Here is a 213,973-nt window from a genome sequence, read left to right on the forward strand (position 1 = left end):
ACACCGCCACGCGGCGCGCGGTGCGCGAGATGATCGAGGCCTTCGGCGCCTTCATCGAGGTCCATGTCGCGACCTCGCTTGAGGAATGCGAGCGCCGCGACCGCAAGGGGCTCTACAAGCTCGCCCGCGAGGGCAAGATCAAGGAGTTCACCGGCGTCTCGGATCCCTACGAGGAGCCGCAGAACCCCGAGCTCAAGGTCGAGACCGAGAACGTCGACGTCGACAACTGCGCGCATCAGGTGATCCTGAAGCTCGAGCAGATGGGCCTGATCGGGCTCGGGAACGGTGGCGCCGGCAGACAATGAAGGTAAAGGCACTGACACCGGAGGCACGCCTGCAGCGGATCGTCGATTGCGGTCTCTGCATCGGATGCGGGCTCTGCCAGTCGGTGGCGGGGCGCGACAAGGTCCGGGTGAGGAAGGCCGCGGACGGCGAGTTGCGGCCCGAGGCGATGCCGGATCTGGACGACGCTGCCGTGGACCGCATCCATGCGACCTGTCCGGGAACCCGGGCCGAGGGGCTGCCGCCCGATCTGGCGGCGGAGGCGCCCTCCACGGATCCGGTCTGGGGACCGCTCCATCGGATCGTGCTTGGCTGGGCGGCCGAATCCGCCGTCCGGCACGAAGGCTCTACGGCGGGCGTCCTGACGGCGCTTGGACAATACCTGCTGCGATCCGGTCGCGTGGATTTCGTGCTTCATGTCCGGGCTTCGGTGGCGGAGCCGACCTTTGGCGAGGCGGTTCTGAGCCGCACCGAGGACGAGGTGCTCGCCGGCGCGGGATCCCGCTATGGGCCGACCGCGCCACTCATCAACCTCGATGCGGCACTCGCTCTCGGCAAGCCCTTCGCGCTGATTGCCAAGCCCTGCGATCTCAATGCGGTGCGCAACCTCGCCCATCTCGACGAGAGGGTAAGCCGGCTGATCCGCTACTGGCTGACACCGGTTTGCGGTGGCTACATGCCCGACAGCTCGCTCACCAAGGTGCTCGCGGATCGCGGGATCGATCGGACGAAGATGACGCGGCTGCGCTACCGGGGGCTTGGCTGTCCGGGGCCGACGACGGTCGGGTTCGCAGACGGAAGCGAGACCTCCATGCATTACCTCGACTTCTGGGGCGAGGATGAAAGCGCGTGGTCGCTGCCGTTCCGCTGCAAGATCTGCCCCGACGGCATCGGCGAGGGCGCCGACATCGCCGCCGCCGACACCTGGCCCGGCGCGAGCCCGGATCGTGACGCGTCAAGAACCGATCCCGGCGTGAACTCGCTCCTGATCCGCACCCGCGCCGGGATGGAACTCATCGCGGCGGCGGTCCGCGACGGGGCGCTTGCGCTAGGGCGCGACGTGGATGTCGCCTACATGAACGACACCCAGCCGCACCAGGTCACGAAGAAGCGGTTCGTTCATGCGCGGCACGCGGGCCTGCGCGACGCGGGTTCGCTGGCGCCCGACTGCGTCGGCCTGCGGATCGAGCACCTGTCCGCGATGAATGACCCGGCGGAGAACCGGGTGCAGCGCGACGGCTCCATGCGGCGGGCGCTGGCCACCGGCCGGGGCGGTGTGGAGTAACGCCCGCCCCTAGGAGGCCGCCTGCCGCGCGCGGCGCGGAACCAGTGCCTTGAAGAGGTCCCGCATCGCCAGCTTGCCGACAACGCGCCCGTCCTCGGTCACGTCGAAGGCGTGATCCGCGTCCCCGCCGGCGCGTTCGAGCGCCTGCTCGAGCGTCGCCTCGGCTTCGATCCGGTCTTGCCCCGCAGTGCCGTCCGCGGCCGCCATCACCGAGCGGACCCTGAGGACCCGCGCCCGGTTGATGTCGCGGACGAAGTTCTCGATGTAGTCGTCCGCGGGCTTCAGGATGATCTCCTGCGGTTCGCCCTGTTGGACGATCCGGCCGTCCTTGAGGACGACGAGGTGATCGGCGAGCCGCAGCGCCTCGTCGAGGTCGTGGGTGATGAAGATGATCGTCTTGTGCAGTTCCCGCTGCAGTTCCAGCAAGAGCGCCTGCATGTCGGTGCGGATGATCGGGTCGAGCGCCGAGAAGGCCTCGTCCATCAGCATGATCTCGGCTTCCGAGCAGAGCGCGCGGGCGATGCCGACGCGCTGCTGCATGCCGCCCGAAAGCTGGTGGGGATAGTGTGTCTCGTAGCCCTTCAGACCGACCCGCTCCAGCCAGCGGCGCGCGTTCTCGCGGGTGCCGGCGCCCGGCTCGCCGCGGATCGTCGGCGCGAGCGCGGTGTTGTCGAGCACGGTTCGATGCGGCAGAAGCGCGAACTTCTGGAATACCATCGACATCCGTGTCTGGCGCAGTCTGCGCAACTCCTCGTGCGAGAGCCGCGTGACGTCGGCGCCGTCGAGCAGGATCTCGCCCGCGGTCGGCTCGATCAGGCGGTTGAGATGCCGGATCAGCGTCGACTTGCCAGAGCCCGAAAGGCCCATGATGACGGTGATCTTCCCGGCATGCATGTCGACGTTGATATCCTCGAGGCCGAGGACGTGGCGGTGCCGGGCCAGAAGCTCCTCTTTGCCGACGCCCGCGCGCACATGAAGAAGCATCGCCTTCGGGTCGGAGCCGAAGATCTTGTAGAGGTTGCGGATCGAGAGTTTCGGCTGCGGGCTTTGCATGTTTATTCCAGGCCCCTCAGTGCTTGGTGGCGCGGTTGACCTGGGCGAGGGCCGCCTTGGTCACGCGGTCGAGGACGATGGCCAGCATCACGATCGCGAGGCCGGCGACGATGCCGACGCCAAGCTCGAGCTTGTTGATGCCCCGGAGCACGAGCGCCCCGAGCCCCGGTGCGGAGACCAGCGAGGCGATCACCACCATCGCGAGCGACATCATGATCGTCTGGTTGACGCCGGCCATGATGTTCGGCAGCGCGAGCGGGATCTGCACGCCGAAGAGCTTCTGGCGCGCCGACATGCCGAAAGCCTCGGCGGCTTCGAGCACGTCCTTGTCGACGAGCCGGATGCCAAGATCGGTGAGGCGGATCGCCGGAACGATGGCGTAGAGGATGATGGCGATGCCGTAGAGCTTCGATTCCGTCACGCTGAAGAGGAAGATCAGCGGGATGAGGTAGACGAAGGTCGGCAGGGTCTGGAGCATGTCGAGGACCGGGATCACCGACCGCTGGAGCCGGTCGCTGCGCGACATCGCGATGCCGATCGGCACGCCGATGAGGACGCAGATCACGGTGCAGACAAGGATGATGGCGAGCGTCTGCATCGCGTAGGTGTAATGGTCGACGAAGGCGAGCATCACGAGAACGATCGCCACGAACAGGGTGACGCGCGCCGAGCGCGCCGCGAACTGGACGACGATCAGGAAGATCGGGATCACGATCCACCATGGCATGGCAAGGATCGCCCAGAGCGCGCCGTCGATCGCCCAGCTCAGGGGCTGGGTCAGCGGGTCGAGCACGAACTTCAGCGGGTCCTTGATGTCGAGAAACACGCGTTCGAGCCCCGCCGTCAGCTCGCGCGTCCGCGGGATCGCGCCGCAGGCCTCGTGCAGCGCATCGAGCGAGGGAAAGGGCATGTCCCAGGGGCTGGTCTCGGCGACCTTGCCGGTCTTTGCCAGCAGGTCCGCCAGCGACTGGGGGCCGCCGGTGCTGCCCGCTTCGCACCAATCCTTGAGGCCGAGCGTCTCGAAGAAACCTGAATAAGCCGCCATCGCCGCCCCCCTTCACTTGTGTTCAGCCGGTTGGTCCGGCTTCGGCTATGGACGGGGGCGGCGACCGCCCCCGCCCGGTTTCAGGTCATTCGAGCAGAGCCGCCAGCTTGCCGCGGGCGTCGTCGTTGAGCCAGGCGCCCCAGACGTCCTTGTAAGTCGTCAGGAAATGCGCCGTGGCCTCATCGGCCGAGGCCTTGTTGTCTTCCTGCCAGGCGAGCACCTCGTTCATCTGCTCGTTGGTGAAGGTGACCTTCGACATCATCTCGGCGACCTCGGGATTGCTGTCGGCGAAGGTCGTCGTGACGGCGGTGACGACGCGGGCGCTGGGATAGGGCGACTTGCCCGGCGTCGCGCAGTCCGCGCTGGCGTTGCAGGCATGGGTGTCAGCGTCGAACTCGCCGATGTTCACCATCGCCATCGGGTACTTGCCAAGGACCGAGGTCGGCGCCCAGTAGTAGCCGAACCACGGCTCCTTGTTCTCGTAGGCCGAGGCGATCGCGGCCGCGAGCGTCTCGCCCGAGCCGTGGTTGAAGACCTCGAGCCCGCTGCCCTCGAAATCCCAGGCCTTGACGATGTTGTCGTTGGTGACCCGGCAGCCCCAGCCTTCGGGGCAGTTGTGGAACTTGCCGCCGACGAGCGCGGGATTGGCGAGGATGCCTTCCATCGTGGTGAGCTCGGGATGTTCGTCCGCGAGGTATTGCGGGATCCAGAACGCCTCGACGCCGCCGTCCGAGAGGACGTCGCCGAGGGTCTTCACCTTGCCGGCCGACTCGAGCTCGGGATAGGCGGGTGCGGTATTGATCCAGAGTTCGGTCGCGATGTCCGGTTCTCCGGTCTCGGCGATCGAGGTGACGGCGGGCAGCGTCGAGGACGGCACCACGGTGACGGTGCAGCCGTAGCCGTTCTCCATCAGGAACTTCGAGACCGAGGTGACCACGGCCGCCGAGGCCCAGTTCATCTCGGTGATCGAGACCTCGCCGCATTCGGCCAGCGCGGCCTGCGCGGACAGCGCGAGGGCCCCGCCCGCGATCGCGGCTTTCAGAACAGTCGTTTTCAAGTGAGTTCTCCCTTTTGGCATGGACAGGTCCGCCGGCTCGCCCGGTTCTCGTTCGTGTGCTCGCGGCGGCCGATACCGGCCACCCCATCGGTGCGTCGCGCGATCATCCGCCCGACCGCGCCTCGTCGACATAGATCCCGAGCGCGTGGCGCCGGCTGTGGAACGCCTCGATCGAACTGACCACCTCCTCGCCCGCTTCGGCGATGACGAAGGCGATGAGCACCTCGAAGAACGCCGTTAGCGCGACGGTCGAGGTGAAGAACTGCGGCGTCTCCGTCGGGACGAGGAAGCGGTGCCTCGCGTCGGCCATGATCGGCGAGGCGAGGCTGTCGGACACCGCGATGACCCGGACGCCCTGCGCGCGCGCCGCGGTCACGGCATCGACGACCTCGCGCCTGTAGGGATGGAACGTCATCGCGATGAGCACGTCGCGCTCGTCCGCCCGCGCGAGACCGTCCACCGGCAGCGTTCCGCCGTTCGGCAGGGCGCGCACGCCGTCGATGGCCATGCCCGCGAGATAGGCGAAGTTCTGGGCGACCGGGTTGGTCACGCCGACCCCGAGAACGAATGTGCGCCGCGCCGCGACGATCGCCGCGGCCGCCGCCGCGATCGCGTCATGGTCGGTCGAGGCGTAGAAGCCTTCGAGGTTGTCGATCGAGGCTTCCGCCGACGCGGCGTAGAGCTGACCGAGTTCCCCCCGCCGCGAGATCCCCTGCAGCCACCGCGCCCGGTCGGGATAGGTCTCCCGGCCCTGCCGGATGTCGTTGCGGAAGATCTCGCGGAACGACTCGTAGCTCTCCAACCCGACCGCGCGGGACAGCCGGACCAGGGTATTCGGCTTGACGTCGGCCTTCGCGGCGAGCTGGCGGATCGAGCTGATCCCGATCTCGGCGGGATGATCGAGCAGGTAGCCGGACAGCTTCGCGAGTTCCGGCGTCGTGTCGAGTCGCAGCGTCTGCAGGCGTTCGAGGATATCCGTGCTTGTTGCCACTGAGAGAACGTTTGTTTGTTTATAGATAGTAAACCGTACAAATGTTTGCTCTGTCTGTCCAGCCGGTCTTTTCGGCCGGAGGGATCCTGTGCATGCGCGACGACCGGCGCCGTGACGTGGGCGTGCCGCATATGGCGGTCGGCCGCCGCCGCACTGGCGGCGATCGCTCCGGCTCTCATGCCGCTGGCATCCAGAGATGACCATGACCCGTCACTTTCCTGTCGGTTCGAGTTTCCGGACGCCTCGTGCGCCGTCGCGACCGATCAAGCGCGATGGGCGGCGCGTCCCGCAACCTGCGGGCCGCGAATTCGGAAAATGCGTTTTCGCGCATTCGCGTTTCCGAACGGTGTCCAAGGTTCTTGCCAGTTTCTGCACCGGCGCGCGAAATGCGCGTGTCAGGGTTGGAGGGTGCAATGACGCGCGGTGCAATGGGCGGTCGGGCCGGAGGGCGCGCTGAACGCGTCGCAAAGCGGCTGGCGGCGCCCGAGGTCAATCCCTGCGCGCCGGGGCAGGTCGGGGGCTTCTACAAGCCGCTGTCCGAGCCGGAAATCGTCACTATCTACGAGACAGCGCTGCGCCTCCTGGCGGAACTTGGCATGGGCGAGGTGCCCGAGGTGCTCGAACGGCGCTTCCTCTCGGCCGGGGCGCGGAAGGCCGGCGTGCGCATCCTGTTCCCGCGCGAGATGGTCGAGCGGTGCATCGACCTTGCCGCCAAGACCTTCACCTTTCACGGTCGCGACCCCGCCCGCTCGATCGAGGTCGGCGGCGATCGGGTCCATTTCGGCACCGGTGGTGCTGCGGTCCAGACCCTCGACCTCGACACTGGCCGCTATCGGCCCTCGACGCTGCGTGACCTTTACGACTTCACCCGGCTCCAGGACACGCTCACCAACGTGAGCTGGTTCACCCGCTGCTGTGTCGCGACCGACGTCGCCGACAGCTTCGATCTCGACGTGAACACCGTCTTCGCGCTTCTGAAGGGCACGACGAAGCCGGTCGCGACCTCCTTCACGCTGGCCGAACACGTGGCGCCGATCCTGCGCATGGTCGATATCGCGCTCGGCCATGAAGGGGCGTTCCTCGGGACGCCCTTCCTCAAGGCCCATATCAGCCCGGTGATCTCGCCCATGCGCTTCGGCGAGGACGCGGTGCTGGTGACGCTTGCCTGCATGGAACACGGACTGCCCCTGTCCTGCATCACCGCCGCGCAGTCGGGTGCTACGGCGCCCGCGACACTCGCGGGGTTCCTCGCGCAGTCGCTGGCCGAGACGCTCGGCAGCCTGATGATGGTGAACGTCTTCAAACCCGGCTATCCGATGGTCTTTTCCAACTGGCCGCTGGTCATCGACCTCAGGACCGGCGCCTTCGCGGGCGGCGGCGGCGAGATCTCGGTGCTGAACGCGGCCTCGGCGCAGATCTCGAACTGGCTCGGCCTGCCCTCGGGCGTCGCCTCCTCGATGACCGACGCCAAGGCGATCGACGCGCAATACGGCGTCGAGAAGGCGCTCTCCTCGCTCGCCGCCGGTCTCGCGGGCGGCAATCTGATCTATGAGAGCTCGGGCATGACGGCCTCGCTCCTCGGCGCCTCGTTCGAAGCCTTCGTCCTCGACAACGAGATGCATGCGATGATCTACCGCGCGCTCCGCGGGATCGAGGTGACGCCGGACACGCTCGGCTTCGACGCGATCTGCGAGGCGGTTCTGGGCGAGGGGCATTTCCTCGGCGGCGCGCATACCCTGGCGGCGATGCAGCGCGACTACTTCTATCCGAGTCTCGCCGACCGCGACGCCCCGATCACCTGGACCGAGAAAGGCCAGCCCGATGCCTGGATGCGGGCGAAGGCGGCAGCGCGCGAGGTGCTCGCGACGCACCACCCCGCCTATCTCGATCCCGCGGCCGAGGCGAGGATCCGCGCCGAGTACAACATCCTCCTTGACGCCTGACCGTGCCCCGAAACGGGCTGCCGCAAGCGCGCGGCGGAGGGCTTAGGCAGAAACACGTCCAATTCGTCCGCTAGGCGCTGCGATATCAGGTGCGGGCCATCAGCTCGGCGATATGCGCCATCGATCTGCCGAAATTGGACGCTTTCGCGGATCGGATGATCCGCGGCGATGGCCGCGGCGCGGGGTGGCGTGCGAAAATCGACCTCCAGCAGAGCCGATATCAGGTGCTCAGACCTCAGGGGCTGCTGTCTCTGAATCTAATGGTGGCGGATATCGAGTCCACCCTGTCGCGTCGAGGTTGTCGAAACAATTACCCAAAAATGGGCAAAAATGTGACTATAAGTGGACATTCTGTGTCGCAATGTTGTCTAGATTTTGACATCATTCGTGGGTGGAGGCACGCTTGGCTCAATCGGGAGCGGCGATTGGGCGAACTGGTCGCCAAGTCCCATCAAGACCTTGAATGCGAGGTAAGAAATGAAGAATTATGTGTTTTTGACGAATGTTTTAGCGGCATTTACCGCACAAATGATTGTGACCGCACCCGCCTCGGCTCAGGGCGTTCGTACCGTACCCGAGCAGGTGGCTTTCTCGCAGTATTGCGAACGGACCCAGTTTACCCGCAGCGAACTGAATCGGCTTCAGAGACATCCGCAGTTCCCCGCCCTTCTGGAATACGCGCTCCAGAACTGCCCGGCGGTCGCGGCGGTGCTCGCTTCGGGCCCGACCGCGTCGATCAGTGAGCCGGATTCGGGCGATCGCAGGGACGACCCTCCGTTCGGTAACGGCGGCGATGGCGATGGCGGCGGCGATGGTGGCGGCGATGGCGGCGGCGATGGCGGCGGCGATGGCGGCGGCGATGGCGGCGGCGATGGCGGCGGCGATGGCGGCGGCGATGGCGGCGGCGATGGCGGCGGCGATGGCGGCGGCGATGGCGGCGGCGATGGTGGCAACGGCGGCAACGGCGGCAACGGCGGCAACGGTGGCAACGGCGGCAACGGCGGCAACGGCGGCAACGGCGGCAACGGTGGCAACGGCGGCAACGGTGGCAACGGTGGCAACGGTGGCAACAACCATTCCGGTGGCGGCGACGGCACGAATCCGGGCGGGCAAGGCAACGACGCCGGTACCGACAATCCCGGTGGCCGGAAGTAAGATGTAAGTGGTAGCTTAGGGTGGACGGTTCACAGGGCGCGGCGGAAAGCCGCGCCCTGTATCGTCTGGAACCGGTGGCGGTTAGAGACGGCGCCCGGAGAAGACCCCGCCAGCCAAGACGGCTTCCCAGCTATGGGGAGCGCGCGGGTTTTGCATCATCAGGAAGCTGTATCCGGTCTTGTGCCAGGGCTTGATCTGGTCCTTGAGGTTGTCGAGCACATAGTCCCCGGCATCCAGCCGCAGGACGAGCACGGCATGCGGCGAGCGTTTGGTGTCGAGCACGGTCGCCATCAAGAGCCGCTCTGCGGGGATTCCCTTCTCGATCAGGTGCAGCTTCTTGGCCAGGACGAAGTCCTCGCAATCGCCGCCGCGCGCCGTGGGCAGCGCCCAGACTTCCGCGCTCCCGTACTGTTTCTGATCCGAGACCTGCCGGTACTTGCGGTTGACCGCGCTGTTGACCGCCTTGGCGAGCGTCAACTGCTGTCCCGCGCCGGCGGCGCTGCCCTGAGTGCGGGCGCAGGCCCAACCGTAGCGGTCGCAGACGCCGGCAAAGCCCTGCGGCGCGGCGATGGCCTTGCGGGTTGGCAACTGCGCCGGCTCTCCCGGGCCGGCAGCCATGGCGACATCAGCAGAAGTCGCCACGGCGGTGGCAAGTGTAAGCCCACAAAGTACGCGGGCAAAGAGATAGCGGGCGCTGCCGGCGGCAATAGCGATCCGGCCGCGCAAAGCGGTCTGTCGAGCCATTTGGCCTCCTTTGGAACCCCCGCGCCCAGTACACGCGACGGCGCGGGGCTAAAATGTGGCGAAGATCGGGAATTTCGGCGAACGGCTGCCGCTGCGCGGATTGCCGCCGCGCCTCCAGGCCCGACGGCGCGGAGAATCGCTCATCACGCTACGGAAAGCGGCCCTTTCCTTGGCTGCGGCGCGCCCCTATAACTCGCCGCGGAAGATGGAGGCGTTAATGCGCAAGGCCACGATCAGCCGGAAGACGGCCGAGACCGAGATCACGGTGGGAATCGATCTCGACGGTAGCGGCAGCTATTCGAACGAAACGGGGGTCGGGTTCTTCGACCACATGCTGGACCAGCTGTCGCGGCATTCGCTGATCGACCTGAAGGTCCGCGCCAAGGGCGATCTTCACATCGACGACCACCACACGGTCGAGGACTGCGGCATCGCGCTCGGCCAGGCGCTGGCCAAGGCGCTCGGCGACAAGAAAGGTATCCGCCGCTACGGACATTTCGCGCTCGCCATGGACGACGCGCAGGTGGCCTGCGCGCTCGACCTGTCGGGGCGGCCCTACCTTGTCTGGAACCTCGATTTCCCGACCGCCAAGATCGGCGCGTTCGACACCGAGCTCGTGCGCGAGTTCTTCCAGGCGCTGTCGACCCATGGCGGCATCACGCTGCATGTCGACCGGGTGCACGGGATCAACAGCCACCACATCGCCGAGGCCGCCTTCAAGGCCGTGGCGAAGGCGCTGCGGATGGCGGTGGAGCCTGATCCGCGCGCGGAAGGTGTGCTGCCCTCGACCAAGGGCGCGCTCTAGTCCCATGCTCACGGTTCTCGTCGACTACGATTCGGGCAATCTCCATTCCGCCGAAAAGGCGATGAGCCGCATGGCGACCGAGACCGGGGCGGGCAGGGTGCTCGTCTCCTCGAAGCCCGAGGATGTGGCCCGCGCCGACCGGATCGTGCTGCCGGGCGACGGCGCCTTCCCGTCCTGCCGCGCCGCGCTCGACCGCTTCACCGGGCTCTTCGAGGCGATCGAGGAGGCGGTGACGGAACGCGGCCGCCCGTTCCTCGGCATTTGCATCGGCATGCAGATGATGGCGACCCGCGGGATGGAGTACACCGAGACCGAGGGCTTCGGCTGGATCGCCGGCGAGGTGGTGAAGATCGCGCCCGAGGATGCCGCGCTCAAGGTGCCGCATATGGGCTGGAACGACCTCATCATCGACCATCCGCACCCGGTTCTCGACGGGATCGAGTCCGGCAAGCACGCCTATTTCGTCCATTCCTACCATTTCCGCGTCGCCGACCCGGCGCACCGGCTGGCCCATTGCGACTATGGCGGCGACATCACCGCGATCGTCGGCCGCGACAACATGGTCGGCGTCCAGTTCCACCCCGAAAAAAGTCAGGCGACCGGCCTGAGGCTGATCGCCAACTTCCTCAAGTGGCGGCCATGACCGACATCGCCGCGATCCTGCGCGAGATCCACGAGACGGTGGGCCGAAGCGCGGATCGCGGCAGGGTCGCCGACTACATCCCCGAACTGGCCGAGGTGGATCCCGGCCGGTTCGGTATGAGCGTCGTTCTAGCCGATGGCTCCGAGCATTCGGTCGGCGACGCGGCGGTGCCGTTCTCGATCCAGTCGGTTTCCAAGGTCTTCGCGCTCGCCCTCGCGCTCGGCCGGCTCGGCGACCGGCTCTGGTCTAGGGTCGGCCGAGAGCCCTCGGGCCTCGCCTTCAACTCGATCCTCCAGCTCGAACACGAGCGCGGCATTCCCCGCAACCCGTTCATCAATGCCGGGGCCATCGTGGTGACCGACGCGGTCCTCGCCGGCCACGCGCCGCGGGAATATCTCGGCGAGCTCCTGCGCTTCATCCGCGCGGCGGCGGAGGACGACGGCATCCATATCGACGATTCCGTGGCGCGGTCCGAGACCGAGACCGGCCACCGCAACTTCGCGCTCGCGCATTTCCTGCGCGCGCATGGCAATCTCGAAAACCCGCCGGAGCTGACGCTCGGCGCCTATTTCCACCAATGCGCGGTCGAGATGACTTGCACCCAGCTTGCCCGCGCCGGTCGCTTCCTGATGGCCGCACCCGGCATGCCGCGCATGGTGTCCGCGGACCGGGTACGCCGGATCAACGCGCTGATGATGACCTGCGGCCATTACGACGGCTCGGGCGATTTCGCCTACCGGGTCGGCCTGCCGGGAAAGTCCGGCGTTGGCGGCGGCATCCTCGTCATCGCGCCGGGCCGCGCCGCGATCGCCGTCTGGTCGCCGGGGCTGAACGCGCAGGGTAATTCCAAGCTCGGGACCGAGGCGGTCGAACTGCTGGCCCGCCGCACCGGCTGGTCGGTCTTCGGCTGAACCCGGGTCTCAGTAGATCCGGTTCCAGGTCTGGCCGTCACAGACCGGGCCGACGCAGCCGCGCACGATCAGCTGGTCTCCCTTGAGCCGCGCCTTCGCGTCATAGACCTTGTCGTGTAGCGGCACCCAGACCCGGCCGCCGAAATAGGTGCCGTTTCCGTTCGGTTTCAGGTCCCAGAACAGGTCGCGGCCCATTGAGCGGGTCACCACGCTCTTTCCGGCGCGGTCGAATACCTGCATCACGCGGCCGCAGAAAGCCTCGCCGCAGCGGCGGATGACGACGAGCCCGATCTGGCCCTTGTGGTCGGGCTCGACCTGCCAGGTACCGAGGATCGGATCGGCCAAAGCGGCGGTGCCGAGGCACGCGCCGACACCCACCGCGAAGAGAATCCCGCGAATACGCATGGCAGCCCCCTCCATGCAAGGGGCCGAGGCGCCGGCCCCACGCGGGGAAGATGGGGACGCCACCGGGTATTTGCCAGTGGCGCCGTGCCGCTATCGCGCCGGCAATCTCATTTCACCCGCGTCCAGTCCGAGGCGCGGCAGATCACGCCGCCAAGCACGCAGCCCGACACCGCGAGGCTGTCGCCCGACAATTGCATCTTCGAGCGATAGGTCTTGTCCCGGTCCGGCGCCCAGACCTTGCCGCCGCCATAGGCGCCGTCGCCGCCCGCGGTCATGTCCCAGACAATGCGCTTGCCGACATTGGGCGAGTCGAGCTCCTTGCCCGCCCCGTCGAAAGCCTTGACCAGCACGCCGCAGAACGCCGCACCGCAGGGTGCGATCTCGACATGGCCGTAATTTCCGTTGTCGTCGGGCTTGGTCTTCCACATGCCCTCGACCGGATCGGCCGCCGCGGCCCCGGCGACGAGCGCGAGTGCTGCGGCGAATGCGAGTATCTTCATCTTTTCAGTCCTCCCTGAAACCGCCCGGATCATTCGCCGAGGATCGCGTCCCGGTCCAGCGTGACGCTGCGTTGATGCACCTTTGCAATCGCCCGTCCGCTGTGGCAAGAGGCCCCCGCATCACGTCCGGAGACCCGCCATGATCCTGTATCCCGCCATCGACCTCAAGGACGGCCAGTGCGTGCGGCTCCTGCATGGCGAGATGGACAAGGCCACCGTCTTCGGCGACGACCCCGCCGCGCAAGCCGCGAAGTTCGAGGCGGCGGGCTGCGAATGGCTGCATCTCGTCGACCTCAATGGCGCCTTCGTCGGCCAGCCGGTGAACGCCGCCGCGGTCGAGGCGATCCTCGCCCGCGTCAAGGTGCCCGCCCAGCTTGGCGGCGGCATCCGCGACATGAGAACGATCGAGACCTGGCTCGACAAGGGCCTCGCCCGGGTGATCCTCGGCACCGTGGCGGTCGAGAACCCGGACCTCGTCCGCGAGGCGGCCCGCGCCTTCCCGGGCAAGGTCGCGGTCGGCATCGACGCGCGAAACGGCCGCGTCGCGACCAAGGGCTGGGCAGAGGAGACCGACGTGATGGTCACCGATCTGGCGAGAAGCTTCGAGGATGCCGGCGTCGCCGCGATCATCTACACCGATATCCTGCGCGACGGCGCGATGAAGGGGCCGAACATCGCCGCCACCGAGGCCTTGGCCCGTGCGGTCTCGATCCCGGTCATCGCCTCCGGCGGCGTCTCCACGCTCGCCGATCTGATCACGCTCCGCGATACCGGCTCCATCGCCGGGGCGATCTCGGGCCGGGCGCTCTACGACGGCGCCATCGATCTTGCAGAGGCTCTCGCCGCGCTCCGGGCCTAACCGCCCGCCGCGACCGCCGTCAGCTTGCCGAGCGCGCCCGACATCTTCACCAGCACCTCGGCATCGGCGGGCACGCCGAGCCCCTCGAACATGTCGGCCGGCTCCTCGTAGGCGAGCCAGACCCCGCCCTCGCCATCCTCGTAAGCCAACACCTTGAGCGGCAGATAGAGCCCGGCCAGCGGATCGGCCTGCATCGCCGGCGTGCCGAGCGCGGGGTTGCCGAAGATCAGCAGTTCCGAGGCACCAAGTTCCATCTCCACGCTCGCCGCCCCGGCGCCATGATCGACGCGCGCGAAGACCGTGGCCCCGGCGCCGCCGACCGCGGCCTCGAGCCGGTCCATGACCTCCGGCACGCTGCCTTGCGCCGCGACACGGGTCACCTCGGCACCCGCCGGCAGCGCGACGATCGCGGACAGGATCGCAAAAACGAGCGGTTTCATCTCGTACCCCCTTTTTCTCGTGGCCCCGCAAGGGTCGGGCCTTGCCCCGGCCTTGCCAAGAAAAGTTGCCGTGATCGGCAGAACCCCGCCCCTTCATCTTGCCGGAAATATCCCGGAGGGGTCCGGGGAGGCAGCGCCGCCCCGGCGGGTCGGCCCGGCGCAGCCGGGACGAAACCCCTTCCCCCCCGCGCCCGCCCGCGCTAGGAGGGGCCGAGAGGACCCGCCATGCTCAAGACCCGCATCATCCCCTGCCTCGATGTCGCCGATGGCCGCGTCGTCAAGGGCGTGAACTTCGTCAACCTGATCGACGCCGGCGACCCGGTCGAGGCCGCCAAGGCCTATGACGCGGCGGGTGCTGACGAGCTCTGTTTCCTCGACATCCATGCCACCCATGAGAACCGCGGCACGATGTACGACCTCGTCACCCGCACCGCCGAACAGTGCTACATCCCGCTCACCGTCGGCGGCGGGGTCCGCACGCATGAGGACGTGCGCGCGCTCCTCCTCGCCGGCGCCGACAAGGTCTCGTTCAACTCCGCCGCCGTGGCCAACCCCGACGTCGTTGCCGAGGCCGCCGACCGCTTCGGCGGCCAGTGCATCGTCGTGGCGATCGACGCCAAGACTGTCGAGCCCGGCCGCTGGGAGATCTTCACCCACGGCGGTCGCAAGCCCACCGGCATCGACGCGGTCGAGTTCGCCCGCACCGTCGCGGCAAAAGGGGCGGGCGAGATCCTGCTGACCTCTATGGACCGCGACGGCACGCGCGCCGGGTTCAACCTGCCGCTCACCCGCGCCATCGCCGATGCCGTGGATATCCCGGTGATCGCCTCCGGCGGCGTCGGCACGCTCGACCATCTCGTCGAGGGCGTGACCGAGGGCCATGCCTCCGCGGTCCTCGCCGCCTCGATCTTCCATTTCGGCGACTACACGATCCGCGAGGCCAAGGAGCACATGGCCGCCGCCGGCATCCCGATGAGGCTCGAATGACCACGCTCGACCGGCTCGCCGCCACCATTGCCGCCCGCAAGGGCGCCGACCCCGACACCTCCTGGACCGCGAAGCTCCTCGCCAAGGGGCCTGAGAAATGCGCCGAGAAGTTCGGCGAGGAGGCGGTCGAGGCGATCATCGAGGCGGTGAAGGGCGACCGTGCCCGGCTCACCGCCGAGGCGGCGGACGTGCTCTACCACCTCCTCGTCATGCTCGCCGCCCGCGACGTGACACTCGACGAGGTGCTTGCGGAGCTTGACCGCCGCGAGGGCCTCTCCGGCCTCGCCGAAAAGGCGTCGCGCGGCTGACCGCTGCTCAGAGCCGCGACGAGATCACCCCGGTAGCGAAGCCACCCATCCGGAGCTCGCCGAAAAGCCGCTGGTACTCGATCTTCGGGCAGCGGTTCTGCACCACCCTGAGCCCCGCCGCCCTGGCCCGCGCCGCGGCCTCGGGGTGGCTGACGCCGACCTGCATCCAGATCGTCCTGAGGTCCGGCAGTTCCGCCAGCGCCGCCTCCACGATCCCCGGTACCGATTCGGCGCGGCGGAAGATGTCCACCATGTCGACCCGAGCCGCCTTCGGGATCGCGCCGAGGTCGGCATAGACCCGCTGGCCGAGGATCTCCTCGCCGGCATGGCCGGGATTGACCGGGATCACCGTGAACCCCTTCTGCCCCAGATATCGCGCCACATAATGCGAGGGCCGCACCGGGTTGGGTGAAACGCCGACCGCCGCGATCACGCGGGTCGACGTGAGGATGTCGCGCAGGAAGCCGTCGGAATACTCGGTCATGTGGGTGATCTGCCAGAAAAAGGCGCCCGATCCAAGAGGACGGGCGCCAGTCGCGGAACGAGGGACAGTGATAAGAAGCGCAGCTGTTCCGGTGCCACGCTTCAAAACAACTATGTAGTGTAGAGACGCAATAATGAAAGACCGTGTCGCGCAGTTGTGATCACTAACGGCCGGCCGCAAGCGCGGCTGCGCCGGGACGCAGGCCCGACCGGCGAATCGGCGGGGCGCGCGTGCCGGCGCGAGGCGGCCGGGCAGCGGCAGGCGGACGTCGCCCCTTCCCCGGCGCCAACCGTCGAGCCGATCCGGCAAGTGCCGATGCCCCCGGCCGCCGGGGGCAACCGCAGCGCCCGACTGCCCGCCTCAGCTGCCGCGATAGGTCCCGTAGCCGAAAGGCGAGAGCAGGAGCGGCACATGGTAATGCGCCTCCGGATCCGAGATCCCGAACCGGATCGGGATCTCGTCGAGAAAGCGCGGCGCTTCCGGCGCGGCCCCCGCCGCGTCGAGATAGGCCCCGGCGCGGAAGACAAGCTCATAGACCCCGACTGCGAAGGCGCCCTTGGGCAGGATCGGGCTGTCGGTGCGCCCGTCCGCATTCGTCACCATCCGCGCGAGCGACCGCCGCTCTTCGCCCGCGACCGTGAAAAGCTCGATCTCCAGCCCCGCCGCCGGCACCCCCCGCGCGGTATCGAGCACATGCGTCGTCAGGTAGCCCTCGGCCATCGTCGTCCTCCTTCTGCCGTCTCCCGCATCATGGCCCCGGGCGGGGGGAAAGGCGACCACCCCTGCGCCCATCAAGTCTTTCAGTTTTTTATTGATAATATTGCGGCGCGGCAGCGGCTAAGACTGGAACCGGAGCAGAGGCAAAGGGCCAAGTATGAACCGTTACCCCCGCGACATGTCCGGCTACGGACCCACCCCGCCCGATGCGACCTGGCCCGGCGGCGCCAGGATCGCGGTGAGCCTCGTCCTGAACTACGAGGAGGGCGGCGAGAACTCGATCCTGCATGGCGACGCCGCCTCCGAGGCCTTCCTCTCCGACATTCCCGGCGCCCAGCCCTGGCCCGGCCAGCGCCACTGGAACATGGAATCGATCTACGACTACGGCGCCCGCGCCGGCTTCTGGCGGCTCCACCGGCTTTTCACCTCGCTCGACATTCCGGTCACCATCTACGGCGTCGCCACCGCGCTGGCGCGTAACCCCGAACAGGTCGCCGCGATGGCATCTGCCGGCTGGGAGATCGCCAGTCACGGGCTGAAATGGGTCGAGCACCGCGACATGCCCGAGGCAGAGGAACGCGCCCAGATCACCGAGGCGATCCGGCTCCATACCGAGGTCACGGGGAGCCGCCCGACCGGCTGGTACACCGGGCGCTGCTCGGTCAACACGGTACGGCTGACGGCCGAGCAGGGCTTTGACTGGATCTCCGACACCTATGACGACGACCTTCCCTACTGGATCGAGGTGGGCGAGCGCGACCAGCTCGTCATCCCCTACACGCTCGAGGCCAACGACATGCGCTTCGCCACCGCGCCGGGATATATCGAGGGCGAGCAGTTCTTCACCTATCTCAAGGACGCCTTCGACACGCTCTACGCCGAAGGCGCGGCGGGTGCGGCGAAGATGATGTCCGTCGGACTCCATTGCCGCCTGATCGGCCGGCCCGGCAAGATCGCCGGGCTGAAACGCTTCCTCGACTACGCGAAGGGCCACGACGGCGTCTGGTTCCCGCGCCGCCGCGACATCGCGCGCCACTGGGCCGAAACCCACCCGCCCAAGCGCTTCGACCGGCCGAGCCGGATGGACAAAGCCGCCTTCACCGCCCGTTTCGGCGGGGTCTTCGAGCATTCTCCGTGGATCGCCGAACGTGCCTGGGCCCTCGAACTCGGCCCCGCCCACGACACCGCGGCGGGTCTCCACAACGCCCTTGCGAGGATCTTCCGCTCCGCCTCCCGCGCCGAGCGGCTCGGCGTGCTGACCGCCCATCCCGACCTCGCCGGCAAGCTCGCCGCCGCCAAACGGCTGACAGCCGAGTCGACCGCCGAACAGGCCGGCGCCGGGCTCGACGCGCTCACCGATACCGAACGCACGACCTTCACCGAACTCAACGCGGCCTACATGAACCGCCACGGCTTCCCCTTCATCATCGCCGTGCGCGACCACGACAAGGCGTCGATCCTCGCCGCCTTCCAGCGCCGCCTCGACAACGACAGCGATGCCGAATTCGCCGAGGCCTGCCAGCAGGTCGAACGCATCGCCGAGTTCCGCCTCAAGGACATGCTGCCCCGATGACCCCCTACCATGCCCCCCCGGGCGGCCTGCCGCCGCAGACGAGCCTGATGACCGGCCGCGCCGTCTTCACCGAGGCCTATTGCGTGATCCCGAAGGGCTGCTTCTCCGACATCGTGACGAGCGCGCTGCCCGGCTGGACCGACACTCGACTCTGGATGATCGCCCGGCCGATGTCCGGCTTCGCCGAGACCTTCAGCCAGTACGTGATGGAAGTGGGCCCCGGCGGCGGCTCCGACCTGCCCGAACCCGACCCGGTCGCCGAGGGCGTGATCTTCGTCACCAAGGGCGAGATCTGGCTCTCGCTCGATGGCGAGGAGCACGACCTCGGCCCCGGCGGCTATGCCTATATCCCGCCCGGCACCGACTGGAAGATCCGCAACGGCACCGGTCACACCGCGCATTTCCACTGGATCCGCAAGCTCTACGAATATGCCGCCGGCCTCGCCGCGCCGAAGGCCTTCGTCACCTCCGACCGCGAGATCACGCCCGTCGCGATGCCCGACACCGGCGGCCGCTGGGCGACGACCCGCTTCGCCGACCCCGAAGACCTCGCCCACGACATGCATGTCAACATCGTCACCTTCCAGCCCGGCGGGGTCATTCCCTTCGAGGAAACCCATGTGATGGAACACGGGCTTTACGTCCTCGAGGGCAAGGCGGTCTACAAGCTCAACCAGGACTGGGTCGAGGTCGAGGCGGGCGACTTCATGTGGCTCCGCGCCTACTGCCCGCAAGCCTGCTACGCCGCCGGCCCCGGCCCGTTCCGCTACCTTCTCTACAAGGACGTCAACCGCCACGCGAAACTCAGGGGCCCCGGCGCCTTCGGGCGATGAACCCGGCTCGCCGCTTCTTCATTGCCAAAATACCCCACGGGGGTCCGGGGGTGTGAAACCCCCGGCCGCGACGCAAGGGACGACGATGACGGCACCGATCCGAACCGAACCCCTCAGCGGGGAAAGCTTCGCCCCCTTCGGCGACGTGCTCGACGCCGCCGGCGCGCCCGACCGGCTCATCAACCAGGGCCTCTGCGGCCGCTACCACGACCGCGCCCGGCTCGACTTCGGCCCCGGCGGCCGCGCCGGGATCTCGATCTTCAAGGCCGAGTCCCGCGCGCTGCCCTATGCGCTCGACATGGTCGAACGCCACCCCGAGGGCAGCCAGGCCTTCCTCCCGATGTCCCTCGACCCGTTCCTCGTGATCGTCGCCCCCGACGAGGGGGGCACCCCCGGACGCCCGCGCGCCTTCCTCACCGCGCCGGGGCAGGGGATCAACCTTCTCAGGAACATCTGGCACGGCGTCCTAACACCCCTTCACGCCCCCGGCCTCTTCGCCGTGATCGACCGCATCGGCGACACGCCCAATCTTGAGGAACACTGGTTCCCGACGCCCTGGCTCGTGGCGTCCAACGGCTGATGAAGGCCGGACAACGGCCCCAAGACGCGCGACGGAGAGGGAGAGACCCATGACCGATGTTTCCATCGGGACGCCGGACCAACTCCGCGACCCCGACTACACGCCGCCCCTGGCCAAGGCCGTGCCGCTCGGCATCCAGCATGTGCTGGCGATGTTCGTCTCGAACGTGACGCCCGCGATCATCGTCGCGGGCGCTGCCGGCGTCGGCTTCGGCTCCGACGATCTCGCGCCGATGCTCTACATGATCCAGATGTCGATGCTCTTCGCCGGGATCGCCACGCTCTTCCAGACGATCGGCATGGGCCCGGTCGGCGCGCGGCTGCCGATCGTGCAGGGGACGAGCTTCGCCTTCGTGCCGATCATGATCCCGGCGGTCGCCGGGCTCGGCACCGCGGGGCTTGCCGGATTGATGACGGGCGTCGTCATCGGCGGCTGCTTCCATTTCTGCCTCGGCTTCGTCATCGGCCGTATCCGCTACGCGCTGCCGCCGCTGGTGACCGGGCTCATCGTCCTGATGATCGGGCTCGCGCTCGTCAAGGTCGGCATCCAGTACGCGGCGGGCGGCGTGCCGCTCGTCGGCAAGCCGGAATACGGCTCGCTCGCGATGTGGTTTCCGGCCCTCGTGGTCATCACGGTGACGCTGGCGTTGAAATTCTTCACCCGTGGCTTCCTCGCGGTGGCGGCGGTCCTGATCGGCATCATCGTGGGCTACATCGTGGCGCTGGCGTTGGGGCAGGTGGATTTCGGCCGGGTCGCGGGGGCCGCCCTTTTCGCTCCGCCGCTGCCCTTCGCATGGGGCTTCGAGCTCAATGGAGCGATCGTCATCGGCATGTGCCTGATGGCGGTCGTCTCGGCGATCGAGACGGTGGGCGACACCTCAGGCATCACCAAGGGCGGCGCGGGGCGCGAGGCGACCGACACGGAGATCGCCGGCGCGACCTTTGCCGACGGGCTCGGCACCGCCGTGGCCGGCATCTTCGGCGGCCTTCCCAACACCTCCTTCAGCCAGAACGTCGGGCTCATTGCCATGACCGGCGTAATGAGCCGCCACGTCGTCACCATCGGTGCCCTGTTCCTGATCGTCTGTGGGCTCATTCCGAAGATCGGCGCGGTGATACAGACCGTGCCGATCAATGTCCTCGGCGGCGGCGTGATCGTGATGTTCGGCATGGTCGCCGCGGCCGGCGTCAACATGCTTTCGGACGTGACCTGGAACCGCCGCAACATGGTGATCTTCGCCATCGCGCTGTCGGTCGGGTTCGGGCTGCAACTGGAGCCCGGGGCGCTGCAGCACCTGCCGAAGACCGCGCAGATCCTCATGACCTCGGGCCTGCTGCCGACCGCGATCATCGCGGTGGTGCTGAACCTCGTCTTGCCGGACACGATCGACGACTGATCCGGCGGAGCGTCCCTTCCGGACGCAAGTCATACGCTGTGGCCTGTGCTTGCGCACCGGCCACAGCCTGAGATGGCGTCACGCGGGGCGTGACGCCATCAGCCGCGCCGCGTCGAGCATGCGGTTGGAAAAGCCCCATTCGTTGTCGTACCAGCCGAAGACCCGGATCAGCCCGCCCGCGGTCACATGGGTCTCGGGCAGCGCCATCACGATGCTCTCGGGCCGTGCGCGCAGGTCCGAGGAGACGAGCGGTCTCTCGGTCCAGCCGATCACCCCGCCCGCGGCCTTGAGCGCCGCGTTGACCGCCTCGCGCCCCGGCTTCGCCCGTGCCATCACGGAAAGATCGACGGCGGACACCGAGGCCACCGGCACCCGCACCGCCGCGCCCTCGATCCGCCCGGCGATCTCGGGCAGGACGATGTCAAGGAGCCTCTGCGCCGAGGTCGTCGTCGGCACCATCGACAGCGCCGCCGCCCGGCTCCGCGCATATTCCTTGCCCGGCGCGTCGACCGTGGGCTGGCTGCCGGTATAGCAGTGGATCGTCGTCATCCAGCCGGTCTCCACTCCCCATTCCCGCTCGATCAGCCGCACCAGCGGCGCCAGCGCGTTCGTGGTGCAGGAGGCGTTCGAGACGATCCGGTGCTCGGGTTCCAGCCGCTCCTCGTTGGCGCCGAGCACCAGCGTGAAATCGGCGGTCTTCGAGGGGCCCGAGACCAGCACCCGACCCGCGCCGGCGCGGAGTCCGGCCTCCGCGAAGGAACGCTCGCCGCCGAGCCCGGTGCATTCCATCACCACGTCGATGCCGGACAGGTCGAGCGTCGAGAGATCCCGCGTCCCGGTCAGGCGGATCCGCCTTCCGTCGATGACGAGCGCGCCGTCCTCCAGCTGCACCTCGCCCTTCCAGGGGCCGAAGGTGGAATCGTATTCGAAGAGATAGGCCGCCATCTCGGGCGTCGCGATGTCGTTGACCGCGACGATCTCGATGCCCTTGCCGCCCGCGCCCGAAAGCGCCGCGCGCAGCACCGACCGCCCGATCCGGCCGAACCCGTTGATGGCGACGCGCACCGTCATATCTGCCTCCCCTTCCGCTCCGCCCGAGTAAAGCAGACCGGGCGGGACGGGGAAGCCCTATATTGTAACCGACACAGCCACGCCCTTCTCGGCCGCGAGCCGCACCGCCGCGCCCGCCACCGCAAGGTCCTGGAGCCCGACGCCGGTGCCGTCGAAGAGCGTGATCTCATCTTCGGACTGCCGCCCCGCCGCCATCCCGGCGATGACCGTGCCGATCGGCGTGATGTCGGCCTCTGCGATCAGCCCCTCGGCAATCGCGTGCTGCGCCTCGCCGATGGTGACCGATTGCGCCACCTCGTCGGTGAAGACCCTTGCACGGGCGAGAAGCGCGGGCTCGACCTCCTGCTTGCCCTTGGTGTCGGTGCCCATGCACGCGACATGCGTGCCCGGGCTCACATGCGCCTCCATCAGCGAGGCGGCGGGCGAGGAGGTGACGGTGACGATCGCGTCGGCCTCGGTCATCCGATCCAGAGGCACCGCCTCGAAGGGCAAGCCAAGTTCGGCCGCGACCTCGCCGAGCTTCGGCAGCATCTCCGGATGGTAGTTCCAAGCGATGACCCGCTCGAAGTCCCGAACCCGCGCCGCGGCGCGCAGCTGGAACTGCGCCTGATGCCCGGCCCCGACCATGCCCAGGACCTTCGCATCCTTCCGCGCCAGCCGGTCGACCGAGATCGCCGCCGCGGCCGCCGTGCGGAGCGCGGTCAGGAGATTGCCCCCCACCACCGCCGTCGGCCGCCCGCTCTCGGGGTCGAAGAGGAACACCGTCGACTGGTGGTTCGGGATGCCGCGCCCGGCATTGCCGGGGAAATAGCCGCCCGACTTCACCCCCATCACCGCGCCCTTGCGGTCGAGACCGGACTTGAACCCGTATTGCCGCCCCTCGCCGAGCGCCTCGCGGATGACCGGGAAGTTGTAGGCCTCGCCGCGCGCCATCGCGGCGAAGACCTCCTCGACGGCGGTGAAGGCGGCCTCGGGCGAGACCAGCGCGGCGATTTCGGATTCGGGGACAATGAGCATGGACGGAACCTCGGGTATGCGGATGTCGGTACGATATGTGTACGCGTGCAGCACGTTCGCTGCACGCGTTCCGGACGCCGGTGTCAGTAGGCCTTGCCGCGGGCCGACACCGGCCAGACGCTCTCGACCTTGCCGCCCCTGACGCCGACGTACCAGTCATGGACATTCGCGGTCGGGTCGCAGTGGCCCGGCACCAGCCGGAGCTTGTCGCCCACCTTCAGAACGCCCGCCGGGTCCTCGATGACGCCGTGCTCGTCCGAGCATTTGATGTACTTGACGTCGTCGCGGCCAAAGATGACCGGCAGGCCGCTGTCGACCGACTGCGCCTTCAGGCCGGCGTCGCAGATCGCCTTGTCGGGCTTGGTGTGGCTCATCACCTGGGTCAGGATGAAGAAGGCGTTCTCCCACTCACCCTGGTCGATCCGCTTGCCGTCTTCGTCGAGGATGCGGCCGTAATCGGCATCCATGAAGGCGTAGGAGCCGCACTGGAGTTCGTTGTAAACCCCTGAATTGCTTTCGAAATAGTAGGACCCCGTGCCGCCGCCCGAGACCAGTTCGGGCGCCAGCCCCGCGGCCTTCAGCCCCTCGACCGCGTCCTTGACCATCGCGATGGCCACGTCGAGCTTGGCCTTTCGGTCCTCGTACTTGTCCATGTGTTGCATCGCGCCCTGATAGGCCTGGATGCCGGTGAACTTGAGGTTCGGCGCCGCGTCCACGGCCTTGGCGATGGCGACGACATCCTCGGTCGTCGTCACCCCGCAGCGCCCGGCGCCGCAGTCGATCTCGACGAAGACCTCAAGCTCGGTGCCATGCTTCACCGCGGCCTGCGACAGCTCCGCCACGTTGGCGAGATCGTCGACGCAGACGATGATGCGGGAGCCGAGTTTCGGCAGCTGCGCCAGCCGGTCGATCTTCGCCGGATCGCGCACCTGGTTGGAGACGAGCACATCCTTGATGCCGCCGCGGACGAACACTTCCGCCTCGCTGACCTTCTGGCAGCACACGCCGACCGCGCCGCCGAGCTTCTCCTGCAGCTTCGCCACGTCGACCGACTTGTGCATCTTGCCGTGGACCCGGTGGCGCATCCCGTGCGCCTTGGCATAGTCGCCCATTTTCTTGATGTTGCGCTCCAGCGCGTCGAGGTCGAGCACCAGGCAGGGGGTCTGGATGTCCTTCTCGTCCATGCCGGGCTTGGCCGGGATGTCGTAGCCGACCTCGAGCCGGTCGATATTCACGGGTGCGTTCATCTTAACCTCCTCAGCCCTTCATCCAGGGCAGTCTGTCCAGATCGACATTGCCGCCGGTGATGATCACGCCGACGCGCTTGCCTTTGAATACATTCGGGTTTTTCAGGATCGTGGCGAGCGGGACCGCCGAGGACGGCTCCATCACCACGCGCAGGTGCTTCCAGGTGAGCTTCATCGCGTCGACGATCTCGGGGTCGGACGCGGTGAGGATGTCGCTGACGTGGTTCTTCACGAAGTGCCACGTCAGGTCCTTCAGCGGCACGAGGAGCCCGTCGGCGACGGTCTTCGGCGCATCGTCGGCGATGATGTGGCCGGCCTTGAAACTCCGGTAGGCGTCGTCTGCCTGTTCCGGTTCGGCGGCGATGACCTTCGTCTCCGGAGCCAGCGTTGCAAGCGTCAGGCAGGTGCCGGAGATCATGCCGCCGCCGCCGATCGGCGCGACCACCATGTCAAGCCCGTCGGTCTGCTCGATCAACTCCTTGGAACAGGTCCCCTGACCGGCGATGACCCTGGGATCGTTGTAGGGATGGACGAAATCGCCGCCGGTTTCTTCCTGCACCTTGGCGAAGGTAGCCTCGCGCGACGAGGTCGAGGGCTCGCATTCGGTGATCTTTCCGCCGTAGCGGCGCACGGTGTCCTTTTTGGCCTGCGGCGCGGTGTGCGGCATGACCACGTTGCAGGGAATGCCCCTGAGCATCGCCGCATAGGAAAGGCACGAGGCATGGTTGCCCGAGGAATGCGTCGCCACGCCCTTCGCCGCCTGATCTTCGCTCAGTCCGAACACCGCGTTGGTGGCGCCGCGCACCTTGAAGGCGCCCGGCTCCTGAAAGTTCTCGCACTTGAAGAAAAGCTCGGCGCCGGTCAGTTCGTTGAGGTAATCCGAGGTCCGCACCGGCGTGCGGCGGATATGCGGCCTGATGCGCTCATGGGCATCAAGCATGTCCTGATAGGTCGGGATATACATGTCCGTGTCCTTCATGCGGCCGCCTTCTTCGCGGGCGCCCCGTGGCGGTAAAAGTCCTGCGCCGCCGCGACGCCCGAGCCGAGCGTGATTGGCAGTCCGAGATCGACCATGACCATCTCGGCTGCGGCGATGCCGGAGAGCGCCATGACATCGGTCAGGCTGCCCAGATGGCCGATGCGGAACACCTTGCCCGCGACCTCGCCGAGGCCGGTGCCGAAGGCCACACCATACTCCTTTGCGGCGCGGCTGACGATATCGGTCGCGTTGAACCCTTCGGGCGTGCGGATCGCGCTGACCGTGTCGGAGTAAAGCTCCGGCGCGGCGGCGCAAAGCGTGAGCCCCCAGGCGCCGACCGCGCGGCGCACACCTTCCGCGATGCGGTGATGGCGGGCGAAGACATTGTCGAGCCCCTCGGCCAGAAGCATGTCGGTCGCGAGCTTCAGCCCGTTCAGGAGGCCGACGGCCGGCGTGTAGGGATAGCCGTTCGCGGCATAGCTCTTCTCCATGTCGCGGATGTCAAAGAAGGTCCGGGGCAGGGTCGCCGCCTCGCCTGCCTTCTTCGCCTTCCCCGAGAAGCCGAGGATCGCGAGGCCGGCGGGCAGCATGAAGCCCTTCTGGCTGCCGGTCACGGCGATATCGACGCCCCAGTCGTCCATGCGGAAGTCCATCGAGCCGATCGAGGACACGCCATCGACGAAGAGAAGCGCGGGATGCTTCGCCGCATCCATCGCGCGGCGCACCGCCGCGATATCGGAGCGGACGCCGGTCGCGGTCTCGTTATGGGTCGCGAGGACGGCCTTGATCGCGTGACCCTTGTCGGCCGTCAGGATCGCCTCGAAGCGGTCGGCGGGGACGCCCTCGCCCCAGGCGGTCTCGACCACCTCGACCTCGAGCCCGTGGCGGCGGCACATGTCGATCCAGCGATGGGAGAACATGCCGTTCCGCGCCGCCAGAACCTTGTCGCCGGGCGACAGCGTGTTGGTGAGCGCGGTTTCCCAGCCGCCGGTGCCGGTCGAAGGGAAGAAGAAGATCTCCGCCGCCTGCGAGCGCAGGACCTCCCGCACGTTGGCGCGCGCGGGGTGCAGGATCTCGCCGAAGAGGGGCGATCTGTGGTCGATCGTCGGCATGTCGACGGCCTTGCGGATCGCTTCCGGGATGTTGGTCGGGCCGGGGATGAAGACCGGGTTCTGGAAAGACATCGGTGCCTCGCTTTGTTCGGGTTGTGTGAGAGATTACGGCCGCGCCGTCACTTGCGCAATTTTTTCGAAATTAATTTTCATAATACGAAAAATACACTTTTATCATTGAAATCGCTAAATATTTCGTTTTTCATATACTGAAATGAGATTTCACGTACTTGCCGGAAGGATGTCACAGATGGCCGAGTCCCGCCCCCGCGGACGCCCGAAAAGCTTCCACGACAAGACCGCCGAGAACACGATCCAGTCGCTCGACCGGGCGCTGATGATCCTCAAGGTGGTGAGCGAGTCGGGCGGGCTCACGCTCTCCGAGCTGGCCGCAAGGACCGAGCAGTCCGCGCCCACCGTCTACCGGGTGCTGACCACGCTGCAGACCCACGGCTTCGTCGAGATGGAGGAGCCCGGCCAGCTCTGGCATGTCGGCGGCGGCGCCTACCGCGTCGGCTCGCAGTTCCTGCGCCGGACCAAGGTCGTCGAGCGGGCACGCCAGCCGATGGACCGGCTGATGCGCGAGACCGGCGAGACCGCCAATCTCGGCGTCGAGATGCGCGACCAGGTGCTGTTCCTCGCTCAGGTCGAGACCCACGAGACGATCCGCGCCTTCTTCGCGCCGGGCACGCTCAGCCCGATGCATACCTCGGGCATCGGCAAGGCGCTCCTGGCCTGGTACCCCGAAGCGCGCGTCCGCGCGATCGCCGCGAGGGGGCTCGCGCGCTTCACCGCGCAATCGCTCGCCGAGGAACCGGCGCTCATCGCCGACCTCGCCCGCATTCGGTCGCGTGGCTTCGCCATCGACGACGAGGAACGGACCGACGGCATGCGCTGCGTCGCCGCGCCGATCTTCAACGCCCACGGCGAGCCGGTGGCGGGGCTTTCCGTCTCCGGACCGACCTTCCGCCTGACCGCCGATCGCGCGGCGGGAATTGGCGCCGAGGTGCGCCGGGCTGCCGACGAGGTGACGCTCGCGACCGGCGGGCGATTGCCGTGACACGGCGCCGCGATCCGCGCGGCGCGGTCGCGGCACGGGGCGTTCGCCTCGTGCCCTGGCCACCGGGCAGAGTTTTCGCCGCATCGTCAGGATGACAAGGGACGGCCGGCGGTTGATGCCGCATTGGTCGGTATGTGTCTTGCCCTGGACGGTCTCGGCTCCCCATGAGACCTCGTCGATCCGCTTGCGGTGTTTATGGGGAGGGGATTTTCCGTGCTGTTCCGGCGGGCGGCCATCCACGATTGACGATCGCGCCTTTCAGCCGGCATGCATGCGCGGAGTCGCCGAAGATCAGTCCAACCGGCGCTCTCACGTCCTGTTCGGGCATGGGGCGCCAGCCGCCGGGGTCGATCCGGAGGATCGGCGATGCATCAAGTCCGACACCATGGCTGTTGTGCCGAGGCAGGCCGCCCGGGACTGTCAGCCCGGCGCTGTTCCGCATCGGTACATGCGCCACGAGCGCGGCGCCGCACCCGGGCAGCCAGATGATCTGTGCCCGCGCCTCCCGTAGCGCCTCCACACAGCGCATCATCCGGCTTTCTGGAGCCGTGCAGGCGAAATCTCCCTGAACCGTACCGGGATCCGAGGTCGTCGGCAGAATGTTAGGGGTTGATCGCGGCGGACCACGTGGCGTCGGCGCTTGCGACATTTGCCGCGATGTCGGCGCTCCAAGTCGTCCGCACCTCGGTCGAAGCGTACAGATAGAGCCGTCCGTCATACACCGCGAAGGCTTCGGGCACGGACGCAGCTACGATGCCCTTCGCCATCGCGCCAGCACAATGGCCTCCGTATTGGGGAGTGTACGCGATGGGGTTCATTTCGAAGGCTTCCCTCGTCGTGGCCGTGGCGAAATACCAGGTCGCGCCGCGCCACATGAGTGCATGGCCGGCATGCCCGGGCACCGGGCGGCCTTCGGTGAAATAGGCCACCGGATCATAGCCCGAGATCGCCACCCCGCCGGGCGCGAAGATCGTGGATTCGCGAGCGAAAACCGGGCTCAAGGCGGTCCCGGCAAAGGGCAGGGCCAGGGTGGCGGCCACCAGGGCGCGGCGTGTCACAAGCATGTCGAATCCCCTTCGGACGGATGCCCGATCGTGGTCCACACCATGACCGTTTCGACGCTGCCGGAAAAGCCGCCTCCCGCAAGCGTGATCGGAGGCGGCTGGAGCGTGATCGGCCGTCATCCCGTGTCAGCCGACCGCCGCCGCGTACAACGCCACCGCTGCCGCGTTCGAGACGTTGAGCGAACCGAACGCGCCCGGATAGGGGATCTTCGCCAGCCGGTCGCAGGTCTCGCGGGTCTTATCGCGAAGCCCCGGCCCCTCGGCCCCGAGCACGAGGCCGACCGGCCGGCCGGCCGCGGCGGCGACCGCCGCGCCGAGCGTCTCCTCGGCCTCGCCGTCAAGGCCGATCAGCACGTATCCCATGTCCTTCAGCCGCTCCATCGCCTCGGCGAGGTTGCCGACGCGGAGATACGGCTGGCGTTCCAGCGCGCCGCTCGCGGTCTTGGCCAGCGCGCCGGTCTCGGGAGCTGCATGGCGCGCCGGCGCGATCACCGCGCGCGCGGCGAAAACCTCGGCCGAGCGCAGGATCGCGCCGACGTTGTGCGGATCGGTGACCCGGTCGAGCAGCACGACGAGCGCGCGCCCCTCGCCACCGGCGGCGATCTCCTCGAGCCGGCCCCAGTTGAGCGGCTTCACCTCGAGCGCCGCGCCCTGATGGACGCTCTCGGGCGCGAGCGGCACATGGCTGTCGAACTTGCGTGGATCGACGATCTCGGGCGCGAGGCCACCCGCCGCGACCGCCTCGCCGAGCCGGTCGGCGGCGTTCTTGGTGAGCACCAGCCGGAGCTTTTCCCGTGCCGGATTGGCCAGCGCGTCGCGCACCGCGTGGAGCCCGAAGAGCCACACGGTCTCGGACGCGGCCGCGCGACGGGCGCGTTCCTTTTCAATCACCCAGGCCGGTTTCTTCATGCGTCAGACCCCCATCGCGGCAGGGGCGGAGAATGCGCCGGCCGGCCTTGGGAAACAACCCCGCCGACTGCCTCATCGCCGAGATTTTCCCGCTTGACGCCCCCGGACCGCTTGAGTATCCAGCCCCCAGCGTCGGGCGACGTGCTGCAAGGTGCGGCAGCGGACTGTAACTCCGCCGGGGAGACCCATGCCTGGTTCGATTCCAGGGTCGCCCACCATCTCCCCAAGAAGATCAGTGGTTTGGCGCTCAAGGCACGAAAACGCGGCCCGGTGTCGAGGCATGTTTCCTGCCATCCTCGGAGAATCCGCCCGTTTGTGATAAGGTCTGCCCGGCTGCGTTAATAGGGTCGGCAACGGACGCGCGGCTTTGCACGTGGACTGTCGGCGCTACGTATCCTCAGCGCGAACTCTTTCAGGGAGGACAGTCGATGAAACTGATGCTGCTTGCAGGCGCGACGATCATGATCGGAACCGTGGCCCTCGCCCAGGAAACCGGCGAGGCCTATACCCCGGGCGAGCGGGTGGAACTCACCAACACCCCGCTGCCGGGTGCCGAGGGGCAGGCGATCGCGATCCAGCGCGTGACCTTTGCCGGGGGCTGGACAGGCGAGCGCCATACGCATGGCGGGCCGGTCTTCGTCTATGTGCTGGATGGCCAGATCACCGTCGAGGTGGATGGCCAGGATCCGGCGACGCTCTCGGCCGGTGACTTTACGGCCGAACCTATGGACACCGCGATGGTTGCCCGCAACGAAAGCGCGTCCGATCCGGTGACGATCCTGCTCATCCAGGTGAGCCAGGAGGGCGTGCCGTTGATGACCAAGGTCGAATGAGCTGACCGCGGCGCCGGCGCGGGACCCTGGCTGCCACGCGTCTGCATTCCGTATGGCAGGCGTCGGGCATCCGTACCGACACCGCGGACCCGCGTCGGCCTTGCCCCGAGGCCCGCCGAGGGGCATCCTGTGGCATCGGCTCAGGACAGGAGGACGCGATGGCACTCTACCAGACGCTCGACAAGGCGATGGAGGCCCGCGACGCGGAGACCTACATCAACCATCTGCACGACGACTTCACCTTCGTCCGCCACCAGAGCGGCGAGACGATGGACAAGGCCGCGATGGCCGAACTCATCCGGCGCTTGATGGCCAGCGACAAGATGGCGATCCGCGACCCGCGGCTGATCTACGAGAACGACGACATCCTCGTGGAGCATTCGGTGATGGATTTCCCCGACGGCACCAGCGAGGCGGTGATGGGCGTCCACACGCTCAAGGACGGCAAGATCCTCAGGACCGAGACCGGGGCGACGCTCTTGAAGAAATAACCCGGACTGGCGAAAGCCGGGCATCGCGCGGCGGTCGGCGGACCGGATCACGACGTACCCTCACGGCTCGGAGCGGCCCGCGCTCTCGCGGTCGCGGTCGTAGTGGCGCGCGAGCGGGAAGGGCGGCAGCCAGGCCTCGCGGCGGATGGTCCAGAGCTCGTAGCTCGGCCGGAACCGGTCGGGTGCGTCAAGGGCGCCGAGGTTGACCTCGACCTCGTCGCCGCTCCGCCCGAAGACGGAGGAGCCGCACAGGGGGCAGAAGTGCCGGCCCTTGTAGTCGCGCGTCTCGCCCTCGATGGTCACCGCGTCCGCAGGGAAGATCGCGGAGGCGTGAAAGAGCGCGCCGTGATGCTTGCGGCAGTCGAGACAGTGGCAGAGGCCGACCCGGTACGGGACGCCGGTCGCGGTGAGGCGCACCGCGCCGCAGAGGCATCCGCCGGTGATCGGGTCCATGCGGGGCCTCCCTCAGATCGCCGCGACGACGGATTTCAGCATGTCGCGGACCTCGCTGGCGACGGCGGTCAGCTTGGCGTTGTCGATGGCCTGCATCGAGGCGACGGGGTCGATGGCGCTGACCTCGACGCCGCCCTCGACGGCGCGCAGGATGACGTTGCAGGGCAGCATCGCGCCGACCCGCGGCTCCATCCCGACCGCCTCCCAGGCCATGCCGGGATTGCAGGCGCCGAGGATGCGGTAGGGGGCCATGTCGCGGTCGAGTTTCTTCTTCATCGTGGCGGCGACGTCGATCTCGGTCAGGACACCGAAGCCCTTGCCGGCGAGGGCGGAGCGTGTGCGTTCGTCAGCCTCGTCGATGCTGACGCCGGGGATCAGACGGTCGATGGTGTAGGACATGGAGGCCTCCTTTCCGGTTCCTCCCGAGGTAGGGACGGCAAGGGCGGGCGTCGAGGGGGTGAGGCGAAAGGGCACGGGGCAGCGGGGGTGCACCCATGGGCCGGATCCCTGCGTCGGCGCACGTCTTGCGCGTGCGGCTATTTTGATCCGTGCATGTAGAAGTTCACGACATGCTCGTTGAGGCTCACGACAGCCGCGAAAACGGAGCACCGTCCGGACAGCAAGCGCGCGGGAAATTTTCTCGGATAGCAAAACGAGATTCCGTGATCGTAGGTTCCGACGTCTGTCGTCACGAGACCGTTGCCCTCACCTTTGAAGATCCAACCGTTGTCCACGAAATAGTTGTAAATCTGGTCGCGGGAGCATTGAACGCCGATCAGTGCGTTGGCCGCGCCATTCTTCGACAGGATCGAGAAGTCTCGGGATTCTGACTGCGCGCCGAACTGGTTGAGCGGTTCGGTCTCGAGAAGGCGAGCGCATTGCGAATACGGGTCGTCAGCCTGCGCGGCGACCTGTTCGGCGGAACCGATCAGAAGTGACAGGCCGACGAAGAGAACCGCCCGCAGGCGGAGGCTCCGGCTGAATCCGGGGCGCGGTTCGGGCGAGACGCTCTTCGATGCACCCGCGACACAAGCCGACATCCGCGCCTCCCCAAAAACTCGATTGAAAACAGTGGCCTCAGCTATAGCGCCGGAGGACCGGAAGGGAAATGTCCGGTGGACCTTTCCCCGGTCCGATTGGCCGGAGCCGCGAGGCGGAGGCCAAGGGGGTCTCGGCCGGGACTGCCGGTCGGAAATCGGGGCGCGGCTGCCTGGGCGGGCGCGGTCACGCGCCTGCCGGGGGCAGGCAGGCGCGGCCCGATTTGTCGCGGGACAAATCGGGCAAGTTCCTGCTGTTTACGATAATCGATGCCACTCTAGTGACTGTCAAAACCATCAAGCGGGAGTTCGTAGTGCAGCGTCAAAGCCAATTCCAAAAGATATTGATCGATCGGGTCGGTGATCTCTGAAAACTGGAACTCCATCATCCGAATTTTCTCGATCTCTCGAAGGAAGGTTTCTCGGGTGGGCGAACTGGAAACAAGGTGCTGTCGGCTCCCCTCCGCTTTATACGTTGCACTCAATCCATGAATCTCACGGGTTCGCTTCAACGCGAACGAAGCGGAATTGTGACTGTCGGTCACGTGTGCACGAAAGCGGCCTGCGAGATTGCGCGTTCTCCCGACATAGACGGGTAAGCCGCCTTCGAAGAGTGCATATATCCCTGCCTGGCCTTTCATCCTCAGCGCGTCTTCGAATGGGTGCTTGGGCAACTCGGCAAACAATTCGGCTTTGTGCTCGGCGCGCCGCGCCATCTCAATCCAACTAGACATCCAACTCCTCCACGAACCGCGCGTTCTCGCTGATGTACTGGAACCGAAGCTCCGGCTTCTTGCCCATCAGCCGCTCGACGAGGTCGCCGGTCTCGCCCGGCACCTCGTCGTGGATCGAGACCCGGATCAGTTTCCGGGTCGCGGGGTTCATGGTGGTGTCCTTGAGGTCCTTGGCGTCCATCTCGCCGAGGCCCTTGAAGCGCTGGACGTCGATCTTGCCCTTGCCGCCGAGGCCCTTGGCGAGCATCCGTTCCTTCTCGGCATCGTCGGCGACGTAGATGCGCCGCGCCCCCTGCGTCAGCCGGTAGAGCGGCGGGCAGGCGAGGTAGAGGTGGCCCTTGTCGATCATCGGCCGCATCTGGGTGAAGAAGAAGGTCATCAAGAGCGAGGCGATATGGGCGCCGTCGACGTCGGCGTCGGTCATGATGATGACCTTGTCGTAGCGCAGGTCGTCGACGTTGAACTTGGTGCCGAGGCCGCAGCCGAGGGCCTGCGTCAGGTCGGAGATCTCCTGGTTGGTGCCGAGCTTCGACGACGCCGCCCCGAGGACGTTGAGGATCTTGCCGCGCAAGGGCAGCAGGGCTTGCGTCTTGCGGTCGCGCGCCATCTTGGCGGAGCCGCCGGCCGAGTCGCCCTCGACGATGAAGAGCTCGGTGCCCTCGCGGTTGGTGGCGGAGCAGTCGACGAGCTTGCCGGGCAGGCGCAGCTTCTTGGTCGCGGACTTGCGCGCGGTCTCCTTCTCCTGCCGGCGGCGGAGGCGCTCCTCGGCGCGCAGCACGAGGAAGTCGAGGATCGCGCCGGCCGACTTGGTGTCGGCGGCGAGCCAGTTGTCGAAATGGTCGCGGACGGCGCCCTCGGTCATCTTGGCGGCGGCCTCGGTCGAGAGCCGGTCCTTGGTCTGGCCGACGAAGGCGGGGTCGCGGATGAAGCAGCTCACCAGAGCGCAGCCCCCCGTGAGGAGGTCGTCGCGGGTGATCTGCGCGGCCTTCTTGTTGTTGACGAGCTCGCCATAGGCGCGGATGCCCTTCAGGATCGCGGCCCAGAAACCGGCCTCATGCGTGCCGCCCTCGGGTGTCGGCACGGTGTTGCAGTAGGACTGGATGAAGCCGTCGCGGGATGGCGTCCAGTTGATCGCCCATTCGACCGAGCCGGGCTCGCCGTATTTCTCCTGGAAGCCGACCTTGCCGGCGAAGGGGCGGTCGGCATAGGTCGTGGAGCCGTTCATCTGCTCGTGGAGATAGTCGGCGAGGCCGCCGGGGAAGTGGAAGGTCGCCTCGGCCGGCGTCTCGCCGTCGTCGATGGCGGTCTTCCAGCGGATCTCGACGCCGGAGAAGAGATAGGCCTTGGAGCGCACCATCTTGAAGAGACGCGCGGGCTTGAAGCGGTGGTGGCCGAAGATTTCCTCATCGGCGTGGAAGGTGACGGTGGTGCCGCGGCGGTTGGGGGCGGCGCCGATCTTTTGCACCGGGCCGAGGGGCACGCCGCGCGAGAAGCGCTGTTCGAAGAGCTCCTTGTTGCGGGCGACCTCGACCACCATCGAGTCGGAGAGCGCGTTCACGACCGAGGCGCCGACGCCGTGGAGGCCGCCGGAGGTCTGGTAGGCCTTGCCGGAGAACTTGCCGCCGGCGTGGAGCGTGCAGAGGATGACCTCCAGGGCCGACTTGCCGGGGAATTTCGGATGCGGGTCGATCGGGATGCCGCGGCCGTTGTCGCGGATGGTGATGGCGTGGTCGGCGTGAAGCTCGACCTCGATCCGGTTGGCGTGGCCGGCCACCGCCTCGTCCATCGAGTTGTCGAGCACCTCGGCGACGAGGTGATGGAGCGCACGTTCGTCGGTGCCGCCGATATACATGCCGGGACGCTTGCGCACCGGTTCGAGCCCTTCGAGGACTTCGATGGAATCGGCGTTGTAGTCGTCCGCCCGTGCGGCGAGGAGGTCGTCGGCCATGAGGACTGCTCTGTCGGTCTTGATTGGGGGGCGATTAGACCATGTGGGGGCGGGCGGGGCAAGCGGGGTCGGGCTTGCGAAACGGGCGTGGTGGCGCGAAATATGGGGGGTGGCGGCGGGAGAGCCACCAAGGAGGGGCCATGTGGAACGAACGATATCAGGGGGATGACTACCTTTTCGGCACCGCGCCGGCGGATTTCCTGCGCCGTGCCGCGCACTGGCTGAAAGCGGGGGAGCGGGTGCTCTCGATCGCCGATGGAGAGGGGCGGAACTCGGTCTGGCTGGCGCAACAGGGGATGCGCGTCACGGCGTTCGAGCCGGCGCCGAACGCGCTCGCCAAGGCGGAGCGACTCGCGGCGGCGCGGGGCGTCACGGTGGACTTCCATCGCGCAGGGATCGAGGACTGGGACTGGTCGGAGGCCTATGACGTCGTCGCCGGCATCTTCATCCAGTTCGTCGGGCCGGATGAACGGGCGGCGCTTTTCGAGCGGATCCGTGGCGCGGTGCGGCCGGGTGGGCTCCTGCTCCTGCACGGCTACGCGCCGCGCCAGGTTGGCTACGGCACCGGCGGGCCGCCGGATCCCGCGAACATGTATACGCTCGACCTTCTGCGGGACGCTTTTGCGGGCTGGGAGGTGCTCAGGGCGGAGGATTTCGACGCCGAGGTCGACGAGGGCAAGGGCCATTCGGGACGCTCGGCGCTGATCGACTTCATCGCGCGAAGGCCGGGTTGAGGGGGGGGCGAAGCGCCCGATATGCGGGACATTGCCGTCGTTCTCATCCTGCGGCTTTTGAGTTTTTTGTCCCGTGCCATCGCTCAACTTGATCACCAGCTAATTGAACACGACAATTGAGCGAGTTTTGTTGGTGGAGGGTACATGAGAGTCGTCCAAGCGAAAGGAGCCCGAGGGAGCCTAAAGTGGATTCAAGATGCCGTCGAACGGCGCCCCGACCTACTACAACCTCGGGAGTTGCCAACGATCGACTGGGTGTCGCCTTTGGCAGAAGACGACTACGCCGAGTACCGCGACGGTGCTTTCCTGGAGCGCCTTGGGATCGATTCACTGTGTGGTCCATTGAAGGACTTCTGGCCGCAACGTGGACCACAATGGGATGCGCTCGGGCTAACGTCGAGCGGTCCCGTACTGGTCGAAGCAAAAGCTCACATCCGTGAGTTCTTCTCCCCACCGTCCCAGGCCAGCGAGACGTCGAAGAAACAGATCAATAGTGCCTTCGCGGCCGTCTGCGCGGATCTTGGGATAAACCGGTCTACAAACTGGTGCGAACTCTACTACCAGTACGCCAATCGTCTGGCCTTCCTGTGGTGGCTGCGGGAAAATGGTGTCGACGCAAACCTGCTGTTCGTCAGCTTCCTGAATGATTGCGACATGGGCGGCCCAAGCCATATCGAAACGTGGAAGGTGGCGTTCGATTCCGCCAATTATGTTTTGGGTCTACCCGAGAGAAACAAGTTGGGACGATACATCCACCACGTCAGTCCAGACATTCGAGAATTGAACTGAGGCCTCCAAGGATCGCCCAAGCCAACGATGTGTCTGTTGTGGATCCATAGCCGCCGCCGGACCTCACGCCCCGGCAGATTTGAGTGGATGTCATGCCGGTTCGGCCAACCGCCGTTCCCAAATCGCCCTGAAGTCGGGCGGCGTATGGGCCTCGGTCACGGTCATGGTGTCGAGCGTTCCTAACTCCATCAGGCGGTTTTCTGCACGTTGGCGGGGTGAACGGGCCGCCTGATGCCGCGAACATGTATACGCTCGACCTTCTGCGCGACGCTTTTGCGGGCTGGGAGGTGCTCAGCGCGGAGGATTTCGACGCCGAGGTCGACGAGGGCAAGGGCCATTCGGGGCGCTCGGCGCTGATCGACTTCATCGCGCGAAGGCCGGGTTGAGGGGGGGCGGAGCATCTGCCGTGCAGGACGAAGCGACCGTTAGCCCCCGGTGTCACGACGGGCTGGAGGGTAGTGCTTCGCCTTGCCTGCCGTAGCCTGGTCATTGAGGTTTTTTAGTGGACGTTTTAAAATAACAAGATGGGCAGACCCAGGAAATACTCGCGCGCTGCGGTCGTCGAAACCGCCATGGTTATGTTCTGGCGAGACGGCTACAAGGCGACCTCGGTTGGGGACATCGTCCGCGAAACCGGTCTGAACACCGCCAGCATGTACAAGGAGTTCGTAGACAAGGACGGGCTGTTTCTCGAAACGCTCAAGCACTATCGCGGCTACGTCATCAAGCCGCGGTACGAAATGCTCCGCGACAATCCCAATATCGCCGGTGTCGAGGCGTTCATCGGAAGTGTCATGACCGGCGCGGCGAGGTCCGAGTACAAGGGCTGCCTGATGATGAACCATCTGTCGCAGAAACATGTGATCGGCCCGGAAGCCGTGCAGGAGATCGGTGCGTTCTGCTCCGAGCTCGAATCGCTGATCGAAACGGCCTTGATCAACGCCCAGAGGGACGGAGACATCGGCCCGGACAAGGACCCGGCGGTGCTTGCGAGCTTTGTCGTTTTCTGTGTCCACGGCGCCGTGCTCTACGGCCGACATGACGAGAAAAAGCGCATGATACCAAATCTTTACGACGTGGTCATGGGGGCCTTGCGCGGGTAGGGTAAGGTCTGCGAGGCGGCAAGGTGGATGTTTTAAAATTTTTGTTTTATAATTTGGTTGCTGGGCAGGCCTTCATGCGAGGTAACGAACCGAAACGAGCACTCAACAGCACTGGGGGGCACCAAGATGACGATATCGGAAACCGCGACGGCATTCTTTGACGCCTGTGAGACCGGCAAGGGCTGGGAGGTGTGCAAGAAATACTGTCACGAGGGGGCCGCTTTTTCGTGCCAGGCAGATGCGCTGGCCGACGTTGCGACGCTTGAAGGCTATACCGGCTGGACGGCGGGCCTATTGACCCCGATCCCGGACGGCCACTACGAGCTCAAGTCCTTCTCGACCGATCATGATCGCAACATCGTGACGGCGACCTCGGTCTTCAAGGGAACGCAAACCGGAGAGGGCGGGCCGATGCCCCCGACCGGCAGGGCGGTGGCGGCCGAATACGCCTATGTCATGGAATTCGAAGGCGACAAGATCGCGCGAATGACCAAGATCTGGAACGACGTCCATTCCCTGAAGCAGCTTGGATGGGCATGACGCCAGCGCGGCACCGGGGAACGCCGTCCTTGCGGGCGGCGTTCTCGCTCGTGTCGACCATGGCTAAGACCAACGAAGATTAGTCTCCGGCAACCGCACGTCCGATGCGGCATCAGGCAGTGAACGGGCCGACAGCCGCCGCCGGACCGCGCGCCCCTGCCGGCGCGATTGAAAGCCGTGCCGGGTCGGCGAGCCGCTGTTCCCACGTCACCCAGCCGGCGGGCCGCGCATGTCAGGTGGCGAGCAGGCCGCCGCGTGCCAAGCATTTGCACTCAAGACCTCCTCCGCGGAGCGTTTGCGGGCAGGAAGGTGCTGCCGCGGAATATCTCGACGCCGAGGTCGCGAAGGGCAGGGGCCATTCGGGGGGCTTGGCGTTGGTCGATGTCGTTGTTCAGGCCCGTCTGAGCGGCGGAAGGGGATGGCCTTGCTGCGCCGGCCTGATAGGGTCGGGCGGCAACGGCGGACACGAGCGGGAACGGGCACATGAAGACGGACGCGGTCATCGACCACATCACCGGCTGGCTTGCGGACTACTGCGCGAAGGCGGGGACCAGGGGCTTCGTCGTCGGGGTCTCGGGCGGCATCGATTCCGCCGTCTCCTCGGCGCTCGCGGCGCGGACCGGGTTGCCGACGCTGGTGGTCGAGATGCCGATTCACCAGGGTCGCGAGCAGGTCAGCCGGGCGCGCGAGCATATCGCGGCGCTGAAGACGCGCCATGCGGGCGTCGCCGGACAGGAGGTCGAACTGACGCCGGTCTTCGACGGTCTCGTCGCCGCGCTGCCGGGCGAGCCCGAGGGGGCGGCGCGCGACATGGCGCTGGTGAACACGCGGGCGCGGCTGAGGATGACCACGCTCTACTACCTCGCGGGGCTCCACGGCGCGCTCGTCGTCGGCACCGGCAACAAGGTCGAGGATTTCGGCATCGGCTTCTTCACCAAGTACGGCGATGGCGGCGTCGACCTGAGCCCGATCGCCGATCTCACCAAGTCGGAGGTCTACGAGATCGGCCGCGCGCTCGGCGTGGGCGAGGCGATCCTCAAGGCGCCGCCGACGGACGGGCTCTGGGGCGACAGCCGCACCGACGAGGACCAGATCGGCGCGAGTTATCCCGAACTCGAATGGGCGATGGCGTTCGAGGGCGACGCGGGCGCGCTGACAGGACGGCAGGCCGAGGTGCTGGCGATCTACCGGCGACTGAATGCCGCCAACCGGCACAAGATGGTGCCGATCCCGGTCTGCGAGGTTCCGGAGGCGCTGCGGTAGGCGGAAACCGGGCGCCGGCAGGCGTTGCCGGGAGCCGAACTGTTTCGGCGTGTAACTTTGCGCCGTGGCCGTCCGTCGCGATTCACCCGTCGCTAGGGCGCGAGATGAACGAGGTGCGCGATTATGGCGACCCGCGCGGCGCGATCCGGCTGGCGCCCGCCGGTCATCGTAGTCCCGGGTACGACATTGTGCGGATCGGCCAGAAAGACGTTGAGCTCTTCGGGGGTCCAGCTTCCCGTCTGCGCTTGCATCTCCTTGGAATACGGGAAGCCATCGGCCGACGCCTTGGCACGGTCGACGACGCCGACGAGGTTGGGGCCAGGATGTTGCCCCGAGCCAGCTTCACCCGGCGTCATGCCGTGGCAGCCGCCACACTCGATCGCCAGCACGCGCCCTTCCTCGGGGTCGGCCGCTTCGAGTTCCCCCGGCTTCAGGGCCTCGACAGGTGCCGGACCGGCGCCCATGTCTCGCAGGAACGCGACCATCTTGGCTTGGTCCTTCGACCCGGCAAACTGAATTGCGGGCCAGTCCAAGCGAGCCGTCCCCGCATTCACGTCGGCGCCATTTTCGAGCAACAGGCGGGCGGCCTCGATAGCTCCGCGCTCGGCGGCCTGATGGAGCGGCATCATTCCGTATTCGCCGCCGGGCAGGTTCGGATCGGCCCCGGCTGCCAGCAGGGCGGCGACGATCCCGGTGTGGTTGTTGCGGGCGGCAATCCCGAGCGCGGTGCCGAAATCCGTCGCGGAGTCTGGTTCGGCTCCCACGGACAAGAGGTAGCTCACAGCCTCGTCCTGTCCGCGCTGGGCCGCAAAGTAGAGCGGTTTGACCAGCATGTCGGGATCGGGCTTGGAGCCTTCGGGCAAGGCCGCCTTCAGGGCCGGCATGTCGCCGGAACTGGCGAGCGGTACCAGATCCTGCGCGACCGCCAAGCCTGGCAAGAGAACGGCCAGGCAGAGCAGGCGAAGCTGCGTGAAGAGGTGCAATCGCATGGTTGCATCCTCCCTTCAGGGATATTGACCTGAAAAGTGTACCACGGCGGGCACGTTGCACCAAAACCGGGGCGTGCCGGCGCCTGCGCGTGCCTGCCTGAGCCCGATGCCGGCTCGAGGCTCCTGCCGGGGGTCTGGCCTCAGGCCGGTTCCGCCAGCCGCCGCTCCCACATCTCCTTGAAGGCGGGGCGGGCATGGCAGGTGGTCAGCCAGGCGGCGATGGCAGGGTAGGCGGGGATGAGGCCCGGCTCGGACTGGGCGTAGCGCAGGATCTCGGCCATGTTGATGTCGGCCACCGTGAAGCGGCCGCCGACCATGTGGCCGTGTTCCCGCAGGTGTGAATTGAGCACGCCGAGCGGGCGGCGGAGCCGCGCCGTCTCGGCCGCGATCTCGGCCTCGCCCTCGGGCGTCTTCGCGCGGCCCTCGGCATGGGCGTACATGATGGCGAGCGCATGGGACTCGACCGAGGTCGCGCCGTAGAGCGCCCATTGCTCCATGAGCGCGTTTTCTCGCGCGTCCGAAGGCGCGAGCGGCCCGCCGGCCTTGCGGGCGAGGTAGAGGTTCATCGCGAGCGATTCCGACAGCACGAAGTCCCCGTCCTTGAGGACCGGCACCGCGCCCGCCGGGCTGACCGAGAGAAAGCCGGGCGAGAGCGTGTTGAAGGGCGCGTCTTCCGCCTCGGGATCGGGCAGGCGGTAGCCCTGGATCACCGGGACATGCTCGAACTCCATGCCGAGCTCCGCCAGGAGCCAGAAGTTGCGCGAGGCGCGGCTGCGATAGACGCCGTAGATGGTCAGCATGGTTCCCTCCGCGATCGATGTCCCTCTATCGCTAACGCGAAGCGGGCACGGGCGGTAGCCCCTTTGGCTTCGGGATCTTTGCGGCAAAGAGGGCTTGATTTGATGCGAATCAAGGCCGGAGGGCGGGTTTTCGGGCAAGATTCATCTGCCGAACGTGGAGGAGAGTGGAGCTATGGCAGATCGGTCTTCGGACGCAACCGAAGTGGTGGTGGAGGTCGTGGATGAGGTGATATCCGCGGCCGAGGACATCGCGTCGCCGGTCGCGGAGGCCACGACGACCGAAGCCGAGCCCGAGGCGGTGGAGAAAGCCGACGGTGCCGGAAGCGCCATCCGCGCCCGTGGGCCGAAGACTTTCCCGGTCGTTGATGCCGACGCGATCCGCCATGCCTTCGAGAGCGGCCGCTATCCCTATTCGCGCAAGATGGCGCGCAAGACCTACGAGGCCGAGAAGGCGCGGTTGCAGGCCGAACTGCTGAAGGTCCAGAAATGGGCGCAGGAGACCGGGCAGAAGTTCGTGATCCTGTTCGAGGGCCGCGACGCGGCCGGCAAGGGCGGCACGATCAAGCGGTTCATGGAGCATCTCAATCCCCGCTTCGCTCGGGTCGTGGCGCTGAACAAGCCGTCGGAGAACGAGAAGGGCCAGTGGTTCTTCCAGCGTTATGTCGAGCATCTGCCGACCGCAGGCGAAATGGTCTTCTACGACCGCTCCTGGTACAACCGCGCCGGCGTCGAGCGGGTGATGGGGTTCTGCTCGCCGACCGAATATCTCGAATTCATGCGCCAGGCGCCGGAGCTGGAGCGGATGCTCGTGCGCTCGGGGATCCGGCTCTACAAATACTGGTTCTCGGTCACAAGGACCGAACAGCGCCACCGCTTCACGAGCCGCGAGACCGATCCCCTGAAGCGCTGGAAGCTGTCGCCGATCGACATGGCCTCCTTGGGCAAGTGGGACGACTATACCGAGGCGAAGGAGGCGATGTTCTTCTACACCGATACCGCCGACGCGCCCTGGACGATTGTCAAGTCGAACGACAAGAAGCGGGCGCGGCTCAATTGCATGCGCCATTTCCTCGCCTCGCTGGACTATCCCGGCAAGGATCCCGAAGTCGTGACCGCGCCGGACCCGCTTATCGTCGGCCGGGCGAGCCATGTCGTGCGCGGTTCCGAGCATATCCTCGGCGCCGCGCTGCATCCCGATCTGCGGCGGTCCGCGAACGGGGCGGGCCGGAAGGACGATACGCCGACGGACGCCTGAGGCGGCGATCCGGCCGCGCCATGCCGGAGCCGCATGGCCGGTCTGACCGCTTTTGCGGGGACTGGGTATTCCATTTCCGCGCCACATGCCCCACCTTGTTTCTGCGATGCAGCATTGCGCGCGCAGAAACGGATGTGACCGATGCCCGGACCAGTGTCATCCGGCCTTGTCCTGACCGCGCACCCGCCGGGGGATCCGAGCTGGCGCGAGCGGCTTGCCGTCCATCTGCTGCGGCTCGACCAGGAATCGCGGCTCCAGAGGTTCCTCACCTGGTCGTCGGACGCGGCCGTGGCGCGCTATGCCGCGACCACCGGACCCACGGTCGTCGTCGACGCCGCCCGCGGCCACCAGCTTTGCGGCATCGCCGAGGTCCATATCCGCGCGGGCCATCGCCCTGTGGCCGAGATCGCGCTCTCGGTCGAGGAGGAGAACCGCCGCGCCGGGATCGGGGCGGCGCTGTTCGACAAAGCGCTCCGGGAAAGCCGGCTGCGCGGGGTCTGGGAGATCTGGATCATCTATCTCAAGACCAACGAGGCGATCCGCAGGATCTCCGAACGCGCCGGATTCCGGCGGATTCCGGACCGCGATCCGAGCGCCGTGCAGGCGCTGGTCGGCCGCCCGCCGGTCCCGGACGAACTGCGCCTGCCGGGCGCGCCCGCGCGGGACTGACCGGGCAAGACTGGACCTCGACGGGCCGCGGGCGTAAGGCTCGCGGATGACAGGGCGGAGGACATACGGCGCGCATGGGCGGGCGCTTCTTGCGCTGGGGCTGCCGCTTGTCGGTTCGAACCTCGCGCAGATGGCGCTTCACGTCACCGACACGGTGATGCTGGGCTGGTACGGCGTGACCGAGCTTGCCGCCGTCGTGCTCGGTGCCTCGACCTTCTTCATCCTGTTCATCCTCGGCGCGGGGTTCGCGCAGGCGGTGATGCCGATGGTGGCGGCGGCGCTCGGTCGCGGCGACGAGACCCAGGTTCGGCGCGACACGCGCATGGGTCTATGGCTGTCGGCGCTCTTCGGCATCGCGGTCCTGCCGGTGATGTGGTGGTCGGGGCCGATCCTTCTGGCGCTGGGCCAGGACGACACGGTGGCGGCGCTGGCGCAGGATTACCTCCGGATCGCCGGCCTCGGCATGATCCCGGCGCTGCTCGTCGCCGCGTTGCGGAGCTTCCTGTCGGCGCTTGAGCGCGCCGGGATCGTGCTCTGGGCGACGGTCGCGGGCGTCGTGCTCAACGCGGTGCTCAACTGGATGCTGATCTTCGGCAACTGGGGCGCGCCGGAGCTTGGCATCCGCGGCGCGGCCATCGCCTCGGTCGGAACCCAGGCGCTCACGCTGGTGGTGATGGGCGTCTATGCGGCGGCCCATCCGGCCGCGCGCCGGTTCCACCTGTTCCAGCGGTTCTGGCGGCCCGACTGGCCGGCCTTCGTTCAGGTCTACCGGCTTGGCTGGCCGATCGGTCTGACCGGGCTCTTCGAGGGCGGGCTCTTCGTCGCGGCCTCGCTGATGATGGGTTGGATCGGCACGATGGAGCTCGCCGCGCACGGCATCGCGCAGGAGATCGCGGCGGTCACCTTCATGGTCCATCTCGGCCTCTCGAACGCGGCGACGGTGCGGGCCGGGCGGGCGCTCGGCCGGGACGACGGGCCGGGGCTGAGGGACGGCGCCCTGGCCGCGATCGCGATGTCGCTGGTCTTCGCGGCGCTGGTGGTCGTGCTGTTCCTGGCGCTGCCGGGGCCGCTGATCCGGGCTTTCCTTGACCCGTCCGAGCCCCAGGCCGGGGCGATCGTCGCCTACGCCACGGCGCTTCTGGCGGTTGCCGCGCTCTTCCAGCTGGCGGATGCCGCGCAGGTCATGGCGCTCGGCCTCCTGCGCGGGGTGCAGGACACGCGGGTGCCGATGCTGATCGCCTCGGTCAGCTACTGGCTGATCGGCATTCCGGCGAGCTATGCGCTGGCCTTCCCGCTCGGGCTCGGCGGGGTCGGGCTCTGGCTCGGGCTTGTCGTCGGGCTCGCGGTCGCGGCGGCGCTCCTGATGGCGCGGTTTTGGCGCCGCTGGGGCGGCCGCTCGGAGGGGGCCGCCTGAAGGCGGAGCCGGCGCCTTTAGCCGTTGTTTCGCGCAGGCCGCGCTTCGGCCTGCGCCAGCCGTTCCGACTTCTTGCGCACGAGGACCGAGCGCAGGTCGTGCATTGCGAGCAAAAGCGCGTCCGTAACCGCGTCGAGCTGCTCGGCGCTCGCCTTCGATTGCGCCCATTGCGCGGTGAGGTTGAGATGGTCGATCGAGCGGTGGATGTCGTCGATGTCGCGCCGGGCGAGCAACTCCTGGCGCGACCTCAGCCAGTCGCGGATCGCCGTCATGTCGGCGTCCGAGAGCTTGCGCTCGCTCTGCGGCTTGATCTCGCCGTTCTTGACGTTGACGACGGCGATCTGCTCCATCTCGATCCGCCGCTGGCGGTTCTCCGTGTCGACCCGGAACACCGCCGCGCCGTTCTCTCTGATGCGGAAGTAGAGGTCCGGCAGAACGCCCGGCATATCGGTTCCTCAGCGCAAGCCGGCGCAGAACGCCTGAATCCGGCGGCAGGCCTCTTCGAGCGCCGCGTCGGAGGTAGCGTAGCTGACCCGGAAGTTGGGCGAAAGACCGAAGACCGCGCCGAATACGACGGCGACGCCGGTTTCCTCAAGCAGTGCCGTCGCGAAGGCCTCGTCGTCGGTGATCACGGCGCCTCCGGCCGAGGTCTTGCCGATGCAGCCCGAGATGTCGGGATAGACGTAGAAGGCGCCCTCGGGGCGCGGGCAGGTGACGCCCTTGGCCTGGTTCAGCATCGAGACGACGAGGTCGCGGCGACGCTGGAAGGTCATTACGTTCTCGGCCAGAAAGTCCTGCGGACCGTTCAGCGCCTCGACGGCGGCAAATTGCGCGACCGAGCAGGGGTTCGAGGTCGACTGCGACTGGATCGTGCACATCGCCTTGATCAGTTCCACCGGTCCGGCCGCGTAGCCGATCCGCCAGCCGGTCATCGCATAGGCCTTCGAGACGCCGTTGCAGGTGAGCGTGCGGGCGTAGAGGCCGGGCTCGACCTCGGCCGGGGTGACGAAGCGGAAGTCGTCGAAGACGAGGTGTTCGTACATGTCGTCCGACATCACCCAGACATGGGGATGGCGCATGAGGACGTCGGTCAGGGCCTTGAGTTCGCTCTGCGAATAGCCCGCGCCGGTCGGGTTCGACGGCGAGTTGAAGATGAACCACTTGGTTTTGGGCGTGATCGCCGCTTCGAGTTTCTCGGGCGTGAGCTTGAAATTGCTCTCGATCCCGGCCGTCACCGTCACCGGCGTACCGCCGGCCAGTAGCACCATGTCGGGATAGGACACCCAGTAGGGCGCGGGGATGATCACCTCGTCGCCGGGATTGAGCGTCGCCACGAGCGCGTTGTAGAGAACCTGCTTGCCGCCGGTCCCGACCGTGACCTGGGCGGGCGTGTAGTCCAAGCCGTTCTCGCGCTTGAATTTTGCGCAGATCGCCGACTTCAGTTCAGGGATGCCGTCGACGGCGGTGTACTTGGTCTTGCCCGCGTCGATCGCACGCTTGGCCGCGTCCTTGATGTTGTCGGGCGTATCGAAATCCGGCTCGCCCGCGCCAAGGCCGATCACGTCGCGCCCGGCGGCCTTCAGTTCCTGCGCCTTGGTGGTCACTGCGATGGTCGGCGACGGTTTGACGCGGGCCAAGGTGTCGGAAATGAACGGCATGGGGGGACTCCGGTTTGAAATTACCGGCTGCATGTCTTAGATTGCGACCTCGTTCACCACAAGCGACTTTAAAAGGAGAGCTGATGAACACCGACACGCTAGAGAAATCTGCAGACGCCAACGAGAAATGGTTCAGCGACGACGCCGCCACCTTTGGCGACCGTCTGGCCGCTGCGCGCGAGGCCTCCGGTCTCAGCCAGGCCGATCTCGCCCAGCGGCTCGGCGTGAAGACCCGGGTCATCGAGCACTGGGAGGCCGATGCCAAGGAGCCGCGCGCCAATCGGTTGCAGATGCTCGCCGGGATGCTCGGCGTGTCGCTGATGTGGCTCCTGACCGGCGAAGGCGACGGCATCGAAGGGCCGGGCGAAACGGACACGGAGGCGGCTCAGGTCAAGGGCGTCCTGGCCGAGATCCGTGAACTCCGCGCCGCGATGAGCGCGATGACCGGGCGGCTCGGCCGGCTCGAGAAGAAGCTGCGCCAGGGCGCGGCCGGCAAGGCCGCGTGAGCGAGACCCCGGAAGCCCGCCTGAAGCGCATGGCGATGCGCTCCTGGCGGCGTGGCACCAAGGAGATGGATCTGGTCCTCGGCCCCTATGCCGATGCCCATCTCGCCACGATGCCCGCAGAACGGCTCGCGCTCTACGACGCGCTCCTGGCCGAGAACGACCAGGATATCTACCCGTGGGTAACCGGCGCCGCCCCGGCGCCGGAGCGTTTTGCGGGGCTGATCGCCGAAATCACCGCCTTCGCGCGCGGCCCGCGGGTGCGGAGCTGAGGCCACGCATCGGTCTTAACCGAAATTTTGTCCTTTCCGCCCAATCTGCCGCCGAGCGCAGACAACGGCGGAGATCAAGATGACGCTTCATGCGACGGTTGACGATCGGCCCCGTCAGGGGCCGATCGCGGATTATCTGGAGACCCTCGGTCTCATCGAACGGCTGCACCGGCTCCTGCTCGACGTGATCAAGGACGAGTTCGAGCGCCTCGGCATCCTCGAGGTCAATGCCGTGCAGGCGCTCTTGCTGTTCAACGTCGGCGAGAACGAGGTGACGGCGGGTGAGTTGAAGAGCCGCGGCTATTACCAGGGATCGAATGTCAGCTACAACCTGAAGAAGCTGGTCGAGGCCGGCTACATGCATCACGAACGCTGCGAGATCGACCGCCGCTCGGTGCGGGTGCGCCTCACGGATAAGGGGCAGGTCGTGCGCGACGCGGTGGCTGGCCTCTTCGAGCGCCATGCGGAGCTTCTGGAGGCGCGCAGCGTGATGGGCTTCAAGAGCTCTGAGGAGGTGAATGCGCTGTTGCGGCGGGTGGAGCGGTTCTGGATCGACCAGATCCGCTACATCTACTGACAGGGGCTTGGCCGGCGCTAGTGTCTGGTTCATGGAAGCGGTTGCGGCACGCCGCCGGTCGCGGCGACCGGCCGGCGGGGTGTGGCGAGCGCTGGGTTCGGGCTTGCAGCGCGTCGCGCGCCTGACGACGCGCCGATTCCGGGTCGCCGCCCAGTTGCCGACTTCGACCAGAAAACCGCACCATGCGCCGTCAGCCGAAGCGCCGCCGGCCTCGACCAGAGCGTCGCGCCGCCTGCCGTCCACCGAGGCACCGCCGGCTTCGACCGGAGCGCCACGCCGTCCGCCGAAGCGCCGCCAACGCCGCACGGTGCCGCGCGGCGTCAGCCGAAGCGTCAGCGGCGTCGGGCGGAGCGTCGCGCGGCGTCGGCGGCGCCGATCCTGAGACCGGATAGTTCCTTCACCAGCTTGCGCTCCATCGCCGCCTGGAAGTCGTCGAAGCCGAGCGCGGTCTCGACGAAGGCATCCGGACCGCGGATCACTTCCGTGGCGAACCAGGCGGTCAGTTCGGCGATGCCGGGCTCGCCGCCCTCATCGGAATGGACCCCGATCACCAGAGCATTCACGGTCGCCGGCGGCATCCGCTCGGGCAGGCGCAGGTCGCGCGGCTGCGTCCCGGAATTGTTGAGCCCGTCGCCGGTCAGGTCGAGGACCGCCCGCCAGCAGTCCGGGCGCTGGGCGAGCAGGCGGTCGCCATAGGCCAGCGCCGCACCGACGCCGGTGGCGGGGGAACGCGGGACGCGGTTCGTCGCCGCGATCGTCGCCGCGACGCTCTCCAGCGTGGCGGCATCGCGGATCTCGGTCCAGGGCAGGATCAGACGCTGGTCGGCGCTGCCCGACCAGTCGTAGACCGCAAGCGCGACCGGCGTCTCGGGGGCCTCGAGCAGAAGTGCCCGCACCGGCGCGGCGCGGATCGCGGCGGCGAGGCCGCGGACCTGGAGCAGGAATTCCCGCGCGTCGACCGAGCCCGAGACGTCGAGGCCGATTGCCAGCGCCTGGCGGCATCCCGCCTCGGCTGCGGGCGCTAAGCTGCAGAGGACGGCGAGGGCGAGCGCGCGGATCACCGGTCAGCCTCCGACGTCCGGTCGCGGGTGGTCGAGCGTCATGGTGATTTCAGGCGCGCCAAGCTCGCGTTCGAGCTTGCGCCGCATCGCCCGCTCGAAGTCGCGAAAATCGTCCGCGATCTCGACGAAGGCACCGGGACCATGCAGCACCTCGTCGTGGTAGTAGGCCGCGATGTCGGGTTCGGCGCCAAGGATCGCGAGGCCGTTGACCGTGACGCCGTCGAACGGGAACTCGCGATAGGCGGTTCGGGGCGGGTAGCTGTGGTTGTTCCTGCCGTCGCCCGAGATGTCGAGCGTGTGGCGCGCGCAGTCCGGCGCGCGGCGCAGGAGGATCGAGCCGAAGCCGAGCGCCTGGCCGAGCGCCGTGGGATAAATCGTGTCGCCGTAGGGGGCGGTGACGATCCTGTCGGCGGCCCGCACGAGATCCGTGCGGGTCCGGGCCGGCGTCCAGTCGACGAGAACCTGCTCGGGGCGCCTCGCGCTCCATTCGTAGACGGCGATCGCCACCCAGTAGTCGCCGGAGGCGAAGAACAGGCGCTCGACCGAAGGCGAGAGCAGCGCCCGCGCCAGGCCTTCGCGCTGCAGCCGGTATTCGCCCGCGTCGATCGAGGCGGAAATGTCGAGACCGAGCGCGAGGCCGAGCCTGCAACCTGAGACCGCCGGGCCCGCCGATCCGGCCAGTGCGAGCGCCGCGACGATCATTGCGGGTGCCTTCATCGCGGTCCTCCTTTCACGACCATCCGCGCCGCGGTCTCATGGCGCGGCGGGCCCGGCCATGCCGATCACCGGGCCCTCGAGTTCGCGCAGCAGCTTGAGCCGCATCGCGCGTTCGAAATCCGCGAAGTTCTTCGCCTCGATGACGAAAGCGCCCGGCCCGCGGATCAGGTCGCGCCGGTAATAATTCGCCATCTCTCGGTCGCTGCTGCCGATCGCAAGCCCGTTCACCGTGATCCGCTCGAACGGGAAGGCGTCGTAGGCGCTGTCGGGTGGGAAGCCCTCGTTGTTGCGGCCGTCGCCGGAGACGTCGATCTTCCGGCTGTCGCACTCCGGACCCTCGCGGAACAGTCCGGAGGCGAAGCCGAGCGCGTAGCCGAGCGCGGTCGGCATGTCGTTGCGGCCGCGCTTGCTGGTGCCAATGGCGGTGGCGGCGGCGGCGAGGTCTTCGGGCGTTTCGATCAGCCGCCAGTCGAGCAGCATGTCCTGCTGGTAGCGCCCGCTCCATTCGAAGGCGGTGAGCGCCACGGGCCGGTCGGGAATGGCGAGAAAGGCCGCCTCGATCTCGGGCAGCCGCAACACCCGCGCGAGGCCCTGGCGCTGCAACCCGTCCTCGATCGTGTCGACCGACGCCGAGACGTCGAGCGCGAGCACGAGCGCAAGCCGGCAGCCGGCCTCGGCCGGCGCCGCCAGCGCGATCAGCGCGGAGGCAAGCCGGAGACTCACCAGTGTCCGATATTGGCCATGCTCGCCCAGGGCTCCTGGGGCGGCAGGGCCTTGCCGGCCTGCAGAAGCTCGACCGAGACGTTGTCGGGCGAGCGCACGAAGGCCATGTGCCCGTCGCGCGGCGGCCGGTTGATCGTCACCCCGTTGGCCTGCAGATGGGCGCAGAGCGCGTAGATGTCGTCGGTCTCGTAGGCGAGATGGCCGAAATGGCGGCTGTCGGAGGGGAGAGCGTCGTCGCCGTCCCAGTTCCAGGTCAGCTCCAGCGGGCAGTCGGGCTGGCCTGGCGGTGCCATGAATACAAGCGTGAAACGCCCGCCCTCGTTGTCCCAGCGCCGGGTCTCTTCGAGCCCGAGCAGCCGGTAGAACGCCATCGAGGCGTCGAGGTCCTTCACCCGCACCATTGTATGGAGATATTTCAATGCCATGGACCCCTCCCGGACTGTTCTTCCAACAGCCTAGCAGCGCCCCCGTTTCGGGCCAAGCGCCGCGCGCGGGCCCGGGCAGGGCCTGTTTTTCATCGAACGCTTCTATCGTAGTGACGACCCGCCCGGACCATAGATATAGTGGTCGCGATTCGAATGCGGAGGAGAGCGCCATGACCCTGACCCCCGAACAGCAGGCCGAGATCGACGAGGCCCGCGCCGCCCAGCGTCCGACCCTGCGCGCGGTCGCGCCGGGCATGGAGCAGCATCTCTACATGGCCCATCACGTCCTCGACCACGGCCATGTCCGGGTCATCGACTACATGGGCGACGACAGCGCCATCACCCAGGCGGCGCGCGTGAGCTACGGCAGGGGCACCAAGCATGTCACGAACGACGAGGGGCTGATCCGCTACCTGATGCGGCACTGGCACTCGACGCCGTTCGAGATGTGCGAGGTCAAGTTCCACGTCAAGCTGCCGGTCTTCGTCGCCCGCCAGTGGATCCGCCACCGCACCGCCAACGTGAACGAGTATTCGGCGCGCTACTCGATCCTCGACCGCGAGTTCTACATCCCGGCCCCGGAGCATCTGGCGGCGCAGTCCACGGTGAACAATCAGGGCCGCGGCGAGCTGCTTGAGGGCGAGGAGGCGCAGCGCGTCCTTGACCTTTTGCGCGAGGACGCGATGCGCAGCTACGACCACTACGAGGCGATGCTGAGCCAGGACGGCCAGAAGGGCCTCGCGCGCGAGTTGGCGCGGATGAACCTGCCGGCGAATGTCTATACCCAGTGGTACTGGAAGACCGACCTGCACAACCTCTTCCACTTCCTGCGGCTCAGGGCGGACGCGCATGCGCAATACGAGATCCGCGCCTATGCCGAGGTCATGTGCGGCATCGTCAAGGACTGGGTGCCGATCGCCTACGGCGCGTTCCGCGACTACCGGATGGGGGGCGCGAACATTTCGGCCAAGGGGGTCGATGTGCTGAAGCGCCGGCTTCGCGGCGAGATCGTGACGCAGGTCGACTCGGGCATGTCCGCGGGGGAATGGCGCGAGTTCGAGGCGCTGTGGGGATAAGGCTCGGCTGAGCCCGGCCCGCCTTCGGCGCGGGCCGGGGGCTGGTCCGCAGACCGTCACGCATCGGTCCAGACGGGCCGATTGCGGCCGGGCAGCGCCCGCCGTTCACTCCGCCAGCGCGGGCACTCCGGCCGTTTCGGCCTCAAGCGGACCGTCGGGCCAGTGGACCGAGACGATGAAGGCCGCCGGTCCGGCGGTGGCGGCGAGCTTGGCCAGCGTCGGCGGCGTGTCGAAGATCAGATCCTCCACCGCGCGGCCGTCATGGGTGACGCGGACCCGGATGAGACGCACGCTCATTCTGCCGCCAGCATCAGGCGGATGCGCTCCCTCAGGGGTTTGCGGCGCATCGCGATCGACACGACATAGGCGCCGCCGCCGACCCGGGCGCTGATTTCGCCGATGGTCGGGGTCACGTCGAAGAACTCCTCGCGCATCGTGGTGCCGTCGGTGGTCACGGTCACGCAGCAACGCGAGATCGAGCCTAGCGCCCGGCGCCTCCCGGCGCGTGCGGTTTCGTTGAGCCTCCGGCCTGCCTCGCTCGACAGCCGGTCGATCAGTTGATTGCTAACAGTCATCTGCCCCCCTTTGCGCGGCGCCGTTGAGGCTGCTCCGCTGCGCTGCTCGGTCACTGCTCGTGGTTCTCAACTCCAGAACTCGGACTACCGTACCTAGTGTCTTTACTGCTAAATATTCTCGAAATGTTGCGCAATAGAGACAAATGTTTCCAGTTCGGAGACGTCGGACTTCCGCCGACGATGCTCGGATTTCCGCCGATCGGGCGCGGTTACGGAGGGGAAGGAGGCGGAATCTTGCTGATGGCTTGCCAGGCTACGCGGGCATCGACTATCCGGGCCCGGGCAAGCGCGCGAATCCGGGAGGCCCGAGCCGATGATCCTGTATGGAATTGCCAGCTGCGACAGTTGCCGCAAGGCGCGGCGGGCGCTCGATTCGGCGGGCCATGCGGTCACCTTCCGGGATATCCGCGCCGAGTCGCTGACCGTGGCGGAGCTGGAGCGGTTCCTCGCGGCCTTCGGCGACCGCCTGGTCAACCGCGCCTCGGCGACCTGGCGGGCGCTTGACGAGGTAAGCCGCGCGGCGCCCTTGGCGGAGCTCATCGCGGCGCATCCAACCGTGATGAAACGGCCGGTGATCGACAGCGGCGCGGCGCTGCACCTTGGCTGGGGCAAGGACGTGCAGGCAGCGCTTCTGTCATGAAAACGGCCCGCCGGAGGCGGGCCGCAGGTGTCACGGATGCCGTCGGATCAGAGCAGCTTCAGGTCCGCCGCAGAGGCGCGGCCGTCGCGGCCGGACTGCATTTCGTAGGCAACTTTCTGATTGTCGGCGAGCGTCTTCAGGCCCGCGCGCTCGACGGCGGAGATATGGACGAAAACGTCCTTGCCGCCATCGTCCGGGGCGATGAATCCGTACCCCTTGGTAGTATTGAACCATTTAACGGTGCCAGTGGCCATCCGTTCCTCCTCAGTCATTGTTCCCGGGCGCCATTGCCCAAGGCCGTGCAGCCAGGTCTTTCGAATCTTCCGGCTGCCCCGTGACGAGGGAGCGGTAGGAAAGTCTGCGGTCACGCCGAGGAAATGATGAGGTATTTCCGCCAAAAATCAAGGCATTTGAAGAAGGTGCGGATTCAGCGGCGGTTGCGGGCCAGCAGGCGGTCGAGCGACAGGGGACCGGCGCCCATCAGGACCAGCGGCAGGAGCAGCATGATCCAGAGCGCCCGCTGGTCGAGTATGAGCGCGCCCGGGGTCGCGTCGAACCAGCGGCCGAGATCGTCGCCGCCGACGCCGTGGCCGACGATGTCGGTGAGGCTCTGGACGAGAACGAAGCCAATCATGCCGAGGCTGGCGAGCCGGGTGAGGAGGCCGAGAACGATTAGGAGCGGCAGGAGCAGCTCGGCCCAGGTCCCTGCGAGCGTCACCGCCCAGTGAAAGGGACCGAGCTGCGAGAAGTCGTAGCCGGCGGCCTCGACCGCCTTGGGGAAGATCTGGATATAGGCGCCGTCCGAGGGTCGGAAGAGGCCGGTGATCCCCTCGCCGACCTTGGTGCGGGCGGAGTTCCAGTAATAAATGAGCAGGACCCCGGCGAAGACGAACCGCGCGAGCGTCGGCAGCGTGGCGGGGGCAAGGCGGCTGAGGTGGTCCGCGAGGCGGTCATAGGCGGCAAACACGGGGGGTCACTCTCCTGTACTGATGCCGACGATCGCACTCCCGCCGAGCAGGAGGCCGAGGGTCGCGGTGAGATCGAACGCGCCGGCGGCGTCGAGGGCCTCGCCGACAGTCCGGCCTTCTGCCAGCGCGGCGACGAAGGGGGCGGCGCCGGCGGGAAGGAGAAGCGGTTCGGGGTCGAAATCGGGGCGGACGATGAGCACGTCCTCGGCCGTGGCCTGTTTGGGGGCGGTGCCGTTGCGGGCATTGGCCGTCCAGATCGCGTGGATCGGCCAGCGGGAGCGGAGGAGCCGGACGGAAGGGGCGAGCCGGAGCCGGGCTGCGACGAAGGCGTCGGGAGTGAGGGTCTGCAACGCCTCGGCCGCGACCGGCGCGGCGTCGGCGGCGTGGTAGGACTGGCGCAGCGCAAGCTCGAGCCGGGCGATGTCGGGCAGGTAGCCGAGATGCGCGACCGGGGGGAAGGTCTCGAGGAAGGCGGGCATCGCCGCGCCGTAGAACATCATCAGCGGGGAAGCGGGCGGATGGGCGCGCAGATGCTCGCGCGCCATCGCGGTGAAGAACTCCTCGCCGACGAGCTTGCGGATGACCGGGAAGGCCTGGCGCAGCGCCTCGGTCAGCGAGACGGTGACATTGTTGCGGTAGACGTCGAAGCGGCGCCCGGCGGGCTGGCCGGCGGGGCCGGTGAGGCCCTCCGGTGCGGGCCGGCTGGGGTCGAGGAGGGCGGCGCGGAACTCCGACTGGCTCATGCCGGCACCCCGTCGAGGATGCGGGCGGCGCGGGCGGCCTCTTCGGCCAGCACCGGCCAGTCGGGGACGTCGTTGTCCCATTCGATCAGCGTCGGCTTCGCGCCCCCCCTGGCGAGGGTCCGGGCATAGAGCTGCCAGACCGGGTCCACGACCTCGGAGCCGTGCGCGTCGATGAGGAGCGGCGCGCCGGCGTCGTCGGCATCCTCGTCATGGCCGCCGAGATGGATCTCGCCCACGAGATCATGGGGAAAGCGGTCGATGTAGTCGCCGGGGTCGGTCTGCCGGTTGGTGCAGGAGACATAGACATTGTTCACGTCGAGCAGCAGGCCGCAGCCGGTGCGCTTCGCGATCTCGGTCAAAAAGTCGATCTCGTCGAGATTTGTCTCGGTGAAATTCACATAGACCGAGGGGTTTTCGAGGAGCATGCGGCGGCCGACGTGATCCTGCACCTCGTCGATATGGGCGCAGACGCGGGCCAGCGTGGCCTCCGTATAGGGCAGCGGCAGGAGGTCGTTGAGGAACTCGGCGCCGTGGGTGGACCAGGCGAGGTGTTCGGAGAAGCTCGCCGGGTCGAGCCAGCCGCAGAGCTGCTTCAGCCGGGCGAGGTGGTCGCGGTCAAGAGCGGCCTCGCCGCCGATCGAGAGGCCGACGCCGTGGACGGAAATCGGGAAGCGTTCGGCGAGGTGGCGGAGCTGCGCGAGGGGGCGGCCGCCGTCGCCCATGTAGTTTTCTGCATGGATTTCGAGCCATTCGACTGGAGTCGGATCGGCGAGAATGCTGGAAAAGTGCTGGGGCTTGTAACCGACGCCGGGCCGGGCCGGAAGCCTGCGCTTGGCGGTTTGGTCTAGCATGCCGTCCCCCGTTGGTCAGGACAGCATCCCCGGCGAGGCCGGGGATGCCGGAGGCGATCCTCAGCCCTGCGGCAGGTCGCGGTCGAGCGCCTCGAGCGAGCCCATGCGGCCGTCGGGCAGTTCCATCGTGGCGCAGGTGCCGGCCGGGACGAGCTTCCAGGAGTTGCCCTGGTAGTCGACCTTCGAGGTGCCGGCGCAGGTCGTGCCCGGACCCGCGGCGCAGTCGTTCTGGCCGGCCAGCGCCACGCCGAAACACTTTTCCTTGGCCTCCTGGGCCGCGGCCGGCGTGGCCATGTGCCCGGCAAGGGCTGCGGCGAGGCTGCCGGCGACGGCGAGGGTCTTCACGGAATGAGACATGGTTGTATCCCTTGTTGCGGTTGCTTGGGTCGTCGTGTCGACAGGAGGGACCGTAGCCGCAGCTTCGGTCACTGACCACTCACGAAGGCGTGGCCCACAGGTGCGTGAAAAGCTGAAACATCAAGCTGCCCGGCCGGTTCGGCCGGTGCGGAGGCCCCGCCCTTGTGGGCGGAGCCTGTCAGAACGCCTTTATTTCCGGGCGAGGCCGTCGGGCGGCGTCGCGTCGCCGGCGAGCGCCGCGACCGCTTCGGCGAGGCCGGCGGTTTCGGTCCGGGTCTCGCCGAGGCGGCGGATTGAAACAGTCCGCTCGGCGACTTCCTTCATGCCGACCGCGAGTATCACGGGAACCTTGCCGACCGAATGCTCGCGGACCTTGTAGTTGATCTTCTCGTTGCGGGTGTCGGCCTCGGCGCGGAGCCCGGCATCGCGAAGCGCAGCCACGACCTCGTGGACGTAGTCGTCGGCATCCGAGACGATCGAGGCGACGACGACCTGCCGGGGCGCGAGCCAGAACGGCAGCTTGCCGGCGTAGTTCTCGATCAGGATGCCGAGGAACCGCTCGAAGCTGCCGAGGATCGCGCGGTGCAGCATCACCGGGCGGTGCTTGGCGCCGTCCTCGCCGACATATTCCGCGCCGAGACGGACCGGCAGGTTGAAATCGGCCTGGAAGGTGCCGCACTGCCATTCCCGCCCGATCGCGTCGGTGAGCTTGAAGTCGAGCTTCGGCCCGTAGAAGGCGCCTTCGCCGGGGTCGATGACATAGTCGTTGCGGACCTTCCTGACCGCGCTTTCGAGCGCCGCCTCGGCCTTGTCCCAGATCTCGTCGGAGCCCACGCGGACCTCGGGCCGGGTCGAGAGCTTGATGTCGAACTTGGTGAAGCCGAGATCGGCGTATACCGAGGACAGAAGGTCGATGAAGCCCGCGCATTCGGCCTCGATCTGGTCCTCGGTGCAGAAGATGTGGGCGTCATCCTGGACGAAACCGCGCACCCGCATGAGGCCGTGCATCGAGCCCGAGGATTCGTAGCGGTGGCAGGAGCCGAACTCGGCGAGGCGGAGCGGCAGGTCGCGGTAGGACTTGAGGCCCTGGTTGTAGACCTGGACGTGGCAGGGGCAGTTCATCGGCTTCAGCGCGTTGATGCGCTTTTCCTTGGCGCCTTCCTCGTCGACCTCGACGATGAACATGTTCTCGCGGTAGGCCTCCCAGTGGCCCGAGCGTTCCCAGAGCACGCGGTCCACGACCTGCGGCGTCTTGATCTCCTTGTAGCCGGCGCGGTCGAGGCGGCGGCGCATGTAGTCCTGCAGCGCCGAGTAGACGGTCCAGCCGTTCGGGTGCCAGAACACCATGCCCGGCGCCTCTTCCTGCATGTGGAAGAGCTCCATCTCGCGGCCGAGTTTGCGGTGGTCGCGCTTGGCGGCCTCCTCGAGCATCGTCAGATGGGCCTTGAGGTCGTCGCGGTTCTTGAAGCCGACGCCGTAGATGCGCTGGAGCTGCTTCTTGGTGTGATCGCCGCGCCAGTAGGCGCCGGCGACCGACATCAGCTTGAACGCGTCGGCCGGGAGCTGGCCGGTATGCTGGAGATGGGGCCCCCGGCAGAGGTCCTGCCAGTGGCCGTGCCAGTACATGCGCAAGGGCTCGTCGCCGGGGATCGCCTCGATCAGCTCGACCTTGAAGGGCTCGTTCTTGGCGACGTAGTGGGCGATGGCGCGGCTGCGGTCCCAGACCTCGGTTTTCACCGGGTCGCGTTCGGCGATTATGGCGCGCATCTCCTTCTCGATGGCGCCGAGATCCTCGGGCGTGAACGGCTCCTCGCGGTCGAAGTCGTAGTACCAGCCGTTCTCGACCACCGGGCCGATCGTGACCTTCACCTCGGGCCAGAGCTTCTGCACGGCGCGGGCCATGACATGGGCGAAGTCGTGGCGGATGAGTTCGAGCGCCTGGGCGTCGTCCTTCATCGTGTATATGGCGATCTGGCTGTCGGCCTCGATCGGCCACTGGAGATCCCAGTGCCGGCCGTCGACGCAAGCCGAGATTGCCGCCTTGGCGAGCGAGGGGGCGATCGACTGCGCCACTTCGGTGGCGGTCACGCCTTTCGCGTAGTCGCGTTTGTTGCCATCGGGGAATGTCAGGGAAATCTGGGTCATCGGCCCATGCTCCTCGTCGGTTTGGCGCCCACGGAACGCCCGGTTGCGGGTTATGTGGCGTCTCTATTCCCAATCGGGGCGCGGAAGTCAACGGCCGGGGGTTCCACCCCCGGACCCCCGGGGGTATTTGGGACAATGAAGAATGTGGGGGTGTTCATGAGCGAGTTTCTGACGACACCGGAGGGGCGGCGGATCGCCTATGACCGGATCGGGGGCAGGACGCCGGGGGTGGTGTTCCTCGGCGGGTTCAAGTCCGACAAGGAGGGCACCAAGGCGCTGGCGCTCGAGGCTTGGGCGAAGGCGGCGGGACGGGCGTTTCTCCGGCTCGACTATTCCGGGCACGGGCAGTCGTCGGGCGAGTTTCTCGACGGCGCGATCGGCGACTGGTTCGAGGACGCGCGTGCGGCGATCACCGCACTGACCGAGGGGCCGCAGGTGCTGGTCGGCTCGTCGATGGGGGGCTGGATCGCGCTTCTGATGGCGCGGGAGATGCCGGAGAAGGTCGCCGGCCTCGTGACGATCGCGGCGGCGCCGGACTTCACCGAGGACGGGATGTGGGGCGCCTTCAGCGAGGATCAGCGGCGGGAGCTGATGGAGGCGGGCCGGGTCGCGCTGCCGTCGGACTATTCCGACGAGCCCTACATCATCACGCGGCGGCTGATCGAGGAGGGGCGCGGCCGGCTGGTGCTGCGGCGCCCGCTCGACCTGCCGTTCCCGGTGCGGATGCTGCAGGGCACGGAGGATGCCGACGTGCCTTTGGCGGTGGCGGTGCGGCTCATCGAGCATGTGATGGGCCCGGATATCCGGCTCATCGTGGTGAAGGGCGCTGACCACCGGTTCTCGACTCCCGACTGCCTGAAGCTGATCGAGCTGTCGGTCGTGAAGGTGCTCGCGCGGCTGGAGGGCGGCGCCGGCTAGGCGCCGCCGGAAGGCTCAGACCGCGCGGATCTCCGGCTTGCCGGTGCGGCGACGGTTCGGCAGGCCGGAATTCTCGTCGAAGAAGTCGAGCACCAGCGGCCGGATGTTGTTGCGCCAGGACTTGCCGGCGAAGATGCCGTAATGGCCGGCGCCGGGCTCGACATGGAAGGCTTTCTTCGAATCGGGCAGGCCGGTGCAGAGGTCGAGCGCCGCGCGGCACTGGCCGGGGGCGGAGATGTCGTCCTCCTCGCCCTCGATCGTGTGGACCGCGACATCGGTGATTCGGCCGATGTCGACGCGCTGACCGGCGACCGTGAAGATGTTCTGGGCGATCTCCCGTTTCTTGAAGACGCGCTCGACCGTGGAGAGGTAGAACTCCGCCGTCATGTCCATGACCGAGAGGTACTCGTCGTAGAAGCGGTTGTGGGCGTCGCGCTCCTTCGCCTCGCCCTTGGCGGCGCGCAGGATCTGGTCGGAGAAGGCCTTGGTGTGGCGGTCGAGATTCATCGAGATGAAGGAGGCGAGTTGCAGCAGGCCCGGGTAGACCAGCCGCCCGGCGCCGGCATATTTGAAGCCGACGCGCTGGATCGCCAAGTGTTCGAGCTGACCCATCGTCAGGCGGCGGCCGAAGTCGGTGACCTCGGTCGGGGCGGCGTCGGGGTCGATCGGGCCGCCGATCAGCGTGAGCGTGCGGGGCTGCGCCTTAGGCTCGGCCTCGGCGAGGTAGGCGGTCGCGGCGAGCGTGATCGGAGCCGGCTGGCAGACCGCGACGACATGGATGTCGGGGCCGAGATGGCGCATGAATTCAACGAGATAGAGGGTGTAGTCCTCGATGTCGAACTTGCCGGCGGAGACCGGAATGTCACGCGCGTTGATCCAGTCGGTAACGTAGACGTCGCAATCGGGCAGGAGGCTGAGCACGGTGGAGCGCAGGAGGGTCGCATAATGGCCGGACATCGGCGCTACCAGGAGCACCCGGCGCGGCATCGGATCGCGGCCCATGACCTTGAAGTGGATGAGGTCACCGAAGGGGCGCGAGACCACGGTCTCGACATCCACCAGATGGTCGCGGCCGTCGCTGCCGACCACGGTGCGGATGCCCCAGTCGGGCTTGATTACCATGCGCGCGAAGCTGCGTTCGGTGACGCGGCCCCAGGCGGAGAGCACCTTGAACATCGGATGCGGCACGAGCCCCCAGATCGGGTAGGAGGACATTGCCCGGGCCGAGGCACCCAACCACTCGTTGGTGTTCCTGGTGCTTTCCATCAGGTCGTAAGAAAACATTCCCTTCATCGCATCTCCTGTCCCGGTCGCTCTGGCGATAACGCCGCTTTTCCTGCGCGCGCAGCAACGCTATGCTGCAGTGCAACAGAGTAGGGAGGAAAGGTTGACATGACAACTGAACTTGAGGCCGCCCCTGAAAATCTTGAAAAACTCAGTGCAAATCTGGCACGGGTCGAGGAACTGACGCAGCGCCTCATCCAGGCGATGGCACAGAAGCGGATGCCCAATCCGGCGGTCGAGGCGCCCGGTCACACGCTTTTCGCCCATGCCGTCACCGCCTACTGGAAAGAGGCGCTGGAAAACCCCGGCAAGCTGATCGAGCAGCAGGCCGCACTCTGGGGCAAGACGCTGAAGCATTATATCGACGCGCAGCAGGCGCTCGCCACAGGCAAGTTCACCGCGCCCGAGGATGCCGGCCCGACCGACCGGCGCTTTTCCAACCCGCTCTGGAAGACCCATCCCTATTTCAACTTCGTCAAGCAGCAGTATTTCCGCAACGTCGCGGCGATGGAGCAGGCGCTGGCGAATATCGACGACCTTGAGCCGCACGAGCGCAAGCGTGTCGAGCATTTCGCGCATCAGATGATGGACATGATGGCGCCGACGAACTTCCTCGGCACCAATCCCGATGCGCTCGAACGCGCGGTGGAGACCGAGGGCGAGAGCCTCGTGAAGGGGCTCGAGAACCTTGTCCGCGACATCGAGGCGAACAAGGGCGACCTCCTGGTCCGGCTCGCCGATCCGGACGCCTTCACGCTTGGCGAGAACGTCGCCGCGACCGAGGGCGCGGTGGTGTATCGCAACCGCATGATGGAGCTCATCCAGTACAAGGCGACGACCGAAGATGTCCACGCGACGCCGGTGGTGATCTTCCCGCCCTGGATCAACAAGTTCTACATCATGGACCTCAAGCCCTCGAACTCGCTGATCAAGTATATCGTCGATCAGGGCTACACGCTCTTCGTCGTGAGCTGGAAGAACCCCGACAAGAGCTATGCCGATGTCGGGCTAGACCAGTATGTGGAGGAGGGCTTCATCGCCGCGATCGAGGAGGCCAAGAAGATCACCGGCGAGAAACAGGTCAACGCGGTCGGCTACTGCATCGCCGGCACCACGCTGACCATGACCCAGGCGGTGCTCACCAAGCGCGGCGACACGTCGGTGAAGTCGGCGACCTTCTTCACGACGCTCACCGATTTCTCCGATCCCGGCGAGGTCTCGGTCTTCCTAGACGACGATTTCATCGACGGCATCGAGGGGCAGGTCGCAAAGGACGGTTATCTCGACAAGTATTTCATGGCGCGGACCTTCTCGTTCCTGCGCTCGAACGACCTCGTTTATGCACCGGCGATCCGCAACTACATGATGGGCGAAGCGCCGCCCGCCTTCGATCTTCTGTTCTGGAACGGCGACGGCACCAACCTGCCGGCAAAGATGGCGGTCGAGTACCTGCGCTGGATCTGCCAGGCCAACCATCTCGCCGACGGGAAGATCAGGATCTGCGGCGAGACGATCGGGCTCACGGACGTCACGATCCCGCTCTTCGCGGTGGCCTGCGAGGCCGACCATATCGCGCCGTGGAAGGGGTCGTTCAACGGCGTCCGGCAGTACGGGTCGAAGGACAAGACCTTCGTGGTGTCGCAATCGGGCCATATCGCGGGGATCATCAATCCGCCCGGTAAGGACAAGTACGGCCATTACACCAACGAGGCCGAGATGACGACCGCCGACGAGTGGCTGAAGTCGGCAACCTTCCACAAGGGCAGCTGGTGGCCGCGTTGGGAAGAGTGGCTGCGGGCGCGGGCCGGCACGAAGGTTCCGGCGCGCGCTCTGGGCGATTCGGCGCATCCGGTGTTGGCTCCGGCGCCGGGAAATTATGTGGCTGAAGTTCCAAGTATCTGAAATAGAAGCGGAAAAACTTTTTTCTGCACTGCAGCGAAAAACCTTGAAATGCTGCGGTGCAGAACGTATCTTCCTTGCATACGCAGAACGGGCTGACGCCCTTGCCAGGAGATACACAGATGCAGAAGACCCAGGACTTCACCAAAGTCATGCAGGACATGGCTTCCTCCGTTCCCTTCGACGCGAAAGCGTTCCAGGACACGTTCAAGACCTCGGCCGTTCTCGGTGAGAAAGTGGCGAAAGTCGCTCTCGAAGCCGCCGAGAAGTCGAACGAGATTTCCTCGAAGTGGACCAAGGACACGATCGCCAAGTTCGGCGCCCTCGCCAAGGTCAAGGACGAGCCGACCGATTACTCCAAAGCGATGACCGACTTCGCGTCGGCCGCTGCCGAGATGGCCGCCGAAAACCTCGCCGCCTTCGCCGAAGTCGCGAAGAAGGCCCAGATGGAAACCGTCGAGCTGATGCTCGCCGCCGGCAAGGACTTCTCCGAGGACGCGACCGCCGCGGTGAAGAAAGCCCAGGCGGAAGTCACGACCGCCGCGAAGAAGGCCGCGGCAGCCGCGACCTCGAAGTAAGTAGCGAGTGCGAGATTAACGGTCTCCTTACTCCTCCCTGTCGGTGAGACCGAAACTGGGCGGGCCTCGTGCCCGCCCTTTTCTTTTTTCGTTCTTTTTGTTGTCTTTTCTGCCGCGCGGCTTAATCTCGCTGCAACGCCAAAAAAAGACGATCCCGGGAGGATGGCCGATGGCCGAAGACGCCAAGCCGCTGCTGATCAAACGCTATGCCAGCCGGCGGCTCTACAACACGGAAACGAGCGACTACGTCACGCTTGAGGATATCGCCGCCTTCATCCGCGACGGGCGCGAAGTGCAGATCGTCGACCTGAAGTCGGGCGACGACCTGACCCGGCAGTATCTCCTGCAGATCATCGCTGAGCACGAGAGCCGCGGCGAGAGCGTGCTGCCGATCGACGTGCTGACCGATCTCGTCCGCAGCTACACGACGAGTGCGCAGAGCGTGGTGCCGCAGTTTCTCGCCGCCTCCTTCGAGATGCTGCGCGAGGGCCAGTCGAAGATGCTGGAAAACCTCTCGACCTTCCCCAACCCGATGTCGTCGATGCCGGGCTTCGAGGCATTGCAGCGCCAGCAGCAGGCCTTCCTGCGCTCGATGATGGGCGGCTTGGCGCCTGCGAGGGAATCCGAGGCCGAGGAGAAGCCGAAGGGCAAGGCGAAGGGCAAGGACGAGGAAGACCTCGAGGCGATCAAGAAGCAGCTTGCCGAGCTGCAGTCGAAGCTCTCCAGGCTCTGACGCCGCGCCGGAGGAGGCCTCCGGCGGGGGTATTTTGGCAATGAAGAAGGATCAGGCGCGTCTGATCTCGTCGACCGCAGCGAGCAGGCCGTCGGCGATCACGTCGAGCTCGGCGCGGGTGAGCCGCGTCGGCAGGCGCACGTCGCAGGCCCGCATCAGCATCGCGCGGGTCTTCGGCAGGTCGGGCGGCGTGCCGAGGAACTGCCAGTTCCAGAAGGCGCGGGCATTGTCCTTCGAGAGCCCGAAGACCTGGACCGAGACGCCGCGGCGCAGGGCGGCGTCCTGGAAGGCGCGCGCCTCGTCGTCGGTGGCGAAGCCGTTCAGGTTGAACTGCAGCGAATCCGGGGCGCGTTCCTCCTGGGGCAGGGCGGGCGGCACCGCGATCCAGGGCGAGGCGTTGAGGCGCTCCGCGACGTGGTCGTGATTGGCGCGGCCGGCGGCGACGCGGGCGGCGATCTCGGGGATCTGCGGCCGGATCACGGCGGCCGAGAGGTTCTGCATCCGCATGTTGTACAAGGGCAGCCGGTTCTGCCAGCGCATGAAACCGGTCTGCAGGCCGGGGTGTTTCTTCCAGTTGTGCTCGTAGGCGCCCGACATGATCACCGCTCGGGCGGCAAGCTCGGGGTCGTCGGTGATCAACATGCCGCCCTCGCCGGCATTGACGAGCTTGTAGGACTGGAACGAGAAGCAGCCGATCCGGCCAATCGTGCCGATCTTGCGGCCCGCCCAGAGCGTGCCGAGCGAATGGGCGGCATCCTCCACCACCGGCAGGCCGCGAGCCTCGGCCTCGATCATGATCGCGTCCATGTCGGAAGTATGGCCGCGCATGTGGCTGATGAGCACCGCGTCGGCGCCGTCGAGCTTGGCGCGGAAATCGTCGAGGTCGATGCGGAGGTCGCGGCCGACCTCGACGAGGACCGGCTCGCAGTCGGCATGGACGACGGCGGAGGGCACCGCGGCGAAGGTGAAGGCGGGGATCACGACGCGCGCGCCGCGCGGCAGGTCGAGCGCCTTCAGCGCGAGGAAGAGTGCCGCCGAGCAGGAGGAGACCGCGAGCGCGTAGCGCACCCCCATATGGGCGGCGAACTCGGCTTCGAGGAGCGCCACCGGCGCGCCTTCGGGCGCGGTGTAGCGGAAGAGGTCGCCACTCGCGAGCAGCCGCTCGATCTCGGCCCGCGCGGCCTCGGGGATCGGTTCGGCCTGGTGGACGTCGGGGGTCCGGGTCGGCTGGGGTGCCAGGGTGGCGGTGGACATGGTTCACCTTTTTGAAATCGCCGGTTTCAAAAATCCATATCTGTCCGATGTGGAAAAGACCACAGGCCGCCCGGGGGCGGCCTGCAAAAAATCGCCGATCGCGGCGGTCAGACGTTGAGCAGCAGGTACTCGCGCTCCCAGGGGCTGATGACCTGCAGGAACTCCTTGTACTCGTTGCGCTTGACCGCCTCGTAGATGTCGCAGAACTCCGGCGTCAGCACCTCGCGCAGGGGCGCGCAGTCGGAGAAGAGGTCGAGCGCGTCGCCGAGATTGGTCGGCAGCTCGTCGGAGTCGATATAGGCGTTGCCGGTGACCTCGGGCCGCGGCAGCTTCTTCTCCGTCAGCCCGAGATAGCCGCAGACCAGCGTCGCGGCGATGCCGAGATAGGGGTTGCAGTCCATCCCCGGCAGGCGGTTCTCGATCCGCCGCGCGGCGGGTTCCGAGATCGGCACCCGGAGCCCGGTGGTGCGGTTGTCGCGGCCCCATTCGAGGTTGATCGGCGCCGCGAAGTCCGGGACGTAGCGGCGGTAGGAGTTTACATAGGGCGCCATCAGCGCCACCACCGCGGGCAGGTAGTTCTGCATGCCAGCGATGAAGTGCAGGAAGGCCTCGGTCTCGCCGCCCTTGGCGTCGGAGAAGATGCTCTTGCCGGTCTTGTGATCGACGACGGACGAATGGATGTGCATGGCGCTGCCCGGCTCGCCCTCGATCGGCTTGGCCATGAAGGTCGCGAAGCAGTCGTGGCGCAGCGCCGCCTCGCGCAGCAGCCGCTTGAAGAAGAATACCTCGTCGGCGAGGTCGATCGGATCGCCGTGGGAGAGGTTGAGCTCGACCTGACCAGCGCCACCTTCCTGGACGATGCCGTCGATCTCGAAGCCCTGGGCCTCGGCGAAGTCGTAGATATCGTCGATGACCTTGCCGTATTCATCGACGGCCGACATCGAATAGGCCTGCTTGGCGGCGGCGCGCCGGCCGGAGCGGCCCATCGGCGGGATCACCGGCATGTTCGGGTCGACGTTGCGCGCGACGAGGAAAAACTCCATCTCGGGCGCGACGATCGGCTTCCAGTCCTGATCGTTGAAGAGCTTCACCACGCGCTTAAGCACGTTCCTGGGTGCCATCGGCACCGGGTTGCCCTGCTGGTCGTTGACGTCGTGGATCACCTGGATGGTGATGTCGGCGGTCCAGGGCACAGCGGTCGCGGTCGAGAAGTCCGGCGTCAGGATCATGTCGGGTTCGGTGAACTCGCTCTCGTCCGGCATGTCGGCATAGTCGCCGGTGATGGTCTGCGCGAAGATCGAGTTCGGCAGGTGGAAATACTTCTGTTTGCCGAATTTAGAGGCCGGCATCGCCTTGCCCTTGGCCACGCCCGCGAGGTCGGAGACGAGGCACTCAACCTCGTCCAGCCGGCGGCCGGCGATGTATTCCTGGGCGGCTTCGGGAAGCTTCTGGGTCCAGTCGGACATGAATCACACTGTCGCTTTATTTCGGTTCTGCTTGAAGAAGTCCGCGATCCGGTCGGCGATCGCGGCGGAGGAATTGGCGCCGTCGAATCGGGCGCGCGCCGCCTCCATCAGCGCGTCGGGCACGAGGCCCTTCCCGCGATACGTCATCAGCCCGTCGATGAACGCATCGCCGTATTCGGGATGGGCCTGAACGGTATAGGCGCGGTCGTCATAGAGGAGCGCGGCATGTTCGCAAAAGGGGCTGGAGCCCACGGTCTCGGCCGCGGCCGGCTTCTCGACGACCTGGTCCTGGTGCCAGGCGTTGAGCGTCACCGTCTCGCCCCCGAAGTCGTAGTCGGTCGGGCCGACCGACCAGCCGCCCTTGAACTTCTCCACGCGGCCGCCCATCGCCTGGGCGATGATCTGGTGGCCGAAGCAGATGCCGACGACGGGCACCCGTTCGGCATAGGCCTTGCGGATGAACTCTTCCAGCGGCTTGATGAACGGATGGTCCTCGTAGGCGCCGTGGCGCGAGCCGGTGATGAGCCAGCCGTCGCAGTCATGGACGCTCTCGGGAAACTCCATCCCCTCGACATGGTACGAGGTGAAGTCGAGCCCGCGTCCCGCCAGAAGCCGGACGAACATGTCGGGATAGTCGCCCATCCTGTCCTTCAGGACATCTGGGGCCTGGCCGGTCTGGAGGATGCCGATACGCATGGGTGTCTCTCGGTCGGAACGTCAGGGAAGGGTGCGCCGCGCCGCCCGCCTTTGCAAGCGGCGCGGAAGCCGGGTCAGACGGTGTCGAGGTAGATCTCGGTCTTCTCCTCGGGCGTCAGTTCTGCCATGTAGCGCAGCTCCTGCCGCTTGGTCATCACGAGGTTGCGGATGAGCTCCTTGGGGAAGATCTTCGCCACGATCTCGCTCTGCTCGAACGTGTCGATCGCCTCCTCCCAGCTCTCGCAGAGAAGCGGCAGTTCGAGCGCGTAGGCATTGCCGGTGATCGGCGCCGGCGGGGTCATCTTTTCCTCGATGCCGACGAGCGCCGCCCCAAGGATGCCGGCGAGCATCAGGTAGGGGTTCACGTCGCCGCCCGCGACCCGGTGCTCGATCCGCCGCGCCTTGGGATTGCCCGAGGGGATGCGGATCGCCGAGGTGCGGTTCTCGTAGGCCCAGCAGACGCCGTTCGGGGCATGGGCCTCGGGGATCAGGCGGTCGTAGCTGTTGGAATGCGGCGCGAAGAGAAGCGTGCAGTCGCGCATCGCGGCGAGGCAGCCGGCGACGGCATGCTTCATCATGTCGGTGCCTTCCGGCCCGCCGTTGTCGAAGACGTTCTCGCCGTCCTTGTCGATCACCGAGAAATGGGTGTGGAGCCCGTTGCCGGAATACTCCGGATAGGGCTTCGCCATGAAACTCGCGGCGAAGCCGTGGTGGCGGGCCATGCCCTTGAGGAGCATCTTGAACAGCCAGGCATCGTCGGCGGCGCGCAGGGCGTCGTCGCAATGCATCAGGTTGATCTCGAACTGGCCGAGCCCGGATTCCGAGATCGCGGTATCGGCCGGAATGTCCATCGCCTCGCAGGCGTCGTAGAGATCGGTGAAGAAGGTGTCGAACATGTCGAGCGCGCGGATCGACATGATCTCGGCCGCCTTGCGGCGCTTTCCGGAGCGGGGGCTCGGCGGCACCTGGAGCGTCTTGCCGGAATCGTCGATCAGGAAGAACTCAAGCTCCATCGCGCAGACCGGCGTGAGCCCCAGCGCCTTGTAGCGCTTGACGATGCGGGACAGCGCGTGGCGCGGGTCGCCCTCGTAGGGGCGTCCGCTCTCGCGGAACATCCAGATCGGCAGGATCGCCGAGGGGCTGTCGAGCCAGGGCATCGGCATGAAGCCGCGCTCGGTTGGTTTCAGCACGCCGTCGACATCGCCGGAGTCGAACACCAGCGGGCTGTCCTCGATGTCCTCGCCCCAGATGTCGAGATTCAGGACCGACATCGGGTAGCGCGTGCCGTTCTCGACGACCGTGTCGGCGAAGCGGACCGGGACGCGCTTGCCGCGCGGCTGTCCGTTGAGATCCGCGGCCGCCACACGAATCGTGCGCACCTCGGGGTGTTTTCTGAGCCAGTTCTTCATCTTCCGCACCTGATTGGCCTGGCGCGCGTTCCGAAACCGCCTCGGGCCGGATCTTGAACGATCCGGCAGGCAGCATCGGCCCATGCCCTTGGGCCTTCGCTGTTTGTGATCAAATTTTGCGGGTGGCGCGGCATGCGCCGACAAGTTCCCGGAATCAGGCGTTCAGTACGCCCGAATAATTTGATCAAATATGTGATACTACCGGATCAGCTGTGGACGCAAGCGAATTCTGCTGCGGGTCTCCTGCGGCAGGTGCCGGTTGAGCCGGGCATTCACCCGCCCGAAGAGCCAGATCACCGTGAGCGTGAGCAGAATGAAGTAGAAGGCGAGGATCGGGTAGGGGATGAACGGGTTGAAGGTCTTGTCGGCGAAATAGCTCGCGTAATAGAGCGCGTCGCCCTTCTGCTTCAGGGTCGGGAAGCCCGAGAAGAACACCAGCGTCGTGGCGTGGAAGAGAAAGATCGCCTCGTTCGTATAGGCCGGCCAGCCGAGTCGCAGCATCGTCGGCCAGATCACCCGTCGGAAGCGCGGCCAGCCCGACATGCCATAGGCGTCGGCGGCCTCGATGTCGCCCTTCGGGATCGACTGCAGCGCGCCGTAGAAGATCTCGGCCGAATAGGCGGCGGTGTTGAGGAAAAGGACGACCAGCGCCCCGAGTGCCGCGGCCGTCAGGGGCGCCAGCACCGGGTAGGAGGATTTGAGGCTCAGGAACAGGAAGTAGGCGAAGAAGAACTGGATGAAGAGGGGCGAGCCGCGGAACACGAAGACGAACCACTCCGCGGGCTTTCGGATCAGGGGATTGCGCGCGCTCTTGCCGAGCGCGACCGCGGTCGCCAGCACGAAGCCCGACAGAAGCGCCAGCGTGCCGAAGTAGATGTTCCAGATCATGCCCGAGCCGATCAGCGTGAACTGCTGGCAGAGCGTGAAGTCGGACCGCGGCAGGAGCCGCTCGCCATGGCCGAGGCTTCTGAGGCCGTAATCGGCGATCGTTTCCCAGCAACTCATGCCGCCGCCTTTCGTTGTGCTTCGCCGCCCATCGTCGCCTGACCCTTGGTGAGGCGCTTCATGATCTTGTCGAGCGCCACCTCGGACACCCGCGTGAAGCCGAGATAAAAGATGAGGAGCGCGAGGAAGTACCACATCCGCCAGTCGGGATGGGGATAGTCGGTGAACTGCGTCGTCTTCGACCCGCCGAGCTCGCGCGCCCAGTAGACGATGTCCTCGACGCCAAGGAGGAACAGCAGCGGCGTCGCCTTGATCAGCACCATCCAGAGATTCGAGAGGCCGGGCAGCGCGTAGACCCACATCTGCGGCACCATGATGCGCCAGAAGCTCTGGCGGTGCGTCATCCCGTAGGCCTCGGCGGTCTCGATCTGCGCCCGCGGCACCGCCTGCATCGCGCCGTAGAGCACGTTCGCGGCGAAGGCCCCGAAGACGATCGAGAAGGTCAGGACGGCGAGGAAGAAGCCGTAGGTCTCGTGCACCCATTGCGGCGCTGTGCCCAGGGGCAGCTTCGCCGCGGTGCAGACCACGAAATCGTTGCCCTGCCAGATATCCTGATCCCAGCCGGGGCACTTGATCTTGTGGCGCACCAGCTCGAACGCCTGGTCGAGCGCGATGACGAAGAACATGAAGAAGGCGATGTCCGGAACTCCGCGCACCACCGAGATATAGGCCTTGCCGAACCAGCGGAGCGGCAGGAAGCGGCTGCGCGCTGCCGAGGCGCCGCCGAAGCCGAAGATCAATGCCACGGGGGCGGTGATGGCCAGAAGCAGCAGGACCGTGCCGACGGCCCAGTACATCGACAGGTGTTTGCCCGTGGTCAGGTAGCAGAGAAGCCAGCTGAGGCCTTCGAGCGCGCTCGGATCGGTGCAGGAATTGAACATGGGATCAGGACGGGCGGGGCTCGGACGCCCCGCCCTCTCGCATCAGAAGACCAGCGATTCTTCGCCGAACCACTTCTTGATCATCTCGTTCAGCGTGCCGTCGTCCTTCATCGACTGGATCGCCGCGTCGAGTTTGCCCTTGAGCTCGGCGTCGGATTCGCGCACGCCGATGCCGATGCCGTCGCCGAGCTGGATGTCATCGCCGACGAAGGCCAGCTCGCCGCCCGATTCCGCGACGATCGGCGCGAGGAAATCCTTGTCGGCCAGAACCGCGTCGGCCTCGCCGTTGCGGACCGCGGCGATGGTCTCGTCCGGGCTCGGGAATTCGAGGAGCGTGGCGCCGGTTTCGGCGACATGGCTCGCCTGCAGTGTCGCCGCCTGCGCCGCGATCACGCCGGACAGGTCGGCATCCGCAGAGAGCCCGACATAGGCCGAGGCCGCCGGCGGGAAGTAGTTTTGGGTGAAGTCGATGACCGCGTCACGTTCGGCGGTGATCGACATGCCGGCGATGATCGTGTCGTAGTTGCCCGAGACGAGGTTGGGGATGATCGAATCCCAGTCGTTGGTGACCCATTCGCAGGTCAGCTCGGCCCGCGCGCAGAGTTCGTCGCCGACCTCGCGCTCGAACCCGTCCACCTCGCCGGCATCATTGATGAAGTTGTACGGAGGATAGGCGCCCTCGGTGCCCATGCGCACAGTCTGGGCCGTGGCGAGCCCTGCGGTCAGCGCCAGAACGGCGGCGGAAAGGACAAGCTTCTTCATAAGGTAACTCCCGGTCTTGCTTTGGTTCGAGCTGCTTTGAATGTCAGGCCGCAACGGTCGCGCTCAGGAACTGTTGCAGGCGTTCGGTTTTCGGATTGCCGAAGAGCTCGGCCGGCGGACCTTCCTCCTCGATCCGACCCTGGTGCAGGAAGACGACGTGGTCCGACACATCGGCGGCGAGCCGCATGTCGTGGGTGACGATGATCATGGTGCGGTGTTCCTCGGCGAGCGCCTTGATCACCTTCACCACTTCCTGCTGCAACTCGGGGTCGAGCGCCGAGGTCGGCTCGTCGAAGAGAAGCGCGGTCGGCTCCATGCAGAGCCCGCGCGCGATGGCGGCGCGCTGCTGCTGGCCGCCCGAGAGCTGCGCGGGATAGGCGTCGCACTTGTCGCCGATGCCGACCTTGTCGAGATACTTGCGCGCCGAGGCCTCGACCTCGGCCCTGTCCCGCTTCAGCACCGTCAGCGGCGCCTCCATGACATTCTGCAGGATCGTCATGTGGGACCAGAGGTTGAACTGCTGGAACACCATCGACAGGTTGGTGCGGATGCGGATCACCTGCGCCCGGTCGGCCGGATGGCGGCCGAGCCCCTCGCCGCGCCACTTGACCTCTTCGCCCTTGAAGATCACCTCGCCCTGCTGGCTGTCCTCCAGCAGGTTGCAGCAGCGCAGGAGCGTCGATTTGCCCGAGCCGGACGAGCCGATGAGCGAGACGACCCCGCCGCGCATCGCCTTGAGCGAGACGCCTTTCAGGACTTCAAGCTGGCCATAAGCCTTGTGCAGGTCACGGATTTCGATGACCGGAATGTCTTTTTCTGTCACGTTGCATTCTCCCCGGCGCAGAGTAGGGCGGATAATTCGCCGCTTTACAATGCGCTTTTTGTCCGGGCGGACGGGAAAATTCCGGCGAAACGCTCAGTTGACCGGCACATCTTGCGATGGCGGGGCGGGGGTGGGGACCGCGAGATAGGCCTCCGGCGGGATCGCCGCGAGGCCGGCCAGCCCGAGGGCGGCGCGGTCTTCGGGGGCAAGTGCGGCGAGCGCGGCGGCGACCGCGCGGGCGACGGTGGCGGCGTCGCGGCCCTTCGCGGTGATCAGCGGCAGGCCGGGGGTCGGCGCGGTATGGGTGATGACGCGCAGTTTCGCGGCGAGTTTCGGCATGTGCGCCTGGATCAGCCGCCAGGTGACGGCGTCGATCGCGGCGATGTCGGCACGGCCCTCGGCGACCGCGCGGGCACTGTCGCGATGGGCGCCGGTGTGGCGGGTGTGGCTGAACTTCAGCCCGAGGGGCGCGACGTGGTTTTGCGGCGCGGCCCAGCCCGATTGGCTGTCCTGACCGTTGAAGGCGAGCGTTCTGTCAATGAAATCAATGACGTCGCCCGGCTCGTCGGCGCGGGTGATGAATTCCGAATAGTAGTAGCCGGGCGGCGCGTCGGGCAGCGCGTAGTCGAGCGTCGCGACCAGCGCGACATGGCCGTGGAGCCGGGTCCGGTAGGGCATGCCGCAGGTCTGGCCGAGCACCAGCGCGGGGCTTTCCCAGATCGTCCAGAGGCTGCCGTTGCGGGTCAGGCCCGCGGGGGCCTCGATGCCCTCCTCGGCCAGGGCTGCGCGGACCAGTTGCCACAGGCGGTCGTGTTCGGCCGCGACATGCGGCCAGTCGTACATCGCGAGGCTGGCGATCATTTCCGTTTTTTCTCAACAGTTTGGCGGGCGATGGCGCGGTCGCGGTCATTGATGCCGAGCAGATCGGCGGTGACCCGGATCATCGCATCCTCGCGCGGGTCGCGGTCGTCGTCGGCGAGCGCCACCGACCAGAGCGCCTCCATCAGGCTCATCCGGTCCTCGTGCGGCACGGCGTCCTTCAGCGCGCGGGTGAAGCGGACGGTGTCGGGCGCCTCGGATTCCAGCACCTCGGCCTCGGCGCGGAGCCTGGCGGCCTCGAAGGGCGAGACGTCATAGCGGGTCGCGAGGACACGGTCGATGCGGGCGCGCTCGGGGTCGGTGTAGGACTCGTCGGCGCGGGCGAGCCGCACCAGGAGCGCGGCAAGCGCCAGCCGCGCCTCGGGGGCGGGCAGGGGCTCGGGCTCAGGGCCGAGCAGCGAGGAAAGAAGGCGTCCGAACATGGAGGCCATATAGGCGGAAAATCCGGCGTCTGCAAAGTGTATGGCACGCGTCGGGCAGGCGTCGGTCGCCTGTTCGGGCCGGACATGCACCGCGGTCGGTCCCGATTGGGTCGAATCGGCATGGGTGGCGGGATGCTGGCGCCGCGAAATGATCCCCGAATCCGGCCGATCCGCGCGTCTGGTTGCCGTTACGTCAACGTTTCGGTCCGGCGTTGGGGCGACGAACACGTCAAAGTTGAAGATTTTTGTCGAAAACAAGCCATGGCGGCATCTTGTCGCTTGCGACGGGGCGCTGCCAGTGACACCATCAGGGCACAGTCGGCCCTGTACGCCCCCAGGGCATGTCGACCGTAGACGGTGGCCGCGTTTCCCCTTCCGCATCTATTGGAATGAGCCCCGCAGATGGTTGAGGCAGAAGGTCTCTTTGACCCGATGGGTCATGCAGCGCGCCCCGTCGCGCCGGAACGGTCTCCCGGTCAGCGCAGGAGGTCTGCCAATGGCACCGGCGCGTGACATCGTCGCACCCAACATCTTTCCGTCTCGGATGGCGCTCTGCGCCCCTGTCGAGATCCGCCGCCGGAGCGTCCTGGCGCGCGTCGTGATCTGCCCGCTCTGCCTTTTGATCCTCGGCCTCGACCACGCCGTCGAAGGGATCTGGCGCATTCGCGCAGCCCTGGGGCGGCTGACCGGCACGGCGATTCCTCGCGGCAGGGGCCAGGCCTGAGCAGGCCGAGGTGGAAGGCCCAAAGAAGAAGTCGATGGCTCCGGAAGTCCCCGGAAGGACGAGCGGACGGCCGGTGAGACACAGGGGCATTCTGAAGGCCACTTGCCAACTGCCCCCATTTGGCCATCCTGCCGTGCAAAGCTGTATCCGATTCAGGACCATTTCCACGTTCACATAAGGGGCTTGATATGAACGTCGCAGAGTCTGACCACGCGAGCTATGTTTCCGCGCGCGACAGCACTTACAAGGATCTTCTTATTTACTCGGCAAGGAAATCGGGTCGGTCCCCCCTGCAGATTCAACGCGAGTTCGGACGCATGGCGAGGTCGCACAGCCGCCTCAACATGGTCGAGTATGTGCGCAACGGACTATATGATATAAATCGATTTACGTTGGAGGAACGCGATCAGTTCATTTCGAATGACCTGCATTGGCCGATTGTCCACAGATGCAACAAAAACAGTTGGGTTGGTGCAGCAGAAGACAAGGTTGTGGCAGCGACACTGCTAAACGCTGGCGGTGTGCCGACTCCGGAAACGATTGCCGTCCTTGACAGATCGCCGAGGATTTATCCCGCGTTGCGCAAGATCGACTCTGTCGAAACTCTAAGCAACGTGTTGCGAGACAATCTGGATGAGCCGCTATTCTGCAAGATTGTGGATGGCATGGTGAGCTTCGGCGCCTTCCGTATCGAAAGATGTGATGCGAACCAGATTGTGTGCGCTGGCCACCCGCCGATGAGCCACGAACAGTTTCTCTCGGAATTCGTGGGAGGCAACGCCTACATCATCCAGCGTGAGCTCCGGAACCATTCGCGACTGTCTGCTTACGCCTCGGCCCTTGGAACCGTCCGGATGGTCAATATGGTTACGGACTCAGGCGTTCTGTGTCCGATCGCGGTTATAAAACTGCCACAAGGGAATAATATTGCCGACGCGTTCTGGCGTCCGGGTAATCTTGCCTGCGAAATTGACGTCGAGACGGGCCGTATTCGCACCGTGGCACGGCGTGGAGTTGAAATGGAATTTCTCGACGATCATCCGGACAATCCGGGGTTGATGGGCTTGGAGTTGCCTTTCTGGTCCAAGCTGCGCGAAGTCAACGAACGCGCTGCCCGTATCTTTTCTCCGATCCGCTATCAGTCCACCGATATTGCGATCACCGAAGATGGGCCCGTCATCGTTGAACTGAACTACGGCGGTGGATTCGACCTTCCGCAATATGCCAGCGGTCGAGGGATGCTGACCCGAGAAGTTCGCGATTTCTTTGAAAGCTGCGGCGTGACGTTCGACGCGAAAAAGAAGCGCGGCTTTTTTTGGGGCAAGAGCTGATCACCCGACCGGAAGGGATTGATCCTGTCCAGCAAAAAGGTTTCACGGCCCGCTCTGAGGATCCAAGGGCCCTCGCGACGGCGGGAGTTGTCGCGACCATCGGTGATCATGCAACGATCCGCCTCCGGGCGGATCGTTCTGGCCCGCCGCCCCGTCACACCAGCCGCTCGACCTCTTTCGCCGCCCGCACGAAATCGGCGAAGAGGGGGTGCGGGGCGAAGGGTTTCGACTTCAGCTCGGGGTGGAACTGGACGCCGATGAACCAGGGATGGTCCTGCCACTCGACGATCTCGGGGAGCTTGCCGTCCGGGCTCATGCCCGAGAAGATCAGCCCGCAGGCCTCGAGCTTCTCGCGGTACTTCACGTCCACCTCGTAGCGGTGGCGGTGGCGCTCCTCGATCGTCGCGGCGCCGTAGACATGGGCGACCTTCGAGCCTTCCTTGAGATTGGCGGTATAGGCGCCGAGCCGCATCGTGCCGCCCTTGTCGTCATCGACCTTGCGGGCGACCATGTGGTTGCCCTGCACCCATTCCTTGAGGTGGTAGACGACCGGCTCGAACCGCTTCTCGCCCTTCTCGTGGTCGAATTCCTCGGAGCCCGCGCGGGTGAGGCCCGCCTTGTTCCGCGCCGCCTCGATCACCGCCATCTGCATGCCGAGGCAGATGCCGAGATAGGGGATTTTCTTTTCCCGCGCGAACTGGGCGGCCTTGATCTTGCCCTCGGTTCCGCGCTCGCCGAAGCCGCCGGGGACGAGGATCGCGTGGAAGCGCTCAAGCCAGGGCGCGGGGTCCTCGCGCTCGAAGATCTCGGCGTCGATCCATTCGGACTTCACGCGCACCCGGTTGGCCATGCCGCCGTGGGTCAGCGCCTCGGCGATGGATTTGTAGGCGTCCTCGAGTTGGGTGTACTTGCCGACGATGGCGACGCGGACCTCGCCCTCGGCATTGGTCAGCCGGTCCATCACGTCTTCCCAGCGCCCGAGGTTGGGCCGCGGCGCAGGCGCGATGCCGAAGGCGTCGAGCACCGCCTGGTCGAGCCCCTCGCGGTGATAGGCCAGAGGCGCCTCGTAGATCGTCTTGAGATCGTAGGCGGGGATCACCGCCTCGGGACGGACGTTGCAGAAGAGCGCGATCTTGGCGCGCTCCTTCTCCGGGATCGGGTGTTCGGAGCGGCAGACGAGCACGTCGGGCGCGAGGCCGATCGACTGGAGCTCCTTGACCGAGTGCTGGGTCGGCTTGGTCTTCAACTCGCCGGAGGCCGCGAGATAGGGCAGGAGCGTCAGGTGCATCAGGATCGACTGGCCGCGGGGCCGCTCGTGGATGAACTGGCGGATCGCCTCGAAGAAGGGCAGGCCCTCGATGTCGCCCACGGTGCCGCCGATCTCGCAGAGCATGAAATCGACCTCGTCCTCGCCGATATGGAGGAACTCCTTGATTTCGTTGGTGACGTGGGGGATCACCTGGATGGTCTTGCCGAGGTAGTCGCCGCGGCGCTCCTTCTCCAGCACGTTGGAATAGATCCGACCCGAGGAGATGGAATCGGTCTTGCGGGCATGGACCCCGGTGAACCGCTCGTAATGGCCGAGGTCGAGGTCGGTCTCGGCGCCGTCGTCGGTGACGAAGACCTCGCCATGCTCGAAGGGCGACATCGTGCCGGGGTCGACGTTGAGATAGGGGTCGAGCTTCCGCAGCCGCACCGAATAGCCGCGGGCCTGCAGGAGCGCGCCGAGCGCCGCCGAGGCCAGTCCCTTGCCGAGCGAGGAGACCACACCGCCGGTGATGAATACATAACGCGCCATGCTGCGGAATCTCCCGTGATTGCCTCAAGTCGCCTGGGTTTGTCGTGCCGTCTCAGGACACGACATCACGGGAGTCGACGCATAACAGATTCGCGCGCTGCCCGCAACTGGACCGCAAGGTGTTGTGGTAAGGTTCGAGTGTCAGATCAAATCGTTGTGGTGCGGCGTCACTCCGCCGGCGGCGGTGCGGCGGGGGCGTCGCCGCTCGACGGCGGCAGGAGGTCGCCTTCGGGCGCAAGCGGGGCGGTCACGTCCGCCGGAACCTCGGCCGGGGCCTCGGCGCCGGACTGGTCGAGCACCGAGGTGCCCTTGGCGTTCTGCGCCGCGAGGATCGTCAGCGTGATCGAGGTGGCGATGAAGCCGATGGCGAGAAGCCAGGTCACCTTCGTCAGCGCATTGGCCGCGCCGCGGGCCGACATCGAGCCGCCGCCGGAGAGAAGCCCGCCGCCCTCGGAGCGCTGCAGGAGCACCACCCCGATCATCAGGAGCGCGAGAATCAGATGGACGGTGAGGACGACGTTTTCCATGGACCGCTTGGCCTTCGTATTTCGCTGACGCGCCTATCTAGGCCCATGGCGGCGGGGCCGCAACCCCTCAGTCGCCGACATCGTCCATGTCGGACTGTCCGGAGATGCGGCGGCGCACATGGCTCCAGCTCAGGCCGATGCCGAGCACCACCGACAGCGCCACAATCCCGAGCCAGGCGTTGAGCGAGGGATTGTCGAGCCGGAGAAGCCCCTGGTCGATCAGTACCCAGGCCAGCGCGGCCACGACGGCGGCGACGAGCGCCATGCCGAGGCCGCCGATCGAGCGCAGGGTGGCGCGCAGGTAGATCACATAGCCGATGAGCAGCACGAGGCCGGCGAGCACGATCAGCGGCATCTCGTCGGCGAAGGACTGCCGGGCCCAGTGGGCGAAGCTCCAGCCGGTCGGGTTGTAGGTCGCGGACAGAAGGCCGAACGCGGCGAGCCAGCGGATCAGGAAGCCCATGGGTGTTCTCCGGTTTTCGCACTGGCTAGCGCAGCCGGGCGGCCCCTGTCCAGACGGGGACGGGGTGCGGGGCGGGGCTGTCCGCCCGCGGCTACCGGCTCACATAGTTGACGAGCTGGCCGATATCGAACTCCCGGTCCTCGATGATGCTCTGCATCAGGTCGCCGATCGAGATCACCCCGACGAGCGTGCCGTCCCGCATCACCGGCAGGTGGCGAATGCGGTTGCGGGACATCAGCGCCATGCAGGCCTCCGCCGTCTCGTCGGGCGTCACCGTGATCACGTCGCGCTCCATCACCTCGCCGACCTTCGTCATGGGCGAGGAACGGCCCTTGAGGAACACCTCGCGCGCGTAGCGCCGTTCGGTGAAGATGCCGGCGAGCCGGTCGCCCTCGGTGACGAGCACCGCGCCGATGTCCTTCTCGGCCATCAGCTTCAGCGCATCGAGCACCATGTCGTCGGGGCCGACGCCGAAGATCCCGTGCCTCTTGGCACTGAGGATGTCGCGTACCCAAGCCATTTGCGCCCTCCCTTCGCCCCTCGCGCCGCGTGCAATCGGTTGGACCGGACCAGTCTGCGCCACGCCGGGCGCGCGCGCGTTGACATGTGTCAACGCATGGCGCGGACGCGATTCCGCGCCGGCCGCAATTTACCGGTTCCGTCCGCCCGCCCACGCCGCTATACCGTGCCGGGTTTGGCGTCAGAGGAGAGAGACGGATGGCCAATGTCGTGGTGGTCGGGGCCCAGTGGGGCGACGAGGGCAAGGGCAAGATCGTCGACTGGCTCTCCGAGCGCGCCGACGTGATCGCGCGCTTCCAGGGCGGCCACAATGCCGGCCATACGCTGGTCATCGACGGCAAGGTCTACAAGCTGAACGCGCTGCCCTCGGGCGTCGTGCGCGGCGGCAAGCTCTCGGTCATCGGCAATGGCGTCGTGCTCGATCCCTGGCATCTGGTCAAGGAAATCGCGGCGATCCGCGAGCAGGGGGTGGAGATCAGCCCCGAGACGCTGATGGTCGCCGAGAACACGCCCCTGATCCTGCCGTTCCACGGCGAGCTGGACCGGGCGCGGGAAAGCCAGGTCTCGGTCGCCAAGATCGGCACCACCGGGCGCGGCATCGGGCCCGCCTACGAGGACAAGGTCGGCCGCCGGGTGATCCGGGTCGCCGATCTGGCCGATGACGCGACGCTGGAACTGCGCGTGGACCGCGCGCTCGTCCATCACAACGCGCTGCGCGCCGGTCTCGGGCTCGAGCCCATCGACCGCGACGCGCTTCTCGCCGACCTGCGCGCGATCGCGCCCGAGATCCTGCCCTATGCGGCGCCGGTCTGGAAGGTGATGAACGAGGCGCGGAAGTCCGGCAAGCGAATCCTCTTCGAAGGCGCGCAGGGCGCGCTTCTCGATATCGACTTCGGCACCTATCCCTTCGTCACCTCGTCGAATGTTATCGCCGGGCAGGCGGCGACTGGGACCGGGATCGGCCCGGGCGCGATCGACTTCGTCCTCGGCATCGTCAAGGCCTACACCACCCGCGTGGGCGAAGGGCCGTTCCCGACCGAGCTGCATGACGGCGACGGCCAGCGCCTTGGCGAGCGCGGCCGCGAGTTCGGCACCGTCACCGGCCGCAAGCGCCGCTGCGGCTGGTTCGACGCCTGTCTCGTGCGCCAGACCTGCGCGACCTCGGGCGTCAAGGGCATCGCGCTGACCAAGCTCGACGTGCTCGACGGGTTCGAGACGCTGAAGATCTGCACGGGCTACGAGGTCGATGGCGAGCGGCTGGACTACCTGCCGATGGCCGCCGACAAGCAGGCGCGCTGCACGCCGATCTACGAGGAAATGCCGGGCTGGCAGGAATCGACGGAAGGAGCCCGAAGCTGGGCCGACCTGCCCGCCAACGCGATCAAGTACGTCCGCCGGGTCGAAGAACTGATCGACTGCCCGGTGGCGCTTCTGTCGACGAGCCCCGAGCGCGACGACACGATCCTCGTCACCGACCCGTTTGCCGACTGATGCTGTCCTACCGCACCCGCCGGCGCCTCGCGCTCCTGATCCTGCTGGTCGGGCTGCCGGTCTATATCGTCGTCGCGGTGAGCCTGATCAACATGCTCGACGCGGCCTTCGGGCGGCAGCCGTTCTGGGTCGAGATGCTGATCTACCTCGGGCTCGGCTTTCTCTGGATGCTGCCGTTCCGCTTCGTCTTCCGCGGCGTCGGCAAGGCCGATCCGGAGGCCGGAAACGAAACGGAGCGGTGAGAACCGCTCCGTTTTCCTGATCGCTCCGGTCTGATCCGCCTCAGCGCGTCGCGTGACGCGCCTCGGACATGAAGCGCGAGGCCTCGGTGATCGCGAACTGGCCGCGGCGCACCTTCTGGATCTTGCCCTGCCGCAAGAGCATGCCGAACGAGCGCAGCCCGTCCTCGCGGCTGTATTCGACCTCGTCGGAGACCCGCGCGATCTTGCGCAGGATCTGCGGGCGCGAGAAATGCGGCTGGCCCTCGACCATGGCGGTATAGGCGGCGGCAGCCTCGAGAAGCTCGACAAGACTCGTCGCGCCGAGCCGCTCGGCGAAGTCGGCGAAATTCCGGGCGTCCTCGGGCGAGATCGCGGCCTCGGCCTCGACTTCAGCCTCGTCGACATCGGCCTCGTCGAGGTCGTGGTGACCGGCGCTGACGCGGCGCGGCTGGATGATCTCCTCGTCGGCCGGCGCGGGCTCGGGTTCGGCGTCGATACGCTGCGCGGAGACGAGAACCAGCGGCGCCGGGCGTGGCTCGGCCGCGGGAGCCGGTGCGGGCTCGGCGTCCTCCATCCCGGTCACGGGCGGGCGCGGACGAACGGCCTTCGACAGATCGTCGCGGTAACGGTCGAGATCGGTCCTGGGGGCTGCCGACGCACGGTCCTCATCGTCGCTGGATTTCAGCTTGCGGTCGGCGACGGTGGCGACGACGGCCGCCTTGAGCTGGGTGATCGCCGAGAAGCGGCGGCGGTTCTCGACGCCTTCGAGCTTCGACTTGGCGACCTCCATCAGCCGTTCCACCGAGGCCTCGTCATTATCCGACCGGGCTTCGAGGATCGCGCGGCCGGTATGGGACGGGCGGCGCGGCTCATGGGGGGGCTCGGCCCGATTGCGCGGGGCGTCCGTGCCGTGGTCGTGCCCGGCCGCGCCGATCGCCGCGCTGATGCCGGCGAGTAGCGTCGAATCTTCGTCGTCCTCGGCCGCGTCGACGGCGTCATCCTGCGGCTCGTCGGTCGCGGCCGCGCCGGCGTCGTCGTGGAGCGCGGCGAAGATCGCCGAGCGCTGGTCGTCTTCGTCCGGGCTCTCGACGGTGACGTCCGCGTCGCGGCCGGCCTCGGGGGCCGCCGGGATCGCCTGCGGGGAGGTCCCGTCATTCTCGGCCGCCGCGCGGTGGATCTTGATCACCCGGGCGCGGGCGCGCTCGAAGTAGCTCGGCTTGTCGTCTTCGGGGGCGGCGGAGTCGCTGGCCGGGCCGGCTCCGACGGCGGGGGAGGCTTCCATCGGCTCGGAGAGGTCGTCGCCGAGGTCGATGTCGAAGCCGAAATCGTCGCCGGGCATGGGCGCGGCAGAGGCGAACTCCGCCTCGGGCTCGTTGGCGCCGGAGGCCGGATGGGTGGTCGCGACGACCGCGCGGATGCGCTGGAGCTTCGCGGCGACGCCGTCGTCCTCCGGTGCGGTTACGCGCTCGGCCACGGCCGGTGCCGAGGCAGCTGCGGATTTGGCCGCGGCCGGCGCCGGAGCGGTGGCCGGCTGGTCCGCCTGCGCGCCCTGGGGGCGCAGCACGATGCCGTGCTCGCTGATCTTCGCGTCGACCCGGCGCTGGATCTCGCGCTCGGCGATCTTGTGCAGCATCTCGGCATCCGGAGTCGGCGGCTCGGCGCCGAAATAGCGGTCGTCGGCGGCGAGGTCACGGAAATACTCGGCAATCGCCTTCATGGTCGAGAACGGCTCGTCGAACCCCTCCAGCGTGCAGGAGAACGTGCCGTACGAGACCGTGAGGATCTTACTTGCACCGACCATGGGATACTCGCTTTCTGACTTCGCCTGTGCGGACAGGCTGGAAACAATCTGGTGCCTTTGCATGGACAAATGCGGGCAAAAAGAAGGATTCTTTCTGGCGACGATTGTGTTCTCGCGCCTTGCTCGCCATCAATACTGCCATGATCAGGGGCATTGTCCAATCACCACGACCCGTTACGCTTCTTGGCGCAGGAGAGGTATCGCATCGCTGCGTGGCCGAGGCGCTTTCGAGGGCACCCTTCCTTGTAGCCGCCGATGGTGGCGCGAATGTGGCGATCGCGGCGGGGCATGTGCCGGAGGCGGTCATCGGCGATCTCGATTCGGTGAGCCCGGCGGCGCGGGCGGCGATTCCGGCCGAACGGATCTGGCGCATCGACGAGCAGGAGACGACCGATTTCGAGAAATGTCTGAGCCGGATCGAGGCGCCCTATATCCTCGGGCTCGGCTTCACCGGGGCGCGGCTCGATCATGCGCTCGCGGTCTGGTCGGCGCTGGTGCGCCATCCGGCGCGGCGCTGCCTGATCCTCGGCTCTGAAGATGTCGTCTTCGTTGCCCCGCGGCGGGTTACGCTCGACCTCGCGGCGGGGACGCGGGTGTCGCTTTACCCGATGGGCCGGGTGGCGGGGCGGTCCGAGGGGCTTTACTGGCCGATCGAGGGCGAGGCTTTCGCGCCGGACGGGCGGATCGGCACCTCGAACCGGGCGACCGGGCCGGTGACGCTGGAGTTCGACGCCGACAGGATGCTGGTGATGCTCCCGCGCGCCTGCCTCGGCGCGGCTATCGCAGCTCTGGCGCCGGCGGGTCGAGCGTGAGGCGCGCGGCGCGGGCGACCTGGCGCTCGCGGTGGATGATGTAGAGGCCCGAGCCGACGATGACGGCGACGCCGGCCCAGGTCATCGCGTCGGGGAAGTCACTGAAGAAGAGGTAGCCGAAAAGCGTCGCGGTCACGATTTCGAGGTAGTGGAGCGGTGCCAGCGTGGCGGAGGGCGCGAATTTCAGCGCGTAGGTCATCGCCATGTGGCTGACCGTGGCGGCGAGGCCGACGCAGAAACACCAGAGCCAGAAGATGCCCTCGGGCAGAGCGAAGGCGAGGGCGGGTTCGCCGGTCGCGTCGCCGAGGGCGAGGAGCGGCAGGCAGAGGAGCGCGGCGACGACCGCGGTCTGGAACTGCATCGTCACCGGGTGGACGTGGCGCGACAGGTGGCGGGTCACGAGCATGTAGAGCGCGAAGGAGACCGCGGTGCCGAGCGGGAAGAGCGCCACCGCGCCGAAGGCGGCGAAGGAGGGCTGGATCACCAGCATCGCGCCGGCAAATCCCACCGCCGAGGCGGCAAGGCGGCGGGGCCCGACCTGTTCGGAGAGGACGAGCTTGCCGATCAGGAGGATGATGAACGGCTCGACGAAGGCGATGGCGAGCGCGTCGGCGATCGGCATGACCTTGACGGCGGCGACGAAGCAGAAGGTCGAGACGATCGACATCGCGGCACGCAGGCCGGTGAGCCAGAGCGCCCGCCGGGAGAGCCGGAAGGTCAGCCCCATCGCGAGCACCACCGGCAGCATCAGCGCGGCCTGGACGATGAAGCGGCCGAGCGTGACCACGCCCACCGGCACCGATTGGGCGGCGAGTTTCGAGGCGACGTCGATCAACGGCGCGAAGATGCAAAAGCCGATCATCAGGGCGACGCCGGGCAGGATGCGGTCATCGAGGTTCATCCGCCCCCGCTAGCCTGCGGCGGCGCGCGCGTCCATCCCGAAAGCGACGCGCTGCGCTCAGGCGGCGCGGGCGAGGCGGCGTTCGCGGGCGATGACGTAGAGTCCGGCGCCGATCGTCACGGCGATGCCGAGGCCCGCGAGCCGGTTCGGCAGCTGGTCGAAGACCGCCCAGCCGATCAGCGTGGCGAAGGGGATCTCGAGGTATTGCATCGGCGCGAGCGTCGAGGTCGGGGCAAAGCGCAGCGCCCCGGTCATCAGGAGATGGGCGGCGGTGCCAAGAAGGCCGAGCGCGACGAGGAGCGCCGCGTCGCCCGGCGCGGGCCAGATCGGGTCGAGCGCGGCGAGGCCGGAGCCCTCGGCCAGGAGGAGCGCGGGCAGGAGGAGCGCCGAGCCGAGGAGGCCGCTCGCCGCCTGGAGCGTGATCGCGTCGGTGTCGCGGGCGATCTGGCGGGTGACCAGCATGAAGAGCGCGAAGACGAGGGCCACGAGGAGCGGCAGGAGCGCCGGTGCGCCGACAGCGGCGAAGTTCGGCTGGATCACGAGGAGCGTGCCCGCGAAGCCCGCCGCGCAGGCGGCGAGCCGGTGGCGGCCGACCTCCTCGCCGAGCACGGCATGGCCGAGGAGCAGCATCAGGAACGGCATCACGAAGGCGATGGCGACCGCGTCGGCGAGCGGCAGGAAGCGCAGCGAGAGGAACATCGCGGCGATCCCGGTGATGTGCAGGAGCGTGCGCAGCCCGGTCAGGAGCGCGGTGCGGCGGCGCATCCTGAGCGTGCCGCCGGTGGCGGCGAGGAGCGGCACCAGCACCGCGGCCTGGACCGCGAAGCGGGTGGCGACGAGCTCAAGCAGCGGGATCCGCGGCCCGAGGAGCTTGGCGATGGAATCGCCGATCGGGGCGAGGAGGCAGAAGCCGAGCATCAGGAGGATGCCGAGGAGGGGGCGGTCGGGGCGCATCGGCGGCGAGGCTAGGGGTGATCCGGTCCCGCCGCAATCCCGATCGAGGCCCGTTCCGGGCCGGGAGATCTCTCGCCACCCCGGCGGGGCCGGGGCGGCTCGGGCCGCCTCCGGCGGGGGTACTTGGCAATGGAGAGGGGCGGGTCAGCAGTTCGGGATGTTGACCGCGAGCCCGCCGAGCGAGGTTTCCTTGTATTTCTCGTGCATGTCGTGCCCCGTTTGCCGCATCGTCTCGATCGCCGAGTCCAAGGGCACGAAGTGCTTGCCGTCGCCCCGGAGCGCCAGCGAGGCCGCCGAGACCGCCTTGATCGCGCCGAGGCCGTTCCGCTCGATGCAGGGCACCTGCACCAGCCCCTTCACCGGGTCGCAAGTCATGCCGAGATGGTGCTCGAGTGCGATCTCGGCGGCGTTTTCCACCTGTTCGGGGGTGCCGCCCATCACCGCGCAGAGCCCGGCGGCCGACATCGCGGCGGCCGAGCCGACCTCGGCCTGGCAGCCGCATTCGGCGCCCGAGATCGAGGCGTTGTGCTTGCAGAGGCCCGCGATGGCGGCGGCGGTGAGGAGGAAGTCGCCGATCCGCGACTGGCTCGCGCCCGGCACATGGTCGAGCCAGTAGCGGATCACCGCCGGCAGCACGCCGGCCGCGCCGTTGGTCGGCGCGGTGACGACCTGGCCGCCGGCGGCGTTCTCCTCGTTCACCGCCATCGCATAGACGCTCATCCAGTCGTTGATCGTGTGCGGCGCGGTCAGGTTCAGCCCCTGCTCGGCCTTCAGCGCCTGATGGATGCCCTTGGCGCGGCGGCGCACCTTCAGGCCGCCGGGCAGGATGCCGTCGGTGGCGAGGCCGCGTTCGATGCAGTCGTTCATCACCTGCCAGATCCGCGCCATGCCCTCGTCGAGCTCCCTGGCGGAGCGGAAATGCAGTTCGTTGGCGCGCTTCATCTCGGCGATCGACTTGCCGGACTGGGCCGCCATCTCGAGCATCTTCGCGGCGCTCTCGAACGGGTAGGGGCAGCCCGTGGGCCTGGCCGCGGTCTTGTCGGCGTTCATCAGCTCGCCCTCGGTCAGCACGAAGCCGCCGCCGATCGAGTAATAGGTCTCCTGCAGGATCACGTCGCCCTGGGCGTCGGTTGCCATCAGGATCATGCCGTTGGCATGGCCGGGCAGGTTCGGGCCGTAGTCGAAGACGAGATCGGTCTCGGGCTGGAACTTCAGCGCCGGCAGGCCCGGCGGCGTCACCGTGCCGGTCTCGGCGATGGCGGCGAGCGTGGCCTCGGCCTTGGCATTGTCATAGCTGTCGGGCGCGAAGCCCGCGAGGCCGAGGATCGTCGCGCGGTCGGTGGCGTGGCCCTTGCCGGTGAAGGCGAGCGAGCCGTGCAGCGAGGCCTTCAGCCCGTGGGCGTGGAAGGGCGAGGCGCGGAGCGCGTCGAGGAAGCGGGCGCCCGCGACCATCGGGCCCATCGTGTGGGACGAGGAGGGGCCGACGCCCACCTTGAACATGTCGAAGACGGAGAGGAACATGGCGGGGCCTTTCAGGTGGCGCTGCCCTCGGGCGGGCAGGCGAGGGAGGGGTTTGAGAATACGGTTTCGCCGAGCCCTTCGGCAAGGGCGGCCTTCCGCGCCGCGGGGCGGGTCTCGAGGCCGCGGGCGAGGGCGTGCAGCGCCGGGAAGGCCGTGAGGTTGTACCAGCCGGTGCCGCCTCTCGGGTAAAGCGCGAGCCAGCGCAGGAGGCCGCAGAGGTAGAGCCCGAGGACCGAGGGCGTCTCGGGGCGGAGCCAGGCCGGGCGGCCGGCCGCCAGCGCCTCGGCCAGCGCGAGATGGCCGGCGATGCGGGCGCGGGTGGCGGCGGCGAAGGCGGCGACGCAGTCGGGCGCGCCGGCGTGGCTTTCGGGGTAGAAATGCAGCCTTATGTCGGCGTGGAGCGTGTTCGAGGTGAAGAACAGCCATTTCAGGAAGGCGGCGCGGTCGGGGGCGCCGGGCTGCGGTGCCATCGCGCCGTGGCGCTCGCTGAGCCACAGGAGGATCGCGCCGGTTTCGAAGATCGGCCCGTCCGGGGTCTCGAGCGCAGGGATCAGGCCGTTCGGATGCAGTCGCCGGTAGGCGGCGCCGTCCTGGGCGCGGACGCCGCGGTCGACGAGCCGGGTCTCGAAGGGCTGGCCGAGCTCCTCGAGCGCGAGGCGCACGATCAGCGAGGCGTTGTCGGGAGCATAGTGGAGGATGTACATCGGCGGGCTCCGGGGCTTCGGGTCTTATCCGCCGGAGCGGGCCGCGCCGCGAGGCGGAAAGCGACCCTTTGCCGCGATTTCCGGCGGCTGGCGGCGTCAACGCTTCCTTAACCCCGGCGGGCGAGAGTGGCGGCGATCCTTGCGGAGGAGAGGCGATGATCGGGCGCGTGGTCGTCATCATTCTGGGGCTGTTCGCGGCGGCTGCGGCGGCCGAGGAGCGGCCCGTCGCGGTTGCCGACGGCGCGGCGCTGGTCCGGGTGTTGCCGGCGCGGGTCGTCTCGCGCATCCATGCGCGCCCGGCTGCCTATGCCGAGGACGCGGCCGATCTGATCCTGAGCTTCGGAGAAGCGGGCGGGATCGGTCCGGACGGGATCGACACCGCGATCCGGGCAGAGCGGGCGAGGGTGCGGGCGCGCGAGATGGAACGGTTCCTCGTCGCCGATCTCGACAACGACGGGCGGATGACCGCGGTGGAGATCGAGGGGCTGATCACGCGGACCTACGAGGGCCGGCGCGGCAAGCTGAAGCTCGCGCAGGAGCGGGCCGACCGCGACGGCGACAGGGTGATCTCGGCGGCGGAACTGAAGGACCATGCCGAGGCGGTGGCGCTTGACGCGATGGACGACCGGGATGCGGCCGAACTGATGGCGCTGATGGCGTTCGATCTCGATCACGACGGACGGGTGGCGCTCGGGGAGGTCATGGCGGGCGTCGAGGCGGTCGCCGCGCTCGACCTCGCGGCGGCGCGGAAGGAGATCTGAAACCGGCGCGGCTGCAAGGTGGGCGCAGGAAGCGGCGGCCTCTCCCGAACGACGCGAGGTCGGCCGGCTCAGACCGCGCGGCGGTTGCGCCGCAGCGCCAATGCGAGCCCGTCGCGCAGGTTGAGGCCGAGCAGGATGATATTGGTGGCGCCGGCTAGAAGCTCTATCGCCTGTACCGTGTAGAAGGTCGTATCGAACACTCCCGCCCGGGCCCGAAACGCGAGGAAGACCGCGCTGGGGAGAAGGACCAGGATACCGTTCGTGGCGATGATCTTCATGCGCCGCAATTTCACCTGCACCTGCGGCAGTTTCCAGCCGCGCCCCATCGCGGCGCCGGTAGCGCCCGCCGTGGCCATCGCGGGAATGAGCAGCGCCATGCCGTAGAGAATCGCGGTTTTCACCGCCGCGACGGTGGCAGGGCTGCCGAAGATCTCGGATAGAACGGTCGAGAGCCAGAAGGTCAGGATCGTGGCAAGGGCAATCGCCCCGGCCGCGGCATGGATTTTCGGTTTCATTGCGATGTGTCCGTGTTGAATATCATGCTATGCAAATGGTATTGCATAGCGCGCTATGCAAGTGTTTTATGCGCCCATGTCCGACTTTAGGCGAAACTCGGCCGGTTACCTGGCCAATCACATGGCCCGGCTCTTCGCCGTCGGCCTGTCCCGGCGTATTCAGCCGCTCGGACTCGCGCCCGCGCAGTTCATGGTGCTGCTTGAATTGTGGGAGGAGGACGGGCGCATGCAGGCCGACCTGGTGGCGGCGCTCGACGTCGAGCAGGCGACGATGGCCAATACCCTGGCGCGGATGGAGCGGGATGGCCTGATCGAAAGGCGGGCGTCGGAAACCGACCGGCGATCGCGGCTGATCTACCTGACCGACACCGCGCGGCAGGTTCGGGCGGAGGCCGTCGCGGCGGCGCAGGCGCAGAACGCTGTGGCGCTCGGCCGGTTCACCGAGGAGGAAAAGACCCAGTTCCTCGACATGATGAGGCGGGTGATCGGAAACATGCGGCGGGAATGACGGCGGTGAACGGGGGTGTGCGGGCCACCCGCCCGCCGCGCCTCGGCGCGCCGGTCGACGCTGGTGCGCCGGAGAGGGATGTGGGCCGGATCGCCGCGCTTACCGCTTCTCGGCCACCGTCACGAAATGCGTCAGCGACATGAAGAACCGGCCCTCGGCGGCGAGCGCCTCTTGTTCCGCGGCCCAGGCGGCGATGTCGGCTTCGGGCATGAGGTCGTTCCCGCGCGCGAAGGCAACCATCAGGATCATCAACACGCGCGCGAGCCCGTCGGGCTTCAGCACCGTGTCGAGCATCGGGTGCGGGATCGTCCGGATCCCGCCGAATCCGGCGCGGGCGAGGGGGGCGGGCAGTTTCTCCGGCACGATGCGGTCGGCGAGATGGGCGTCCCAGGCCGCGATCATCCGCGCCATGCGGTCGCGATCGGTGCTGTGCCAGACCAGCGTGTCCCAGTGCATGTCGGCGATCACCAGCCGCCCGCCGGGGCGGAGCACGCGGTGAAGCTCGGCGAGCGGCGCGTCGAAATCGTTTATGTATTCAAAGACCTGAACCGAGACCGCCTTGTCGGTGCTTGCATCCTCGAGCGGGAGCGCCGCCGCGCTGCCCTCGAGGATCTCCACGCCGGAGAGGCCGGCGCAGCGCTCCGCGGCCGCCGTGCGCATCTCGGGGCTCGGGTCGACGCCGGTCACGCGGCCGCCGGGGCCGATTGCGCGGGCGAACTCCCGGGTCAGGAAGCCCGGCCCGCAGCCGAGGTCGAGTATATGCTCGCCCGGCCGCGGATCGACGGCGTCGAAGCTCGCGCGGCGGCGCCGCGCGAAGTCGGCGCCCTCGTATGCGGTTTCGAGAATACGGGTGGTCTCAGCATCGAATTCAATCATCGCGTCCCCCTTTCGCGCCCCCGATCCTAGCACAACCGGGGCGTCGCGCGCGCCGGGGAGCGAGATTTGCCCCTCGCACCGCGCGGCCATCTTTCCTATAACCGGAGCGCGAGTGATACGGAGATGACCATGCCCGCCGATCTTTCCCCCGCCGACAAGGCGAAATACGCCGCCGCGAAACGTGCGGTGGAGTTCATCGAGGACGGCATGCGGGTCGGGCTTGGAACCGGTTCGACGGCGGCCTGGATGGTCCGGCTTCTCGGCAAGCGGGTGCGCGAGGAGGGGCTGAGGATCACCGGCGTGCCGACCTCGTCCCGAACCGCCAAGCAGGCGCGCGAGGAGGGGATCACCGTCGTGTCGCTCGACGAGGCGGGCTGGCTCGATCTCACCATCGACGGCACCGATGAGTTCGACCCCGACCTCAACCTGATCAAGGGCGGCGGCGGCGCGCATCTGCAGGAAAAGATCGTCGCCGCGGCTTCGGACCAGATGATCGTGATCGCCGATACGGCCAAGGACGTCCCCCAGCTCGGCGCCTTCCCGCTGCCGGTCGAGGTCATTCCCTTCGGCCTGAAGGCGACCAAGGCGCTGGTCGAGGAGACGCTGGTGCCGCTCGACGTCGCGGGGCGCAAGGTCACGCTCAGGATGAACGGGGATGCACCTTTCGTCACCGACGAGGGCAACCATATCCTCGATCTGCATCTCGGGCGGATCGGCAATCCGAGCCGGCTTTCGCTGGTCCTGAACCAGGTGCCGGGGGTGGTCGAGAACGGGCTCTTCATCGACCTGTGCAGCCGGGTGATCATCGGTCACATCGACGGGTCGGCCGAGATCCGCAAGCCGAAGGTGGATACCGCGGAGAACGGTCGGGACGATGACGGCGAGATCCGGAACATCTTCGCCGATCTTGGCGACTGATGGCGGGTGGCGCTGAGATGGTCTTCGACTACGATCTTTACGTCATCGGCGGCGGTTCGGGCGGCGTGCGCGCGGCGCGGATCGCGAGCGGCGAATACGGCGCCAAGGTGGCGCTGGCCGAGGAATACCGGATGGGCGGGACCTGCGTCATCCGCGGCTGCGTGCCGAAGAAGCTGATGGTCTTCGCCTCGGCCTATGCCGGGGCGATCGTCGATGCGCGGTCCTACGGCTGGGCGGTCGAGGCGGCGGCCTTCGACTGGCCGGCGTTCCGCGCCAAGCTCGACGCCGAGCTCGACCGCCTGGAAGCGGCCTACCGCGCGGGGCTCGCGGGGGCGAATGTCACGGTCCACGACACGCGGGCGACGGTGGTCGATCCCCATACCGTGCGACTCGCCACGGGCGAGACCTTCACCGCGAAGCACATCCTCGTTGCGACCGGTGGGCGGCCCTTCGTGCCGGAGATCGCGGCCGGGGCAGGGGCGATGACCTCGAACGACATCTTCAAGCTCGACGCGCTGCCGAAATCCGTGCTGATCGTCGGCGGCGGCTTCATCGCCTGCGAGTTTGCCTGCATCCTCAACGGGTTGGGCGTTGCGGTGACGCAGTTCTACCGGGGCGAGCAGATCCTGCGCGGCTTCGACGGCGAGGCGCGCGGCCATATCGCCGAGCTGATGAAGGAGAGCGGTATCAACCTCCATGTCGGGACCGACGTGATCGAGATGAAACCGGTGGAGGGCGGCACCTGGGTCAAGTCGACCGACGGGCGCGAGGCGGTCTTCGAGAAGGTCGTCTACGCGACCGGGCGGGTGCCCAACACCGAGGGGCTCGGGCTTGTCGAGGTCGGGGTGAGGCTCGGCCGCAAGGGCGAGGTGGTGGTCGACGGCTGGTCGCAGACGGCCGTGCCCTCGATCTACGCGGTGGGCGACGTGACCGACCGGATCAACCTGACGCCGGTGGCGATCCGCGAGGGTCACGCCTTCGCCGACACGGTCTTCGGCGCGAAGCCGGTGAAGCCCGATCACGCGCTTGTGGCGAGCGCGGTCTTCACCCAGCCCGAGTTCGGTACGGTGGGCATGACCGAGGAGGCGGCGCGCGACGAGCGGCCGATCGAGGTCTACGCAACCTCGTTCCGCCCGATGCAGTCGGCCTTTGCCGGCCGGCCTGACCGGGTGATGATGAAGCTCGTCGTCTGCGCCGAGACGCGCAAGGTTCTGGGCTGTCATATCGTGGCACCCGGCGCTGGCGAGATGATCCAGCTCGCCGCCATCGCGATCAAGATGGGCGCGACGAAAGAGGACTTCGACCGCACCGTCGCGGTGCATCCGGTGATGGCCGAGGAACTGGTGACCTTGCGCAAGCCGGTCAGGACGGCTTGAAATTCAGCCGGGAACAACCAGTTGGGAAACGAGATTGCAATGAAACGAGAGCAGGGGGAAATGATCTGATGGCTGGCAGCGGAGGTCCCTGGGGCGGCGGCGGGTCCGGTGGAGATGACGACGACCGTCCGGGCGGACGCGGCGGACGGCGGCCGGGCGAGGGCCCGCAGATCCCCGAGATCGAAGAGATAATGAAGAAGGGCACCGAGCAGCTCAAGGTGCTGATGGGCGGGCGCGGCGGAGGGCCGCGCGGGCCGGGCGGCGGCGGACGGCCAACGGGGCCGATCTTCACCCGCGGCACGCTCGGGATCGCGGCGCTCGCGACGGTGGGCCTCTGGGCCTTCGCCTCGTTCTACACGGTGAAGCCCGAAGAGCAGTCGGTGGAACTCTTCCTCGGCGAGTTCTCGGCCGTCGGCGATCCGGGCCTGAACTTCGCGCCCTGGCCGCTCGTTACCGCGAACGTGATCGCGGTCACGCCGGAACGCACCGAGGATATCGGTGTCGGCCGCGGCGGAACCGGTGACAGCGGGCTCATGTTGACGGGCGACGAGAACATCGTCGACATCGACTTCCAGGTGGTCTGGAACATCAACGATCCGCAGAAGTACCTGTTCAACCTGCGCGACCCGCAATTGACGATCAACGCCGTGGCCGAGTCCTCGATGCGCGAGATCATCGCCCAGTCGCAGCTCGCGCCGATCCTCAACCGGGACCGCGGCCTCATCGCCGAGCGGCTGAAGGAGCTGATCCAGTCCACGCTCGACAGCTACGATTCGGGGCTGAACGTGGTGCGGGTAAACTTCGACCGCGCCGACCCACCGCGTGAGGTGATCGACGCCTTCAAGAACGTGCAGTCGGCCGAGCAGCAGCGCGACCGCTTGCAGAAGGAGGCCGACGCCTACGCCAACACTGTCCTCGCCGGAGCGCGCGGCCAGGCGGCGCAGCTTCTGGAAGAGGCCGAGGGCTACCGCGCCCAGGTGGTGAACCAGGCCGAGGGCGAGGCGAGCCGCTTCTCCGCCGTTCTCGCCGAATACCAAAAGGCGCCCGAGGTTACGCGCAAGCGGCTGTATCTCGAGACGCTCGAGGAAGTGCTTGGCCGGGTCGACAAGGTGATCATCGACGAGACCCAGAGCGGGCAGGGCGTGGTGCCCTATCTGCCGTTGAACGAACTCAGACGTGGCGCGGCGGCGCCCGCCAGCGAGGGGACGAACTGATGAACCGCGCAACGCTTCTTCTGCCGATCCTCGTCCTCGCCATCGCGGCGGCGCTGTCGGCCATCTTCATCGTCGACGAGCGGGAAAAGGCGCTGGTCCTGCAGTTCGGCCAGATCAAGGCCGTGCGCGAGGAGCCGGGGCTCTACTTCAAGCTGCCGATCATCCAGGAAGTCGTGAAATACGACGACCGGATCCTCGGGCTCGACGTCGATCCCCTGGAGATCACGCCGCTCGACGACCGCCGGCTCGTGGTGGACGCCTTCGCGCGCTACCGGATCACCGATGTGCGGCGCTTCCGCCAGGCGGTCGGCGCCTCGGGCGTGGCGCTCGCGGAAAACCGTATCGACACGATCCTGCGCGCCCAGACCCGTGAGGTTCTCGGCTCTGTCACCTCGTCCGAGATCCTCTCGGCCGACCGCGCCGGGCTTGCCGCCTCGATCCGCGACGCCTCGCGCTTCGAGGCCAGCTCGCTCGGCGTCGAGATCATCGACGTGCGGCTGAAGCGCACCGACCTGCCCGAGCAGAACCTCGACGCGACCTTCGCGCGAATGCGCGCCGAGCGCGAGCGCGAGGCGGCCGACGAGGTGGCGCGCGGCAACGAGGCGGCGCAGAGGGTGCGCGCCCAGGCCGACCGGACCAAGGTGGAGCTCGTCTCGGACGCGCAGCGCCAGGCCGAGATCATCCGCGGTGAGGCCGATGCGCTGCGCAACGGGATCTTTGCCCAGGCCTATGGCGCGGACCCGGAGTTCTTCGACTTCTACCGCTCGCTCGCGGCCTACCGGCAATCGCTTCTGGAGGGCAACTCGACGATGGTGATGGCGCCGGACAGCGAGTTCTTCGACTACCTGAAGTCGACCGACAAGCGGTAGCCAGGGATGTCGGGCCTCGCGCTCATCCTGCTGGCCGTCGGGCTGGTGCTGTCTCTGGAGGGGCTGGTGCTTGCACTGGCCCCTTCGCGTATCGACGAGCTTCTCGAGTTGATTCGGCGGATGCCGGTCGAGACGCGGCGCAATCTCGGTCTTGCGGCGGTGGCGCTGGGCCTCGCGCTCATTTGGCTTGCGACCGGGCTGTCGGGCTGAGAGAATTGGCGCGGGCAGCCGGACTTGGGCGATCACGATCTGTTGAGCCGCCGCGACCGGGTTTGAATTTGGGTGCGTGCTACATAGCTGAATGATGCGCACGGGTCGGCCGGGGCGATGGATCGCCGCGGCCGCAAGAAGAACAAGGGAGTTTGGAGTGGAACCTCAGGCGATGACTCTTCAGCCGTCCGGAACGCGGCCGTGGACGGCGGCAGGAACGATCTGGGCGGCGATGCTGGCCATCGCGCTGGCCATCGGCCCGGTCGGGCCGGTGGAGGCGCGCGGCGCGCCGGAAAGCTTTGCCGAACTGGCCGAACAGGTGAGCCCCTCGGTGGTGAACATCACCACCTCGACGACGATCGCGGCGCCGACCGATGGCGGGCCGATCGTGCCCGAAGGCTCGCCCTTCGAGGATTTCTTCCGCGAGTTCGGCAATCCGAATGCGCCGCGCGGGCCGCAGCGGTCCAACGCGCTCGGATCGGGCTTCGTGATCTCGGCGGACGGCTACATCGTCACCAACAACCACGTCATCGAGGGCGCCGACGAGATCTCGGTCGAGTTCTTCTCGGGCGGCAAGCTCGACGCGACACTGGTCGGCACCGACCCCAAGACCGACATCGCGCTTCTGAAGGTCGAGAGCGACGAGCCCCTGGCCTACGTGAACTTCGGCAATTCCGACGTGATGCGGGTCGGCGACTGGGTGATGGCGATGGGCAACCCTCTGGGACAGGGCTTCTCGGTCTCGGCCGGCATCGTCTCGGCCCGCAACCGCGAGTTGTCGGGCACCTATGACGACTTCATCCAGACCGACGCCGCGATCAACCGCGGCAACTCGGGCGGGCCGCTCTTCAACATGGACGGCGAGGTGATCGGCGTGAACACCGCGATCCTGTCGCCCAACGGCGGCTCGATCGGGATCGGCTTCTCGATGGCCGCGAACGTGGTGTCGAAGGTCGTCGGCCAGCTTCAGGAATTCGGCGAGACCCGGCGTGGCTGGCTCGGCGTCCGGATCCAGGACGTGACCCCCGATGTGGCCGAGGCGATGGGCCTTGCCGACATCAAGGGCGCGCTCGTCACCGACGTGCCGGACGGCCCGGCCAAGGACGGCGGCATCCAGTCCGGCGACGTGATCACCGCCTTCGACGGCGCCGAGGTCACCGATACCCGCGAACTCGTGCGCCGCGTGGCCGATGCCGATGTCGGCAAGGCGGTGAGTGTCGTAGTGCTGCGCGACGGCGAGAGCCAAGAGCTTTCGGTCACGCTCGGCCGCCGCGAGGTCGCCGAGGGCGAGGCGGTGCCGGCGGTGGCGGGCACGACCGAACCGGTCGAGAAGGACCTGCTCGGCATGACGCTCGGCGTTCTGAGCGAGGAGCAGCGCGACCAGATGGGGCTTGCGTCGGATGCGGCGGGGCTTCTCGTCACCGATATCGACCAGACCAGCGAGGCCTACGAGAAGGGCCTGCGCGCCGGCGACCTGATCACCGAGGCGGGCCAGCAGAAGGTCGCGTCGATCGAGGATTTCGAGGCCCGGATCGCCGAGGCGAAGGAAGCGGGGCGCAAGTCGCTCCTCTTGCTGATCCGCCGCGACGGCGACCCGCGCTTCGTGGCGCTGTCGGTCGAGTGAGCCGGGCGGATCCGGGAAACGGGGGAGGGGCGCCGTAGGGCGCCCTTTCGCGTTGTCGGGCACTTACCGCGGAACGGAGGTGCCGCGGGTGATGGTGAGGATGTAGAGCGCGAGGCTCGCCACGACGATCGCGCCGCCGAGGATCATCGGTGGCGTCATCGCTTCGCCCGCGCCGATCCAGACCCAGGCGGGACCGAGCACGGTCTCGAGCAGCATCAGGAGGCTCACGTTCGCCGCCGCCGTGTGGCGCGTCGCATGGGTCAGGGCGAGGAAGGAGGCGGGCAGGATCACCGCGCCGGTGACCGCGATCGCCCAGATCTCTCCGCTCAGAAGCGATCCGGCCGGCGCGGCGGTGATGCCGATCGACCCCGCGAGCAGCGCGCCGAAGCCGACCAGCGGCATGATCGGCAGGCTGCGCGCCCGGCGGATGATCGCGAAGGCCGAGGCAAGGAGCGCCGCGACCCCGAGGCCCGCCGCCGCCCCGACCAGCGCGGCGCGGTCGAGCCTGAGACTCCCGCCGTCCCCGAAGACCGCGATGCCGATCCCGGCGAGCACCGCGGCGGTCGCGATCCAGGTGGCGGAGCGGGTCGGCTCGTCGCCGAGGAGCCGGCCGAGGACGGCCGAGAAGATCGGCATCGTGGCGACGCCGAAGAGGACAACGGCCACCGGCGCGTGTCCGATGCCGAGGCTGAAGAGCGTCGCGTTGAGCCCGTGGCAGAGGATGACGCCGAGGCCAGAGAGGCTGAGGATGGCGCGCAGGTCCGCGCGGCGGCGGCCACCGGCCGAGATCAGCCAGAGGCCGAGGAGCAGGGTGCCCATCAGCATCCCGCGCCAGGCCACCATCGGAAAGCCCGACATCCCCGACCAGCGCATGAAGAGCGTGTCCGGGGTCAGGACCAGCGCGCCGAAGGCGGCGAGGCCGAGGCCGAAGAACGGATGGCGGGACATGCGGGTTCCGGGGCTGACTGCCTCATGGCTAGGCGAGCGGGCACCCGGTGTCCATCGCCGCGACGTTATTGCGCCGCCGTGAGCGGCGGGTGCGCGTCTGCCGGAGCCTCGGATTCGGCAAGGATCTCGCCGAAGAGCCACTCGCGGAAGGCGAGGATGCGTGCATCCGTGGCGCGGTGACGCTCATAGGCAAGCGAATAGATCGTCCGCACCGGCGAGTGGATGTCGAAGAGCTGGACGAGGTCGCCGCCTCGCAGAAGGTCGATCAGAAGTTCCCGGTAAGCCAGCTCGACACCCGCATCACTCAGGGCGGCGGTCGTCGAAAGTTCGCAGTGCGAGAAGACCGGCCCGCCTTCCGGGCAGGACGCCGGCAAGCCGGCGACGGAAAACCACTCCGCCCAGCCGTCATCCGTCTCGTCGCGCAGAAGAACGTGGCGGGCAAGGTCGCGCGGCGCCTTCAGGTCCGGATGCGCCGCGAGATAGGCGGGGCTGCAGACTGGTGTGCGGGTCGAGGCGAAGAAAGGCTTGATGACCGCGCCCTCGACCGGCGCGTCGCCCCAGTGGATGATCACGTCAAGCGCGCCGTGGCGGAAGTCGGTGGGCGGCAACCCGGTCTCGATCTGCACGTCCAGCCCCGGGCAGGCCCGCATGAGCCGCGGCAGGCGCGGGATCAGCCAGCGTTTCGCGAACCATTCGGTCATCCTAAGGCGGATCACGCCCTGCGCTGCCTCGCCCTTGATCGCGCGGGTGCTGGCGTCCAGTTCGTCGAGCAACGGTCCGATGCGCGCGAGGTACCGCTCTCCGGCCCGCGTTAGGCGCACCGCCTGCGGTCCGCGCGCGAACATCGGCCTGTCGAGATAGGTCTCGAGCAGCCTGACCTGGTGGCTGATCGCGGAAGCGGAGACGCAGAGCTCCTCTGCCGCCGCCTTGAAGCTGCCGAGCCGGGCCGCAGCTTCGAAGGCACGCAGCGCGGGGAAGGGGGGCAGCTTGCGTCTCATCCGGGTGAATTTCCCTCAGGCGCGGGTGAAATCTCTTCGTTTGAAGGCGCGCCGCATCCAACTCTACCCTTTCCGCACGATTATCGCAAAACGGGAGGGAAGTTCATGGCTGTGCGGGCCATTCAGGAGAGATGGCGCATCGGTATCGCCCCGGCGATCGCGCTGACGCTTTTCGGGACCCTCACCGGGGTGGCGCTGGCGAAGATGTCGGGCCCGACCGAGCACAAGGGCCTGACGATCGGGAAGCTCGGCGTGATCGGGGAGGAGATGCTGCGCCGCCAGACCGGTCTCGAGGGATATCTCATGCAGCTCCGCGCGATCACCATCGCGCCAGGCGGCCAGATCGCCGAACACTCGCATGAGAAAAGACCGGGGCTCGTCAAGGTCATCGACGGGGAGGCCGTCGAGGGTCGCGAGACGGGCGAGACCGTCTTTGCCGGGGACGGTGCCGAGGCGATCATCGAGGACGGCGACACGGTGCACTGGTTCTACAACCGGACGGACGCGCCCGCGACGGCGATCGTCTGCGACCTGACGCCGGTTTCCTGATCGCCGCGGTCACGGCCGCCCGTCGGCCCGCGCCGCCTCGGCCCGGCGCGCCGGCGCGCCGGGCGCGGCGAGCAGCTCGTCGAGCATCGGCGTGATGTCCTCGATCGCCTCGGCCACGACATGGACCACCTCGGCCTCGCGCTGCAGCCGCCCGGTCACGCGCAGGAGCCGCCCGGCGATCACCGCGCGGCGGAAGCGCTGGAAGACCTTGGCCCAGACGACGACATTGGCGACGCCCGTCTCGTCCTCGAGCGTGAGGAAGACCACCCCCTTCGCGGTGCCGGGCCGCTGCCGCACCAGCACCAGCCCGGCCACCGTTACCCGCGCGCCGGAGGGCGGCTCGTTGAGCCGCGCATGGGGCAGGGCGGCGGGCGGGCGCGGCCAGTCCTCAAACGGATGGTAATCGGTAAGCATGGGAACAAATGTAGAACATCTGGCAGATCCCGGCAAGAGCCGCTCAGCTGCCGGGACGGTTTCCGAACCGGCTGTGGAACTCCGTCGTCCGGTTGCGGTGCGGATAGGGCTCATCCGGTACCGCGACGCCGAGATGGGCGCAGAGCGGCGCCCAGCCGTCGCCGATCCGGTGGACGAGAAGCCGGCCCGGACCCACCGTCGCCATCACCTCCGCGACATGCGCCTCGTAGGTGGCGATCGCGTGGGCGCGGTCGTCGGGCCGGCCGCCGAAGACCTGTTCGGCGATCAGCGCCACGCCGAGCGAGTCGGGATCTTCCGAACTGCGGATCACGTCGAGGATCGTCCGCTCGAAGCTCGCCCACCAGCTCTCGGCGCTGCGCAAGGTCAGGAGCACCCGCGCCTCGGGGTAAAAAGCGATGAGCTCGCGCCAGTAGGCGGCCGAGGGCCAGTCCACGCAGGACCTGAAACCGGAGAAAAGGCGCGGCCAATCCGGCGCCGCGCCGCGCGCCAGCGCCCGCCAGAGGCGCTTCTGTTCCGGGTCTTGCAACACGGCTGCCATGTGGTGGCAGGGGCCCGCACCGAGGCGGTTGAGCGCTTCCCGCATCGAGTCGGTGCCGGTACGCCCGAATCCGGTGCCGATGACCTTGAGCATCCCGACCTCCCCGACCGCTGCCGTTCCCCCAACTCTACATGGAATCGCGCGAGGGGTGGAGCCGGACGGCGCGAGTCGCTAGAAGCGCAGAAACGCTCTCTTTCATGGACCGAGTCGATGGCGAAGATCACCTATGTCGAATTCAACGGAACCGAGCATGTCGTGGACGTGGCCAAGGGGCTGACGGTCATGGAAGGCGCACGCGACAACGGCATTCCCGGGATCGAGGCCGATTGCGGCGGCGCCTGCGCCTGCTCGACCTGCCATGTCTATGTCGATGCCGCCTGGGTCGAGAAGCTGCCGGCGAAGGATTCGATGGAAGAGGACATGCTCGACTTTGCTTACGAGCCGGACCCGGCGCGCTCGCGGCTGACCTGCCAGATCAAGGTCACGGACGCGCTCGACGGGCTCAAGGTGTTCATGCCGGAAAAGCAGATCTGATGCTGCGCGCGGCGCTGGCGCTTCTCGTCGCCCTCGCCGCATCACCGCTCGCGGCGCGCTGCACCGAGGGCGACGGCGACTGGGTGCGCCGGGCCTGCTACGAGGAGCCGCGCAGCAGCGGCCTTTACGGCCACGACATCCTCGGTGCAACGCCTGAATGGTCACGGATCCGGGTGACGCTCGGGCCGCGCGGCCTCCGCGCGCTTCGCCGGGGCGGGACGCTCGAATTCGAGACGCCCGACGGCACGCTCTTCGAGGACACAGCGCCGCGGGTCGCCGACGTCGACGGCGACGGACGGCCCGAGCTGATCGTCGTCCAGACCGACCACCGGAAGGGGGCGCGGCTCCTGGCCGCGGGTCTCGACGGCAGCCCCTATGCCGCGACCCCCTTCATCGGGCGGCGCCACCGCTGGCTCGCCCCCGTCGGCGCCGCCGATCTCGACGGCGATGGCAAGACCGAGATCGCCTATGTCGAGACCCCGCATCTCGGCAAGATCCTGAAGATCGTCCGGCTGGACGGCGACCGCCTCGCCCCGGTCGCCGCGGCCAGAGGGCTGACCAACCACAGGATCGGCGACCCGTTCATCCAGGGCCGCATCGCCAGCTGCGGCGGCCGCCCGACGGTTCTGACCGCCGATGCCGGCTGGAGCCGGATCATCGGCACCACGCTCGCCGAAGGCCAGCTCGCCATCCGCGATCTCGGCCCCTACAGGGACCCGTCGAGCTTCGACCGGGTTGCCGGCTGCGACTGACCGCAGCTTCACTTTCTGTCCGAAAATACTCCGGAGGGGTCCGGGGAGGCAGCGCCTCCCCGGCGGGTCGGCCGAGGCACAGCCGAGGTCGAAATCCTAAAGCGCCCGCCAGCCGATATCGCGCCGGCAGAACCCGCCCGGCCAGTCGATCGCATCGACCATCCCGTAGGCCCGGTCCCGTGCCTCGGCCAGGGTCGCGCCCCGCGCGGTGACGTTCAGCACCCGCCCGCCCGAGGCCACGACCGAACCGTCGCGCCCCGCCGTCCCGGCATGAAAGACCATGTGGCTCGAATCCTCCGGCAACTCCTCGAGCCCGCGGATCTGCGACCCCTTGGCATAGGCGCCGGGATAGCCTGCCGCCGCCATCACCACCGTCAGCGCGTGATCCGAGGCCCAGGTCACCTGCATCTCGCCCAGCCGCCCCTCGGCGCAGGCATGAATGAGATCGAAGGCCTGTGCACCCAATCGCATCATCAGCACCTGGCACTCCGGATCGCCGAAGCGCACGTTGTACTCGACGAGCCGCGCCCGCCCGTCCTCGATCATGAGGCCGGCATAGAGAACTCCCTGGAACGGCGTGCCGCGCCGCGCCATCTCGGCGACGGTGGGGCGCACGATCTCCGCCATCGCCTGGTCGAGGACCGCCTCCGACAGGACCGGCGCCGGCGAATAGGCGCCCATCCCGCCGGTATTGGGCCCGGTGTCGCCGTCGCCCACCCGCTTGTGATCCTGCGCGGTCCCCACCGCGAGCACGTCCTTGCCGTCGCAGAGAACGAAGAGCGAGGCCTCCTCGCCGTCCATGAACTCCTCGATCACCACCTCGGCGCCGGCTTCCCCGAACTCGCCGCCGAACATGTCGGCGACGGCGGCCAGCGCCTCCGCCTCGGTCATCGCCACGATCACGCCCTTGCCGGCGGCGAGCCCGTCGGCCTTCACCACGATCGGCGCCCCCTGGACCCGGATGTAATCCTCGGCCGCCGCGCGGTCGGTGAAGCGCGCGTAGCCCGCTGTAGGCGCACCGGAAGCGTCGCAGATCTCCTTGGTGAAGCCCTTCGAAGCCTCGAGCCGCGCCGCCGCCGCGGACGGCCCGAAGGTCAGGATCCCCGCGGCGCGCAGCGCATCCGCCACCCCGGCCGCCAGCGGCGCCTCGGGCCCGACAATGACGAAATCGACCGCGTTCTCCTCGGCGAAGGTGACCACCGCCGCGCCGTCGAGAATGTCGAGATCGGCGCATTCGGCCAGCATCGCGATCCCGGCATTGCCCGGCGCCACGATCAGCCGGTCGCATTTGGGGTTCTGCTTGACCGCCCAGGCGAGGCTGTGTTCCCGCCCGCCGCCGCCGAGAATGAGAATGTTCATGTCCGCCCCCGCTTGGCCTTGCCTGCCTGGCGTTCTAAGGTCGCCCCGCAGAGGATACAAGCGGACCCATGGACATCTTCGAAAACGACGAACAGGGCGGCAACGCCCCCGAATTCACCGTCTCGGAAATCTCCGGCGCCGTGAAGCGCGTGATCGAGGGCGAGTTCGGCCATGTCCGGGTCCGCGGCGAGATCGGCCGCGTCTCCCGGCCCTCGTCGGGCCATGTCTATTTCGACCTCAAGGACGACCGCGCGGTGATCGCCGCGGTCTCTTGGAAGGGCCAGGCCGCCCGGCTTTCGGTCCGACCCGAGGAGGGGATGGAGGTCATCGCCACCGGCCGCCTCACCACCTTCCCCGGCCAGTCGAAATACCAGCTCATCGTCGAGGATATCGCGCCCGCGGGCATGGGCGCCCTGATGCTGATGCTGGAGAAGCGCAAAGCGGCGCTCACGGCCGAGGGCCTCTTCGCGTCCGAACGGAAGCAGCCGATTCCCTACCTGCCCGAGGTCATCGGCGTCGTCACCTCGCCCTCGGGTGCCGTCATCCGCGACATCCTCCACCGCCTGCGCGACCGCTTTCCCCGCAAGGTGCTGATCTGGCCGGTGGCGGTGCAGGGCGAGAAATGCGCCCCCGAGGTCGCCGCCGCGATCCGCGGTTTCAATGCGCTCACCCCCGGCGGCGCGATCCCGCGCCCCGATCTCCTGATCGTCGCCCGAGGCGGCGGCTCGCTCGAGGACCTCTGGGGCTTCAACGAGGAGATCGTGGTCCGCGCCACCGCCGAAAGCCGGATCCCGCTGATTTCCGCCGTTGGCCACGAGACCGACACCACGCTCATCGACCACGCCGCCGACCGCCGCGCGCCGACGCCCACGGCGGCGGCCGAGATGGCGGTGCCGGTCCGCCTGGAGCTCCTGAGCTGGACCGCCGACCAGGGCGCCCGGCTCTCGCGCGCGCTGACCCAGCGCCTCGACCAGCGCCGCCAGCGCCTCGCCGACCTTTCCCGCGCACTCGGCCGGCCCGAGACGCTGCTCGATCCCGCGCGGCAGGGCCTCGACCTCTGGTCCGACCGGCTCGGCCCCGCGCTCCACGCCGCCGCCACCCGCAAGCGCGCCGGCTTCAACTCGGTCGCCGGCCGCCTCCATCCCGGCATCCTCGCCGGCCTCATCGCCCGTGAACGGCGCCATTTCGCCACCTTCGCCGAGCGCCTCGCGCCCGCACTCGCCCGCCTCAGGCGCGATGCGGCCCGTGAAAACAGCCGCCGCCGCGCCGATCTCGTCACGCTCGCGCGGCGACTCGCCACCGCCGAACGCCTGCGGCTCGACGGGCTCGCGGAACGGCTGGCCACCGCCGACCGCATGCGCCAGACACTTGGCTACACCGAGACGCTGAAACGCGGCTACGCGGTGATCCGCGCCGAAGGCGCCGTCGTCACCACGCGGCAGGCCGCCGAAACCGCCGCCCAGCTCGAGATCGAGTTCCAGGACGGACGCCTGCCGGTCCTCGCCGGATCCGCGCCGAAACCGAAGCGCGCGAAATCCGAGCCGCCCGATCAGGGCAGCCTGTTCTGACCCTGAGGCTTCTTCATTGCCCAAATACCCTGGGGGTCCGGGGGTGAAACCCCCGGCGGGTCGGCCGCGGCAGAGCCGAGGCCGAAACCCCGCTCACACCCCGACATTCGGCCCGAGGCACTGCATCGGCTCGGGGCTCTGTTCGACCGCGATCAGCGGCAGCCCCTCCGGATCGCCGCGAAACCGCGCCACGAGGCCTTCGTCGCTGTCCCAGAAGGTCCAGCATTGCGGCGCGGGATTGTCCTCGTAGACGAAGCAGATGAAGCCCCCTTCCTCGTACCACTCGCCCTTGCGGCAATCGTCGCCGAGAAACGCCCAGACCACCTTGCGGCCCGGCAGATACTGCTCGACGCCATAGGGCTGGCCGCCGGAATTGTAGTAGAGCGTCCGCCCCACCGTGAGCGCGTCGAACCCGGCCGCATCGAGCGGCGCGCCGGGCTCGGCCGCGACGGCGGGCGCCGTGGCGAACGAGATCGCAAGAAGCAGGGCGGCCCAGCGCATGGCAAGCCTCCTCGACCGGGGCAGTGCCCGTTCAGAATGGCAGATGCCGGCGCCACCGGCCAGCCCCCGGAGCTCAGTCGCCGGCAAGGCCGAGCCGCGCAAGCCGCCGGTCCATGATCCGGTGCCACAGCGGCGGCACGAGCGCGATCGTCGCCATTACCGGCAGCGAATAGGGCAGGAGCGGCGCCTGCCCGCCGGCCGACAGCCTGAGGTCCGGATAGCGCCGTGCCGGGTGGGAATGGTGATCGGCATGGCGCGGCGCGTTCAGCATCATCAGCCCAGAGACCGGATGCGGCGCGTCCCAGCTGTGCCGGATGCCGGCCGGTTCAAGCGCGCCGGACGGCAATTCGCGGCGCAGGAGCCCGTAGTGCTGCACATAGTCCGAAAGCAGGAGCTGGACCTGCGCATGGGCGCAAAGCAGCAGGTAGGCCAGCAGCCCGTCGAGGCCGAAGGCGGCGAGGATCGCGACGACCCAGAGGGTGCCACCGGCGACGTAGACCGCGTAGGGATGCGGATCGAAGAGGCTCCGGCCCTGGCGCGCCACCCGGCGATGCGCCTCCATCTCGTATCCGGCGACGAAGGCGCCGGGCCAGGCGCGGGCGGCGAAGAGATAGAAGCTCTCGCCCGCCGCCGCGGTGTTGGGATCGTCGGTCGTGGCCACGAACCGGTGGTGGACCAGCCGGTGGGCCGAGGTGTGATGGCCAAAGAGCAGCGAGATATAGACCCACATCCCGGTCCGGAAGAGCCGCCGCTCGGCGCGGTGGATCAGTTCGTGCGCGTTCGAGTTGGAAACCTGCCCGAACCAGAGCCCGAAGGCGAGCAGGGTCGCCATCCCGTCGAGAAATCCGAGCCCCGTCGCCCCGGTCAGCACCCAGACCGCGAAGGGCAGGAGCAGGAAATGCAACCCCGCGAGCAGCAGCGACAGCCGGTCGGCCATCCTCGCAGGCACCTGTCCGGGCGCGGAAAGCCCGCGCCGCAGCGCCACGGCGTCGATCGCATGGAGCAGGCCCGTCATGCAGAGCAACGCGGCAAGACTCCAGAGCCCCCCGAAAAACCCGGCGAGGACGAGCACCGGAACCGGCGCCAGCGTCGCCAAGAGGAACGGCCGCAGCGGTCGCCACGGCGCCCAGGCGGCGCGGACCCGCCCGGCAAGCGTTGCCGCCGCGCCAACAGGTGCGGTCCCGGTCGGGGCGCCCGCCACTGTCGCGGCGATCGCCTCATCCAGCGCAGTGGCGGAGCTCCCCCGGGCCTCAGCCGGGCCCGAAGCGTCGCTGCCGGCCGCCGCGCCCTCCGCGCCGTCTGGTTTTTCCCGCGGCATGCGGTCCGGAAGCTTCACCGTCACGGCCGGTGCGTCTTCGCTGTCCGTTTCCAATGTGGTTCCGGCTCGAACGGGTTCCGCCTCGCCCGTCAGCGCCGAGAGCACGGCCTCCATCGTCGCTGCATCGTCGTGCGCCTCGTCCGGCCCGGCGGCAAGGCCCGCCAGAGCCGGGCCGGCTCCAGGCGTCGAAGGTCCGACTCCCGGAGCGTTTCTGTGGCGTCGCGGCCAGGGAAAGCGGACCAGATGTTTCATCTGGGCCTGAATACGGGAAATTCTTGGCAAAATCTTGGCGGCCGCGACACATTCGCGCGATTTCGCCCCCGCTTCCCTGCCGACGGCAGGCGTGTTCCGCGCCGTTCGAAATGCCGTCTTGGCGGCCGTGCGGCAGCTGACCCTTCCATCGCGTGCCCGAAAGCACTAGGTGGGGGGCAGCGTAAGATCAGCCGGGGCTGCCGATGTCATTCTTCAACAAGCTCAAGGACAAGCTCTTCAAATCCTCCTCGAAGCTCGAAGAGGGGCTGGACGCGATCATTGCCGAAGCCGCCGAACCCTCCCGGTCCGACCCCGCGCAGACGCCGGAGCCGCAGCCGGACCCCTTCCCCGAGATCGTGCCCGAACCCGACCTGCCACCCGCCCCCGACCCAACACCGCACGAGATCCCGCAGCCCGGTCCCGAGACCCCGTCCGCTCCGCCCGACGAATCCCCCGTGCCGCCCTCCGAGATCCCGGACCCGGCACCGGGCGAGATCCCCGGACCCACACCGCCCGAACTGCCCGAGAGCCTCGCCGGCATCGCCGTGACGGCGCCGGCCGCACGGCCGGGATTCCTCGGTCGCATTCTCGGCCGCGGCACGCCTGCGGCTCCGCGCCGCGTGCTCGACGACGCGATGCTCGAGAGCCTCGAGGAGCTGCTGATCCAGTCCGACATGGGGGTCGAGACCGCGCTCCGCGTCGCCGCGAACCTCGCCGAGGGCCGCATGGGCCGCAAGCTCTCGGTCGCCGAGATCAAGACGCTGCTCGCATCCGAGATCGCCCGGATCATGGAGCCGGTGGCCAGGCCGATGCCGCTCTACGCGACGACGCCGCAAGTGGTGCTGGTCGTCGGCGTGAACGGCTCGGGCAAGACCACGACGATCGGCAAGCTCGCGAGCCAGTTCCGCGCCGCCGGCAAAAAGGTGGTGATCGCCGCCGGCGACACCTTCCGCGCCGCCGCCGTCGAGCAGCTCCAGGTCTGGGGGACGCGCGCCGGCGTCCCGGTGATGACCGCGCCCGAGGGCTCCGACCCCGCGAGCCTCGCCTTCGACGCGATGACACGGGCGCAGGAAGAGGGCGCCGACCTCCTGATGATCGACACGGCGGGGCGCTTGCAGAACCGCCAGGACCTGATGGAGGAGCTGGCCAAGATCGTCCGCGTGATCCGCAAGAAGGACCCGGCGGCGCCGCACAACACGCTTCTCGTGCTCGACGCGACGACGGGGCAGAACGCGCTTTCTCAGGTCGAGACCTTCCGCAAGCTTGCCGACGTCTCGGGCCTCGTCATGACCAAGCTCGACGGCACCGCGAAGGGCGGCGTCCTCGTGGCCCTCGCCGACCGCTTCGGCCTGCCGATACACGCGATCGGCGTCGGCGAGAAGATCGACGACCTCGCGCCCTTCGATCCCGAGGACTTCGCCCGCGCGCTCGTGGGTGTCGAGGCCTGACCTGCCCGATGACCCTCCCGGTTTCTTCATTGCCCAAATACCCTGGGGGTCCGGGGGTGAAACCCCCGGTCTCCGGGGCATGAGCGCCTGGCTCGTCTCGCTCGAAGGCACTCCGGCCGGGCACCATGTGGCGCTCGGTCTCGCACTCATGGCCGCCTTCCTGCACGCGCTCTTCGGCGCCCTGCAAAAGGGCCGCCACGACCCATGGCTCTCCCGCGCCGCGATCGACGCGAGCTACGCGATCATCGCCGCGCCCTTCGCGTTTCTCGTCGTGCCCTGGCCGGAGCCGCACATGTGGCCGATCTTCGCCGGCGCCTTCGTGATCCATGTCGGCTACAAGATCGCCCAGGCCATGACCTACAGCCGCGGCGCCTATGCGGTCGTCTACCCGGTGGTGCGCGGCACCGGCCCGTTCTTCGCGGTGATCGGCGCGGGCCTCCTCTTCGGCGAGCATTTCACCGCCGGGCAATGGGCGGGCGTCGGCGTCCTAATGGCGGGGATCTTCGGGCTCGCCATCTATAACCTCCGCACCATCACCGTCGACCGCGAGACGATGGTGCCCGCACTCGGGCTCGCGGTGCTGACCGGCGGCTTTGTCGCACTCTACACGACCTATGACGCCTACGGCATCCGCGCCACCGCCGATCCCTTCACCTTCCTCGCCTGGTTCTTCCTGATCGACGGCATCTTCATGCCGGTCTATACATGGCGGCGCTGGCGCTACCTGCCGACCTCGGAAATCGTCCCCCTTCTGCAAAGGGGTGTCATCGGCGCCTTCGTCGCCTATTTCAGCTTCGGGGCGATTCTCCTCGCGACGCGGATCGACAGCGTCGGCGAGGCGGCGGTGTTGCGCGAGACCTCGACGGTCTTCGCCGCCCTCATCGCCTGGGTGATGCTCGGCGACCGGGTCGGCCCGCGCCGGCTCGCATTGATGACCTTGATCGCCGCGGGCGCGGTGATCGTGAAACTGACAGGATAGGGCGCATGGCCGGCAGAAAGATCAATCCGTGGCTGAAACTCGGGCTCGAGATCGGTCCGGTCATCGCCTTCTTCGCCGCCTTCACGCGGCTCAAGGACCAGACCGTCACGATCGGCGGGACCGAATACGGCGGCTTCATCCTCGCCACCGCGGGCTTCGTGCCGCTTCTCATCCTGACCACGCTGATCCTCTGGCGCCTGACCGGGCGGCTCTCGCCGATGCAGGTCGCGACTTTGGTGCTGGTCGTCGTCTTCGGCGGGCTCTCGGTCTGGTTCAACGACGAGCGCTTCTTCAAGATGAAGCCGACGCTGATCTACCTCCTCTTCGCCGGAATCCTCGGCTGGGGACTGATGCGCGGCCAGTCCTATCTCGCGCTGGTCCTCGAGGAGGCGGTGCCGCTCGAACACGAGGGCTGGATGATCCTCACCCGCCGGCTCACCGCCTTCTTCGGCGGGCTCGCGGTCCTCAACGAGGTGATCTGGCGCACGATGTCGGACGCGGCCTGGGTCAACTTCAAGACCTTCGGCCTCACCGCGGCGATCTTCTTCTTCTTCATGGCACAGGGCGGCGTCTTCAAACGCTACGGGATCGAGGAGAAGGACGGGCGATGAGATCGGCGCCCACGGCGGGCGTGCATCACGCGGTCGCTCCGGACCGCCCGGTCCGTCTGAGAGATCTGCGCATCTGCCCAAACAGCGGAAGATGACTGATCAGGCTCAGTGACCCCGCCGAAGATCGGCCTAGGATGTCGTCTTTGAGAGGCAATCGGGTGTTCGCGCGAACCGCGCCGCCCTTGCCGGAGCGAGCAAATGGTGAAGCTCGGACACATTCCCGACGTGGGTGCAGCGCTTCTGCTGGGGCTCGTTGCGGCGCTTCAGCCGCTGCGCGCCCAGGAAAGCGGTACGTTGTTTGACCACGATTTCACGGTGCGCGTCATCCGCGCGCGTTGTGTGGCCTGCCACAGCCCGATCCTGATGATGGCGTTCGTCAACCGGTATGTCGAAAAGGCCGGATGCGACGAATTGACGAGCTTCCTCGCGAAACATCATGCGCCCGACGAGGAGGGGCGGGCGGCTATCGTCGAATTCTTTTCCAGGCTGCCTGTTTTCAATCGAACGCCGGCTACACCCGACGAACCTTAGGGCTGGCTGGCTGCTGAAACAGGATTTCCTGGGCCTTGCGGTCGGATTGCAGGTCGCTCCGCTTGTCGGCGGCCACAGCCATGCCGCGCTGGACGGCGGGGCGCGCGGCCATCATCTCGAACCAGCGCCGCATGTCGGGCTTGTCATCGAGCACCTGCTGCTGGAATTCCCAGCGCGCGGCCCAAGGGTAGATCGCGAAATCGGCGATCGAAAGGAAGTCGCCGGCGACGAACTCGTGCTGCCCGAGCTGGCGGTCGAGCACGTCGTAGAGCCGGGCCACCTCGCGCCGGTAGCGATCCTGGGCATAGGGCAGCACCTGCGGCGGATCGAACTTCGGCGCGTAGCCGAGGAAATGATGCGCTTGGCCCGCCATCGGGCCGAGGCCGCCCATCTGCCACATCAGCCATTCCTCGACGGCGATCCGCTCGCGCGCGGTCGTGCCAAGGAAACGGCCGGTCTTGCGCGCGAGATACATCAGGATCGCCCCGGATTCGAAGACCGAGACCGGGGCGCCGTCGGGCCCGTCCGGATCGACGATCGCCGGGATCCGGCCATTGGGCGAGATCGCGAGAAACTCCGGCGCGAACTGGTCGCCCTTGCCGATGTTCACGAGGGTGACGTTGTAGGGCAGGCCCATCTCCTCGAGGGCGATGGTGATCTTCCGGCCGTTCGGCGTGGTCCAGTAGTAAAGCTCGACAGCCCTGGTCATGCGCGGTTCCTTGGTCCGATGGACTCTATCTGGTCCGCGCCGCCAGGCCGATCAACGCGAAGGGGTATGTGCGCCGGCAAACAGACCGCCTCACTTGTAGTCGTTGAGCTGGTCGAGCATGGCGAGATGATGGCGCACCTTCCAGTAGCAGGAGGTTTCGGTCGGCTCGGTGCAGATCAGCCGGTGGCCATCGACGATCACCTTCCAGCGGGTGCCGGAGGCGTCGAGCGCCCGGATCGGATAGGTCTCGGGCCCGATCCGGATCTCGCCAAGGAGCTCCTCGGAGGGGGGCTCGGCAGGGGTGCAGGCGGCAAGCGCGATGGCAAGCAGGGTCGCGGCGGGGCGGGCGGTCGGTTTCGGCATCGGTCATCCTCCGGCTTCGGGCGCAGTTGAGCGCAACCCGGCGTGCGCCGCAAGCGGTCAGGCGGGCGCGGCGCGGTTGACCCGGGCGGCGGTTCGATGTAAAGGGCGCGCGTGGCGATTTGTACCGGATTGCGGGCCACGTTAAACATGCCGCTAAAGAGGTCGGAGGGTCGCGGCCCCCACCTGTTCCGGTGGGGGTTTTTTTGTTGCCGGAGGAACGGCCATGGACGACTGGAAGACACGCACGAAACTGATCCATGCGGGCGCGCGCCGCAGCCAGTACGGCGAGATGTCCGAGGCGATCTTCCTCACCCAGGGCTTCGTCTACGCGAGCGCCGAGCAGGCCGAGGCCCGCTTCATCGAGACCGGCCCCGACGAGTTCATCTACGGCCGCTACGGCAACCCGACCGTGCGCATGTTCGAGGAGCGCATGGCCGCGATCGAGGGCACCGAGGACGCCTTCGCCACCGCCTCCGGCATGGCCGCGGTCAACGCGGCGCTGACCGCGATGCTGAAGGCGGGCGACCATGTCGTCGCGGCGCGGGCGCTCTTCGGCTCGTGCCTTTATGTGCTGGAGACGCTCGGTCGCTTCGGAGTCGAGGTGACGTTGGTGGATGGCACCGATCTCGGCCAGTGGCGGTCGGCGATGCGGGAGGGCACCAAGGCGGTGTTCCTCGAATCCGTGTCGAACCCGACGCTCGAGGTGATCGACGTCAAATCGGTCTGCGAGATCGCCCATGCGGTCGGCGCGACCGTCGTCGTCGACAACGTCTTCGCGACGCCGACCTTCTCGAAGGCGGTGGAACTCGGCGCCGATGTCGTCGTCTATTCGGCGACCAAGCATATCGACGGCTCGGGCCGCTGCCTCGGCGGCGTGGTCTGCGGGTCCGAGGCCTATATCCGCAAGGTGCTTGAGCCCTATCTCAAGCATACCGGCGCGGCGATGAGCCCGTTCAACGCCTGGGTGATGCTGAAGGGGCTGGAGACGCTCGACCTCAGGGTGCGGGCGCAGGCCGCCAATGCGCTCGCCGTGGCCGAGGCGCTCTCGGGCCACGCGAAGCTCGAGCGGGTGATCTATCCGGGCCTGAAGGGTCATGCCCAGCACGATCTCGCGATGGCGCAGATGGGCGCGGGCGGCACCGTGGTGACGATCGAGGTGAAGGGCGGACAGGCGGCGGCGTTCCGGTTCCTGAACGCGCTGGAGATCGTGAAGATCTCCAACAACCTCGGCGACGCGAAGTCGATCATCACCCATCCGGCCACGACCACCCATCAGCGGCTGCCGGCCGAGCAGAAGGTGCTTCTCGGCATCACGCCGGGGCTGGTGCGGCTCTCGCTCGGGATCGAGGACGGCGGCGACCTGCTGGCCGACCTCACCCGCGCGCTCGACGCGGTCTGAGGTCGCGAAAACGTCACGGGTTACCGTGTAGGATTGGACAAGGGACGGCGTGATCCCGCATAATGGACCATCCCGCGCGGGGCCGGGGGTCTGAGGAACGTGCGATGAATTTCCTGGGCGATATCAATCCGGATCCGAACAAGGCCGAGGCAGAACGGGCCTTGGCGGTGCTGCGCGCCTGGGCGGAGCGTGCCGATCCGACCGAAGTGGCGCGGCTCGATCCCGCCATCGCGCGGCTTCTGCCGGGGCGCGAGGTCGGCAACTATCCCGACCTGTCGCGGACCTATCCCGACGGCTTCACGCCCGATGCCGAGTACCGCGCCTCGATGCCGGACTTGCAGAACGGACCGTCGAGCCTCATCGTCGGGGCGCAGGCGCCGATCCAGCATGTCGGCATCTCGAATTTCCGGCTGCCGATCGTGTTCCACACCCGCGACGGCGGCGATATCACGCTGGAGACCTCGGTCACCGGCACCGTCTCCCTGATCGGCGAGAAGAAGGGCATCAACATGAGCCGCATCATGCGGTCCTTCTATGCCCATGCCGAGCGGAGCTTCTCTTTCTCGGTCCTCGCAGCCGTGCTCGAGGATTACAAGAAGGACCACGACAGCGTCGACGCGCGGCTGATGATGCGGTTCTCCTTCCCGGCGCGTGTGCAGTCGCTGCGCTCGGGGTTGACCGGCTGGCAGTATTACGACATCGCGCTCGAACTGATGGAGCGCGAGGGGCGGCAGAAGCGGATCACCCATCTCGACTACGTCTATTCCTCGACCTGCCCCTGCTCGCTGGAGCTTTCCGAACATGCCCGCCAGGCGCGCGGCCAGCTCGCCACGCCGCATTCGCAGCGCTCGGTGGCGCGGCTCTCGGTGGTGGAGGAGGGCGGCAAGCGGCTCTGGTACGAGGACCTGATCGACCTCGCCCGCGCGGCGGTGCCGACCGAGACCCAGGTGATGGTGAAACGCGAGGACGAGCAGGCGTTTGCGGAACTCAACGCCGCCAACCCGATCTTCGTCGAGGATGCGGCTCGCAGCTTCGCCGAGCGGCTGCTGTCCGACGACCGGATCGGCGACTTCCGCGTGGTGGCGAGCCACCAGGAAAGCCTGCATTCGCACGACGCCGTCTCGATCCTGACCGAGGGGCCGACCTTCGTCGCCGAGAGCATCGACCCGCGGCTCTTCGCCTCGCTGCACAGGCCGGGCTGACCCCCGTTTTATCGGCGAAAAATCGAGTCCCGGATCAGCCGGGCGGAGTCAGGCCGGTCAGCAGTTTCGCCATCAATGCGCCAAACTGCTCCTGCTCCCCGGGGCTCAGGGCCGCGAGGATGCGCGTCTCGTTGGCGGAGTGGGCGGGCAGGGCGCGTTCGATGACCTCGCGCCCCTTGGCCGACAGCGCAACGAGGGTACCGCGCCGGTCGGCCGGGTTGGGCCGTCTTTCGACGAGTCCCGACCGTTCTAGCCGGTCGAGCCGCGCGGTCATCCCGCCCGACGACAGCATCGTCACCCCGTAGAGCTCGGTCGGCGTCATCTCGAAGGGCGCGCCCGACCTGCGGAGCGCGGCCAGAACGTCGAACTCGCCGTCCTGAAGCCCGAACTCCGCGAAGAGCGGCACGAGGTGGTCGCGGCGGATCACCAGCGCCAGTTCCGACAGCCGCCCGAGAATCTCCATCGCCCGGAGGTCGAGGTCCGGCATTTCGCGCGCCCATTGCGAGACCGCGAAGGCGGCGCGATCCATTTGTCTTGACATCAAGATACTTTTCGTTGAGTTTGTTTGCGGAAAGATATTATCCTGTCTCGGAGTGGATGCAAATGGCGGATGCCGTTCATGGCGCGGGCGCGATGCCCGGCGCCGAAGGGCCGGGCGTTGCGGTGCTGGCGCTTCTCGTCGCGGTCGGGTCGCTCATCGCGACCGCGGTGGCGCTGTCGAAGCTCGCGGCGGCAGCGGGGGCGCCGATGCTCGGCTATCTTGCGGCGGTCTGGCTCGGGGCGGGGCTGATCCTCGCGGTTCCGGTGACGCTCCGGCGCGGGGTTTCGGGGCTCGGCCGGCTTGTCCCCTACGGGCTCGGCGCGGGGGGGCTCATGGCCCTGCCGAGTGCGATGGGCTATCTCTCGGTCGTCCATGTCGGCGCGGGATACATCTCGCTCACTTTCGCCTTCCCGGCGCTCTTCACCTGGCTCATCGCGCGCGGACTCAGGATGCAGGCCGTGCGGCCGGGGCAGGGGGTAGGGGTGCTGGCCGGGCTCGCCGGCGGTATGCTTCTGGCCTCGGGCAAGCTCGCCGGGAGCGGTGGGCCGGATGGCGGCGCGGTCTGGGTGGCGCTCGCCTCGGCGATTCCGGTCGCGCTCGCGCTCGGCAACATCTTCCGCAGCCGCTACTGGCCCGCGGGCGAAGCCCCGCTGACGCTCGCGGCCTTGTCGGTGCTGCTCGGCGCAGCACTGGTCGTACCCGCTGCCGCCTTATCGGAGGGCAATGCACTCGCCCGGCTCTGGCAAGAGCCGTTCCTTCTCCTCCTCACGCTTGCCGGGGCGCTCACCGTGGCCGCGCAATACTTGCTCCAGTTCCGTCTCCAGCAAACCGCCGGGCCGGTCTACATGAGCCAGATCGGCACCGTCGCGGCAGTGGCGGGCGCGCTGATCGCCGTGCTGGCACTGGCCGAGAGTCTGCCCGCCTTTTTCTGGCCCGCCGCGACGATGATCGCGGCCGGTACCGTGGTCTTCCACCGTGCGGCGGGCCGGTCCCGCGCCTGAGGCATATTGACAGTTCGGCGCGGCGCGCTCATGGCTCGCCGCGTCATGGTCGATCTGCGCCCCGTCGGTTATGTGCTCGGACTCATCGTCACCGCGCTCGGGGCGACGATGGTGGTACCGTTCCTCACGGACTACTATCTCGGCGACGGCAATGCTCATGCCTTCAGCGCGGCCGCGCTGGCCTGCCTGATCTGCGGCGGGCTGACGGCGCTGGCCTGCCAGAACCACGCGAGCCAGAGCCTGTCGGTGCGGCAGGGCTTCCTGCTCACCGTCGGGATCTGGCTCGCGGTGCCGTTCTTCTCCGCCCTGCCGCTGATGATCGGCGCGCCCGAGGTGAGCCTCCTCGACGCCTATTTCGAGGCGGTCTCGGGCATCACCACCACCGGCGCCTCGGTCTTCGTCGGGGTCGACGACCTGCCGGCGGGCGTACTGGTCTGGCGGGCGATGCTGAACTGGCTCGGCGGGCTCGGCATCGCCTTCATCGCGATGATCTTCCTGCCGGTGATGCGGGTGGGGGGCATGCAGTTCTTCCGCTCGGAGGGCTTCGACACCTTCGGCAAGGTGCTGCCACGCGCCACCGACATCGCGGGGCAGCTCTTCTTCGTCTACTCCGGCCTCACGGTCGCCTGCATGCTCAGCTACCACCTCGCCGGCATGGTCTGGTTCGAGGCGATCCTGCACGCGCTCGCCACGATCGCGACGGGCGGCTTCTCGCCGCGCGCGGCCTCGTTCGTCGGTTATCCGCCGGCGGTGGAGTATACCGCGGCCCTCTACATGGTGCTCGGCAGCCTGCCCTATATCCGCTACGTCCAGCTGGTGCGCGGCAGCGCCACGCCGCTCTGGCGCGACGCCCAGGTGCGCGGCTATCTGCGCTGGATCGCGATGGCCGTGGGGGCGGTCACCCTCTGGCGGGTGGCGAGCTCTGACCAGGGGGTCGAATCGAGCTTCCGCGAGGCGCTCTTCAACCTCATCTCGGTGATGTCCTCGACCGGCTTCGGTTCGGGAAGCTTCGTCGGCTGGGGCAGTTTCGCGATGATCGTGGCGATGTGGATCGGCATCATCGGCGCCTGTTCGGGGGCGAGCGCCGCGGGGCTGTCGGTGTTCCGCGTGCAGGTGATCCTCGCCGCACTCCGGGCCGAGATCGCCCGCATTCATGCCCCGCATCGGATCGCGCCGGTTCGCTACGAGGGGCGGACGGTCGAGAAGGACACGATGGACGCGATCATCCTCTATCTCGGCGCCTATATCATCACCTTCGGGGTCATCGCCGTGCTGATCATGCAGACCGGGGTCGACTTCGAATCCGCGATCTTCGCCTCCTGGACCTCGATCGGCAACATCGGCTACGGCTACGGCCCGATGGTGGCCGAGACCGGCACCTTCATCGACTTCCCCGACCCGGCCAAGGCGCTGATGATCCTCGCGATGATCATGGGGCGGCTGTCGCTTCTGTCGGTCTTCGTGGTGCTGCTGCCGCGGTTCTGGGAGGCCTGAGCGGGCCGCCGCTTGACAGGCGCCGGGCGGCGGGCCAAGGCTCCGGCATGCACGATCTGCGCCCCGTGGGATATGTCATCGGCCTCCTTGCCGCCGTTCTCGGGGCGACGATGGCGGTGCCTATGGCGGTCGATCTGGCCTATGACAACGGCCACTGGCAGGCTTTCCTGCAAAGCGCGATCATCACGATCATCATCGGTGCGGCGCTGGCGATCGCCTGCGCGAGCGGCGTCGGCCCGCGGCTGACGCTGCAGCAGAGCTTTCTCCTGGCCACCGGGGTCTGGGTCGCGCTGCCGCTGTTCGGGGCGCTGCCGTTCCTCTTCGGCGCCACCGGGGCGCGGCCGGTCGATGCCGTCTTCGAGGCGATGTCGGGGCTGACCACGACCGGGGCCACGGTCTTCGTCGGGCTCGACGACTTTCCCGAGGGGCTCCTGTTCTGGCGCTCCATGCTGCAGTGGTTCGGCGGCGTCGGGATCATCGTCGTCGCGATGGTGTTCCTGCCCGAGCTGAAGGTCGGCGGCATGCAGATCTTCCGCTCCGAAGGCTTCGACACCGGTGGCAAGGTGCTGCCGCGGGCAGCGCAGATCGCGGCGCAGATCATGGCGATCTACGTCGCGCTGACGCTGGCCTGCGGGCTTGCCTATGCCAGCGTCGGGATGACCGGCTTCGAGGCGGCCAACCACGCGATGACGACGCTCGCGACCGGCGGCTTCTCGACCTCGGATGCCTCGTTCGGGCTTTTCCAGGGAGCGCCGGAATACGTCTCCTCGGTCTTCATGATCATCGCGAGCCTGCCCTTCGTGCGCTACATCCAGCTCGTCGCCGGCAGCACCCGGCCGCTTCTCCGCGATCCCCAGGTGCGCGGCTTCGGCTGGACGCTCGCGGCCCTCGTCGCGGTGATCTGGTCCTATCGCGTCTTTGTCCGCGGCGACGGGCTGGAGCATGCCTTCCGCGAGGCCCTGTTCAACGTCACCTCGATCATCACCGGCACCGGCTATGCCAGCGTCGACTACCAGCTCTGGGGCCATTTCCCGATCGCGCTGTTCTTCTTCATCGGCCTCATCGGCGGCTGCGCGGGGTCGACCTGCTGCTCGGTGAAGATCTTCCGCTACCAGCTTCTCATCGCCGCGGTCGAGGCGCAGATCCGCCGCATCCACTCGCCGAACGGGGTCTTCACGCCACACTACAACGGCCAGCCGGTGACCGAGGAGGTTCTGTCCTCGGTCATGGCCTTTCTCGGGCTCTTCGTGGTCACGCTCGGGCTGGTCGCGGTGGCGCTGGGCATGACCGGGCTCGACTTCATCACCTCGGTCTCTGGCGCGGCCACCGCGATCGCCAATATCGGACCGGGCCTCGGCGAGATCATCGGCCCGGCCGGCAATTTCGCCGCGATCAACGACGTGGCGAAATGGATCCTGACGGTGACGATGCTGCTCGGCCGGCTCGAACTCCTTGTGGTGCTGGTCCTGTTCCTGCCGCGGTTCTGGCGGATCTGAGGCTCAGGGCCAGCAGGAGACGAGCACCGTCATGTCGCGGCCGAGCATCGTCAGGTCCTCGGGCGCGAGTTCCGGCGGGGTGCCCGCTGCCGCGGGCTCGGCGGGCGCGAGCCCGGCCGCGGCCAGCGCGCTGCGGATCGCCTCGGCCCGGATCGCGATGCCGACATCGTCCGGCAGCACCCGCCCGGCGTCGGAGCCGCGCGGCAGGAGCATGCCGATCACCCCGCCGGTGGCGTCGAGGACCGGGCCGCCGGCGTCGCCTGCAAGCGTCGTGACCGAGAGCCGCGCCTTCGTGGCCTCGCCCTGCAGGCCGCTGAGATCGGCGAGCGTGCCGAAGCTCAGCACCGCGTCGTCGAGCGCGCCCTCGTAGGAATAGCCCGCCACCGCGATCTCGGCCCCGACCCGCGCCGGACGGTCGGCAAAGCGCGCATGGGCGCGCGGCGCCAGCGGCTCGCGCGGCTTGAGGACCGCGAGCCCGAGCCCGGCATCGCGCAGCACGGTCTCGGCCGGCTTGTCGCTGCCAAGCGTGACCCGCCCGCATTCGGCCAGAACCTCGTCTGTAGTCGCGACAAGGCCGGTGGCGCTGACGTAGAAGCCCGAGCGCGCGCGGATCGGCTTGCGGACCTCGAGCCCGGCCATCAGGGCGGCATGGTCCTCGGCAAGGCCCGCGCCCGTCGTCTCGTCGAGCGTGGCGCTGCCGAAGGGCCGGAACGAGGCCTTCATCGCCTCGAGCGCCTTCGCCGCTTGCGCGCCATCCTCGGGCTTCCAGGCCAGCGTGAAGCCGCGGATCACCCCGCCGGCAAGGTCGGCCTGGGTGTAGGACTCGACCCTGTCGTTCTTGCCGGTGAGCACGAAGGAGGTTCGGCCAAGCTGGCGCTCGCCGCCGAGGGGCACGACCTCGAGCGTCTGCATCATGTCGTAGAGCCCCGCGAGCGACCGCTCGTCGCCGGGCTGCGAGATCAGGAGCGCGCGAAAGCCCGATCCGTCCTTCTCGCGGTACTGGACGAAGGGCGGCTGGTAGCGGTCGAACTCGACCAGCGCGGCGGGCAGGGTGACTTCGATCCCGGCCTCCTCCTCACGGATCGCCTCGAGCCCGAGGGCGGTGCGCTCGGTCTGGAAGGTCTCGATGAGCGTGGCGCGCTGGGCGGTGGTTAGGATGCCAGTCGGCTGGTAGCCCTGCGCCGACTGCCAGGCGGCCATCGAGTTGCGGGTGCCGGCACCGAAGGCGCCGTCGATCGCGCCGGCATAGACGCCCTCCCACTTGAGCGCCTCCTGGATCAGCTGGCGATCCTCGGGCGCGAGAAGGGATTCGGAATAGCGCGCCTCGGCCGGGCTTTCGTCGGACAGGGCCTCCGGGGTGGCCGCGGAGGGCGCCGTCGGCACGGCGGGCGCGAGGGCCGCCGCACCGGTCGGCCAGAACCGCTCGCGGTAGCGGTTGCTGAAGGCGATGTAGCTGTCACCGGGGATCAGCCGCTCCTGCTTGAGAAGCCGGAGCTGGCGGTCCGCCTCGGCGGCGTCGAACGGCCCGAGCGCGATCGCGTACCAGCCGGTCGGCAGCGCGAAGCCATTGACGTTCGGGAAGACCCCCGAATAGGCGCGGGCGCGTTCCTCGCCCTCCTGCCTGGTCGGCTGCGCCTCGATCTGGACCCAGACGTCCTGCGCCACGGCCGCGACCGACGCCGCGAACCAGATCACCATTCCCACCAGCCAGCCCGCAAGACGCATGCGCTCAACCCCTTCCACGTTTCTTATCGGAACGAATCCGCCCCCGAACCTAGCAGGCTCACCCGCCGCGTCACGCCACAATCGCCCCGGCGCCGATTGACCGCCCCGCGGCTGTTGCCTATTGAGAACGCGTTTTTACGCCCGAGAAGGCCCGACATGACCGCGACCGCCCCCCGTTCCTTCCAGGAAATCATCCTGCGCCTGCAAACCTACTGGGCCGGCAAGGGCTGCGCGGTGCTGCAGCCCTACGACATGGAGGTCGGCGCGGGCACCTTCCATCCGGCCACCACGCTGCGCGCACTCGGCTCGCGCCCCTGGGCCGCGGCCTATGTCCAGCCCTCGCGCCGCCCGACCGACGGGCGCTACGGCGAGAACCCGAACCGTTTGCAGCATTATTACCAGTACCAGGTGCTGATCAAACCCTCGCCCGCGAACCTGCAGGAGCTCTATCTCGGCTCGCTTGCCGCGATCGGGATCGACATGGGCCTGCACGACATACGCTTTGTCGAGGACGACTGGGAAAGCCCCACCCTCGGTGCCTGGGGGCTTGGCTGGGAGGTCTGGTGCGACGGGATGGAGGTCAGCCAGTTCACCTATTTCCAGCAGGTCGGCGGCCACGACTGCAAGCCGGTCTCGGGCGAGTTGACCTACGGGCTCGAACGGCTCGCGATGTATGTCCTTGGCATCGACCATGTGATGGACATGCCGTTCAACGATCCCGCGAGCCCTATCCCGCTGAAATACGGCGACATCTTCCGCCAGACCGAGCAGGAATACTCGCGCTGGAACTTCGACCAGGCCGATACCGAGATGCTGCTCCAGCACTTCAAGGACGCCGAGGCCGAATGCGAGCGCATCCTTGCCGCCGGGGAGACCGACGGTGCCGGGCGCCGCATCGTCATGGCGCATCCCGCCTATGACCAGTGCATCAAGGCTTCGCACCTCTTCAACCTCCTCGACGCGCGCGGCGTGATCTCGGTGACCGAGCGGCAGGCCTATATCGGCCGGGTCCGCGCGCTCGCCAAGAAATGCGCCGATGCCTTCGTCACGACCGAGGCGGGCGGCGCCTCGGAAGGCCGGGCGGCGTGAACGGAAAGATCGTCGCGGGGTTCATCGTGGTCACGGCGCTTCTGGCGGGCATCGCCCTCTACTACATGCAGGAATACGCGTTCTACGCGCCGGTCGAGCCCGCCTCGGCCGCGGCCGAGATCCGGCTGACAGCGCTCTCGGGCGCGGTGGAAGCCCTGCCGACCGACGCCTTCGAGGGGATCGACGCCGAGAGCTCGCCCCTGCGTTTCCGCGCCTGCTTCCACACGCCCCTGTCGCTCGCCATGCTGACCGAGACCTTCGCGGACTACCCCGGCGCCGAGCCGCTGATCGGCCCGCGCCAGTTCCCCTGCTTCGACGCCGAGCGCATCGGCGCCGACCTGAACTCCGGCGCGGCGCTCGCCTTCCTGTCGGAAAAGAACATCCACCCCGGTGTCGACCGCGTCGTCGCGGTCTATGCCGATGGCCGGGCCTATGCCTGGCACGAACTGAACGAAAGCGCGGAGAAGTAAATGGCCGATCTCCTCATCGAACTCTTCTCCGAGGAAATTCCCGCCCGGATGCAGGCGAAGGCCCGGACCGATCTGAAGGCGCTCGTCACCGACGGGCTCGTCGCGGCGGGGCTGACCTACGCGGGGGCGCATGCGCTCTCGACGCCGCGCCGGCTGGTGCTCGCCATCGACGGGCTGACGGCGGAAAGCCGCGCGGTGCGCGAGGAGCGCAAGGGCCCGGCGACCACCGCGCCCGAGCAGGCGGTGCAGGGCTTCCTGCGCTCGACCGGGCTGACGCTGGATCAGCTTGAGGTGCGCGACGCCGGCAAGGGCCAGGCCTATTTCGCGGTGATCGAGAAGCCGGGGCGGAAAGCCGCGGAGATCGTCGCCGAGGTGCTGGAGGCGACGGTCCGCAATTTCCCCTGGCCGAAGTCGATGCGCTGGGGCTCGGGGGCCTTGCGCTGGGTCAGGCCCCTGCACTCGATCCTCTGCCTTCTCTCCGACGAAAGCGGGGCCGAGGTCGTGCCGCTCGACATCGACGGCATCCACTCTGGCAACGCGACGCGCGGCCACCGCTTCCTCGCACCGGAGGCGTTTTCGGTAAACTCCTTCGAGGATTATGCGGCGAAGTTGAAGCGCGCGAAGGTGATGCTCGACCCCGAGGAGCGGGCCGGTCACATCTGGCACGACGCCACCAACGCCGCCTTCGCGGCGGGGCTCGAGGTGGTCGAGGATCGTGGCCTTCTGACCGAGGTTGCGGGGCTCGTCGAATGGCCGGTGGTGCTGATGGGCCGGATCGGCGAGGAGTTCCTCGGCCTGCCGCCCGAGGTGCTGCAGACCTCGATGAAGGAGCACCAGAAGTTCTTCTCCTGCCGCAACCCGAAGACCGGCCGGATCGAGGGCTTCGTCACCGTCGCCAACAACGACCCCGCCGACCACGGGGCGACGATCCTGAAGGGCAACCAGAAGGTGCTCTCGGCCCGTCTCTCGGACGCGAAATTCTTCTGGGAGAACGACTTGCGGACGGTTCGTGATGTGGGGCTCGAAGGCATGGCCGAGGGGCTGGCCCACGTCACCTTCCACAACAAGCTCGGGAGCCAGAAGGACCGCATCGGGCGGATCGAGGCGCTGGCGCGCGAGATCGCACCGCTGGTCGGCGCCAAGCCCGACCTCGCGGCGGAAGCCGCGCGGGTCGCCAAGGCCGACCTGCAATCGGCGATGGTCGGCGAATTCCCCGAACTTCAGGGCACGATGGGCGTCTACTACGCCAAGGCCGCCGGCCTGCCCGAAGCGGTGGCCGATGCCTGCAAGGCGCATTACCAGCCGCTCGGCCCCTCGGACGCGGTGCCGACCGAGCCGGTCTCGGTCGCCGTGGCGCTCGCCGACAAGATCGACACGCTGACCGGCTTCTGGGCGATCGACGAGAAGCCCACCGGGTCGAAGGACCCCTTTGCGCTGAGAAGGGCGGCGCTGGGCGTGATCCGGTTGGTGTTGGGGAATGATGTGCGTGGAGGTGTTGCCTCTATCATTGAGCGTTGGTTTAAAAACGCGCTCCACATGCCTATTTCATATGGCCAAGTTCGACCGGATACTATGGTGTTGAAATCGCGGCCCACCTACCTTGATCGATTCGTCGAAGTTACCGGGTCGGGAGAGACTGACGATGGCGCCTTCTACGAAGACCATCGGGTTCTTTGGGAAGAGTTTGATCTTGTCGTTAAAGACCTCCTCGCCTTCTTCCACGACCGCCTCAAGGTCCATCTGCGCGACGAGGGCATCCGCCACGACGTCATCGACGCCTGCCTCGCCATGCCCGGCAATGACGACCTGACGCTTCTGGTGAAGCGCGCCGAGGCGCTCAGCGAATTCCTCAAGACCGATGACGGCGAAAACCTGATCCAGGGCTTCAAGCGGGCGAACAACATCCTGACGCAGGCCGAGGAGAAGGACGGGGTCGAATACTCGTTCGGCGCCGATCCGAAATTCGCGGAAGACGCGTCCGAACGCACGCTCTTTGCCGCCCTCGACAAGGCCGAGGCTGCCATCGCCCCGGCGATAGAGGCGGAGAACTTCGCCGCCGCGATGTCGGCGATGGCGTCCTTGCGCGCCCCCATCGACGCCTTCTTCGAGGCGGTGCAGGTCAATACCGACAACCAGGTGGTGCGGCGCAACCGGCTGAACCTGCTCTCGCGGATCCGGACGATCTGCCTCAGCGTGGCGGATCTCACAAAGCTGGAAGGGTGAGGCGCGCCCGGTCGATCTTCCGGTGGAAGATCGTCGGCGCCGAACGCCCGGAGCGCAAGCGATGGGCCGGTTGCATGTGGCACTCTCTCCCGGCCCGCCGCCTGCGCGGCGCGCGTTCGCGGCTTCAATCGCTCCACCGGAGCGATCGGTCGGGCCCTGCGGCCCGACCGCCGCTCACCCTTCCGCCGTGAACTGCGCCGCCGCCACCGTCCAGCCCTGCGGTCCCTCGACCAGAACCGCCGAGAGGATCGCGCCGACCCGGCCCGCATCGGAGCCGTCGGCATTGAGAATGCCCGAGAGCACATAGCGCTGCATGAGCTGCGCCACGCCCGGCGCGACCATGCGCAGCTTGGTGCGTCCGGTCACCAGCTTCGCGCGCGCGAACGCGCCGGCCATCTCGCCCGCGAGCGTCTCTTCGACGGCCTTGCGACCCTCGGCCCAGTGGCCGGTCAGCGTGAGGAAATCCGCGTCCTCGGCGAAAAGCGCGGCGATGGCCTTCGCGTCTCGCACCGCCCAGGCATTGGCGAAGGCGCGGACGAAGGTTTCGGGGGCGGACAGCGTCATTGGCTCACCTCGACCACCTTGCCGGGGTTGAGGATGCCGTCGGGGTCCAACGCCCGCTTGATCCGCGCCATGACCTCCCAGGCCGCGCCATGCTCCATCTCCATCAGATCCTTCTTGCCCATGCCGACGCCATGTTCGCCGGTGATCGTGCCGCCGAGCCTCAGCGCCCGTTCCGCCATCCGGTGGGCGAGCGCCTTGGCGGCCTTCAGTTCCGCCGCGTTGTCGCGCTCGATCAGCAGCACGGAATGGAAATTGCCGTCCCCGACATGGCCGATGATCGGCCCGGTCAGGCCGCTCTCGGCGATATCCGCCCGCGTTTCCCGCACCGCCTCGGCGAGACGCGAGATCGGCACGCAGATGTCGGTGACAAGGCCCATCGAACCGGGACGGAAGGCGAGGCAGGCCGGGTAGGCGCCATGCCGCATCTTCCAGAGCCGGTTCCGGTCCTCGGTCGTGGTCGCCCAGTCGAAATGCGCCCCGCCCATCTCTGCAACGATCTCCCCGAACCGTTTCGCGTCCTCGGCGGCAGAGAGCTCGGAGCCATGGAACTCGACCATCAGATGCGGTTTTTCCGGCAGGTCCGTGCCATTCGCGGCGTTGAAGACGGTAGCACCCGTCTCATCCACGAACTCGATCCGGGCCATCGGGATGCCCATCTGGATCGTCGCAATGACGGTCCGGACCGCCGCCTCGAAATCGTCGAAGGCGCAGACGGCGGCCGAGATCGCCTCGGGCTGGCCGTGGAGCTTCAGGGTCAGTTCGGTGATGATGCCGAGCGTGCCCTCGGAGCCGACGAAAAGCCCGGTAAGGTCATAGCCGGCCGAGGATTTACGCGCGCCCGAGCCGGTGCGGATGACGCGGCCATCGGCCAGCACGACCTCGAGCCCCATGACATTGTCGCGCATCGTGCCGTAGCGCACCGAGGTGGTGCCGGAGGCGCGGGTCGCGGCCATGCCGCCGAGCGAGGCATCGGCGCCGGGATCGACCGAGAACATCAACCCGGTCGCGCGCAAATCGGAGTTCAGCGCCTCGCGGGTGAGCCCCGGCTGGACGATCGCCTGCATGTCCTCGGCGCGGATCGCGAGGACCCGGTTCATGCGGCTCATGTCGAGGCTGACCCCGCCCCGGACCGCGAGCGCGTGGCCCTCGAGCGAGGTGCCGGTGCCCCAGGCGGTGACCGGGCAGCCGAGCCTCGCACAGGTGGATATGATACGGGAGACCTCCGCGCTCGTCTCCGGGTAAGCCACCGCGTCGGGCGGCGTTTCGGGAAACCAGGTTTCGCTCCGGCCATGAGCTTCGCGTTCGGGCTTGGACCGCGCGAGGCGATCTCCTAAGAAGGAAGCAAGTTCGGCAAGTGCTGTGTCGTGGGGCATCTGGACCTCGGGACGGGCGCCGGGACCCTAGGCCAAGCGGGCGGGCCGGGGAAGCCCTGACGGGGACGGCTCGCGGAAAAGTGCCGGGTGGAAGACGATACTCCGAACTGGATCGGCCGCCAGGCCGCCGCGATCCGCGCCGAAGCGGCACGGGGGCTCGCGGTGATGCGGACGAAGGGGCCGAGCCAGGTCCAGTTCTGGTTCATCGCGCTGGCGATCGGGATCGCGGCCGGCACCGCCGCGCTCTTCTTCCGCAAGGGGATCGGCTGGCTCCAGACCTTCCTTTACGGCAGCGATGACATTCGCCTCGCCTCGGTCGCGGGGGAGCTGCCGTGGTGGTGGGTGCTGACGGTGCCGATCCTCGGCGGGCTCGTGGTCGGGCTGATCCTCGACCGGTTCACGCCGGACGGGCGGGTAAGGGCGGTTGCCGACGTCATCGAGGGCGCGGCGCTGAAGGAGGGGCGGGTCGAGCAGCGCGCGGGGCTCGCCTCGGCGGCGGCCTCGCTGATCACGCTCGGCTCGGGCGGCTCGTCGGGGCGCGAGGGGCCGGTCGTGCACCTCGCGGCCGTGATCTCGACCTGGGTTTCGGACCGGATCGGCGCCAACGGCATCACCGGGCGCGACCTTCTGGGCTGCGCGGTGGCGGCCGCCGTCTCGGCGAGCTTCAACGCGCCAATCGCCGGGGCGATCTTTGCGCTCGAAGTGGTTCTTCGGCACTTCGCCGTCCATGCCTTCGCGCCGATCGCCATCGCCTCGGTCGCGGGCACGGTGATCAACCGGCTGGAATTCGGCGGCGTCACCGAGTTCATGCTGCCGGAGGAGGGCGGGCTCGCCTTCTATGTCGAACTGCCGGCGTTCCTGCTCCTCGGCCTCGTGTCGGGGCTGGTGGCGGCGGTGCTCATGCGCTCGGTGATCTTCGCCGAGGACATCGGCAACCGGGTGCAGACTGCGACCGGGCTCCCGCGCTACCTGCGGCCGATGCTGGCGGGCGCGGTCCTCGGCGCCATCGCGATCCCGTTTCCCCACATCATCGGGGTCGGCTACGAGACGACGGCGGCGGCGCTCACCGGACAGATCGGCCTTTCGACCGCGATCATCTTCGCCATCGTCAAGGTCATCGCGGTGGCGGTAACGATGGGCGGGCGGATGGGCGGCGGCATGTTCTCGCCCGCACTCGTCGTGGGCGCGTTGACCGGGCTCGCCTTCGGCCTGATCGCGACCGGCGTCCTGCCGGACGTGTCGGGGGCGGAGACGGTCTACGCGCTCGCCGGCACCGGCGCGGTGGCGGCGGCGGTGCTGGGGGCGCCGATCTCGACCACGCTGATCGTCTTCGAGCTGACCGGCGACTGGCAGACCGGGCTCGCGGTGATGACGGCGGTATCGCTGTCGACCGCGCTCGCCTCGCGGCTCGTTGCCCGGTCCTTCTTCCTGACCCAGCTCGAACGGCGCGGCGTGCATCTCGCGGCCGGTCCGCAAGCCTATCTCGCCGAGACGATCCGGCTCGCGACGATCCTGCGCCCGGTGGATCATGCCCGCGCGGCCCCGGAGGCGGCCTGCAGGGACCTGATCGGGCAGGGCGTCGTCCTTGGGGCGACGCAGACACTCGAGACGGCGTTGCGGCTCTTCGAGAAGACCGGGGCGGATTTCGTGCCGATCACGAAGCCGGATCCCGAGACCGGCGAGCCTGTGCTGCTCGGCGCGGTCTTTCAGACTGACGCGCTCAGGTCCTATGCGGCCGCGCTTGCCGACACCGCGGCCGAGGAGCACAGCTGATCGGGTGAACCCGAATTTTCTGCGAAAGTTCGTTGATTTTTCGCAGAAAAATCGTGGTCAGAGCCGCTCGACCGTGACCTTGTCGGGGGCAAAGGCGAGATGGCCGGCGATCGCCTCCATCCCGGCGGCCGGGGTTTCGTAGCTCCACGCCGCGTCGGCGATGGGGCCGCTCTTGGCGGCAATCGTGTAGTGGCTCGCCGTGCCTAGGACGGGGGAGGCCGTCTGTTTTTCGCTGCGGTCGAGGAAGGCCATGGCGATATCGTCGCGCGGAAAGTAGATCACGGGCGCGCCGCCGGGACCGCTGAGTTCGAGCGCGCGGGCGCTCTCGCCGATAACCGCCCCGGCGGCTCGAACGACCCAGGTGCCCTCCGCCATGTAGATCCGCATCTGGTCTGTCATCTCATACCTCCATCTGGCCCGATCGGGGCCCAATTCTCGCCGAACAGTCCTTCAGGAATATGTCAGACCGGTTTCGTCGCCGTCGCGAGCCAGTCGCGCGCGGGCGCCGAGACTCGCGGACCGATCCGGGCCGCGACCTCCGCGTGGTAGGCATTGATCCACGCCCGTTCGGCCCCGGTCAAGGCCTGGGCGTCGATCAGGCGCAGATCTATCGGCACGAAGGTCAAGGTGCGGAACGTGAGCATCTTGCGATGGGCGTCGCCACCCGGCAGGGGCGGCGCCTCCTCAACCAGGATCAGGTTCTCGATCCGGATGCCGAAGGCGCCCTCGCGGTAGTAACCGGGTTCGTTCGAGAGGATCATGCCGGGCTCAAGCGGTACCTCGCCGGTTCGCGACAGGCGCTGCGGCCCCTCGTGGACCGAGAGATAGGCGCCCACGCCGTGGCCGGTACCGTGGTCGAAGTCATGACCGGCGAGCCAGAGGTTGTAGCGCGCGATGGAATCGAGATGGGCACCGGCCACGCCCTTCGGCCAGCGCAGGCGGGAGATCGCGATCATGCCCTGCAGCACGCGGGTGAAGGCGGCCCTGGCCTCGGGGTCCACCGGTCCCACCGAGACGGTGCGGGTGATGTCGGTCGTGCCGTCGAGATACTGGCCTCCGGAATCGATCACCACGATCTCGCCCGGCTTCAGCGGCCGGTTGGTCTCCTCCGTCACCCGGTAGTGCATGATCGCGCCGTTGGGGCCCGCGCCGCAGATCGTCTCGAAGCTGATCTCCTTCAGCGCGTTCGTCGCTCGGCGGAATCCTTCGAGCGCCCGGACCACGTCGATCTCGGTCAGCCCGCCCTGCGGCACCTCGGCGTCGAGCCAGGCGAGGAACTCGACCATCGCCGCGCCGTCCCTGAGATGCGCCTCCTCCATCCCGGCGATCTCGGCGGCGTTTTTCTTTGCCTTGGGCAGCAGGCAGGGATCGGCGCCCCAGGCGATCTCGATACCCGCGGTCTCGAGTTCCAGCGCCACCTGCAGGGGGGCGGTGGCGCGGTCGAGGCGGACCGGCCCGGTGAGGGTGCGCAGGGCCGGGGCGAGGGCTGCGGGCGGGCGCAGCGTGACGTCGGGGCCGAGATGGGCGCGGACCGCGTCGGAGAGCTTCTCGGGCGCGATGAAAAGCGTGAGCCGGCCGGTCGCGTGGAGGATAGCGAAGGCCTGCACGACCGGGTTCCGCTCGATGTCGGAGCCGCGGATGTTGAGAAGCCAGGAGATCGAATCCGGCAGCGTCAGCACCGCGGATTCCTGCCCCGCCGAGGCCAGTTCGGCGCCAAGCCGGATGCGCTTGGCCTCGGCCGTCTCGCCGGCATGGTCGAGGGGCTGGATCGCCACCGGCCCGAGCGGCGGCGCGGGGCGGTCGGCCCAGATCAGGTCGACGAAGTTGCGCTCTGGGCAGAGCGCAATGCCGCTGCCCTTGAGTGCGGCCTCGATCTCGTCGATCTCCTTTTTCGTGTGCAGCCAGGGGTCGAAGCCGATGCGGCCGCCGTCGGGAAGCTGGTCCTTGAGCCAGGCGCCCGGTTTCACCTCGGGCCAGGGAACCGGGGTGAAGGCCCCGGTATCGACCTGCGATTTCACCTGCGTCCGGTAGCGGCCGTCTATGAAAACCCCGGCGATTTTCCGCAGCGCGATGCAGAATCCGGCCGAGCCGGTGAAGCCGGTGAGCCAGGCGAGACGGGCGTCGGCGGGGGCGACGTATTCGCCCTGGTGGGCATCCGCGCGCGGCACGATGTAGCCGTCGAGACCGGCCTCGTCGATCACCGTGCGGAGGGCGGCAAGGCGGGGCGGGCCCTGTTCCGGGCGGGCGGTGGACTTGAAGCTCTGGAACATGGGCATTCTCCCCCCGCGCCGTCCGACAGGGGCGGCATGCGTCTGATTTGCGTCTGTCTTCCGTACAGCAAGCGTACAGCTTTCGTACAGACGCTCGTGAGAGGTAGGGGCGGGGCTCAGCCGGCCTTCTTCATCCCCATCACCCGCGCCCGCGCCCTGGGGTCGGTGTCGAACAGCGCGGCGAGCTGTTCGGTCATCGCGCCCGCCAGTTGCTCGACATCGGTGATCGTCACCGCGCGCTGGTAGTAGCGGGTCACGTCATGGCCGATGCCGATGGCGATCAGTTCCACCGCCTTGCGCTTCTCGACCATCGCGATCACGTCGCGCAGGTGCTTCTCGAGGTAGTTCGCCGGGTTCACCGAGAGCGTCGAATCGTCGACCGGCGCGCCGTCGGAGATCACCATCAGGATCTTGCGCTGCTCGGGCCGCCCGATCATCCGCCGGTGCGCCCATTCCAGCGCCTCGCCGTCGATGTTCTCCTTCAGGAGCCCTTCCTTCATCATCAGCCCGAGGTTGGGCCGGGTCCGCCGCCACGGCGCGTCGGCGGGCTTGTAGATGATGTGGCGCAGATCGTTGAGCCGCCCCGGCTGCGCCGGCCGCCCGGCGGCGAGCCAGCGTTCGCGGTTCTGGCCGCCCTTCCAGGCGCGGGTGGTGAAGCCGAGGATCTCGACCTTGACCTGGCAGCGTTCGAGCGTGCGGGCGAGCACGTCGGCGCAGATCGCCGCGATCGAGATCGGCCGGCCCCGCATCGAGCCGGAATTGTCGATCAGGAGCGTCACGCAGGTGTCGCGGAACTCGGTGTCCTTCTCGACCTTGAACGACAGGGGCGTCGTCGGGTTGGCGACGACGCGGGCGAGGCGGCCGGCGTCGAGGATGCCTTCCTCGCGGTCGAACTCCCAGCTGCGGTTCTGCTGCGCCTGCAGCCGCCGCTGGAGCTTGTTGGCGAGCCGCGAGACCGCGCCCTTCAGCGGTTCGAGCTGCTGGTCGAGATAGGCGCGCAAGCGTTCGAGCTCGGCCGGCTCGGCCAGGTCCTCGGCCTTGATTTCCTCATCGAAATCCGTGGTGTAGACGGAATAGTTCGGGTCGGCATCGGAATGCGGCGGAGGCGGGGGCGGTTCCAGCGGCGCCTCGCCCTCGGGCATCTCGGCCTCGTCTCCGTCCTCCATCTCGGCCATGTCGTCCATGGTGACTTCGGCCTGGGACTGGTCGTCCTGGTCGTCCTGGGACTGCTCGGGGCTGGCTTCCGATTCCTCGGATTGGTCCTCGCCTTCCTCGCTCTCGGGGCTTTCCTGCTCTTCCTCCTGCGCCTCGTCGCCCTCGGATTCGTCCTCCATGTCCGGGTCGTCGCCGAGCTGGTCGCCGTAGCCGAGATCCTTGATCACCTGCCGGGCGAGGCGGGCGAAGGCGGCCTGGTCGGCCAGTACCTCGTCGACATGCTCGAGCGTGCCGCCGGCCTGCTCTTCGATGAAGGGTCGCCAGAGCTCCATCACGTTCTGGGCGCCGCCGGGCATCTTGCGCCCGGTCGCGAGGTGACGGACGAGATAGCCCGCGGCCTGCGCCAAGGGCGCCTCCTGCGCCGAGCGGATCTGGGAATAACCCTTGCGCTCGGCCTCCGCGCCGATCTTGGCGTCGATATTGCCGAGCGTGCCGGGCATGGCCCGCGCGCCCACCGCCTCGCAGCGGGCGGTCTCCATCGCCTCGTAGAGATCGCGCGCCATCTGGCCCTGGGGCAGGTATTTCGCGGCCACCTTGGCGTCGTGGTGGCGGTGGCGGAGCGCGAAGGCGTCGGCCGTGCCGCGCGCGATCAGCACTTCCTCCCGCGTCATCCGGCGCGAGACCTGCGGCAGCCGCATCGTGTCGGCGGTCATGCCCGGCGGATCGACGGAATAGGAAACCGTCAGGTCCGGGTCGTCGGCCATCGTCTTGGTGGCCTCGGCGAGCGCCTTCTTGAACGGATCGGCGGGGTTGTCGGAGCGTTGGGTCATGGTTTTAAGTCAAAAAGCTTTACGCATATTTCTTTGTCTGCCTGCCAATCAGAACTGGCAAACGGGTTTTCGCCATTCTTCCCAAGTTCCTGATAAAACGTATAGTAGCCTGTCAACTTCTCGAGGTAGCCCGTAACGTGAGCCAAAATAAGATCTTCGCCAGATAGTCCCTTTTTTTCTAAAGATATTTTGGAGAATTTCTGGGCTGTCGAGCGCATAGCCTTGTACTTTTCAAGCGTCTGCTCATCCATGGCGTTTCCGCCTAGTTCAATGCTTGAATGGAACAGGGCAGCACATTGATGCGCAATTGCAAACTGCTCGGCGTCGCCGCGTTCTAATATTTGTTTAAGGTGTTCAAACTCGCTTGCAGAAGAGGAATTTGCGAAGATCGCTGAGAAAGCGCCCACCATCACAAGCCCTTTGATCAATCCCGACGACGTCCAGTACATCACCGGATGCTCTGGCTCGCCGCGCTCTCGGGGAGTTCCTCGTCGAAGCAGCGCTGGTAGAACTCGGCCACGGTCTGGCGTTCGAGCTCGTCGCACTTGTTGAGGAAGGTGAGGCGGAAGCCGTAGCCGGTGTTGCGGAAGATCTCGGCGTTCTGGGCCCAGTTGATCACCGTCCGGGGGCTCATCACCGTCGAGAGGTCGCCGTTCATGAAGGCGGTGCGCGTGAGGTCGGCGACGGTCACCATCTGGGAGATCGTCTTGCGGCCCTTCTCGGTGTTGTAATGCGGGTTCTTGGCGAGAACGATGGCGCTTTCGGCGTCGTGCGAAAGGTAGTTCAGCGTCGCCACCATCGACCAGCGGTCCATCTGCGCCTGGTTGATCTGCTGGACGCCGTGGTAGAGCCCGGTCGTGTCGCCGAGGCCCACGGTGTTCGAGGTCGCGAAGAGCCGGAACGAGGGGTGCGGCGTGATGATCTCGTTCTGGTCGAGGAGCGTCAGCTTGCCGTCATGCTCCAGCACCCGCTGGATCACGAACATCACGTCGGCGCGGCCGGCGTCGTATTCGTCGAAGACGATGGCGACGGGGTTGCGGAGCGCCCAGGGCAGGATGCCCTCGTGGAACTCGGTCACCTGCTTGCCGTCGCGGAGCTTGATCGCGTCCTTGCCGATGAGGTCGATCCGGCTGATGTGGCTGTCGAGGTTGACCCGCACGCAGGGCCAGTTGAGATGGGCGGCGACCTGCTCGATATGGGTCGACTTGCCGGTGCCGTGATAGCCCTGGATCATGACGCGCCGGTTGTAGGCGAAGCCCGCGAGGATCGCGAGCGTGGTGTCGGGGTCGAACTTGTAGGTCGGGTCGATCTCCGGCACGCGGTCGGTCTTCTCGGCAAAGCCCTTGACCTTCATCTCGGTGTCGATGCCGAAGACCTCCCGGACGGAGATTTCCTCGGTGGGTTTCGCTATCGTGTCGAGCATCTTGTCCGCCATGTCCTGACCGCGCGTCGGCCCCCGGACGCGCCACGGCGCTTTGATGGAGCATAACGTCCGGGCGTGCAAGAGCGGCGGCGAAATCCGGGCGTCCGATTGCGACATCACGCGATTGCGACCGGGTTTCGCGCAGGTTTTACCGCGTGGGAGGCGGTATCCGGGGCATGATCGGCCGCGACCGGGCAGTAGGGCCAAGGAGAGACGGGATGACGACACGCAGGGGAGCGCTGGCACTCGGCGCGGCGGGGCTGGCTTTCTGGGCCGGTGCCGGGCGGATCACGGCGGCCGAGAGCTTCGAGATCACGCGCAGCGAGGCGGAGTGGAGGAAGCTCCTGACCCCGGCGCAGTACCGGGTCTTGCGCGAGGAGGCGACCGAGCGGGCCTATACGAGCCCGCTCAACGACGAGAAGCGGGCGGGCACCTTTCACTGCGCGGGCTGCGACCTGCCGCTTTACTCGTCGGAAACGAAGTATGACAGCGGCACCGGCTGGCCCTCGTTCTGGGAGCCCTTGCCGGATGCGGTCGGCACGAAGCCGGACTGGGGGCTTCTCGGGCGGCGGACCGAGGTCCATTGCCGCCGCTGCGGCGGCCATCTCGGCCATGTCTTCGACGACGGGCCGAAACCGACCGGCAAGCGCTACTGCATGAACGGGTTGGCGCTGGTGTTCAGGGCGGCGTGAGCGGGGCGCGTTCCGCCTCGCGGCACAGCCAGCGCAGGAAGGTCCGCGCCGCCGCGCGGCCGGCGCCTTCCGCCGTCCGAATGTGGTAGATGCCGTAGCCGGGATCGGCAAAGAACGAGACCAGGGCGCCGCGGCGGATCTCCTCGGCGACGAAGGGCAGGGCGGTGTAGGTCACGCCCTCGCCGCGGCGCAGCGCCTCGATGATCAGGTTGCCCGGCATTTGCGAGACCGGCGGGCGCGCGGCGCCGGCGCCCTTGCGGCTCATCCAGTCCCGGACCTCGCTGGTGCCGAGTTCCTCGAGCCATGGCAGCGCGCCGAGATCCTCGGGCCGCGCGATGCGGCGCCCGGCGAGGAGCGCAGGGGCGGCGACGGCCGCCATGTCGGCGACGAGCACCGCCGTGGCATCCGGCGGCGCCCTTCCGCGCTCGGCGTAGCGGATGGCGACATCGACGCCGCCGGGGCGCGGCTCGATGATCTCCGAGGTCGGGATCAGGGTCAGTGCGATGCCGGGATGGCGGCGGCGGAACCCGGCGAGGCGGGGCATGAGCCAGCAGGTCGCGAAGGCCGGTGACATCGTGATCTCGACCGGACGCTGCCTCTCCGCCCCGGCGAGGCTGGAGACGGCGGCGTGAATGGTGCCGAAGCCCTGGGCAAGCGACCGGGCCAGATCGGCCCCCTCCGGGGTCAGGCCGACGCCGCGGCCGCGCCGCTCGACCAGGGCCGTGCCGAGCCGGTCCTCGAGCGCGCGGACCTGCTGGGTCACCGCCCCGTGCGACACCCCGAGCGCGCGTCCGGCCGCGACGAAACTGCCCGCTTCGGCCAGCGCGGCGAAGGCCCTGAGGCTGTTCAGAGGGGGCAGGTCGCTCCATTGCATCTGTCAGAAATCCTAACAGATGCGCAGAAGATCTGAATCGCTTTTTGACCGTGCCGCTGAAAGCATGGGCCGGGGAACCGATCCGGGGAGGCGGACATGGCTAGGACGATCCACGAGGGCGGCTGCATGTGCGGAGCGGTGCGGTACCGGCTGACGGGGCCGTTCACCTATTCGGCCCATTGCCACTGCCGGTCGTGCCAGCGCGCCGTCGGGGCGGGTGTCGCGACCTACACGGCGGTCGCGCCGGAAAACTTCGCGGTCACGCGCGGCGAGCTGACGGTCTACCGCTCGTCGCCCGGTGTCGAGCGGGGGTTCTGTTCCCGCTGCGGTACCTCGCTGACCTATGCCGGGGAGGACTGGACCGACACCGCGGTCATGTCCGCGACGCTCGACGATCCCGCGGCGGCCGTGCCGACCTCCAACGTCTACCTGGCACACCGGCAGCCCTGGGTCGCGCTGGACAAGCGCCTGAAGGCCTTCGATCGGTTCCCCTGAAACGCCACGCCAAGAAGGAGACGCATCATGGCCAAGACCTACAGCTATGCCTGCGCGGATTATCCCGGGATGGAGTCCTGTCCCGGCAAGGTGACGGCCGCCACCGAAGCCGAAGTCTGGGCGCTGATCGAAACCCATGCGCGCATCGCGCACGGCGAGGATTCCGGGGCCTGGAGCGTCGAGGACCGGCAGCAGATCGCAAACCTGATCGGGACCGCCGACCAGCCCTGAACCGCGACCGGGCCGACGAGGTTGGCAGGGTTGACGTGGGCGCGTGTCGGACCCCCATTGCGCGTCGCGGTAGAGCGGCGTGGCCTGGGCCGCCCGAAGGCATCGGCACGATCGCCGTGGAACGATCGCACCGATGACCCTGCAGGCCAAAAGTTGTCCCTGCCCACAGCCGGACGATCAACGCCGATCGTGGGTCAGGTATTTCAGCGAGCTTGCGTCCTGGTTATCGTTCGACGTGCTCCGGCGCCCGGTGCTGAGCCAGGCCGCGCAGTCCGGGCCGAGCTCCAGAAGCGCCCGGGCCTCGTAGCGCGCGCTTTCCGCCGCGCTCAGGACGGACTGCCAGCGTCCGTTCGTGCCCTTGTTGATGAAGGTCGGCGCGCCGCCCTCCCAGAAGGCGCCGCCGAGCGGCACGACGGATGGCGCATGGGCCTTCATGTAGTCGAAGCTGCAATGCTCGAGGATGGCATCCCAGTTCGCGGGGTCGATCCTGATCCCGAGGAAATCCGCGATCTTGCGGATTTCGCCCGGCATGTCGGCCTTCAGCGCCTCGAAATGCGTGAGATGCACGTTGGGCAGGTGGCGCACCGCCCACCAGGTCCGGATGTTGTCCCAGTAGGGCCAGAAGGGATGACCGTCCCGCCGCATCCAGTCGGTGAAGTAGTCGCGGACCGATGCGGGAGGGCGCCCGATCGCGGGGCCGACGCGGCCCGGCGTGTCGTTCAGCACCTCGTACCAGAAGTCGTTGGCAGTGGCGTGGTGGTTGTACATGCTCCACGCGACGTCGCGCCCGTCGCGGCCGATATAGATGTACCTGGCGCGCGGCGAGAAGACGAGCGCATCGACCGGCAGGTGGGTCTTGATGAAGCGCCGGTGGGTCTGCGCCTCGAGCGCGGCGAGCTTCTCCGCCCGCGCGGGCACGCGGAGGTCGAGCCACGGCGACATGGCGGCCACGTCGAGCCCCTCGGCGCCCGCAAAGATCAACTGGCTGACGATCTGCTGCGTCCAGGTCGTGCCGGACTTGGCGTAGGTCGAGATGACGATGTCGTCGTCGCGGAAACGGAAGTCGTTCCAGATCGTCGAATCCATGTGGTGATTGTGCATTTCCCGTGTCTTCACGGGGTAATAGGGGAAGTGGTAGGTCACGGTGTGTCCTCTCTCGGGGCGATGGCGCGGGCCGCGCCGGATAGAGGTTTTCTGCCGGGCCTGTGCAGAATCGGGAATTCGGGATAATGATGAACCGTTCTGCATTTCTGCAGTGGCCGGCATGTTCGACTGGAACGACGTCCGCCTGTTTCTCGCCGTGGCCGGGGCCGGATCTACCCGTGCCGCCGCGGCAGCACTTCGCCTCAGCCAGACCACGGTCAGTCGGCGGATGGACGTTCTGGAGCACGCTTTGGGGCTCGCGCTGTTCGAGCGGACGCCGCAGGGCTTCCGCCTGACCGAGGAGGGGCGTCTGCTTGCGGCGGCGGCGGAGCCGATGCGGAGCCAGGCCGAGGATCTCGCGCGGCTCGCGAGCGGGTTGAAGCGGACGCTTGCGGGGCAGATCCGCGTCACCGCGCCCGAGGTCGTCTTCAGCCACCTCGTCGCGCCGGTCGTCGCGGAGTTCCGGCGCGACCATCCCGACGTGAAGATCGAATACGACAGTTCGGAGAACGTGCTCGATCTTCTGCGCGGTGAGGCGGATGTCGCCGTCCGCGCATCGGACGGCGGGATCGACGAACGGCTCTGGGGCTTCAGGGTCGCCGATGTCGGCTGGACCGCCTATTGCAGCCACGACTATGCCGCCCGCAATGGCGTTCCCGCTTCGGCAGCGGATCTTGCAAACCACGCCGTCGTGGCCGTCGGCGGGCGGGTGGCGGAACGGCGGGGCTCGCTGTGGTTCATGGCCCATGCCGATCCCGGGCGGGTCGCCGGGGTCTCGAACACGATCATGAACCTCACGGGCGTCCTGCGCGCGGGCGTCGGGGTCGGCGCCTTGCCCTGCTTTCACGGCGACGGCGAGCGCGACCTTCAGCGATGCTTCCCCCCGCCGCCCGAGATGGTCAGCCATCTCTGGCTGATCACGACGCCGGAGAAGCGCCGCGTGCCCCGCGTCGCGGCCTTCATGAAGATGGCGGCCGGGCGGCTCAGGGCGCGGCGGCGCGTGCTGCGCGGCTGAGGGCGGTCAGTCCTTGAAGTTGCGGCTGTCCTTGATCTGGTCCCAGGCCCAGAAAACCTCCTGCAGCCGATCCTCGTCGTCGCGGTTGCCGCCGTTCATGTCGGGATGCAGGTTCCTGACCAGGGACTATTTGCGCTAGTGCATGAACGGGCTCGCGCTCACGTTCCGGCCCGCCTGAGGGCGATCCGTCGCATTGCCGGGCGTGTTTTCTCCTGCTAGCACCGGGACATAGGGGGCGGGGATGCGATGCGGCACGACCTTGCGGATCTGATCGTTTTCGATGCGACCTGCGTCTTCTGCTCGGGCTTCGCCCGCTTCATGCACCGTCACGACCGGGCCGGGCGCTTCCGCTTCGTCACCGCGCAATCGGACCTCGGGCGGGCGCTCTACCTGAGGCACGGGCTCGATCCGGTGGCGATGACGACCAACATCGTGATCGTCGACGGCAGGGCGCATGTGAAGATGCGGGCCTTCGCGGCGGCGATGGCGGCGCTCGGCTGGCCGTGGCGCTGGCTGGCGCTGACGCGCCACCTGCCGGGGGGCGACTGGATCTACGACCGGATCGCCCGGAACCGCTACCGCATCGCCGGCCGGCGCGCCTGCGCCGCGCCGCCCCCCGAATTGCGGGCGCGGCTGATTGACTAGGCCGGTCCTCGTCATCGGCGGCACCGGCGTCTTCGGCTCGCGGCTCTGCATCGCGCTCCTCCGCGAGCCTCAGGTCGAGGTGATCGTCGCCGGGCGCGACCGCGCGGCGGCGGAGCGGTTCGCGGCGCGGCACGGCGGACGGGCGGAGCGGCTGGACCGCGATGCGCCCGATCTCGAGGCGCGGATCGCGGCGCTGCGCCCCGTCGCGGTGATCGACGCGGCCGGTCCGTTCCAGGCCTATGGCGCCGACCCCTACCGGCTGGCGCGGGCGGCGGTCGCGGCGGGGGCGCATTATCTCGACCTCTCGGACGACGCCGCTTTCACCGCCGGAATCGGTGCGCTCGACGTTCCGGCCCGCGCGGCGGGAGTCCAGGTCCTGTCGGGGGTGTCGAGCGTGCCCGCGCTGTCGTCGGCGGTGGTGGAGCATCTCTGCCGGGGCATCGACGACCTGCACCTGATCGACATCGCCATCCTGCCCGGCAACCGCGCGCCGCGGGGCGTTTCGGTCGTGCGCGCGATCCTCGCGCAGGCCGGGCAGCGGATCAGGTTGTGGCGCGGCAGCCGCTGGACCGAGGGCCGCGGCTGGGACCAGCCGGTCGGGATCGCGCTCTTTGCCGGCGAGCGTGCCCGCTGGGCGAGCCTGATCGGCGCGCCGGACCTCTTGCTTTTCCCGGAGCGGTTCCGGGCCCGATCGGTCGTGTTCCGGGCCGGGCTGGAGCTGCGGCTCATGCGCGGCGGGCTGTGGTTCCTGTCACTGCCGGTCCGGGCCGGATTGGTCCGAAACCTCGTGCCGCTTGGCGCGGCGCTGCGCTGGATCGCGGCGCGGCTCGAACCGTTCGGCTCCGACCGGGGCGGGATGCAGGTGGTGGTGGCCGGCATCATGCCCGGCGGCGACGCCGTCCAGCGCGAATGGCGATTGCGCGCCGGTGCCGGCGACGGGCCGCAGGTGCCGACGCTGCCGGCGCGGATCGTGCTGCGGCAACTGCTCGGCGGCGGGGCGCGCCCCGGCGCGCGGCCCTGCTTGGCCGAGTTCGGGGTGCCCGCATTCGCCGCCGAGCTGGCCCGGTCGTCGATCGACATCACGCTCGAGGAGGAGGGCGCGCGCTTCCCGCTGCTGTTCGCGGAGGCGCTGGGCGGCAGCCTTGCGGCGCTGCCGGAGCCGATCCGGGCGCTGCACCGGGTGATCGACCTGCGCCGCTGGGCGGGCCGCGCCGAAGTGGTGCGCGGGCAGGGCCGCCTTGCACGGTTGATCGGATGGGCGATGGGCTTTCCGCCCGCGACGCAGGACTGCGCCGTCAGCGTCGAGATGCAGCGCCGGGGGGCGGGCGAAGTCTGGACGCGAAGCTTCGCCGGACGGCGCTTCCGCTCGCATCTCACGCCCGCCGGTGGACAGGGCCGCGGGATCGTCGAGCGCTTCGGGCCGCTGTCGTTCCATATCGGCCTGACCGCACACGCGGGCCGGCTGGCCTACCCGGTGCTGTCGGGGCGGATCCTCGGGCTCCCGCTCCCGCGCTTACTGCTGCCGGTGAGCGAGACGCTGGAAGGCGTCGACGCGCAGGGCCGGGCCACCTTCGACGTCGCCCTGTCGCACCCGCTTTCCGGGCCGATCGTGCGCTATCGCGGCTGGCTGGTTCCGGACGACGACCCGCTCAGTCTTTGAAGTTGCGGCTGTCCTTGATCTGGTCCCAGGCCCAGACAACCTCCTGCAGCCGATCCTCGTCCGAGCGGTCACCGCCGTTCATGTCGGGATGCAGGTCCTTTACGAGGCTCTTGTACTGCTTGCGGATCTCGACCTTGGTCCAGCTGTCCTTGGCCTCGAGGATCTCGAGCGCCTTGCGCTCGGTCGGCGGCAGCTTGCGGCCCACCGTGGCGCGGCCGGGGTTCTGGGTGGCATTGGCGCCGAGGATCTCCATCGGATCCTCGATGCCGAGCCGTGCCCACGCGCGGTCCTCGGTGCCCTTCTTGGCGAAGGGCTTGGTCTCGCGGCCCCAGACCCGGTCCTTGTCGAGGAACTTCTGGAACTCGTCGTCGGTGGTGCCCTGGAAGAAGTTCCACTTCAGATTGTATTCGCGGATGTGTTCCTTGCAGAACCAGAAATAGTCGTCGAGCTGGTCGGGCGACTTCGGCGCACGGTACTGGCCGGTTTCGGTGCAGCCGGCATGTTCGCATTCGCGGCTCGAGGTCTCGAAGGCGCCGGACATGCCGCGACGGCCCTTGGTGCGCTTCTTCTTGTCGGAAGCGGCCGAAATGTCGAAACCGAAGGGGTCGGGTCTGGTCATGGTGTCTTCGTCTATTGCCTTTCCGACTCGGGGTGCCAATTCTAGGACATTTCGCGGCGCTTTGAAGGGGGCAGGTAAAAAAATGGCGGTTAGGGCGGAAATCCACGCGCGGCTCGAGGCGGCCTTCGCGCCGGAGCGGCTCGAGGTCATCGACGAGAGTGAGAGCCATCGCGGCCATGCCGGCTGGCGCGAGGGCGGCGAGACCCATTTCCGCGTGGTGATCCGCGCCCCGGCCTTCGAGGGCATGGGCCGGGTCGCACGGCACCGGGCGGTCCATGCCGCGATCGGGCCCGAACTTGTCGGCCGGATTCACGCGCTGGCGATCGACGTCGCGGGCTAGACCGCCCTCACCGAAAGGCGCGGCGCCGGGGCCGGACGGCTCCCCTCCCCTTCGTGGGGAGGGGATGGGGGTGGGGGCGGGCCCCCCCCCCCCCCCCCCCCCCCCCCCCGGGGGGGGGGGGGGGGGGGGGGGGGGCCCCCCCCGGCCCCCCCCTCCCTCTCCCTCCCCCACGAGGGGGGAGGGAAGCGCCAGGGTCCGGCGGGGGCGGTTCAGCCGAAGGCGAGGACGGCGAAGACCACTGCGAGCGTCGACGCGCCGAGCATCAGCGGCGAGAGCAGGCGGGCGAGGGCGGCGACCTCGGGGCCGGGTCTCAGCGCCCGGACCTGAAACGTCAGCATCGCCCCGGTCAGGACCACCGCCGCGGCGATCTTGAGCCAGAAGAAGAGCCCGAGTGTCAGGCCGGCGGCCTCGGCGCGGGTGGCGAGCGCGATCCCGGTGGCCCAGAGCACGAGGACCGCGAGGAAGCCCGCGCGGCTGATCCGAAGCGCGATCCGGCCGCCGAGCGCGGGGTCGGCCTTGGCGGCGGTCCAGCGCACGATCAGCGTGGCGACTCCGCCGCCGAGCCCGACCGAGAGCGCAAGCAGGTGGACGATCTTCAGGATCGCGATCATGGGCGCCTCCAGCATCTGTGGAGCGCGAGTATCGCCGTGAAACGGCGCGGACACAATCGCTTGGGTGGCGTCAGTCGCGCTTGGCGTCGCTGCCCGGCGCGCGCGCCTCGCCCTCGTGGCGCAGGCGCGGCGCCCGGCCGGTGGGCGCGTCGACCGCGAGGAGCCGGCGCGGCGCCTCCTCGGCTTGCTTTTCGCCGCGCGGGCGGCGGAAGACGAGGACCGAGTGGTAGACCGTGGTGCGGCGGGTGATGCCGGCGCGCTCCTCCGACGGCAGCGTGTCGGCGCGGACATATTCCCAGCCGTCGCGGGCGAGGTCGTTCATCAGCTGCGCCAGCGCATGGGCGAAGCGGTCGCCCGGCGTCTTGAGCCCCGGCGCCTTCTCGCCCCGGTTGGGAGCGGGGACGACCTTGTATTCGAAAGTCTGCATCTGGGCCTCTTCGCACCTCGGGCGGGACCCGCGCCACTTAGCCGAAGCGGGGCATTTCGGCAAGGGTGACGGCGAGGCAGGCGGCGGGGCATCGGCGGAAATCCTCGCAGGAAAGTCCGGTAACCGACTGAAAACAATCGCTGTCGCGCCGTCGGGGGCGGGTCATTCCGGGTGTCCGGGGCGGTCTCCGACCACGCGGCAGCGCATCAGGTGAAAAGCCTTGGCGAGCCCGGCCTTGTGAAGCGCGGCGCCGAGGTTCGGGCTGACGAAGAAGCCGACCCTGATACTCTCATCGCCCCAGATATCGGCACCTTCGAGCGCGTTCGGAGTGACCGCGATGTCATCGTCCTTTGCCCAGAGTTCGGGCCTGAACCCATGCTGGGGATGTCCATGGATATTTCGGCTCTCCTCGACATTCAGCGCATTCTTCTTCGCGCCGAAATTCAGCGCCCAGAACTGCCCCGGCACCGGCGTCACCCCGTCGCGCCGCACCAGCTCCAGCGGATAGAGCCCGCCACCGCCCAGATCATGGGTGCGCAGCACCGCCGCAGCCTTTTCGGTCACGCAGAGGAAGCCGTTCAGTTTGAACAGGTGCGGAAGCCGCGTCACCTTGCGGCCGACATCTTCGACCGCCCGCTGCGGCAGAAGGTTGGGGTCCAGATGCCCCCCTCCCCCGTGGAACATGGCGTTGTTCGAACGCTGTAATGCGGGGACTACGCGATCTTCCATCTCGAACCACGCGGTTATCTGCGATTTCTGCGGCGCCACGCTCAGCCAGACGGTCTCGGTCATCGTCACTCTCCCCGCAGCCGGATCCGGTGTCCGGTTCCCGGTCTGTGACCGAAGGAGCGGGCGAAAGTGTGGCACGCGGGCCGGAAATCCGGCCCGGCTTGGCGGGGAGGGGGCTCTGCTGCTGGGGTAAGGGGGCGGCGCCGGACGTGGGTCTCGGGCGGGGACGTCACGGGGGCAGGCGGCGCGCGTCTCAGACGATGCGGCAACGCATCAGGTGAAAGGCCTTGGCGAGCCCGGCCTTGTGAAGCGCGGCGCCGAGTTTCGGGCTGACGAAGAAGCCGGTATCCACCAGCTCGTCGCCCCAGATATCGGCACCTTCGAGCGCGTTCGGAGTGACCGCGATGTCATCGTCCTTTGCCCAGAGTTCGGGCCTGAACCCATGCTGGGGATGTCCATGGATATTTCGGCTCTCCTCGACATTCAGCGCATTCTTCTTCGCGCCGAAATTCAGCGCCCAGAACTGCCCCGGCACCGGCGTCACCCCGTCGCGCCGCACCAGCTCCAGCGGATAGAGCCCGCCACCGCCCAGATCATGGGTGCGCAGCACCGCCGCAGCCTTTTCGGTCACGCAGAGGAAGCCGTTCAGTTTGAACAGGTGCGGAAGCCGCGTCACCTTGCGGCCGACATCTTCGACCGCCCGCTGCGGCAGAAGGTTGGGGTCCAGATGCCCCCCTCCCCCGTGGAACATGGCGTTGTTCGAACGCTGTAATGCGGGGACTACGCGATCTTCCATCTCGAACCACGCGGTTATCTGCGATTTCTGCGGCGCCACGCTCAGCCAGACGGTCTCGGTCATCGTCACTCTCCCGGTGCCGGATCCGGTGTCCGGTTCCCGGTCTGTGACCGAAGGAGCGGGCGAAAGTGTGGCGCGCGGGCCGGAAATCCGGCCCGGCTTGACGGGGAGTGTCGCCGGGATGCGGGGGCTGGCTCGGGCTCAGAGCCCGAGCTTTTTCGCCACCAGCTCGTTGACCGTGGCCGGGTTGGCCTTGCCGCCGGTGGCTTTCAGGACCTGGCCGACGAACCAGCCGGCGAGCTTCGGGTTGGCCCGCGCCTTTTCCACCTGCGCGGGGTTGGCGGCGATCACCTCGTCCACGGCGGCCTCGATGGCGCCGGTGTCGGTGACCTGCTTCATGCCGTGCTTGGCCGCGACCTCGGCGGGGTCGCCGCCCTCGGTCCAGAGGATCTCGAAGAGGTCCTTGGCCATCTTGCCGGAGATCTCGCCCTTGGCCATGAGGTCGAGGACGCCGCCGAGCTGAGCCGCCGAGATCGGGCTTTCGGCGATGGCGTGGCCTTCCTTGTTGAGGCGGCCGAAAAGCTCGTTGATGACCCAGTTCGCGGCCTGCTTGCCGTCGCGGCCCTTGGCCACCGCCTCGAAGAAGGCGGCGTTCTCGACTTCCGCCGTCAGCACGTTGGCGTCGTATTCGGTCATGCCGTAGTCATTCACGAACCGCGCCTTCTTGGCGTCGGGAAGCTCCGGCATCGACTTCGCGATGTCGTCGACCCAGTCCTGCTCGATCTCGAGCGGCAGGAGGTCGGGGCAGGGGAAGTAGCGGTAGTCATGCGCCTCTTCCTTCGAGCGCATCGAGCGGGTCTCGCCCTTGTCGGGGTCGTAAAGGCGGGTTTCCTGCACGACCTTGCCGCCGTCCTCGATGATGGCGATCTGGCGGCGCGCCTCGAATTCAATGGCTTGCTGGATGAACCTCATGGAGTTCATGTTCTTGATCTCGCAGCGCGTGCCGAGATGCGAGAAGTCCTGCGTGGCCTGGTATTTCTCGTAATCGCCCGGCCGGCAGACCGAGACGTTGACGTCGGCGCGGAGGTTGCCGTTCTGCATGTTGCCGTCGCAGGTGCCGAGGTAGCGCATGATCTGGCGGAGCTTGCCGACGTAAGCCGCCGCCTCCTCCGGCCCCCGGATGTCGGGGCGCGAGACGATCTCCATCAGCGCGACACCGGTGCGGTTGAGGTCGACGAAGGACATGGTCGGGTCGAGGTCGTGGATCGACTTGCCGGCATCCTGTTCGAGGTGGATGCGCTCGATCCGGACGCGGCGGGCGATCCCCGGCCCCATGTCGACGATCACCTCGCCCTCGCCGACGATCGGGTGGTAGAGCTGCGAAATCTGGTAGCCCTGCGGCAGGTCGGGGTAGAAGTAGTTCTTGCGGTCGAAGGCGGAACGCAGGTTGATCGCGGCCTTGAGGCCAAGGCCGGTCTTGACCGCCTGGGCGACGCAGAACTCGTTGATGACGGGCAGCATGCCGGGCATGGCGGCGTCGACGAAGGCGACGTTGGAGTTCGGCTCGGCGCCGAACTCGGTCGAGGCGCCGGAGAAGAGCTTGGCCTTCGAGGAGACCTGGGCGTGGACTTCGAGGCCGATCACCAGCTCCCAGTCCTCCTTGGCGCCGGAAATCACCTTGGGTTTCGGGGTCTCAAAGGTCAGGTCGAGCATGGGCTTGGTCCTTCGGCTGTCCGGCCCGCTTTCTAAGGGAGCGGGCCGGGGCCGGCAAGGGTTTGCGTGGCCGGAGTCAGGCGGCGATCGCCTTGTCGGTCTCGCGCAGCTTGCCAAGCGAGAGGAGGTGGAAAGCGATGAAGATCGGCACGAAGAAGGCCGGGAAGAGGCCGAGCGGCCAGGCGTTGATGATGTTCGGCGCGTTATGGGAGAAGAGCTGGAACATGCCGTCGGAGGTGGTGACACCCATCAGGACGGCGACGGCGAAATCGGCAAGCCCGATGACGTTGGCGCGGATCACCTTGGCGCGGGCATCCGCCTCGACCCGGGTCACGGCGCGCATCGCCCGGTAGCCGGCGACCCCGGCCCAGATATCGCCGAGCCCGGCGGGCAGCGCGAATTGCCACGGGATGACGCCGGCGGCCCAGCCGAGAAGGAAGATCCCGCCCATCACGCGGAAGGACTGGAAGCCGATGAGGACCTCCTGGCCCATCGTGTCGGTGATCCGGCGCCCGGTCGCCGTCGCCCGCGCCAGCGCCCAGAGGAAGAGCGCGCCGCCCGTGAGGATCATCAGGATGTAGGGCGGTTCAAGGGCGGTGGCGGGCGGGTCGAGGAGGCCGTTCGCGGCGAGCTGGGCAGCGCCGGCCGACCAGAGACCGAGCGCGACGGCGACGGCAAGGGCGGCGCCGACGACGCGGCCGTGCGGCAGGCCGGCCTCATGGGCGTGGAGCGAGACGAAGGCAGTCACCGCCGCCGGCAGGAGGACGGCGAAGCTGCGGACATAGGTGTCGAGGATGAGGTCGATCATGGCGGGATCCTTTCGATTGAATACAAAAAATATAGTGACTATTTAAATAATAGTAAATTCCGGATCCGTAACGAGAGTGTTATCCTCCGCCGATGAAACGAGCCGCACGCGACAACTGCCCGATCCTCAGGGCCACCAACATCGTCGGCGACCAGTGGTCGCTCCTGATCCTCCGCGAGTTCTTTCTCGAGGGAAACCGGCGCTTTGCCGACCTTCAGGCCGAGCTCGGCCTGTCGCCCAACACGCTTTCGGCGCGGCTGAAGAAGCTCGAGGAGGCAGGGCTCGTTGCGCGCGAGGTCTATTCGCAGCACCCGCCGCGCGCGGACTACGCGCTGACCGAGAAGGGCCGGGCGTTCGGGCCGGTGATGCAGGCGCTCTACGACTGGGGCGAGGACCATACCCCGCCGGTGGTTTCCGGCTAGCGCAGGCCGCGGGCGGCGGCTTCGGCTTCGAAATCGGCCGCCGCCGCGGCGAAGGGCGCGAGATCCCAGGCGAGTTGCCGGAAGGCGCCGTGGCGGTCGGCGAAGTCGAAGCGCCAGGTGCCGCCGGCGCGCAGGCGGGCGTAGAGTTCGGCCGCCTCGGCGCCGGTGAAGATGCAGTTCCCGCCCGCGAGGCAGCCGGCGCGGGTCGCGGTCCAGACCGTCGCGCCGCCGGTCTCGATGCGGTGGCCGTCCTTGGCGAAGCGGGTGCCGGGCTCGGAGCCGTATTCGATCCGCAGGTCCGCGCCCTCGGGTGTCACGAAGAGAAAATGCGCGGCGAAGGCGGGCCGGTGCGAGAAGACCTCCACATAGCGGATGTAACAGCGCCGGTGCATGGATGCGCCCTCCTGCCGTTCGTCGCAGACCGAGTCCCAGAGACCGAAATGGCGGTGGTGGGTGACGACCCAGTCGCCCGGCGTGTTGCGGCCGGCGCGGTCCTGTGCTGCGGCCGTGGCGGCGAGCAGCGCAAGGACGAGGGCGGCGGCGGGGCGGCGCATCGGGCCTCCTTTCGGCTCCTATCCATAGCCGCCGTGGCGGTCACGGCGGGATCACGTTGCGGCGAGCGCCCGGTCCCGCCGAGACCGATTCGAAGGGGGAGAATCGCGGCGCTGGCAGAAGCCGGCACGGCGGAGCGCAAGCATCCACAGGCGCCGCGATGGCGCGGGGCCTTTACGCGGGACGGCGCGGGCGGCGCCGGGAGGCGCGGAAAGTCCAATGAGGCTTGGCCCGGATACGCCTTCGCGACGGAGGGCTGCGGAGTGGGGTGCCGGGCGAAGCAGGGGAATTCAGGCGGTTATCCGCCGATGCTCATGCGCTGCGGTTGCACGGCCCGGCGATCCGGGCATTCTCCCCGGCGCCGGCGCGAGGGTCCGGTGCAACATGGCTGCCGATCCGATGGCATCGTTCCCGCCCCTGGCCCGCCCGCTGGCCTTCGTTCTCGCCCTGCTCCCGGCTGCCTGCGTGGAGTCCGGCGGCACGGTCGATCAGGCCGCGTTCCTCCCGGCGATGCGCTGGGACCACCGGCCAGAGGCAGCGGAATGGACCGCGGCGACGCTCGAGGCGCTGAGGGCGGAGGGGGCGATTCTCGCCTCGACGGTACCGGCCGATATCGAGACCTTCTGCCCGAACTACGTCGAGGCGACGATGCCCGAGCGTCGGGCGTTCTGGGCCGGCCTCTTTTCGGCGCTGGCCAAGCATGAGAGCACCTGGAACCCCAAGGCCAAGGGCGGCGGCGGCCAGTGGATCGGCCTGATGCAGATCGCGCCGCAGACCGCGCGGGCCTATGACTGCGACGCGGCCGATACGGCCGGGCTGACCGATGGCGGTGCGAACCTCGCCTGCGCGGTCAAGATCGCGGCGCGCCAGGTCGGGCGCGACGGGGCCATCGTCTCGGACGGCACCGGCGGCTGGCGCGGCGTGGCGCGCGACTGGGCGCCGATGCGCTCGGCCGCGAAACGCGCCGACATGGCGCAGTGGACCAGCCAGCAGAGCTATTGCGGGAATACCGACGCCTGAGGCGGCGCGTTTCGGTCAGCAGGCCTCGGTCGGAATGCCGCGGCGCATGAATTCGCGGATCAGCCGCTTCGGATCGAGATCCTCGACCCCCGAAAGCGTGATCGCGCGGCCGCCGCGCAGGGTCAGGGTGCAGACCGTGCGGCCCTCGGGGCTGCGCGAGATCGTGACGCCGACGAGGTCGGTGAGCGCGGCGCTCTCGGTACCCCTCTCGGTGAACCAGTCGATCCGGGTCTGGCCGAGCCGGAATCCGGTGGCCGGGTTAAGGATCAACCGGCGCAGGACCAGCGCGAGATACACCGCTGCGAGACCAAGGGTCAGCGCGCCGAACTCGTACTTCACGGCCGCATAGGCCGCGGCCATGCCGATGCCGAGCGCAAGATAAGTCCGGGGGCGCCGCCCCTGGCTGCGTTTCATAAAGGACTCGATTGGCAACGTCAGACTCCACCCACCACGAACCAAGCATATCACAGTGAAAGGGCGTGGCGTATGGCGGCATTCCTGACCTTTTGCGACATTCCGCTACGTAAACAGTAATATTTGCTGGTCAGGATTGGTGCCGGAATCATCACCAATCGGAACCGGGCCGCCGCGCGTCGCGCGCGATTCGCGGCTCAGCGCCCGCCGTTGATGTCGAACACCGTTCCGGTGACCCGGGAGGCCTCGTCCGAGGCGAGCCAGACGATGGCCTTTGCGATCTCGTCCGGCCGGCCGAGGCGGTCCACCGCGACCGTCTCGGCGGGGGCGCCGGACTCGACCCTTCCCGGGCGGATCGAGACGACGCGGATGCCCTCGGCCGCGACCTCCTCGGCGAGGCCCTTCGTCAGGATGTCGAGCCCGGCCTTGGCCGAGGCGTAGTCGACATAGTGCCCGGCCGCGCCGTGCCGGGCGGCGACCGAGGAGACGTTGACGATGACGCCGCCCTCGCCGCCATGCCGGGTCGACATGCACCGCGCGGCGAGGCCCGCGAGCAGGAAGGGCGCGGTGAGGTTGACGGCGAACATGCGGGTGAGCCGCGCGGGCGTGATCTCCTCGACACGGGCGGCGGCATCGGTGATGCCGGCATTGTTGACCAGCGCGTCAAGGCGCGGGAAGGCCGCGCCGCAGGCTGCCATCAGCTCCTGCGGCGCCATCGGTTCGGCGAGGTCGGCCTGCAGAACTTCAGCCCGGCCGCCGGCCTCAGCCACGGCTCGGGCGGTGGCCTCGGCACCGGCGCGGTTCCGGTGGCAGTGGACCGCGACGTCCCAGCCCGCCTTCGCCATCAGCCGGGCGGTTTCCTGCCCGATCCCGTCCGCGGCGCCGGTGACCAGCGCGACCTTACGCATCGGCACCGAGGATCCGGGTCACCATCTCGCGGGTGTCGCGCGACAGGCTCGGGTGGTGGAGGATGCGGGATAGCTCGGCCCGGATCAGCGCCTTTCGGTCGGCGTCGTAGCGGGCCCAGGTCTCGAAGGCGGTGGACATGCGGGCGGTGATCTGCGGATTGACCGGGTCGAGCTTCAGGAGCCAGTCGGCATAGAAGCGGTAGGCAGCACCCGAGGCGTCGTGGAAGCCCGCGTGGTTGGCGCCGAGCGCGCCTAAGAGCGCGCGGAACCGGTTGGGGTTTTTCCAGTCGAAATCGGGATGTGCCGCGAGCCGCTCGGCGGTCGCGGCGGTCTTGTCAGGGGCGGCATGGAGGAGCTGGATCATGAACCACTTGTCGATGACGAGGCGGTTTTCGTGCCAGCGCTCGTAGAAGGCGTTCGTCGCCGCCTCGCCGCGCCCGGCCTCGATCAGGCAGGCGAGCGCGCCGGCACTCTCGGTCATGTTGCCGGCGTCGTTGTAGAGCGCCGCCGCGCGGTCGCCGCCGTCGATCCGGTTCAGGAGAGCGAGGCAGGCGAGGCGGAGCGCCCGGCGGCCCGCCGAGGCGGCGTCGGGCGAGAAGGCGCCGGGCGTCGCCATCGCCGCGTAGGTCGCGGCGAGCGGGGTTTCGAGCCGCCGGGCGATGGCGGTGGCGAGGCGCTTGCGTTGGCCGTGGATATGGGCGGGATCGGGCGCGCGGCCGGCATCGTGCAGCGTCTGGGCGAGGTCGTCCTCGGACGGCAGCCGCAGGCAGAGCGCGCGGAAGGCGGGGTCGAGCGTCTCATCGGCGAGAAGCCGGCCGAGGGCGTCGATGAAGCCGCCGTCGGGGTCGGTCCCGTCGGCGATCATCGTGATCAGCACGTCCTTGGCGAGCGCGCGGCCCGCCTCCCACCGGTTGAAGGGATCGGTGTCATGGGCGAGGAGGAAGGCGCGCTCGGCCGGTTCCACCGCGCGGTCGAGCACTACCGGGGCGGAAAAGCCGCGCAGGAGCGAGGGCACGGGCCGCGCGGCGAGGCCGTCGAAGCGGAAGCTCTGCGTCGCCTTGGTCATCTCGAGCACGGTGGTGGGCACGACCTCGTCGCCGTTGGGGTTGAGAAGGCCGACCGCGATCGGGATCACGCGCGGCGCCTTGACGTCCTGGCCGGGCGTCGGCGCTGTCTTCTGGGTGAAGGTGAGCGTGTAGGCGCCGTCCTGCCAGTCCTCCGTGACCGCGAGCCGCGGGGTGCCGGCATCGGTGTACCAGCGCTTGAACTGCGCAAGATCCCGTCCGGTCGCGTCCTCGAACACCTTGAGCCAGTCCTCGATCGTGGCGGCATCGCCGTCGTGGCGGTCGAAATAGAGGTCGAGCGCGCGGCGATATCCGTCCTCGCCGACGAGGCGCTTGAGCATGCCGATGACCTCGGCGCCCTTCTCGTAGACGGTCGCGGTGTAGAAATTGTTGATCTCGAAATAGCTGTCGGGTCGAACCGGATGGGCAAGGGGGCCCATGTCCTCGCGGAACTGGCGGGCGCGGAGCGTCAGCACGTCGTCGATCCGCTTCACCGGCGCGGAGCGCATGTCGGAGGTGAACTCCTGGTCGCGAAAGACCGTCAGCCCCTCTTTCAGGCAGAGCTGGAACCAGTCCCGGCAGGTGATGCGGTTGCCGGTCCAGTTGTGGAAGTACTCGTGGGCGATCACCCCCTCGATACGTTCGAAATCTGCATCTGTGGCGGTCTCAGGGCTCGCCAGGACGAGTTTTGAGTTGAAAATGTTCAACCCCTTGTTCTCCATCGCGCCCATGTTGAAGTCGTCGACGGCGACGATGTTGAAGACGTCGAGGTCGTATTCGCGCCCGTAGGCCTCCTCGTCCCACTTCATCGAGCGGATCAGGCTGTCCATCGCGTAGGGGCAGCGGTCCTGGTCGCCGTCGCGGACCCAGATCGCGAGATCGACCTCCCTGCCCGACATCGTGGTGAAGCTGTCGCGCACCGCGGCGAGGTCGCCCGCGACGAGGGCGAAGAGATAAGCGGGCTTCGGCCAGGGATCGGTCCACTCGGCCCAGCCCTCGCCCTCGGCGGTCGGGTTGCCGTTCGACAGAAGCACCGGCAGGTCCGACTCGATCCGCACCTTGAAGGGCGCCATCACGTCGGGGCGGTCCGGGTAGAAGGTGATTTTGCGGAAACCCTCGGCCTCGCACTGGGTGCAGTACATGCCGCCCGACATGTAGAGCCCTTCGAGCGCGGTGTTACCCTTGGGGTCGATCTCGACCTCGGCCTCCCAGGTGAAGGGGCCCTGGGGCAGCGCGGCGGCGGGAACCGTGAGGCCCGCGCCGTCGATCGTGGGCGAGAGCGGGCGGCCGTCGACCGCGGCCGAGATCAGCGTCAGCGTCTCGCCGTCGAGGCGCAGGTCGTGGCGGCCGGGGCGCTCAGGGTTGGGCGCGAAGCCGATCTTCGCGATGACGCGCGTCGCCGCGGGCGCGAGGCGGAAGGTCAGCTCGACCCCGGTCACGGTGAAGGGGTAGGGCTGGTACTCGGCAAGCAGCGTCGGCTGCGGCGCGGCGTCTTTCATGGGGCACTCCGGCAGGACTTTGCGCGGACGTTAGGCCTTCCCTTCGGGCGCCGCAACCGGTGCCCGGCTTGCCCCGACGTAGGCCGCGAGCTTTCCGAGCGTCTCCTGACCAAGCTCCACCGCGCCGAAGCCCTTCGCCGCGTCATATTCCGCCGTTGTCGCGAAGATCATTGTCAGCGTGACGGTGGTGCGGCCGCCGTGATCCTCGAACCGGACGCTCGCGTCGGCATGTTTCGGGCCGTTCTCGCCCCAGTGCAAGGTGTAGTCGATCCGGGCGAGGGGGACGTGGCGGGTGTAGCGGTGGTGGTTGGGATAGACGGTGCCGTCCGGCCCGATCATGTCGAAGACCCATTCGCCGCCCTCGCGGAGGTCGATGCGCGTGGTGCGGCAGGAAAAGCCGTTCGGCCCCCACCATTCCGGCAGGGCCGCGGGATCGGTCCAGGCGGCCCAGACCGTGCCGAGGGGCGCTGCGATGTCGCGTTCGAGGACCATCGTGCGCCCGGAGAGCCGTGCCAGGTTGTCGAGACCGGCGCCGAAGCCCTGCCGGTAGCCGGTCTCCATGTCCTCGGCCGCCGAGGAGAGCTGAACCGTCACCCGAAGGCGGCTGCCGTCAGCCTCGGGCGCGATTTCCGCCGTGACGAGCGCGGTCGAGAGGGTGTGACCGCCGGATTGCAGGACCTCGTAGTTGACGCTGTGGCGCGGCGGCGCGAGCAGGAGCCAGCCGACCTCGCAGCGGATGTCGGGCTGCCCTTTGGCGCGGCAGAGGGATATCTCGCGGCCGCCGACGCGGGTGTCGGCCTGAAGGAAGTCGACGGTCACCTCCGCGCTCGGGGCGGCCCACATGGCGCGCATGGAGGGGTCGGTCCAGGCCTGCCATAGCGTGGCTGGCGGCGCGGCCACCTTGCGTTCGAACGCAAGGGTCGAAAAGCGGGCCGGGACGGTCATGTCATCAGCCCCTGCGCGTAGGCTTCGAGCTGGTCAGCGACGGTGCCCCAGCCCTCGTGAAAGCCCATCGCCTTGTGCGCCTCGGCCTTCTCGGCCGAGCGGTGGCGGGCGATGGCGGTGTAGGTCGTGCGGCCGTCGCCGGCGTCCTCGAAAAGCACGATGGCGGTCATGAACGGGTCCGGCGCGGGCTTCCAGCCTTCGGTGTAGCCGTCCGTGAAGACGAGCTTTTCATTCTCGATCACCTCGAGATAGACGCCGTTGTTCTGCATCTCCTGCCCGTCGACCTCGAAGGTCGTCTCGAAAGTGCCGCCGGTGCGGGGGTCGAGGCGGCAGCGGATGACGCGATGCGGGCGCGGCACGAAGAAATGTGGCAGGTGCCGCTCCTCGGTCCAGCATTCGAAGAGAAGCTCGCGCGGGGCGGCGAGTGTGCGGGTCAGGACGAGGTCGAGATCAGGATCGAGGTCAAGGTTCATCGCGCTTTTCCTGCATGAGGGTCTGGACATAGGCATCGAAGCGGTCGAGCCGGCCTTCCCAGAGCGCCCGCTGCTCGTCGAGCCACGAGCGCACCGGCGTGAAGGCGCCGGGGACGAGGGTCACGGTGCGGCTGCGGCCGTGCTTCGCGGTTTCGACGAGGCCCGAGGTTTCGAGCTTGCGGACATGGCCGAGGAACGAGGGCAGCGCCATGTCGAACGGGGCGGCGAGCTCGGTGACGGTGGCGGGGCCGCGCGCCAGCCGTTCGAGGATCGCCCGGCGGGTGGGGTCGCCGAGCGCCTGGAACAGGAGGTCGAGCTGGCCCGGGGAGAGGTTCATCTGCGCCCTAATACTTAGTCACGCACCTAAGTATCTCCGGGCCCGCGAGTCGCGCAAGAGAAACTTATGCAGGTGCCTAAGTGTTTTTGGGGTTCGCAAACAAAGGCGGCCCGCTCTGCGATACATTGCCGCCGTTCGCAGTTTCTACGCCGGCAGGCTCCCGTTCGCGGTGCACTTTGTCCTTTCCCGATAGCAAGCAACTCGCTGCCCATCCACCTCAAAGTACCGGAGGTCAAACACTCGCGCCTCGTTCACGACCTGGTGCCAACTTCTGCATCCGTATCTCTTCGGGATTTGTTCGGGCTCCACCTCGGCAATCCACTTGCTGGCTGCCGCAAGAGATGTCCATCCATCTACAGCCAGCCTGCGGGCTGCCCCCCGCAATGCATACACAATGCCTGCACCTGGCCACCACACGGTGCCATCCGGCCGAATGCCATTTACGATGAAGTCGGTGGCCGCATCCGACCCTAAGAATTCCGCGAGAATTCGACGAACTTGCAAGAACTCTTCAGCCCAGTTCTTGAGTTGTTTGAGGTGTTCGTCGATCCGGCTGTTGGCCGCAACCAAGGCATCGCGCCCGCTACGGCATCCGTCCAAGGTTCCGAGGCTGTGTTGATCGATGAAATGGTGGACCAAGTTGTTCCTCAGATCCACCAACTCTTTCATTTCACTTTGTATCCGGGCGAAATCGGCGTCCGAATACTCGGTGTAGATCCACGAGCTGAACGAGTTGGCGATCTCAGAAGAATCAGCCGTCGCCTCGGTGGGAGTGTCGATCTCGTTGGCAACAACACATGATCCAAGGAAGTCGCCGACCAAAGATCCGAGCGTCTTGCGGGCGGTGGCGCCTGCGCGTTCCTCTCGTATCGCCTCTAAGTCATGAACCGACCCTGAGATCTTGTGATCGGCGATGATTGCTTTGATCAGACCTTCATAGTGTTGCAGTTTCAGCAGACATCGACCCAGCAAATGCTCAAGTTCAATCTGGAGCCTCTTAAGTTCGTCGTCAGCGGGTGGTTCCACGGCGCGGCTCAATCTCCAATTCACTCATTCTAACAACACGTTGGGCGAACCCGATATTCAACGTGAAAGTTGCCGACACGCCGTTGAGTGTGAGTTTCAATTGGCGCAAACGGCGAGCTGTCAGTATCCGGAAGCTTGTGTGCTATGCACTGGCATTGCCGCGAACGCGAGCAGGAATTTCGCGCGTGCAGCGAATGTCCTTCCGGTCGGTAAAGCCGCCAGTCCCGGCGCTGTGACCGAACCCTCTGGCTGGTACCGAAGCGGGCCAATACGGTTTGCGGACACGCCCAAACCTTTGCTTCGGCCCAAGTCTTCCGTCGCGGATCCCGCGGGCGGCTGCGCGTCCGTCGTTTCCGGCTTGACCTTCCCACCGCGTCGGCAAGGATGCGAGTGCATACTGTCGTATGCGGAAGCGGAGGGGCGGCAATGGCGCGAGTCGATCGGCAGGGGCTTCGGGTGGCGGAGGAGCTGGCCACCTTCATCGAGGGGCGCGCGCTGCCCGGGACCGGCGTCGAGGCGGATGCGTTCTGGGCGGGCTTCGCGGGAATCGTGGCCGAGCTCGGGCCGAAGAACCGCGCGCTGCTGGCGCAGCGCGACGCGTTGCAGGCCCAGATCGACGCCTGGCATGTCGAGCGGCGCGGGCAACCCCATGACCACGAGGCCTACAAGGCCTTCCTCGCCGAGATCGGCTATCTCCTGCCCGAGGGGCCGGAGTTCGAGATCGACACCGCCAATACCGACCCCGAGATCGCCACCGTGCCGGGGCCGCAGCTCGTGGTGCCGATCACCAATGCGCGCTACGCGCTCAACGCCGCCAATGCGCGCTGGGGCAGCCTTTACGACTGCCTCTACGGCACCGACGCGATGGGGTCGCTGCCGCCGAAGGGCGGTTACGAGCGCGGCCGCGGCGCGCGGGTCGTGGCGCGGGCGCGGGTCTTTCTTGACGAGGCCTTCCCGATCGAAGGCACCAGCCACGCCGATGTGCGGCGCTACCACGTCAAGGAGGGCGTGCTGCTGATCGACGACATGCCGCTGGTGCATCCGGAGAAGTTCGCGGGCTACCGCGGCAACCCGCGCGCGCCGGAGGCGGTGCTCCTGCGCAACAACGGGCTCCATGTGGAGCTCATCTTCGACCGGGCGCATTTCATCGGCGCCCGCGACCAGGCCTGCCTTGCCGATGTCCGGCTCGAGGCGGCGGTCTCGGCGATCATGGATTGCGAGGATTCGGTCGCCTGCGTCGATGCCGAGGACAAGGTTCAGGCCTATTCGAACTGGCTCGGCCTCATGAAGGGCGATCTGGAGGAGACCTTCGAGAAGGGCGGGCGGCGGGTCAGCCGGCGGCTTGAGCCCGACCGGGTCTGGACCGCGCCAGACGGGTCGGAATTCGCGCTGAAGGGGCGGGCGCTGATGCTGGTCCGGAACGTCGGCCACCTGATGACCAATCCGGCGGTGCTCGACGCCGGGGGCGGCGAGGTCTTCGAGGGGCTGATGGACGCGATGGTGACGGTGCTGATCGCGATCCACGACCTGAAGAAGACCGGGGGCATGAGGAATTCGCATCGCGGCTCGGTCTATGTTGTGAAGCCGAAGATGCACGGGCCCGAGGAGGTCGCCTTCGCCGACGAGACCTTCACCCGCGTCGAGGCGGCGCTGGGCCTGCCGCAAAACACCGTGAAGATCGGAATCATGGACGAGGAGCGGCGCACCTCGGTCAATCTCAAGGAATGCATCCGCGCCGCGCGCCACCGGATCTGCTTCATCAACACCGGCTTTCTCGACCGCACGGGGGACGAGATCCACACCTCGATGGAGGCGGGGCCGTTCAGCCGCAAGGACTTCATCAAGCGCAAGGCCTGGATCACCGGCTACGAGGCGCAGAACGTCGATATCGGCCTCGAATGCGGGCTCTCGGGGCGGGCGCAGATCGGCAAGGGCATGTGGGCGATGCCCGACCTGATGGCGGCGATGCTGGAGCAGAAGGTCGACCATCCGAAGGCGGGCGCGAACTGCGCCTGGGTGCCCTCGCCGACGGCGGCGGTGCTGCATGCGCTGCATTACCACAGGATCGATGTCTTCGGCGTCCAGGCGAAGCTGAAGAAGGGCGGTCGGCGGGCCTATGTCGACACGCTTCTCGACATTCCGCTCGCCGCCTATCGGAAATGGACGCCGGGGCAGATCATGCGCGAGGTCGAGAACAATGCCCAGGGCATCCTCGGCTATGTCGTGCGCTGGGTCGATCAGGGCGTGGGCTGTTCCAAGGTGCCGGACCTGGGCGATGTCGGGCTGATGGAGGACCGCGCGACCTGCCGGATATCGGCGCAGCACGTGGCGAACTGGCTGCATCACGGGGTGGTGACGAAGGACCAGGTGATGGAGGCCTTGAAGAAGATGGCCGCGGTCGTGGATCGGCAGAATGCCGGCGATCCGGCCTACCGGCCGATGGCGCCGGATTTCCAGGGGATCGCGTTCCAGGCGGCCTGCGATCTCGTGTTCCTCGGCCGCGAACAGCCCTCGGGCTATACCGAGCCGGTCCTGCACCGGCGGCGGGCCGAGGTGAAGGCGGCGGGGTAGGGGGCGCTGCCCCCGAGGGCCCCGGAGGCCCTCTCCCCCGGGATATTTTGGGCAAGATGAAAGGGCGTTTCGATGCTGGGAATTGATGTGGCGCGGGTGATCATCACCGAGGCGTTTAAGGCGGGGGCGGCGGCGGGGATGAAGCCGCTGTCGGTGGTGGTTTTGGATCAAGGCGGGCATGTGCTTGCCTTCGAGCGGTCGGACGGCGCCTCGCCGGGGCGGTTCGAGATCGCGCGGGCCAAGGCGCATGGCGCGGTGATGCTCGGGATGGGCGGGCGGGCACAGAAGGCGCGGGCCGAGGCGCAGGGCTATTTCATGGCTGCGCTCTCCGGCGTCTTCGAGGGTAGGATCCTGCCGGTGCCGGGCGGCGTCCTCGTGCGCGACGCATCGGGGGCGGTCGTGGGCGCGGTCGGGGTCACCGGCGACACGTCGGACAATGACGCGATCGCGGCCGAGGCCGGGATCCGCGCGGCGGGATTGCAGCCCGAGGCGTGAGGGCTTCCGTGCAGGGGATCTGTGCATCGCGCGGGGCTTTTTTTCCCGCGGGGCGCGGCCTATTCTGATCGCGGGGGGCGGAGGCGGAGAAGGCATGGCACGGCCCATCGTCGGCATCATCGGCAACATGAGCCTGATCAACAACGAGTATCCGGTCCATGCCGGCGGCACGATGAACTCGGCCGCGGTGGCGCAGGTGGCGGGCTGCATGCCGCTCCTGATCCCCTCCGATCCGCGTTTCGTCAGCGTCGAGGAACTGCTCGCCGCCTGTGACGGGTTCCTCCTGACCGGCGGGCGGCCGAACGTCCATCCCGAGGAATACGGCGAGGCGCCTACAGAGGCGCATGGCGATTTCGACCGCTGCCGCGACGCGATCACGCTGCCGCTGGTGCGAGCCTGCGTCGAGCGCGGTCAGCCCTTCCTCGGGGTCTGCCGGGGGTTCCAGGAGGTCAACGTGGCGATGGGCGGCACGCTTTATCCCGAGATCCGCGAGCTGCCGGGGCGGATGAACCACCGGATGCCGCCCGACGGCACGCTTGAGGAGAAGTTCGCCCTGCGCCATGTCGTGCGGTTCACCGAGGGCGGCGTGTTCCACCGGCTCCTCGGCGCGGCGGAGGTCATGACCAACACGCTGCACGGCCAGGGCATCAAGGCGGCGGGGCGACGGATCGTGATAGATGGCCGGGCGCCGGATGGCACGCCGGAGGCGATCTATGTCGAGGGCGCGCCGGGTTTCACGCTGTCGGTGCAGTGGCATCCGGAATGGAATGCCGGCGGCGATCCGGTCTCGCGGCCGATCTTCGAGGCCTTCGGCGCGGCAGTGCGCGCCTGGGCCGGGCGCGCCGGGGCCGGGGAGCGACTAAAGACCGCATGAGCTCCGCGCCGCGGGTCTTGTCGCCGCCTCCGGGGAGGGCGATAAGCGGGCCGGAGGTGCGAAATGCGGAACCTGATCATCCTCGGCGCGGTGGTTGCCGTCGGGCTCGGCTACTGGGTCTTCACCCGGAGCGCGTCCGAAACGGGGGCGACGGCCGGACAAGAGGCGGTCGTGATGCCGGACCTGGCGGGCGAGCTTGTCGCGGGCCAGCGCGGGTTCGCCGCGAAATGCGCCTCCTGCCACGGTGAGGCGCTGACCGGGGTCGAGGCCAAGGGGCCGCCGCTCCTGCATCCCTATTACGAGCCGGGCCATCATGGCGACGAGGCCTTCGTCCGGGCCGTGCGGCAGGGCGCGCGGGCGCATCACTGGAGCTTCGGGGACATGGCGCCGGTCGAGGGGCTGACCGATGCCGACATCGCCGCGATTACCGGCTATGTGCGCGCGGTGCAGAAGGCCAACGGGATCTTCTAGGTCGGTCCCGCGCGGCGGGGACCGGTTTCTCGTACAGGGGAGCGCCGGGGGCGCTGCCCCCGGACCCCCGGGATACTTGGGAAAAGAAGAAGATCAGAAGAGGTCGAGGACGGCTTCCGGCGGGCGGCCGAGAGCGGCGCGGCCGTCGTGGAGGACGAGCGGGCGTTCGATGAGTGCCGGGTGTGCGGCCATCGCGGCGATGAGCTGGGCTTCGCCCGCGTCCTTCGCGAGGCCGAGGTCGCGGAAGAGCGCGTCGCCGCTGCGGACGAGGTCGATCGCCGGGCGGCCGAGTGCTGCGAGGGCGGCGCGGATCTCTGCCTCCGACGGGGCGTCGGCCTGGTAGAGGCGGATCTTCGGGGCGATGCCCCGCGCGTCGAGGAGCGACAGGGTCTGGCGCGACTTCGAGCAGCGCGGATTGTGCCAGATCTCGGTCACAGCCAGTCCCTCCGACCGCTACCGACCGCCTCGGCGAGGGTGGAAAAGCCCTCGGCTGCGAGGCGGGCATCGAGGCCCGTCGCGATCTCCGGGACGAGCGAGAGGCCCTGGTAGACCATCGCCGAATAGATCTGCACCGCCGAGGCGCCGGCGCGGATCTTCTGCCAGGCATCCTCGGCCGAGGCGATGCCGCCGACGCCGATGAGCGGCAGCTTTCCGTCCGTGAGGTCGGACAGGCGGGCGAGGACGCGGGTCGATTTCTCGAAGAGGGGTGCGCCGGAGAGCCCGCCGGCTTCCGCCCGGTGGCGGCTTCTGAGCCCGTCGCGGCCGAGCGTGGTGTTGGTCGCGATCACGCCGTCGATGCCGGAGAGAAGCGCCACCTCGGCGACATCGGCAAGTTCGGCCCCGGCGAGGTCGGGGGCGATCTTGAGGAAGACCGGGATCTTCCGCGCGAGGCCGTCGCGGGTCGTGATGACGCCCGCGAGGAGTGCTGTCAGCGCCGCCTTGCCCTGCAGGTCGCGCAGTTTCTCGGTGTTCGGCGAGGAGACGTTGACGGTGGCGAAGTCGATATGGGCGCCGCAGGTCGCGAGCACGCGGGCGAAATCGGCGGCGCGGTCGGCGGAGGTCTTGTTGGCGCCGAGGTTGAGGCCCACCGGCACCTTGCGGTCGAGCCGGGCGAGCCGCGCCGCGATCGCCGCGGCGCCGTCGTTGTTGAAGCCGAAGCGGTTGATGACGGCGCGGTCCTCGGTCAGGCGGAAGAGCCGCGGCTTGGGGTTGCCGGGCTGCGGCAGCGGGGTGGCGGCGCCAAGCTCGATGAAGCCGAAGCCGGCGCGGGTGAGCGCCGCGGCCGCCTCGGCGTTCTTGTCGTAGCCGGCGGCGAGGCCCACCGGGTTCGGCAGCGCGAGGCCGGCGAGGCGGGTCGCGAGGCGCGGCGAGGTGACCGGGCCGGGGAGCGTCACGAGGCCCGCGGCGAGCGCCTTCAGCGAGAGCCCGTGCGCGGTTTCGGGGTCAAGCCGGTGCAGCGCGCAGAGGCCGGCGCGTTCGATGAGGTTCACAATACCCCCTCGGGGAAGATATGGCCGGTCGCGCCGAGCGGCAGGGACTTGTCCCAGACCACTTCGGCGAGGGTCAGCGGGCGGTAGAGATGGGGAAAGAGCGCGCCGCCGCGCGAGGCTTCCCATTTCAGCGACGGACCGAGGGCCGTGGCCTCGAAGGCCACGAGGACGAGGTCGCTTTCCTCGGCGAAGTGTTTCGCCGCGGTCTCGGCCACCTGCGCGGCGGTCGAGAAATGGATGAAGCCGTCGGCGAGGTCGACCGGCGCGCCGGCGGTCTCGCCGGCGGCGCGGAAGGCATCCCATTCGGGGCGGCGGAAGATCTTGAAGACCAGCATGGCGCTCTCATGCCCATTTGCGTGCGACCGGTCAATCCCGTGCCGTCGTGGTGGTGCGGCGGGTTGCCGTCGGGAAAGGCATCACGGGCTTTGACTTGCGGGGGGCAAACCCGCAGTCTGTCTGGATAAAAACACCAACGGGAGATTTGACCATGACGATCCGCGCAAGCCGTATTGCCGCGCTCCTGTCGACCGCCGGCATCCTCGCCGCCGCTGTCCCGGCCGGGGCGGAGACGGTGAAGCTCACGATCCTCGGCGTCGGCGACGCCTACAACTTCGCCGAGGAGGACGGCCGCGGCGGCTTTGCGCGGCTGAACGCGGTCGCCAAGGCCGAGCGCGCCGCCAATCCGAACACGCTCTATGTCTTCGACGGCGACATGCTCTCGCCCTCGCTGCTCTCGGGCTTCGACAAGGGGCAGAACACGATCGACCTGACCAATCTCGTGCCCTTCGACATCGCCGTGCCGGGCAATCACGAGTTCGATTTCGGGCCGGAGAACTTCATCGAGAAGATGAAGGCGTCGGACTATCCCTGGGCCGCGATCAACATCACCAATGCCGACGGCTCGCCGATCGAGGGTCTGGGCGGGGTGATGGTGAAGGAAGTGGCGGGGCTCAAGGTGGCGCTCATCCCGGTGGCGCAGGACACCTCGCCCGAGGTTTCCTCGACCGGGGATCTGAAGTTCCTGCCCACCGTCGACACCGCCATCGCCGCCGCGAAACAGGCGCGCGAGGACGGGGCCGACATCGTCGTCGGCGTGGTGCAGACCGACATGACCAATGACCGCGCGCTGATTGCGAGCCATGCCTTCGACGTCATCATGTCGGGCGACGACCATTCCTATGCCACCGCCTATGACGGGGTGACGGCCTATGTGGAGACCTCGATCGACGGCCAGTTCCTCTCGCCCATCGACCTCACGGTCGAGATCGGCCAGGATGGCGACGGCAACCGCACGATAGACTGGGTGCCGGCCTTCCGCTTCATCGACACTGCGATGGTCGAGCCCGATCCCGAGAGCCAGGCGATGGTGGACGCCTTCACCGCCAAGCTCGACGAGAGCCTGAACGTCGAGATCGGCGCGACCGAGACCATGCTCGATTCCCGCCGCAACGTGATTCGGGCCGAGGAATCGGCGATGGGCAACGTCATCGCCGACGCGATTCGCGCCGCGACCGGGGCCGACATCGGCTTCACCAACGGCGGCGGCATCCGCGGCGACCGGACCTACGATCCGGGCACCGTGCTGACCCGCCGCGACGTCCTGACCGAGCTGCCATTCGGCAATGTCACCGTGGTGACCGAGCTTCCGGGGTCGCAGATCCTCGCCGCGCTCGAGAACGGGGTGAGCCAGGTCGAGAAGGGGGCGGGGCGGTTCCCGCATGTCTCGGGGATGAGCTTCGCCTTCGACGCCTCGGCCGAGGCGGGGGCGCGGGTGTCGGAGGTGATGGTCGGCGATGCGCCGCTCGATCCCGACAAGGTCTATTCCGTGGCCACCAACGATTACATGCTCGGCGGCGGCGACGGCTATGCGGCGCTTGGCGGCGGCAAGGTGATCGTCAATGCCGGCAATGGCAACCTGATGGCCAATGACGTGATCGACCACATCGTGGCGGCGGGCGGCGTCAAGGTCGGGGTCGAGGGCCGGATCAGGACGCTCGGCGCGAACTGATCGCCACGGGGCTTGCGAAAAAGGGGCGTCGCGTTCATAGTGCCGGCGCGACGTTACCTCTTTCGACCACTGTCTCCGTCTTCGGCCTCAGTACTTCGATTGCGACTGACTGCGCCGGGCCGCTGCATTTCGCGGGCGGCATCATGACAGGAGATATCACGATGGCTACGGGCTCCGTGAAATGGTTCAATGCGACCAAAGGTTTCGGCTTCATCGCGCCGGATGGCGGCAAGAAGGACGTGTTCGTCCACATCTCGGCCGTTGAGCGCGCCGGGATCCGCGAACTGAAGGACGGCCAGAAGGTTACCTTCGACATCGAAGCCGGCCGCGATGGCCGCGAATCGGCGACGAACCTGCAGCTCGCCTGAGCTCAGCGACGTTCGGACGTTCGGGAAGGGCGGGGCGAAAGCTGCGCCCTTTTCGATTCCGGCGCCGCGCCGGGCGGGCGCTTACGCGGCCGCCGGCAGTTTCCGGGCCTCGGCGAAGGACAGGAGCCGCCGGCCGCGCTCGTCCCAGAGATGGAGCCGCGCGCAGGCGAGGCTTTCGCGCAAAGTCAGCCGCCGTGCCGTCGTCGCGAGAACGCTGTGGTCGCGCAGCACTTCCGGCAGCCGGTAGAACGGGATCCGGCTGTACAGGTGATGGACGTGGTGGATGCCGATATTACCGGTCAGCCAGCGCAGCACCGGCGGCAGGTCGTAATGCGAGCTGCCGTGCAGGGCGGCGTCGTGGAGTTGCCAGTCCTCGCCCCGGTCCCAGTGAGTGTCCTCGAACTGGTGCTGGACGAAGAAGAGCCAGACCCCCGCCGAAGCCGCGACCAGGACCGTCGGCAGGAAGATCAGCGCCACCGCTTTCACCCCGCCGAAATAGAGGAAGCCGGCGAGGATCGCTGCGATCGCGGCATTGGTGCCCATCGCGCTGACCCAGTATTTCGCGCCGCTCCGCATCAGCCCGACCGGCAGCCGGTTCTGGAAGATGAAGAGGTAGATCGGCCCGAGGCCGAAGAGGACCAATGGATTGCGGTAGAGTCGGTAGCCGAGCTTCCCCAAGGGCGACAGCGCGCGGTATTCCTCCACCGTCATCGTGTGGATGTCGCCGATGCCGCGGCGGTCTAGATTGCCGTGCGAGGAATGGTGGATCGCATGGGTGCTGCGCCAGACGTCGTAGGGCGTCAGCGTCAGGACCCCGATCGCGCGCCCGGCCCAGTCGGCGAGCGCGCGGCTGCGGAAATAGCCGCCGTGGCCGCAGTCGTGCTGGATCATGAAGAGCCGCACGAGGAATCCGGCGTTGAGCACCGCGATGGCCAGCGCGAGCCAGCCGCTGATCGAGAGCGCCCACCAGGCGACGGCCCAGAGACCGAGAAAGGGGATCACGCTGACGGCAAGCTCGAAGGCGCTGCGGACCGGATCGGGATCGCGATAGGCGGCGAGGATGCGCACCCAGTCCTTCGGGGCAGTGGCGGCGGCGGGCAAGGGAGCAGTGGTCATTCGCGGGGCATCATGTCCATGTTGGGGCGATGCGTCCGGCAGGAGCCCCGCGCCGCAGTCTCGATCGTCGGAAAGACGCGCAACAACCGGCGGGCTGTCGCGTATACAGCAGTCGCAAGCCGTCTATACCGCGCCCTGCGCGCTGTCGAGAGGCTGATGCCGCCGGCGCCGGCTCAGTGCAGCCGGGCATGGGTGAGATAGCCCTCGACCGTCTCCTCGCCGAGGGCCTTCAGCGCCTCGAGCCGGTGGAGCCCCTCGACGAGCACGAAGTTCTCGCCGTCCGCGCGCACCCTGATCGGCGTGAGCTGGCCCTCTTCGAGGATGCTTTCGGCGAGCGCCGCTACCTTCTCCGGGTCGAGCGTCTTGGCACGCTTCACCGGCACGCGGATGCGGTCGATCGGGAAGGTGGTCTTTTCGAGCATTGGCGCGGCCTCCGAGGGGAGGGGATGTGGCAGGGTAGCAGAATGGGAGCGGAGGCGGGAAGGGGGGCGGGTCTGCGGTTGGCGGGTTGCCCCCGCATCATCGGCGATGAACGCTTTGAGCCCAGAGTGACCAAAACACTGCGGGAAGGCGAATGTCGGTTACGATGGGTGGCCTGTTCACTAGGGAAAGCACCGAAGCGTCTCAGCACGGAAATCCCTAATCGGCGCCCTGATCCCGGTCGAGCTGCCGCTGTTCTGGCGTCAACAGTTCCACGGCCAAGCCGTCCTCGAATGTACCGTGCAATTCGCCATCTGGCATCACCACATAGACTGCCGGTGCTTCGGTGTCCCAGTCGACGGTCAGAACCCGGCCCTCCAGAACCCCTATGCCATTATAGACTCCGGAACCGACGATCCATTCGATCGAATAACGGTCTTCGCTGGCGGCAGTAATTGTTGCCGTACCCTCAAAAGCGCGTCCGTCGCCGTGCCGCCCGTAGACGAAGTACGACCCCGAGATATCCGCCCAGGCCGCGACCGCCCCAGCGACCAGAATTAGCAGGGCCAAAAGGCCGCGCGGTCCGAGATTTTTCATCAACCATCGCTCCACTTGTTGCATTGTGTAAAAGAAAACGTGCGGAATGCGCTCGGTAAGTACATTCACACGGAATTCCCGGCAGCGGCAACCGCATGCCCGCTCACGTCTTAGCGAACAGAGTCCGGCGGTGGTGTGGTGGGTAGATGTGCTCTTGCCCTGATCTGCTCGATCACTAGCAACGTGTTCTCGGCCAAACCCGATGTCGGCACAAAGGCGGCCATTGGGGCAAAAGCGGCGAATGACCGTCTGGTCCGCATTTCAGACATTTTGCCCGTCCGGGCCGCATCCGGGCCGGGCAGTGCCCGCACGGCGCCCAAGGGACGGGCGCTCTCGCCCACCCAAGGATTCGGGCGATGCCCTTTGTCGTGAGGGAATTTGTGTGTTCGGGAAATGACTCGGGCGGAAGTCCCGGACCAGGTCCGAGGCGCGGGGTTGCGGCGGGCCGAAGCCCGCCCTAGGCCCTGACGCCGGCGAACCGCTTCTCCCAGTCCTCGCGGTCCTCGTCCGCGATCTTGGCGAAGAGGACCTCGGGGGTCTCGAAGGCGTGGCCGGGTTTGAGCGCGGTCAGCGCCTCGGCGATGGCGCCGGGCCAGGCGCGGTCCGCGACCTTCATCGCGTCGAGCATCGTCGTCGAGGCGTCGGGGATGAAGGGTTCCGACAGGATCGCGTAGAGGCGGACGAGGTTGAGGCCGAGCCGGACCATCGCGGCGGCGCGCTCGGGGTCGGTCTTGTGGACCGTCCAGGGCGCGGCGGATTGCAGGTACTCGTTGCCCGCGACCCAGATCGCGCGGAGTTCGGTCGCCGCCTTGCGGATCTCCATCGCCTCCATATGCGCCTCGTAGGCGCGGGTGCGGCTTTCGAGCTCGTCGATCAGCGCCTGCGCCCGTTCGCCGGTCTCGCCGCCTGCGGGCAGGGCCTCGCCGTATTTCGAGCGGCAGAACTTGGTGATGCGGCTGACGAAGTTGCCGAGCACGTCGGCGAGGTCCTTGTTCACCGAGGTCTGGAAGTTCTCCCAGGTGAACTCGCTGTCGGAGTTCTCCGGCGCGTGGGAGAGGAGCCACCAGCGCCAGTAGTCGGCGGGGAGAAGCGAGAGCGCGTCGTCCATGAAGACGCCCCTCCCTTGCGAGGTCGAGAACTGGCCGCCGTCATAGTTGAGGTAGTTGAAGGACTTGATGTAGTCGACAAGCTTCCAGGGCTCGCGCGACCCCATGATCGTCGCGGGGAAGGAGAGCGTGTGGAAGGGCACGTTGTCCTTGCCCATGAACTGGACGTAGCGGACATCGTCGGCGCCCTTGTCGGTGCGCCACCAGCGTTCCCAGTCCGCCTCGGCGAGGCCCTTCGCGTCGGCCCATTCGGCGGTGGCGGCGATGTATTCGATCGGCGCGTCGAACCAGACGTAGAACACCTTGCCCTCCATGCCGGGCCAGTCCTGATCGCCCTTCCTGACCGGCACGCCCCAGAAGAGGTCGCGGGTGATGCCGCGGTCCTGCAGCCCGTCGCCGTCATGGAGCCATTTCTTGGCTATCGAGGTGGTCAGCACCGGCCAGTCGGTCTGGCTGTCGATCCAGACGTCGATCTCGTCCTTGAGCGCGGACTGGCGGAGATAGAGGTGCTTGGTCTCGCGCACCTCGAGATCGGTCGAGCCGGAGATCGCCGAGCGGGGGTTGATGAGGTCGGTCGGGTCGAGCTGCTTGGTGCAGTTCTCGCACTGGTCGCCGCGGGCGCGCTCATAGCCGCAATTGGGGCAGGTGCCCTCGATGTAGCGGTCGGGCAGGAAGCGGTTGTCGGCGTGGGAGAAGACCTGCTTTTCCGTCACCTCCTCGATGAAGCCGTTCTCGGCGAGCTTGCCGGCGAAATGCTGGGTGAGGCGGCGGTTGCGCTCCGACGACGAGCGGCCGTAATGGTCGAAGGACAGGCGGAAGCCCTTCGCCAGCTCGGCCTGCACCTCGTGCATGCGGGCGCAGTAGTCGGCGACCGGCTCGCCGGTCTTGGCGGCGGCAAGCTCGGCCGGGGTGCCGTGCTCGTCGGTGGCGCAGATGAACATCACCTCGTGGCCCCGGTTGCGGCAGTAGCGGGCATAGAGGTCGGCCGGAAGCTGCGAGCCGACGAGGTTGCCGAGATGCTTGATGCCGTTGATGTAGGGCAGGGCGGAGGTGATCAGGATCCGGGTCATGCGCGCGCCTTTGCTGTCGTTGGGGCGGTGATTTAGCGGCTTCGGGGGGCGAGGACCAGAGGGTTCCGTCGCGGATCAGCCCTCGTCGCGGTTGCGGCCGAAGAGCCGACCGACAAGGAACGAGGTGCGCGGGGTGTTGACATAGGCCGTGCGCGCCTCGGGCGCCGGGCGGGCGCGCATCCTCAGGAGGCTGAAGGCGAGGAGCGCCAGATGGGTCAGCGCGATGAAGATGAACATCGCCGGCGCGCCATAGGCCTCGATCAGGGCCGAGGTGACGACCGGCGAGGCGATCGCGCCGACAGCATAGAGGAACATCAGCGCGGCCGAGAGCTCGACCCGTTCGGAGGTGTTGGCGAAGTCGTGGGCATGGGCGGCCGAGACCGAATAGATCGGGATCGTCGCCATGCCGAAGAACGCGGCGCCGAGATAGACGCTGGCCACGCCCATACCCGAGAGCCCCACCGTCACGGCGCAAGAGGCGGTGGCGGCGACCGAGAGCCCGATCAGGACGTGGCGGCGGTCGTACTTGTCGGCGAGCCAGCCGAGCGGGAACTGCACCACCGCGCCGCCGACGACATAGGCGGCGAGGAAGAGCGCGATCTTGTCGGCCGAGAGCCCGACCTCGATCCCGTAGATCGGGCCGACCATGCGGAAGGCCGCGCCGGTGACGCCGGAGACGACGACGCCCATCGCGGCGAGCGGCGAGCGGCGCCAGGCCATCGCGGGCCGGAGCCGCGGCGCCTCGGGCATCTCGGGCTGCTCGACCCGGCTCACGGTGATCGGCAGGAGCGCCGCGCAGCAAAGAAGCGCGAGGAGGTTGTAGGAGAAATAGACCGCCGGGCTGAGAATGCCGATGACGAGCTGGGCGCCCAGGGAGCCGGTGATGTCGACGACCCGGTAGATGCTCATCGCGCGGCCGCGCGTCTCGTTCGTGACCTTGGCGTTCAGCCAGGCCTCGATGATCGTGTAGCAGCCCGCGACGCAGGCGCCCGAGAGCATCCTGAGGAGCGCCCAGGCCACGGCATCGACGATCATCATATGGGCGATGAGGCCGATCGTGCCGGCGGCGGTGAAGGCCGCGAAGGCGCGCGAATGGCCGACCGCGCCCATCAGGCGGGGCGCCCACCAGCAGCCGATGAAGAAGCCGAAGAAATGCGCCGAGCCGAGGGTTCCGATCTCGGACTTGGTGAAGCCGAGTTCGACGCCCGAAAGCGCGTCGAGCGGCGCCACGCCGCCGGTGCCGAGCTGCAGCAGGATGACCGAGAGGAAGAGGGCGGCGAAGGAGATCAGCAGGCGCATCGGAGGTCATCTTTCGGGATGGCGCCACCATGTCGTGACTGGCCGGCAATGCCCAGCCCCAAAAGCTACCCCTTCGCCACTTACTTCACGGCGCGGCGTTGATCTCGACGATATGCAGGTCCGGATCGAGGAGATAGAGCTGCGCGAACCCCGCTGGCCCGTCGCGCAGCACCAGAAGGCGCCTCGGATCTCCCTCGGGCGCGGTCGCGCTGAAGCCTCTCGCGGTGAGGGATGCGAGCGCCCCGTCGAAATCGTCGGTTCTGAAGGCGAAATGTGTGTCGGCGATGCTGATGTCGGGAGTGTCGCGGAACGAGCCCTGCGCATTGTCGATGAGATGGATCTGTTGGGTGCCGCAGCCCAGCCAGACCCCGGCGATGTGGAACGACGGCCGTTCGAGACGGTCGAAACCGAAGACCTCCTCGTAAAAGGCGGCGGAGCGCGCAAGGTCGCGACACGGGATCGAAACATGGTGCAGGGCGAGGGTCGGCATGAGGTGTCCTCCTTCCGCCGCCGATTCCGGATCGGCGGCGCGCGAAACGGCGGTCTCCGGAATGCTGCCGTGCGGCCGGCGACGTGGGATCATCCATCATAGCACGATCGGAGAGGCCGTGCGTGAAAACGCCGCCATGCCACAGGCTCGGTACCCAAATTCCGGTCATCCAGACCGCGATCGGCGGCATTTCATGCCCCGAGCTTGCGGCGGCCGGGTCAAATGCGGGAGGCCTTGGCAGCATTGCCATGACCGGCTGGGGCTACGACGGCACGCGGGACCAGCCGAACCGGGCGGCGGAGCTGACCTCGGCCGGGATCGTGGCAAATGTGATACTGTCCCACGACGTCCGGTACGAGATGCGCGCGATCCTCGACGCTCCGCCGAAGGTGGTGTCGTTCTTCTGGGGCGATGTCGCGCCCTATACGACGCAGGTGCGCGAGGCCGGGGCTCTGAGCATGGCCTCGGTCGGAAGTGTCGAGGAGCCGCTGAGGGCGACGGAGGCCGGCGGCCCTGTGCGCGGTGAGGTCGCGACCATGGCGCTTGTCCCCGCCGTCGTCGATGCGGTGGAGCCGCTGCCGGTCGTGGCGGCGGGCAGCAATTCGGATGGCAGGGGATTCGCCGGGGCGCTGTGCCGCGGGGCGGAGGCGGCGTGGACCGGGACGCGGTTCCTCGCGGCCCGAGCGGCGGACATCCATCCCGTCTACCGCGACCGCGTGCCGGCCGCTGTGGCATCGGACACGTCCCATTCGCGGTTGTTCGATGGCGGCTGGCCCGGCGCGACGGGCCGCGTGCTCCGCAACAGCACGGTGGAGGACCGGGGGGCGGCGGGTCCCCCGGCGCATGGCGAACGGCCCGGCGAGGGTCAAGTGATCGCGCGTGATGCGGATGGTGGCGCGGTCCTGCGCTACGACGCGGTCGCGACGCGCTCGAAGATGCAGGGCGAGACCGAGGCGGCGCGCTCTGGGCGGGGCAGGGCGTCGGTCTCGTGACGCGTGCCGAAAGCGCAGCGGAGATCGTGGCCGATCTCGTGGCGGGGGCGAGCCGGGCGATGAAGGGGAGGGTCTGACGGATCATCGCGGCCTCAGCCGTTGCGGCGGATCCGGGCAAGGATCCTCAGCCGCACCTCGTCGCCCACGAGGTTGGAGAAGCCGGCGGCGCCGAAGGCCGCCCGGCTCAGCCGGCCGGTCAGCAGGACCGCGAGGGTGTCGCGTTCGCCCGGCCGGCTCCCCTTCGGGCGGTAGAGCTGTGCGGCGAGCGTCACTTCGCGGGTGACGCCGCGAATGGTGATGAGCCCGGTGACGTTGGCCCCGGTGGCCGTCGGGCGCACGGCGGTGCTGGCGAAGCTGATCTCGGGATGGCTGCGGGTGGCCAGGACTGCATCGCTCTTCAGGGCCTCGGTGGCAAAGGGGAGGTTGGAGCGGGCCCTGTCCGGGGCAAGCGTCACGCGGACCCGGCTTGCGGCGGCATCGTCGAAGTCGAGAAGCAGGTCCGCGGCGGCGACGGGCATCTGGCCGCGGATCAGGTTGGCGCCAAAATCGGCCTCGAAGCCGACCCGGGAATTGGCGCCATCGAGCCGGTAGCGCAGGGGTTCGGCCGCTGCGGGGGCGGCGAGGCCGAGAGCGAGGATGAGGGCAATGCGGCGCATCGGGAGCCCTTCGCGGGACCCGCCGGGCGCGGGCCGCGGCCAGTCTAGCCGGTGCGGCGCGGATCTTCCGTCATTTCCCCGTGATCGGGGGTGGATTTCACCCGCGCTAGCGTGAAGCCCGCGCGCTCGGCCGGCGCGGCGATGATCCAGGCGGCCGGCGGCTCGGCCCGGGCGCGGAGGAGATCGAGCCGCCAGCGGGTCTCGCCGGGGGCGTGGCAGGGCGCGATATGCCAGCGGCTCTCGACGCCGGGTGCGCCGCCCGCGCCGGGGGTCAGCATCAGCCCGGTCGGCGTCACCCGGCCCTCCTCGGCGCCGGTCTCGGCGGCGAGATGGAGCCGGCGGACGGGCGTGAGCCGCGGCGGCTCGGGCAGTTCGGCGACGACGAGCGCCACCGCGCCGCCGCGCAAGGCCTCCTCGAAGCACCACATGAGATCCTCGGGCCGGCGCGGGGTGACGAAGATGAGCCGGCCCGGCTCGATAAAGGACAGGACACCCTCGGGAAACAGCCGCTCGGGCAGCCAGCCGGGGCGGAGCCAGACGACCGGCCCCTCGGTCCCGCGCGCCGCCATCAGCGCCAGCGTGCGCCGCGCCGGCCCGCAGAACTCGTGCGCCCGCGCCCGCGCCAGCGTGAGCGCGCCGAGGAAGGGCAGCGCGGCGCGCGGCCGGCGGTTCTGGCGCGAGACGAGCTGGGCGAGGGCGTGAGTCGGCATGGGAAAAGAGTATATTGTTCTTTATTTGTTCTCAACGCCCCGCACCCCGCTTCTGCCCTTCTTCATTGCCCAAATACCCCCGGGGGTCCGGGGGCGGCGCCCCCGGCCGCGCTTGACGCCGGGCGCGGTGGCGGGCCAAGCTCGACCCCGCGCAATCGAGGAGGGACCATGCGGCGTATCACGCTCGCGACGAGCGACCTTGAGGTCTCGATCCTCTGCCTCGGCACCATGACCTGGGGCAGCCAGACGCCCGAGGCCGAGGCCCATGCCCAGATCGACCGTGCCGCCGAGCGCGGCGTCAATTTCCTCGACACCGCCGAGATGTACCCGGTCAATCCGGTGCGCAAGGAAACCCTCGGCCGCACCGAGGAGATCATCGGCAGCTGGATCGCGAGGAGCGGGCGGCGCGAGGACTGGGTGATCGCCACCAAGATCGCGGGCGAAGGCAGCATCGCGCGCGACAAGGGCGAGGTGATCGACGCCGGCTCGATCCGCCGTGCACTCGACGCCTCGCTCAGGCGGCTCCGGACCGACCATGTCGACCTCTATCAGTTCCACTGGCCCAATCGCGGCAGCTACATGTTCCGCCAGAACTGGAGCTACGACCCCTCGAAGCAGGACCGCGCGGCGGTGCTCGCCAACATGGCCGAATGCCTCGAGACACTGGCGGCCCTTCAGGCCGAGGGCAAGATCCGCCACTGGGGGCTCTCGAACGAGAGCGCCTGGGGCATGGCGCAGTGGCTCCGGCTGTCGGACGAGGGGCGGGGGCCGCGGCCGCTGTCGCTGCAGAACGAGTATTCGCTGCTCTGCAGGCTCTACGACACCGACCTCGCCGAGCTCGGCCATAACGAGAAGGTCACGCTCCTCGCGTTCTCGCCCGTCGCCGCGGGGCTCCTGACCGGCAAGTACGCGGGCGACGTGATCCCGGAAGGGTCGCGCCGCGCGGTCAATCCCGGCCTCGGCGGGCGGGTATCGCCCCGGGTCTGGGAGGCAGTCTCGGCCTATCTCGGCATCGCGAACCGGGCCGGGCTCGATCCCGCGCAGATGGCGCTGGCCTGGACGCTGACGCGGCCCTTCCCGGTGGTGCCGATCTTCGGCGCCACGACGCTTGGCCAGCTCGACCATGCGCTCGACGCGGCGGACCTCAGGCTCGGCGAGGATGTGCTGGCCGAGATCGCGGCGGCGCACCGCGCCCATCCGATGCCCTACTGACGCCGCCGCGCGGGGGCGCGGAGCGAGGAGGCGGCCGCGCCGAAGCGGGCGCGGAAGGCGCGGGCGAAAGCGACCTGGCTCGAAAAGCCGGTTCGGAGCGCCACCTCCTGCAGGGGAAGCCGGGTGTCGGTGACCATGCGTCGCGCCTCGTCAAGGCGCAGGTCGAGGAAGAACCGGCCCGGGCTGATGCCGAGCCGCTCGGCGAAGAGCATCTCCAGCCGGCGCTGCGACAGGCCGATGCGGCGGGCGATCGCCGCGACCGGCAGCGGCTCCTCGATTGCGCCCTCCATCAGCGCGATGGCGCGGCCGAGCGCGGGGTCGCCCCGGGCGAGGCGGGCGGCAGACACCGCCTGTTGCGGCACGGTGGCGGCATGCAGCGGTTCGTACAGGAAGGCGCCAGCGACCCGAAGCATCAGTTCCGCCCCGTGCCGGGCACGGATCAGCTCCAGCATCATGTCGAGCGCGGGCGCGGCACCGCCCGCCGTCACCATCGGGCCCGAGATCACATAGCGGTCGCGGCGCACGTCGATCGCGGGAAAGCGGTCGGCGAAGCTCTCCAGATCTTCCCAGTGCACGGTCGCGGCGCGGCCGTCGAGAAGCCCCGCGAGGGCGAGAAACCAGGGGCCGCCGTCGATGCCGACCATCGCCCGAAGCCGCGGCGCGAGCCGGCGCAGCCGGGCGAGGAGCGGCGGCGTCGCCTGCTCGGCGAGGCGGAAGCCCGCGACGACCATCAGGAGATCGGCCTCGAGCCGGTCGGGCAGCGGCTCGGTGCCGATCTCGAACCCTGCGGTGAGCGGCACCGGGCCGCCGGCGGCGGAATAGTAGCGCCAGCTGAAGACGCCTCGCCCGGCGCGCCGGTTCGCCGCGCGCATCGGATCGACGGAGGCCGCCAGCGACAGCGCGTTGGTATCGGCCATCACCAGCACCGCCACCGTGAGCGGCGCGGGGTCGGAGGCGAAGATCGAGTTTTCGGTTTTCATCAAGCGGTTTCGTATTTCGTGCAGCGATCGCGCGCAACCCGGCTTGTGCCGGCGCCGCGGCTCGCGGAGTGTGTCGGCCTGACTCGGTAGGAGACCGCCATGCCCCGTCGCGCCCTCGCGCTTTGCCTCGCCCTCGCCGCCTGCGCGGCGCCGCCGCCTCCGGCGATCGGCTACCGCTACGGTGCGGCGCTGATCTCCTCGTCGGCGGCCTTCGATCCGGCGCGGTTCGTCGATGGCTGGCACGTTGCCGCCGCTTACGGCGACGAGGCGCGCTGCGGCCCGCTGGCCGAGACCTGGGCGCCGACCGGGCCGGGGCGCTACCGCGTCACCGGCACGGCCTGCGGCCCGAGCGGCGCGCGCGCCTTGGCGACGGACGCCGTGGTGACCGGGCCGGGGCGGATCACGCGGGACGAGGCCGGCGGCCCGGCCGAGCTCTGGGTGCTCTGGGTCGATGCCGACTACCGGGTGGCGGTGATCGGAACGCCCTCGGGCCGCTTCGGCCGCGTCCTGTCGCGCACGCCCGAGGTGCGGCCGGACCTGATGCAGGCGGCGAGGGACGTGCTGAAGTTCAACGGTTACGATCCGGCGGGGCTCCAGCCGATCTGACCGGCTCGGAAGCGTCTCCCGCTCCGCTGTGGGGGCTCCGTCTCACGAAGCGGCGGGCGAGCCGCCGGTCGCGACGCTCTGGGCTACCACGAGGGCGGCCAGCGCGATCAGGATCCGCAGCACCCAGCGCCGGAACACGTCCTCGCCGGTGCGCCGGAAACTGCGCGCGCCGAGCCAGACGCCGAGCAGGAGCGCCGGTAGCCAGAAGCCAAGCTGGATGAAGCTCCGTCCTGTGATCAAGCCCTGGGTCGCGAAATAGCCCGCGCCCAGCAGGTCCGAACAGAAGAAGTAGAAGATGATCGACGCCCGCCCGATCGCCGCGGCGCCGGGAGCGGAGAAATAGAACAGCACGACCGGCGGGCCGCCGACCCCGAAGGCCCCGTTGAGCAGTCCCGACGCCGCCCCGATGCCGGTGCTCGCGGAGGAGCCGGGCCGGCGGGCGAGCCGGAACCCCTTCAGCATCAGGATGGCCGCGGCGATGACCACCAGCCCGAGCGCGATCCGGGCGGGTGCCTCGGGCAGGCTGACAAGAACCAGGGTGCCAATGGGCAGCCCGGCGACGTAGCCGAGAAGCACCCAGCGCAGCGAGCGCCAGTCGATCTCGCGCCAGATTCCCGGCAGCAGGTTCAGCGAGGCGAGGATCTCCATCAGGAAGATCGTCGGCACGATCTGCGCCACCGGCATCAAGAGCGAGATCGCGGTGATCGAGATCAGCGAGAACCCGAACCCGGCAAAGCCGCGCACGACCGCGGCGACGAGAATCGCGGCGCTGCTGAGGACGATCGTTCCCCAGTCCCCGAAGTTGACCGAGAAGGTCTCTGCACCCATGCCGCGCGCCCGCACTGATGGCCGCGCGCAGTCTAGCACGGGCCGGGCGGTTCTCCAGCGGCGGAATGCGGGGAAAGGGCGGGCCCGGTTCAGGGCCCGGCGTCGCGGGCGAGCCCGTCGAGAAAGCCCGGAAAGTCGCGCGCGCCGACCTCGGCCTCGCGCACCAGCCAGTCGAAATGGCCCGAGAAGCTCGTCACCCGCGCGCTGTCGCGGAAGGCGATGTAGTGGCGGCCGAGATAGAGCACGGCGAGAAGCGGGCCGAACACCGTCACCGGGGCCGAGAACACGCGCCGCGCGTCGAAGAGATAGATCCGGAGCGAGGGGTAGAGCTGGGCGTAGAGCGTCTTCAGCCGGGCGATCTGCTCGGCGCGGATCGCCGCCGGCAGGCCGCGATAATAGCCCTCGGCGCGGGCGAAGGCCTCGATCTCGTGGCGGGGCAGCGCGATCTCGTAATCCGACCCCGCCTTCGCCATCCAGTTCAGCCGGTCCTCCGAGGCGCCGATCGCCTGGTCGGCGGTGCGGCCGAGCTGGGGTTCGTATTCCCAGCGGAGCATCGCCCGGGTCTTGAGCATGTCGGGCAGCGTCGCCGGCACATGGCGCACCTTGTAGCCCGCCGCCTCCTGGTGCCAGCCGAAGATCGTCTCGTCGATCAGCGCTCGAGGCGCCTCGGTCATCGTCAGCGAGGTCGCGAGCAGGTCGGCGAGCCGCTCCGGCCGTTCGGTGAGGCCGAGGAGCCAGTCGGCCGAGACCCCGAGCGCCGCGGCGCATTCGGCCACGACCTGGGCGTTCGGCAGCCGCGCGCCCTGGCCGGTGAGGAGCTGAGAGATGGTCGAGCGGTCGACGCCGACGGCGCGGGCGAGGCCGCTCTGGGTCGTCTCCTTCTCCGCCATCGCCCGGGCGAGACGGCCGCGAAACAGGCCGGCGCGGTCGCGTTTGTCGATATTCTTGCGCATGTGATGAAAAATATCACGGATGATGAAAAATGTTAATCATATTCGGAATTCGCAATCACACCGATCCGGGGCTAGCTGGAGACAGGGGAAAGGTGCGTGAATGGACACTGGCAAACGTACGATTCTAAAGGCAATTCTTTGGAACGCGCTGGGGCTTCTGACGATGTCCCTCGTGGGACTCGCGATGACCGGCTCAGCCGCAGTGGGCGGCGCGATGGCGTTGGTGAACACGCTGATCGGGCTCACCTGCTACGTCGCCTATGAGCGGGTCTGGGCGCGCATCGGCTGGGGCCGGTCCGGGGGGCAGACTCATGGCTGAGCGGACCCCTGTCGTCGAATGGCCGACGCTCGCGCTCATCGGCGCGGTTTACCTTGTCTGGGCCGGCGCGACGCTCTGGCTCGCCGCCTGGTCGCTGCCGCTCGCGATGGTCGCGCTGACGCTCGCGGTGACGCTGCACTCCTCGCTCCAGCACGAGGTGCTGCACGGCCACCCGTTCCGGTCGCGGCCGCTCAACGAGGCGCTGGTGTTCCTGCCGATCGGGCTGTTCTATCCCTATGGCCGGTTCCGCGACCTGCACCTCGCGCATCACCGCGACGAGCACCTCACCGATCCCTATGACGATCCGGAATCGAACTATCTCGACCCGACGGTCTGGGCGCGGCTGCCGGGGGCGCTGAAGCTGCTCCTCAGGATCAACAACACGCTTCTGGGGCGAATGGTGCTCGGCCCGGCGATCTCGGTCGTGGCGCTCCTGCGCAGCGATTTCCGGGCGATCCACGCTGGCGACCGGGCAATCGCGCGGGACTGGGCGCTGCATGGCGCGGGGCTCGCGCTCGTCACACTCTGGATCGCTGCCGCTGCGATGCCGTTCTGGGCCTATTTCACCGCCGCCTATGCCGGCATGTCGATCCTGAAGATCCGCACCTTCCTCGAGCACCGCGCCCATGACCTCGCGCGCGGCCGCTCGGTGATCGTCGAGCGCGGCGGGGTGCTGCCGTTCCTGTTCCTCAACAACAACCTCCATGTCGTGCATCACAGCAAGCCCGGCATGGCCTGGTACCGGCTGCCCGCACATTACGCCGCCAACCGGGCGGAGTTCCTGCGCCGCAACGACAACTACGTCTTCGCCTCCTATGGCGAGATCTTCCGGCGCTACCTCGTCAAGCCGAAGGATCCGGTGCCGCATCCCTTGCGCTGAGCTTTCCCGCGCCCCGGGGCCGTGCCAGAAGGGGGCATGAGCCTCTGGGTGATCCTCACGCTGGCCGCCGCGGCCCTGCAGACACTGCGCTTCATGCTGCAAAAGCAGCTCCGGGGCGCGGGGCTCTCGACCGGCGGCGCCACCTTCGCGCGGTTCCTCTTCGCGGCGCCGGTGGCGGCTTGCGTCGCGATGCTCGCTCTGGCGGCGACCGGGACCGCGCTGCCGCGCCCGACGCCGGCCTTCTGGGGCTACGTCGCGATGGGCGGGCTCGCGCAGATCGTCGCGACGATGCTGACCGTGGCGCTCTTCCAGCTCAGGAACTTCGCCGTGGGCGTTGCCTTCACCAAGACCGAAACGGTGCAGGTGGCGCTCTTCTCGGCGCTCTTCCTCGCCGAAGCGGTGGGCGGGGTCGGCTGGCTCGCCATCGCGCTCGGCCTCGCGGGCGTGCTTCTTCTGTCGAAGGCGCCGGCGCGGGGCTCGCGGCTCTTGGGCCGGCCGGCGCTCTACGGGATCGCGGCGGGGGCGCTCTTCGGGCTCTCGGCGATCGGCTATCGCGGCGCGACGCTGGAGCTGATGCCGCTGCCGTTCCTCATCCGCGCGCTCCTCGCGCTCGCCGCGGCGACCGCGCTGCAGACCGTGGCGATGGCGGGATGGCTCGCGTGGCGCGAGAAAGGCGAGATCGCCCGCGTCCTCGCCCGCTGGCGCCGCACCGCGCTCGTGGGCCTTACCGGCATGCTTGGCTCGCTCGGCTGGTTCGCGGCCTTCGCGCTTCAGAACGCAGCCTATGTCCGCGCCCTCGGCCAGGTCGAGATCGTCTTCACGCTCCTCGCCTCTGCGCTCGTCTTCCGCGAAAGGCTGAGCTCGCGCGAAGCCGCGGGCATGGCGCTCGTCGTCGCTTCGGTCGTTGTGATCGTTCTGACGTTCGGCTGATGCGCCTCTTCCCCTTTAACCTGCCGCTAGGCCCCGTGCTTTCTTCTTTTTCAAAGTATCCCTGCCGGAGGCAAACCCGAGCGGCCCTTGCGAAAGCAAGGGGCGCGAGACGCGATCATGCGCGCGGGAACCGCGCGCTCGACCGGATCAGACGAGCCGCCGGAAGGCCGGAACGGAGCCGGAATTGTCGAAGAACGGCACACCGTCCTCGACCGGCGCGCCCTTCAGGTGCGCGGCGACCTCGCCCAACACCACTTCGGTGATGAAGGGCAGGTTGAGCCGCCGCGCCTCGCCGAGCGGCACCCAGTGCAGGTGGCTGAGCTCGTCGGAGGCGCGGGCGAAATCGTCCGGGTCGCCGGCGATCGCCGTGGCATCCGCGAGAAAGAAGCGCGCGTCGAAGCGGCGCGGCCGTCCGGGCGGCGTGATCGCGCGGAAGACGAAGCTGAGCGCCGCCGCCGCCGGCAGGTGGCCCGTCGCGGCGAAATCGCGCCAGCCCTCGGGAACCGGTCCGGGCCAGGCGCCCGGCGCGCCGAGAATGAGCCCTGTCTCTTCCCAGAGCTCGCGGATCGCCCCGGCGGCGAGCGCCGGGCCGAGGCCGGGTGCCGTGCGGTCGGCGATGCGCGCGAGGCAGCCCGGCGCGAGTTCGGAGGCGAAGGGCACCGAGGCATCGGCCGCGTCGACCGCGCCGCCGGGAAAGACGTACTTGCTTGGCATGAAGGCCGCGCCGGCGCCGCGCTGGCCCATCAGCACCGCAGGCTCGTTCCCGTCGCGGCGCACCAGAAGCACCGTCGCCGCGTCGCGGATCGGCGGGGAGGCGGCCTCAGACATCGCTGCCCGCGCCGAACCCGTGCATCCGCTTGGCCCATTGCAGGGCCACGAACATGCCCTTGATCCGCGGCAGCAAATAGAGCGAGAGCGCGACGCAGCCGGTCGCGAAGATCCCCGACAGCACCAGCGGATCGGGCCGGAACTCGACGAAGGCCCAGCCGATCAGCGGCGCCATCAGGTGGCCGACGATCAGGATCGTCACATAGGCCGGCCCGTCATCGGCGCGCTGGTGATGCAGCGCCTCGCCGCAGGCGGGGCAGGCGTCCCGCACCTTCAGGTAGCCCTTCAGAAGCGCGCCCTCGCCGCAGGCCGGGCAGCGCCGGCGCCAGCCGCGCAGGAGCGCCGGCTTCACCGGGCGGTCGTCCTCGGGTTCGATCGTCACATCGGTCATGGTCGCGTCTCCTGATGTCCAGCATCTAGCACCGAACCCAGGGAGTGCGATACCCCGCCGCGCTTTTTTCGGCCCCGCGCCCGACGGAACCGCCCGGCCCGCGCGTTTTACATATCAGAGGGCGGCGCGGCCGCCCGGTTCTTGCAACGGAAAGGAATCGAGCATGATCAGGAACAGCATTCTCGCAGCGCTGGCGCTTTCGGTCGGGGCCGCGGCACTCGTCGCACCGACCGTCCTCGCGGCGCATGACCGCGGCTTCGGGCGCGGCGGCATGTCCGGGCACGAGATGCGCGGCATGATGCACGACATGCCGGGCCATGGGATGATGGGCGGCATGATGGGGATGGGCGGCATGATGGCCGGTTCCGGGCTCGACTTCGCGGAACTCGATGCTGACGGCGACGGCAAGATTACCGAGGAGGAGTTCCGCGCCCACCGTCAGGCCGAGATCGCCGGGCTCGATGCCGACGGCGACAACCTGATCTCGGCCGAGGAACTGTCGGCGCATATCGCCGGGCGAATGCAGGCGCGCGCCGAGGTCATGGCCAAGCGGATGCTCGAATCGCGCGATCTCGATGGCGACGGCAAGCTCGGCGCGGCCGAGATGCTGGCGATGCCGATGCCGGAGCGGATGTTCGGCTTTGCCGATGCTGATGGCGACGGCGCGGTGAGCGCGGACGAGTTCGACGCAGTGCATGAGTGGATGGGTCGCCGCGGCGCCATGCACCGCATGTTCGCGCCCGATGCGGCCACGGGCGAAGAGGGTGGCACCGAGTGATGATGACGCGCCGCCCGCCCCGGCACCGGGGCGGGCGGCGATTGCGGTTTCATGGGTTTGAGGCTAGCCATTCCGCCGATGGGCAACGCAATCGACGCATTGGCCGAGGCCTCGGACGAGGCGCTCCTGATCCTCTACGGCAACGGGGATCCGGAGGCCGCGCGGATTCTGACCGCCCGGCTGGCGCCAGTGGCCTACCGGGTCGCGGCGCGGATGCTCGCCGATCCGGCCGAGGCCGAGGACGTGGCGCAGGAGGCGATGCTGCGGCTCTGGCGCCTCGCGCCGGACTGGCAGGGCGGTGCGGCTCGGGTCTCGACCTGGCTCTACCGGGTCGCGGCCAACCTCGCCACCGACCGGCTGCGGCGGCGGCGCACGCTGCCGCTCGACGCCGCGGCCGATCCGGCGGACGAGCGGCCGGGGGCCGTGGCCGGGCTTGTCGCCCAGGACCGGGCGGCGGCGCTCGAGGCAGCGCTGATGCGGTTGCCGGAACGGCAGCGCCAGGCGGTGGTGCTGCGCCATCTCGAAGGGCTCGCCAATCCCGAGATCGCGGAGATCATGGAGGTGGGCGTCGAGGCGGTCGAAAGCCTTGTCGCACGCGGCAAGCGGGGATTGGCGGAGGCGCTGGCGGGCAAGCGCGAGGAACTGGGGTTTGACGATGGCTGAGACGGACCGGACAGACGAGCGGCTGGAAGCCTTCTTCGAAGCGGCGCGGAGAGAGCCGCCGGTGCCCACGGAGGCGCTTCTGGCGCGGATACACGCGGATGCGCGGCAGGTGCAGGACGTGGCGCGGCCCGTTGCGGCGCAGGTGCCCCGGGTGCCGCTCAGGGCGCGGCTCGCGCAGGCGCTCGGCGGCTGGCAGGGGCTCGGCGGGCTCGTCACCGCAACGGCGGCGGGTCTCTGGATCGGCTATGCGGGCATCGCCGATCCGGCGTCCTATGGCGGCGATATTCTGGGTCTGGAGCCCATCGCGTCGGTCGAGCTGATGCCGGGGACCGAGGATTTCGCGGCGCTGGTGGTTGGGGAGTGATGAGCATGGCTGAACCGGAAAAGACCGGAAAGCGCGGCGGGGGCTGGTTGAAGTGGGCGCTCATCGCCTCGCTCGGGCTCAACTTCTTCGTCGTGGCGGTGATCGCCGGGTCGGTGGCCGGGCATCATCGCGGCGGTGGCCACTGGCGCCCGCATGACGTGGGTTTCGGACCCTTCACCGAGGCGCTGAGCCGCGAGGACCGGGCCGCCCTGCGTGACGCCTTCCTCGCTGCCAGGCCCGATTTCCGGGACATGCGGCGCGAGGCGCGCGGCGATTTCGAGCGGCTCGTGGCCTCGCTGCGGGCGGAGCCCTGGGACCCGGCCGCGGTCTCAGCGGCGATGGCGGCACAGGGTGCGCGCACCGCCCAGCGGCTCGAGCTTGGCCAGCGGCTCCTGGTCGAGCGGATCTCCCAGATGTCGCCGGAGGCGCGGCACAAGCTTGCCGACCGGATCGAGGCCGCGACGTCGCGGCGCTGGTGGCGCTGAGGCTGCAGCTCAGGCGGCGCTGCGACCGACCGTGACGATATTGCGGCCATCGGCCTTGGAGCCCATGAGCGCACGGTCGGCGAGATCGACGAGATCCTCTACAGACGCAGGCCCCGGTCCGAGCGCAAGGCCGATCGAGAGCGTGACCGGGATCGCGGCCGCGCCGTCGGGCATCGGCACGGGCCGGTCGCCGATCACCCGGCGCAGCCGCTCGGCGGTGGCTTGCGCCGCTTCGGGCGTGGTGTCGGGAAGCGCCACGAGGAATTCCTCGCCGCCGATCCGGGCGAGGAGGTCGACGGCGCGCAGGTTGCCGCGCAGTCGTGCCGCCACCTCGATCAGCACCGCGTCGCCGGCGGCATGGCCACGGCTGTCGTTGATCGCCTTGAAGCGGTCGAGGTCGAGCACCATGACCGCGAACTGGCGCCCGGCCGCACGGGCCCGTTCGGCGATCCGGGCGAGATGCGGCAGCGCGTAGCGGCGGTTGTTGAGCCCGGTGAGCGGGTCGGTCATCGCGAGCCTGAGCCCGTTCTCGAGCGAGGCGCGGAGCCGGTCGGACTGCCGCTTGCGCGCGATCTGGGTGCGGATCCGGAGCGCCATCTCGACCGGGTCGGCGCCGGGTTCGATCAGGTCGCTCGCGCCGAGGTCGAGCGCCATGGCGGCGGTGTCGCGCCCGGCGCGCGGCAGCATCACGCAGACCGCCGAGAAGCGGGTCGCGGGCCGCGAGCGCAGCTCCGACATCAGCGTGAGGCCGTCACCCGGCCGCGCGAGGTCGGCGGCGACGACGAAGACGTCCGGCACCGGCCCCGAGCCGAGGTCGCCGAGCACCGCGGTGCCGTCGAGCGCCTGGAGCCGGTCGTTCAGGTGGCCGGCGAGGTCACGTTTCCAGGCGAGCGCGGTCTCGGCCCGGCCGGCGATCAGGCCGACGAGGGCGGGGCCGGCGAAGGGCTGCGGCCCCTCGGCGAAGCCAAGTTCGCGGTAGGTGCCGTCGCGCAGGCCGAGCTGTTCGGCCGTCTCGCGCGCCCGGAGGAGGCTCCTGAGCCGCGCCATCAGCACCGCCTCGTCGAGCGGCTTCCAGAACACCTCTTCCGCGCCGGCGGCGAGCGCCTCCATCTTGCGGGCATGGTCGTGGAAGGCGGTGACCATCACCACCGGGATACCGCTGGTCGCGGGATCGGCCTTGAGCCGCCTGCAGACCTCGATCCCGTTCATGTCGGGCAGTTCGACATCGAGGAGCACGAGGTCGGGCCGCATCCCGCGCGCCTGTTTCAGCGCCTCGACGCCGCAGGCGGCCTGAACGGTTTCATAGAAGGCCGAGGCGAGCTTCACCTTCAGCACGATCCGGTTCGTCGCGACGTCATCCACGATGAGAATCTTCCCAGCCACGATGCAGCTCCGTCCCGTTTACATGCGCGTCCGTTACCCTCATCTTTCGGTCACAATGGTTAAGAAATGCTTTCCGAGGCGGTAACGAATGCGAAACACATTGGCGGTCGGGCGGGACTTCGCCGAAACCCTGGCGCTCCGGGCGCTTTCCTGGATTGCCGGAGAGGAGGATCTGCTGCCGGTTTTCCTCGGCGCGAGCGGGCTCTCGGCGGCGGAACTCCGCAACCGCGCGGCGGAGCCGGATTTTCTGGTGTCGGTGCTCGACTTCCTGCTGATGGACGATGCCTGGGTGATCGGCTTTTGCGACGCGGCGGGCTACGATTACACGGTGCCGATGGCGGCGCGGCAGGCGCTGCCGGGCGGGGCCGAGACCCACTGGACCTGAAGGCCCCCGGCCTTCGGCGTTGCCTTGCGGGCGGAAAACCGGCAGGGTCTGGCGCGAAACCCGCCAAAGCGGGAACGGGAGGAATCATGACCGAGATCCGCGGGCTCGTCTTCGACAAGGATGGCACGCTCTTCGACTTCCGCGCGACCTGGGGCGGCTGGTCGCGGCGAATTCTGGAGGAGCTGGCGGGCGGGTCGCCCGATCTCGCCGCGACGCTCGGCACGGCGATCGGCTATGACCTGTCCGACGGCAGCTTCGCCCCGGACAGCCCGGTGATCGCCCATACCGCGCCCGAGATCGCGGCCTACCTGCTGCCGCATCTGCCCGGCGCCGATCATGCCGTGCTGGTGGCTCGGATGAATGCGATGGCGGCGGTGACCGACCTTGTCGCCGCGACGCCGCTCGTGCCGCTCTTCGAGGCGCTGACCGCGCGTGGCCTGAGGCTCGGCCTTGCAACGAACGACGCCGAGGAGCCGGCCCATGCGCATCTGCGCGCCGCCGATGTCGCGCGCTTCTTCCAGTTCGTCTCGGGCTTCGACAGCGGTCACGGCGCGAAACCCGATCCGGGCCCGCTTCTGGCCTTCGCGCGCTCGCAGGGGCTTGACCCCGAGAGCGTCGCGATGGTCGGCGACAGCCGCCACGACCTCGTCGCGGGGCGCGCGGCGGGAATGCGCACGGTGGCGGTGCTGACCGGCGTCGCCGAGGCCGAGGAACTGGCCCCGCTCGCCGACGTGGTCCTGCCCGATATCGGCCATCTGCCGCGATGGATCGATACGCAGGTCATGGCCGTAACCTGAGCGGCTTGTCCTAAAAACGACGCAGTCCTGTCGCAGAGCGCGGCGAAGTGTGGTCGCCGCCTGCCGATGCTGTCCGGGACGGGCATGGGAGGACAGGGCATGTCGAGCGAAATCAGGCGCAAGCGGGCGGGCGGGCGCGCCGGCCATGCCGAGCGGGCCGGGGTCAAGACCATCGACCAGATGCCGTGGCGCATTCCGGTCAATCCGGACCGGCCGATCGAGCCGATGGGGCCCGAGGGCGTCGAGGCGATCCACAAGGGCGCGATGCGGATCCTGAGCGAGATCGGCATCCGCTTCTTCAACGACGAGGCACTGGCGATCTTCAAGCAGGCCGGCTGCAAGGTCGAGGGCGACACCGTCCGCATGGACGAGGATTTCGTGATGGAGATGGTCGGCCGCGCGCCGTCCGAGTTCACCATCACCCCGCGCAACCCGGCCCGCGCGCTGCCGATGGGCGGCAAGAACATCCTCTTCGGCAACGTCTCCTCGCCGCCGAACTACTGGGACCTGGAGCGCGGCAAGGTCTCGGGCTTCATGGAGGGCTTCCGCGACTTCATCAAGCTGACGCAGTATTTCAACTGCATCCATTTCGCCGGCGGCTACCCGGTCGAGCCGATCGACGTGCATCCGTCGATCCGCCATCTCGACTGCCTCTACGAAAAGCTCACGCTGACCGACAAGGTCTGCCACGCCTATGCGCTGGGCAAGGAGCGGGTCGAGGACGGGATGGAGATGGTCCGCATCGCCGGGGGGCTGAGCGAGGAGGCGTTCCGCGCCCGCCCGCACATGTATACCAACATCAACTCGGTCTCGCCGCTGAAGCACGATTTTCCGATGATCGACGGGGCCTTGCGGCTGGCGCGGAACGGGCAGGCGGTGGTCGTGACGCCGTTCACGCTCGCCGGGGCCATGGCGCCGGTGACGATGTCGGGCGCGGTAACGCTTTCGATCGCCGAGGCGCTGGCGGCGATCGTGCTTCTGCAATACGTGGCGCCAGGGGCGCCGGTCGGGATCGGCACCTTCACCTCGAACGTCGACATGAAGTCGGGCGCGCCCGCCTTCGGCACACCGGAATACATGCGCGCGACGCAGATGACCGGGCAGATGGCGCGGTTCTACAAGCTGCCCCTCAGATCCTCGGGCGTCTGCGCGGCGAACGTGCCGGACGGACAGGCGATGTGGGAGACCTGCAACTCGCTCTGGGCGGCGATGCAGTCGGGCACAAACATGGTGTACCACGCGGCGGGCTGGCTCGAGGGCGGGCTGATCGCGTCCCCGGAGAAGTTCGTGATGGACTGCGAGGTGCTGCAGATGATGCAGCGCTACATGGAGCCCGAGGTATGGGCCACGGGGCCGGACGAGATCGCCATCGACACGATCGCCGAGGTTGGCTCCGAGGGCCATTACTTCGGCTGCCAGCATACCCAGGACCGCTACACGACGGCCTTCTACCAGCCGATCGCCTCGGACTGGCGCAACTACGAGGCCTGGCAGCTCGACGGCTCGGTCTGGACGGCCGAGCGGGCGCACCGGATCTTCAAGGCGATCATCGCCGAGTTCGAGGCGCCGCCGATGGAGAACGCGGTCCGCGAAGAGCTGAAGGCCTTCGTCGAGCGCCGCAAGCTGGAGGGCGGCGCGCCCACCGACTTCTGAGCCGACCAAGCGGAGTGCGCGGGCAGGCCCGCGCACATGGTTTTCCTCTCGCGACCTTCGCCGGGGCGAAGGTCGCTCGGGTGCCGCATCGCGGGGGATATCCGGAGCAGCAGGGGGCGGCGGGCCTGTGCCCGGCCGGCGGTTGCGGGTTGTGGCTGCCGCCGGGGTAGATAGGCTTCCGGCGGGCAGGCAGGGCGCGGCGGAGCCATGACTGGCGAGCAGGTAGAGCGCGTGATGCGCGGCGGCTTGGGCGTGCTCGGCGGTGCGAGCCTCTGGGCGGCGATGACGAGCTGGAAGGCCGGTCTGACCCGGCCGGTGCTCGGGCTCACGGTCTTTGCGCTGGTCTTCTTCGGAGTCGCGCACATCCTCGCGGACACGATGCGGAGCCGGCGGGTCGTGCTGATGGCCGCCGGGCTCGCCGCGCCGGTCGCGGCGCTGGTGGTCCGGGTGAGCTTGCGCCACGACGCGCCCGAGGCCATCGTTCACGACGGTCACCCGCTCGCCGCTGCTTTCGCGATGGCGACGCTGATCTTCGTCGGGATCGTCTGGATGGTGGTCAATCTCAGCAGCGAATTGCTCACTCTCGTCTGGATCGACGTCCTGCGCCTGTTGATGCGGACGGATTGGTTCGGGCCGGTCGTGAGCGGCACCTCCGTCGGGCTCAGCCTCGCGGTTCTGGGCGATGTCGCCGACATCGTCGTGCCGCGGCTGGTGTTGCGGCTTCTGCGGCTGTCGTTCCGGTGGGGCTGGCGGTGAGCCTCGCCTTCCTCGCCGGGCTGCCGGCGCGCGGCCTGTCGGAGCTTTTCGGCGGCCGCTCGACGGCGGGCCTGCTGATGGCGATCGCCATCGCGGCGGTCGCGCTCGTGTCGATCGCGGTGGCGGACGAAAAGGCGGAGCCGGTGCAGGGCCGGGTCATGCGGGGCGCGGCGCGGGGGCTGGCGCTCGTGCTGCCGGTACTGGCGAGGCTTGCCGCCTGGGCGATCTGGCTCAGGGTGCGCGACTACGGCTGGACGCCGGAGCGGGTGCTGGCGGCCGCGGGCGCGGCGGTCCTGCTGGCTTATGGCGCGCTCTACGCGGGTGCGGCCCTCGGCCCCGGCGACTTGATGGCGCGGATCCGGCGCGGCAATGTCGCCGTTGCGCTGATCTTCGTCGGGCTCGCGGCGCTGTGGCTGACGCCGGTTCTCGATGCGGGCGCGATCTCGGTCGCGAGCCAGGCGGCGCGATATGCCGATGGCCGGGCCGCGCCGGCGGAGCTGCCGGTCTGGGAGATGCAGAACGACTGGGGACGGAGCGGGCCGGTCATGCTCGACCGGCTGCCGGCGCTTGGCGATCACCCGCGGGCGTCGCCGCTGGCGGCCGAGGTGAACTGGGCGCGGACCGCAACGAACCGCTGGGCGGAGCGGCCCGGCACCGGGGTCGAGGCGCGGCTCGCGGCGCTCCGCGCCGGCGCGCTGCGGGTGCCAGCGGGCGCTGCGCTGCCGGACCGGTTCGAGGGCGCGCTGGCGCATGAGGGCCGGGACTGGGAGGCTGCCTGCGACCGGAACGCGGCACCGGGCCTTCCGGGGTGCGCGGTCGTCCTGGCCGACTTCGTCCCCGAAGTGGCGGGCGCCGAGGCGATGGTGCTGGCACTCGGCCGGATCGACCCGGGCGGGATGGGGCGGCTGAACGTCACGCTCTCCGAACCGCAGGGCCCGGATGGCGCGGCCATGACCGAGACGCGGAGTGTTCGGCTCGGAACGGGAGAGGTGGAGTGGATCTTCACGACGCTCGCGGCCGGCGAGATTGCGCTCGTGCCGCAACGCGCGCTGCGGCTCAGCGCAGGATCCTCCGTTCTCAAGTAGCTCGAACAGGCCTCGTGGCGCGACCCTGCCGGGCTTTGCCGTTTCTTAACGCGAACCGGTCTAGGCTCGGTCCCGGATAGGGAAGGGTGTGCCATGCACGGTCTCGTCAACCGGTCGATCCAGTGTTTCCTGCGCGACACCTACGGTCTCGCGCTCTGGGCCGCGGTCGCGGCCGACGCGGGCCTCGAGGCGCAGGGCTTCGAGGCAATGATGAGCTACGACGATGCCTTGACCGATGCGGTCATCGACGCCGCGGCGCGGCGGCTGGTCAAGCCGCGTGAAGCCCTGCTGGAGGATCTCGGCATCTATCTCGCCGGCCGCGAGCCGCTACGGCGGCTCCTGCGATTTGGCGGCGTGGACTATGCCGACTTCCTTCTGTCGCTCGACGAACTGCCGGATCGGGTGCGCCTCGCCGTGCCCGAGGTCGACATGCCGGATCTCTCGATGATCGCCACCGGGCCGGGGCGGTACACGTTGTTGTGCCGCGGCGGGCATCCGGGATATGCGGCGGTCTTCGCCGGGGTCCTGCGCGCGATGGCGGACGATTTCGGTGCGCTGGCGCTGATCGAGGCAGGCGCCGCACAGGGCTTGACGGACACCGTAACGATCGAACTGCTTGAAGCGCAGTTCGCGTCGGGCCGGCATTTCGATCTCGCGCGACCGGGGCGGGGGTGATGGACGGCGCGCTGAGATCAGATCCGGCCTGCATCGCCGAGGCGGAACTCGGCCGGCTGATGCCGATGTTCCTTTGGATCGCGCCGAGCGGGCATATCCGCTGCGTCGGGCCGACACTGGCCAAGCTCTGCGACGGGCTGGATCTGGTCGGGATGCGGTTCTTCGAGGTGTTCGAGGTGAGCCGGCCGCAGTTGGTGGCGACAATGGTGGAACTGCGTCCACTCGCCGGACAGCGGCTGCATCTCTCGCTTCGCCAGCCACCGCGCACCGCGCTGCGCGGGCTCTGCATCCCGCTGCTCGACGGCCAGGGCGCGATCCTCAACCTCTCGTTCGGCATCCGGGTCGCCGCAGCGGTTCGTGAGCACGCGCTGAGCAACCGCGATTTCGCCCCGACCGACCTGACAGTGGAGTTGCTCTACCTGACCGAGGTCAAGGAGGCGGTGATGGAGGAGCTTGCGGCGATGAACCGTCGGCTCATGGTGGCGCAGCGGGCGGCCGAAGCGCAGGCGCTGAGCGATGCGTTGACCGGGCTCGCGAACCGGCGGGCGCTCGATCAGGCCCTCGCGCGGGCGCTCGCCGCGGTCCGGCGCGGCGGCGTGGGCTTCGCGCTACTGCATCTCGACCTCGATTTCTTCAAGGCGGTAAACGACACGCTCGGCCATGCGGCCGGAGATCTCGTGCTGAGCCATGTCGCCGAGGTCTTGCGTGCGCACACGCGGGTCGAGGACGTGGTGGCGCGCGTCGGGGGGGACGAGTTCGTGCTGATCCTCGGCGGCCCGATCGACGGGGAGGAAGTCATGAAGATCGGGGCGCGCATCATTGCCGGGCTGGAGCGTCCGGTTTCCTTCGAGGGCCGCGAGTGCCGGATCTCCGGCAGCATCGGGGCGACCCTGTCGGCAGCCTACGCCGCGCCCGATGCGGATCGGCTGCTGAGCGACGCCGATTCCGCGCTCTACGTCTCCAAGCGGCGGGGGCGGGGGCGATGCACGATCCACTGGGTCGGGTCCGATGACGCGGGCGGGATGAAACCGATGCCGGACAACGGAGGGTGATCACTGGCCGGGTCGGCAAGGCGGAAGGGGCGTGGTCGCTGACGTGGAGTGGGGCCACGGGCGCTACGGGATCGACCGTGCCGCTTGGAGATGACAGCGGCTCGGGTAAGCGGAGCGTCCGGTCATGTCGACGGGCTGCCGGGATGAGCCGGCGATCGAGCGGCCGATGGGCTTCCGGGTATGCGCGGCGGCGGGGATGGGCGCCCTGCTCGGGATGGCTCCGGGGGTATTTGAGCCTGATCGGGGGCGTGGCCGGTCGCCCAGCCACGGAGCGTTCCATCGCGACCTTTGGGGATCGCGGCGGTGTACGGGGTCCGGTGGCGATGTGCGAAGGTCGGTCGAATGACGGAATGGTTCGGGAAACCTGAGAGATGGCTGCGGCGACTCGGCCTCCTGGCGCCCGGGTCGGGATGGAACGCGTCGGGGCAGGGCGAGAGAGGGGCGGAGCGGGCGCGTCGGTGGACCAGAGCGGGGGATTGTCACCTGGCTTGAGTTTGGCGCAGTGTTTTTGCCGACGATGCGGCGATGCGTCGCGGCGGAACTTGCGCGAGCCGATGGCGGGACGGGTGACGACGTAAGGCACCGAGGCCAGCCGCAAGGACCGGCCGGAGCGTCGGCCCGGAGTGCGTTCCTCGCTCGTGGGCGGACGCACGGATCGCAACGCGTTGTGAGAGCGGATTTTCTGGGCCGCTGCTTGAGCGTCGGTCCTGATGAAGATGGCCGCCAACGATGCGATAGAGCGCGTGTGTGCGGACGAAGTCGTTTGAGCGCATCAGGATTGCGGCGCTCAGGCTGTGGCGATGTCGGTCGGGTCTGCCGACTGGCGGGACAGGGGCAGGAGTGATTCAGCCGGAGGGTGCCCGGTCGATCCCGATTGCCGACGTCGGGGACGCAGGCCAGTGGCCGTCGCGATGCCGGCCGGCGGGGCTGGGCCGGTGACGGCGCGGATCAGCGCGCGAGGGTGCGGGCGATCTCGGTCGCGAGGGCCGCGATCGCGGCACCGCTGGCCGCGGCGACGCCGGACGGCCCGGTCTGAGCAGCCGGAATGTGGATGTCGAACCGTTCGAGCCGCTCGCGAACCGCCCCGTCGGGCGCGGAGATCGCGTATTGGCCCGTAAAGTCGAAGCCGCCGTCGGCCCGTGCCAGCATCCGCTCGACCCGGACGTCGAGCCGGGCGTCGGCGGGCTCGGAGAGCGGCCAGGGCTCGGCGGCGACGGTCGCGCTGGTCGCATTGTCGAGGCTGCGGGCGAGTGCGGCGGTCACGCCGCGCACCGGCTCGTCGGCCCAGAGCGAGGTGCGGATGTTGCGCAGGGCGCCGCCCTGTTCCTCCTGCGAGATCTCGATCGCGGCGGCGTAGGCCGGCAGCGACACGTCGCGGACCTCGATCGTCGCGACCGGAACGGCGATCGGTGTCGCCGCCGCCGGCGTGTCGATCAGGAACCGGTCGGCGTTGCCGGCGCAGCCGGCAAGGGCACAGAAAAGGCAGGCGAGGGCAGCGCGGCGCATCGGGTCAGCGTCCTATCAGGAGGGAGTTGGGATTGCGCTCGATCGCGCGGGCAAGCTGGCTGACGGCGCGGGCGGCGCTGCGGACCTCGCGCAGCGCGGCAAGCGTCTCGCCGTTGAAGTCGGAGCGTTCGCCGTAGGCGGCGATGAGCGCCTCGGACTGGGTGACGAGCTTTTCGAGCCGGGCCGACAGGTCCGGCAGGCTCTCGGTCGCCTTGGCGACCGCGTCGGCGGCGTCGCGGGCCGAGGCCATGGTCGCGTTGGCATTCTCGACGGCGCCGCCCTCGCGCAGTTCGGCGAGCGTCGTGCGGATCTCGTCGAGCGCGCCATTCAGCACGGGCGGCAGGTCGCGCGCAGCCTCGCTGCCGATCACCTTGTCGGCGCTGTCGAGCACCCGGGTCGCTGCGGCGACAAGCTCCTCGGCCTCGAGAGAGTTGGCCTTCTTCGCGACCGCGCGCAGGTCCTCGACAAGGGCGGGGAACTCCGCCGAGGCGGTGGCGATGTCGGAGGTGATCTTGTCGGCGCGTTCGAGCGCGGAGGCGAGGTTCTTCATCGCGCCGCCCTCCTTCAGCTCGCTCACCACGGCGCGCAGTTCGGCCACCGTAGCGCGGATGTCGCCGGGCAGCGCCCGCATCGCCTCGTCGTTGACGAGCGAGCGCGTGTCCTCGAGGAGTGCGACCACCGTGTCGGGCACCGCGCGGGTGCTCTCGGAGCTCGTCACCGCTTCGATCGAGGCCATCATCGTGATCGCCTGCTCGATCAGCTCTTCGATCGGAAGCGCGTTGATCCGCTCGAACACGCCCTCGGCGGTCGCGGTGAAGTCGGGCAGGTTCGACTTCTCGCTCGGCAGGATGGGAAGCGGTTCGGCCGCGCGTTCGAAGACCGCCGGGGCGGCGTCCGGGATCTCGACCAGCTCGACGATCAGGGCGGCGCTGAAGATGCTGGTGGCGGCGAGCCGGGCGCGCAGACCCTCGTCGACGGCGGCCTCGAAGAAGTCGAGCGTCTCGGCCTTTCCCGCGCCCGCGGGGAGACCCAGACGGTCGGGCTCGATCGCGAGATTGGCCATCAGCCGGACGTTCGGGCCGGTCTCGTCCTCCTCGACCTGCGCGGCGATCGCGACCACTTCGCCGACCTTGAGCCCGCCGTAGCGGACATCGGCGCCGGGTTCGAGGCCGCTCACGGATTCGCCGAACTCGGCGGCGATCTGGACTGCGTCGGCGCTCGACCGGGCGATCAGGCTTTTACGGGCCGAGGCCTGGTCGGGATAGACTTGGAAGACATGGCCAGGGCTGACCGGCTCGCCGCCTTCGTAGACCGAGTCGAATTCGACCCCGCCGGCGAGGAGCGAGGCCATGCTGTCGAAGTTGACGCTGAGACCGGCACCGCTGAGCGAGACCTCGAAGCCCGAGGTGTCCCAGAACCGGGTGGCGGAGTTGAGGCGCCGGTCATGCGGCGCCTCGATGAAGGCGTCGACGACGATGGAATCCGTGGTGACCGTGAGCCTAGGCTTTTCCAGCCGCCCCACCTCGACGCCGTGGAAGAAGACCGGCGCTCCTTCGGAGATCAGGCTGCCGTCGTCGGTGATAAGCGTGATGCGCTTGCCGTCGCGTCCCGGCTGCACCAGCGGCGGGCCGTCGGCACCATCGAAGCGGTAGGCCTGGACACCGGGCTCCTGGTCCCAGGCGCCCTCGATATAGACGCCGGAGAGCACCGTTGAGAGACCCGAGATGCCGCGGGTGCTGACCTTGGGGCTGACGATCCAGAACTGCGCGTCCTTGTCGAGGAAGGTGGCAACCTCCTTATCGATCCGCGCGCGGATCAGAACCTTCGTGAGGTCGGGAGTGAAGGTCACCTGCTCGACCCGGCCGATGGTGACGTCGCGGTAGCGGATTGTCGTCTCACCCGCGGTCACGCCGGGGGCGCTCAGGAAGGTGATCTCGACCAGCACGCCGCGATTGGCGAAGTTCTGCCACGCAAGCCCGAGCGAGATGGCGAGTGCCAGCACCGGGACGAGCCAGACGAACGACAGGTTCCGCCAGAACGATGGCCTCGGTGGCGAGATGTCGAGTTCGGCAGGGCGCGGATCGGTCAAGTATCGTCTTCCTCATAGGCGTCCCAGAGGGTACGCGGGTCGAAGTTCTGCGCGGAAATCATCGTGAATGCAACGGAAAGCGCGAAACTGACCGCAGCGATGCCGGGATTGACCGTCGCGGCGAAGTCGAACCGGACGAGCGCCGAGAGGATCGCGACCACGAAGACGTCGATCATCGACCAGCGGCCAATGAACTCCACGACCTCGTAGAGGTGCTGGCGGCCGTGGCCGCGGATCACCACCTTCGACCGCGCCGAGAGCGCGAGATAGCCGATGGCGATGAACTTACCGATTGGGATCAGCACGGAGGCGGCGAAGACGATGAGCGCGACGCCCCAGGAGCCGTGCAGGAAAAGTTCGATCGCGCCGCCGACGATGGTGTTCTCCTGCGTCTTCCCGAAATTCGTCGTCAGCAGCATCGGATAGATGTTGGCGGGGATATAGGCGACCATCCCGGCGGCGAGCCAGGCCCAGACCCGCTGCAGGCTTTTGGCGTCGCGGCTTTGCAGCGACGCGCCACAGCGCCGGCAGACGGTGTCGCCGGCGGCATGGACCTTGCCGCAGCCGGTGCAGCCGACGAGCCCGGCCCGCCGCGCGGTCAGGACCGCCTGCGTTCTTCGAGCGTTTTCCATATCGTCAGCCTGCACATGAAGTTGTCTTTGAGCACCGTCACGAGGACGAGTGCCGCGAAGGCCCAGAACGCCGGGCCGGGCGTGACCTTGGCGAGGCCCGCAACCTTTACCATCGCCACCGCGACGCCAAGGATGAAGATCTCGGCCATCGCCCAGGGCCGCATCGCTTCGGCCCAGCGGAACACGCGCTCAGCCTGGGCCGCGGGACGCCAGCCGAGTGCCATTGGCGCCAGCGCGTAGGTGATGGCGAGGAGCCGGGCGAAGGGCAGGGCGACGATCATTGCCCCCACCGCGACCGCGAGCGGCATCATCCAGCCTTCGGAGAAGGCAAGGACCGCGCCGAGGACCGAGCTCTGCCGGCTGAGGCCGCCGGCCTGGAGCTCGAGGAAGGGGAAGAAGACCGCCGCCACCATGAGGATCGCCGCGGTGGCCGCGAGCATCACGATTCGCGTCATCGCGCCGGTGCGCGGCGCCATCAATGTCGTGCCGCAACGATGACAGCGGGCGCGGGCGCCGGGAACGACCACGGTCACATGATGAAGCGCGTCGCAAGTCGGGCAGGCGATGAGCGCGTCGAGCTGGGATTCGGGGGTCGTCGCCGTCACGTCTGGTGCGCCTCCTCCGCGGCCGCCGGTCCGGTGCAGGTTACAGGAGGGACCGTGCCGAGCGCCAGACCGGGAATTCGCGCCGCGCGCGCACCGTTTCCGTGTTCTCGCGGTGCGTCAGCTGTTCCTTGTAACGATCTATATTTGCAGGATAAAGTTACAGGATTCGGGGCTGCAGTTCTTCGTCATCCCTCCGAAAGCGGGATCGGCTGTCCCACGATATCGCCCAATGCGGGGTAATGAGATCAAGGGTCTGGTCGCAGGGTGTTCCGCGCGAAAAGTGAAATCGGAAATGCGGTTGGCAAGCAGACTTTCTCCGCGGCTGTGAAGGCATTGGGCACCTGCGGCAGAAGCGGCCATTCGCGCCCTGCATCGCCCAGGCCTTCGACCGACCGGGCACGCACATTGGAGCGGCGTGGCGAAAGCCGCGCCACTTCTTGAGTGCGCCGCGTGTCATTCACTTGAATGCAGCGGAGCGTCCGCACTGGCACGAAGCGAAAACGCTCGCGCGTCTCTCGGCGTGGTCAGCTGGATCATCGGATCCATCGGGACCGAAGGCGACTTGTCCTAACCGCCTGCAAGCAATGCCTGTGCTCGGCGCGGACCTCAGGCATCCGCGCCACAAACAATCCCCTCAAGCGCTGCCAGAAACTGAGCAACTTCGCGCTCGCTGTTGTAATGGCAGATAGACACGCGGATGCAGTCCGGGAGCCCAAGGGGATCGAGAATGTTGCGCGAGTAGTGGTCTGCCTTTCGGGTGTGTGTCCGGATACCCTGCTCATTCAGCCGGGCGACGACGTCAGGTGAGGGCATGTCCTTCACGACGATCGACACCAGCCCCTCACGCGCCGGGTTGTCCGCGCCGCCGATGATGGTGACATTTGCCATCTCCTTGAGGCCCTTCACGTTGCCCAGCCCGTGGATCATCGCGTCCGTGAGCCGCTTCTCATGGGCGTGGATCGCGTGGCCCGCGGCCTCGATCCGGCGGCGCCGATCCGTCTCTTGTGACACCTCGCCGCCGAGCCAGTCGAAATAGGCGACGAGGTCCGACATGGTCGCGTAGGCGCCGGTGTCGCGCGTGCCGAACTCCCAGCCCTTGGCCGGGGCGTCGATCAGCATGTCGTGCGGCAGGAGCGAGAGCCGGTCCGAGATCCAGGCGACGCCGTAGCCGTGGCGCGAGAAGACCTTGTAGGGCGAAATTGCGTAGCCATCGACGCCGTAGCTGTCGATGTCGAGTTGGCCGTGGGCGGCATGCTGGATGCCGTCGACGATGATCAGGCAGTCGGGCGCGACCTTGCGGATCGCCGCAGACACGGCGGCCACGTCGACGCCCATTCCGGTCACGGGCGAGGTATGCAGGATCGTCGCCACCGCAACGTCCGGCGTCACATGCGCAGCGTATGCTTCGGCCGTAACGGTGCCGATTGCGTCGTCATGCATGACGTTGACGTAATCGAGTTCGGCTATGGCCGCCCAACGCCGCGCCGCAGAACGCGAGGCCGGATGTTCGAGCGAACTGCCGAGTACCTTTGCCCCTTTCGGCGCGTTGACGCAGGCGGTGCGGATCATTCGGAACAAAAGCTCGGTCCCGCTTTCGCCGACGAAGAACTGCCCCGACGAGGCGTTCATCAGAACGGCCATGTCTGCCTTGGCACGGTTGATCACCTCGACGAGCGCGTGGCTCGCCGGGTTGTCGCGCCCCTGGTTGTCCGGGATCGCGGCGAACTTTGCCGAGGTCTCGACGACGGATTTCAGCGTCAGCGCGCCGCCGGCGTTCTCGAAGAAGATGCGGGGGCCCTGATAGGGGCATTCCTCGACATGATGGAAGCGGCTGCGGATCTTCTCGAGAAGCTCTGGGGTGATGTCGGTCATGGGACTTTCTCGTCTGGGAATGCTTGGGCTCACAGGGCGCGCGATACGATCGTCTGGCAAAGCGTCGCCACGCTGAGATGGCTGGCGCGGGGGAATCCGTCGACGGCATCGTCGACGATGCCATGGGTGGAGTTGATAAGGCCGGCCGCCACCATCGCGTCGAGCAAGCGCGCTTCGGCGTCGGGCGTGTGGACGAGTCTGGGATTGCCGCCACGGGCGGCCATCGCGGCCGCGATCGCGGTGCAACCCCAGTTCGAGCAGGCCGCCGTCACGAGGACGTCGCAGCCGGTCGTCGCGCCGATGCCGCCGCCGCAGCCGCACTGGCAGTTGTCGCCGTAGGGCACATGCGCCCGGACGTGTTCCGCGACCTTGCCCATGCCGATCTCGTTGCCGCCATCGCCGACCGCCACGACGGGGATGCCCCTCGCCATGGCTTTGTCGAAGAGGAAATCGATCCGCGCCCGGCCCATCCCGTAGTCGATGCCGCGCATCGAGTGGTAGACGCCCCTGTCGTTGCGCCCGACGCGCTCGGTCGAAAAGAGAAGGTCTGGCGCGAGCGCGTCGAGCATCGCGGGTGCGGCGGCTCTTCCGTCCTCGTCGGACGTGGGGTAGGGCATCATCACGACGGTGGCGAGGCTCCGGTCCTTTTGCGCGATCCGCGCCTGATCGAGGCCGACGGGGAAGAGACTCGCCGCGACCATGACCGCGCGGATCGCCGGGATGAGAGTTTCCTCGCAGAGGACGATGCAGGCCGCGTTGCGTTCGAGGACCAGCGCGCGGGCGATCGCCGCCGCGCCAGACGGGCCGTCGTTCTCGCCCAGTTCCGGAGTGATCCAGGCGCGGGAAACGGAGCCGGTGGTGATCACCACGGTCCCGCTCATCGGCACTGCCATGAGTGCGTCGGCAGCCGCCCCGACGAGCGAGCCGCCCTGAAGGTCACGGGCGGCGGCGAACAGCGGCTCCACCCCGCGCTCGCCGATGTCGATGTTGACGAGCCGGTCCAGCCGGTCGTCGAGCCGTGCGATCAGCTGCCGGTCGCTCATTTCCCCTCTCCGAACAGGAGCGCCGAGAACCAGGCCTCGTCCTCGAGATGCGCCGCCACCGCGTCCATCGCCCCGGCCAGGCACCCTGCGACCGCCGCTGCCCCGCCCGCACGCGCCACGGCACCGGTCGTGGGCTTCAGCCGGATCGAGACACGTCCGCCGGGTTGGCCATGGGTGTTGACGGTCACGATCCCTCTGTCGCGCAGCATCAGCATCCCTACAGCGGCGGCGACTTCGGCCGGCACGCGCGCCGACCTCTCGGCACCCGCAAGCTCCAGCACCCGCGCGAACAGATCCTGCTCGTCGATCTTCGGGCCGAGGGCCGAGCGGAGGATGATGCCGCCCCCGAGGGCCGCTTCCAACGCCTCCGATAGGTCGAGACCGTCGCGCGCCTCTTCGAGCAGCATTTCAGGCGTGAAGCCTTGAAGGCTGCGCATCGCGCCGACAGCGATCGGCGCGCGCGCCTCCATACCAAGTTCGCTCGCTCTCGCGATGACCGGCACCAGAGTATCCGCGACGCCGCAGAGCACGCCGGCGCGCGGGCCGGTCAGCCCGGCCTTGTCGGAGTTGGTGACGACGAGATCCGCCCCGAACGACAGCGACGGCGCGCCGCCGTGGATCACCGGGCGAAAGCGCGCGCCGTAGGCTTCGTCGAGGAACACCTTGCAGCCCGCCGCCCGCGCGGTCTTGACCGCAACCGCGGTCAGCTCGTCCGGCAGCACGGCGAGTTCAGATGTGACCGTGGTGACAATCAGCAGCTTGGGCAGGTGAGCCGCGAGCATGCGCTTCAGCTCCGGCAGATCATGCATCTCGACGACCGGCACGCCGGCCAGTCTTGCCCCGCGCGACACCGAGGCGTGTGAGCGGTCGCCTCCGGGCACAAGGGACAAGACTGGCCGACCGCCGGACAGCGCGAGGATCGCGGCAACGATCCCGGCGCTGGTGCGGTTGACGACGGAGACCGCCTCGGAGCCGTCGCCGCCCATGTGGGAAATCGCCGCCTGTCTGAGGTCTTCGCCGTAAAGGCCGGGGCCGATCCATTCTTCGCAGAGTTCCGTCAGATCGGCCGCCGTTGCCGGGAAGAAGCGCAGGTTGCCGGTGCAGATCGCCACCTTCTCCATCCCCTCTCGCGCGGCGAATTCCGCCGCGATCTGGCCGGCGCGGCGGAGGCGGCGGACCTCGTCGGTCGAAGAGGCCAGAAGCCGCCCCCGCGCGTAGCCGACGCCGGGATCGACTTCGTTGCCGAAGCGGTCCGAGGTCATCCGGCCTGCTCCACGTTGATGGTGACGCATTTGCGGTAGGTATAGGCCTCGAGCGCGCCCTCGATCGAGTATTCGCTGCCGGTGCCCGACTGCTTTGTGCCGCCGTAAGACATGCCCGGGATCTGCCCGCCGCCCTGATTGACCTGGATCCAGCCCGCGTCGATGGCGCGGGTGAGCCGTGTGATCCGGCTGATGTCGTGGGTGAAGATGAAGGCGGCGAGCCCGTAGTGAGTGTCGTTGGCCATGGCGATCGCCTCGGCCTCGGTCTCGAACGGGATCGCGACCATGACCGGGCCGAACACCTCCTCCCGGACGATGCGCCAGCTGTTGTCGACGCCGGTGATGATGGTCGGGCCGGGCAGGAAGCCCGCCGGGTTCTCGGCCGGGGTTTCCCCGATCAGGAAGTCCGCGCCTTCCGCTTCGGCCTCGGCCACGAAGTTGCGGATCTCGTCGTAGCGTTCGGCGTTGATGACCGCGCCCATGTCGACGTCGGGGTCGAGCGCGTCGCCGACCTTGAGGGCTGCCGCCTTCTCCGCCACCTTGGGCATCAGCACGTCCCAGATGTCCTTGTGTACGAAGAGCCGCGAGCCGGCGGTGCAGCTCTGCCCCTGCCGCGCGAAGCGCATCGCATTGGCGACCTGTTGCGCGGTGGCGTCGAGCCTTCCGTTCTCGATCGCGTCGGGGAACACGATGGTCGGCGACTTGCCCCCGAGTTCCAGCGTGAGCTTGGCGATGCGGTCGGCGGTCGCGCGTCCGATGAGCCGGCCCACCTCGGACGAACCGGTAAAGGAGATCTTGTCCACGCCGGGATGCGCGGCAAGTGCCGCGCCTGCCTCTTCGCCAAGCCCCGTCACGACGTTGAAGACGCCGGGCGGGAACAGGCCGTCGGCAAGCTCGGCGAGCTTCAGGATCGCGAGTGGCGCGTCCTCGGCGGGCTTCAGCACCAGGCAGTTGCCGGTGGCGAGCGCCATGGAGATCTTGACCGCGCCAAGTTGCAAGGGCGAGTTCCAGGGGATGATCGACCCGACCACGCCATGCGGTTCGCGCGTCGAATAGCTGAAAAGACCGGGGCCGAGCGGCAGCGTCTCGCCCTTCTGTTCGACCGCGACACCACCGTAATATTTCAGCACGCCCGCCGCCCCCATCGCCTCGCCGCGGGACTGGGTCTTGATCGCATTGCCGGATTCGGCGGCGAGGACGCGGGCGACCTCCTCGGCGCTCTCCTCGAGCCGGCGACCGAGTTCCGCAAGGCGCTTGCCCCGCTCGGAGGCCGCGAGCGCGCGCCAAGCCGGAAGTGCGGCGCGGGCGGCGGCGACGGCGAGATCGATCTCGGCCTTCGCGCCGCGCCCGACCTCGCAGATGGGCGTCCGGCGCGAGGGATTCTCGACCGTCAGCTTCCGCCCGTCCGCGGGCCAATGCCATTTGCCGTCGATATAGCATCCGGCAAGCCCCGCCTGCGGCAGTTTCGGCTCCAGCAACTCGGCCATGTCGTACTCCCTTCAGATCTTGTTCTTCACCACCGCCCAGGCGTCGTCCAGCGCCCCCTTGAAGCGCTCGGTCGCGAGGTCGATTTCCTCCTCGTTGATGATCAGGGGCGGCATGAAGCTTATCCGGTCGCCGATCGCGCGAAGATAGAGCCCCCGATCATGCGCGAAGTCCTGCACCAATGCACCGACCTTCCAGGCCGGGTCGAAGGGGATCCGCGCCTTGGCGTCCCTCATCAGCTCGAAGCCGCAGAACAGCCCCACGCCGCGCACCTCGGCCACCAGCGGGTGGTCCTGCATGGCGTCGCACCGTTCGAGGAAACGCTTCGACACCTTGCGCACGTGCCCGATCAGGTCGATCTCGTCGTAGATGTCGAGCGCCTGGAGCGACACCGCCGCGCCGACCGGGTGGCCGGCATAGGTATAGCCGTGCCCGAAGACGCCGACCTCGTCGGAGTTGCGCATCATCTCGGCATAAAGCTCGTCCTTGAACATCAGGGCCGAGATCGGGAAGAACGCCGCCGAAAGCGCCTTGGCGCAGCTCACCATGTCGGGCTTGAGGCCCCAGGTCTCGGCCCCCCACATGTTGCCCGTCCGGCCGAAACCGCAGACGACCTCGTCGACGAGGAAGGTGATGCCGTATTTGCGGATGACTGCCTGCATCTCCTCCCAGTAGCCCTTTGGCGGCATCAGCGCGCCACCGCCGGAGATCGCGGGTTCGGCGAAGAAGGCCGCGACCGTCTCCGGCCCCTCGCGCAGGACCAGCTCCTCGAAGCTCCGCGCCATCCGGGCCGAGAACTCTTCCTCGCTCTCGCCGTCGATGTGGAAGCGGTAGTAGTTCGGCAACTCGGTGTGCTTGAACTCCGGCAGCGGCAGGCCGAACTTCGCATGCATGTGCGGCTGGCCCGACAGCGACACGGTCGCGATCGTATTGCCGTGATAGCCGCGGATGCGGCCGATGATCTTGCGCCGCTGCGGCTCGCCCCTCGCGGTGTTGGCGTACCAGATCAGCTTGATCGCGGTGTCGTTCGCCTCCGAGCCGGAGCACTGGAACATCACCCGGTTCATGCCGCCCGGCGCCATGCCGATCAATCGTTCGCCAAGTTCGGCCACGCGGGGATGCGAGCGGTTGTAGAAGGTCGGCGCGAAGGGCAGCGTGTTCATCTGCCGCATCGCCGCCTCGGCAAGCCGCTCGTTGTGATAGCCGAGGCTCACGCAGCCGAGGCCGGAGAACCCGTCGATGATCTCGCGCCCCTCGCTGTCGTAGATGAACACGCCCTTGCCGTGCGTGATCATGGTCGGGCCCTTCTCGGCATGCTGGCGCAGGTTGGTCTGCGGATGCACGTGATGGGCGATGTCCTGCTCGATGCTGCGCTTCGCGTCGACGTTCATGGCGGTCTCCGGACAAGGAATACCGTAGGAGATCACATTCTATTTGACTGAGCGGCAATCTCGAAGTTTTCTCGCTTTCGTGAAACTGATTCATCCAAAGTCGCCATGAAACCCTATCTCGACTTGCGTCACCTGCAACTGATCCAGGCGGTCATCGAAACCGGGCGCATCACCGATGCGGCCGAGAAGCTCGGGGTCACGCCCTCGGCGCTTTCGCACCGGCTGCGCGAGGCGGAGCGGCGGCTTGACGTGCAGCTCTTCACCCGGATGCACAAGCGCCTGCGCAAGACGCCGGCGGCGGAGTACATGTCGGTCGTCGCCGACCGTATCCTCTCCGATCTGACGCGGGCCGAGGAGGACGTGCGGCGCATGAACGCGGGCATCCACCATGTCGTGCGGCTGTCGGTCGAGGCCTATTCGAACTATCGCTGGCTTCCCGCATTCCTGAAGTACCTCAAGTCGCACACGACCGGCATCGATCTTCAGATCATGGCCGGCGGCAACCTCAACCCGCTCACCGGGCTGATGAACCGCAACATCGACATCGCCGTGGTCTCGGGCGTTCCGGCACAGGCGGGCGTCACCGCGGTGCCTTTGTTCGAGGATCCGCTTCTTTTCATCATGGCGCCGGGACACCGGCTGGCCGGGCGGGATTACATCGAGGGGAAGGACATCGTCGACGAACCCTTCATCACCTATACCAAGGTTCCAGAGCCCGACCGAGAGTTCGCCCGCCTGTTCCGCCCGACCGAGACCTATCCGAAATGGACGGCAACGGTAGAGCTTCCGGAGGCGATCGTGGAGCTTGTGGCGTCCAATCTCGGGACCAGCGTGCTGGCGGGCTGGGCACTTCAGACCGCGCTCAAGGAGGGGCGGATCGTCGGCGTTCAGGTCACCCAAGAGGGCATCACCATCCCCTGGTCCGCCGCGTTGCGCAGCGAAGACGCGGGTCCGGACGACCCGATCCGGATCGTCGCCGACCATCTGGCCGAATGGTGCGCGCGACCGGGATGCGGTCTTCACGTCACCTGACGGTCACCTCTTCATGCGGACATTGCCCGGATCGTAGAGCGGCCGCAGGCTCGCCGTCGCCTCTACCGGGCGGCCGGCGACCATGATCGTGTAAACCGCCCCGGCGGCGGCCTGGGCGCCGCCTTCAGGCAGCGTGACATAGCCCATCCCGACCGCAGCGCCGACCGTCCAGCCATAGCTCGCCGAGGTCAGGCGCCCGACGATCTGCCCGTCGCGGAGCACGGGCTCCTTGCCGAAGAGGAGCATTTCGGGATCGGCGAGGCGGAAGGACAGGAGCCGGGACTTCGCGCCCTCGGCTCGGCGGGCGAGGATCGCCGCCTTGCCCGTGAAGTCTGTCTCGAAGTCGCAGGCGAAGGTCAGGCCCGCCTCGACAGGCGTGTCGTGGGGGCCGATGTCGTGGCCCCAGTGGCGAAAGCCCTTTTCGATCCGGCAGCTGTCGACCGCCATGCCGCCGCAGAGCTGCGGTGGGAGTTCCTCTGCCATCACGGTCTCATAGACATGCTGGGCGAAGTCCGACGGGATGTGCAGTTCCCAGCCAAGCTCGCCGACATAGGTGATGCGCTGGGCGCGGACCGGGGCGTTGCCGACGAAGATCTCCCGGAAGGTGCCGAACGGGAATGCCGCGTCTGAGAGATCGGCATCGGTAAGCCGCGACAGGAAGTCCCGCGCCCGCGGCCCCATCACGGCCAGCGTCGCTTCGGACGCGGTGACATTGACGACGCTCGTCCCGCCATCCCCGAGCCGCGTCGTCAGCCAGCGCTCGACCTGCGGCTCCGCGCCGGCCGAGGCCATGATCAGGAAGCGGCGGTCGCCGAGTCGGGCCACCGTCACGTCGGCCTCGATGCCGCCCGCCTCGTTGAACATGTGGGTGTAGACGAGCGTCCCCGGCGTGACCTCCATGTTCGCCCCGCAGAGCCGCTGCATCTCGGCCTCTGCCGCCGGACCGTCGACGAGGAAGCGTCCGAAGGTGAGGTCGATCATCCCGATATCGCCGCGCAGGGCTTCGTGCTCGGCCTTCCAGGCGTCGAACCAGGGCTGGCGATCGAAACCGTCGGTGATCTCGGCCCCATAGATCAGCGGCCGCTCCCAGCCATTGGCGGGTGCGAACTCCGCGCCTGCGGCCTTCAACTGGGCGTAATAGGGCGTACGGCGCAGACCCCGCGCCGCCTCGCGCCGGTGATAGGGCCAGTGCATCGCGTAGGCGAGCGACAGCGTCTCGGCGGCCTTGGCCGCGACCAGCCCGGGCGCGTTCAGGCGCGGATGGATCCGCCGCGCGTCGACATCCGTCAGGTCCATCGTCATCCGGCCCGCCATGATCCATTCCGCAAGCGCCTTGCCCGCGCCGGGACCATTCTGGATGCCGGTGGAGTTGAAGCCCGCCGCGACCCACAGCCCCGGCAGCTCGGTCATGGGCCCGAGATAGTATTTCCCGTCCGGCGTGAAGCTCTCCGGCCCGTTGAAGAACTTGCGGATGCCGGTGCTCGCGAGCGCGGGGATGCGCTCGGCGGCGGCTTCGAGGATCGGGAACAGATGCTCCTCGTTGCAGGGCAGTTCGTCAAACTCGAAATGCTCCGGCAGGCCGCCTGCCGGCTGCCAGGGCGTGGCATTGGGCTCCGAACAGCCGATCAGGAGCTTGCCCGCGTCCGCCTTGTAATAGGTGTATTCGTCCATGACCCTGAGCACCGGCAGATCGCCGGTCACGCCGTCGATCGGGTCGGTCACGACGTAATAGTGGTTGGTGTAGTGCAGCGGGATCGGGGTGCCGTGGCTGAGGCCAAACTCCCGCGCCCACATGCCCGTCGCGTTGACCACATGGGCGGCGCGCACGAAGCCCGCCGAGGTCTCAATCCCGGCGACGCGGCCCTTCCCGGTCACGATCCGCTCGACCCTATTGTCCTCGAAGATCTGCGCCCCGTGCAGTCGCGCGCCCTTGGCGAGCGCCATGGTCGTATCGATCGGGTTCGTGCAGCCGTCGCCGGGAAACCAGAACGCACCCCTGGCGCCATGCGTGGACAGGAGCGGCCAGCGGTCTTTCGCCTCGGTGGCGGAGATCTCCTCGGCGCGGATGCCGCAGCCATGGGCGTAATCGACCTTGCGGCGCAGTTCCTCGATCCGCGCCTCGGTCAGCGCGAGCGTGATCGACCCGTTCCGCCTGAACCCGGTTGGTTGGCCGGTCTCCTCCTCGAGCCGCTCCATCAGGTCGAGCCCGTAGCGCGCGAGCGCGGACATGACCGGCACGCCCTGCGTCTCGCTGACGAGGCCCGCGGCATGCCACGTCGTGCCCGAGGTGAGTTTCTTGCGCTCGAAGAGCGCCACTGACCAGCCGGCCCTGGCGAGGTGATAGGCGGTCGCGCAGCCGACGATGCCGCCGCCGATGACGGCGACCTGCACCTCAGAGGGGAGCTCTCTCTCCATCTCTCTACCCTTTCAGCCGGGCGTTTTCGGGGTCGTAGAACGGCAACGCGCGCACGGTTGCCTGCACCGGCTCGCCGAGCACCTCGATCTCCAAACGGTCGCCCGGATCGGCGGGTATCGTCAGATAGCCGAGCGCGATGCGCTTGCCGATGCGGAAGCCGGTGCCGGCGGAGCTGACATAGCCGACCACCCGGCCCTCCTTCAGGATCGGGTCCGAGGAGAGCGTGTCGGGGCCTTGGCCGTCGAGTTCGAACGCCGTGAAGTGATAGTCGCGCGGCCGGTCGGCACCGGCGAGGAACGCGTCGCGGCCGACGAAATCGCTCTTCCGGCGGCTGACGAACCGGTCGAGCCCGGCGTCGAACGGCGTGTACTCGATACCGAAATCCGCGCCCCAGCCGTGATAGCCCTTCTCGATCCGCATCGCATTCAGGGCGTAGGAGCCGAACTCCACCATCCCCTTGTCCGCGCCTTCCCGCATGATCGCCTCGTAGACGGTTACGAGATCGGCCGAGCGCATGTGCAGCTCCCACCCCAGCTCGCCGACATAGGAGACGCGGAGCGCGATCATCGGGGCGCCGGCCAGCGTGATCTCGCGGACCGACATCCAGGGCGCAGCCTCCTTCGACAAGTCGGCGTCGGTCAGGGGCTGTAGAGTGTCGCGCGACTTCGGCCCCATCACCATCAGGGCCGCGTCGAAGTCCGATCCGCGCCGGAGCCTCACGCCGCTTTCCGGCAGGAACCGCGCCATCCAGTCGTGGTCGCGCTGATCGGCGAGCGTAGGGCCGCAGAGCAGGTACCTGTATTCTCCGAGCCGGGCGATCGTGGCCTCGGACCAGACCTTGCCCTTGGGCGTCAGCATGTAGCTGAGCTTGACGCGCCCGACCTCCGGCATCGCGCCGCAGAAGACCCGGTCGAGGAAGGCGGTCGCGCCCGGCCCCTCCACCTCGTAGCGGGTGAAGCCGCCGTGATCCATCATGCCGACATGGTCGCGCACGCCCTCACATTCGGCCTTCACGGCGTCGTGCCAGGCCTCGTGACGGAAGCTGAGGCTGCCATTGTCCTTCACCGTCTCGGTCTCGAACCAGAAAGCCCGTTCCCATCCGGCGATCTGACCGAAGACCGCGCCCTTCGCTTTCAGTCGGTCATAGAGCGGCGTGCGGTTCACCGGCCGCGCCGATTTCCAGATCCGGTGCGGATAGGGGATCGCATACTGGTGCTCGTAAAGCTCGCAGGCGCGGGCGACGGTGTAGTCGAAGGTCGCCCAGTCCCCGAACCGGCGTGGATCCCAGGCGGACATGTCCCATTCGGGCTCGCCTTCCGTGATCCATTCGGTGAGCGTCTTTCCCGCCGCCGCCGAATGGGTGATGCCGACCGGGAAGCAGCAGGCATGGTAGAAGTTCGGCAGGCCGAAGGCCGGGCCGCAGAGCGGCGCGCCGTCCGGCGAATAGGGGATCGGCCCGTTCACGAAACGGCTGACGCCCGCCTCGCCGAGGATCGGTATGTGTTCCAGCGCCGCCTCCAGCACCTCGGCGATGTCGTCGACGCTGTCGGGATAGAGCTGGTTGGCGAAGTCGTCGGGCATCCCGTCGAGCCAGGCGGGTCGCCCGGCATGGCCGTAGGAACCCAAAAGAAGCCCGTTCCGCTCGCGGCGCAGGTAGAACATGATGTCGGGATCGCGGACGAGCGGAAAGTTGGCCGGGTTCGCTTCCAGTTCGGGCAATGCCTCGGTCACGAGGTACTGGTGCTCGAGCGTCACCACCGGCAGGCGCTGGCCGACCATTTCGCCGACCTGCCGCCCGTAGTAGCCCGAGGCGTTGACGACGACATCGCAGAGGACCTCGCCCTTGTCCGTGCTGACCTGCCATTCGCCGGAGGGCCTGCGGCTAATCCCGGTGACCTTGGTGAAGCGCACGATCTCGGAACCGAGATCGCGCGCGCCCTTGGCCAGCGCCTGGGTCAGCTGGCTCGGATCGACATCGCCCTCATAGGGGTCGAGGATGCCGCCGATGACGCTGCTGCCTGCCCGGTACCAGGGATGCATCGCCTCCATCTCGGCCGGCGAGATCATCGCCATGTCGTAGCCGAGCCCCCTCGAGATGCCGACGAGGTGGTGGAAGAAGTCCATCCGGTCCCGCGTATGAGCCGGCCAGAACGCCCCGGTATGGCGGTAGGTGATCGGATAATCGACGACCCCGGCCAGATCCTTGTAGAGCCGCCATGCGTAGTTGCCCGCGCGCATCCCGCCCCAGCTTGTCCCATAGGTCGGGATATTCCCCGCAGCGTGCCAGGTGGAGCCCGAGGTGAGCTCGTTCTTCTCGATCAGCAGCGTGTCGGTCACGCCTGCCCTGGCGAGGTGATAGAGCGTCGAGACGCCGACGGCTCCACCGCCGATGACAACGACTTTGGCTTGGGATCTCATCGGTTCAGACTTCCAGCTTGATGGGCAGGCGCGCGCGGATCGCGGCTTCTATATCGGCGGGCAGGTGATCGGGCGCGGGGCTCGCCTCGATCTCGGCGACACGGGTGCGGGCGCGGTCCCAGACAGTCTTCGCGCCGCTCGTCAGCCAGTTCGAGATGCTTTGCCGGTCGCCGAGCCGGGGATAGAGGTACTCGGTCGTCATCAGCTTCAGCGTCTGGCCGGTGCCGAGGTAATGCCCCGGCCCGGTCACGACCTCCTCGATCAGGTCGAGGTCGATGGCGCCCTCGAACGCCTCGACCCCGCGCACCGAGCGCAGGATCGCGCCGCACATGTCGTTGTCGATCACCAGCGCCTCCTTGCTGGCCGCCATGATCGAGCCAAGCATGCCGACGCTGAGGTTGATCATGTCGGCCCCGGCCTGGGCCGACAGTGCAACGGTATATCCCTTCTCGTATCCGGCCTGCGCGTCGGCGACCTTGGCGTCGGTGATGCCGGCCGAGACCGTCGAAGGCAGACCGAGGTGAAGAAGTAGCTGGGCAGCCGCCGCGCTGGCGACCGCCGCCTCGCCGGAACCGCCGGTCATCGCGCCGGTGCGCAGGTCCGAGATGAAGGGCATGAAGGCGAGGATGCAGGGAAAGCCCGGCTGCATCATGTTGACGAGGACGAGGCCCGCGAGCGATTCCGCGAGGCCTTGCGCGAGCGCGCCCGCGAGCGACGCGGGGCTCGTGGCGCCGGCCTGCCCGGCAGAGCAGATCTGCAGCGGCATCCCGAGCCGCACGCATTCCCGCATCACGCCGCAGGCCTCGGTGGCGAGCGTGAGCGGCGGCACGACATGGCAGACGGACGCGAAGCAGAAGGGCTGCGCGGCGAAAGGGGTCGGCCCGAGTGCCGCGTCCAGCATCTCGACCACGGGGGCGACATGCGCGGGTTCGAAAAAGCTGGTGCCGATCGGTTTCGAGGTCGCCTTCATTGCCGCGAAGGCGGTGTTGAGGTCGAGCGTCAGCGGGTCGGCCATGTCGCGCGCAACCACCGGGCGCAGCGCGTAGTGGATGCTGTCGCAGGCGTCGACGATGCGCATGAGACCGTAGAGATCGGCCAGCGTGCTGTCGCGGAAATTGCCGGTGTCGGCATCGAGTACCTGCACGGCGGCGCCGCCGGTCCCGATATGAACGTGGCCTCCGCCCACTTCGATCCCGCGCTGGGGATCGAAGCCCGGCAGTTCGACGCGCTTGCGTGACTTCGCGATCATGTCTTCGACCAGCGCGCGCGGGAAGGTGAGCCGGCCGTCGGGGCGCTCCACCGCGCCGCCGGCAATGGCCAGCTTCCGCATCTCGGGCGCGTCGGCGGCGACGCCGATGCGGGCGAGGATGTCGAAGGCCGCCTCGATGATCGAGCGCAGGCTGCCGTCGTCAAGCGGCCGGAATCGCCCTCCGGGAGGCGGGCGAGTCGCTCCACCCTGGGACTGCGCCTCTCCACGGCTCTGTCTGGCTCTCCGCATCGGCACGCCTCCTGGCTACTCTTTCCGCGGCAGTCTATGCGCAGGATGGATTAGTTCAATTTCATTATATACGTCTTTTGATGAACTGATTTCAGTCATTATCGACCGCATCCGGTTTCGCGTGCGCCCAGCACCCTGTCCAGCCATCGCGGATCCATCTCGGGAACCAAGGACAGCAGGAGCTGCGTATACTCATGGCGTGGCGGGTGCAGAACGGCCGGTTTCGGCCCGGCATCGACCACCCGACCGCGCTGCACGACCACGACGTCGTCGGCGATCGCCTCGACGGTCGCGAGATCGTGCGTGATGAACATATGGGCGACCCCGAAATCCCGCCGCGACGTCGTCAGGAGGCGCAGGATGCCGTCGGGGGCGGTCACATTATCAATGCCAAGGTGCTGTGCCAACTTTTCCGCTTCGCCATCACCTACGATCTGGCGGACACGAACCCGGCGAAGGGCGTGGAGCTATTGACGTCCAGTTCCGAGGGCTACCACTCGTGGACGCTGGCCGAGATCGAGAAATTCGAGACCACGCACCCGGTGGGCACGACCGCGCGCCTGGCGCTCGCTCTGGCGCTCTACACGGGGCAGCGCCGGTCCGACCTGGTTCTATTCGGCCGCCAGCACTTTCAAGGCGAATGGCTGGTCTTCACGCAGCAGAAGGGCAAGGCCCGCAATCCGATCCGGCCGGAAATCCCGATCATCCCGGAGCTGCGACACATCATCGACGCCAGCGGCACGGGCGACTTCACGTTCCTGGTGAACGGCTACGGGAGGGCATTCACGAATGCCGGATTCGGCAATCGCTTCCGCAAGTGGTGCGACGAGGCGGGCTTGTCGGAGTGTTCCGTTTACGGGCTGCGAAAGGCCGCCGCCGCGCGTCTGGCCGAGTTGGGATGCACGGAATTCGAGATCATGGCGATCACCGGCCACCAGACTTCCAAGGAGGTAACGAGGTACACCAAGGGCGCCAGTCAGAAAGTTTGCGCCCAAGCAGCCCTTCGCAAGATGACAGGCGGACAGAATTAGAACTATAGTGTCCCGCTTTTGACCCCCGTTGCACACGGCGGGACAGAAACGGCTCTTAAGTGTCTGATTTTGTGGGGAGATGAAAACCAAGTGGCAGCCCGTAGGGGAGTCGAACCCCTCTTTTCAGGTTGAAAACCTGACGTCCTAACCGATAGACGAACGGGCCGCGCTTGGCGTGGGGCGGTGTTTAAGCGAGTGCCGTGGGGCGCGCAAGAGGCTTTTTTCAGTTTTTTCACCCGCCGCAAAAATTAGCTCCGCGCCGCGTCTTCGAGCCTCAGTTGCGGCTTCGAACGGCCCTGCCAGTGGTTGAGTTCGAGCCGCCCCGCGAGGTGTAGGCCGAGCCCGCCATGCGCTTCCAGCATGGGGCCGAGGCCGTTGTCGAAGGCGCCGAAGGCGATCGCCTCGATCGCGGGCGACTGCCCGTCGGAGAAGCCGAGTCTGAGATGTGTCTCGCCGATCCGACGGGTATGGGTGATCCTTACGGACGGGAAGGCGAAGCGCGGCGCCGGGGCGGCCTGGCCGAAGGGGCCGGCGCGCTCGATCTCCTCGATGAGGGAATGGGTCACCGCGCCCGGCATCAAAAGTCCGTCGAGCCTGAGGTCACGCGGGCCGATGCGATCCGCGCCCTGGCGGGCAAGCAGGTCGCCGAGCCGCTCCATAGCCGCGTCGAGGCGGTCGCGGGCGACGGTCAGCCCGGCCGCCATGCGATGGCCGCCGCCCTTTAGCAGGAGCCCGTCCGCCGCGAGCCGCTGGATCGCGGCGCCGAGGTCGATGCCCTCGACCGAGCGGCCCGAGCCCTTGCCCTCGTCGCCGTCGAAGCCGATGACCACGGCGGGGCGGTTCGTCGCCTCCTTGAGCCGAGCCGCGACGATGCCGACGACGCCGGGATGCCAGCCGTCGCCGGCGGCCCAGACCAGGGGGGCATCGAAGCCGCGCGCCTCGGCCTGGGCGAGGGCGGCGTCGCGCACCCGGTTCTCGATCTCGCGGCGCTCGGTGTTGAGGGCGTCGAGCCGTTCGGCGAGCGCCTGCGCCTCGTGCAGATCCTCGGTCGCGAGGAGCCGCGCGCCGAGATCGGCGGCACCGATCCGGCCGCCGGCATTGACGCGGGGGCCGAGCAGGAAGCCGAGGTGATAGGGCGTCGGCGCCCGGTCCATCCGCGCCACGTCGGCGAGCGCGCGGAGCCCGATGCGCTCGCGCCGGGCCATGACCTTCAGCCCCTGCCGCACCAGCGCCCGGTTGACGCCCACAAGCGGCGCCACGTCGGCCACGGTGGCAAGCGCCACGAGGTCGAGCATCGCCATCAGGTCGGGGCCCTTGGCACCCTCCTCGCGCAGGAGCCGGTTCGCCTCCACCAGCATGAGGAATACGACCGAGGCGGCGCAGAGATGGCCGAGCGACCCGTCTTCGTCCTGCCGGTTGGGGTTCACCACGGCGAGCGCGGGCGGCAGCGTTTCGGCGCCGAGATGGTGGTCGAGCACCACCACGTCGGCCCCCTCGGCCGCCGCGATCGGCCCGTGCGAGAGCGTTCCGCAATCGACGCAGAGGATGAGTCCGTGGTCGCGCGCGAGTGCGGCCATCGCCGGTTCGTTTGGGCCGTAGCCCTCGTCGATCCGGTCGGGGATGTAGAGCGTGGCGTCCCTGCCCATGGCCCGAAGCCAGGTGAGGAGGAGGGCCGCCGACGACCCGCCATCGACATCGTAATCGGCAAAGACCGCGATCCGCTCGCGGTCACTGACCGCCTTCAGGAACCGGCGGGCGGCGGGTTCCATGTCCTTCAGCCCTCGCGGATCGGGCAGGAGGTCGCGAAGCTGCGGCTCGAGAAAGCGCGCGGCCTCTTCCGGGGCCACCCCGCGCGCCACCAGCACGCGGGCAAGCGCCGCGGGCAGCCCGGTCTCCTGCGTCATCGCCTCGGCGAGCCGGTCGGCCTCGACCGAGGGGCCGGTCCAGCGCCGGCCGGTCGCGGAAGATTCAACCCCGAGAAATGCGGTCATGTGCCTCCTGACGCGGGAACCGGCCGAAAGACCCGCCCGCCTCTTCATCTTGGCCCAAATACCTCGGGAGTCCGGGGGCAGCGCCCCCGGCGCCCGCCGTCAGCGGATCGGGTTGCGGTAGATCATCCGCCGCACCGACCCGGTCTTCGACCGCATCAGGATCGTCTCGGTCTGGATGAAATGCGGCTCGCGCTTCACGCCCTGCACGATCGAGCCGTTGGTCACGCCGGTCGCCGCGAAGATCACGTCGGCCCGCACCATCTCGTCGCGCGCATAGACGCGGTTCAGGTCGGTAATCCCGGCCTTGGCCGCGCGACCGCGCTCGTCGTCGTTGCGGAAGAGAAGCCGGCCCCAGATCTGCCCGCCCATGCATTTCAGCGCCGAGGCCGCCAGAACGCCCTCCGGCGCGCCGCCCGAGCCCATGTACATGTCGATGCCGGTCAGTTCCGATTCCGCGCAGTGGATGACGCCCGCGACGTCGCCGTCGGTGATGAGCCGGATCGCCGCGCCGGTGGCGCGGATCTCGGCCACCATGTCGGCATGGCGCGGCCGTTCGAGGACGCAGACCGTGATGTCGGTAGGCTTGCACTTCTTCGCCTTGGCAAGCTCGACGACCCGCTCGGTCGGGCTCATCTCGAGCGACACGACGTTCTTCGGCAGGCCGGGGCCGACGGCGAGCTTGTCCATGTAGACGTCGGGCGCGTGCAGAAGGGTGCCGCGCGGCGCCATCGCGATCACGGTCAGCGCGTTCGGCATGTCCTTCGCGGTCAGCGTCGTGCCTTCAAGGGGGTCGAGCGCGATGTCGACTTCCGGCCCGTTGCCGGTGCCCACTTCCTCACCGATGTAGAGCATCGGCGCCTCGTCGCGCTCGCCCTCGCCGATCACCACGGTGCCCTTGATGTCGAGGAGGTTGAGCTGGTCGCGCATCGCGTTCACCGCGGCCTGGTCGGCGGCCTTCTCGTCGCCGCGTCCGATCAGGCGCGCGGAGGCGTGGGCGGCGGCTTCGGAAACGCGGGCGAGGCCCAGCGAAAGCATGCGGTCGTGGAATTCCTGGGCGTCGGCCATGGTCTGTCCCTGTACTGTCGGTTTCTCAGCATCTAGCCGGTCGCGCCCCACCGGGGCAAGGGCGAAGGGCCGCCCGAAGCGGCCCGCCGGTCAGACGGTCTCGATCCGGATCGCCACCGGCTCGCCGCTGACCACGCCAGTCGCCGGCAGCCGCTTCAGCGCGTGGTCGATCGCGTCGCGCGTCGTCTTGTGGGTGACGATCAGCACCGGCGCGGTCGAATCGGCATGGTGGTACTGCCGCATCCGGTCGATCGAGATTCCCTCTTCGCCGAGCACCGTCGCCACCTTGGCGAGCGCGCCGGGCTTATCGGAAAGCGCCATCCGCAGGTAATGCGGCGCCGGGGCCGTGGCCTTGGCGGGTACCGGATCGGCGAGCGTCGCCGCGGGCTGGCCGAAGGTCGAGATCCGCGCCCCGCGGGCGATCTCTATCACGTCCGACATCACCGCCGAGGCGGTCGGGCCTTCGCCGGCGCCCGCACCCCTCAGCACGATCTGGCCGACGCTGTCGCCCTCGAGGACGACCATGTTGGTGCCGCCCTGGAGCTGACCGAGCGGGCTTTCGGCCGGTACGAGGCAGGGCGACATCCGCTGTTCGAGCCCGCGTCCGGTCATCTGCGCGACGCCGAGCAGCTTGATCTTGTAGCCCATGTCGCCGGCGCGGCGGATGTCGTCGATCGAGATCCGGCCGATCCCCTCCAACTCCACCGCGTCGAAGGCGACCTTGGTGCCGAAGGCAATGGCTGCGAGCAGGCTCAGCTTGTGGCCGGCATCGATCCCGCCCACGTCGAGATTGGGGTCGGCTTCCAGATACCCGAGCTGGCGCGCCTCCTCGAAGACCTCGGCGTAGGGAAGGCCGGCGCTCTCCATCCGGGTCAGGATGTAGTTGCAGGTGCCGTTCATCACGCCCATCACCCGGCGGATCTCGTTGCCGGCGAGCCCCTCGGTCAGCGCCTTGACGACCGGGATGCCGCCCGCCACGGCGGCTTCGAAGCGGATCACGCGGCCGTGTTCCTCGGCCGCGAGCGCCAGCTTCTGGCCGTGGATCGCGAGCATCGCCTTATTGGCGGTCACGACGTCCTTGCCGGTCTCGATCGCGGCCTTCGTCGCGGCGAGCGCCGGGCCGTTCGAACCGCCCATCAACTCGACGAAGACATCGACGTCTTCGCGCCGGGCGAGGGCGACCGGATCGTCCTCCCAGGCGTAGCCGGAGATGTCGGCGTCGCGGTTCTTGGTGCGGTTGCGTGCGGACACGGCGGAAACCACGATCTCGCGCCCGGCGCGGCGCGCGAGCAGCGCGGCATGGTGCTGGACGATCTTGACGGTACCGATGCCCACCGTGCCGAGGCCGGCGATGCCGAGACGCAGGGGGGTGGGCATGAGGTTCTCCATGGTGATCGAGCGTGCGGGCAAGTCGCGCGGCTCTTAGCCTGTCCGGCGGCGCCTTGCAACGCGCCCGCGCGAATTGGCGACGGGCGGGGGCGCGGCGGCCACGGTCCGGTGCCGCTCAGGCGTCCGGGTCGAACTGGCGCAGCGCCTCGGCCCGCGCCTTCAGCGCCGCCGCCCCGGATTCGAGTTCGGGCGTCGGATCGGCCTCTGGCGCCGGCGGGGTGATGGAATCGAAGGTTTCGAGCTGCAGGAACTCCGGGTAGGGTGCGTCGCCGACCGCCGGATTTGCGGCGGCTTCGACCTCGGGAAAGCGGGCGCAGCCCGCGAGGGCCGCGCAGGTCAGGACGGCGATGAGGACGGCGGGGCGCATCGTTCGGGTCTCCGGCAGGCGGGCGGCAGAGTAGTCCGGCCGCCGCCCCGGCCGCAAGCGGTCGCGGTCGGGGATTGTATTGAACGTGCGTTCAGATACTCTGGCGCCATGGCACGCAAGACCGGCTCCCATTCCGAAATCACCGGCCCCCGCATTCGTGCGGCGGCGCTGAAACTCTTCGCCCGGCACGGATTCGCTGCGGTCTCGATGCGCCAGATCGCCGCCGAGGTCGGGGTTCAGGCCGGTGCGCTCTACCTCTACACGCCCGACAAGGAAACGCTGCTCTTCGATCTCCTGAAGGAGCACATGGACGAGCTGATCGCCGCTTGGGAGGCCGAGCCGCGGGGCGCCTCGCCGCGCGAAAGGCTGGAGGCCTTCGTGCGCTTCCACATCCGCTTCAACCTCGAGCGGCCAGACGCGGTGTTCCTGTCCTACATGGAACTGCGCAACCTCGGGCCCGGGAACTTCGCCGCGATCGAGGCACTGCGGCGCGACTACGAGAACCGGCTCGAGGCGATCCTCAGCGAGGGCCAGGCGGCGGGCACCTTCGCCGCGCCCGACACCAAGCTCGCGACGCTCGCGATCATCGCGATGCTGACCGGGGTCAACACCTGGTACCGCGAGGGCGGCCGGCTGAGCCGCGACCGGGTCGGCGACATCTACTGGGACATGGTCCGGAAATCCGTCGCCGCCTGACCGCTGTTCCTTCATCTTGCCGAAAATTTCCTCGGGGGGCCGGGGGGCAGACGGCCCCCCGCATCGCCGCAATTAGCCGACGGGGCGGATGAAGGTCCCGTTCCGCAAATCGGCCATCGCCTGCA

At 68.1% G+C, this 213,973-nt stretch carries 229 protein-coding genes, 2 tRNA genes, 1 pseudogene and 1 riboswitch (1 of these 233 cut by a window edge); of the genes and pseudogenes, 101 read left to right on the plus strand and 131 right to left on the minus strand.

Going from position 1 to position 213,973, the window contains the following annotated elements; genetic code table 11:
• On the plus strand, window positions 1-305 hold a 305-nt coding region (locus OEZ60_RS06090), incomplete at its 5' end, for an adenylyl-sulfate kinase (RefSeq protein WP_263334220.1).
• Complete coding sequence (locus OEZ60_RS06095) at window positions 302-1,567, plus strand: Coenzyme F420 hydrogenase/dehydrogenase, beta subunit C-terminal domain (RefSeq protein ID WP_263334222.1); 1,266 nt, start codon at window positions 302-304, stop codon at window positions 1,565-1,567. The genes OEZ60_RS06090 and OEZ60_RS06095, both read left to right, overlap by 4 nt.
• A gap of 9 nt (window positions 1,568-1,576) precedes the next feature.
• Here the strand turns inward: OEZ60_RS06095 and OEZ60_RS06100 are convergent, their stop codons facing one another.
• From OEZ60_RS06100 to OEZ60_RS06115, 4 genes are all read right to left on the minus strand, one after another.
• On the minus strand, window positions 1,577-2,620 hold the full coding sequence (locus tag OEZ60_RS06100) for a quaternary amine ABC transporter ATP-binding protein (protein WP_263334224.1): 1,044 nt from the start codon (window positions 2,618-2,620) through the stop codon (window positions 1,577-1,579).
• 16 nt (window positions 2,621-2,636) lie between these two features.
• Window positions 2,637-3,665 carry an ABC transporter permease gene (locus tag OEZ60_RS06105; protein ID WP_263334226.1) on the minus strand — a complete coding sequence of 343 codons (1,029 nt, stop codon included), beginning with the start codon at window positions 3,663-3,665 and terminating at the stop codon, window positions 2,637-2,639.
• Between the two features lie 85 nt (window positions 3,666-3,750).
• Window positions 3,751-4,722 carry an ABC transporter substrate-binding protein gene (locus tag OEZ60_RS06110; protein ID WP_263334228.1) on the minus strand — a complete coding sequence of 324 codons (972 nt, stop codon included), beginning with the start codon at window positions 4,720-4,722 and terminating at the stop codon, window positions 3,751-3,753.
• A gap of 103 nt (window positions 4,723-4,825) precedes the next feature.
• Window positions 4,826-5,713 (minus strand): MurR/RpiR family transcriptional regulator, encoded by an 888-nt coding sequence (locus OEZ60_RS06115; RefSeq protein ID WP_263334230.1) that lies wholly within the window; start codon window positions 5,711-5,713, stop codon window positions 4,826-4,828.
• A 413-nt stretch (window positions 5,714-6,126) separates the two neighbouring features.
• On the opposite strand from OEZ60_RS06115, the gene OEZ60_RS06120 reads away from it, so the two are divergent.
• Window positions 6,127-7,656: a trimethylamine methyltransferase family protein gene (locus OEZ60_RS06120; protein WP_263334231.1), complete on the plus strand. Its 1,530-nt coding sequence runs from the start codon at window positions 6,127-6,129 to the stop codon at window positions 7,654-7,656.
• A gap of 477 nt (window positions 7,657-8,133) precedes the next feature.
• Window positions 8,134-8,811 (plus strand): hypothetical protein, encoded by a 678-nt coding sequence (locus OEZ60_RS06125; protein ID WP_263334233.1) that lies wholly within the window; start codon window positions 8,134-8,136, stop codon window positions 8,809-8,811.
• 81 nt (window positions 8,812-8,892) lie between these two features.
• Here the strand turns inward: OEZ60_RS06125 and OEZ60_RS06130 are convergent, their stop codons facing one another.
• Window positions 8,893-9,555 carry a transglutaminase-like cysteine peptidase gene (locus OEZ60_RS06130; RefSeq protein ID WP_263334235.1) on the minus strand — a complete coding sequence of 221 codons (663 nt, stop codon included), beginning with the start codon at window positions 9,553-9,555 and terminating at the stop codon, window positions 8,893-8,895.
• A gap of 217 nt (window positions 9,556-9,772) precedes the next feature.
• Here OEZ60_RS06130 and hisB point away from each other — a divergent pair, with 217 nt between their 5' ends.
• The 3 genes from hisB to OEZ60_RS06145 are packed head-to-tail and all read left to right on the plus strand — an operon-like array spanning window position 9,773 to window position 11,914.
• On the plus strand, window positions 9,773-10,360 hold the full coding sequence (gene hisB / locus OEZ60_RS06135) for an imidazoleglycerol-phosphate dehydratase HisB (protein WP_263334236.1): 588 nt from the start codon (window positions 9,773-9,775) through the stop codon (window positions 10,358-10,360).
• 4 nt (window positions 10,361-10,364) lie between these two features.
• On the plus strand, window positions 10,365-11,003 hold the full coding sequence (gene hisH, locus OEZ60_RS06140; protein ID WP_263334238.1) for an imidazole glycerol phosphate synthase subunit HisH: 639 nt from the start codon (window positions 10,365-10,367) through the stop codon (window positions 11,001-11,003).
• Window positions 11,000-11,914 carry a glutaminase gene (locus OEZ60_RS06145; protein ID WP_263334240.1) on the plus strand — a complete coding sequence of 305 codons (915 nt, stop codon included), beginning with the start codon at window positions 11,000-11,002 and terminating at the stop codon, window positions 11,912-11,914. The genes hisH and OEZ60_RS06145 overlap by 4 nt, the downstream gene beginning before the upstream one ends.
• Before the next feature lie 9 nt (window positions 11,915-11,923).
• On the opposite strand, the gene OEZ60_RS06150 is transcribed toward OEZ60_RS06145, so the two are convergent.
• Complete coding sequence (locus tag OEZ60_RS06150; RefSeq protein WP_263334241.1) at window positions 11,924-12,319, minus strand: DUF2147 domain-containing protein; 396 nt, start codon at window positions 12,317-12,319, stop codon at window positions 11,924-11,926.
• Window positions 12,320-12,426: 107 nt separating this feature from the next.
• A complete protein-coding gene (locus tag OEZ60_RS06155) occupies window positions 12,427-12,819 on the minus strand; it encodes a DUF2147 domain-containing protein (RefSeq protein WP_263334243.1) in 393 nt (130 codons plus the stop codon).
• Between the two features lie 139 nt (window positions 12,820-12,958).
• Here OEZ60_RS06155 and hisA point away from each other — a divergent pair, with 139 nt between their 5' ends.
• The gene (gene hisA / locus OEZ60_RS06160; RefSeq protein ID WP_263334244.1) at window positions 12,959-13,678 is read left to right on the plus strand and encodes a 1-(5-phosphoribosyl)-5-[(5-phosphoribosylamino)methylideneamino]imidazole-4-carboxamide isomerase; all 720 of its coding nucleotides are present in this window, start codon (window positions 12,959-12,961) and stop codon (window positions 13,676-13,678) included.
• Here hisA and OEZ60_RS06165 read toward each other — a convergent pair.
• A complete protein-coding gene (locus OEZ60_RS06165; RefSeq protein ID WP_263334246.1) occupies window positions 13,675-14,118 on the minus strand; it encodes a DUF302 domain-containing protein in 444 nt (147 codons plus the stop codon). The two genes, hisA and OEZ60_RS06165, sit on opposite strands and share 4 nt — an antisense overlap.
• A gap of 225 nt (window positions 14,119-14,343) precedes the next feature.
• On the opposite strand from OEZ60_RS06165, the gene hisF reads away from it, so the two are divergent.
• Window positions 14,344-15,105 carry an imidazole glycerol phosphate synthase subunit HisF gene (gene hisF, locus OEZ60_RS06170; protein ID WP_263334249.1) on the plus strand — a complete coding sequence of 254 codons (762 nt, stop codon included), beginning with the start codon at window positions 14,344-14,346 and terminating at the stop codon, window positions 15,103-15,105.
• Window positions 15,102-15,413: a phosphoribosyl-ATP diphosphatase gene (locus tag OEZ60_RS06175; protein ID WP_263334250.1), complete on the plus strand. Its 312-nt coding sequence runs from the start codon at window positions 15,102-15,104 to the stop codon at window positions 15,411-15,413. The genes hisF and OEZ60_RS06175 overlap by 4 nt, the downstream gene beginning before the upstream one ends.
• Before the next feature lie 7 nt (window positions 15,414-15,420).
• Here the strand turns inward: OEZ60_RS06175 and OEZ60_RS06180 are convergent, their stop codons facing one another.
• Both OEZ60_RS06180 and uraH read right to left on the minus strand, forming a co-directional pair.
• Window positions 15,421-15,897, minus strand: coding sequence for a CoA-binding protein (locus tag OEZ60_RS06180; RefSeq protein WP_263334252.1), 477 nt, complete (start codon window positions 15,895-15,897; stop codon window positions 15,421-15,423).
• A 360-nt stretch (window positions 15,898-16,257) separates the two neighbouring features.
• The gene (gene uraH, locus OEZ60_RS06185) at window positions 16,258-16,617 is read right to left on the minus strand and encodes a hydroxyisourate hydrolase (RefSeq protein WP_263334254.1); all 360 of its coding nucleotides are present in this window, start codon (window positions 16,615-16,617) and stop codon (window positions 16,258-16,260) included.
• Window positions 16,618-16,771: 154 nt separating this feature from the next.
• On the opposite strand from uraH, the gene puuE reads away from it, so the two are divergent.
• The 4 genes from puuE to OEZ60_RS06205 all read left to right on the plus strand — a co-directional run bounded on the left by puuE (window position 16,772) and on the right by OEZ60_RS06205 (window position 20,996).
• Window positions 16,772-18,187 (plus strand): allantoinase PuuE, encoded by a 1,416-nt coding sequence (puuE, locus tag OEZ60_RS06190; protein ID WP_263334256.1) that lies wholly within the window; start codon window positions 16,772-16,774, stop codon window positions 18,185-18,187.
• Entirely contained in the window at window positions 18,184-19,020 is an 837-nt protein-coding gene (locus OEZ60_RS06195) for a bifunctional allantoicase/(S)-ureidoglycine aminohydrolase (protein WP_263334258.1), read from the plus strand. The genes puuE and OEZ60_RS06195 overlap by 4 nt, the downstream gene beginning before the upstream one ends.
• An 85-nt stretch (window positions 19,021-19,105) precedes the next feature.
• On the plus strand, window positions 19,106-19,600 hold the full coding sequence (locus tag OEZ60_RS06200; protein ID WP_263334259.1) for an ureidoglycolate lyase: 495 nt from the start codon (window positions 19,106-19,108) through the stop codon (window positions 19,598-19,600).
• A gap of 49 nt (window positions 19,601-19,649) precedes the next feature.
• Complete coding sequence (locus OEZ60_RS06205; RefSeq protein ID WP_263334261.1) at window positions 19,650-20,996, plus strand: uracil-xanthine permease family protein; 1,347 nt, start codon at window positions 19,650-19,652, stop codon at window positions 20,994-20,996.
• Between the two features lie 78 nt (window positions 20,997-21,074).
• Here OEZ60_RS06205 and OEZ60_RS06210 read toward each other — a convergent pair whose 3' ends face one another.
• The 5 genes from OEZ60_RS06210 to bhcA all read right to left on the minus strand — a co-directional run bounded on the left by OEZ60_RS06210 (window position 21,075) and on the right by bhcA (window position 26,494).
• Window positions 21,075-22,067, minus strand: a complete 993-nt coding sequence (locus tag OEZ60_RS06210; RefSeq protein ID WP_263334263.1) for a type I glyceraldehyde-3-phosphate dehydrogenase — start codon at window positions 22,065-22,067, stop codon at window positions 21,075-21,077.
• 57 nt (window positions 22,068-22,124) lie between these two features.
• Entirely contained in the window at window positions 22,125-23,084 is a 960-nt protein-coding gene (gene bhcD, locus OEZ60_RS06215) for an iminosuccinate reductase BhcD (RefSeq protein WP_263334265.1), read from the minus strand.
• Between the two features lie 83 nt (window positions 23,085-23,167).
• Entirely contained in the window at window positions 23,168-24,331 is a 1,164-nt protein-coding gene (gene bhcC, locus OEZ60_RS06220) for a 3-hydroxy-D-aspartate aldolase BhcC (protein ID WP_263334267.1), read from the minus strand.
• 10 nt (window positions 24,332-24,341) lie between these two features.
• A complete protein-coding gene (gene bhcB / locus OEZ60_RS06225) occupies window positions 24,342-25,310 on the minus strand; it encodes a beta-hydroxyaspartate dehydratase BhcB (RefSeq protein WP_263334268.1) in 969 nt (322 codons plus the stop codon).
• On the minus strand, window positions 25,307-26,494 hold the full coding sequence (gene bhcA, locus OEZ60_RS06230) for an L-aspartate--glyoxylate aminotransferase BhcA (protein ID WP_263334270.1): 1,188 nt from the start codon (window positions 26,492-26,494) through the stop codon (window positions 25,307-25,309). The genes bhcB and bhcA overlap by 4 nt, the downstream gene beginning before the upstream one ends.
• Before the next feature lie 178 nt (window positions 26,495-26,672).
• On the opposite strand from bhcA, the gene bhcR reads away from it, so the two are divergent.
• Window positions 26,673-27,482, plus strand: a complete 810-nt coding sequence (bhcR, locus tag OEZ60_RS06235) for an HTH-type transcriptional regulator BhcR (protein ID WP_317852821.1) — start codon at window positions 26,673-26,675, stop codon at window positions 27,480-27,482.
• A gap of 602 nt (window positions 27,483-28,084) precedes the next feature.
• On the opposite strand, the gene OEZ60_RS06240 is transcribed toward bhcR, so the two are convergent.
• On the minus strand, window positions 28,085-28,546 hold the full coding sequence (locus OEZ60_RS06240; protein ID WP_263334274.1) for a YHS domain-containing (seleno)protein: 462 nt from the start codon (window positions 28,544-28,546) through the stop codon (window positions 28,085-28,087).
• A 126-nt stretch (window positions 28,547-28,672) separates the two neighbouring features.
• Window positions 28,673-29,455, minus strand: a complete 783-nt coding sequence (rlmB, locus tag OEZ60_RS06245) for a 23S rRNA (guanosine(2251)-2'-O)-methyltransferase RlmB (RefSeq protein ID WP_263334276.1) — start codon at window positions 29,453-29,455, stop codon at window positions 28,673-28,675.
• A 134-nt stretch (window positions 29,456-29,589) separates the two neighbouring features.
• Between rlmB and OEZ60_RS06250 the strand changes: the two genes are divergently transcribed.
• The 3 genes from OEZ60_RS06250 to OEZ60_RS06260 all read left to right on the plus strand — a co-directional run bounded on the left by OEZ60_RS06250 (window position 29,590) and on the right by OEZ60_RS06260 (window position 30,779).
• Window positions 29,590-29,673 (plus strand) — tRNA-Tyr (locus OEZ60_RS06250).
• A gap of 210 nt (window positions 29,674-29,883) precedes the next feature.
• A complete protein-coding gene (locus tag OEZ60_RS06255; RefSeq protein WP_263334278.1) occupies window positions 29,884-30,288 on the plus strand; it encodes a cupin domain-containing protein in 405 nt (134 codons plus the stop codon).
• Between the two features lie 158 nt (window positions 30,289-30,446).
• On the plus strand, window positions 30,447-30,779 hold the full coding sequence (locus tag OEZ60_RS06260; protein WP_263334279.1) for a nuclear transport factor 2 family protein: 333 nt from the start codon (window positions 30,447-30,449) through the stop codon (window positions 30,777-30,779).
• Between the two features lie 60 nt (window positions 30,780-30,839).
• Here OEZ60_RS06260 and OEZ60_RS06265 read toward each other — a convergent pair whose 3' ends face one another.
• The 5 genes from OEZ60_RS06265 to parE all read right to left on the minus strand — a co-directional run bounded on the left by OEZ60_RS06265 (window position 30,840) and on the right by parE (window position 34,951).
• Complete coding sequence (locus OEZ60_RS06265) at window positions 30,840-31,232, minus strand: GFA family protein (RefSeq protein ID WP_263334281.1); 393 nt, start codon at window positions 31,230-31,232, stop codon at window positions 30,840-30,842.
• 12 nt (window positions 31,233-31,244) lie between these two features.
• On the minus strand, window positions 31,245-31,631 hold the full coding sequence (locus OEZ60_RS06270; protein ID WP_263334283.1) for a DUF302 domain-containing protein: 387 nt from the start codon (window positions 31,629-31,631) through the stop codon (window positions 31,245-31,247).
• A gap of 137 nt (window positions 31,632-31,768) precedes the next feature.
• Window positions 31,769-32,272, minus strand: coding sequence for a hypothetical protein (locus OEZ60_RS06275; protein ID WP_263334284.1), 504 nt, complete (start codon window positions 32,270-32,272; stop codon window positions 31,769-31,771).
• 275 nt (window positions 32,273-32,547) lie between these two features.
• Complete coding sequence (locus tag OEZ60_RS06280; protein WP_263334286.1) at window positions 32,548-33,003, minus strand: GIY-YIG nuclease family protein; 456 nt, start codon at window positions 33,001-33,003, stop codon at window positions 32,548-32,550.
• Window positions 32,996-34,951, minus strand: a complete 1,956-nt coding sequence (gene parE / locus OEZ60_RS06285; protein WP_263334288.1) for a DNA topoisomerase IV subunit B — start codon at window positions 34,949-34,951, stop codon at window positions 32,996-32,998. Before parE ends, OEZ60_RS06280 begins: the two co-directional genes overlap by 8 nt.
• A gap of 140 nt (window positions 34,952-35,091) precedes the next feature.
• Here parE and OEZ60_RS06290 point away from each other — a divergent pair, with 140 nt between their 5' ends.
• The 6 genes from OEZ60_RS06290 (at window position 35,092) to nadE (ending at window position 39,380) form a co-directional block, all read left to right on the plus strand.
• Window positions 35,092-35,685, plus strand: coding sequence for an SAM-dependent methyltransferase (locus OEZ60_RS06290; RefSeq protein WP_263334289.1), 594 nt, complete (start codon window positions 35,092-35,094; stop codon window positions 35,683-35,685).
• Window positions 35,686-35,922: 237 nt separating this feature from the next.
• Window positions 35,923-36,474, plus strand: coding sequence for a hypothetical protein (locus tag OEZ60_RS06295; protein WP_263334291.1), 552 nt, complete (start codon window positions 35,923-35,925; stop codon window positions 36,472-36,474).
• A gap of 242 nt (window positions 36,475-36,716) precedes the next feature.
• The gene (locus tag OEZ60_RS06300) at window positions 36,717-36,860 is read left to right on the plus strand and encodes a hypothetical protein (RefSeq protein WP_263334292.1); all 144 of its coding nucleotides are present in this window, start codon (window positions 36,717-36,719) and stop codon (window positions 36,858-36,860) included.
• A gap of 138 nt (window positions 36,861-36,998) precedes the next feature.
• Entirely contained in the window at window positions 36,999-37,577 is a 579-nt protein-coding gene (locus OEZ60_RS06305; RefSeq protein WP_263334294.1) for a TetR/AcrR family transcriptional regulator, read from the plus strand.
• A gap of 126 nt (window positions 37,578-37,703) precedes the next feature.
• The gene (locus OEZ60_RS06310) at window positions 37,704-38,117 is read left to right on the plus strand and encodes an ester cyclase (protein ID WP_263334296.1); all 414 of its coding nucleotides are present in this window, start codon (window positions 37,704-37,706) and stop codon (window positions 38,115-38,117) included.
• Between the two features lie 483 nt (window positions 38,118-38,600).
• Window positions 38,601-39,380, plus strand: coding sequence for an NAD(+) synthase (gene nadE, locus OEZ60_RS06315; protein WP_263334298.1), 780 nt, complete (start codon window positions 38,601-38,603; stop codon window positions 39,378-39,380).
• A 92-nt stretch (window positions 39,381-39,472) separates the two neighbouring features.
• Here nadE and OEZ60_RS06320 read toward each other — a convergent pair whose 3' ends face one another.
• A complete protein-coding gene (locus tag OEZ60_RS06320) occupies window positions 39,473-40,369 on the minus strand; it encodes an ankyrin repeat domain-containing protein (protein WP_263334300.1) in 897 nt (298 codons plus the stop codon).
• 140 nt (window positions 40,370-40,509) lie between these two features.
• Window positions 40,510-41,169, minus strand: a complete 660-nt coding sequence (locus tag OEZ60_RS06325) for a glutathione S-transferase family protein (RefSeq protein WP_263334302.1) — start codon at window positions 41,167-41,169, stop codon at window positions 40,510-40,512.
• Window positions 41,170-41,341: 172 nt separating this feature from the next.
• Here OEZ60_RS06325 and ppk2 point away from each other — a divergent pair, with 172 nt between their 5' ends.
• The 3 genes from ppk2 (at window position 41,342) to OEZ60_RS06340 (ending at window position 44,507) form a co-directional block, all read left to right on the plus strand.
• On the plus strand, window positions 41,342-42,424 hold the full coding sequence (gene ppk2 / locus OEZ60_RS06330; protein WP_263334303.1) for a polyphosphate kinase 2: 1,083 nt from the start codon (window positions 41,342-41,344) through the stop codon (window positions 42,422-42,424).
• A 141-nt stretch (window positions 42,425-42,565) separates the two neighbouring features.
• A complete protein-coding gene (locus tag OEZ60_RS06335; RefSeq protein WP_263334305.1) occupies window positions 42,566-43,093 on the plus strand; it encodes a GNAT family N-acetyltransferase in 528 nt (175 codons plus the stop codon).
• A gap of 46 nt (window positions 43,094-43,139) precedes the next feature.
• A complete protein-coding gene (locus OEZ60_RS06340) occupies window positions 43,140-44,507 on the plus strand; it encodes an MATE family efflux transporter (protein WP_263334307.1) in 1,368 nt (455 codons plus the stop codon).
• Between the two features lie 17 nt (window positions 44,508-44,524).
• Here OEZ60_RS06340 and OEZ60_RS06345 read toward each other — a convergent pair whose 3' ends face one another.
• Both OEZ60_RS06345 and OEZ60_RS06350 read right to left on the minus strand, forming a co-directional pair.
• Window positions 44,525-44,953: a hypothetical protein gene (locus tag OEZ60_RS06345; protein WP_263334308.1), complete on the minus strand. Its 429-nt coding sequence runs from the start codon at window positions 44,951-44,953 to the stop codon at window positions 44,525-44,527.
• Window positions 44,954-44,962: 9 nt separating this feature from the next.
• The gene (locus OEZ60_RS06350; protein WP_263334310.1) at window positions 44,963-46,165 is read right to left on the minus strand and encodes a pyridoxal phosphate-dependent aminotransferase; all 1,203 of its coding nucleotides are present in this window, start codon (window positions 46,163-46,165) and stop codon (window positions 44,963-44,965) included.
• An 83-nt stretch (window positions 46,166-46,248) separates the two neighbouring features.
• On the opposite strand from OEZ60_RS06350, the gene OEZ60_RS06355 reads away from it, so the two are divergent.
• From OEZ60_RS06355 to OEZ60_RS06365, 3 genes are all read left to right on the plus strand, one after another.
• Window positions 46,249-46,671 (plus strand): helix-turn-helix domain-containing protein, encoded by a 423-nt coding sequence (locus tag OEZ60_RS06355; RefSeq protein WP_263334311.1) that lies wholly within the window; start codon window positions 46,249-46,251, stop codon window positions 46,669-46,671.
• Between the two features lie 29 nt (window positions 46,672-46,700).
• Window positions 46,701-46,940, plus strand: a complete 240-nt coding sequence (locus tag OEZ60_RS06360) for a succinate dehydrogenase assembly factor 2 (protein ID WP_290428626.1) — start codon at window positions 46,701-46,703, stop codon at window positions 46,938-46,940.
• A 79-nt stretch (window positions 46,941-47,019) separates the two neighbouring features.
• Window positions 47,020-47,517 carry a MarR family winged helix-turn-helix transcriptional regulator gene (locus tag OEZ60_RS06365; protein ID WP_263334315.1) on the plus strand — a complete coding sequence of 166 codons (498 nt, stop codon included), beginning with the start codon at window positions 47,020-47,022 and terminating at the stop codon, window positions 47,515-47,517.
• Between the two features lie 332 nt (window positions 47,518-47,849).
• On the opposite strand, the gene OEZ60_RS06370 is transcribed toward OEZ60_RS06365, so the two are convergent.
• The 4 genes from OEZ60_RS06370 to OEZ60_RS06385 are packed head-to-tail and all read right to left on the minus strand — an operon-like array spanning window position 47,850 to window position 50,443.
• Window positions 47,850-48,578: a DUF1194 domain-containing protein gene (locus OEZ60_RS06370; protein ID WP_263334317.1), complete on the minus strand. Its 729-nt coding sequence runs from the start codon at window positions 48,576-48,578 to the stop codon at window positions 47,850-47,852.
• 3 nt (window positions 48,579-48,581) lie between these two features.
• Entirely contained in the window at window positions 48,582-49,295 is a 714-nt protein-coding gene (locus OEZ60_RS06375; RefSeq protein ID WP_263334318.1) for a DUF1194 domain-containing protein, read from the minus strand.
• Window positions 49,296-49,331: 36 nt separating this feature from the next.
• A complete protein-coding gene (locus OEZ60_RS06380; RefSeq protein WP_317852822.1) occupies window positions 49,332-50,018 on the minus strand; it encodes a DUF1194 domain-containing protein in 687 nt (228 codons plus the stop codon).
• Window positions 50,015-50,443 carry a VOC family protein gene (locus tag OEZ60_RS06385; protein ID WP_263334320.1) on the minus strand — a complete coding sequence of 143 codons (429 nt, stop codon included), beginning with the start codon at window positions 50,441-50,443 and terminating at the stop codon, window positions 50,015-50,017. Before OEZ60_RS06385 ends, OEZ60_RS06380 begins: the two co-directional genes overlap by 4 nt.
• A gap of 170 nt (window positions 50,444-50,613) precedes the next feature.
• On the opposite strand from OEZ60_RS06385, the gene thyX reads away from it, so the two are divergent.
• The gene (gene thyX / locus OEZ60_RS06390) at window positions 50,614-51,519 is read left to right on the plus strand and encodes an FAD-dependent thymidylate synthase (protein ID WP_263334322.1); all 906 of its coding nucleotides are present in this window, start codon (window positions 50,614-50,616) and stop codon (window positions 51,517-51,519) included.
• Window positions 51,520-51,624: 105 nt separating this feature from the next.
• On the opposite strand, the gene OEZ60_RS06395 is transcribed toward thyX, so the two are convergent.
• Both OEZ60_RS06395 and OEZ60_RS06400 read right to left on the minus strand, forming a co-directional pair.
• The gene (locus OEZ60_RS06395; protein WP_263334324.1) at window positions 51,625-51,816 is read right to left on the minus strand and encodes a hypothetical protein; all 192 of its coding nucleotides are present in this window, start codon (window positions 51,814-51,816) and stop codon (window positions 51,625-51,627) included.
• A complete protein-coding gene (locus OEZ60_RS06400; protein WP_263334326.1) occupies window positions 51,813-52,094 on the minus strand; it encodes a hypothetical protein in 282 nt (93 codons plus the stop codon). The genes OEZ60_RS06395 and OEZ60_RS06400 overlap by 4 nt, the downstream gene beginning before the upstream one ends.
• Before the next feature lie 313 nt (window positions 52,095-52,407).
• Here OEZ60_RS06400 and OEZ60_RS06405 point away from each other — a divergent pair, with 313 nt between their 5' ends.
• Window positions 52,408-52,734, plus strand: a complete 327-nt coding sequence (locus OEZ60_RS06405; RefSeq protein WP_263334327.1) for an arsenate reductase family protein — start codon at window positions 52,408-52,410, stop codon at window positions 52,732-52,734.
• A 47-nt stretch (window positions 52,735-52,781) separates the two neighbouring features.
• Here OEZ60_RS06405 and OEZ60_RS06410 read toward each other — a convergent pair whose 3' ends face one another.
• From OEZ60_RS06410 to thrS, 6 genes are all read right to left on the minus strand, one after another.
• On the minus strand, window positions 52,782-52,988 hold the full coding sequence (locus OEZ60_RS06410) for a cold-shock protein (protein WP_263334329.1): 207 nt from the start codon (window positions 52,986-52,988) through the stop codon (window positions 52,782-52,784).
• A gap of 173 nt (window positions 52,989-53,161) precedes the next feature.
• Window positions 53,162-53,701, minus strand: coding sequence for a DoxX family membrane protein (locus tag OEZ60_RS06415; RefSeq protein WP_263334331.1), 540 nt, complete (start codon window positions 53,699-53,701; stop codon window positions 53,162-53,164).
• Window positions 53,702-53,707: 6 nt separating this feature from the next.
• Window positions 53,708-54,445 carry an HvfC/BufC N-terminal domain-containing protein gene (locus tag OEZ60_RS06420; RefSeq protein WP_263334333.1) on the minus strand — a complete coding sequence of 246 codons (738 nt, stop codon included), beginning with the start codon at window positions 54,443-54,445 and terminating at the stop codon, window positions 53,708-53,710.
• Entirely contained in the window at window positions 54,442-55,296 is an 855-nt protein-coding gene (bufB, locus tag OEZ60_RS06425; protein WP_263334334.1) for an MNIO family bufferin maturase, read from the minus strand. Before bufB ends, OEZ60_RS06420 begins: the two co-directional genes overlap by 4 nt.
• Window positions 55,297-55,356: 60 nt before the next feature.
• Window positions 55,357-55,653 carry a BufA1 family periplasmic bufferin-type metallophore gene (locus OEZ60_RS06430; protein WP_263334336.1) on the minus strand — a complete coding sequence of 99 codons (297 nt, stop codon included), beginning with the start codon at window positions 55,651-55,653 and terminating at the stop codon, window positions 55,357-55,359.
• A 189-nt stretch (window positions 55,654-55,842) separates the two neighbouring features.
• On the minus strand, window positions 55,843-57,798 hold the full coding sequence (gene thrS, locus OEZ60_RS06435) for a threonine--tRNA ligase (protein ID WP_263334338.1): 1,956 nt from the start codon (window positions 57,796-57,798) through the stop codon (window positions 55,843-55,845).
• 156 nt (window positions 57,799-57,954) lie between these two features.
• Here thrS and OEZ60_RS06440 point away from each other — a divergent pair, with 156 nt between their 5' ends.
• Complete coding sequence (locus tag OEZ60_RS06440; RefSeq protein ID WP_263334340.1) at window positions 57,955-58,716, plus strand: alpha/beta hydrolase; 762 nt, start codon at window positions 57,955-57,957, stop codon at window positions 58,714-58,716.
• A gap of 15 nt (window positions 58,717-58,731) precedes the next feature.
• On the opposite strand, the gene phaZ is transcribed toward OEZ60_RS06440, so the two are convergent.
• Window positions 58,732-60,009, minus strand: a complete 1,278-nt coding sequence (gene phaZ, locus OEZ60_RS06445) for a polyhydroxyalkanoate depolymerase (protein ID WP_263334343.1) — start codon at window positions 60,007-60,009, stop codon at window positions 58,732-58,734.
• 99 nt (window positions 60,010-60,108) lie between these two features.
• Between phaZ and OEZ60_RS06450 the strand changes: the two genes are divergently transcribed.
• The 3 genes from OEZ60_RS06450 (at window position 60,109) to phaR (ending at window position 63,210) form a co-directional block, all read left to right on the plus strand.
• On the plus strand, window positions 60,109-61,902 hold the full coding sequence (locus OEZ60_RS06450) for a PHA/PHB synthase family protein (RefSeq protein ID WP_263334344.1): 1,794 nt from the start codon (window positions 60,109-60,111) through the stop codon (window positions 61,900-61,902).
• Window positions 61,903-62,021: 119 nt separating this feature from the next.
• Window positions 62,022-62,477: a phasin family protein gene (locus tag OEZ60_RS06455; RefSeq protein WP_263334346.1), complete on the plus strand. Its 456-nt coding sequence runs from the start codon at window positions 62,022-62,024 to the stop codon at window positions 62,475-62,477.
• Between the two features lie 169 nt (window positions 62,478-62,646).
• The gene (phaR, locus tag OEZ60_RS06460) at window positions 62,647-63,210 is read left to right on the plus strand and encodes a polyhydroxyalkanoate synthesis repressor PhaR (RefSeq protein ID WP_263334348.1); all 564 of its coding nucleotides are present in this window, start codon (window positions 62,647-62,649) and stop codon (window positions 63,208-63,210) included.
• 51 nt (window positions 63,211-63,261) lie between these two features.
• On the opposite strand, the gene OEZ60_RS06465 is transcribed toward phaR, so the two are convergent.
• The 10 genes from OEZ60_RS06465 to OEZ60_RS06510 form a co-directional block, all read right to left on the minus strand.
• Complete coding sequence (locus OEZ60_RS06465; protein ID WP_263334350.1) at window positions 63,262-64,464, minus strand: DegT/DnrJ/EryC1/StrS family aminotransferase; 1,203 nt, start codon at window positions 64,462-64,464, stop codon at window positions 63,262-63,264.
• A gap of 107 nt (window positions 64,465-64,571) precedes the next feature.
• A complete protein-coding gene (locus OEZ60_RS06470) occupies window positions 64,572-65,930 on the minus strand; it encodes a glutamine synthetase family protein (RefSeq protein ID WP_263334352.1) in 1,359 nt (452 codons plus the stop codon).
• A gap of 3 nt (window positions 65,931-65,933) precedes the next feature.
• Window positions 65,934-66,626, minus strand: coding sequence for a type 1 glutamine amidotransferase (locus OEZ60_RS06475; protein ID WP_263334353.1), 693 nt, complete (start codon window positions 66,624-66,626; stop codon window positions 65,934-65,936).
• Window positions 66,627-66,700: 74 nt separating this feature from the next.
• Window positions 66,701-68,035, minus strand: coding sequence for a glutamine synthetase family protein (locus OEZ60_RS06480; protein WP_263334354.1), 1,335 nt, complete (start codon window positions 68,033-68,035; stop codon window positions 66,701-66,703).
• A 198-nt stretch (window positions 68,036-68,233) separates the two neighbouring features.
• Entirely contained in the window at window positions 68,234-69,040 is an 807-nt protein-coding gene (locus tag OEZ60_RS06485; RefSeq protein WP_263334356.1) for an ABC transporter permease, read from the minus strand.
• Window positions 69,037-69,921, minus strand: a complete 885-nt coding sequence (locus OEZ60_RS06490) for an ABC transporter permease (RefSeq protein WP_263334358.1) — start codon at window positions 69,919-69,921, stop codon at window positions 69,037-69,039. Before OEZ60_RS06490 ends, OEZ60_RS06485 begins: the two co-directional genes overlap by 4 nt.
• 42 nt (window positions 69,922-69,963) lie before the next feature.
• Window positions 69,964-70,683: a transporter substrate-binding domain-containing protein gene (locus OEZ60_RS06495; RefSeq protein ID WP_263334360.1), complete on the minus strand. Its 720-nt coding sequence runs from the start codon at window positions 70,681-70,683 to the stop codon at window positions 69,964-69,966.
• Between the two features lie 43 nt (window positions 70,684-70,726).
• Window positions 70,727-71,506, minus strand: a complete 780-nt coding sequence (locus OEZ60_RS06500; protein WP_317852823.1) for an ABC transporter ATP-binding protein — start codon at window positions 71,504-71,506, stop codon at window positions 70,727-70,729.
• A 93-nt stretch (window positions 71,507-71,599) separates the two neighbouring features.
• The gene (locus OEZ60_RS06505) at window positions 71,600-72,367 is read right to left on the minus strand and encodes a phosphate/phosphite/phosphonate ABC transporter substrate-binding protein (RefSeq protein ID WP_263334362.1); all 768 of its coding nucleotides are present in this window, start codon (window positions 72,365-72,367) and stop codon (window positions 71,600-71,602) included.
• Entirely contained in the window at window positions 72,364-72,807 is a 444-nt protein-coding gene (locus tag OEZ60_RS06510; protein WP_263334364.1) for a tellurite resistance TerB family protein, read from the minus strand. The genes OEZ60_RS06505 and OEZ60_RS06510 overlap by 4 nt, the downstream gene beginning before the upstream one ends.
• A gap of 496 nt (window positions 72,808-73,303) precedes the next feature.
• Between OEZ60_RS06510 and OEZ60_RS06515 the strand changes: the two genes are divergently transcribed.
• Window positions 73,304-73,531 (plus strand): hypothetical protein, encoded by a 228-nt coding sequence (locus tag OEZ60_RS06515; protein WP_263334365.1) that lies wholly within the window; start codon window positions 73,304-73,306, stop codon window positions 73,529-73,531.
• A 188-nt stretch (window positions 73,532-73,719) separates the two neighbouring features.
• On the plus strand, window positions 73,720-74,862 hold the full coding sequence (locus OEZ60_RS06520) for a sugar-transfer associated ATP-grasp domain-containing protein (RefSeq protein WP_263334367.1): 1,143 nt from the start codon (window positions 73,720-73,722) through the stop codon (window positions 74,860-74,862).
• Window positions 74,863-75,016: 154 nt separating this feature from the next.
• Here the strand turns inward: OEZ60_RS06520 and OEZ60_RS06525 are convergent, their stop codons facing one another.
• From OEZ60_RS06525 to OEZ60_RS06540, 4 genes are all read right to left on the minus strand, one after another.
• Window positions 75,017-76,660 (minus strand): CTP synthase, encoded by a 1,644-nt coding sequence (locus OEZ60_RS06525; protein ID WP_263334369.1) that lies wholly within the window; start codon window positions 76,658-76,660, stop codon window positions 75,017-75,019.
• A gap of 167 nt (window positions 76,661-76,827) precedes the next feature.
• Window positions 76,828-77,187: a preprotein translocase subunit SecG gene (secG, locus tag OEZ60_RS06530; protein ID WP_263334370.1), complete on the minus strand. Its 360-nt coding sequence runs from the start codon at window positions 77,185-77,187 to the stop codon at window positions 76,828-76,830.
• Between the two features lie 67 nt (window positions 77,188-77,254).
• Window positions 77,255-77,650, minus strand: a complete 396-nt coding sequence (locus tag OEZ60_RS06535) for a DUF6524 family protein (RefSeq protein WP_263334372.1) — start codon at window positions 77,648-77,650, stop codon at window positions 77,255-77,257.
• A gap of 91 nt (window positions 77,651-77,741) precedes the next feature.
• Entirely contained in the window at window positions 77,742-78,170 is a 429-nt protein-coding gene (locus tag OEZ60_RS06540) for a CBS domain-containing protein (protein WP_263334375.1), read from the minus strand.
• A gap of 197 nt (window positions 78,171-78,367) precedes the next feature.
• Here OEZ60_RS06540 and OEZ60_RS06545 point away from each other — a divergent pair, with 197 nt between their 5' ends.
• Both OEZ60_RS06545 and OEZ60_RS06550 read left to right on the plus strand, forming a co-directional pair.
• Window positions 78,368-79,660: an adenylosuccinate synthase gene (locus tag OEZ60_RS06545; RefSeq protein ID WP_263334377.1), complete on the plus strand. Its 1,293-nt coding sequence runs from the start codon at window positions 78,368-78,370 to the stop codon at window positions 79,658-79,660.
• Window positions 79,660-79,902: a DUF2842 domain-containing protein gene (locus OEZ60_RS06550; RefSeq protein WP_263334379.1), complete on the plus strand. Its 243-nt coding sequence runs from the start codon at window positions 79,660-79,662 to the stop codon at window positions 79,900-79,902. Before OEZ60_RS06545 ends, OEZ60_RS06550 begins: the two co-directional genes overlap by 1 nt.
• Window positions 79,903-79,942: 40 nt before the next feature.
• Here the strand turns inward: OEZ60_RS06550 and OEZ60_RS06555 are convergent, their stop codons facing one another.
• Entirely contained in the window at window positions 79,943-81,682 is a 1,740-nt protein-coding gene (locus OEZ60_RS06555) for a prolipoprotein diacylglyceryl transferase (protein ID WP_263334380.1), read from the minus strand.
• 140 nt (window positions 81,683-81,822) lie between these two features.
• On the opposite strand from OEZ60_RS06555, the gene OEZ60_RS06560 reads away from it, so the two are divergent.
• On the plus strand, window positions 81,823-82,494 hold the full coding sequence (locus OEZ60_RS06560; RefSeq protein ID WP_263334382.1) for a thiamine diphosphokinase: 672 nt from the start codon (window positions 81,823-81,825) through the stop codon (window positions 82,492-82,494).
• Here OEZ60_RS06560 and OEZ60_RS06565 read toward each other — a convergent pair.
• The 4 genes from OEZ60_RS06565 to OEZ60_RS06580 form a co-directional block, all read right to left on the minus strand.
• A complete protein-coding gene (locus tag OEZ60_RS06565; protein ID WP_263334383.1) occupies window positions 82,460-83,395 on the minus strand; it encodes a DMT family transporter in 936 nt (311 codons plus the stop codon). The genes OEZ60_RS06560 and OEZ60_RS06565 overlap by 35 nt on opposite strands.
• Before the next feature lie 57 nt (window positions 83,396-83,452).
• Entirely contained in the window at window positions 83,453-84,349 is an 897-nt protein-coding gene (locus OEZ60_RS06570; protein ID WP_263334385.1) for a DMT family transporter, read from the minus strand.
• A 144-nt stretch (window positions 84,350-84,493) separates the two neighbouring features.
• On the minus strand, window positions 84,494-85,870 hold the full coding sequence (locus tag OEZ60_RS06575) for an L-serine ammonia-lyase (RefSeq protein WP_263334387.1): 1,377 nt from the start codon (window positions 85,868-85,870) through the stop codon (window positions 84,494-84,496).
• Window positions 85,871-85,881: 11 nt separating this feature from the next.
• Entirely contained in the window at window positions 85,882-86,574 is a 693-nt protein-coding gene (locus tag OEZ60_RS06580; protein ID WP_263334388.1) for a glutathione S-transferase family protein, read from the minus strand.
• 155 nt (window positions 86,575-86,729) lie between these two features.
• Here OEZ60_RS06580 and OEZ60_RS06585 point away from each other — a divergent pair, with 155 nt between their 5' ends.
• Window positions 86,730-87,335 (plus strand): EF-hand domain-containing protein, encoded by a 606-nt coding sequence (locus OEZ60_RS06585; RefSeq protein ID WP_263334390.1) that lies wholly within the window; start codon window positions 86,730-86,732, stop codon window positions 87,333-87,335.
• 68 nt (window positions 87,336-87,403) lie between these two features.
• Here the strand turns inward: OEZ60_RS06585 and OEZ60_RS06590 are convergent, their stop codons facing one another.
• Window positions 87,404-87,850, minus strand: coding sequence for a hypothetical protein (locus OEZ60_RS06590; protein ID WP_263334392.1), 447 nt, complete (start codon window positions 87,848-87,850; stop codon window positions 87,404-87,406).
• Window positions 87,851-87,926: 76 nt separating this feature from the next.
• On the opposite strand from OEZ60_RS06590, the gene OEZ60_RS06595 reads away from it, so the two are divergent.
• Entirely contained in the window at window positions 87,927-88,358 is a 432-nt protein-coding gene (locus OEZ60_RS06595; protein WP_263334394.1) for a MarR family winged helix-turn-helix transcriptional regulator, read from the plus strand.
• Window positions 88,359-88,457: 99 nt separating this feature from the next.
• Here the strand turns inward: OEZ60_RS06595 and OEZ60_RS06600 are convergent, their stop codons facing one another.
• Window positions 88,458-89,234 carry a methyltransferase domain-containing protein gene (locus OEZ60_RS06600; RefSeq protein WP_263334395.1) on the minus strand — a complete coding sequence of 259 codons (777 nt, stop codon included), beginning with the start codon at window positions 89,232-89,234 and terminating at the stop codon, window positions 88,458-88,460.
• Window positions 89,235-89,363: 129 nt separating this feature from the next.
• Between OEZ60_RS06600 and rpiA the strand changes: the two genes are divergently transcribed.
• From rpiA to OEZ60_RS06630, 6 genes are all read left to right on the plus strand, one after another.
• Window positions 89,364-90,152 (plus strand): ribose-5-phosphate isomerase RpiA, encoded by a 789-nt coding sequence (gene rpiA, locus OEZ60_RS06605; protein WP_263334397.1) that lies wholly within the window; start codon window positions 89,364-89,366, stop codon window positions 90,150-90,152.
• A gap of 17 nt (window positions 90,153-90,169) precedes the next feature.
• Window positions 90,170-91,528, plus strand: coding sequence for a glutathione-disulfide reductase (gene gorA, locus OEZ60_RS06610; protein WP_263334631.1), 1,359 nt, complete (start codon window positions 90,170-90,172; stop codon window positions 91,526-91,528).
• Window positions 91,529-91,596: 68 nt separating this feature from the next.
• Window positions 91,597-92,742: an FtsH protease activity modulator HflK gene (gene hflK, locus OEZ60_RS06615; RefSeq protein WP_263334399.1), complete on the plus strand. Its 1,146-nt coding sequence runs from the start codon at window positions 91,597-91,599 to the stop codon at window positions 92,740-92,742.
• Window positions 92,742-93,611: a protease modulator HflC gene (gene hflC / locus OEZ60_RS06620; RefSeq protein WP_263334400.1), complete on the plus strand. Its 870-nt coding sequence runs from the start codon at window positions 92,742-92,744 to the stop codon at window positions 93,609-93,611. Before hflK ends, hflC begins: the two co-directional genes overlap by 1 nt.
• Window positions 93,612-93,617: 6 nt before the next feature.
• Entirely contained in the window at window positions 93,618-93,821 is a 204-nt protein-coding gene (locus tag OEZ60_RS06625) for a DUF2065 family protein (RefSeq protein ID WP_263334402.1), read from the plus strand.
• Between the two features lie 172 nt (window positions 93,822-93,993).
• Window positions 93,994-95,445 (plus strand): DegQ family serine endoprotease, encoded by a 1,452-nt coding sequence (locus OEZ60_RS06630; protein WP_411709787.1) that lies wholly within the window; start codon window positions 93,994-93,996, stop codon window positions 95,443-95,445.
• A gap of 63 nt (window positions 95,446-95,508) precedes the next feature.
• Here the strand turns inward: OEZ60_RS06630 and OEZ60_RS06635 are convergent, their stop codons facing one another.
• Together OEZ60_RS06635 and OEZ60_RS06640 are read right to left on the minus strand one after the other, a co-directional pair.
• Window positions 95,509-96,393, minus strand: a complete 885-nt coding sequence (locus OEZ60_RS06635; protein ID WP_263334404.1) for a DMT family transporter — start codon at window positions 96,391-96,393, stop codon at window positions 95,509-95,511.
• Window positions 96,394-96,458: 65 nt separating this feature from the next.
• Complete coding sequence (locus tag OEZ60_RS06640) at window positions 96,459-97,391, minus strand: LysR substrate-binding domain-containing protein (RefSeq protein ID WP_263334406.1); 933 nt, start codon at window positions 97,389-97,391, stop codon at window positions 96,459-96,461.
• Window positions 97,392-97,496: 105 nt separating this feature from the next.
• Here OEZ60_RS06640 and OEZ60_RS06645 point away from each other — a divergent pair, with 105 nt between their 5' ends.
• Entirely contained in the window at window positions 97,497-97,940 is a 444-nt protein-coding gene (locus tag OEZ60_RS06645) for a cupin domain-containing protein (RefSeq protein ID WP_263334408.1), read from the plus strand.
• Window positions 97,941-97,949: 9 nt separating this feature from the next.
• Here OEZ60_RS06645 and OEZ60_RS06650 read toward each other — a convergent pair whose 3' ends face one another.
• Both OEZ60_RS06650 and OEZ60_RS06655 read right to left on the minus strand, forming a co-directional pair.
• On the minus strand, window positions 97,950-98,354 hold the full coding sequence (locus OEZ60_RS06650; RefSeq protein ID WP_263334410.1) for an OB-fold nucleic acid binding domain-containing protein: 405 nt from the start codon (window positions 98,352-98,354) through the stop codon (window positions 97,950-97,952).
• A gap of 43 nt (window positions 98,355-98,397) precedes the next feature.
• A complete protein-coding gene (locus tag OEZ60_RS06655; protein WP_263334412.1) occupies window positions 98,398-99,006 on the minus strand; it encodes a sulfotransferase family protein in 609 nt (202 codons plus the stop codon).
• A 117-nt stretch (window positions 99,007-99,123) separates the two neighbouring features.
• Between OEZ60_RS06655 and OEZ60_RS06660 the strand changes: the two genes are divergently transcribed.
• Together OEZ60_RS06660 and OEZ60_RS06665 are read left to right on the plus strand one after the other, a co-directional pair.
• Complete coding sequence (locus OEZ60_RS06660; protein ID WP_263334413.1) at window positions 99,124-99,447, plus strand: 2Fe-2S iron-sulfur cluster-binding protein; 324 nt, start codon at window positions 99,124-99,126, stop codon at window positions 99,445-99,447.
• Window positions 99,447-100,199, plus strand: a complete 753-nt coding sequence (locus tag OEZ60_RS06665; protein WP_263334415.1) for an FG-GAP repeat domain-containing protein — start codon at window positions 99,447-99,449, stop codon at window positions 100,197-100,199. Before OEZ60_RS06660 ends, OEZ60_RS06665 begins: the two co-directional genes overlap by 1 nt.
• A 96-nt stretch (window positions 100,200-100,295) precedes the next feature.
• Here the strand turns inward: OEZ60_RS06665 and purD are convergent, their stop codons facing one another.
• Entirely contained in the window at window positions 100,296-101,558 is a 1,263-nt protein-coding gene (gene purD / locus OEZ60_RS06670) for a phosphoribosylamine--glycine ligase (protein ID WP_263334416.1), read from the minus strand.
• Between the two features lie 68 nt (window positions 101,559-101,626).
• Here purD and xseA point away from each other — a divergent pair, with 68 nt between their 5' ends.
• Complete coding sequence (xseA, locus tag OEZ60_RS06675) at window positions 101,627-103,126, plus strand: exodeoxyribonuclease VII large subunit (protein WP_263334418.1); 1,500 nt, start codon at window positions 101,627-101,629, stop codon at window positions 103,124-103,126.
• Between the two features lie 93 nt (window positions 103,127-103,219).
• On the opposite strand, the gene OEZ60_RS06680 is transcribed toward xseA, so the two are convergent.
• Window positions 103,220-103,627 carry a hypothetical protein gene (locus tag OEZ60_RS06680; RefSeq protein WP_263334420.1) on the minus strand — a complete coding sequence of 136 codons (408 nt, stop codon included), beginning with the start codon at window positions 103,625-103,627 and terminating at the stop codon, window positions 103,220-103,222.
• Between the two features lie 73 nt (window positions 103,628-103,700).
• Entirely contained in the window at window positions 103,701-105,197 is a 1,497-nt protein-coding gene (locus tag OEZ60_RS06685; RefSeq protein WP_263334422.1) for an alkane 1-monooxygenase, read from the minus strand.
• Between the two features lie 203 nt (window positions 105,198-105,400).
• Here OEZ60_RS06685 and ftsY point away from each other — a divergent pair, with 203 nt between their 5' ends.
• From ftsY to OEZ60_RS06705, 4 genes are all read left to right on the plus strand, one after another.
• Window positions 105,401-106,645, plus strand: a complete 1,245-nt coding sequence (ftsY, locus tag OEZ60_RS06690; RefSeq protein WP_263334423.1) for a signal recognition particle-docking protein FtsY — start codon at window positions 105,401-105,403, stop codon at window positions 106,643-106,645.
• A 79-nt stretch (window positions 106,646-106,724) separates the two neighbouring features.
• Window positions 106,725-107,624: a DMT family transporter gene (locus OEZ60_RS06695; protein WP_263334425.1), complete on the plus strand. Its 900-nt coding sequence runs from the start codon at window positions 106,725-106,727 to the stop codon at window positions 107,622-107,624.
• Between the two features lie 5 nt (window positions 107,625-107,629).
• Entirely contained in the window at window positions 107,630-108,235 is a 606-nt protein-coding gene (locus OEZ60_RS06700; protein ID WP_263334427.1) for an inner membrane-spanning protein YciB, read from the plus strand.
• Between the two features lie 198 nt (window positions 108,236-108,433).
• A complete protein-coding gene (locus OEZ60_RS06705; protein ID WP_263334429.1) occupies window positions 108,434-108,766 on the plus strand; it encodes a hypothetical protein in 333 nt (110 codons plus the stop codon).
• Here OEZ60_RS06705 and OEZ60_RS06710 read toward each other — a convergent pair.
• Both OEZ60_RS06710 and OEZ60_RS06715 read right to left on the minus strand, forming a co-directional pair.
• Window positions 108,747-109,475, minus strand: a complete 729-nt coding sequence (locus OEZ60_RS06710; RefSeq protein WP_263334431.1) for a glutathione S-transferase N-terminal domain-containing protein — start codon at window positions 109,473-109,475, stop codon at window positions 108,747-108,749. The two genes, OEZ60_RS06705 and OEZ60_RS06710, sit on opposite strands and share 20 nt — an antisense overlap.
• Before the next feature lie 90 nt (window positions 109,476-109,565).
• Complete coding sequence (locus tag OEZ60_RS06715; RefSeq protein ID WP_263334433.1) at window positions 109,566-109,838, minus strand: hypothetical protein; 273 nt, start codon at window positions 109,836-109,838, stop codon at window positions 109,566-109,568.
• 101 nt (window positions 109,839-109,939) lie between these two features.
• A riboswitch (SAM riboswitch) is annotated at window positions 109,940-110,016 on the plus strand.
• Window positions 110,017-110,061: 45 nt separating this feature from the next.
• Here OEZ60_RS06715 and metZ point away from each other — a divergent pair.
• Window positions 110,062-111,237 (plus strand): O-succinylhomoserine sulfhydrylase, encoded by a 1,176-nt coding sequence (gene metZ / locus OEZ60_RS06720; RefSeq protein WP_263334436.1) that lies wholly within the window; start codon window positions 110,062-110,064, stop codon window positions 111,235-111,237.
• Between the two features lie 104 nt (window positions 111,238-111,341).
• Window positions 111,342-112,439: a GTP cyclohydrolase FolE2 gene (gene folE2, locus OEZ60_RS06725; protein ID WP_263334437.1), complete on the plus strand. Its 1,098-nt coding sequence runs from the start codon at window positions 111,342-111,344 to the stop codon at window positions 112,437-112,439.
• A gap of 34 nt (window positions 112,440-112,473) precedes the next feature.
• Here folE2 and OEZ60_RS06730 read toward each other — a convergent pair whose 3' ends face one another.
• Window positions 112,474-112,968 carry a MarR family winged helix-turn-helix transcriptional regulator gene (locus OEZ60_RS06730; protein ID WP_263334439.1) on the minus strand — a complete coding sequence of 165 codons (495 nt, stop codon included), beginning with the start codon at window positions 112,966-112,968 and terminating at the stop codon, window positions 112,474-112,476.
• Between the two features lie 74 nt (window positions 112,969-113,042).
• On the opposite strand from OEZ60_RS06730, the gene OEZ60_RS06735 reads away from it, so the two are divergent.
• Genes OEZ60_RS06735 through OEZ60_RS06745 form a run of 3 tightly spaced genes read left to right on the plus strand, consistent with a single transcriptional unit; the run spans window position 113,043 to window position 116,971 of the window.
• Window positions 113,043-113,981: a DMT family transporter gene (locus OEZ60_RS06735; protein ID WP_263334440.1), complete on the plus strand. Its 939-nt coding sequence runs from the start codon at window positions 113,043-113,045 to the stop codon at window positions 113,979-113,981.
• A gap of 30 nt (window positions 113,982-114,011) precedes the next feature.
• A complete protein-coding gene (locus OEZ60_RS06740) occupies window positions 114,012-115,475 on the plus strand; it encodes a TrkH family potassium uptake protein (protein ID WP_263334442.1) in 1,464 nt (487 codons plus the stop codon).
• A 47-nt stretch (window positions 115,476-115,522) separates the two neighbouring features.
• Window positions 115,523-116,971: a TrkH family potassium uptake protein gene (locus OEZ60_RS06745; protein ID WP_263334444.1), complete on the plus strand. Its 1,449-nt coding sequence runs from the start codon at window positions 115,523-115,525 to the stop codon at window positions 116,969-116,971.
• A gap of 3 nt (window positions 116,972-116,974) precedes the next feature.
• Here OEZ60_RS06745 and OEZ60_RS06750 read toward each other — a convergent pair whose 3' ends face one another.
• Window positions 116,975-118,696: a serine protease gene (locus tag OEZ60_RS06750; RefSeq protein ID WP_263334445.1), complete on the minus strand. Its 1,722-nt coding sequence runs from the start codon at window positions 118,694-118,696 to the stop codon at window positions 116,975-116,977.
• A 156-nt stretch (window positions 118,697-118,852) separates the two neighbouring features.
• On the opposite strand from OEZ60_RS06750, the gene OEZ60_RS06755 reads away from it, so the two are divergent.
• The 3 genes from OEZ60_RS06755 to glyS are packed head-to-tail and all read left to right on the plus strand — an operon-like array spanning window position 118,853 to window position 122,478.
• The gene (locus OEZ60_RS06755) at window positions 118,853-119,785 is read left to right on the plus strand and encodes a glycine--tRNA ligase subunit alpha (RefSeq protein WP_263334447.1); all 933 of its coding nucleotides are present in this window, start codon (window positions 118,853-118,855) and stop codon (window positions 119,783-119,785) included.
• Window positions 119,782-120,255 carry a DUF6446 family protein gene (locus OEZ60_RS06760; RefSeq protein ID WP_263334449.1) on the plus strand — a complete coding sequence of 158 codons (474 nt, stop codon included), beginning with the start codon at window positions 119,782-119,784 and terminating at the stop codon, window positions 120,253-120,255. The genes OEZ60_RS06755 and OEZ60_RS06760 overlap by 4 nt, the downstream gene beginning before the upstream one ends.
• Window positions 120,256-122,478: a glycine--tRNA ligase subunit beta gene (gene glyS, locus OEZ60_RS06765; protein ID WP_263334452.1), complete on the plus strand. Its 2,223-nt coding sequence runs from the start codon at window positions 120,256-120,258 to the stop codon at window positions 122,476-122,478.
• 174 nt (window positions 122,479-122,652) lie between these two features.
• On the opposite strand, the gene OEZ60_RS06770 is transcribed toward glyS, so the two are convergent.
• Together OEZ60_RS06770 and OEZ60_RS06775 are read right to left on the minus strand one after the other, a co-directional pair.
• Window positions 122,653-123,042, minus strand: a complete 390-nt coding sequence (locus OEZ60_RS06770) for an SgcJ/EcaC family oxidoreductase (protein WP_263334453.1) — start codon at window positions 123,040-123,042, stop codon at window positions 122,653-122,655.
• Window positions 123,039-124,415, minus strand: coding sequence for an FAD-binding oxidoreductase (locus OEZ60_RS06775; protein WP_263334455.1), 1,377 nt, complete (start codon window positions 124,413-124,415; stop codon window positions 123,039-123,041). Before OEZ60_RS06775 ends, OEZ60_RS06770 begins: the two co-directional genes overlap by 4 nt.
• A gap of 165 nt (window positions 124,416-124,580) precedes the next feature.
• On the opposite strand from OEZ60_RS06775, the gene OEZ60_RS06780 reads away from it, so the two are divergent.
• Window positions 124,581-126,188, plus strand: coding sequence for a chloride channel protein (locus OEZ60_RS06780; protein WP_263334635.1), 1,608 nt, complete (start codon window positions 124,581-124,583; stop codon window positions 126,186-126,188).
• Between the two features lie 57 nt (window positions 126,189-126,245).
• Here OEZ60_RS06780 and OEZ60_RS06785 read toward each other — a convergent pair whose 3' ends face one another.
• From OEZ60_RS06785 to cobS, 5 genes are all read right to left on the minus strand, one after another.
• Window positions 126,246-126,587, minus strand: a complete 342-nt coding sequence (locus OEZ60_RS06785; RefSeq protein WP_263334457.1) for a DUF427 domain-containing protein — start codon at window positions 126,585-126,587, stop codon at window positions 126,246-126,248.
• Between the two features lie 62 nt (window positions 126,588-126,649).
• Window positions 126,650-128,458 carry an aminopeptidase P family protein gene (locus OEZ60_RS06790; protein WP_263334458.1) on the minus strand — a complete coding sequence of 603 codons (1,809 nt, stop codon included), beginning with the start codon at window positions 128,456-128,458 and terminating at the stop codon, window positions 126,650-126,652.
• A gap of 116 nt (window positions 128,459-128,574) precedes the next feature.
• Entirely contained in the window at window positions 128,575-130,443 is a 1,869-nt protein-coding gene (gene cobT, locus OEZ60_RS06795) for a cobaltochelatase subunit CobT (protein ID WP_263334460.1), read from the minus strand.
• The gene (locus tag OEZ60_RS06800; RefSeq protein WP_263334462.1) at window positions 130,440-130,892 is read right to left on the minus strand and encodes a hypothetical protein; all 453 of its coding nucleotides are present in this window, start codon (window positions 130,890-130,892) and stop codon (window positions 130,440-130,442) included. Before OEZ60_RS06800 ends, cobT begins: the two co-directional genes overlap by 4 nt.
• Window positions 130,892-131,878 (minus strand): cobaltochelatase subunit CobS, encoded by a 987-nt coding sequence (cobS, locus tag OEZ60_RS06805; protein WP_263334464.1) that lies wholly within the window; start codon window positions 131,876-131,878, stop codon window positions 130,892-130,894. The genes OEZ60_RS06800 and cobS overlap by 1 nt, the downstream gene beginning before the upstream one ends.
• Before the next feature lie 206 nt (window positions 131,879-132,084).
• Here cobS and msrB point away from each other — a divergent pair, with 206 nt between their 5' ends.
• Window positions 132,085-132,558 carry a peptide-methionine (R)-S-oxide reductase MsrB gene (msrB, locus tag OEZ60_RS06810; protein WP_263334466.1) on the plus strand — a complete coding sequence of 158 codons (474 nt, stop codon included), beginning with the start codon at window positions 132,085-132,087 and terminating at the stop codon, window positions 132,556-132,558.
• Here the strand turns inward: msrB and OEZ60_RS06815 are convergent.
• Window positions 132,545-133,432 (minus strand): LysR substrate-binding domain-containing protein, encoded by an 888-nt coding sequence (locus OEZ60_RS06815; RefSeq protein ID WP_263334467.1) that lies wholly within the window; start codon window positions 133,430-133,432, stop codon window positions 132,545-132,547. The genes msrB and OEZ60_RS06815 overlap by 14 nt on opposite strands.
• Window positions 133,433-133,528: 96 nt before the next feature.
• Between OEZ60_RS06815 and OEZ60_RS06820 the strand changes: the two genes are divergently transcribed.
• Both OEZ60_RS06820 and OEZ60_RS06825 read left to right on the plus strand, forming a co-directional pair.
• Window positions 133,529-133,927 carry a GFA family protein gene (locus OEZ60_RS06820; protein WP_263334469.1) on the plus strand — a complete coding sequence of 133 codons (399 nt, stop codon included), beginning with the start codon at window positions 133,529-133,531 and terminating at the stop codon, window positions 133,925-133,927.
• 27 nt (window positions 133,928-133,954) lie between these two features.
• Window positions 133,955-134,158, plus strand: coding sequence for a DUF1059 domain-containing protein (locus tag OEZ60_RS06825; RefSeq protein WP_263334471.1), 204 nt, complete (start codon window positions 133,955-133,957; stop codon window positions 134,156-134,158).
• A gap of 177 nt (window positions 134,159-134,335) precedes the next feature.
• Here OEZ60_RS06825 and OEZ60_RS06830 read toward each other — a convergent pair whose 3' ends face one another.
• Window positions 134,336-135,301: a sulfotransferase domain-containing protein gene (locus tag OEZ60_RS06830; RefSeq protein ID WP_263334472.1), complete on the minus strand. Its 966-nt coding sequence runs from the start codon at window positions 135,299-135,301 to the stop codon at window positions 134,336-134,338.
• A 121-nt stretch (window positions 135,302-135,422) separates the two neighbouring features.
• On the opposite strand from OEZ60_RS06830, the gene OEZ60_RS06835 reads away from it, so the two are divergent.
• Window positions 135,423-136,316 (plus strand): LysR family transcriptional regulator, encoded by an 894-nt coding sequence (locus OEZ60_RS06835; protein WP_263334474.1) that lies wholly within the window; start codon window positions 135,423-135,425, stop codon window positions 136,314-136,316.
• 6 nt (window positions 136,317-136,322) lie between these two features.
• On the opposite strand, the pseudogene OEZ60_RS06840 reads toward OEZ60_RS06835, so the two are convergent.
• Window positions 136,323-136,442, minus strand: a pseudogene (locus OEZ60_RS06840) (molecular chaperone DnaJ); the annotation flags it as partial.
• Between the two features lie 120 nt (window positions 136,443-136,562).
• Here OEZ60_RS06840 and OEZ60_RS06845 point away from each other — a divergent pair.
• Together OEZ60_RS06845 and OEZ60_RS06850 are read left to right on the plus strand one after the other, a co-directional pair.
• Window positions 136,563-136,961, plus strand: a complete 399-nt coding sequence (locus tag OEZ60_RS06845) for a thiol-disulfide oxidoreductase DCC family protein (protein WP_263334476.1) — start codon at window positions 136,563-136,565, stop codon at window positions 136,959-136,961.
• Window positions 136,954-138,621 (plus strand): SDR family oxidoreductase, encoded by a 1,668-nt coding sequence (locus tag OEZ60_RS06850; protein WP_263334478.1) that lies wholly within the window; start codon window positions 136,954-136,956, stop codon window positions 138,619-138,621. The genes OEZ60_RS06845 and OEZ60_RS06850 overlap by 8 nt, the downstream gene beginning before the upstream one ends.
• On the opposite strand, the gene OEZ60_RS06855 is transcribed toward OEZ60_RS06850, so the two are convergent.
• Window positions 138,611-139,240: a J domain-containing protein gene (locus OEZ60_RS06855; protein ID WP_263334480.1), complete on the minus strand. Its 630-nt coding sequence runs from the start codon at window positions 139,238-139,240 to the stop codon at window positions 138,611-138,613. The genes OEZ60_RS06850 and OEZ60_RS06855 overlap by 11 nt on opposite strands.
• An 82-nt stretch (window positions 139,241-139,322) precedes the next feature.
• Here OEZ60_RS06855 and OEZ60_RS06860 point away from each other — a divergent pair, with 82 nt between their 5' ends.
• Window positions 139,323-139,580, plus strand: coding sequence for a BolA family protein (locus OEZ60_RS06860; RefSeq protein WP_263334481.1), 258 nt, complete (start codon window positions 139,323-139,325; stop codon window positions 139,578-139,580).
• Between the two features lie 209 nt (window positions 139,581-139,789).
• Here the strand turns inward: OEZ60_RS06860 and OEZ60_RS06865 are convergent, their stop codons facing one another.
• The 6 genes from OEZ60_RS06865 to OEZ60_RS06890 all read right to left on the minus strand — a co-directional run bounded on the left by OEZ60_RS06865 (window position 139,790) and on the right by OEZ60_RS06890 (window position 144,664).
• Window positions 139,790-140,191 (minus strand): hypothetical protein, encoded by a 402-nt coding sequence (locus tag OEZ60_RS06865; RefSeq protein ID WP_263334483.1) that lies wholly within the window; start codon window positions 140,189-140,191, stop codon window positions 139,790-139,792.
• Window positions 140,192-140,261: 70 nt separating this feature from the next.
• Entirely contained in the window at window positions 140,262-140,618 is a 357-nt protein-coding gene (locus OEZ60_RS06870) for a DUF4177 domain-containing protein (protein WP_263334485.1), read from the minus strand.
• 162 nt (window positions 140,619-140,780) lie between these two features.
• Window positions 140,781-141,410 (minus strand): imm11 family protein, encoded by a 630-nt coding sequence (locus OEZ60_RS06875; RefSeq protein WP_263334487.1) that lies wholly within the window; start codon window positions 141,408-141,410, stop codon window positions 140,781-140,783.
• A 190-nt stretch (window positions 141,411-141,600) separates the two neighbouring features.
• Window positions 141,601-142,206 (minus strand): imm11 family protein, encoded by a 606-nt coding sequence (locus OEZ60_RS06880; protein ID WP_263334489.1) that lies wholly within the window; start codon window positions 142,204-142,206, stop codon window positions 141,601-141,603.
• Between the two features lie 138 nt (window positions 142,207-142,344).
• Window positions 142,345-143,856 (minus strand): Asp-tRNA(Asn)/Glu-tRNA(Gln) amidotransferase subunit GatB, encoded by a 1,512-nt coding sequence (gatB, locus tag OEZ60_RS06885; protein WP_263334490.1) that lies wholly within the window; start codon window positions 143,854-143,856, stop codon window positions 142,345-142,347.
• Window positions 143,857-143,932: 76 nt separating this feature from the next.
• Window positions 143,933-144,664, minus strand: coding sequence for a hypothetical protein (locus OEZ60_RS06890; RefSeq protein WP_263334492.1), 732 nt, complete (start codon window positions 144,662-144,664; stop codon window positions 143,933-143,935).
• Between the two features lie 92 nt (window positions 144,665-144,756).
• Between OEZ60_RS06890 and OEZ60_RS06895 the strand changes: the two genes are divergently transcribed.
• Window positions 144,757-145,086 (plus strand): winged helix-turn-helix transcriptional regulator, encoded by a 330-nt coding sequence (locus OEZ60_RS06895; protein ID WP_263334494.1) that lies wholly within the window; start codon window positions 144,757-144,759, stop codon window positions 145,084-145,086.
• On the opposite strand, the gene OEZ60_RS06900 is transcribed toward OEZ60_RS06895, so the two are convergent.
• A complete protein-coding gene (locus OEZ60_RS06900; protein ID WP_263334496.1) occupies window positions 145,083-145,640 on the minus strand; it encodes a hypothetical protein in 558 nt (185 codons plus the stop codon). The genes OEZ60_RS06895 and OEZ60_RS06900 overlap by 4 nt on opposite strands.
• A gap of 382 nt (window positions 145,641-146,022) precedes the next feature.
• Between OEZ60_RS06900 and OEZ60_RS06905 the strand changes: the two genes are divergently transcribed.
• Window positions 146,023-146,658, plus strand: a complete 636-nt coding sequence (locus OEZ60_RS06905) for a lytic transglycosylase domain-containing protein (protein WP_263334499.1) — start codon at window positions 146,023-146,025, stop codon at window positions 146,656-146,658.
• A 15-nt stretch (window positions 146,659-146,673) separates the two neighbouring features.
• Here the strand turns inward: OEZ60_RS06905 and OEZ60_RS06910 are convergent, their stop codons facing one another.
• The 7 genes from OEZ60_RS06910 to OEZ60_RS06940 form a co-directional block, all read right to left on the minus strand.
• Window positions 146,674-147,072, minus strand: coding sequence for a hypothetical protein (locus OEZ60_RS06910; protein WP_263334501.1), 399 nt, complete (start codon window positions 147,070-147,072; stop codon window positions 146,674-146,676).
• Between the two features lie 197 nt (window positions 147,073-147,269).
• Window positions 147,270-147,980 (minus strand): SDR family NAD(P)-dependent oxidoreductase, encoded by a 711-nt coding sequence (locus tag OEZ60_RS06915; RefSeq protein ID WP_263334637.1) that lies wholly within the window; start codon window positions 147,978-147,980, stop codon window positions 147,270-147,272.
• Window positions 147,973-150,543 (minus strand): aminopeptidase N, encoded by a 2,571-nt coding sequence (pepN, locus tag OEZ60_RS06920; RefSeq protein WP_263334503.1) that lies wholly within the window; start codon window positions 150,541-150,543, stop codon window positions 147,973-147,975. Before pepN ends, OEZ60_RS06915 begins: the two co-directional genes overlap by 8 nt.
• 30 nt (window positions 150,544-150,573) lie before the next feature.
• Window positions 150,574-151,488, minus strand: a complete 915-nt coding sequence (locus OEZ60_RS06925) for an SRPBCC family protein (RefSeq protein ID WP_263334505.1) — start codon at window positions 151,486-151,488, stop codon at window positions 150,574-150,576.
• Entirely contained in the window at window positions 151,485-151,961 is a 477-nt protein-coding gene (locus OEZ60_RS06930) for an SRPBCC family protein (RefSeq protein ID WP_263334506.1), read from the minus strand. The genes OEZ60_RS06925 and OEZ60_RS06930 overlap by 4 nt, the downstream gene beginning before the upstream one ends.
• Complete coding sequence (locus OEZ60_RS06935) at window positions 151,951-152,298, minus strand: ArsR/SmtB family transcription factor (protein WP_263334508.1); 348 nt, start codon at window positions 152,296-152,298, stop codon at window positions 151,951-151,953. Before OEZ60_RS06935 ends, OEZ60_RS06930 begins: the two co-directional genes overlap by 11 nt.
• Before the next feature lie 144 nt (window positions 152,299-152,442).
• Window positions 152,443-153,336 carry a hypothetical protein gene (locus tag OEZ60_RS06940; protein ID WP_263334510.1) on the minus strand — a complete coding sequence of 298 codons (894 nt, stop codon included), beginning with the start codon at window positions 153,334-153,336 and terminating at the stop codon, window positions 152,443-152,445.
• A gap of 414 nt (window positions 153,337-153,750) precedes the next feature.
• Between OEZ60_RS06940 and OEZ60_RS06945 the strand changes: the two genes are divergently transcribed.
• From OEZ60_RS06945 to OEZ60_RS06960, 4 genes are all read left to right on the plus strand, one after another.
• Window positions 153,751-155,895, plus strand: a complete 2,145-nt coding sequence (locus OEZ60_RS06945; RefSeq protein ID WP_263334512.1) for a malate synthase G — start codon at window positions 153,751-153,753, stop codon at window positions 155,893-155,895.
• 72 nt (window positions 155,896-155,967) lie between these two features.
• On the plus strand, window positions 155,968-156,390 hold the full coding sequence (locus OEZ60_RS06950) for a GlcG/HbpS family heme-binding protein (protein ID WP_263334513.1): 423 nt from the start codon (window positions 155,968-155,970) through the stop codon (window positions 156,388-156,390).
• A 94-nt stretch (window positions 156,391-156,484) separates the two neighbouring features.
• A complete protein-coding gene (locus OEZ60_RS06955; RefSeq protein WP_263334515.1) occupies window positions 156,485-157,264 on the plus strand; it encodes a gamma-glutamyl-gamma-aminobutyrate hydrolase family protein in 780 nt (259 codons plus the stop codon).
• A gap of 63 nt (window positions 157,265-157,327) precedes the next feature.
• A complete protein-coding gene (locus OEZ60_RS06960; protein WP_263334517.1) occupies window positions 157,328-157,735 on the plus strand; it encodes a c-type cytochrome in 408 nt (135 codons plus the stop codon).
• Window positions 157,736-157,828: 93 nt separating this feature from the next.
• Here OEZ60_RS06960 and arsC read toward each other — a convergent pair whose 3' ends face one another.
• The 3 genes from arsC to OEZ60_RS06975 are packed head-to-tail and all read right to left on the minus strand — an operon-like array spanning window position 157,829 to window position 159,560.
• A complete protein-coding gene (arsC, locus tag OEZ60_RS06965) occupies window positions 157,829-158,170 on the minus strand; it encodes an arsenate reductase (glutaredoxin) (RefSeq protein WP_317852824.1) in 342 nt (113 codons plus the stop codon).
• Entirely contained in the window at window positions 158,167-159,225 is a 1,059-nt protein-coding gene (locus OEZ60_RS06970) for a quinone-dependent dihydroorotate dehydrogenase (protein WP_263334519.1), read from the minus strand. The genes arsC and OEZ60_RS06970 overlap by 4 nt, the downstream gene beginning before the upstream one ends.
• Window positions 159,222-159,560 (minus strand): DUF952 domain-containing protein, encoded by a 339-nt coding sequence (locus OEZ60_RS06975; RefSeq protein ID WP_263334520.1) that lies wholly within the window; start codon window positions 159,558-159,560, stop codon window positions 159,222-159,224. The genes OEZ60_RS06970 and OEZ60_RS06975 overlap by 4 nt, the downstream gene beginning before the upstream one ends.
• Window positions 159,561-159,712: 152 nt before the next feature.
• Here OEZ60_RS06975 and OEZ60_RS06980 point away from each other — a divergent pair, with 152 nt between their 5' ends.
• Window positions 159,713-161,233 (plus strand): bifunctional metallophosphatase/5'-nucleotidase, encoded by a 1,521-nt coding sequence (locus tag OEZ60_RS06980; RefSeq protein ID WP_263334522.1) that lies wholly within the window; start codon window positions 159,713-159,715, stop codon window positions 161,231-161,233.
• Between the two features lie 161 nt (window positions 161,234-161,394).
• On the plus strand, window positions 161,395-161,601 hold the full coding sequence (locus OEZ60_RS06985; protein ID WP_263334524.1) for a cold-shock protein: 207 nt from the start codon (window positions 161,395-161,397) through the stop codon (window positions 161,599-161,601).
• 81 nt (window positions 161,602-161,682) lie between these two features.
• Here OEZ60_RS06985 and OEZ60_RS06990 read toward each other — a convergent pair whose 3' ends face one another.
• From OEZ60_RS06990 to OEZ60_RS07015, 6 genes are all read right to left on the minus strand, one after another.
• A complete protein-coding gene (locus tag OEZ60_RS06990; protein WP_263334525.1) occupies window positions 161,683-162,717 on the minus strand; it encodes a fatty acid desaturase in 1,035 nt (344 codons plus the stop codon).
• Between the two features lie 173 nt (window positions 162,718-162,890).
• On the minus strand, window positions 162,891-163,139 hold the full coding sequence (locus OEZ60_RS06995; protein WP_263334527.1) for a ParB N-terminal domain-containing protein: 249 nt from the start codon (window positions 163,137-163,139) through the stop codon (window positions 162,891-162,893).
• A gap of 217 nt (window positions 163,140-163,356) precedes the next feature.
• The gene (locus OEZ60_RS07000) at window positions 163,357-163,803 is read right to left on the minus strand and encodes a hypothetical protein (RefSeq protein ID WP_263334529.1); all 447 of its coding nucleotides are present in this window, start codon (window positions 163,801-163,803) and stop codon (window positions 163,357-163,359) included.
• A 388-nt stretch (window positions 163,804-164,191) separates the two neighbouring features.
• Window positions 164,192-165,910: a methionine--tRNA ligase gene (metG, locus tag OEZ60_RS07005; protein ID WP_263334530.1), complete on the minus strand. Its 1,719-nt coding sequence runs from the start codon at window positions 165,908-165,910 to the stop codon at window positions 164,192-164,194.
• Window positions 165,911-165,985: 75 nt separating this feature from the next.
• Window positions 165,986-167,209 (minus strand): MFS transporter, encoded by a 1,224-nt coding sequence (locus tag OEZ60_RS07010; protein WP_263334532.1) that lies wholly within the window; start codon window positions 167,207-167,209, stop codon window positions 165,986-165,988.
• 85 nt (window positions 167,210-167,294) lie between these two features.
• Window positions 167,295-167,699 (minus strand): VOC family protein, encoded by a 405-nt coding sequence (locus tag OEZ60_RS07015; RefSeq protein ID WP_263334534.1) that lies wholly within the window; start codon window positions 167,697-167,699, stop codon window positions 167,295-167,297.
• A 122-nt stretch (window positions 167,700-167,821) separates the two neighbouring features.
• Between OEZ60_RS07015 and OEZ60_RS07020 the strand changes: the two genes are divergently transcribed.
• A complete protein-coding gene (locus OEZ60_RS07020; protein WP_263334536.1) occupies window positions 167,822-168,691 on the plus strand; it encodes an NAD(P)H-dependent flavin oxidoreductase in 870 nt (289 codons plus the stop codon).
• A 92-nt stretch (window positions 168,692-168,783) separates the two neighbouring features.
• Here OEZ60_RS07020 and OEZ60_RS07025 read toward each other — a convergent pair whose 3' ends face one another.
• Window positions 168,784-169,347 carry a YceI family protein gene (locus OEZ60_RS07025; RefSeq protein ID WP_263334538.1) on the minus strand — a complete coding sequence of 188 codons (564 nt, stop codon included), beginning with the start codon at window positions 169,345-169,347 and terminating at the stop codon, window positions 168,784-168,786.
• A gap of 44 nt (window positions 169,348-169,391) precedes the next feature.
• Entirely contained in the window at window positions 169,392-170,057 is a 666-nt protein-coding gene (locus OEZ60_RS07030) for an ImuA family protein (RefSeq protein ID WP_263334539.1), read from the minus strand.
• 168 nt (window positions 170,058-170,225) lie between these two features.
• On the opposite strand from OEZ60_RS07030, the gene OEZ60_RS07035 reads away from it, so the two are divergent.
• Entirely contained in the window at window positions 170,226-171,269 is a 1,044-nt protein-coding gene (locus tag OEZ60_RS07035; protein WP_263334541.1) for an aldo/keto reductase, read from the plus strand.
• Here OEZ60_RS07035 and OEZ60_RS07040 read toward each other — a convergent pair.
• A complete protein-coding gene (locus tag OEZ60_RS07040) occupies window positions 171,263-172,249 on the minus strand; it encodes a GlxA family transcriptional regulator (protein WP_263334542.1) in 987 nt (328 codons plus the stop codon). The two genes, OEZ60_RS07035 and OEZ60_RS07040, sit on opposite strands and share 7 nt — an antisense overlap.
• 99 nt (window positions 172,250-172,348) lie before the next feature.
• Between OEZ60_RS07040 and OEZ60_RS07045 the strand changes: the two genes are divergently transcribed.
• On the plus strand, window positions 172,349-172,855 hold the full coding sequence (locus OEZ60_RS07045) for a lipocalin family protein (protein ID WP_263334544.1): 507 nt from the start codon (window positions 172,349-172,351) through the stop codon (window positions 172,853-172,855).
• A gap of 42 nt (window positions 172,856-172,897) precedes the next feature.
• Here OEZ60_RS07045 and OEZ60_RS07050 read toward each other — a convergent pair whose 3' ends face one another.
• On the minus strand, window positions 172,898-173,683 hold the full coding sequence (locus OEZ60_RS07050) for a sulfite exporter TauE/SafE family protein (protein ID WP_263334546.1): 786 nt from the start codon (window positions 173,681-173,683) through the stop codon (window positions 172,898-172,900).
• A gap of 89 nt (window positions 173,684-173,772) precedes the next feature.
• Window positions 173,773-174,636, minus strand: a complete 864-nt coding sequence (locus OEZ60_RS07055; protein WP_263334547.1) for a helix-turn-helix domain-containing protein — start codon at window positions 174,634-174,636, stop codon at window positions 173,773-173,775.
• 163 nt (window positions 174,637-174,799) lie between these two features.
• On the opposite strand from OEZ60_RS07055, the gene OEZ60_RS07060 reads away from it, so the two are divergent.
• From OEZ60_RS07060 to OEZ60_RS07070, 3 genes are read left to right on the plus strand one after another with little or no spacing between them, the layout of a single operon-like run.
• On the plus strand, window positions 174,800-174,955 hold the full coding sequence (locus OEZ60_RS07060) for a DUF2061 domain-containing protein (protein WP_411709788.1): 156 nt from the start codon (window positions 174,800-174,802) through the stop codon (window positions 174,953-174,955).
• Window positions 174,948-175,835, plus strand: coding sequence for a fatty acid desaturase (locus tag OEZ60_RS07065; protein ID WP_263334550.1), 888 nt, complete (start codon window positions 174,948-174,950; stop codon window positions 175,833-175,835). The genes OEZ60_RS07060 and OEZ60_RS07065 overlap by 8 nt, the downstream gene beginning before the upstream one ends.
• A gap of 36 nt (window positions 175,836-175,871) precedes the next feature.
• Entirely contained in the window at window positions 175,872-176,765 is an 894-nt protein-coding gene (locus OEZ60_RS07070) for a DMT family transporter (RefSeq protein WP_263334552.1), read from the plus strand.
• 147 nt (window positions 176,766-176,912) lie between these two features.
• Here OEZ60_RS07070 and OEZ60_RS07075 read toward each other — a convergent pair whose 3' ends face one another.
• Window positions 176,913-177,593, minus strand: a complete 681-nt coding sequence (locus tag OEZ60_RS07075) for an NUDIX hydrolase (protein WP_263334554.1) — start codon at window positions 177,591-177,593, stop codon at window positions 176,913-176,915.
• On the minus strand, window positions 177,586-177,984 hold the full coding sequence (locus OEZ60_RS07080) for a DUF983 domain-containing protein (RefSeq protein ID WP_263334556.1): 399 nt from the start codon (window positions 177,982-177,984) through the stop codon (window positions 177,586-177,588). Before OEZ60_RS07080 ends, OEZ60_RS07075 begins: the two co-directional genes overlap by 8 nt.
• A gap of 163 nt (window positions 177,985-178,147) precedes the next feature.
• Here OEZ60_RS07080 and OEZ60_RS07085 point away from each other — a divergent pair, with 163 nt between their 5' ends.
• The 4 genes from OEZ60_RS07085 to OEZ60_RS07100 all read left to right on the plus strand — a co-directional run bounded on the left by OEZ60_RS07085 (window position 178,148) and on the right by OEZ60_RS07100 (window position 180,274).
• Window positions 178,148-178,762, plus strand: a complete 615-nt coding sequence (locus OEZ60_RS07085; RefSeq protein ID WP_263334557.1) for an EF-hand domain-containing protein — start codon at window positions 178,148-178,150, stop codon at window positions 178,760-178,762.
• A 78-nt stretch (window positions 178,763-178,840) separates the two neighbouring features.
• Window positions 178,841-179,425 carry an RNA polymerase sigma factor gene (locus OEZ60_RS07090; protein WP_263334558.1) on the plus strand — a complete coding sequence of 195 codons (585 nt, stop codon included), beginning with the start codon at window positions 178,841-178,843 and terminating at the stop codon, window positions 179,423-179,425.
• Entirely contained in the window at window positions 179,418-179,789 is a 372-nt protein-coding gene (locus OEZ60_RS07095) for a hypothetical protein (protein ID WP_263334559.1), read from the plus strand. The genes OEZ60_RS07090 and OEZ60_RS07095 overlap by 8 nt, the downstream gene beginning before the upstream one ends.
• 5 nt (window positions 179,790-179,794) lie before the next feature.
• Complete coding sequence (locus tag OEZ60_RS07100) at window positions 179,795-180,274, plus strand: periplasmic heavy metal sensor (RefSeq protein ID WP_263334561.1); 480 nt, start codon at window positions 179,795-179,797, stop codon at window positions 180,272-180,274.
• A 9-nt stretch (window positions 180,275-180,283) separates the two neighbouring features.
• Here OEZ60_RS07100 and OEZ60_RS07105 read toward each other — a convergent pair whose 3' ends face one another.
• Window positions 180,284-181,657: a diguanylate cyclase domain-containing protein gene (locus OEZ60_RS07105; RefSeq protein WP_263334563.1), complete on the minus strand. Its 1,374-nt coding sequence runs from the start codon at window positions 181,655-181,657 to the stop codon at window positions 180,284-180,286.
• A gap of 88 nt (window positions 181,658-181,745) precedes the next feature.
• Between OEZ60_RS07105 and OEZ60_RS07110 the strand changes: the two genes are divergently transcribed.
• The 7 genes from OEZ60_RS07110 to OEZ60_RS07140 all read left to right on the plus strand — a co-directional run bounded on the left by OEZ60_RS07110 (window position 181,746) and on the right by OEZ60_RS07140 (window position 188,060).
• Window positions 181,746-182,042 (plus strand): DUF3572 domain-containing protein, encoded by a 297-nt coding sequence (locus tag OEZ60_RS07110; RefSeq protein WP_263334565.1) that lies wholly within the window; start codon window positions 181,746-181,748, stop codon window positions 182,040-182,042.
• Between the two features lie 86 nt (window positions 182,043-182,128).
• Window positions 182,129-182,839, plus strand: coding sequence for an HAD family hydrolase (locus OEZ60_RS07115; RefSeq protein ID WP_263334566.1), 711 nt, complete (start codon window positions 182,129-182,131; stop codon window positions 182,837-182,839).
• A gap of 99 nt (window positions 182,840-182,938) precedes the next feature.
• On the plus strand, window positions 182,939-184,492 hold the full coding sequence (locus tag OEZ60_RS07120; RefSeq protein ID WP_263334568.1) for a trimethylamine methyltransferase family protein: 1,554 nt from the start codon (window positions 182,939-182,941) through the stop codon (window positions 184,490-184,492).
• A gap of 207 nt (window positions 184,493-184,699) precedes the next feature.
• Window positions 184,700-185,248: a hypothetical protein gene (locus tag OEZ60_RS07125; RefSeq protein ID WP_263334571.1), complete on the plus strand. Its 549-nt coding sequence runs from the start codon at window positions 184,700-184,702 to the stop codon at window positions 185,246-185,248.
• Window positions 185,245-186,333, plus strand: coding sequence for a DUF4153 domain-containing protein (locus OEZ60_RS07130; protein ID WP_263334573.1), 1,089 nt, complete (start codon window positions 185,245-185,247; stop codon window positions 186,331-186,333). Before OEZ60_RS07125 ends, OEZ60_RS07130 begins: the two co-directional genes overlap by 4 nt.
• Before the next feature lie 93 nt (window positions 186,334-186,426).
• Window positions 186,427-187,008: a heme NO-binding domain-containing protein gene (locus OEZ60_RS07135; RefSeq protein WP_263334574.1), complete on the plus strand. Its 582-nt coding sequence runs from the start codon at window positions 186,427-186,429 to the stop codon at window positions 187,006-187,008.
• Window positions 187,008-188,060: a GGDEF domain-containing protein gene (locus OEZ60_RS07140; RefSeq protein ID WP_263334576.1), complete on the plus strand. Its 1,053-nt coding sequence runs from the start codon at window positions 187,008-187,010 to the stop codon at window positions 188,058-188,060. The genes OEZ60_RS07135 and OEZ60_RS07140 overlap by 1 nt, the downstream gene beginning before the upstream one ends.
• A gap of 948 nt (window positions 188,061-189,008) precedes the next feature.
• Here OEZ60_RS07140 and OEZ60_RS07145 read toward each other — a convergent pair.
• The 9 genes from OEZ60_RS07145 to OEZ60_RS07185 all read right to left on the minus strand — a co-directional run bounded on the left by OEZ60_RS07145 (window position 189,009) and on the right by OEZ60_RS07185 (window position 199,945).
• Window positions 189,009-189,566, minus strand: coding sequence for a PqiC family protein (locus OEZ60_RS07145; RefSeq protein ID WP_263334578.1), 558 nt, complete (start codon window positions 189,564-189,566; stop codon window positions 189,009-189,011).
• Window positions 189,567-189,570: 4 nt separating this feature from the next.
• Window positions 189,571-191,655 (minus strand): MlaD family protein, encoded by a 2,085-nt coding sequence (locus OEZ60_RS07150; protein WP_263334580.1) that lies wholly within the window; start codon window positions 191,653-191,655, stop codon window positions 189,571-189,573.
• Window positions 191,652-192,287 carry a paraquat-inducible protein A gene (locus tag OEZ60_RS07155; RefSeq protein ID WP_263334582.1) on the minus strand — a complete coding sequence of 212 codons (636 nt, stop codon included), beginning with the start codon at window positions 192,285-192,287 and terminating at the stop codon, window positions 191,652-191,654. The genes OEZ60_RS07150 and OEZ60_RS07155 overlap by 4 nt, the downstream gene beginning before the upstream one ends.
• Window positions 192,254-192,892 (minus strand): paraquat-inducible protein A, encoded by a 639-nt coding sequence (locus tag OEZ60_RS07160; protein WP_263334584.1) that lies wholly within the window; start codon window positions 192,890-192,892, stop codon window positions 192,254-192,256. The genes OEZ60_RS07155 and OEZ60_RS07160 overlap by 34 nt, the downstream gene beginning before the upstream one ends.
• Window positions 192,893-193,498: 606 nt before the next feature.
• Window positions 193,499-194,764 (minus strand): aminotransferase class V-fold PLP-dependent enzyme, encoded by a 1,266-nt coding sequence (locus OEZ60_RS07165; protein WP_263334586.1) that lies wholly within the window; start codon window positions 194,762-194,764, stop codon window positions 193,499-193,501.
• Window positions 194,765-194,793: 29 nt separating this feature from the next.
• Window positions 194,794-195,807 carry a DUF4392 domain-containing protein gene (locus tag OEZ60_RS07170; protein WP_263334588.1) on the minus strand — a complete coding sequence of 338 codons (1,014 nt, stop codon included), beginning with the start codon at window positions 195,805-195,807 and terminating at the stop codon, window positions 194,794-194,796.
• Complete coding sequence (locus OEZ60_RS07175; RefSeq protein WP_263334590.1) at window positions 195,804-197,069, minus strand: aminotransferase class I/II-fold pyridoxal phosphate-dependent enzyme; 1,266 nt, start codon at window positions 197,067-197,069, stop codon at window positions 195,804-195,806. The genes OEZ60_RS07170 and OEZ60_RS07175 overlap by 4 nt, the downstream gene beginning before the upstream one ends.
• Complete coding sequence (locus OEZ60_RS07180; protein ID WP_263334591.1) at window positions 197,066-198,556, minus strand: aldehyde dehydrogenase family protein; 1,491 nt, start codon at window positions 198,554-198,556, stop codon at window positions 197,066-197,068. Before OEZ60_RS07180 ends, OEZ60_RS07175 begins: the two co-directional genes overlap by 4 nt.
• 12 nt (window positions 198,557-198,568) lie before the next feature.
• The gene (locus OEZ60_RS07185; protein ID WP_263334593.1) at window positions 198,569-199,945 is read right to left on the minus strand and encodes an aminotransferase; all 1,377 of its coding nucleotides are present in this window, start codon (window positions 199,943-199,945) and stop codon (window positions 198,569-198,571) included.
• 105 nt (window positions 199,946-200,050) lie between these two features.
• On the opposite strand from OEZ60_RS07185, the gene OEZ60_RS07190 reads away from it, so the two are divergent.
• A complete protein-coding gene (locus OEZ60_RS07190) occupies window positions 200,051-200,977 on the plus strand; it encodes a LysR family transcriptional regulator (RefSeq protein ID WP_263334594.1) in 927 nt (308 codons plus the stop codon).
• 3 nt (window positions 200,978-200,980) lie between these two features.
• Here OEZ60_RS07190 and OEZ60_RS07195 read toward each other — a convergent pair whose 3' ends face one another.
• The 3 genes from OEZ60_RS07195 to OEZ60_RS07205 are packed head-to-tail and all read right to left on the minus strand — an operon-like array spanning window position 200,981 to window position 207,309.
• On the minus strand, window positions 200,981-203,392 hold the full coding sequence (locus OEZ60_RS07195; protein ID WP_263334595.1) for a GcvT family protein: 2,412 nt from the start codon (window positions 203,390-203,392) through the stop codon (window positions 200,981-200,983).
• 4 nt (window positions 203,393-203,396) lie between these two features.
• Window positions 203,397-205,811: a GcvT family protein gene (locus OEZ60_RS07200; protein ID WP_263334596.1), complete on the minus strand. Its 2,415-nt coding sequence runs from the start codon at window positions 205,809-205,811 to the stop codon at window positions 203,397-203,399.
• Between the two features lie 4 nt (window positions 205,812-205,815).
• Entirely contained in the window at window positions 205,816-207,309 is a 1,494-nt protein-coding gene (locus OEZ60_RS07205; RefSeq protein WP_263334597.1) for a trimethylamine methyltransferase family protein, read from the minus strand.
• Window positions 207,310-207,503: 194 nt separating this feature from the next.
• On the opposite strand from OEZ60_RS07205, the gene OEZ60_RS07210 reads away from it, so the two are divergent.
• A complete protein-coding gene (locus tag OEZ60_RS07210; RefSeq protein ID WP_263334598.1) occupies window positions 207,504-208,340 on the plus strand; it encodes a tyrosine-type recombinase/integrase in 837 nt (278 codons plus the stop codon).
• A 91-nt stretch (window positions 208,341-208,431) separates the two neighbouring features.
• Here the strand turns inward: OEZ60_RS07210 and OEZ60_RS07215 are convergent.
• From OEZ60_RS07215 to OEZ60_RS07235, 5 genes are all read right to left on the minus strand, one after another.
• A tRNA-Glu gene (locus OEZ60_RS07215) sits at window positions 208,432-208,506 on the minus strand.
• An 82-nt stretch (window positions 208,507-208,588) separates the two neighbouring features.
• Window positions 208,589-210,331 carry a single-stranded-DNA-specific exonuclease RecJ gene (recJ, locus tag OEZ60_RS07220; protein ID WP_263334599.1) on the minus strand — a complete coding sequence of 581 codons (1,743 nt, stop codon included), beginning with the start codon at window positions 210,329-210,331 and terminating at the stop codon, window positions 208,589-208,591.
• 99 nt (window positions 210,332-210,430) lie between these two features.
• Window positions 210,431-211,396 (minus strand): class II fructose-bisphosphatase, encoded by a 966-nt coding sequence (gene glpX / locus OEZ60_RS07225; RefSeq protein ID WP_263334601.1) that lies wholly within the window; start codon window positions 211,394-211,396, stop codon window positions 210,431-210,433.
• Window positions 211,397-211,486: 90 nt separating this feature from the next.
• Entirely contained in the window at window positions 211,487-212,773 is a 1,287-nt protein-coding gene (locus OEZ60_RS07230; RefSeq protein WP_263334603.1) for a homoserine dehydrogenase, read from the minus strand.
• 127 nt (window positions 212,774-212,900) lie between these two features.
• Window positions 212,901-213,152 (minus strand): hypothetical protein, encoded by a 252-nt coding sequence (locus OEZ60_RS07235; protein ID WP_263334605.1) that lies wholly within the window; start codon window positions 213,150-213,152, stop codon window positions 212,901-212,903.
• Window positions 213,153-213,260: 108 nt separating this feature from the next.
• Here OEZ60_RS07235 and OEZ60_RS07240 point away from each other — a divergent pair, with 108 nt between their 5' ends.
• The gene (locus OEZ60_RS07240) at window positions 213,261-213,848 is read left to right on the plus strand and encodes a TetR/AcrR family transcriptional regulator (RefSeq protein WP_263334606.1); all 588 of its coding nucleotides are present in this window, start codon (window positions 213,261-213,263) and stop codon (window positions 213,846-213,848) included.
• Between the two features lie 72 nt (window positions 213,849-213,920).
• On the opposite strand, the gene OEZ60_RS07245 is transcribed toward OEZ60_RS07240, so the two are convergent.
• A protein-coding gene (locus tag OEZ60_RS07245) for a pirin family protein (RefSeq protein WP_263334608.1) crosses the window boundary here: on the minus strand, window positions 213,921-213,973 show its final stretch. It continues 859 nt past the right edge of the window; the window shows 53 of its 912 coding nt (coding positions 860-912); its start codon lies off the right edge, out of view; its stop codon occupies window positions 213,921-213,923.

Origin of the sequence: Albidovulum salinarum (assembly GCF_025673475.1) — a bacterium.
Lineage (GTDB): Bacteria > Pseudomonadota > Alphaproteobacteria > Rhodobacterales > Rhodobacteraceae > Albidovulum > Albidovulum salinarum.

What these genes read in the sequence shown, in the direction of transcription:
- OEZ60_RS07125 (WP_263334571.1), top strand. Translation starts at nt 184,700, where the DNA reads ATGACTGGCGAGCAGGTAGAGCGCGTGATGCGCGGCGGCTTGGGCGTG.
- OEZ60_RS06975 (WP_263334520.1), bottom strand. Translation starts at nt 159,560, where the DNA reads ATGCTGGTCTTCAAGATCTTCCGCCGCCCCGAATGGGATGCCTTCCGC.
- OEZ60_RS06845 (WP_263334476.1), top strand. Translation starts at nt 136,563, where the DNA reads ATGCGGCACGACCTTGCGGATCTGATCGTTTTCGATGCGACCTGCGTC.
- hisF (WP_263334249.1), top strand. Translation starts at nt 14,344, where the DNA reads ATGCTCAAGACCCGCATCATCCCCTGCCTCGATGTCGCCGATGGCCGC.
- OEZ60_RS06340 (WP_263334307.1), top strand. Translation starts at nt 43,140, where the DNA reads ATGACAGGGCGGAGGACATACGGCGCGCATGGGCGGGCGCTTCTTGCG.
- hisA (WP_263334244.1), top strand. Translation starts at nt 12,959, where the DNA reads ATGATCCTGTATCCCGCCATCGACCTCAAGGACGGCCAGTGCGTGCGG.
- recJ (WP_263334599.1), bottom strand. Translation starts at nt 210,331, where the DNA reads ATGACCGCATTTCTCGGGGTTGAATCTTCCGCGACCGGCCGGCGCTGG.
- OEZ60_RS06910 (WP_263334501.1), bottom strand. Translation starts at nt 147,072, where the DNA reads ATGAAACGCAGCCAGGGGCGGCGCCCCCGGACTTATCTTGCGCTCGGC.
- OEZ60_RS06650 (WP_263334410.1), bottom strand. Translation starts at nt 98,354, where the DNA reads ATGCTTACCGATTACCATCCGTTTGAGGACTGGCCGCGCCCGCCCGCC.
- rpiA (WP_263334397.1), top strand. Translation starts at nt 89,364, where the DNA reads ATGCCCGCCGATCTTTCCCCCGCCGACAAGGCGAAATACGCCGCCGCG.
- OEZ60_RS07205 (WP_263334597.1), bottom strand. Translation starts at nt 207,309, where the DNA reads ATGCGGAGAGCCAGACAGAGCCGTGGAGAGGCGCAGTCCCAGGGTGGA.
- OEZ60_RS06685 (WP_263334422.1), bottom strand. Translation starts at nt 105,197, where the DNA reads ATGAAACATCTGGTCCGCTTTCCCTGGCCGCGACGCCACAGAAACGCT.
- OEZ60_RS06820 (WP_263334469.1), top strand. Translation starts at nt 133,529, where the DNA reads ATGGCTAGGACGATCCACGAGGGCGGCTGCATGTGCGGAGCGGTGCGG.
- OEZ60_RS06785 (WP_263334457.1), bottom strand. Translation starts at nt 126,587, where the DNA reads ATGACAGACCAGATGCGGATCTACATGGCGGAGGGCACCTGGGTCGTT.
- OEZ60_RS07075 (WP_263334554.1), bottom strand. Translation starts at nt 177,593, where the DNA reads ATGTCTGAGGCCGCCTCCCCGCCGATCCGCGACGCGGCGACGGTGCTT.
- OEZ60_RS06960 (WP_263334517.1), top strand. Translation starts at nt 157,328, where the DNA reads ATGCGGAACCTGATCATCCTCGGCGCGGTGGTTGCCGTCGGGCTCGGC.
- bufB (WP_263334334.1), bottom strand. Translation starts at nt 55,296, where the DNA reads ATGCTAGACCAAACCGCCAAGCGCAGGCTTCCGGCCCGGCCCGGCGTC.
- OEZ60_RS06095 (WP_263334222.1), top strand. Translation starts at nt 302, where the DNA reads ATGAAGGTAAAGGCACTGACACCGGAGGCACGCCTGCAGCGGATCGTC.
- cobS (WP_263334464.1), bottom strand. Translation starts at nt 131,878, where the DNA reads ATGGCGGACAAGATGCTCGACACGATAGCGAAACCCACCGAGGAAATC.
- OEZ60_RS06175 (WP_263334250.1), top strand. Translation starts at nt 15,102, where the DNA reads ATGACCACGCTCGACCGGCTCGCCGCCACCATTGCCGCCCGCAAGGGC.
- OEZ60_RS06290 (WP_263334289.1), top strand. Translation starts at nt 35,092, where the DNA reads ATGTGGAACGAACGATATCAGGGGGATGACTACCTTTTCGGCACCGCG.
- OEZ60_RS07030 (WP_263334539.1), bottom strand. Translation starts at nt 170,057, where the DNA reads ATGCCGACTCACGCCCTCGCCCAGCTCGTCTCGCGCCAGAACCGCCGG.
- phaZ (WP_263334343.1), bottom strand. Translation starts at nt 60,009, where the DNA reads ATGAAGGGAATGTTTTCTTACGACCTGATGGAAAGCACCAGGAACACC.
- OEZ60_RS06125 (WP_263334233.1), top strand. Translation starts at nt 8,134, where the DNA reads ATGAAGAATTATGTGTTTTTGACGAATGTTTTAGCGGCATTTACCGCA.
- OEZ60_RS07065 (WP_263334550.1), top strand. Translation starts at nt 174,948, where the DNA reads ATGGCTGAGCGGACCCCTGTCGTCGAATGGCCGACGCTCGCGCTCATC.
- OEZ60_RS06520 (WP_263334367.1), top strand. Translation starts at nt 73,720, where the DNA reads ATGAACGTCGCAGAGTCTGACCACGCGAGCTATGTTTCCGCGCGCGAC.
- OEZ60_RS06280 (WP_263334286.1), bottom strand. Translation starts at nt 33,003, where the DNA reads ATGTCTAGTTGGATTGAGATGGCGCGGCGCGCCGAGCACAAAGCCGAA.
- OEZ60_RS06890 (WP_263334492.1), bottom strand. Translation starts at nt 144,664, where the DNA reads ATGATCGACCTCATCCTCGACACCTATGTCCGCAGCTTCGCCGTCCTC.
- OEZ60_RS07195 (WP_263334595.1), bottom strand. Translation starts at nt 203,392, where the DNA reads ATGGAGAGAGAGCTCCCCTCTGAGGTGCAGGTCGCCGTCATCGGCGGC.
- OEZ60_RS06580 (WP_263334388.1), bottom strand. Translation starts at nt 86,574, where the DNA reads ATGTACATCCTCCACTATGCTCCCGACAACGCCTCGCTGATCGTGCGC.
- OEZ60_RS06480 (WP_263334354.1), bottom strand. Translation starts at nt 68,035, where the DNA reads ATGAAGAACTGGCTCAGAAAACACCCCGAGGTGCGCACGATTCGTGTG.
- OEZ60_RS06875 (WP_263334487.1), bottom strand. Translation starts at nt 141,410, where the DNA reads ATGACCGAGACCGTCTGGCTGAGCGTGGCGCCGCAGAAATCGCAGATA.
- hflC (WP_263334400.1), top strand. Translation starts at nt 92,742, where the DNA reads ATGAACCGCGCAACGCTTCTTCTGCCGATCCTCGTCCTCGCCATCGCG.
- OEZ60_RS07085 (WP_263334557.1), top strand. Translation starts at nt 178,148, where the DNA reads ATGATCAGGAACAGCATTCTCGCAGCGCTGGCGCTTTCGGTCGGGGCC.
- OEZ60_RS06870 (WP_263334485.1), bottom strand. Translation starts at nt 140,618, where the DNA reads ATGCAGACTTTCGAATACAAGGTCGTCCCCGCTCCCAACCGGGGCGAG.
- OEZ60_RS06825 (WP_263334471.1), top strand. Translation starts at nt 133,955, where the DNA reads ATGGCCAAGACCTACAGCTATGCCTGCGCGGATTATCCCGGGATGGAG.
- OEZ60_RS07240 (WP_263334606.1), top strand. Translation starts at nt 213,261, where the DNA reads ATGGCACGCAAGACCGGCTCCCATTCCGAAATCACCGGCCCCCGCATT.
- OEZ60_RS06935 (WP_263334508.1), bottom strand. Translation starts at nt 152,298, where the DNA reads ATGAACCTCTCCCCGGGCCAGCTCGACCTCCTGTTCCAGGCGCTCGGC.
- OEZ60_RS06745 (WP_263334444.1), top strand. Translation starts at nt 115,523, where the DNA reads ATGCACGATCTGCGCCCCGTGGGATATGTCATCGGCCTCCTTGCCGCC.
- OEZ60_RS06655 (WP_263334412.1), bottom strand. Translation starts at nt 99,006, where the DNA reads ATGCTCAAGGTCATCGGCACCGGATTCGGGCGTACCGGCACCGACTCG.
- OEZ60_RS06510 (WP_263334364.1), bottom strand. Translation starts at nt 72,807, where the DNA reads ATGTTCGGACGCCTTCTTTCCTCGCTGCTCGGCCCTGAGCCCGAGCCC.
- uraH (WP_263334254.1), bottom strand. Translation starts at nt 16,617, where the DNA reads ATGGCCGAGGGCTACCTGACGACGCATGTGCTCGATACCGCGCGGGGG.
- OEZ60_RS06470 (WP_263334352.1), bottom strand. Translation starts at nt 65,930, where the DNA reads ATGTCCGACTGGACCCAGAAGCTTCCCGAAGCCGCCCAGGAATACATC.
- gorA (WP_263334631.1), top strand. Translation starts at nt 90,170, where the DNA reads ATGGTCTTCGACTACGATCTTTACGTCATCGGCGGCGGTTCGGGCGGC.
- OEZ60_RS06130 (WP_263334235.1), bottom strand. Translation starts at nt 9,555, where the DNA reads ATGGCTCGACAGACCGCTTTGCGCGGCCGGATCGCTATTGCCGCCGGC.
- folE2 (WP_263334437.1), top strand. Translation starts at nt 111,342, where the DNA reads ATGAATTTCCTGGGCGATATCAATCCGGATCCGAACAAGGCCGAGGCA.
- OEZ60_RS07050 (WP_263334546.1), bottom strand. Translation starts at nt 173,683, where the DNA reads ATGGGTGCAGAGACCTTCTCGGTCAACTTCGGGGACTGGGGAACGATC.
- OEZ60_RS07115 (WP_263334566.1), top strand. Translation starts at nt 182,129, where the DNA reads ATGACCGAGATCCGCGGGCTCGTCTTCGACAAGGATGGCACGCTCTTC.
- OEZ60_RS06120 (WP_263334231.1), top strand. Translation starts at nt 6,127, where the DNA reads ATGACGCGCGGTGCAATGGGCGGTCGGGCCGGAGGGCGCGCTGAACGC.
- OEZ60_RS07155 (WP_263334582.1), bottom strand. Translation starts at nt 192,287, where the DNA reads ATGGAAAACGCTCGAAGAACGCAGGCGGTCCTGACCGCGCGGCGGGCC.
- OEZ60_RS06270 (WP_263334283.1), bottom strand. Translation starts at nt 31,631, where the DNA reads ATGTCCTACACCATCGACCGTCTGATCCCCGGCGTCAGCATCGACGAG.
- thrS (WP_263334338.1), bottom strand. Translation starts at nt 57,798, where the DNA reads ATGACCCAGATTTCCCTGACATTCCCCGATGGCAACAAACGCGACTAC.
- OEZ60_RS07185 (WP_263334593.1), bottom strand. Translation starts at nt 199,945, where the DNA reads ATGAACGTCGACGCGAAGCGCAGCATCGAGCAGGACATCGCCCATCAC.
- OEZ60_RS06930 (WP_263334506.1), bottom strand. Translation starts at nt 151,961, where the DNA reads ATGAACCTTGACCTCGATCCTGATCTCGACCTCGTCCTGACCCGCACA.
- OEZ60_RS06635 (WP_263334404.1), bottom strand. Translation starts at nt 96,393, where the DNA reads ATGTCCCGCCATCCGTTCTTCGGCCTCGGCCTCGCCGCCTTCGGCGCG.
- OEZ60_RS07145 (WP_263334578.1), bottom strand. Translation starts at nt 189,566, where the DNA reads ATGCGCCGCGCTGCCCTCGCCTGCCTTTTCTGTGCCCTTGCCGGCTGC.
- OEZ60_RS06735 (WP_263334440.1), top strand. Translation starts at nt 113,043, where the DNA reads ATGGCGGATGCCGTTCATGGCGCGGGCGCGATGCCCGGCGCCGAAGGG.
- OEZ60_RS07010 (WP_263334532.1), bottom strand. Translation starts at nt 167,209, where the DNA reads ATGCGCCTGCTGATCTCCTTCGCCGCCCTCTTCCTCTCGGTCATCCTG.
- OEZ60_RS06320 (WP_263334300.1), bottom strand. Translation starts at nt 40,369, where the DNA reads ATGCGATTGCACCTCTTCACGCAGCTTCGCCTGCTCTGCCTGGCCGTT.
- OEZ60_RS06900 (WP_263334496.1), bottom strand. Translation starts at nt 145,640, where the DNA reads ATGCGCCGCCCCGCCGCCGCCCTCGTCCTTGCGCTGCTCGCCGCCACG.
- OEZ60_RS06545 (WP_263334377.1), top strand. Translation starts at nt 78,368, where the DNA reads ATGGCCAATGTCGTGGTGGTCGGGGCCCAGTGGGGCGACGAGGGCAAG.
- OEZ60_RS06570 (WP_263334385.1), bottom strand. Translation starts at nt 84,349, where the DNA reads ATGCGCCCCGACCGCCCCCTCCTCGGCATCCTCCTGATGCTCGGCTTC.
- OEZ60_RS06665 (WP_263334415.1), top strand. Translation starts at nt 99,447, where the DNA reads ATGCTGCGCGCGGCGCTGGCGCTTCTCGTCGCCCTCGCCGCATCACCG.
- secG (WP_263334370.1), bottom strand. Translation starts at nt 77,187, where the DNA reads ATGGAAAACGTCGTCCTCACCGTCCATCTGATTCTCGCGCTCCTGATG.
- OEZ60_RS06860 (WP_263334481.1), top strand. Translation starts at nt 139,323, where the DNA reads ATGGCGGTTAGGGCGGAAATCCACGCGCGGCTCGAGGCGGCCTTCGCG.
- hflK (WP_263334399.1), top strand. Translation starts at nt 91,597, where the DNA reads ATGGCTGGCAGCGGAGGTCCCTGGGGCGGCGGCGGGTCCGGTGGAGAT.
- OEZ60_RS06205 (WP_263334261.1), top strand. Translation starts at nt 19,650, where the DNA reads ATGACCGATGTTTCCATCGGGACGCCGGACCAACTCCGCGACCCCGAC.
- OEZ60_RS06525 (WP_263334369.1), bottom strand. Translation starts at nt 76,660, where the DNA reads ATGGCGCGTTATGTATTCATCACCGGCGGTGTGGTCTCCTCGCTCGGC.
- OEZ60_RS06180 (WP_263334252.1), bottom strand. Translation starts at nt 15,897, where the DNA reads ATGACCGAGTATTCCGACGGCTTCCTGCGCGACATCCTCACGTCGACC.
- OEZ60_RS06335 (WP_263334305.1), top strand. Translation starts at nt 42,566, where the DNA reads ATGCCCGGACCAGTGTCATCCGGCCTTGTCCTGACCGCGCACCCGCCG.
- OEZ60_RS06925 (WP_263334505.1), bottom strand. Translation starts at nt 151,488, where the DNA reads ATGACCGTCCCGGCCCGCTTTTCGACCCTTGCGTTCGAACGCAAGGTG.
- xseA (WP_263334418.1), top strand. Translation starts at nt 101,627, where the DNA reads ATGGACATCTTCGAAAACGACGAACAGGGCGGCAACGCCCCCGAATTC.
- OEZ60_RS06350 (WP_263334310.1), bottom strand. Translation starts at nt 46,165, where the DNA reads ATGCCGTTCATTTCCGACACCTTGGCCCGCGTCAAACCGTCGCCGACC.
- bhcA (WP_263334270.1), bottom strand. Translation starts at nt 26,494, where the DNA reads ATGTCTTTCCAGAACCCGGTCTTCATCCCCGGCCCGACCAACATCCCG.
- OEZ60_RS06715 (WP_263334433.1), bottom strand. Translation starts at nt 109,838, where the DNA reads ATGCCGAAACCGACCGCCCGCCCCGCCGCGACCCTGCTTGCCATCGCG.
- OEZ60_RS06240 (WP_263334274.1), bottom strand. Translation starts at nt 28,546, where the DNA reads ATGCTTGTGACACGCCGCGCCCTGGTGGCCGCCACCCTGGCCCTGCCC.
- OEZ60_RS06660 (WP_263334413.1), top strand. Translation starts at nt 99,124, where the DNA reads ATGGCGAAGATCACCTATGTCGAATTCAACGGAACCGAGCATGTCGTG.
- OEZ60_RS06790 (WP_263334458.1), bottom strand. Translation starts at nt 128,458, where the DNA reads ATGTTCCAGAGCTTCAAGTCCACCGCCCGCCCGGAACAGGGCCCGCCC.
- OEZ60_RS06305 (WP_263334294.1), top strand. Translation starts at nt 36,999, where the DNA reads ATGGGCAGACCCAGGAAATACTCGCGCGCTGCGGTCGTCGAAACCGCC.
- OEZ60_RS07210 (WP_263334598.1), top strand. Translation starts at nt 207,504, where the DNA reads ATGGCGTGGCGGGTGCAGAACGGCCGGTTTCGGCCCGGCATCGACCAC.
- OEZ60_RS06505 (WP_263334362.1), bottom strand. Translation starts at nt 72,367, where the DNA reads ATGATCGCCAGCCTCGCGATGTACGACTGGCCGCATGTCGCGGCCGAA.
- OEZ60_RS06410 (WP_263334329.1), bottom strand. Translation starts at nt 52,988, where the DNA reads ATGGCCACTGGCACCGTTAAATGGTTCAATACTACCAAGGGGTACGGA.
- OEZ60_RS06645 (WP_263334408.1), top strand. Translation starts at nt 97,497, where the DNA reads ATGGCTGTGCGGGCCATTCAGGAGAGATGGCGCATCGGTATCGCCCCG.
- OEZ60_RS06755 (WP_263334447.1), top strand. Translation starts at nt 118,853, where the DNA reads ATGACCGCGACCGCCCCCCGTTCCTTCCAGGAAATCATCCTGCGCCTG.
- OEZ60_RS07015 (WP_263334534.1), bottom strand. Translation starts at nt 167,699, where the DNA reads ATGCCGACCCTCGCCCTGCACCATGTTTCGATCCCGTGTCGCGACCTT.
- OEZ60_RS06630 (WP_411709787.1), top strand. Translation starts at nt 93,994, where the DNA reads ATGACTCTTCAGCCGTCCGGAACGCGGCCGTGGACGGCGGCAGGAACG.
- OEZ60_RS06880 (WP_263334489.1), bottom strand. Translation starts at nt 142,206, where the DNA reads ATGACCGAGACCGTCTGGCTGAGCGTGGCGCCGCAGAAATCGCAGATA.
- OEZ60_RS07200 (WP_263334596.1), bottom strand. Translation starts at nt 205,811, where the DNA reads ATGAGATCCCAAGCCAAAGTCGTTGTCATCGGCGGTGGAGCCGTCGGC.
- OEZ60_RS06775 (WP_263334455.1), bottom strand. Translation starts at nt 124,415, where the DNA reads ATGCCCCACGACACAGCACTTGCCGAACTTGCTTCCTTCTTAGGAGAT.
- OEZ60_RS06550 (WP_263334379.1), top strand. Translation starts at nt 79,660, where the DNA reads ATGCTGTCCTACCGCACCCGCCGGCGCCTCGCGCTCCTGATCCTGCTG.
- OEZ60_RS06865 (WP_263334483.1), bottom strand. Translation starts at nt 140,191, where the DNA reads ATGATCGCGATCCTGAAGATCGTCCACCTGCTTGCGCTCTCGGTCGGG.
- OEZ60_RS06950 (WP_263334513.1), top strand. Translation starts at nt 155,968, where the DNA reads ATGCTGGGAATTGATGTGGCGCGGGTGATCATCACCGAGGCGTTTAAG.
- OEZ60_RS06905 (WP_263334499.1), top strand. Translation starts at nt 146,023, where the DNA reads ATGGCTGCCGATCCGATGGCATCGTTCCCGCCCCTGGCCCGCCCGCTG.
- OEZ60_RS06385 (WP_263334320.1), bottom strand. Translation starts at nt 50,443, where the DNA reads ATGGCATTGAAATATCTCCATACAATGGTGCGGGTGAAGGACCTCGAC.
- OEZ60_RS06640 (WP_263334406.1), bottom strand. Translation starts at nt 97,391, where the DNA reads ATGAGACGCAAGCTGCCCCCCTTCCCCGCGCTGCGTGCCTTCGAAGCT.
- OEZ60_RS06395 (WP_263334324.1), bottom strand. Translation starts at nt 51,816, where the DNA reads ATGAGCGTGCGTCTCATCCGGGTCCGCGTCACCCATGACGGCCGCGCG.
- OEZ60_RS07165 (WP_263334586.1), bottom strand. Translation starts at nt 194,764, where the DNA reads ATGACCGACATCACCCCAGAGCTTCTCGAGAAGATCCGCAGCCGCTTC.
- glpX (WP_263334601.1), bottom strand. Translation starts at nt 211,396, where the DNA reads ATGGCCGACGCCCAGGAATTCCACGACCGCATGCTTTCGCTGGGCCTC.
- OEZ60_RS07025 (WP_263334538.1), bottom strand. Translation starts at nt 169,347, where the DNA reads ATGCGCCGCATTGCCCTCATCCTCGCTCTCGGCCTCGCCGCCCCCGCA.
- OEZ60_RS06895 (WP_263334494.1), top strand. Translation starts at nt 144,757, where the DNA reads ATGAAACGAGCCGCACGCGACAACTGCCCGATCCTCAGGGCCACCAAC.
- OEZ60_RS06300 (WP_263334292.1), top strand. Translation starts at nt 36,717, where the DNA reads ATGTATACGCTCGACCTTCTGCGCGACGCTTTTGCGGGCTGGGAGGTG.
- OEZ60_RS06555 (WP_263334380.1), bottom strand. Translation starts at nt 81,682, where the DNA reads ATGGTCGGTGCAAGTAAGATCCTCACGGTCTCGTACGGCACGTTCTCC.
- phaR (WP_263334348.1), top strand. Translation starts at nt 62,647, where the DNA reads ATGGCCGAAGACGCCAAGCCGCTGCTGATCAAACGCTATGCCAGCCGG.
- OEZ60_RS06770 (WP_263334453.1), bottom strand. Translation starts at nt 123,042, where the DNA reads ATGACGCTGTCCGCCCCCGAAACCTTCGTCCGCGCCTTCGCCAATGCC.
- OEZ60_RS07140 (WP_263334576.1), top strand. Translation starts at nt 187,008, where the DNA reads ATGGACGGCGCGCTGAGATCAGATCCGGCCTGCATCGCCGAGGCGGAA.
- msrB (WP_263334466.1), top strand. Translation starts at nt 132,085, where the DNA reads ATGACGACACGCAGGGGAGCGCTGGCACTCGGCGCGGCGGGGCTGGCT.
- OEZ60_RS06275 (WP_263334284.1), bottom strand. Translation starts at nt 32,272, where the DNA reads ATGTCGGCTTGTGTCGCGGGTGCATCGAAGAGCGTCTCGCCCGAACCG.
- OEZ60_RS06450 (WP_263334344.1), top strand. Translation starts at nt 60,109, where the DNA reads ATGACAACTGAACTTGAGGCCGCCCCTGAAAATCTTGAAAAACTCAGT.
- OEZ60_RS06740 (WP_263334442.1), top strand. Translation starts at nt 114,012, where the DNA reads ATGGCTCGCCGCGTCATGGTCGATCTGCGCCCCGTCGGTTATGTGCTC.
- purD (WP_263334416.1), bottom strand. Translation starts at nt 101,558, where the DNA reads ATGAACATTCTCATTCTCGGCGGCGGCGGGCGGGAACACAGCCTCGCC.
- OEZ60_RS07190 (WP_263334594.1), top strand. Translation starts at nt 200,051, where the DNA reads ATGAAACCCTATCTCGACTTGCGTCACCTGCAACTGATCCAGGCGGTC.
- OEZ60_RS07135 (WP_263334574.1), top strand. Translation starts at nt 186,427, where the DNA reads ATGCACGGTCTCGTCAACCGGTCGATCCAGTGTTTCCTGCGCGACACC.
- thyX (WP_263334322.1), top strand. Translation starts at nt 50,614, where the DNA reads ATGACCCTGACCCCCGAACAGCAGGCCGAGATCGACGAGGCCCGCGCC.
- OEZ60_RS06575 (WP_263334387.1), bottom strand. Translation starts at nt 85,870, where the DNA reads ATGTTCCTCTCCGTCTTCGACATGTTCAAGGTGGGCGTCGGCCCCTCC.
- OEZ60_RS06540 (WP_263334375.1), bottom strand. Translation starts at nt 78,170, where the DNA reads ATGGCTTGGGTACGCGACATCCTCAGTGCCAAGAGGCACGGGATCTTC.
- OEZ60_RS07060 (WP_411709788.1), top strand. Translation starts at nt 174,800, where the DNA reads ATGTCCCTCGTGGGACTCGCGATGACCGGCTCAGCCGCAGTGGGCGGC.
- OEZ60_RS06155 (WP_263334243.1), bottom strand. Translation starts at nt 12,819, where the DNA reads ATGAAGATACTCGCATTCGCCGCAGCACTCGCGCTCGTCGCCGGGGCC.
- OEZ60_RS06405 (WP_263334327.1), top strand. Translation starts at nt 52,408, where the DNA reads ATGATCCTGTATGGAATTGCCAGCTGCGACAGTTGCCGCAAGGCGCGG.
- OEZ60_RS07090 (WP_263334558.1), top strand. Translation starts at nt 178,841, where the DNA reads ATGGGCAACGCAATCGACGCATTGGCCGAGGCCTCGGACGAGGCGCTC.
- OEZ60_RS06680 (WP_263334420.1), bottom strand. Translation starts at nt 103,627, where the DNA reads ATGCGCTGGGCCGCCCTGCTTCTTGCGATCTCGTTCGCCACGGCGCCC.
- OEZ60_RS07100 (WP_263334561.1), top strand. Translation starts at nt 179,795, where the DNA reads ATGGCTGAACCGGAAAAGACCGGAAAGCGCGGCGGGGGCTGGTTGAAG.
- bhcB (WP_263334268.1), bottom strand. Translation starts at nt 25,310, where the DNA reads ATGAAGGACACGGACATGTATATCCCGACCTATCAGGACATGCTTGAT.
- OEZ60_RS07055 (WP_263334547.1), bottom strand. Translation starts at nt 174,636, where the DNA reads ATGCGCAAGAATATCGACAAACGCGACCGCGCCGGCCTGTTTCGCGGC.
- ftsY (WP_263334423.1), top strand. Translation starts at nt 105,401, where the DNA reads ATGTCATTCTTCAACAAGCTCAAGGACAAGCTCTTCAAATCCTCCTCG.
- OEZ60_RS06490 (WP_263334358.1), bottom strand. Translation starts at nt 69,921, where the DNA reads ATGTTCAATTCCTGCACCGATCCGAGCGCGCTCGAAGGCCTCAGCTGG.
- metG (WP_263334530.1), bottom strand. Translation starts at nt 165,910, where the DNA reads ATGACCCGGATCCTGATCACCTCCGCCCTGCCCTACATCAACGGCATC.
- OEZ60_RS06100 (WP_263334224.1), bottom strand. Translation starts at nt 2,620, where the DNA reads ATGCAAAGCCCGCAGCCGAAACTCTCGATCCGCAACCTCTACAAGATC.
- OEZ60_RS06195 (WP_263334258.1), top strand. Translation starts at nt 18,184, where the DNA reads ATGACCCCCTACCATGCCCCCCCGGGCGGCCTGCCGCCGCAGACGAGC.
- OEZ60_RS07180 (WP_263334591.1), bottom strand. Translation starts at nt 198,556, where the DNA reads ATGGCCGAGTTGCTGGAGCCGAAACTGCCGCAGGCGGGGCTTGCCGGA.
- nadE (WP_263334298.1), top strand. Translation starts at nt 38,601, where the DNA reads ATGAAGACGGACGCGGTCATCGACCACATCACCGGCTGGCTTGCGGAC.
- OEZ60_RS06815 (WP_263334467.1), bottom strand. Translation starts at nt 133,432, where the DNA reads ATGCAATGGAGCGACCTGCCCCCTCTGAACAGCCTCAGGGCCTTCGCC.
- OEZ60_RS06475 (WP_263334353.1), bottom strand. Translation starts at nt 66,626, where the DNA reads ATGCGTATCGGCATCCTCCAGACCGGCCAGGCCCCAGATGTCCTGAAG.
- hisB (WP_263334236.1), top strand. Translation starts at nt 9,773, where the DNA reads ATGCGCAAGGCCACGATCAGCCGGAAGACGGCCGAGACCGAGATCACG.
- pepN (WP_263334503.1), bottom strand. Translation starts at nt 150,543, where the DNA reads ATGAAAGACGCCGCGCCGCAGCCGACGCTGCTTGCCGAGTACCAGCCC.
- OEZ60_RS06600 (WP_263334395.1), bottom strand. Translation starts at nt 89,234, where the DNA reads ATGATTGAATTCGATGCTGAGACCACCCGTATTCTCGAAACCGCATAC.
- OEZ60_RS06455 (WP_263334346.1), top strand. Translation starts at nt 62,022, where the DNA reads ATGCAGAAGACCCAGGACTTCACCAAAGTCATGCAGGACATGGCTTCC.
- OEZ60_RS06835 (WP_263334474.1), top strand. Translation starts at nt 135,423, where the DNA reads ATGTTCGACTGGAACGACGTCCGCCTGTTTCTCGCCGTGGCCGGGGCC.
- OEZ60_RS07235 (WP_263334605.1), bottom strand. Translation starts at nt 213,152, where the DNA reads ATGCGCCCCGCCGTCCTCATCGCCGTCCTGACCTGCGCGGCCCTCGCG.
- OEZ60_RS06400 (WP_263334326.1), bottom strand. Translation starts at nt 52,094, where the DNA reads ATGACTGTTAGCAATCAACTGATCGACCGGCTGTCGAGCGAGGCAGGC.
- OEZ60_RS06365 (WP_263334315.1), top strand. Translation starts at nt 47,020, where the DNA reads ATGACGCTTCATGCGACGGTTGACGATCGGCCCCGTCAGGGGCCGATC.
- OEZ60_RS06430 (WP_263334336.1), bottom strand. Translation starts at nt 55,653, where the DNA reads ATGTCTCATTCCGTGAAGACCCTCGCCGTCGCCGGCAGCCTCGCCGCA.
- OEZ60_RS06985 (WP_263334524.1), top strand. Translation starts at nt 161,395, where the DNA reads ATGGCTACGGGCTCCGTGAAATGGTTCAATGCGACCAAAGGTTTCGGC.
- OEZ60_RS06165 (WP_263334246.1), bottom strand. Translation starts at nt 14,118, where the DNA reads ATGAAACCGCTCGTTTTTGCGATCCTGTCCGCGATCGTCGCGCTGCCG.
- OEZ60_RS06695 (WP_263334425.1), top strand. Translation starts at nt 106,725, where the DNA reads ATGAGCGCCTGGCTCGTCTCGCTCGAAGGCACTCCGGCCGGGCACCAT.
- parE (WP_263334288.1), bottom strand. Translation starts at nt 34,951, where the DNA reads ATGGCCGACGACCTCCTCGCCGCACGGGCGGACGACTACAACGCCGAT.
- OEZ60_RS06990 (WP_263334525.1), bottom strand. Translation starts at nt 162,717, where the DNA reads ATGACCACTGCTCCCTTGCCCGCCGCCGCCACTGCCCCGAAGGACTGG.
- hisH (WP_263334238.1), top strand. Translation starts at nt 10,365, where the DNA reads ATGCTCACGGTTCTCGTCGACTACGATTCGGGCAATCTCCATTCCGCC.
- OEZ60_RS06535 (WP_263334372.1), bottom strand. Translation starts at nt 77,650, where the DNA reads ATGGGCTTCCTGATCCGCTGGCTCGCCGCGTTCGGCCTTCTGTCCGCG.
- OEZ60_RS07080 (WP_263334556.1), bottom strand. Translation starts at nt 177,984, where the DNA reads ATGACCGATGTGACGATCGAACCCGAGGACGACCGCCCGGTGAAGCCG.
- OEZ60_RS06105 (WP_263334226.1), bottom strand. Translation starts at nt 3,665, where the DNA reads ATGGCGGCTTATTCAGGTTTCTTCGAGACGCTCGGCCTCAAGGATTGG.
- OEZ60_RS06585 (WP_263334390.1), top strand. Translation starts at nt 86,730, where the DNA reads ATGATCGGGCGCGTGGTCGTCATCATTCTGGGGCTGTTCGCGGCGGCT.
- OEZ60_RS06980 (WP_263334522.1), top strand. Translation starts at nt 159,713, where the DNA reads ATGACGATCCGCGCAAGCCGTATTGCCGCGCTCCTGTCGACCGCCGGC.
- puuE (WP_263334256.1), top strand. Translation starts at nt 16,772, where the DNA reads ATGAACCGTTACCCCCGCGACATGTCCGGCTACGGACCCACCCCGCCC.
- OEZ60_RS06265 (WP_263334281.1), bottom strand. Translation starts at nt 31,232, where the DNA reads ATGGACCCGATCACCGGCGGATGCCTCTGCGGCGCGGTGCGCCTCACC.
- OEZ60_RS06420 (WP_263334333.1), bottom strand. Translation starts at nt 54,445, where the DNA reads ATGAGCCAGTCGGAGTTCCGCGCCGCCCTCCTCGACCCCAGCCGGCCC.
- OEZ60_RS06210 (WP_263334263.1), bottom strand. Translation starts at nt 22,067, where the DNA reads ATGACGGTGCGCGTCGCCATCAACGGGTTCGGCCGGATCGGGCGGTCG.
- OEZ60_RS06565 (WP_263334383.1), bottom strand. Translation starts at nt 83,395, where the DNA reads ATGAACCTCGATGACCGCATCCTGCCCGGCGTCGCCCTGATGATCGGC.
- OEZ60_RS06625 (WP_263334402.1), top strand. Translation starts at nt 93,618, where the DNA reads ATGTCGGGCCTCGCGCTCATCCTGCTGGCCGTCGGGCTGGTGCTGTCT.
- gatB (WP_263334490.1), bottom strand. Translation starts at nt 143,856, where the DNA reads ATGCTCGACCTGACCTTTGAGACCCCGAAACCCAAGGTGATTTCCGGC.
- OEZ60_RS06465 (WP_263334350.1), bottom strand. Translation starts at nt 64,464, where the DNA reads ATGTCCACCGCCACCCTGGCACCCCAGCCGACCCGGACCCCCGACGTC.
- OEZ60_RS07035 (WP_263334541.1), top strand. Translation starts at nt 170,226, where the DNA reads ATGCGGCGTATCACGCTCGCGACGAGCGACCTTGAGGTCTCGATCCTC.
- OEZ60_RS06855 (WP_263334480.1), bottom strand. Translation starts at nt 139,240, where the DNA reads ATGACCAGACCCGACCCCTTCGGTTTCGACATTTCGGCCGCTTCCGAC.
- OEZ60_RS07045 (WP_263334544.1), top strand. Translation starts at nt 172,349, where the DNA reads ATGCCCCGTCGCGCCCTCGCGCTTTGCCTCGCCCTCGCCGCCTGCGCG.
- bhcR (WP_317852821.1), top strand. Translation starts at nt 26,673, where the DNA reads ATGGCCGAGTCCCGCCCCCGCGGACGCCCGAAAAGCTTCCACGACAAG.
- OEZ60_RS06440 (WP_263334340.1), top strand. Translation starts at nt 57,955, where the DNA reads ATGAGCGAGTTTCTGACGACACCGGAGGGGCGGCGGATCGCCTATGAC.
- OEZ60_RS06310 (WP_263334296.1), top strand. Translation starts at nt 37,704, where the DNA reads ATGACGATATCGGAAACCGCGACGGCATTCTTTGACGCCTGTGAGACC.
- OEZ60_RS06710 (WP_263334431.1), bottom strand. Translation starts at nt 109,475, where the DNA reads ATGACCAGGGCTGTCGAGCTTTACTACTGGACCACGCCGAACGGCCGG.
- OEZ60_RS06355 (WP_263334311.1), top strand. Translation starts at nt 46,249, where the DNA reads ATGAACACCGACACGCTAGAGAAATCTGCAGACGCCAACGAGAAATGG.
- OEZ60_RS07110 (WP_263334565.1), top strand. Translation starts at nt 181,746, where the DNA reads ATGCGAAACACATTGGCGGTCGGGCGGGACTTCGCCGAAACCCTGGCG.
- OEZ60_RS07170 (WP_263334588.1), bottom strand. Translation starts at nt 195,807, where the DNA reads ATGAGCGACCGGCAGCTGATCGCACGGCTCGACGACCGGCTGGACCGG.
- OEZ60_RS06260 (WP_263334279.1), top strand. Translation starts at nt 30,447, where the DNA reads ATGGCACTCTACCAGACGCTCGACAAGGCGATGGAGGCCCGCGACGCG.
- OEZ60_RS07040 (WP_263334542.1), bottom strand. Translation starts at nt 172,249, where the DNA reads ATGAAAACCGAAAACTCGATCTTCGCCTCCGACCCCGCGCCGCTCACG.
- ppk2 (WP_263334303.1), top strand. Translation starts at nt 41,342, where the DNA reads ATGGCAGATCGGTCTTCGGACGCAACCGAAGTGGTGGTGGAGGTCGTG.
- OEZ60_RS06730 (WP_263334439.1), bottom strand. Translation starts at nt 112,968, where the DNA reads ATGGATCGCGCCGCCTTCGCGGTCTCGCAATGGGCGCGCGAAATGCCG.
- OEZ60_RS06255 (WP_263334278.1), top strand. Translation starts at nt 29,884, where the DNA reads ATGAAACTGATGCTGCTTGCAGGCGCGACGATCATGATCGGAACCGTG.
- OEZ60_RS06325 (WP_263334302.1), bottom strand. Translation starts at nt 41,169, where the DNA reads ATGCTGACCATCTACGGCGTCTATCGCAGCCGCGCCTCGCGCAACTTC.
- OEZ60_RS06150 (WP_263334241.1), bottom strand. Translation starts at nt 12,319, where the DNA reads ATGCGTATTCGCGGGATTCTCTTCGCGGTGGGTGTCGGCGCGTGCCTC.
- OEZ60_RS06360 (WP_290428626.1), top strand. Translation starts at nt 46,701, where the DNA reads ATGGCGATGCGCTCCTGGCGGCGTGGCACCAAGGAGATGGATCTGGTC.
- OEZ60_RS06750 (WP_263334445.1), bottom strand. Translation starts at nt 118,696, where the DNA reads ATGCGTCTTGCGGGCTGGCTGGTGGGAATGGTGATCTGGTTCGCGGCG.
- OEZ60_RS06145 (WP_263334240.1), top strand. Translation starts at nt 11,000, where the DNA reads ATGACCGACATCGCCGCGATCCTGCGCGAGATCCACGAGACGGTGGGC.
- OEZ60_RS07230 (WP_263334603.1), bottom strand. Translation starts at nt 212,773, where the DNA reads ATGCCCACCCCCCTGCGTCTCGGCATCGCCGGCCTCGGCACGGTGGGC.
- OEZ60_RS06915 (WP_263334637.1), bottom strand. Translation starts at nt 147,980, where the DNA reads ATGCGTAAGGTCGCGCTGGTCACCGGCGCCGCGGACGGGATCGGGCAG.
- OEZ60_RS06375 (WP_263334318.1), bottom strand. Translation starts at nt 49,295, where the DNA reads ATGAAGGCACCCGCAATGATCGTCGCGGCGCTCGCACTGGCCGGATCG.
- OEZ60_RS06345 (WP_263334308.1), bottom strand. Translation starts at nt 44,953, where the DNA reads ATGCCGGGCGTTCTGCCGGACCTCTACTTCCGCATCAGAGAGAACGGC.
- metZ (WP_263334436.1), top strand. Translation starts at nt 110,062, where the DNA reads ATGGACGACTGGAAGACACGCACGAAACTGATCCATGCGGGCGCGCGC.
- OEZ60_RS06590 (WP_263334392.1), bottom strand. Translation starts at nt 87,850, where the DNA reads ATGAAACCGAAAATCCATGCCGCGGCCGGGGCGATTGCCCTTGCCACG.
- OEZ60_RS07175 (WP_263334590.1), bottom strand. Translation starts at nt 197,069, where the DNA reads ATGACCTCGGACCGCTTCGGCAACGAAGTCGATCCCGGCGTCGGCTAC.
- OEZ60_RS06955 (WP_263334515.1), top strand. Translation starts at nt 156,485, where the DNA reads ATGGCACGGCCCATCGTCGGCATCATCGGCAACATGAGCCTGATCAAC.
- bhcC (WP_263334267.1), bottom strand. Translation starts at nt 24,331, where the DNA reads ATGAACGCACCCGTGAATATCGACCGGCTCGAGGTCGGCTACGACATC.
- OEZ60_RS06995 (WP_263334527.1), bottom strand. Translation starts at nt 163,139, where the DNA reads ATGCTCGAAAAGACCACCTTCCCGATCGACCGCATCCGCGTGCCGGTG.
- rlmB (WP_263334276.1), bottom strand. Translation starts at nt 29,455, where the DNA reads ATGAAGAAACCGGCCTGGGTGATTGAAAAGGAACGCGCCCGTCGCGCG.
- OEZ60_RS06515 (WP_263334365.1), top strand. Translation starts at nt 73,304, where the DNA reads ATGGCACCGGCGCGTGACATCGTCGCACCCAACATCTTTCCGTCTCGG.
- OEZ60_RS06595 (WP_263334394.1), top strand. Translation starts at nt 87,927, where the DNA reads ATGTCCGACTTTAGGCGAAACTCGGCCGGTTACCTGGCCAATCACATG.
- OEZ60_RS07070 (WP_263334552.1), top strand. Translation starts at nt 175,872, where the DNA reads ATGAGCCTCTGGGTGATCCTCACGCTGGCCGCCGCGGCCCTGCAGACA.
- OEZ60_RS06560 (WP_263334382.1), top strand. Translation starts at nt 81,823, where the DNA reads ATGATCAGGGGCATTGTCCAATCACCACGACCCGTTACGCTTCTTGGC.
- OEZ60_RS07095 (WP_263334559.1), top strand. Translation starts at nt 179,418, where the DNA reads ATGGCTGAGACGGACCGGACAGACGAGCGGCTGGAAGCCTTCTTCGAA.
- OEZ60_RS06705 (WP_263334429.1), top strand. Translation starts at nt 108,434, where the DNA reads ATGGTGAAGCTCGGACACATTCCCGACGTGGGTGCAGCGCTTCTGCTG.
- OEZ60_RS06780 (WP_263334635.1), top strand. Translation starts at nt 124,581, where the DNA reads ATGCGGACGAAGGGGCCGAGCCAGGTCCAGTTCTGGTTCATCGCGCTG.
- OEZ60_RS06200 (WP_263334259.1), top strand. Translation starts at nt 19,106, where the DNA reads ATGACGGCACCGATCCGAACCGAACCCCTCAGCGGGGAAAGCTTCGCC.
- OEZ60_RS06945 (WP_263334512.1), top strand. Translation starts at nt 153,751, where the DNA reads ATGGCGCGAGTCGATCGGCAGGGGCTTCGGGTGGCGGAGGAGCTGGCC.
- cobT (WP_263334460.1), bottom strand. Translation starts at nt 130,443, where the DNA reads ATGACCCAACGCTCCGACAACCCCGCCGATCCGTTCAAGAAGGCGCTC.
- glyS (WP_263334452.1), top strand. Translation starts at nt 120,256, where the DNA reads ATGGCCGATCTCCTCATCGAACTCTTCTCCGAGGAAATTCCCGCCCGG.
- OEZ60_RS06495 (WP_263334360.1), bottom strand. Translation starts at nt 70,683, where the DNA reads ATGAAGAAGCTTGTCCTTTCCGCCGCCGTTCTGGCGCTGACCGCAGGG.
- OEZ60_RS07120 (WP_263334568.1), top strand. Translation starts at nt 182,939, where the DNA reads ATGTCGAGCGAAATCAGGCGCAAGCGGGCGGGCGGGCGCGCCGGCCAT.
- OEZ60_RS06700 (WP_263334427.1), top strand. Translation starts at nt 107,630, where the DNA reads ATGGCCGGCAGAAAGATCAATCCGTGGCTGAAACTCGGGCTCGAGATC.
- OEZ60_RS06485 (WP_263334356.1), bottom strand. Translation starts at nt 69,040, where the DNA reads ATGAGTTGCTGGGAAACGATCGCCGATTACGGCCTCAGAAGCCTCGGC.
- OEZ60_RS06800 (WP_263334462.1), bottom strand. Translation starts at nt 130,892, where the DNA reads ATGTACTGGACGTCGTCGGGATTGATCAAAGGGCTTGTGATGGTGGGC.
- bhcD (WP_263334265.1), bottom strand. Translation starts at nt 23,084, where the DNA reads ATGCTCATTGTCCCCGAATCCGAAATCGCCGCGCTGGTCTCGCCCGAG.